The sequence below is a fragment of the Pseudomonas sp. MAG733B genome, from assembly GCF_036884845.1.
In the GTDB taxonomy this organism is placed as follows: Bacteria; Pseudomonadota; Gammaproteobacteria; order Pseudomonadales; family Pseudomonadaceae; genus Aquipseudomonas.
On sequence record NZ_CP145732.1, the window covers coordinates 6,016,936 to 6,227,500 of the forward strand.

Sequence of the window (210,565 nt, forward strand, 5' to 3'; positions counted from 1 at the left end):
ATTTGCGATTCGCTTGCACGAGGCCGGTCACGAAGGCGCGCTGCTGCTGGTGCCGCTGACCTTCGCCGTCATCATCGGCACCGTGGTACTGCAAAGTGCGACGGCGCGGCCATTGGCGCGCTTGCTGAAGGTGGCTGAGCCGGCGCCGAGCGGCTTCCTCATCATCGGCGCCAATGGGCCGGCTCGCACGCTGGGCAAGGCGCTGCAACAGCTGGGCAGCCGCGTACTGCTGACCGACTCGAGCTGGGAGAACATTCGAGCGGCACGTATGGAAGGCCTACCGACTTATTTCGGCAACCCGGCCTCTCAACATGCCGATGCGCATCTGGATCTGGTGGGGCTCGGACATTTGTTGGCGCTGTCACCGTCAGGCGAAATGAACACACTGGCGCTGATGCGTTTCCGTCACGACTTTGGCCATCAGCGGATGTTCGGCCTGGCCAGCGGCCAGGAAAGCCGTCGCACCGACAAACATCGGACAAGCCTGGAACATCGTGGCAATCAACTGGGCAGTGAGGCGCTGACCTACGGCAAATTCGCCAGTCAGCTCAGTCAGAGTGCCGAGCTGTACAGCACGACGTTGACGGATGGTTTCGGCTGGGAGGATTACCGGATGCTGCATGGCGATCGCGCGACCTTGCTGTTCCTGCGCGATGACAGTGGCTGGGTGCATGTGGTGACGCCGGATAGCTCGCTCAAGCCTGCGGCGGGGTGGACGTTGCTGGCGTTGATTCAGCCCGAGACGGAGTGATCCCAAAAGATCGCAGCCTTCGGCAGCTCCTACACGGACTCTGCATTCATCCTGTAGGAGCTGCCGAAGGCTGTGATCTTTTTCAGCATTACTAAATCGCAGGCAACAAAAAAGCAGCCCGCAGGCTGCTTTTTTCTGCATCGGAAGCTGGACTTAAGCCAGTTTTTCCTTGATGCGAGCTGCTTTACCCGACAGGTCGCGCAGGTAGTACAGCTTGGCTTTACGTACGTCACCGCGACGTTTAACAGCCATGCTGTCGATCTGCGGGGAGTAGGTCTGGAAAGTACGCTCTACGCCAACACCGTTGGAGATTTTACGAACGGTGAATGCACTGTTTACGCCGCGGTTACGCTTGGCGATAACAACACCTTCGAACGCTTGCAGACGCGAACGGTCGCCTTCCTTTACTTTTACCTGAACGACAATGGTGTCGCCCGGTGCAAAGGTAGGGATCTCTTTGGTCATCTGCTCTGCTTCGAGTGCAAGGATGATTTTGTTAGTCATGCTGTGCTCCTAAGGTAAATCGTCGGATTTACCATCGATACGTTGTTAACTATCGTCCCGCTCGCGGATGTATTCCTCGAGCAGCTTCTTCTCTTCTCCAGAAAGCGAGCGGCTTTCCAGAAGATCGGCGCGTCGTTCATAGGTCCGACCAAGGGACTGCTGTAAACGCCAACGCCGGATGTGCGCGTGATTGCCACTTAGCAATACGTCGGGAACACGCTGATCCGCATACACCTCCGGTCGGGTGTAGTGCGGGCAATCCAGCAAACCATCCGTAAAGGAATCTTCCTCGGCGGAGTCCGCATGCCCTAAAGCTCCAGGCAGCAGTCGTGTAACCGCATCGATCAGGACCATCGCCGGCAGCTCGCCGCCAGACAGTACATAGTCGCCAATCGACCACTCTTCATCGACATGAGCATCAATAAAACGCTCGTCAATGCCTTCATAGCGGCCGGCAATCAGGATCAATGCATCCAGATTCGCCAACTCGCGTACCGCCGACTGAGTCAGTTGACGGCCTTGGGGGGACAGGTAAATTACCTTCGCTCCCTCCCCGGCTGCTGCCTTGGCCTGAACCAGAGCATCTTCCAGGGGCTTGATCTTCATCACCATGCCCGGACCACCGCCAAATGGGCGATCATCCACAGTGTGATGTCGATCCGTCGTGTAGTCTCGCGGGTTCCAACAGGTGAGCTGCAAGAGCCCCTGTTTCACCGCCCGACTGGTGATGCCGTACTCGCTGATGGCGGAGAACATCTCGGGAAACAAACTGATCACTTCTACGCGCAAGTTAGCCACGCTTAGAAGTCCGCGTCCCAATCCACCTTCATCTCGCCTGCTGCCAGGTCGATGGCCAACACGCATTGCTCGGTATACGGCAACAGGCGTTCGCGATCATCCAGGCTGCCAGCGCAAGGCTTGACCACCATTACATCATTCGAGCCGGTCTCCAGCAGGTGATCGATCTTCCCGAACAGTTGTCCGAGGGTGTCGATGACCTTGAGACCTTCCAGCTGGTACCAGTAGTACTCGCCGTCGGTCAGTTCAGGGAACAGGTTGCGCGGCACGCAGATCTCATAACCGGCCAGAAGACGAGCTTCTTCACGATCATCGAGACCCTTGAGCTTTGCGACCAGGAACTTGTCGTTCCCGCGTCCGCTGACCAGCTCTACCTGCTTTACATTGCCGTCACGCTTGAGCGTCCAGGTTTTGTAATCCAGCAGGTTCTTAATCGGATCAGTAAAGGAGTACACCTTCACTTCGCCGCGAACGCCGTGAACCGAGTAAATCTTGCCGATAACGATCAAATCATCAGCAACAGCTGGCGTCGCGTTCATATTGCTCAGGCCGCAGCCTTAGCAGATTCCTTCAACAACTGAGCAACGCGCTCAGAAGGTTGTGCACCAACGCTCAGCCAGTAGGCTACGCGCTCTTGGTTCACGGACAGACGGACTTCTTGACCACGAGCAACAGGGTTGAAGAAACCAACCTGTTCCTTGTGCGAACCGTCGCGCGGGTTGCGGCTGTCGGTTACGGTCAAGTGGTAAAACGGGCGCTTTTTGGAGCCGCCAAGGGCAAGACGGATTGTTAGCATGTGAACATCGTTCCTGTAGTCGGTGCTGCAAATCTAAAGGCACAGCGGGCATAGGTGCCCGAAAGGCCGCATATTCTAAGGAATATCCGGACTTTTGCAAATGACTTTTTCCGGCGGCCTATCGGTCGCCATGCAGATTTGCTATAGAGCCGTCGTTGAAAACGGCCGGTCAGCTCCCGCCAAGTGCGGGTTTGCTGTGTATCCCACGTCCGTGCGGGGCAGCGCCGACCTGATGGCCGGCGCGGATTCTTTACATTTTCGGCATGCCGCCGCCGGGTAGCATGCCACCCATGCCGCGCATCATCTTGGCCATTCCGCCTTTCGCGGAGAACTTCTTCATCATCTTCTGCATCTGCTTGTGCTGCTTGATCAAGCGACCGATGTCCTGCACCTGCGTGCCGGAACCCATGGCGATGCGGCGTTTGCGCGAACCGCTGATCAGCTCAGGGTCGCGGCGCTCGGCCGGGGTCATGGAGTTGATGATGGCTTCCATCTGCTTGAACTGCTTCTCTGCCGCAGTCTGGGCATTGCCCATTTGCGCCAGGTTCACGCCGCCCATGTTCGGCAGCTTGTCCATGAGGCCGCCGAGGCCGCCCATGTTCTTCATCTGTTGCAGCTGATCGCGGAAGTCTTCGAGGTCGAAGCCTTTGCCCTTCTTCAGCTTCTTGGCCAGTTTGTCGGCCTTGTCCTTGTCAAGGGTCGCTTCCGCCTGCTCGATCAGGCTGAGCACGTCGCCCATGCCGAGGATGCGCGAAGCAATACGCTCAGGGTGGAACGGGTCGAGCGCTTCGCTCTTCTCGCCCATACCGATGAACTTGATCGGCTTGCCGGTGATGGCACGCACCGACAGCGCGGCACCGCCACGGGCGTCGCCGTCGACCTTGGTCAGGATCACACCGGTCAGTGGCAGCGCATCGCCAAAGGCCTTGGCCGTGTTGGCGGCGTCTTGGCCGGTCATGGCGTCGACCACGAACAGGGTTTCGACCGGATTGATCGCGGCATGCAGCGCCTTGATCTCGCCCATCATCTCTTCATCGATGTGCAGGCGGCCGGCGGTATCGACGATGACCACGTCGATGAATTTGAGTTTTGCTTCCTTAATAGCCGCTTGCGCGATCTCGACCGGCTTCTGGCTCAGGTCGGATGGGAAGAAGGTAACGCCAACTTCACCAGCCAGCATTTCCAGCTGCTTGATCGCCGCCGGACGGTAAACGTCCGCGGACACGACCATGACCGACTTCTTCTTGCGCTCTTTAAGGAAGCGCGCGAGCTTGCCGGCGGTGGTGGTTTTACCCGCACCTTGCAAACCGGCCATCAGAATGACCGCTGGCGGCACGGCGCTCAGGTTCAAATCTTCGTTGGCCGCGCCCATCAGGCTTTCGAGTTCGGCCTGGACGATCTTCACGAAGGCCTGGCCCGGTGTCAGGCTGCGCGACACTTCGGTGCCGACGGCACGTTCCTTGACCGAATTGACGAAGTCCTTGACCACCGGCAGGGCGACGTCGGCTTCGAGCAACGCCATGCGCACTTCGCGCAGGGTGTCTTTGATGTTGTCCTCGGTCAGCTTCGCCTTGCCGGTGACATGGCGCAGCGTCTGCGAGAGACGGTCGGTTAAGTTTTCAAACATTGCGCGATCCTTTCAGGCCCTGTGTAGACCGGGATAATGGCGGCCCGGACCGGACTAAACATGTGCTCGGCGAGCCTGCGGCGTGGGCAGGTCGCGGATTATAGCGAAGACTGCGTCCGGCGGACACCTCGTCGTCAGCTTGCGTGGTCTTTCGTGCTGCGTGGGTTCTATGCCAAACTCAGCGCCTTTCGGGCTTGCCTAACAGGACTTATGCTCCCCTTGTCACCCAGTTCGCTTACCACCCTCGCCGCCGCTTGTTTATATGCCGCTGCGACTTTCTATCAAGGCACTCGCCTGGCCAACTGCGCCAAGGCGAACAAACGCCTGCTGGTCACGCTCGGTGTGCTTGCCGTGCTGGCCCACAGCGCCAGCCTGTTCGCCCACCTGTTGACACCGATCGGCCTGGGCCTGGATTTCTTCAGCGCCGCCAGCCTGATTGCCGCAGCGGTCATCGCCCTGACCCTGATCGCGTGTTCACGCATTCCGGTGGAAAACCTGCTGGTCTTGCTGTTCCCGCTCGGGGCCGCGACCGTGCTGCTGGCGCAGTTCGCCCCTGCCGGCACGGTGCAGATCATCGACGAGGCGCCGGGCATCCTGGCCCACATACTATTGTCGATCCTCGCCTACGGCATGTTCACCATTGCGGTATTCCAGTCGCTGCTCCTGCTCCTTCAGGACCATCAGCTAAAGCACAAGCACCCGTCCGGGCTGATCAAGAACTTCCCGCCGCTGCAAACCATGGAAAGCCTGCTGTTCGGTTTCCTGTGGGCCGGCTGGACGCTGTTGTCGATGTCGCTGATCTCCGGATGGCTGTTCGTCGACAACCTGTTCGCGCAACATCTGGTGCACAAAACCTTGCTGGCCTGCCTGGCCTGGATCGTCTTCAGCGTGTTGCTCTGGGGCCGTAACCGCCTCGGCTGGCGCGGACACAAGGCCATTCGCTGGACCCTCGCCGGATTCTGCCTGCTGATGCTGGCGTATTTCGGCAGCAAGCTGGTTCGTGAATACATCCTGCACATCTGACGGGCGGCATTAATGGACGAATTGCCCTTAGGGCCGATGATCGCCGTAGTGGTCCTGCTGACTTTATGGTCGGGGCTGTTTTCCGCCATTGAAGCCGCGCATCAACACTTGCTGGCCAAGCGCAACGCTTCCCGTTCTAGCGACAAGCCGCTGGCCAGACTGAGCTTCCCGCTCGACAGCCTGATCTTCTGCAATACCCTCTGTCGCGCATTGGTGGTAGTTATCTGCACCCTGCTGGCGATTTTCACCTGGGCCGAAAACGGTCCATGGGCAGCCTGCCTCGGCGCGACCGCCATCCTGTTGGTGTTTGCCGATTATTTGCCGCGCGCCCTCGCCGTCCGCCATCCGGATGCAATCCTCGCCTTTGGCAACAACCTGCTGCGCATACCGCTGAAAATCGTTTACCCGGCAGCCTGGTTGCTCAACAACTTCAGCCAACTGCTGATGCGCCCGTTTGCCCGCAAGGCCAAAGTCGTCCAGCAGAGCGAAGACGAGCCGCCGAACGACCAGCATGACGATCGCGAGCCTGCAGTCCATCGCCAGCATCCATTGCCAGGCATCCATGCGCTGGACAACATCACGGTCAACGACATTCTGGTACCGCGCAGTGAAGTCGACGGGATCAACCTCGACGACCCGATCGAGGACATCATCGAGCAATTGCGCAAAAACACCCGCACTCGCCTGCCGGTGTTCCACAGCGATATCAACCAGGTCGAAGCGGTGCTCAACACCCGGCAAATCGGCCACTTGCTCCCCGATGGCAGCCTGACCCTGGAAGCGCTGATGGCGGCCAGCCGCGAACCTTACTTCGTACCGGAAAGCACCCCGTTGCAACTGCAACTGCTGAACTTCCACAAGCAGCAGCGTCGCCTGGGCATGGTGGTGGACGAGTACGGCGAAGTGCTCGGCATCGTGACCCTGGAAGATATTCTCGAAGAAATCGTCGGCGAGTTCGAAAGCCAGCAAAGCCTCAATAATCCGCACATTCATCCACAGGCCGATGGCCGCCTGGTGATCGATGGTGCTGCGTCAATCCGCGAGCTGAACAAGAGCCTCGGCTGGCATCTGCCAAGCGACGGCCCGAAAACCCTCAACGGTCTGGTGACTGAAGCGCTGGAAACCATTCCAGAGAGCGCGGTATGCCTGAAAATCGGTCGTTATCGCCTGGAAATCCTTGAGACCGAAGACAATCGTGTCACCCGGGTATTGATCTGGCACACCGGCCCAGCCCCCGTCGCGGCCGCCGTCAATTAAGCGCGTTTTCGCCTCTTGTTGAATCGTTAGCCACCTTCCTATAATCAAGGCGCTTACCCAAGCCTCGCCGGCCCAGTGCTTACCCCGCACACCGCAAGTTCCGGCCCGACCATCGGCAAACTCCGCAGCAAACCGACGACTGTTCCTACCTGGAACAGCGACCGTGCCTTCACCCACATCCCTGGGTTCTCGACCATAATAATTCGCTCCACTGGGGCACATGACTGTCAGGGATAACCGCATGACAACCAGCACGACTTACGACGACGCACCTGCGCAACCGACGAACTCCGCCACCCGCGTGGCCACCGCGAGCTTCATCGGCACTGCCATCGAGTTCTACGACTTCTACGTTTACGCCACCGCAGCAGCGCTGGTGATCGGTCCGGTGTTCTTTCCGCAGACGTCCGGCACGGCCCAGATGCTTTCGGCCTTTCTCACATTCGGCATCGCATTCCTTGCGCGCCCCTTGGGGTCGGCATTGTTCGGTCACTTCGGCGATCGCATCGGCCGCAAATCGACCCTGGTCGCCTCTCTCCTGCTGATGGGCGTGTGTACCACGCTGATCGGCGTGCTGCCGGGTTACGACAGCATTGGCGCTTGGGCGCCGATCCTGCTCTGCGTGCTGCGGTTCGGCCAAGGCCTGGGATTGGGCGGCGAATGGGGCGGCGCAGCTTTGCTCGCCACGGAGAACGCCCCCAAAGGCAAACGCGCCTGGTTCGGCATGTTTCCACAGCTCGGGCCTTCGATTGGCTTTCTTGCGGCGAACGGTTTGTTCCTGACCCTGGCCATGACGCTGAATGATGAACAGTTCCGCTCGTGGGGCTGGCGGATTCCGTTCCTGCTCAGCGCCGCGCTGGTGATGGTGGGTCTGTACGTACGCCTCAAGCTGCATGAGACCCCGGTATTCGCCAATGCCATGGCCCGCCAGGAAAGAGTGAAAATCCCGTTGGTCGAGCTGTTCAGCCAATACTGGGTTCCCGTTCTGCTGGGTGCTGGTGCCATGGTGGTGTGTTACGCGCTGTTTTACATCTCGACGGTGTTTTCGCTGAGCTACGGCGTGGCGACACTCGGCTACAGCCGTGAAACCTTCCTTGGACTGCTGTGCTTCGCCGTGCTGTTCATGGCCGCCGCTACCCCGCTGTCGGCGTGGGCCAGTGATCGCTACGGACGCAAACCGGTGCTGATCATCGGCGGCGTACTGGCGATTCTGTCCGGTTTCCTGATGGAGCCATTGCTGACACAGGGCTCGACCTGGGGCGTGGCACTGTTCCTGTGCATCGAACTGTTCCTGATGGGCGTGACGTTTGCACCCATGGGTGCCCTGCTGCCGGAACTGTTTCCAACCCACGTGCGCTATACCGGCGCGTCGGCGGCCTACAACCTGGGCGGCATTGTCGGGGCCTCGGCGGCGCCGTTCTTCGCGCAGAAGCTGGTGGCGATGGGTGGTTTGAGTTATGTCGGCGGGTATGTGTCCGGGGCGGCGGTGCTGAGTTTGATTGCCGTGCTGTGCCTGAAGGAAACACGGCATAACGATTTGAATCAGATCACCTGACAGATCGCTATCGCGGGCAAGCCCGCTCCCACAGGGTTTGGTGTCGTTCACAAAATAGCAATACGACACATAACCTGTGGGAGCTGGCTTGCCAGCGATGGGGCCCTCACTGACAAAACACAACTCAACTTTTCCCCCACCCATTGTCACCTCGCTCTACGCGCATCCGCTCATCCCCGCTATACTTCCCGGCTTTTCCTGAATAAATGCCAATAGGGTCCCGCCGCGCATGGATAAGACCTACCAGCCGCACGCCATTGAAACTTCCTGGTACAACACCTGGGAGTCAGAGAATTACTTCGCCCCGCAAGGCGCGGGCGAGTCCTACACCATCATGATCCCGCCGCCGAACGTCACCGGCAGCCTGCACATGGGTCACGGTTTCAACAACGCGATCATGGACGCCCTGATCCGTTTCCGTCGCATGCAGGGTCGCAACACCCTGTGGCAGCCGGGCACCGACCACGCCGGTATCGCCACGCAGATGCTGGTGGAGCGTCAGCTCGAAGCCAAAGGCCAGAATCGCCACGACCTGGGCCGTGAAAAATTCCTCGAGAAAGTCTGGGAATGGAAGGATGAATCCGGCGGCAACATCAGCCGTCAGATCCGTCGCCTCGGATCGTCCGTGGACTGGAGCCGCGAGCGCTTCACCATGGACGATGGCCTCTCGGAAGCCGTTAAAGAAGCCTTCGTACGCCTGCACGAAGACGGTTTGATCTATCGCGGCAAGCGCCTGGTCAACTGGGACACCAAGCTGCACACGGCGATTTCCGACCTCGAAGTGGAAAACCACGACGAGAAAGGCTTCCTGTGGAACCTGAAGTACCCGCTGGCCGATGGCGCCAAGACTGCTGAAGGCAATGACTACCTGATCGTCGCGACCACTCGCCCGGAAACCATGCTCGGCGACTCCGCCGTCGCGGTTAACCCGAACGATGAACGCTACAAAGCCCTGATCGGCAAATTTGTCGAGTTGCCGCTGGTTGGCCGCCGCATCCCGATCATCGCCGACGATTACTGCGACCCTGAATTCGGCACCGGCTGCGTGAAAATTACCCCGGCCCACGATTTCAACGACTACGAAGTCGGCAAGCGCCACAATCTGCCGCTGCTGAACATCTTCGACAAGAACGCAGCGGTGCTGCCGGCCTGCCAGGTGTTCAACCTCGACGGCACGCTGAACGAAACCATCGATGGCAAGATTCCGGCTGAATATGCCGGTCTCGACCGCTTCGAAGCGCGCAAGCAGATCGTTGCTGCGTTCGAAGCCGCAGGCCTGTTGGTCAGCGTCGACGACCACGGCCTGAAAGTGCCGAAAGGCGACCGCTCCGGCACCATCATCGAGCCTTGGCTGACCGACCAGTGGTACGTGTCCACCAAGCCTCTGGCCGAGCCTGCGATTGCCGCCGTTGAAGACGGCCGCATCCAGTTCGTACCCAAGCAATACGAAAACATGTACTTCTCGTGGATGCGCGACATCCAGGACTGGTGCATCAGCCGTCAGCTGTGGTGGGGCCACCGCATTCCGGCCTGGTACGACGAGTCGGGCAAGGTCTTTGTCGGTCGCGACGAAGCCGAAGTACGTGCCAAGCACAACCTCGGTCCGGACGTGTCACTGCAACAGGACAACGACGTTCTCGACACCTGGTTCAGCTCGGGCCTGTGGACGTTCTCCACCCTCGGCTGGCCGGAACAGACCGAATTCCTGAAGAAATTCCATTCCACCGACGTGCTGGTCACCGGCTTCGACATCATTTTCTTCTGGGTTGCCCGGATGATCATGCTCACCATGCATTTGGTGAAAAACGAAGACGGCACGCCGCAAGTTCCGTTCAAGACTGTGTATGTGCACGGCCTGGTGCGTGATGGCCAGGGCCAGAAAATGTCCAAGTCCAAGGGCAACGTCCTGGACCCGCTGGACATCATCGACGGTATCGAGCTGGAACAGCTGGTGCAGAAACGCACCTCCGGCCTGATGCAGCCGAAACTGGCGAAGAAGATCGAGAAGCAGACCCGCGACGAGTTCGCCGAAGGCATCGCCAGCTACGGCACCGACGCCCTGCGCTTCACCTTCTGCTCGCTGGCGTCCACCGGTCGTGACATCAAGTTCGACATGGGCCGCGTCGAAGGCTATCGCAACTTCTGCAACAAGATCTGGAACGCCGCGCGCTACGTGCTGGACAAGGGCGAAGACTGCGGCCAGAACGGCGAAGCCTACGAGCTCTCGCTGGCTGATCGCTGGATCATTTCTCAGCTGCAACGCACAGAAGCCGAAGTGACCCGTCAGCTCGACCAGTTCCGTTTCGACCTGGCCGCACAAGCCTTGTACGAGTTCATCTGGAACCAGTATTGCGACTGGTATTTGGAACTGTCGAAGCCTGTGCTGTGGGACGAAAACGCGCCGGTAGAGCGCCAGCGCGGCACCCGTCGCACCCTGGTTCGCGTGCTGGAAGTGGCTCTGCGTCTGGCGCACCCGTTCATGCCGTTCATCACCGAAGAAATCTGGCAGCGTATCGCGCCGCTGGCGGGCATCGAAGGCAAGACGATCATGCTGCAACCTTGGCCAGTGGCCAACGAAACGCGCATCGATCCGGCCGCCGAAGACGACATCGAATGGCTCAAGGGCTTGATGCTCGGCACTCGCAACATCCGTGGCGAGATGAATATCGGCCCGGGCAAACCGCTGCCGCTGTTCCTTAAGAACGTCAGCGCCGAAGATCAGCGTCGTCTGACCGAGAACGAAGCGCTGCTGAAGAAACTGGCACGCCTCGAATCGATCACCGTACTGGCGGCCGGCGAAGAAGCACCGCTGTCCGCTACCGCTCTGGTCGGAGAGATGGAAGTGCTGGTGCCAATGGCCGGCCTGATCGACAAAGGCGCAGAGCTCGCGCGTCTGGACAAGGAAATCCAGCGTCTGCAAGGCGAAGTGCAACGTGTCGGCGGCAAACTGTCCAACGCCGGTTTCGTTGATAAGGCGCCAGCTGAAGTCATCGAGAAAGAACGCGCCAAACTGGCCGAAGCCGAACAGGCTCTGGGCAAGTTGGCCGAGCAGCATGCGCGGATTGCCAGCCTGTAACGGCAGATCGCAATGAAAAAGGGAGGCCCATGTGGTCTCCCTTTTTTATTCAGCCCGTTTTTCTGTAGGAGCAAGGTTTGCCCGCGATGGCGCCTTCGGAATCGTCATCGCGGGCAAGCCTTGCTCCTACAGGTCCCCGCCTACCCATCGACTGTGGGACAATGCCCGCCACTTTCAGCCATACCCGAATCGACCACTGCCATGACCAGCCCCCGCACACCCAAACCTGCGCGCAAGAAGCCTGACTCCGCGACCCCGGCCAAAGCCGTGGAGCCCCGCGAAAAGGCCAGCCTGCATCCGCGCAACCGCCACCAGGGTCGTTACGACTTCCCGGCGCTGATCAAAAGCACGCCGGAATTGAAGAAGTTCGTGATCATCAATCCGTATGGCAAGGAAAGTATCGACTTCGCCAGCCCGGACGCGGTGCGCGTGTTCAACCGGGCGCTGCTCAAGGCGTTCTATGGCATTGCTCATTGGGACATTCCGGCGGACTACCTTTGTCCACCGGTTCCGGGCCGTGCCGATTATGTGCATTTCCTGGCTGACCTCCTGGCCAGCGTCAACGACGGCAAGATCCCTCGCGGTGCGTCGGTCAATGTTCTGGATATCGGTATGGGCGCCAACTGCGTTTATCCGCTGATTGGTCACAGCGACTACCGCTGGCACTTCCTTGGCTCGGAAATCGATCCAACGGCCGTTGCTTCTGCCAAAGCCATCGTCCAGTCCAACGGGTTGAACAAGGCCATCCAGTTGCGTCAACAGACCAATCCCAAGCACATCCTGCTGGGCTTGCTGGAACCTGGCGAACGCTTTGACCTGACCATGTGTAACCCGCCGTTCCATGCCTCGATGGCCGAAGCGACCAAGGGCAGCGAGCGTAAATGGCGCGCATTGGGCCGCGCCGATCCGAAACGCAAACTGCCGGTGCTGAACTTCGGTGGGCAGTCAGCTGAATTGTGGTGTGAAGGGGGCGAGGCACGTTTCGTGACGCAATTGATCGCCGAGAGCGCGAATTTCCAGCATAAAGTGCTGTGGTTCAGCACCCTGGTGTCGAAAGCCTCGAACCTGCCAGCCATCGAGACGGCACTGCACAAGGCCGGCGTACTGGAAAGTCAGGTGGTGGAGATGTCTCAAGGGCAGAAACAAAGCCGCTTCGTCGCCTGGACCTTCCAGACCAAATCCGAGCAGCAGATCTGGCGCCAAGAGCGCTGGACACGCTAAAGCAGAGTCACTGCGCGGCGTCTGTGCAGGAGCGGCGGAACGCTGCGATCTTTTGATGTTGATTTGAAACAGGATCGCAGCCTCGTTTCACTCGCCAGCGCCTAAAATCGCAGGCACAAAAAAACCGTGCCCGGATTGCTCCGGCGCACGGTTTTTTTTATCGCTGCGTCTTACTTGTTCACAGCGTCGGTCAGGCCTTTGGCCACAACCAGCTTGATCACTTTCTTTGCAGGGATTTCGATGGCAGCGCCAGTCGAAGGGTTACGGCCGGTACGGGCAGGACGCTCAGTCACTTTCAGTTTGCCGATACCTGGCAGAGTGATTTCGCCGCCGTTTTCCAGCTGATCAGCAACGATTTGGCCCAGTTGGTCCAGAGCGTTACGCGCGGTGGTTTTTGGCGCGTCGATAGCTTCAGCGATGTCGGCGATCAGTTGGTCTTTAGTAAGAGCCATGTAGTGTTCCTTCCCTATCAAATTCATATGGATTGCAGAGTGCAGTGTCAGCCATCGAGCCCGATCTTCTGGATCTGGCACCCTCGGCGATAACCGCGACGAGTCGGGTTATAGATACCGAAATCAGGGTTTGGTTCGACCTGACAATTGCTGACTGCACGCTTAACGCAGTGACTTCGCGTAAGACCGGGCAAAACTAGCACAGAGACGGGGAAATATCCGCCTCTAGCTACCCATTTGGTCAGCTTTATTGCTCTAAATCGGGAAAAAAATGCATAAGCGCCGCCGGTCGCCCGGGATTTGACCTTCGCAACGCGCCAAAACCAGTGGTTGCGGTACACTTGGCGCTTTTTCGGGGAGCTCGCCCTGCTCTCTCCAACCAGCCGCCCCCATCAGCCGAGAAGCCCATGCCGATCCGTCATTGCATCGTCCACCTGATCGACAAAAAACCCGACGGCACGCCCGCAGTTCTTCACGCTCGCGACTCTGAACTGGCCGAGTCCGCCGCCATCGAGAACATGCTCGCCGACCTCAACGAGAGCTACAACGCCAAGCAAGGCAAAGCCTGGGGGCTGTTCCATCCGGAGTCCGGTGCCTTTCCATTCAGCGGCTGGCTGAAGGAATATCTCGAGGGTGGCCAGGACTTCACAGCCTTCAGCCGTGTGGCGGTGGAACACCTGCAAAAGCTGATGGAAGAATCCAACCTTTCGGTCGGCGGCCACGTGTTGTTCGCTCATTATCAGCAAGGCATGACCGATTACCTGGCCATCGCCCTGCTGCACCACAGCGAAGGCGTGGCAGTGACCGACCAACTCGACGTAACTCCGTCCCGCCACCTGGACCTGGGCCAGTTGCACCTGGCGGCGCGCATCAACGTTTCCGAGTGGCAGAACAACAAACAGTCCAAGCAGTACATTTCGTTCATCAAAGGCAAGAACGGCAAAAAGGTTTCGGAATACTTCCGTGACTTCATTGGCTGCCAGGAAGGCGTCGACGGCCCGGGTGAAACCCGTACCTTGCTCAAGGCGTTCAGCGACTTCGTCGAAAGCGAAGACCTGCCGGAAGACGACGCCCGCGAGAAGACCAAAACCCTGGTCGACTATGCCAGCAGCCAGGCCAAACTCGGCGAGCCCATGGGCCTGGAAGAACTGTCCGGTTTGATCGACGAAGAACGCCCGAAAGCCTTCTACGATCACATCCGCAACAAGGATTACGGCCTGTCGCCAGAGATCCCGGCCGATAAGCGCACCCTGAACCAGTTCCGCCGTTTCACCGGTCGCGCCGAGGGCCTGTCGATCAGCTTCGAAGCGCACCTGCTGGGCTCGAAGATCGAGTACGACGAAGAAGCCGGCACGCTGATCATCAAAGGTCTGCCGACCTCGCTCACCGACCAGCTCAAGCGACGCAACTGATGCTCGGCAACGTGCTGAAAAAATTCCTGCTGATCCTGCTGGTGGTTGTGGTCTATCAGAACTGGGGCAAGATCGAGCGGGTGTTCAACCCTTCGCAAGTGGTGTCCGAGCAGACTCAGGCCAAAGCCAACGTCGTGCTCTATGCCACCGAATGGTGTGGCTACTGCAAACTGACCCGACGCTTTCTCGATCAGAAAGGCATTCCGTACAAGGAATTCGATATCGAGAAGGATGCGGTGGCGCGCAAGGACTATGAAGCCCTGGGTGGTGGCGGCATTCCAATTATCGATGTGAACGGAACGCTGATTCGCGGGTATGACCCGGACGCGATTCTGGCGGCACTGAAATAATCATGCGGGAGCGAGCACGCTCGCTCCCGCATGTTTTTTGTCAGCAGGCTTCGATGCGGAAACCAAACCGCGGAAAGTGCACATGCACCACGCCGCCACGTTCATCTTCACGACGCACGATCAATTCTTCGCGACCGGCAAACAACAACTCGCCCTTCACCGGATCAACGCCATAGTCCGTAGCGGCGATCAGCACCTGCTGACCCGCCTCGAACCCATTGGGATCAACGAACTGCTCATCCGGCAATGCCGCTGGCGTGGCATTGCGCGCAACGTCCAGCGCTTCCTCGGATGTCATCTCGCTGGATGCGCCATGACCAAAGCCCAGCACCCGCGCGTGCCACGCAGTGACTGCCGGGTATGCGTCGACCAATGGCGCAGTGACCGGCGTAGCCTTGAGAAACCACAAGGAATGCGCCAGGGCAAAGTCGGCAATCGACGGCTCGCCAAACAGGAAGTCGCCGTGCTCGCGCTGCAATTGCTGTTCCAGGCGCGACATGATGGTGGGCCACTGATGCTTGGCCAGCTCGGCGGACAGTTTTGTCGCACTGCCACCGCTGAACAATCCGGCGCGGTCGGCGAGAAACGCCTTGATCGCTTCCGGCGGCAAACTACCGAAGCGCGCAGCGACCGATTCCGGCTGAAACACCAGGCTGACCGCATGCTGGAACACCACCGAATCGGCCCATGTGGCGAACGAAGCGGCGATCATTTCCTGCCCTTCCGGGAAGAACGCCGGCAGGGCTTTTTCCTGTTCCAGTCGACGGGCAATCAACGCTGTATCGCAATAAATATCCGCACCGATCTGCAACACCGGGGTCTTGCGGTAACCGCCAGTCAGCGCCGTGAGATCAGGTTTTGGCATCACCGGGGAAATCTTCACCGAGCGCCAGGACAGTCCCTTGAAACCCAGCAGCAAGCGGGCTTTTTCGGCAAAAGGGGACGTCGGGTAATGATGAAGAATCAACTCGGACATGCTCGGCTCCGCCGCAAAGATCAGGAATCCGCAGCTTAGCGCGCAATCACTTGGCAGCCTACAGATCTGCCTGATGGGAACCAATCAGTCAGATTGATAAGCCGGTAGCGGCGCTCGCCACCAGGCATTCCTTGGCGCTTTTCCTGAGTTTTTTGATCAGCCGTTCCTGGCGCAACGCTTCGCTTTTGTCGCGACAGGCTTCGGTGTAAACCAGCGCCATGGCCGGGCTGGAAAGAAAGAAGCGTGCGCCCTTGCCACTTTGGTGCTTGGCGAAGCGACGCACGGGATCGTCACTGATCCCGCAATAGAGCGAACCATTGGCCGCGCGCACGAGGTAGACGAACCAGGGTTTGCTCGCGGGTGTTTCGACGTCGGCAGGGTTTTCGCTGAGGGAGGTCACGTGACGATCAGTGCTTGAAAGGAAACAAGCCGCGATCTTATCAGCGACTGGCCTGAAATGCCTTCAGCCCCTTCAGGGCCTGAGCGCGGACGGCGTTGCGCACCAACGGTGTCCAGCCCAGCAGCAAACCCTTGAAACCCAGGGCCTGACGCGCCCATGTCCACATACTGAAGCTGTCGTGATGCTCGCAGATCTTGCCGTCGCGGAAGACGAAACGTGCCTGAATGTCGTTGACCACGATATTACCGGTCTGGCTGAACAGATAGGTCGCGACCCAATGAGCGCCGCCAGTGCGCTCGTCAGCAGAAACGTTGTCGAAGGTCAGGGAAAAATCCTTGGCCCGGGTGGTGAGCATGCGCCACATATCGCCAGCCTCACGACCGCGAAGCTCGCCGAACGCCGGATCGCTGAACACCACGTCATCGGTGTAACAGGCCGCCATGGCCTCGGCATCCAGACGCTGGAAGGCTTGGTAAAAGCGGGTGATCAATGCGCTGTGGGCTTCACTCATGTGCAGGCTCCCTGGGTTGCAAAATGGCTTCGTGAGATTGCCTGCACGATAGTCTGCAACCGCACCGAACACTATCGGCATTCATGAAGAAAATAACGCAATTGCTTGCTCAGCCATTGCTAGCAGGCCATTCCGCTGTCACGGGCGTAGGAAAAAAGATCGACATCCGTGGAAACGCCGAGCCTGTGCATGGCCATGTTTTTCTGTTTGCTGATGGTCGACACACTGCGCTTGAAATGACCGGCGATCTCGCTGACGGTCATACCGCTGGCCAGCATGCGCACCACTTCATACTCCTTGGCCGACAACGGCGACTCGTGCAACTGACTGCTGGAATTGGCCAGCAGCGTACGCAGTGACTCACTGAGATAGTGACGCCCCTCCTCCACGGCGTTGATTGCAAGAGGCAAATCGGTCGCCGATGCTGTTTTGGCAACAATGGCCATGACCCCTTGGGCCAGTGCGGCCCTTGCCGTCGCCACACTGTTAAACATGGTCACCAGGATGATGGGCAGATCGGGGTAGTGGCGTCGAATGGCACTCAACATTTTCAAGCCATCGGCCTGCTGCCCACCCGGCATGGAGAAGTCAGTGATCAGCAGATCGCAAGGCGTGTTTGAAAGCATATCCATCAGGCTGTCGGCTCCATCAGCCTCACCGACAATCACGCATCGCCTACTGGCATTGATGAGTATGCGCAGTCCGACAAGAACGACGGAATGGTCGTCAGCAATAACGACTCGCATTGTGGGATACCTCCTGCAAATGACGGAAAGGCGCGGAAAATAGCGCCGTTCTTTGCTTTCCCACAACGCCCCGGAAAAACGTCCTACCTCGCGTCATCAATGTAATCAAGGGTCTGGCTTTTTACCGCGCAAACAAACAGAAAACTCCTACGCCGATCCGCGCATGCGGCTACAGAAAAGAGTGCAAAACCCTTAGTCCACGTCGAAAGAAATCGCCCGCGATCCCGCAACACCTGTTCATACACCCTGCCGCGCTTTTCGTATTTGTTGCATTCCAGCCGCTGCTCCCACCGGATTTAATTGCGCCTCCTCATTCTCGATCAGTCATCCGAGTGATGCCGACGGATCTTTGTTCGAAACAATCAACGGGACGCCTCATAACGATGTCTTTTTCCTTTTCGCGTTATCTGCTCAGTACCGGTATCGGCGCTATTGCACTGCTGCTGGCAGCCCAGGCCCAGTCCGACGGCATGGTCCCCAGCACCTCCGTAGTGATCGTCAATGAGGCCGACGGCGAGGCGTCAGTGACGGTGACCAACACCGATGCCAGCCTGGCGTTGCTGCACGTCACCCTTGAACACATTCCGGAGGACAACGAGCCCCTGGTATTCGTGACCCCGCCGCTGTCACGCGTCGAGGCGTCCAAAACCCAACTCGTGCGCTTCATTCTGCAATCGGAAAAGCCCTTGCTCACTCAACGTTTGAAGCGAGTGATTTTCGAAGGCATTCCTCAAGGTCAATCAGCCCCAGAAGCCGGACATGCCAAGGTCGGCGTGACAGTGCGGCAAAACCTGCCGTTGATTCTTCATCCCAAGGGCCTGGCGACCAATCGCACCCCGTGGACTGACTTGCAATGGTCACTGAAGGACAGCCAACTGACGGTGCACAACGACACCCCGTATGTCGTACGACTGGCTCAGGAGCTGCAGTTGCTACCGTCCGCTGGCGGCGCGATGTTGCCAAAAACATACGTGTTGCCCGGAGAACGGATCAGCGTTGCCGTGCCGGCAGGCGAGGTTAATCAGGTGCGTTTTCAGCCGGCCACTGTCTACGGCTTTGCGGTGTCGCACTACGAGGCACCGGTCAAGCCATGAAGCGAACCTGAAGCCGCCAACGCACCAGCATCCCCAAGTGAGCCCATGAACACAGTAACGATTTGCCGTGACAGCGAAGCCGTGCCCGCCATTCGGGTTAGTCGCCCGCCTCTGTTCCGCCCTTGGGCCAAGGTAGCGCTTGGGCTGGCCAATTCTTTGGTACTTCTCGAGGCCTGGGCCGGTGCCATCGCCGAAAAGCCGTTGCTGACGTCGTTCGACAAAAAAACCCTGCAGCAACGTGGCATTGATCCGGCCCTGGCCGCACTGTTGCTGGTTGCTCCGCGCTTCACCGTCGGCCAACACCCCGTCACCCTTACAGTCAACGGTCAGCGTCGTGGACGGGCGGACGTGACGATCAATGCTGACGGCGATGTGTGTTTTGATCGCGCCCTGCTTGATGCCGCAAACCTGAGCGTGCCCGCCGCCCCCCAGGTAAACGACAAGCGCTGTTTCGATGTGCTTGGCACCTGGCCGCAAACGCTGATTGAACATGATCCGGCAAACCTTGGCCTTACTCTGATCGTTCCCACCGACGCGATCCGTCCGGCTTCCCGGGACTTTTCCGGCTATCAAACCGGCGGTGTTGCCGGTTTGCTCAACTACGACGTCAACAGTCTGTACAGCCTCAATGGCGACCAGTCGAGCCGCTACATGTCGGCCAACACCGAAGTTGGTTTCAACGCCGGAGACTGGATCGTGCGCAGTCGTCAGGTGCAGACCTGGCAGGAGGATGTGACCCGCACGAGCCATCTGGCAGCGTACGCCCAACGCACGTTCGCCAGTCATGAGACGGTATTGCAGGCCGGTCAGATCAACCTTTATAACCCGGTCCTCGCCGGTGCGCAGATCACTGGCTTGCAGGTCATGACCGAGCAGGCTCTGCAAGTCGAAGGACAAACGGCGGTCATCGAAGGGATTGCGCACAGTCAGGCGCAGATCGAGGTTCGGCAGAACGGTTCGCTGATTCACTCGACAGTGGTGCCCGCCGGCCCATTCTCTCTGAACGACGTGCGCCGCCTTAACAATCGCTCCGATGTTGAGGTGACGGTAAAAGAAGACGACGGCAGTGAACGGCGTTTCACGGTGCCCGCCGCCATGCTCGGTATCGGCCTGCCTACGCCTGGCTATTCGCTGGCTGCCGGTCAGATGCGCAGCACCGGTGATGCACGGGACAAAGCTCCATGGGTTATCAGTGCCGGGTGGAGCGGCGCACTGGATCCACAGCTACTGCTCAGCGCAGGCCTGACCGGTGCTGCCGACTACCGTGCGGCAGGCGTCAGCCTGGGTTTTCTGCCATCGACCGAAACGCAGATCCAGACCTCTCTGCTGAGCGCGCAGGCCGCAGGTAACCAGCCTGCAAAGGGACTTCAGGCTGACCTGAGTGTTTCCCATCGCTTCAACGATCAGTGGTCGCTCAACGCGGGAAGTTCCTACCGGACCTTCGGCTATCGCGCGCTCGAAGACACTGTGCTCGACAACAAGTCCGACGGCAGCAAGTCTCGCTACCGCGACCAACAGAGCGCCGCATTCACCTGGTCACACCCAAACTTCGGCGCATTCAGCAGTGGCATCAGCCGCTCCAGTTCATTCGACGGCCAAAGCAGCAACCGCGCCCTGACGTCCTGGGGCACCAATATTGCCGGGGTGTCTGTTTCGGCGACCGCCGAATGGCAAGTCAGCGGCTCAGAGCGACGTGATGACAGCGTGTACCTGAGCCTGAGCATTCCCTTGGGCGAGAGCCGTCGAGCCCGAACGTGGGTACGCAATGCCGGTGGCGAATACCGCAGCGGCGCTGGCCTGAACGAGCGGGTCAATGACCAATTCAGTTACCGCGTCGGCGTCGAACACGACACCCGAGACAAGCAAGTGCAGACCTCTGCCGGGGTCTCGTTATTACCGCGCTACAGCCAGCTGGACCTGAGTTACACGCGCTCTGATACCGAACGCTCCAGCTACATGGCCGGAGCCCGCGGCGCTGCCGTGCTGCACGGCGGTGGCTTGACCCTGTCGCCCTATCCGGTGCGTGACACCTTCGCGCTGCTCACGGTGGGTGACCTGGATTCGATCAAGGTCACGACACCCAGCGGACCGGTATGGACCGACTGGCAAGGTCAAGCGGTGATCTCCCAGGTCGCGGCTTACGGTCGCAGTGCGGTGGAAGTCGATACCCGTTCGCTGGCGCGCAACGTCGATATCAACAACGGGCTGGCGGTGATTTCAGCCGGGCGCGGTGCCGTCGACAAAATCGAGTTCGGGGTCACGCTGACCCGCAGAGCCTTGCTCAAGGTCACCACAAGTGACGGCGCGCCCTTGCCACGCGGCGCCATGGTGAACACCGCGGACGGCGAGTTCGTCACGCTGGTTCAGGACGGCGGCCTGGTGTTTCTACCCAACGTCTTCGCTACCGGCACGCTGTGGATAACTACCCCCGGAATGGATCGCTGCCAACTCGAATTCGAGCTGCCGGCCAAGACCGACACCCTGGCGTACTACGAGACCGCCGCCGCTCAGTGCCGAGCCCATTGAGGATGACTTCATGAACCTGTCCCGCCATTTATTTCCGGTCCTCGTCCCCCTGACGCTGTTCGGCTTTACACCACAGGCTTGGTCGCTGCCCGACGACTGTCGGCTCGATATAAGCCAGCCGGTACTCGACTTCGGTCTGATGAACCGGGCGATACGTCTCGACACTACACCTGTGCGCAACCTGGGTGAACGTCGCTTGAGCCTGAGCCTGAGCTGTGCACAACCTGCCGACATGAGCCTGTTCTATCGAGCCATGGCCGCGACCGCCGATCGTTACCACTTCGCAGAACGCGGCACCTATGAAATTCGGGTTCGCGACGGTGTTCTCGATGGCCGGTCGGTAGACCTGGGGCTGATTTCTGCTGCCGGTCAATCCCTTGAGCTAATGGCATCGAGTGTTGTCTGGCGTCCCCGGCACGGGGTCGTGCCGACAAGCGCTGGCGTGCCAGTACAGGGCCGCCACTTTTCGGCCCAATTGGAAGTCACTGCCTGGGTCCAGGAACAAGCAATGCAGGTGCGTGATGTACTCACGTGGGAAACCACCGGTATTTTCGATGCGGTCGCTGCTGGAGTTTCCCGAGAGACCAGCCTGCGCGCCAGCTTTGCGCCTGGGGCCTGCGAACCCGCGCTGTCCAATGCCGGCCAGGTCAACTTCGGCACCTTGTCCAGGAGCGATTTGAATGCCGACAAGAGCACCCAGTTGCCCCCCAAAACCTTGATGTTAAAAGTCGGCTGCGACGCGCCAACCCATTATGCCCTGGTGATGCATGACAACCGCGCCGGCTCGGCGACGGTCAACAGCGAGATTTACTACGGCCTGAGTATTGATAACCGTCACAACAAAATCGGTCTGTATTCGCTGAATGTCGACCCGGCCGATGTCACCGGCGACACCTTCCCCCGCCTGTATCGAACCGACTCCACAACCGCCGGGGCCGCCTGGAGCCCGGCCAACTCGAACCCGATTCCCATCGGCCAGAAAAGCTACCTCGGCTTTACCGATGTCGCAGGCAGCACTGCCGGCCCGATTGCGATCCAGAACCTCACCACCACGGTGACAGTGAACGCGGTCATTGCCCCCACCACGAACCTCGACCTGAGCACAGCCGTTCAGCTGGACGGATCGGGGACGATTGAAGTTTTTTACCTGTAGCACCCAACCTACCTTGCTGGTCCTGGGGCGCACTCCCGTGCTCTGGGCCAGGCAAGGACGACAACAATAGAAAGGAAGATCCAAAATGAAAAAATACATCGCCGCACTTTCGACGACTGCCCTGATCAGCGTCGCGCCTCATGCCCTTGCTTCGTCAACTGACCTGACCGTCACCGGCACTATCACCCCGGTCGCGTGCACACCGAGCCTGTCCAACGGAGGTATCGTGGACAATGGCAAAATTTCGGCGAAGGACCTCAAGCCAACCCTGCACACTCTGGTTGGCAAGCATCCGCTGCAATTGACCGTAACCTGTGATGCACCGGCTCAGTTCGCGCTCAACCCAATTGACAACCAGGCCGGTACCGGATCGACAAGGACCTGGTTCGGTCTCGGGCTAACTGATGCTGGCGAAAAACTGGGGTGGTTCTCGGTTGAGATCAAAAACACCATTGCAGATGGAGTAGTGGCACATGCAATCGATTCCGACGATGACGGTAAAACCTGGAAGCGCACCTGGGTTTCCAGCCCTGGGTATCTCCTGTCGACCGGCTCTGCCACCGACCCAAGCACTCCGATTGCAGTGCAGGCCCTGACGATGGACTTCGAGGTCGCGACCCGTATTGCTCGCGCCGACAGTCTGACCCTGACCGACGAGGTCACGATGAACGGCTCCGCCACGTTTGAAATGAAGTACCTGTAAGGCAAACTCGCCGGGCCACTCACAGCATTTTGCGAGTGGCTCGGCATCTACCTACAGACGCATCGATCAAACTTTTTCGCTGACAACCTGAACATATAACGCACGCCCGGCGCCGAGACCGGCAATGATCGCGCCGGTGCCGATGACCGCGAAAATCCAGCCGACGGCTGACCACCCGCCGGTCCAGTCATGCACGATACCCACCGCGAACGGTCCCATGGACGCCAGGGTATAGCCGAACCCTTGGGCCATGCTCGACAGGTTTGCCGCCACATGGGAATCGCGCGAGCGCAGCACGATCAGGGTCAATGCCAGACTGAACGTGGCGCCCTGTCCCAGACCGAGCACAATCGCCCAACCCCACAAACCTTCGATCGGCGCATACAGGCAACCGAACAAGCCGCCGAGGGTCAGTGCCATTACGATCACAATCGCCAGGCGCTGGTCCTTGCCGCGAGTCGCCAGCCATGGTGCGGCGAGGGAACTGATCAGTTGAACAATCACTGAACCCGAGAGCACCAGACCCGCCTGAGTCGGAGTAAGACCACGACCGATCAGGATCGACGGCAGCCAGCCGAACACGATGTAAGCCAGTGACGATTGCAGGCCCATATACAAAGTCACTTGCCAGGCCAACGGGTCGCGCAGCAAACCTCGAACGCGATAGGCGACATTGTGTGCGCCGTGTTTCGGCCCCACTTGCGGCAACCAGAACAGCGCGGCGGCCAGAGCAGGAATCACCCAGAAACCCAGGCCCATGGCCCAGCTTTTTTCGAAGTGTTCACTCAGTGGCACGGTCGCCCCTGCCGCCATCGCCGCCCCCAGGCACAGGGCCATGGTGTAGACGCCCGTCATGGTGCCGGCCTGTTTCGGAAAGTCGCGTTTGACGATACCCGGCAGCAATACACCGATTACGCCGATGCTGGCACCGGCCAGCACGCTGCCGGCGAACAGACCGATTTCACCAAAAGAACTGCGCAGAATGATGCCGCCCGCAAGTGTCAGCAGAATGCCCAGCACCACCCGCTCGGCGCCAAAACGTCGCGCCAGCAGCGGCGCCAATGGCGCGAACAGACCGAGGCAAAGCACCGGCAGTGTTGTCAGCAAACCAGCCTGGGACGCCGACAGCCCGAGGGACTTCGACACTTCGCTGAGCATCGGCGCCATGCTCGACAATGCCGGACGCAGGTTCAGCGCCACCAGAATCAACCCCAGCAGCAACAGCCATGGCCGACGCAAGACCGGATGGGTTTGCTGGACCTGCTCATCATCGGCTTCCGCATCGATCAGCAGCTCTTCAAGCTCTGCGGTGCGCTTTGATTGAGCATTCATACCGGGATTGCTGGACATGGTGTTCTCAGGTTCAAGGTTCATTGATCAACTGCCTCGTCAGGGCTTTTGCCCGTTCCGGATCGCGTTGCTCGACGGCATCGAGCAGTTCGATGTGCAGGTCGAACACTTCCTGACGGCGGGGCGTGATGTTCAGGCAGTGGCGCAATTGCGCACCGACCACGCTGGAAAAATAGCGATACAACTCGCTGAGCGTCGGGTTGTGCGCGGCGTCCACCAAGCGGCGGTGGAACACCAGATCGCAGGCGGTGTAGGTGTCCAGATCACCGTGATAGTGGCTGCCGCTGATGCCCAGCGCTTCGCGCAAAGCCACCAGATCCTCATCGGTGCGGCGCAACGCCGCCAGGCCAATGGCCTCGACTTCGAGGATGTGCCGGGTCTCGCGCGCCTGTTCCCGTGAGCAACTGGACAGCGCCTTCAAGGTGTCCAGCGGATCGACCACCGCACGCAGATAACTACCGTCGCCCTGGCGGATTTCAATCAACCCGGAAAACGCCAATACGCGCATGGCTTCGCGAACAGTGTTGCGGCTGATGCCCAGGTCCGCCGACAACTCGGGCTCGGTAGGCAGGCGCTGGCCGACCGTCCAGACGCCTTGGGTGATGCGCAGGCGCAACTGGTCCAGAGCCTGATCGACCAGGGATCGTTTAACTAATGGAGAAATTTCAGACATAAGACTCGCCCTTTCATCCAATCATAGGATGAATTTTCTGACATGTTAGTCAGCTCCGTGTAGGACGGCAACCGCCTACGGTCATAGGGCAGGAAAGAAGCAGGATTTTCGACTGGTAAAAATTACCCTTTGAGGGTAATTTTAAGAGAAGGTTAATTAACGCTATGGAAAAGCACACACCCCATTACGACTTGGCGGTGATCAGGGAAGAAGTGCGCAGACTCGGCAGCGATGCATTTTCAATGACCGCTCGAGAGGGCGGCCGAAGAATGGGGCTGAGTCTGCCGCAGATGCTACGAACCGTTTATTTGCTTGAATTCCGGATGCTGCATAAATCGATGACGACCTATGCCGATCATCGAATCTGGCAAGACGTCTATCACACAACATTTCAGGATCGGGAGATTTACATCAAGGTGACTTATCGCCCGGGCGGTAGGCATCCAGTAATCTCCTTCAAGGAGAAAAACCAATGAAAACACAGCAATGCGTCAGCTGCGGCACTCTCGACGGAATGCGGCACTTTGATGGACGCAGTTTCACTGTTGACTACAAACAGGCAGCACGACGGCTACACGACATTGCAGGCTGGGAATGCCAGGTCTGTGGCGAGATCGAATTCGATCATGACACCGACAGCGCCGAACGTTACTCCAATGCGAGCGATCGCCTGCTTGAAGACTACTTCCAGGTCATTGCCAGCGAGATGAAACGCATCCGCCGCAAACTTCACCTCACGCAGAAGGAAGCAGTGAAGCAACTCTCTGGCGGCGGGCACAATGCCTTTTCCCGCTATGAGCGCGGCGAGCTAGCCCCACCACAACCCCTGCTCACATTGATGCGCCTGCTGGATCGTCACCCTCACCTGCTCGCCGAAGTACAAGCGATGAACGAAGGCACCGAATTGCGGGAGTTACTGGCCGAGCGCTTTCCTGAGCACGAAACGGCACAGATATCCTGAACCAGACTCCAGGCAAAAATAAACCCGGAACTCAGTCCGGGTTCATTTCACTGCCAAGTGCCAATCAATGCAAAATCTGACTCAAGAACAGCTTGGTCCGATCATTCTGCGGATTGTCGAAGAAGTCGTTCGGCGCAGCCTGTTCGACGATTTCGCCCTTGTCCATGAAGATCACGCGGTTGGCCACGGTGCGGGCGAAGCCCATTTCGTGGGTCACGCAGAGCATGGTCATGCCGTCTTCGGCCAGGCCGATCATGGTGTCGAGCACTTCCTTCACCATCTCCGGGTCAAGTGCTGAAGTCGGTTCGTCGAACAACATGATTTTCGGTTTCATGCACAGTGCACGGGCGATCGCCACACGCTGTTGCTGACCGCCGGACAGTTGCCCCGGATACTTGTGCGCCTGCTCCGGAATGCGTACGCGTTCCAGGTAGTGCATGGCGATTTCCTCGGCCTTGCGCTTGGGCATCTTGCGTACCCACATCGGCGCCAGGGTGCAGTTCTGCAAAATGGTCAGGTGTGGGAACAGGTTGAAGTGCTGGAACACCATGCCGACTTCACGACGGATCGCTTCGATCTGCTTGAGGTCGTTGGTCAGCTCTACGCCATCGACCACGATGCGGCCTTGCTGGTGTTCTTCCAGACGGTTGAGGCAGCGGATGGTGGTGGACTTGCCGGAACCCGAAGGCCCGCACAGGACAATACGCTCGCCTTGCTTGACGTTGAGGTTGATGTCCTTCAGTACGTGAAACTGGCCGTACCACTTGTTCACGCCCTGCATCTGAATAATGCCTTCAGGGCTCACAGGCTGTTTGATTGCTTCGCTCATAAAAGAACTCCTAACGCTTGTGGCCAGTGTCGAGCTTACGTTCCAAATGCATGGAGTAGCGCGACATACCAAAACAGAAAATCCAGAACACCAGGGCTGCGAACACGTAGCCTTCAGTGGCCATGCCCAGCCATTTCGGGTCGGCGGCGGCTTGCTTGACGCTGTTGAGCAGGTCGAACAGGCCGATGATGATCACCAGGCTCGTGTCCTTGAACAGCGCAATGAAGGTGTTGACGATGCCGGGGATCACCAGCTTGAGGGCTTGCGGCAGAATCACCAGGCCCATGCTGCGCCAGTAACCCAGGCCCATCGCCGCGGCCGCTTCGTACTGACCTTTCGGGATCGCTTGCAGACCGCCACGCACCACCTCGGCCACGTAGGCCGACTGGAACAGGATCACGCCGATCAGCGCCCGCAGCAGCTTGTCGAAGTTCATGCCTTCAGGCAGGAACAACGGCAGCATCACCGAAGACATGAACAGCACCGTGATCAACGGCACGCCGCGCCAGAATTCGATGAAGGTCACGCAGACCACACGAATCGCCGGCATGTTAGAACGACGGCCCAGCGCCAGGACAATCCCCAGCGGCAACGCGCCGGCGATACCGACGGTGGCGATCACCAGGGTCAGCATCAGGCCGCCCCACTGGCTGGTCGCCACGGCAGGCAAGCCCAATACGCCGCCGTGCAGCAGGCACCAGGAAATGATCGGGTACAGCACCAGGAAACTCAGGCCGTATACCGCTTTACGCGGGAAGCGCGAGATGAACAACGGTGCCACGCCAATGACCGCCAACCACACGGTCAGGTCTACGCGCCAGCGCAGTTCCGGTGGGTAGTAGCCGTACATGAACTGGCCGAAACGCTGCTGGATGAACACCCAGCAGGCGCCGTCCTTGGTGCAGTCGGCGCGGGTGGTGCCGACCCAGTTGGCATCGATGATCGCCCACTGCAGGATCGGTGGAACCACCAGGTAGATCAGGTAGAACGCGAACAGGGTCAGCAGGGTGTTGAGCCAGCTGGAGAACATGTTCGCGCGCATCCACGCCACCACACCGATGCTGCTGCTCGGTGGGGGCATGTCAGGTTTGAAAGTATGAGTACTCATGCGCTTTTCCTTACCGCTCGATCAGCGCAATGCGCTTGTTGTACCAGTTCATCAGCAGGGAAATGCTGATACTGATCGCCAGGTACACGCTCATGGTGATGGCAATCACCTCGATCGCCTGCCCGGTCTGGTTCAGCACCGTACCGGCAAACAAAGACACCATTTCCGGATAACCGATACCGGCCGCCAGCGAGGAGTTTTTCGCCAGGTTCAGGTATTGGCTGGTCAGCGGCGGGATGATCACGCGCAGGGCTTGCGGGATGATCACCTTGCGCAGGGTCGGACCGTTGCGCAGGCCGAGCGAGTGCGCCGCTTCGGTCTGGCCATGGCTGACCGACTTGATGCCCGACCGCACGATTTCGGCGATGAACGCCGCGGTGTAAACGGTCAAGGCCAGGGTCAGTGCCAGCAGCTCCGGGATCAGTACCCAGCCACCGACAAAGTTGAAGCCTTGCAGCTTCGGCATTTCCCAATGCACCGGCGCGCCGAAAATCAATGCGCACAAGGCCGGGATCACCAGGAACAACGCCAGGCCGACCCAGAACTTGTGGAACGGTACGCCAGTGGCTTCGAAGCGCTTGGTGGCCCAGCGGTTCATCAGCACGATGGCGACAATGGCGACCACGACGCTGATCACGAACGCCCAGAACCCGTCGGCCATCAGCGCGGCCGGCATGTTCAGGCCACGGCTGCTGACGAAGAAGGTGTCACCGAAGTTGTGGCTGTTGCGTGGTCCCGGCATGGTCAGGAACACGGCGAAGTACCAGAACAGGATCTGCAGCAGCGGCGGAATGTTACGGAAAACTTCCACATACACTGTCGCCACTTTGGCGATGATCCAGTTCTTCGACAGCCGTGCCACACCGACGATGAAACCGAGAATCGTCGCCAGGATCACGCCAATGAAGGTCACGAGCAGGGTGTTGAGCAGACCGATGACAAACACCCGGGCATAGCTGTCCGATTCGGTGTAGTCGATCAGGTGTTGAGCGATGCCGAAACCGGCACTGCGCTCCAGAAAGTCGAAACCGGAGGTAATGCCCCGGTGCTGAAGGTTGGTTTGCGTGTTGTCGAACAGAAACCAGCCTAACGAGACCACCCCGATAATCGTGATGATCTGGAATACCCACGCACGCACTCGTGGATCGCTGAGGCTGAGCCTCTGCTTTGGTGCGCCGATTGAATTTTGCATGAAGTGCCCCGGAAATAATGGAACAGAACATCACCCGGCGGTTGGCCCACCGGGTGATAGAACCATCAGCGCACTGGTGGTGCGTATTGGATGCCGCCAGCGTTCCACAAGGCGTTCAGCCCGCGGTCGATTTCCAGCGGAGTGTTCTTGCCGAGGTTTTTCTCGAACACTTCACCGTAGTTGCCGACTTGCTTGACGATCTGTACGACCCAGTCTTTCTTCACTTTCAGGTCTTTGCCGTATTCACCGTCGGTGCCCAGCAGACGGGCTACGTCCGGGTTCTTGGTGGCCTTGGCTTCAGCTTCGACGTTCTTCGAAGTGATGCCGGCTTCTTCAGCGTTGAGCATGGCGTAGCCAGTCCAGCGCACGATGGCCAGCCACTCGTCGTCGCCATTACGCACGACCGGGCCCAGAGGTTCTTTGGAAATGGTTTCCGGCAGAACCACGTAGTCCTTCGGCGAAGCCAGCTTGCTGCGCTGGGCGAACAGTTGGGACTTGTCGGAGGTCAGCACGTCGCAACGACCGGATTCCAGCGACTTGGCGCTTTCGTCGGAGGTGTCGAAAGTGATCGGGGTGTATTTCAGACCGTTGCCGCGGAAGTAGTCGGAAACGTTCAGCTCGGTGGTGGTACCGGCCTGGATGCAGATGGTCGCGCCATCCAGCTCTTTAGCGCTTTTCACACCCAGCTTGTTGTTTACCAGGAAGCCGATGCCGTCGTAGTAAGTGATGAAGCCCGGGAATTTCAGGCCCATGCCCGCGTCACGGGAGCTGGTCATGGTGGTGTTGCGCGACAGAATGTCGATTTCGCCGGACTGCAGCGCGGTGAAGCGCTCCTTGGCGTTCAACTGGCTGAACTTGACCTTGGTCGCGTCGCCGAAGACGGCAGCGGCGACAGCGCGGCAGTAGTCAGCATCGATACCAACGATCTTGCCGGTGGAGTCTGGAACCGAGAAGCCAGGCAGGCCATCGCTGACGCCGCACTGTACGAAACCTTTCTTCTGCACTGCATCCAGGGTCGCGCCCGCCTGAGCGAACCCACTGACGCCGAGTACTGCGGCTGCAGTCACGACTGCCAGGGTGGATTTCAACATCTTCATTCAAACCTCCAGTTTTGCTCTTGTTGTGTCGGAGCGTGAGTCCAGTCGCACCCTTTTGAGGCGTTGTTGACCCGTGTTGGCTTATTTGAGGGTCAACCGACGTAGGACCGTAGCCATGAGTCTAGTAGGAGAAAATCCACATAATGGACAACTCACTTCTCACCAATCGGCCGAACGGGCTGTAGCCCTTTCACGTTCGCGAAGCCCGTAGCGGCCGCTGGCGAACATCCATCACCGGATTTTGTAATCCCACCACCAACCATGGCCTGATAGTGTTACCGACAGACGTGGGATTATTCGTACAGACATCGCCATAGCAAAGCCCGTACCACACCGGCCGCTAAAGCGGTTAAGCGACAGGTCAATAGCAAAAGTTGTAGCCTTGCGACATCTTCGTAACTGATCAACCAGACGCGCACTGAGACTTCGCACTCAATCAGAGCGCACGCACAAAATTGGAGCAGACATGACCGAGCCCTTGATTCTTCAGCCCGTAAAGACCGCAGACGCCTGCGTGATCTGGCTGCACGGCCTGGGCGCCGACCGCTACGACTTCCTGCCGGTAGCCGAAGCCCTGCAGGAAACCTTGCTGAGTACCCGATTCGTTCTACCCCAGGCACCGACCCGCGCCGTCACCATCAACGGCTACGAGATGCCGAGCTGGTACGACATATTGGCCATGAGTCCGGCGCGCGCGATCAGCCGCGAACAACTGGAAGCGTCGGCGGACCGGATCATTGAATTGATCGAAACGCAGCGAGCCAGCGGAATAGACGCCTCGCGGATTTTCCTGGCAGGTTTTTCCCAAGGTGGCGCCGTGGTGTTTCACACCGCGTTCCTGAAATGGCAGGGACCGCTCGGTGGCGTACTTGCCCTCTCTACTTATGCGCCGACTTTCAGTGATGAGCTGCAATTGTCCGCCAGCCAGCTGCGTATTCCGGTGCTTTCACTGCACGGTCAGTACGATGACGTGGTGCAGAACTCGATGGGCCGCAGTGCCTACGAGTATTTGAAGCAGCATGGTGTCACCGTGACATGGCAGGAATACCCAATGGGCCACGAAGTGTTACCCGAGGAGATCCGCGACATCGGCGTCTGGCTCGCCGAGCGCTTGCGATAAGCCTTTTATGTTGATTTTTTTGCTTAAAAGCGCCCTTTGATCCATCCCACTACGCCGCGCCCGATTCTTGCATTACACTGGCCGGCGTACATTCCTTAACCAATTGATGAGATGACCGTGCTCAAAGCACTCAAGAAAATGTTCGGTAAAAGCGAGACTGAGCAACTCGCGCCAGTCCCCAGCGCTCCGTCTCACACCCCCAGCCACCGCACCGACGGTAATCAGCCTGGCCGGACCGCCCCCGTAGCGGCACCGAAACACGAGCCGGCCATCGAGCCAGCGGCGCAAACCGTGGCCGAACAACCGCGCAGCGAAACGCCCAAGCCAGCCAAGCCGCGCCGCGAACCGAAGCCAAAAGCTCCGGTCATCCCATGGAAACTCGAAGACTTCGTCGTCGAACCCCAGGAAGGCAAAACCCGCTTCCACGATTTCAAACTCGCTCCTGAATTGATGCACGCGATCCAGGACCTGGGCTTCCCGTATTGCACGCCGATCCAGGCGCAGGTGCTGGGTTTCACCCTCGCCGGCAAAGACGCCATCGGCCGCGCCCAGACCGGTACTGGCAAAACCGCTGCGTTCCTGATCTCGATCATCACCCAGTTGCTGCAAACCCCGCCGCCAAAAGAGCGCTACATGGGTGAGCCACGGGCGCTGATCATCGCGCCGACCCGCGAACTGGTGGTGCAGATCGCCAAGGACGCCGCTGACCTGACCAAATACACCGGCCTGAACGTCATGACGTTCGTGGGCGGCATGGACTTCGACAAGCAGCTCAAGCACCTCGAAGCCCGCCACTGCGACATCCTCGTGGCCACGCCCGGCCGCCTGCTGGACTTCAACCAGCGCGGCGACGTGCATCTGGACATGGTCGAAGTGATGGTGCTGGACGAAGCCGACCGCATGCTCGACATGGGTTTCATCCCGCAAGTGCGCCAGATCATTCGCCAGACTCCGCCAAAGAATGAACGTCAGACGCTGCTGTTCTCCGCGACCTTCACCGAAGACGTGATGAACCTGGCCAAGCAATGGACCACCGACCCGTCGATCGTCGAGATCGAATCGCAGAACGTGGCCAACGAAAACGTCGAACAGCACATCTACGCGGTGGCTGGTGCCGACAAATACAAACTGCTCTACAACCTGGTCAACGACAACGGTTGGGAGCGGGTGATCGTGTTTGCCAATCGCAAGGATGAAGTGCGACGCATCGAAGAACGCCTGGTGCGCGATGGCATCAACGCCGCGCAACTGTCCGGCGACGTGCCGCAGCACAAACGCATCAAGACTTTGGAAGGCTTCCGCGAAGGCAAGATCCGCGTGCTGGTGGCGACTGATGTTGCCGGCCGTGGCATCCACATCGACGGCATCAGCCACGTGATCAACTTCACCCTGCCGGAAGTGCCGGACGACTACGTCCACCGCATCGGTCGTACCGGTCGCGCCGGTGCCGACGGCGTGTCCATCAGCTTTGCCGGTGAAGACGACTCCTACCAGCTACCGTCCATCGAGGCGTTGCTGGGCAAGAAAATCAGCTGTGAGACACCACCGACGCATCTATTGCGGGCGGTTGAGCGCAAACGCCCGTAACGGACGACTTGCAGAAAAGGCGCAGCCGGAAACGGACTGCGCTTTTTTTTCGTCTGGTTTTTCAACAGGAGCTTGCTCGCGATAACTAAAAGTCCATAATAGACAAATTAGTTTACACCCCATCCCCGGAGCCGACCATGTCCAGTACGCCTCATGTGATCAATCAAGCCCAGGCTCGCGAATTGCTGGCGCAAGTCGACGTGCCGCAGATCCTGCGCAAAATGTTCCGTGACCTGGCGACCGGGCAAGCCGTGCAACCGGCGCAGCAACTGGTGGAATTTCCGCAAGGCGCCGGCGACTTCATCAACTACCTGGGCGTGCTGGCCGAAGACGGCGTTTACGGGATCAAGACTTCGCCGTACATCGTCCACGAGCAAGGCCCGCTGGTGACGGCGTGGACGCTGCTGATGTCGGCACAGACCGGCCAGCCGCTGCTGCTCTGCGATGCCGGCGAACTGACCACGGCCCGAACCGCCGCGACTACCGCTGTAGCGGTCGATGCACTCGCGCCGCTCACCGCGACTCACTTGGCGATCATCGGTAGCGGCAAGGTGGCCCAGGCGCATCTGCACTACGTGAAGCATCTGCGCGACTGGCAGAGCATCAGCCTGTACGCGCCGAACCTGAGCGATGATGTTGAAACTGCGACCCTGCTGAAAAGCATCGAGCCGCGCCTGAACATCGTCGACAGTCGCGAAGCCGCCGTTCAGGACGCCGACGTGATCATGCTCTGCACCTCGTCTGCCGGCCCGGTAATCGATCCTTCGAGCCTGAGCAAACCGGCGCTGATCACCTCGATCAGTACCAACGCCCCACGCGCCCACGAAGTGCCGCCGCAGAGCCTCAATGACATGCAAGTGTTCTGTGACTATCGTCTGACCACCCCGGGCTCGGCCGGCGAAATGCTGATTGCCGGTGAACAGCATGGTTGGGACAAGAGCGCGATTGCCGGCGACTTGCCTGATCTGATCAGCGAGAAGGTCCAGCGTCCCGACTACGACCGTCATGTGTTCTTCCGCTCGATTGGTTTGGGTCTGGAAGACATAGCGCTGGCGAATGCGATCTACCGCCTGAACAACTAACAGCACAGTTCCTGTAGGAGCAAGGCTTGCCCGCGATGCAGGCGCCGCGGTCAGTCAGTTAAATCGCGGTGATGCCATCGCGGGCAAGCCTTGCTCTTACAAAAGATCACCCTAATTTCAGCATCGTACTTCTCTGGAGACGTTCATGAGCCAGGCAGATTTCATCATCATCGGCGGCGGGATTGCCGGCGCTTCCACCGGGTTCTGGCTGTCGCAGCACGCACGCGTGATCGTGCTCGAACGTGAATCCCACCCGGCCTATCACTCCACCGGACGTTCGGCGGCGCTGTTCACCGCTGCCTATGGCACACCACAAGTTCGCGCACTGACCCAGGCCAGTCGCGATTTTTTCGACGCTCCACCCAGCGGCTTCTGCGAACACCCGCTGCTGACCCCGCGCGGCGAAATGACCGTGGACTTCACCGGTGACCCGGCCGAACTCAACAATCAATACCTGAGCGCCAAAGCCACGGTGCCTGAGATGCAGTTGCTCAGCGCCGAAGAGGCCTGCGTACGCCTGCCGATCCTGCGCCGGGAAAAAGTCCACGGCGCGATCTACGATCCGACCGCCAGCGACATCGACACCGACGCCTTGCATCAGGGCTACCTGCGCGGCATCCGCCGTAACAAAGGCGAAGTGCACACCGACACCGAAGTGCTCGGCCTGAGCCGTGATGCTGACGGGACATGGCAGGTGCAAACCAACACCCAGACCTTCAGCGCGCCGATCATCGTTAACGCCGCCGGGGCCTGGGCCGACAAGATCGGTGAACTGGCCGGCGCCCGACCGCTGGGCCTGCAACCTAAACGTCGCGCCGCTTTCATCTTCGCCGGTCCCGAGGGCGTGGACATCCACCATTGGCCGATGCTGGTCAGCCTCGACGAATCGTTCTACATGAAACCCGACGCCGGGATGTTCCTCGGCTCGCCAGCTAACGCGGACCCGGTGGAACCTCACGACGTGCAGCCCGAAGAGCTGGACATCGCCATGGGCATCTACCAGATCGAAGAAGCCACGACCCTGACCATTCGCCGTCCGACCCGCACCTGGGCCGGATTGCGCAGCTTCGTCAGCGATGGCGACTTGTTGTCCGGTTTCGATCCACAAGTTCCGGGACTGTTCTGGGTCGCGGCACAGGGCGGCTACGGCATCCAGACTTCACCGGCCATGGGCCAGGCCAGCGCTGCGCTGGTACGCGGCGAGGCGCTCCCTGAGCAACTCACCCGTTTTGGTCTGAGCGCCAAGATGCTCTCCCCTGCCCGCCTGGGCTGAGCCTTATCCTCAGGTGACGTGCCGACTCGATTGCGGCACACTTTCAGTGCCCCGTTTTGCGGGGCACTGAAGCTGCCCGGAGTTCCACTGTATGAAGAGCCGAACCGCATGAACGCCCCCGAAAAAGACCCGGCCCTGAACGACACATCCCTGGATAACTTCCGGGCAATCGCCGATGCCATCGCCACGTTGTTCTTTCCTCACGCCGAGGTAGTGCTGCACGACTTGCGCACGCAAAAGGTCGATTACATCGCTAACAACCTCTCGAAACGGGTCATCGGCGACGACTCGGCACTGGAAGACATGCTCAGTGACGATGTCAGCGAACGAAACATCGGACCGTACGAAAAGCTCAACTGGGATGGTCAGAAGATTCGCAGCCTCAGCACGGTGCTGCGTGATCGCGACGGCCATGCGGTGGCCGTGTTGTGCATCAACCTGAATATTTCGCTGTTCGAGAATGCCAAGGCTGCGCTGGACCTGTTCCTGTCGCCGACAAAACTGATCCCGCAACCGGACTCACTGTTTCGCGATGACTGGCAGGAGCGCATCAACACCTTCCTCCACGCCTGGTTGCGCGAGCGCCAGCTGAGCCTGAACCTGCTGACCCGCGATCACAAACGCGAACTGGTGCTGGCCCTGCACGCCGAGGGCGCCTTCAAGGGCAAGAGCGCGTCAAACTATGTGGCCAATGTGCTGAACATGGGACGGGCGACGGTGTACAAGCATTTGAAGGAATTGAAGGGCTAGGCCCTGAGATTTGTATTGCTTGATCTGGCCTCTTCGCGAGCAAGCCCGCTCCCACACTGGATCTTCGTCTTATGGAGATCAAATGTGGGAGCGGGCTTGCTCGCGAAAGCGGACTATCAGTCGCCGTAAATGTCCGACTTGAAATACTTCTCCGAAATCTTCTGGTACTCACCACTGCTACGAATGCCATCAATGGCCGTGTTCAGCTCGCTGACCAGTTCGGTATTGCCCTTGCGCACCGCAATCCCGGCACCCTCGCCCACGTATTTCGGGTCTTTCAGCTCCGGCCCGACAAAGGCGTAACCCTTGCCCCGCGGCATCGACAGGAAGTCATTCAGCGGAATGGTGTCGGCAAAAATCGCATCGAGACGACCGGCTGCCAGGTCCATGTAGATCTCTTCGTTGTTGCCGTAACGCTTGACGGTGATGCCCTTGGGCTCGAACACCTCGGTGGCGTAACGGTCGGTGGTGGTCGCGCGCTGTACGCCGATGGTCTTGCCCTTGAGGCTGGCGTACTGGTCATCCACCACCGCGCCTTCCTTCATCACCAGACGCGAGGAAGTGAAATAGTACTTGTGGGTGAAATCCACCGACTTCTTGCGGTCTTCGTTGATGGTCATGGACGACAGCGCCATGTCGATTTTCTTCACTTTCAGGGAAGGAATCAGACCGTCGAATTCACCTTCGACCCACACACACTTGACCTGCATCTGCGCGCACAAGGCATTGCCGATGTCGTAGTCGAAACCAACGATCTCGCCTTTGTCGGTTTTCGAGGCAAACGGTGGATACGCCGCTTCGATGCCGATGCGCAGGGTTTTCTCGGCGGCAAACACAGAGCTGCACGCCAACAGGCTCAGGGCCAGACCGGTGATGAGGGGGAATTTCTTCATGTTCGTTCTCTCGCGGGTTGTTGTTGGTTTGGCAAGACAGAAGAAGAGCAGAAACGGGGGGAAAACCTTTTTTGTACTTATAATTCCATACTGGACTTTTATGTATTATCCGTCAATCAGGCAAATGCAGCCCGTGCCGGCCGGTGGTCGGGTGGTGGTTCTGTAAGGTATTGGGTGAGTCAGATGGTCCCTTCGCGAGCAAGCCCGCTCCCACAATGGGTCTGTGTCGTACACAAAATTTGTGTTCAACCAGACCCATTGTGGGAGCGGGCTTGCTCGCGAAGGCTGACTAAAGGACGCCGCAGGAATTACTGCTTCCAGCGATCCGCCGCCGCATGATCACTGTCACGTCCCTCAACCCAACGCGGGCCATTGCTGGTGTTTTCTTTCTTCCAGAACGGTGCGCGGGTTTTCAGGTAATCCATGACAAAGGCGCAGGCATCGAACGCCGCCTCGCGGTGGGCGCTGGCGGCGCCGACGAAGACGATCGGCTCCCCCGGTTCCAGGGCACCGATGCGATGCAACACTTCCAGCTTGAGCAACGGCCAGCGCTGCTCCGCCTCGACGGCGATTTTGCCAAGGGCTTTTTCGGTCATGCCCGGATAATGTTCGAGGAACATCCCGGCGACGTCGAGACCGTCATTGAAGTCGCGCACGTAGCCGACAAAACTCACCACCGCGCCGACGCCGACATTGGCATCGTGCATGGCGTTGACCTCAGCGCCGGGATCGAACGCTGTGGATTGCACACGAATGGCCATGAATCAGCCCCCGGTCACGGTTGGAAAAAACGCCACTTCGTCGCCGTCGCTGACCGGCTCGTCGAGCTGGCACAGGTCTTCATTGCGCGCGCACATCAGGTTTTGTTCACTCAAGACCTCGGCGCCGTCACGCTGGGCCAACAGCGCCCGCACGTCGTCAACGGTAGCGAAGTGACCTTCGACCTTTACCGAATCCACACCCAGCGCCTCGCGATAACGGGCGAAAAACTTCACGGTAACGTTCATGGCTGATCCGCCTGGAAATGCCCGCTCTTGCCGCCAACCTTTTCCAGCAAACGAACGCTTTCGATGGTCATGCCGCGGTCCACGGCCTTGCACATGTCATAGATGGTCAATGCGGCGACGCTGGCAGCGGTCAGGGCTTCCATTTCAACGCCGGTCTGCCCGGACAGCTTGCAGCGTGCTTCGATGCGCACGGTATCGTCGCCTTCGGCACTGAGTTCGACTTTCACACCCGTCAGCATCAACGGATGGCACAGCGGAATCAGGTCACTGGTTTTCTTCGCCGCCTGAATGCCGGCAATGCGCGCCACGGCGAAAACATCCCCTTTGGGATGACCGCCGCTGACGATCATCTGCAGTGTTTCGGGGAGCATGCGCACCAGCGCTTGGGCCGTCGCTTCACGGAACGTCACGGCTTTTTCGGTGACGTCGACCATGTTGGCGCGACCTTGGGAATCGAGATGAGTCAGCACTTGGCCTCCTTGAGGCAGCTGCAAGCGGCAAGCTACAAGCGGCAAGTTAAAAGCGCAGCAGCTGCGGGTATGGAAGAAAGCATTTAAGCAGCCAAAAGCCGCAAGCTTCAAGCGCTAAGTGAGGTTCACTCGGTTCGCTTGAAACTTGCGGCTTGCAGCTTGAAGCTTGAAGCTCGCAGCTTAGAGATGCGTTTCGGCGTATTCGGCCAGGATCGAACGTGGCACCCCTTGCAGGGTGATGTGCACCCCGTTCGGGAAGTCCTTGAAGCGTTCAGTGAGGTAGGTCAGCCCGGAGCTGGTCGCGGACAGGTAAGGGGTGTCGATCTGTGCCAGGTTGCCCAGGCACACCACTTTGGAACCGGCGCCGGCACGGGTGATGATGGTTTTCATCTGGTGCGGCGTGAGGTTCTGACATTCATCGATCAGGATCAGGCTCTGCTGGAAGCTGCGGCCCCGGATGTAGTTGAGGGATTTGAACTGTAACGGCACTTTGCTGAGGATGTAGTCGACGCTGCCATGGGTGCTTTCGTCATCCATGTGCAAGGCTTCGAGGTTGTCGGTAATGGCGCCCAGCCACGGCTCCATTTTTTCCGCTTCGGTGCCGGGCAGGAAACCGATCTCCTGGTCCAGGCCCTGCACGCTGCGGGTGGCGATGATCCGGCGATAGCGCTTGCTGACCATCGTCTGCTCGATCGCAGCGGCCAGGGCCAGGATGGTTTTACCGGAACCGGCCGCACCGGACAGGTTGACCAGGTGAATGTCCGGATCGAGCAAGGCGTACAGCGCCAGGCTCTGATAGATGTCACGCGGTTTCAGGCCCCAGGCTTCCTGATGCAGCAATGGCTCCTGATGCAGGTCGAGGATCAGCAGCTTGTCTTCCTCGATTTCCTTGATCCAGCCGACAAACCCCTGCTCATCGATGATGAACTCGTTGATGTGCACCGCCGGCAGGTTGTCGATCAATTGCACCTGATGCCAGGTGCGGCCGTGGTCCTGACGGGTTTCGACCTTGCTCACACGGTCCCAGAAGGAGCCGGTCATGTTGTGGTAGCCGTTGGGCAGCAACGATACGTCGTCGACCAATTGGTCGGTGCTGTAGTCCTCAGACGCGATCCCGCAGGCGCGGGCCTTGAGGCGCATGTTGATGTCTTTGGTGACCAGCACCACGGGCTTCTTCGGATCGCGTGCGTGCAGGTCGATCAACTGGTTGATGATTTTGTTGTCGTTCAGGTGCTCGGGCAGAATCAGGTTCGATTCAGCCTGCTTGCTCATCAGAATTGACAGTAAGCCTTTCGGTCCGCTCTTGCCACGCTGGATCGGCACGCCCTGCTCGACGTCCTCGGGTGAGGCATCGCCCAAGGTCTTGTCGATCAGGCGAATGGCCTGGCGGCATTCGGCGGCAACGCTGTGGTGCCCGCTCTTGAGCTTGTCCAGCTCTTCAAGCACGGTCATCGGGATGGCGACGTGGTGTTCTTCGAAGTTGAGCAGCGCGTTTGGATCGTGAATCAATACGTTGGTATCGAGTACATAAAGGATTGGCTGGTTGGAAGAAGAGCTACGTCCGTGATCATCCATACTCGGTCACCTTTGTGGGAGCCATTCGACGCAATACCTTGGCGGTGCTGCGCCTCGAAGTGACTGCCGAATTCACCTGCGGGGACTCAAGTGACTGCATACAGAGCTGGGTCTTGGGAGACGCCACCTGTGTTGCAGGTTTCGGCGGTCTGTCTTCGTAATACTCCAAAACACATGACAGAAAAAAGTACTTTGACGTTTTTTTGAAGTTTATTTTTCAGATTGACCAATAGCACTTGGCGGACTGCCATCATCCGTTTACAGTCGGAAGTCAACCTGCTTCAAAATCCCCCAGAAAATCGCCAGAAACCCAATGTTTCCGGGCTTTTTCCGTTTATCGAAACCCGTCCTGACAATCCTCCCAACCGATCCCGCTCTGCGCCGTTTGCGTCATCAGCCACGGCAGCGTCGTTTTCACCCCGTCCTGTTTCACATTGAAGTTGATCACGCCATGACGCCACAGCAGCATCAGGGTCAATACCCGTTGCCCGCTCTGGCTGGGCTTTAGCTTGCCTGCGCCGTCCTGGGCATCGATGTCCCACAGCGCCACCTGCAAACCCTGGGACTTGTAGAAGCCCTCGGCATCGGAGCGGCGCTGGCCATCGGGCGGACGGAACAGCGGCACGTAGTTTTCCGGCAGTTTGCCTTTGACCAGTTCGACGCTGCGTCGCACTGAATCCTGCCAGTCCTGCCAGTGACTGTGCGAGCGGAACTCCCAGCCTTGCACGCCGACGCATTGGGTTGAATAGGTCGATTGCAGGCTGCTGACCGAACGGTCGGCCAGTCGCGCCTGAATGTCCTTGCCGAGAACGAAGAACGTACCGCTCATGTTCGCCTTGCGCAGGTACTCGCTGACCCAGTCCGTGTTGTCCGGCACGGCATTCGCGGCACTGTCGAATGTCAGCAGGAACAGGCGGTCGTGCATCGCTTCGCCGTCGCGCTCATAGTCGCCAAAATGATCGACTTCACTACTGGTTTGCGGGAACAGCGCCGCCTTGCGCAGTTGCTCGTCCAGGTACTGGGCATGGAACAACCGGCTCGGCTCGGCCCACTTGATGTAGTAGCTGTCTTCGCTGATCTGGAATTTGCCGGCCTGTTCACGCAGGGTCGGCATGTCCTCGACCAGAAAACAGAAGGACGCATCCTGATCGCAACTTTGCTGGGCGAAATTGAAGTTGCTCAGCAAACGCTGCCACATGCGCTCGCGCACACGGTTGACCGACTCCATGTTGACCGTGCGCAGGCCCAGGCGCTGGGCCAGACCCGCTTCATCCAGCGACTCGCTGGCCAGCAGTACACGGGCGAACATGAGGATTTCAGCGCGTGAGGCCACGTCGAACAGCGTCGGGTTGTTGAGTTTTTCCGGCCAGGTGCCGCGATCAAGCGTCGCCACGTCACCCGGCGCCGCCAGGGCGCCGAAGCTCAGAAGCCACGCTGTGAATAGAAGAACGATACGCAATGGGATGTCTCCATAACAAAACCCGCGCGGCACTATATCGCGGGAAGATCAAAAGATCGCATGACACCACCGATCACCTATTACCCCTATAGCTGGAGTCAACACGAACAACCCCCTAGAATCGCCGCCACGATTAAAGGAGACGACTTCATGCTGATGGTGATTTCCCCCGCCAAGACCCTCGACTACGAAACACCGCCGGCGACCCAGCGCTTTACCCAGCCGCAGTACCTCGATCACTCGCAAGAACTGATCATGCAGTTGCGCGACCTGACGCCAGCGCAGATCAGCGAGTTGATGCACGTCTCCGACAAGATCGGCGGGCTCAATGCCGCGCGTTTCGGCAGCTGGACTCCGGCCTTCACCCCGGAAAACGCCAAGCAGGCGCTGCTGGCATTCAAGGGTGACGTGTACACCGGCCTGAATGCGCAAACCTTCAGCGAAGCCGATTTCGATTACGCCCAGCAACACTTGCGCATGCTCTCCGGCCTGTACGGCCTGTTGCGCCCGCTGGATCTGATGCAGCCTTACCGTCTGGAAATGGGCACCAAACTGGCCAATGCCCGCGGCAAGGACCTGTATGCCTTCTGGGGCACGCGCATCAGTGAGTGGTTGAACGAAGCCTTGGCTGATCAAGGCGATGACGTTTTGCTCAACCTGGCTTCCAACGAGTACTTCTCGGCGGTCAAACGCAACGCCCTGAACGCACGGATCATCAACACCGAGTTCAAGGACCTGAAGAACGGTCAATACAAGATCATCAGCTTCTACGCGAAAAAGGCCCGGGGCATGATGAGCCGCTTCGTCATCGAAGAACGCATCAACGACCCGGCAGCCCTCAAGCAATTCGACGTCCAGGGCTATCGCTACAGCGCCGAGCAGTCTAAACCGGACAGTCTGGTGTTTCTGCGCGACCACGCACCAGAGTGATGCAAGAGGTCGGCGCACGACGTTCAGAACGCTCGCGCGCCGATCATTGATCGACCCGATATTTCCCGCCTTATTCGCCATTTTTATGGCGCCAAAAATACATCATTCGTTTTTCTAACTTTAGTTTCACTCGACTTCGATATTTTTTTTCAGTAGTGGCACTGAAAATTTATATCGGTAGTGGCAAAAAACTATCCCCTCGAATAATCCGCCTATATATAAAGGGCGAAACGGCAAGTGCTATCAATTTGAGAGCAGTGCCATCTTTCTCAATATTTCAAAAAATTTCAGATTTCACGATAGGCGGATCGGAACTATGTCCGAATGCACCGCTCATACCACCGGTAACGATTCTCACAGAGCTTGTAGGAGATAACTTACGCAGAACAGAGATCCATGTAGCGAAGTTGTCATATTAACTTTCGCGGACTAATCCCTGATTTGGACAACACAGAAGGACAGGAGATAACGCATGTTGGCTATCCCCTATAAGGCCATGGCAGCGCCCCTATAAACGTGCTCACCTGGGCACCCAACCGCTTGATCTACGGGCTTTCAGCCTGACATCGAGCGCGCACGACCGTTGCACGAACATCCTCAGATTAGAGGATCGGCTGCAAAACAGGGCAAGTCATAACAATAAGGCCTGGTTTCGCACACCTTGAGTGCACTTATTTAGACACTCGTAACTTACATGCCAACTCACGGCAGTGTTGCGCCTGTTAGCCGCACTTGCGAGTGCACTATGACCGCTGAACACCATTAACTCCGGCCATCTAATGGCTCGATAAAACACAGAGGTAATTGCGATGCGCATCAGCATATTTGGTTTGGGTTACGTTGGCGCAGTCTGTGCCGGTTGCCTGTCTGCACGGGGCCATGACGTCGTTGGCGTCGACGTTGCCAAAGACAAGATCGATATGATCAATGCCGGTAAATCACCGATTGTTGAACCGGGCCTGGGCGAACTTCTGGCCCAGGGTATCCAGACCGGTCGTCTGCGCGGTACTACCAACTTCGCCGAGGCGATTCGCGACACCGACCTGTCGATGATCTGCGTCGGCACGCCGAGCAAGAAGAACGGCGACCTGGAACTGAACTACATCGAAGCCGTGTGCCGCGAGATCGGTTTTGTCCTGCGTGACAAGACCACCCGCCACACCATCGTGGTGCGCAGCACCGTGTTGCCGGGCACCGTGGCCAACGTGGTCATCCCGATTCTCGAAGACTGTTCCGGCAAGAAGGCCGGTGTCGACTTCGGCGTTGCCGTGAACCCTGAGTTCCTGCGCGAAAGCACCGCCATCGCCGACTACGACCTTCCGCCAATGACCGTCATCGGCGAGTTCGACAAAGCCTCGGGGGACGTTCTGCAATCGCTTTACGAAGAGCTCGACGCGCCGATCATCCGTAAGGACATCGCCGTCGCCGAGATGATCAAGTACACCTGCAACGTGTGGCACGCCACCAAAGTGACCTTCGCCAACGAGATCGGCAACATCGCCAAGGCTGTTGGTGTCGACGGTCGCGAAGTGATGGACGTGGTTTGCCAGGACAAGACCCTGAACCTGTCCCAGTACTACATGCGTCCAGGCTTCGCCTTCGGCGGTTCCTGCCTGCCGAAGGACGTGCGTGCCCTGACCTACCGCGCCGGTTCGCTGGACGTGGAAGCACCGCTCCTCAACTCGCTGATGCGCAGTAACGAGTCCCAGGTGCAGAACGCCTTCGACATCGTTTCCAGCCACGACAAACGCAAAGTCGCCCTGCTGGGCCTGAGCTTCAAGGCCGGCACCGACGACCTGCGCGAAAGCCCGCTGGTTGACCTGGCGGAAATGCTGATCGGCAAGGGCTACGACCTGAGCATCTACGACAGCAACGTCGAGTACGCCCGTGTTCACGGCGCGAACAAGGACTACATCGAGTCGAAGATCCCGCACGTCTCGTCCTTGCTCAACTCCGACTTCGACGCGGTGATCAACAACTCCGACGTGATCATCCTCGGCAACCGTGACGAGAAATTCCGCGCCCTGGTCAAGGACGTCCCGCACGGCAAGCAAGTGATCGACCTGGTCGGCTTCATGTCCAAGGCCACCAGCGTGGCTGGCCGCACCGAAGGTATCTGCTGGTAAAGCAGCCGCAAGCTTCAAGCTCCAAGCCGCAAGTTCAAAGCGCCTCGCTCCAGGCTTGTCGCTTGGAGCTTGGGGCTTGCAACTGACTTTAGGATTCCGATTATGCACAGGCTAAAACACGGCCTACTCCAGGCCGCCGGTTGGCTGTTTTATCTCAGTTTACTGATGGGCATCGCCATGGCGTTGCCTGTGTCCACGTTCGACTCCGAGTCGAAGGACTTCATTTTCCTGATCGGTATCGTCGGTATCTGGCGCTACTCGATGGGTGCCACGCACTTTCTGCGCGGCATGCTGTTTCTGTACGTGGTCTACCCGCACCTGCGGCGCAAAGTGCGCAAGCTGGGCAAGGCGGCGGACCCGTCCCATGTATTTTTGATGGTCACCAGTTTTCGTATCGACGCGCTGACCACCGCGCAGGTCTATAGCTCGGTGATCCGCGAAGCGATCGACTGCGGCCTGCCGACCACCGTGGTCTGCTCCATCGTCGAAATGTCCGATGAGCTGCTGGTGAAAAGCCTGTGGAAGCGGATGAACCCGCCATCGCATGTGAAGCTCGACTTCGTGCGCATTCCCGGCACCGGCAAACGCGATGGCCTGGCCTACGGTTTCCGCGCCATCTCCCGTCACCTGCCGGATGACCGCGCCGTGGTCGCCGTGATCGATGGCGACACCGTGCTGGGCGAAGGTACGGTGCGCAAGACCGTGCCGTGGTTCCAGCTGTTCGGCAACGTTGGCGGCCTGACCACCAACGAGTTCTGCGAAGTGCGCGGCGGCTACATCATGAGCGAATGGCACAAGCTGCGTTTCGCCCAGCGTCACATCAACATGTGCTCGATGGCTTTGTCCAAGCGCGTGCTGACCATGACCGGGCGCATGTCGGTGTTCCGTGCCACCGTGGTCACCAACCCGGAATTCATCGCCGACGTGGAAAGCGACTCGCTGCAACACTGGCGCCTGGGTCGTTTCAAGTTCCTGACCGGCGACGACAAGTCGAGCTGGTTCAGCCTGATGCGCCTTGGCTACGACACCTTCTACGTGCCTGATGCCGCGATCAACACCGTTGAACACCCGCCGGAAAAGAGCTTCATCAAGGCCAGTCGCAAGCTGATGTTCCGCTGGTACGGCAACAACCTGCGGCAGAACTCCCGGGCCTTGGGCCTGGGCGTCAAACGCCTCGGTGCGTTCACTTCGGTGGTGCTGTTCGATCAGCGCGTGTCGATGTGGACCTCGCTGCTGGGCCTGACCGTAGCGATCATCGCCAGCTTCAAGTACGGCACCGCGTTCATCCTGGTGTACCTGCTGTGGATCGGCATCACCCGCCTGATCCTGACCCTGCTGCTGTCCTGCTCCGGTCACCGGATCGGCCCGGCCTATCCGGCGATTCTCTATTACAACCAGATCGTCGGCGCGCTGGTGAAGATCTACGTGTTCTTCCGCCTCGACCAACAGTCCTGGACTCGCCAACCCACTTCCCTGACCCGTGATCTCGCCAGCTTTCAACGTTGGTTCAACACCTGGTCGTCTCGGACCATGACCTTCTCCGCCGGCAGCATTTTTGTCGCCGTGCTGCTGATGATGGTCTGACCGCCCCTTATTGAATTAACAAGGAAATCGCCCCTATGAATACCGCCGTCAACGCCAACGTAGTGCATGAATCCGAAGCCCAGCGCCAACACGCCCGCGTGAAAATCCCGGCCAAACTGCGCTTCTTCGGTCCTGACCGTACGCCGGTCGAAGCCCGGGTCATCGACCTGTCCGCCGGTGGCCTGGCGTTCAACGCCGGTCAACTGCCGCTGAAGGTCGGCGAGGTGTACAAGGCCCGCCTGCAGTTCGTCATCGACAACCTCGGCCTGGCCATGGACGTCGAGTTGCAGATCCGCTCGTTCGATCGCCAGACCGGTCGCACCGGTTGCCAGTTCCAGAACCTGGAACCGCAAGACATCTCGACCCTGCGCCACCTGATCACCTCTCACCTGGCGGGCGACATCGTCAGCATTGGTGAAGTGCTGGCGACCCTGCAGCGCGACAACTTCACCAAGGCGCGCAAGATCAAGGACGGCGGCCACGGCATGAGCGCGTTCGGTCGCATGAAAGCCGTGACCTTCAGCCTCGGCGTTTTCGTCATCGGCCTGGCGGCATTCGGGTTCATCTTCAAATCGGTGTACGGCATGTACTTCGTCAGCCACGCCCAGGCCGGTCTGGTCAGCGTGCCGGGCGTGAACATCACCATGCCTCGCGACGGCACCGTGCAGAGCCTGGTGAAAGCCGACGGCGTCGCCGCCAAAGGCGCACCGCTGGCGACGTTCAGCACCAGCATGCTCGACGTACTCAAAGGTCACCTGGAAGACGATCAACTGTCCCCGGCCAAGGTTGAAGAACTGTTCGGCAAGCAAATGACCGGCACCCTGACTTCACCGTGCGATTGCACCGTGGCCCAACAAATGGTCGCCAACGGTCAGTACGCCAGCAAAGGCGACGTGATTTTCCAACTGGTGCCACGCAATACCGAAGCCAACGTTGAAGCGCGCTTCTCCTATCGCCAATTCGGCGACGTCCTGCCAGGCACCGCCGTGCGCTTCCAGATCGCCGGCGAAGACAAGACCCGCACCGGCAAGATTGTCAGCAGCACCAGCCTGAAAAGCGCCGACCTGTCTTCCGACATCCGCGTCTTGATCCAGCCTGACGAAGCGCTGGACAGCACCCTCGCCGGCCGCCCGGTAGAAGTGAACAGCGACCGTGGCCCGAACCTGAACTGGCTGATCGACAAAGCCATGGCTGCTGGTCTGTAACCGGAGGACATGCCCGTGACGACTCCAGATCTTGTGAACACACCACATCCCCTGTGGGAGCGGGCTTGCTCGCGAATGCGGTTCAACATTCAAAATCAATGCCGGCTGACACACAGCTTTCGCGAGCAAGCCCGCTCCCACATGGGGTCTCTGTGTGCAGTTGCATTGGCAGTCAGCCTCGCCGGCTGTGCCGGCCTGCCCGACCAACGCCTGGCCAACGAAGCGCTCAAGCGTGGCGACACCGCCACCGCAGCGGCGAACTATCAGCAACTGGCAGACCTGGGCTACAGCGAAGCCCAAGTCGGTCTGGCTGACATTCAAGTCGACAGCCGCGACCCGGCGCAGATGAAGCAGGCCGAGGCGACTTACCGCGCCGCCGCCAGCGTTTCACCTCGTGCCCAGGCGCGCCTCGGTCGCCTGCTGGTCGCCAAGCCCGGCTCCACCGAAGCCGAGCAGCACGAAGCCGAAACCCTGTTGAAGAAAGCCTCCGCCGCTGGCGAAGGCAACACCCTGATCCCGTTGGCGATGCTGTACCTGCAATACCCGCACAGCTTCCCCAACGTCGACGCACAGAAACAGATCAGCCAATGGCGCGCCGAAGGCAAGCCGGAAGCAGGTCTGGCGCAAGTGCTGCTTTATCGCACCCAAGGCACCTACGACCAGCACCTGGACGATGTGGAAAAGATCTGCAAAGCCGCGATCAACACCACCGATATCTGCTACGTCGAACTGGCCACGGTTTATCAGAAAAAAGCCCAGCCTGAACAACAGGCCGAGCTGATCAAACAGATGCAGGCCGGTCACGCTCGCGGCACTGTTTCCGCCCAACGCGTGGACAGCGTCGCCCGTGTGCTCGCCGATTCGACCCTCGGCACGCCCGACGAAAAAACCGCGCAATCGCTGCTCGAACCGATCGCTCCGGGCTACCCGGCGTCGTGGGTGACCCTCGCGCAACTGCTCTACGACTTCCCCGAACTGGGCGACGTCGACCAGATGATGAAGTACCTCGACAACGGCCGCGCCGCCGACCAGCCGCGCGCCGAGCTGTTGCTGGGCAAGCTCTACTACGAAGGCAAAATGGTCCCGGCCGACGCCAAGGTCGCCGAGGAACATTTCCAGAAAGCCGTCGGCCGCGAAGTCGCCGCCGATTACTACCTCGGCCAGATCTATCGCCGTGGTTACCTGGGCAAGGTCTATCCACAGAAGGCTCTGGATCATCTGCTGACCGCTGCGCGCAACGGTCAGAACAGCGCCGACTTCGCCATCGCCCAACTGTTCTCCCAAGGCAAAGGCACCAAGCCTGACCCGCTCAACGCTTACGTCTTCAGCCAACTGGCCAAGGCCCAGAACACCCCGCAAGCCACCGAGCTTGCGCAAACACTCGAAGCCCAACTGCCGCCTGCGCAGCTTGCCGAGGCCCAGCGCCTGTTGAAACAGGAACAGGCCGTTCGCGGCAACTTGAGCCAGAACGCGTTGCCATTGCACGCGCTGCAAGAAGAAGACGGTGAGGAAACCCTATGAAGTTGAATCCATTCATGAAGGCCGGCATCGGCCTGACGTTCGCGCTGATCTGGTCTTGCCCGACGCTCGCTGCGATGACTGAAGAAACCAAGAACTACGGCCTGGACGTGAAAATCACCGGCCAGTCCGAAGACGACCGCGACCTCGGCACCCAGGGCGGCGGCGACGTCAACGGCCTCGGTCTTGACCTGCGTCCTTGGGTCTACGGCGAAAGCGGCGCGTGGAGCGCCTACGCCATGGGTCAGGCGGTGACGTCCACCGACATCATCGAGACCGACACCCTGCAACAATCCGATGGTGCCGAAAACACCGATAACAATGATCGCGAAACCAAGAAAAACTACCTGGCGATGCGAGAGTTCTGGGTCGGCTACAGCGGCTTCACGCCTTACCCGGGCGAGGTCCTCAAGTTCGGTCGCCAACGCCTGCGCAACGACGACGGTCAATGGCGCGACACCAACATCGAAGCCTTGAACTGGACCTTCGACACCACCCTGCTGCGCGCCAACGTCGGTATCGCCGAACGCTTCAGCGAGTACCGCACCGACCTCAAGGAACTCGCGCCAGAGGATAAGGATCGCCTGCACGCCTACGCCGATGCGGCGTACCAGTGGACACCGGGCAACTGGGTCGGCATTCGCGGCCACCACACCCACGACGACGGCAAACTCGACTACGCAGAACCGGGCGTCGCGAGTGATTCGCTGGACAAGAAACAGAACGGCGACATCAGCTGGCTCGGCCTCACCGCCGACAGCGATGCCTACAACTGGCGCAACACCAATACCGTCAATTACTGGGGCAGCATCACCGGCATGAGCGGCGACCGCGACACGGTCAACCCGCTGAACGCCGATGGCACCGCACCCGCGCAAGCCAAACGCAGCGGCGATGTCGATGGCTGGGCCACCGACCTGGGTGTGCGCCTGCGCCTCGATCCGCAATGGCAGGTCGGTGCGGCCTACGCTCGCGCCAGCGAAGACTATGAACAGAACGGTCTGGAAAGTAACCGCTCGAACTACACCGGTACTCGCTCGCGGGTACACCGTTTCGGCGAAGCGTTCCGTGGCGAAATGAACAACATGCAATCGGCCACGCTGTTCGGTTCGTGGATGCTCAACGACGAGTACGACGCCAGCCTGATCTACCACAAGTTCTGGCGTGTCGACGGCAACAAGCCGGTCGGCAGCAACGGCATCGACGCGGTACAGAACAACACCGACGACGTCACCGGCGCGATCCTCTCCAGCACCTCCCTGCCGCTGAACGATGGCGAGAAAGACCTCGGTCAGGAAATGGACCTGGTGGTCACCAAGTACTTCAAGCAAGGCCTGTTGCCGGCATCGATGAGCCAGGCGATCGATGAGCCTTCGGCCCTGGTGCGCTTGCGTGGCGGCGTGTTCAAGCCGGGTGATGCGTACGGCAAGGAAGTCGATTCGTACATGCACCGCGCGTTCATCGACGTGATCTGGCGCTTCTGATGCACATTGCGAAGGGAGTCTCCCAGATGAATCATCAAGCCCGAAAAGGCTCGATCAGCCTGTTGGCCGGCGCGATGTTGCTGGCCAGTGCGACGGCCTTCGCCAATGTGGAGCCGGTTGCAAAACCGGCGACCGTGGCCAAGGAACTGCAACAGGCCAAGACCTACACCGTCAGCAGCGCACCGACCGCGCCGCTGGAGCTGGCCACGCCGAAATTGCCGGACATTTCCGGCTACACCGCCGAGGCCATCGCCGCGAAAATCGTGCGCAGCAAGGCCGGTAAGATCAGCGTGCGCCGGATGATGCAGGAAGACGCCCTGAAGGACTTCATCGGCGGCGACAACAAGATGGCCGAGTGGGTGGTGCGTCAGCACGGAATCCCGCAGGCGATCTTCGTCGACGACGGCTACATGAACCTCAAGGACCTGGCGAAGAAGCTGCCCAAGCAGTACTTCAGCGAAACCTCGCCGGGTGTGTTCCTGGCGAAATTGCCGATCGTGGTCGGCCGCCACGGCATCCTCGAAATCGACAAGCAGACTCAGGAGCTGCGCCTGTCCCAAGAGGCCGGTTCGTTCCTGGTCAACGACGGCCAGCTGTTTGTGCGTGACACGAAAATCACCGGCTGGCGCGAGAAGGACAACGGTCCGGCGACGTTCAAATCGCCCAAGGAGTTCCGTCCGTTCCTGCTGGCCTGGGGTGGCACCGAGACCTACATCGCCAACAGCAAGATGGCCAGTTTCGGCTACGCCAACAGTAAGTCCTACGGCGTGAGTATTTCCCAATACACGCCGAACATGGCCAAGGTGCTCAAGCGTCCTGAACCGACCGGCTGGATTGTCGGCTCCGAGTTCTCGGACATGTGGTACGGGTTCTACTGCTACGAAACCAGCAACTTCGTGGTCAAGGGCAACACCTACAAAGACAACATCGTCTACGGCATTGACCCGCATGACCGTTCCCACGGTCTGATCATCGCCGACAACACGGTGTTTGGTACCAAGAAGAAGCACGGGATCATTATTTCCCGTGAGGTCAACGACAGCTTCATCTTCAACAACCGCAGCTACGACAACAAGTTGTCGGGCCTGGTGATCGACCGTAACAGCGTGAACAACCTGATCGCTCACAACGAGATCTACCAGAACCACACCGACGGCATCACCCTCTACGAGAGTGCCGACAACCTGCTGTGGGGCAACAAAGTCGTCAGCAACCGCCGCCACGGCATTCGCATTCGTAACAGCGTGAACATTCGCCTCTACGAAAACATCGCCATGGCCAATGGCTTGACCGGTGTCTACGGCCACATCAAGGACCTGAGCGACACCGACCGCGACATCAAGCTCGATCCGTTCGACGCCCAGGTGTCGCTGATCGTGGTCGGCGGTGAACTGGCGGCCAACGGCAGCGGCCCGCTGTCCATCGACTCGCCGCTGAGCGTCGAGCTGTATCGCGTGTCCATGCTCGCCCCGACCAAATCCAGTGGCATCAGCTTCTCGGGGATTCTCGGCGAGCGCCAGGATGAAATTCTCGACCTGCTGGTGCGCCAGCAGAAAGCCGTGCTGATCGACCCTGTCGAACGCCAGACCGAAATGCGGGACTGAGGATAATTTTATGCACCCACACTTGATCAAATTACTCAGCCTGTCGGCCCTGACCGCCGGCATTCTCGCGGCCAGTACCGGCGCGCGTGCCGATGAAGTTCAAGCACCGAAGTTCAGCGCCGAACCGTGCTGCAGCCTGTGCCCCGCCGCCCACGACGCGAAGAATTACACCACGCGTTATCAGCAGAATTTCACCACGCTGGTGCAGGCTCAGGGCGACTGGTTGTTCCGTACGCAGGAAGACTTGCGCACCGAATTCGACACCACCCCGGCCGGCTACAAACGCATGAAGCAACTGCACGATGCGTTCAAGAGCAAAGGCGTGGAACTGGTTGTTGTTTACCAGCCAACGCGTGGCCTGGTGAACCGCAACAAGCTCAACCCGGCCGAGAAAGCCAGCTTCGATTTCGACAAGGCGCTGAAGAACTACAAGACCATGCTCGGCCGTTTCGCGCAGATGGGCTACGTGGTTCCGGACCTGTCGCCGCTGACCAACGAGCAACTGCCCGACACCCTGCCGGCCCACGATTTCTACTTCCGTGGCGACCAGCACTGGACGCCATATGGCGCCCAGCGCACGGCAAAAATCGTCGCCGAAAAGGTCAAGCAGATCCCGGCCTTCGCCGACATTCCCAAGCGTGAATTCGAGACCCATAAGTCGGGTCGCATGGGCAAGACCGGAACATTGCACAACATGGCCGGTCAACTCTGTGGCACCAGCTACGCGATCCAGTACATGGATCAATTCACCACAGAGCCGAAAGGCGAAGCAGGCGATGGCGATCTGTTCGGCGATTCCGGCAATCCGGAAATCACCCTGGTCGGCACCAGTCACAGTGGCAAGAACTACAACTTCGCCGGTTTCCTCGAAGAGGCCATCGGCGCCGACATTCTCAACGTGGCGTTCCCCGGCGGTGGCCTGGAAGGTTCGATGCTGCAGTACCTGGGCAGCGACGAGTTCCAGAAGAACCCGCCGAAGATTCTCATCTGGGAATTCTCGCCGCTGTATCGCCTCGACCAGGAAACCATCTACCGCCAGATGATGGCGCTGCTGGACAACGGCTGCGAAGGCAAGGATGCACAGATGTCCGGGAGCACCACCCTGAAGCCGGGCAAAAACGAATTGATGGTCAACAGCAAAAACCTGAACCTGCAAAACAGCAGTCACCAGGTCGACATCCGCTTCGCCGACACCTCGGTGAAAACCCTGCAAGCCACCCTCTGGTACATGAACGGTCGCCACGAGGACATCAAGATCGACAAACCGGAAACCTCCGACACTGACGGGCGTTTCGCCTTCGAGTTGCGCACGGACGAAGACTGGGCCTCGCAGAATCTGCTGGCCGTCGAAATCCAGGGTCCTGAAAAAACGGATGCCGCGCCACAGAAAGTCGAAGCGAAAATCTGCAAACGCAACGTATTCCCGAGCGCTGAGCAACGTACCGCTTCGGCCGGGCAATGAGGTCTGCTATGCGAAATCCGAAACTGAAAAACCTGTTGGCACCGACGCTTTTGAGCCTGGCGATGTTCGCCGGAGCGACACAAGCGGCTGCGCCACTGCGTCCACCACAAGGCTATTTCGCGCCGATCGAGAAAGTCAAAACCGGCGACAAGAACGAAGGCTGTGATGCGATGCCGACGCCGTACACCGGCTCGCTGCAATTTCGCAGCAAGTACGAAGGCTCGGACAAGGCCCGTTCGACCCTGAATGTGCAATCGGAAAAAGCCTTCCGCGACAGCACCGCCGACATCACCAAAATCGAGCGCGGTACCAGCAAGCGCGTGATGCAGTTCATGCGCGACGGTCGCCCGGAACAACTGGAATGCACGCTCAACTGGTTGACCGCGTGGGCCAAGGCCGATGCGTTGATGTCCAAGGACTTCAACCACACCGGCAAGTCGATGCGCAAATGGGCGTTGGGCAGCATGGCGTCTTCGTACATTCGCCTGAAGTTTTCCGACTCCCATCCGCTGGCCAACCATCAGCAAGAGTCGCAGCTGATCGAAGCCTGGTTCAGCAAGATGGCCGACCAAGTGGTCAGCGATTGGGACAACCTGCCGCTGGAAAAAACCAACAACCACTCGTACTGGGCTGCCTGGTCGGTGATGGCAACCTCCGTCGCCACCAACCGCCGCGACCTGTTCGACTGGGCCGTGAAGGAATACAAGGTCGGCGCCAATCAGGTGGACGCCCAGGGCTTTTTGCCCAACGAACTCAAGCGTCAACAACGGGCGCTGGCCTACCACAACTACGCCCTGCCGCCGCTGGCGATGATCGCCAGTTTCGCTCAGGTCAACGGTGTGGATCTGCGTCAGGAAAACAACGGTGCATTGAAGCGCCTGGGTGATCGCGTGCTGTCCGGGGTGAAAGACCCGGATGAGTTCGAAGAAAAGAATGGCAAGGAACAGGACATGACCGACCTGAAGGTCGACTCGAAATTCGCCTGGCTCGAACCGTTCTGCTCGCTCTACACCTGCGCGCCGGATGTGCTGGAGAAGAAGCATGAGATGCAACCGTTCAAGACCTTCCGTCTCGGCGGCGACCTGACCAAGGTCTACGACCCGGCGAATGAAAAGGGCAAGGGTTCTTAGCGCCAAACACCAAACCCTGTAGGAGCCGAGCTTGCTCGCGATGACTGAGTGTCAGTCGACATCTGTGTTGAATGTCAGACCGCAATCGCGAGCAAGCTCGGCTCCTACAGGGTCAGTGCAAGACTTGAGTTGAGTGATATGCCCCCTGGTTTTTCGTGGGGGGTTTGGGGGGGCCGTTGGCCCTTGACTGTTGGTTCAAACAAGGAGAGATCGGGATGGTTTTTTCGTCCAACGTGTTCCTGTTTTTGTTCTTGCCGATCTTTCTCGGCTTGTACTACCTGAGCGGGCAACGCTATCGCAATTTGCTGCTGCTGATTGCCAGCTACGTGTTCTACGCCTGGTGGCGTGTGGACTTCCTCGCACTGTTCGCAGCGGTCACGCTGTGGAACTACTGGATCGGCCTGAAAGTCGGCGCCGCGGGCGTGCGGACCAAACCGGCGCAGCGTTGGCTGCTGCTCGGCGTGGCCGTCGACCTGTGCATCCTCGGCTACTTCAAGTACGCCAACTTCGGTGTCGACAGCATCAACGCGATGATGACGTCGGTCGGTCTGGAACCGTTCATCCTGACCCACGTGCTGTTGCCGATCGGGATCTCGTTCTACATCTTCGAGTCGATCAGCTACATCATCGACGTCTACCGTGGTGACACCCCGGCGACCCGCAACCTGATCGACTTCGCGGCGTTCGTGGCGATCTTCCCGCACCTGATCGCCGGCCCCGTGCTGCGTTTCCGCGACCTGGCCGATCAGTTCAACAACCGCACTCACACCCTCGATAAATTCTCCGAGGGCTGCACGCGGTTCATGCAGGGTTTCATCAAGAAGGTCTTCATCGCCGACACCCTCGCGGTGGTGGCCGACCATTGCTTCGCCCTGCAAAACCCGACCACGGGTGATGCCTGGCTCGGCGCCCTCGCCTACACCGCGCAGTTGTATTTCGACTTCTCCGGTTACAGCGACATGGCCATCGGCTTGGGCTTGATGATGGGATTCCGCTTCATGGAAAACTTCAAGCAGCCGTACATCAGCCAGTCGATCACCGAGTTCTGGCGTCGCTGGCACATCAGCCTGTCGACCTGGTTGCGTGACTACCTGTACATCACGCTGGGCGGCAATCGAAAAGGCACGCTGACGACCTATCGCAACCTGTTCCTGACCATGCTGCTCGGTGGTCTGTGGCACGGCGCGAACATCACCTACATCGTCTGGGGTGCGTGGCACGGTATGTGGCTGGCGATTGAAAAAGCCCTCGGTCTGAACACCTCGCCGCGCAGCTTCAACCCGATCCGCTGGGCGCTGACCTTCCTGTTGGTCGTGATGGGCTGGGTGATCTTCCGCGCAGAAAACCTGCACGTCGCCGGTCGCATGTACGGCGCGATGTTCAGCTTCGGCGACTGGTCGCTGTCGGAACTCAACCAGGCCAGCCTCACCGGCCTGCAAGTGGCGACCCTGATCGTGGCTTACGTGACCCTGGCGTTCTTCGGTCTGCGCGACTTCTACAGCAATCAGCCGCCAGCCAAGACCAAGCCTGCGGTGAACGTCGACAGCGACGGCCCGGCTGCCAGCGAACCCGGCCTGATCAAAGCCGCGCCTGGGGATAACCCGGCGAGCATCCACCAGCCTGGCTACACCGTCGGCGTCGATGCCCAGGTGCAACCGGCCTACTGGACCGCTGACTGGTCGCGTTACGCAATGCGTGCGCTGGTGCTGCTGCTGTTCATCGCCTCGATTCTCAAACTCTCGGCGCAAAGCTTCTCGCCGTTCCTTTACTTCCAGTTCTGAGGGATCTGACCATGACCCGCTCATTACGCATCTTCTACATCGCCCTGTTCCTGGTGACGCTGCTCGCCCTGGGCGTGTGGTCGGTTCGCAGCTTCATGGGCTTCAGTACCAACGCCGACGCGACGGTGCTCAACGGCCGCTGGACCAAGGCTGTGGAGACCCACTACGACGACGAGTTTCCGATCAAACGCCTGGGCACCAACCTTTGGGCTGCGCTGGATTTCAAACTGTTCAACGAAGGTCGTCCGGGCGTGGTGCTCGGTCGCGACCAGTGGCTGTACAGCGACGAAGAATTCCACCCGATCGTCAACGAAGAGCTGAACCTGCAAGGCAACTACGCGCTGGTCGAAGGCGTGCGCCAAACCTTGAAAGCCAAAGGTGTGCAACTGGTGATGGCGGTGGTGCCGGCCAAGGTGCGCCTGTACCCGGAACACCTCGGCGAGGTGAAACCGGCGAGCATCCACGCCAACCTCTACCAGGATTTCCATCAGCGCCTGGCCGCCGACCGGATTCCAGCGCCTGACCTGCTCGGCCCGCTGCAACAGGCCAAGCAGAACGGCAAGCAAGTGTTCCTGCGCACCGACACCCACTGGACTCCGGAAGGTGCCGAGATCGCGGCGAACAAGTTGGCCAAGACCATTGCCGACAGATTCCCGCTCAGCGGCGACCCGCAAAACTTCGTAACCGAACCTGCGGAAACCGTCACGCACAAGGGCGACCTGCGTCTGTTCCTGCCGCTGGACCCGCTGTTCGAAAACCTGATGCCGGCGCAAGAACCCTTGCAGAAGCGCAACACCGTTGCAGCCGAAGACCAACCGGCCGGTGACGACGCTTTGTTCGCCAACACCGAAGTACCGGTGGCCCTGATTGGCACCAGCTACAGCGCCAACCCTAACTGGAACTTCGTCGGTGCACTGAAACAAGCCCTGCGCAGCGACGTGGTCAATTACGCCGAAGACGGCCATGGCCCGATTCTGCCGATGCTCAGCTACCTGAAAAGTGATGCCTTCAAGAACAGCCCTCCACAAGTGCTGATCTGGGAGTTTCCTGAACGATATCTGCCTGTGAACAACGAAATCGGCGACGCCGACCCGCAGTGGGTCGCAGAGCTTAAACAAGCCGGCGCGCGCCAACAAAACGTAGCAATCAACACTAAATCCGAGACGCCCGACCGGGCGCAAAACTGAAAGAGAGAGGTACTTCCATGACTTTCAAGACTACTCCTCGTCGTCTCGCCAAGACCTTTGCACTGGTTGCTGGTATGAGTGTGCTCTCGATGCAGGCTTTCGCCGCCGGCGACGCCGCGCTGTATGGCCCGACCGCGCCGAAAGGCTCGAGCTTCGTGCGTATCTACAACGCCAGTAACGCCGAAGTCAGCGCCACCGTCGGCAGCACCAACCTGAGTGATGTCGCGCCGCTGTCGAGCAGTGACTTCAGCTTCATGCCGGGCGGTGACTACAGCGCCAAGGTCGGCAGCCAGAGCCTGCCGGTGAAACTGGCCGGCGATCACTATTACACCCTGGTCAACAACGCCAGCGGCGCGCCGCAACTGATCGAGGAGCCGCCGTTCAAGAACAAGCAGAAATCCCTGGTGCGCGTGCAGAACCTCAGCGACAAGACGCTGACCCTGAAAACCGCCGACGGCAAGACCGACGTGGTACCGAACGTGGCCGCCAAGGGCCGTGGCGAACGTGAAATCAACCCGGTGAAAGTCAGCCTGGCGCTATACGATGGTGCAACGAAAGTCGGCGACGTGAAACCGGTCGCCCTGGAACGCGGTGAAGCGGCGGTGCTGTACGTCACCGGTAACGGCAGCAGCCTGTCGCCGGTCTGGGTGAAACGCCCGGTATCTACGCGCTAAAGAATTATCCGAATTGACCCGGCTCTCTGTGGGAGCCGGCCTGCCGGCGATGCAGGCCACTCGGTTTTACCGATGTACCGAGTTGATGCCATCGCTAGCAGGCTAGCTCCCACAAAGGCCTAACCAAACGATTTTCAAGGAGTAACAACATGATTCCGGTGATCTTGTCAGGTGGTAGCGGTTCACGTCTCTGGCCGCTTTCGCGTAAGCAATTCCCGAAACAGTTCCTGGCCCTGACCGGTGAACACACGCTGTTCCAGCAAACCCTGGAACGCCTGGTGTTCGAAGGCATGGACACGCCGATCGTGGTCTGCAACAAGGACCACCGCTTCATCGTCAACGAGCAGTTGGCAGCGCGTAAGCTGGAAACCCAGCGCATCCTGATGGAGCCGTTTGGTCGCAACACCGCGCCGGCCGTGGCCCTGACCGCGATGATGCTGGTCAATGAAGGTCGCGACGAGTTGATGCTGGTGCTGCCGGCCGACCACGTGCTGGAAGACCAGAAAGCCCTGCAACGCGCCTTGGCCCTGGCCACCGTCGCCGCTGAAAACGGCGAAATGGTGCTGTTCGGCGTACCGGCCACCAAACCGGAAACCGGCTACGGCTACATCAAGTCGACCAACGATTCGCTGCTGCCCGAAGGCGTCAGCCGTGTGTCGCACTTCGTCGAAAAACCGGATGTGAAACGCGCTACCGAATACGTCCAGTCCGGCGGCTACTTCTGGAACAGCGGCATGTTCCTGTTCCGCGCCAGCCGCTTCCTCGAAGAACTGAAAAAGCACGATCCGGACATCTACGACACCTGCCTGCTGACCCTGGAACGCAGCGCCCAGGACGCCGACACCGTGAGCATCGACGAAGCCACCTTCGCCTGCTGCCCGGACAATTCCATCGACTACTCGGTGATGGAAAAAACCCAGCGCGCCTGCGTGGTGCCGCTGACCGCGGGCTGGAGCGACGTCGGCTGCTGGTCGTCGCTGTGGGAAGTCAATGCAAAAGACGCCAACGGCAACGTCACCAAGGGCGACGTGGTGATCCAGGACAGCAAGAACTGCATGATCCACGGCAACGGCAAACTGGTGTCGGTGATCGGCCTGGAAAACATCGTCGTGGTGGAAACCAAGGACGCCATGATGATTGCGCACAAGGACAAGGTCCAAGGCGTGAAACAGATGGTCAACACCCTCAACGAACAGGGTCGCAGCGAAACCCAGAACCACTGCGAAGTCTATCGTCCGTGGGGCTCCTACGACTCGGTGGACATGGGCGGCCGTTTCCAGGTCAAGCACATCTCGGTCAAGCCGGGCGCGTGCCTGTCGCTGCAAATGCACCACCACCGCGCCGAACACTGGATCGTGGTCAGCGGCACCGCCGAAGTGACCTGCGATGAAAACGTGTTCCTGCTCACCGAGAACCAGTCGACCTACATCCCGATCGCTTCGGTCCACCGCTTGCGCAACCCGGGCAAGATTCCGCTGGAGATCATCGAAGTGCAATCGGGCAGCTATCTGGGTGAAGACGATATCGAGCGGTTTGAAGATATCTACGGTCGCTCGACCCCGATCGAGCGTGGCGTGTCGGTGAAAACCATCGCGCAGTAACGTTCAGTAAGACTTGAGCCCCCGCCCCACCGGCTGCGTTCCCTGTCCGCAGCGGGTGGGTCGGGGGCTTTTTTTTCATGCAAGAGCAAAAGATCGCAGCCTTCGGCAGCTCCTACAGGAAACCGAATTCCCCTGTAGGAGCTGCCGAAGGCTGCGATCCTTTGACTTTGCTCTTCCCATCGCCAACCCCACCCGCGCTTAGGTAGGATGGTCCTCTCTATTCCCGAGGTTGGCGCGACATGTTCATCGGCATCCTGCTGGTCATTACCTGGCTGATCCTGTTGCTGCGCTATCCGGCAAAGGCCTTGCCTGTGTCCGTCGCCGCCGCCGTGGGCCTGGGCATCGTCGCCACCTGGGTCATCTGGATGGACCACCGCGAGCTCAAGCAACTGCAACGCCTGGAGCTGCGCATCAGCTACGCGCCGCAGCACTGCCCCGCCGATCGCCCGTTGCAACTGACCATGAACAACGGCAACGACGTACCGTTGACCGAACTGCGCTGGCGTGTTGCTGCCTATGCGCCCGGTGACACGGTCAACCTCGCCGACAATCAATACACTGCCCCACGCTACCGTGGCCCCGGCGAATTGCAGGCTGGTGGCAACTGGGAAGACTGTTTGCCGCTGCCGCCACTGCGCCCCGGCTACCGCCCGGAAACCCTGGAGTTTCGCGCCGAGCGATTGCAGGGTAGTTTCTCCGACTGAGCTTTCCCCACAGAGCCTCTCCCCACTGTTTGCACAAGGACCGCGCCATGCCCGTTGCGTTGATTACCGGTTGTTCCAGCGGCATCGGCCGCGCCCTCGCCGATGTGTTCAAGGCTGCCGGCTATGAAGTCTGGGCCAGCGCCCGCAAGGCTGACGATGTCGCGCTGTTGAGCGCGGCAGGTTTCACGGCAGTGCAACTGGACGTCAACGACGGCGTCGCCCTTGAACAGCTCAGCGAACAGATCAATCAAACACACGGCGGCCTCGACGTGTTGATCAACAACGCCGGTTACGGCGCCATGGGGCCATTGCTCGATGGCGGCGTTCAGGCGATGCAACGCCAGTTCGAAACCAATGTCTTCGCCATCGTCGGTGTAACTCGGGCGATGTTCCCGGTACTGCGCCGGGCCAAAGGGATCGTGGTCAATATCGGCAGCGTGTCCGGTGTTCTGGTCACTCCGTTCGCTGGCGCCTACTGCGCTTCGAAAGCCGCCGTGCACGCCTTGAGCGATGCCCTGCGCATGGAACTGGCGCCGTTCGGCGTGCGGGTCATGGAAGTCCAGCCCGGCGCCATCGCCTCCAGTTTCGCCAAGAATGCCGGCCACGAAGCCGAGCAATTGATCAGCGAACAATCACCGTGGTTTCCGCTGCGCGAAGGCATTCGCGCCCGGGCCAAGGCTTCCCAGGACAACCCGACTCCGGCCAATGAGTTTGCAGCCGGATTGCTCAAGGCTGTGCAACAGAGCAAGCCACCGCGTCTGATTCGTCTGGGCAATGGCAGTCGTGCGTTGCCGCTGCTCGCCGGGCTGTTGCCCAAGGGGTTGCTGGAATCGGGATTGATGAAGCGGTTCGGGTTGCGTGGGCAGCTCTGAGATCCCATTGACCCAATCGCGGGCAAGCCTTGCTCCTACAGGATTAGCGCGATCCCAAAACTTGCGTATGACCTGTAGGAGCAAGGCTTGCCCGCGATGGCGCCCTAACAGACACCACAGAATTTCAGGTATCAACATGACCGACTACACCGAATACTTCGACGAAGTGATCCAGGCCCACGTCGCCATCGAACAATGGCTGGCCGAGGAACGCGACGCGTCTGAACTGGAACAACTGCTGACACGATTCTCGCCGCAATTTTCCATGGTTTCGCCATTGGGCCGGGTGCTGGATTTTGCTGCGCTGAACGAGTTGTTCACACTGGCGGGCGGCAAGAAACTCGGCTTTCGCATCGAACTCAGCGAGTTGCGCGGCATTGCGCTGTACGACGGTGGTGCGACCGTGAGTTATCGCGAGCAACAGACCGATGCCACCGGGTTGCACTCGGATCGCCGCTCCACCGTCGTGTTCGAAAAACAGGCGGATGGGCGGGTGATCTGGCGACATTTGCATGAGACGTTTTGCAAGGAGTGAGTGCCTGATGGACCGCGTTGTACCCTTCGCGAGCAAGCCCGCTCCCACACTGGATCTTCAGTGAACTCAACATTTGCGCACGAAAGAGATCAAATGTGGGAGCGGGCTTGCTCGCGAAGCAGGCAACTCGGTCTCACCGTTATGTCCCACTATCCTGCTTCACCACCACGGTGCAAGTAATCCCCGCCGCCAGCAACACCCCCTCCGGCACTTCATCGATGTGAATGCGCACCGGCACCCGCTGCGCCAGTCGCACCCAGTTGAATGTCGGGTTCACGTCGGCGATCAGTTCGCGGCTCTCCGGGTTGTCGCGGTCGTAGATGCCGCGCGAAATGCTTTCCACATGGCCCTTGAGCACCTCACCGCTCATCAGTTGCATGTCGGCTTTGTCGCCAACGCGCACATGGGGCAGTTTGGTTTCTTCGAAGAATCCGTAGACCCAGAACGAATTCATGTCGACCACGGCCATTTTCGCCTCGCCGATGCGCGCGTAATCACCGCGATGCACATTGAGGTTGGTCACGTAGCCGTCCACTGCTGCGCGCACTTCAGTGCGTTTGAGATTGAGCTCGGCAGCCTCCAGTTGCGCCTGAGCCTGCTGATAATCGGCCAGGGCCGAGTCGGCGAGGTTGCTGGCGTCGTCGCGGTTTTCCCTGGAGATCACCAGGTTGTCCATGTCGGCGCGGCGATGGGCGTTGACCTTGCGCATCTCCCAACTGGCCTTACGCGAGGCCACCAGCGATTGCGCCTGTTTGACCGCAAGCCGGTAGTGCTCGGGGTCGATCTGCATCAGCAAGTCGCCCTTCTTTACCAACTGGTTGTCGCGCACCGGCACGTTCACCACTTCGCCGGTGACGTCGGCGGCGACGTTGATGATGTCGGCGCGCACCCGGCCGTCGCGGGTCCACGGGGTTTCCATGTAATGCACCCACAGGGTCCGGCCGATCCATATCGCCAGCGCCAGCACCAGCAGGGTCGCGAGCAGGCTGAAAAACTTTTTCATCAGGGCCTCAACGGTAGACAGTCAGCGCCATGGCGCCGAACAGACAGGTAAACAGACTCAGGCGCAGCAGCGCCGGGTGCCAGAAAAAACGGTACAGGTCGAAGCCAGACAGGAAGCGGTCCAGCGCCCAGGCCACCACCGCGGCAATCAAAAACATCAGGGTCATGGTCGGCATGTACACGCCGTGGAAGGCGATTTCACGGGGCATGTTCAAGTCCTTCAGGCTTGGCAATGGCGTAGGCGGCAAGCGGCGATTGCGGGTCGAGCAACGAGGTGCGGATGAAGTGCAGGTAGCTCTTCACGCGACGCAACGCCGAGGTGTCGAAGTGCGGGGCGAACGGCTCGTCGGTGGACTGCACGCGGCTGATGGCGTGATCGACAGCAACCAATGCGCGCTCGAGGTTGCTCGCGTTCGGCTGCAGGAACAGCCGCACCAGCGAGCGCCCCATCACCCGGATCGACTGGCGCCACGGCTGGGATTCGGCATAGGCCGGATGCACCGGCAAAATCGCTTGTTCCTTGCGCAACTCGATGATCGCGTGACCGACCTCCAGCACCACGAACATCCAGCGCAGCAGATTGCGCTGAACTTGCGGCTGCCCCGCCGCGAAGCCATAAGCCTGGTGCACCAGATCACGAGTGCGACTTTCGAAACTCGACGCCAGGCCCTTGAGTTTGCCGCTGATGGCGTACACCACCTGACCGCGCAAATCCTGCTCAAGCCGGCGCCACAGCCAGCGACTGTTGGGCGGCAGAATGATCGCCCCGGCCGCCGCGCACACCAGCATGCCGAGCACCATGGCGATGTAGTCGTTGATGAAGGTGTAGGGGTTGTAGACGGTCAGGTTGTCCGGCACCGAACCGGTGCTGAAGAAGATCAGCAAACCGAGCCCGACCCCGGCGTATTGCGGCCGCGACGCCAGGAACGAACCCAGCACGATGACCGGCGCGAGCATCACGCACAGCAACGGAAAACCGTCGATCCACGGAAAGATGAAGAACATCTCGACGAAGCCGATCAGCGCCCCGAGCAACGTGCCGCACGCCATCTGGAACGCCATGCGCTTGGGGTTCGGCGTAGCAGCAGACAAGCCCACGGTGGCCGCCGCGATCAGGGTCATGGTCGCCCCGCTCGGCCATGCCGTGGCCACCCAGTAACTGCCCAACACAACGAGGATGAACGCCGCGCGAATCCCCGACGCCGCAGCAGCCATCCAGTTGGTTTGCGGGGTGAACGGCTCGTCCCATTGCTCGCGCGCATGGCTGTGATCGGCCAGGGACGCGTGGGTCTGTGCATAACTGTGCAGGTCATCGACAAAGCGATAGAGCAGTTCATAAGCGGTGTGGAAATCCAGTAGCTCGACGTCGCTCGGATCACTCTCCTGGAACATCGCCCGCAGGCTGCGCACCCGCGCGGGCAAACCTTCCTTGTAAGCCGTCAGCACCGTGACCAGACGCGCGGCATCGGCGCTGGTCAGGGCGCGGCCGCTGAAGCCATCGAGCAATTCGGCCAGATCCTGCAAACCCGGTTTGATCGCCGCCACCGCATGATCGGTGCCGCTGCTGCGCAGGCGCTCCAGCAACTGGTGCAAGGCGTTGAAGCGGGTGGTGATGCCCATGAACTCGCTGTTCAAACGACTGAGCCGACCGTTGCGTCGACGCATGTGCGGGTCTTCGAACACGGTGACGCTGCGCAATCCTTCCAGGCCTACGGCCTCAGCGATGAAGCGCACGTTGCTGGCTTCGAACGCCTCCGGCCGACTGCGGCCGCGCAAGCCGTCGGTGACGAACAAGGCGAACACGCCGAAGCGCTGATACAAGGCATTGCGCATGGCGGCGCTGGCGGATTGCGGCAGGATCGCGGCGCTGACCAGGGTCGAGCAGAGAATCCCCAGGGAGATTTCCAGCACTCGCCAGACCGCCATCATGAAGGCACCGTCGGGATGCGCCAGCGCTGGCAGTCCGACCATTGCGGCGGTGTAACCGGCCAGAACAAAACCATAGGCGCGAAAGTTGCGACTGCGCGCCGCGCCGGCCGTGCAGATGCCAACCCAGATAGCCAGCGAGCCAAGAAACAGTTCGGTGTTCTGCGCGAACAAAGCAATCAACGCCACCATCACCGCCGATCCGGCCAGGGTGCCGAGGAAGCGATAGAAGCTCTTGGCGAACACTTGGCCGCTTTGCGGCTGCATGACGATGAACACGGTAATCATCGCCGTGCGCGGCTGCGGCAACTCCAGGCGCATGGCCAGCCACAGCGTGAGGAACGCCGCGATCAGCACCTTGAAAATGTACACCCAGGTCACGCCGTCGCTGCGTGCCCAGTCGAAGAAACCCCGGCGCCATTCAAGGGAATACAGCCAGCGCAAAGGTGCGGGCAAGGAAGTCATCTAGTCCTGCTCACTGAGGAAAAATCTGAGACAGCGAGGACCTGTGGCGAGCGAGCTTGCTCGCGCTGGGCTGCGTAGCGGCCCCAAAACTCTGGTAAACCACGCCGGTTTTGTGAGTGCTGCGCACTCAAGCGGAAGCAAGCTCCCTCGCCACAAAGGTGGGTATGCCAGACACATCGCGTTCAATTTGAGAGGCTCTGAAGAAGAGCCGGGGTTTCCGGTGCAGCGGTCTGGCTGTCTTTCGGGACGTCGTTGCCGGAACCGAGACCACCGCCGAGGGCCGTTACCAATTCCGCGTGGGCACTCAAACGCGCCGCCTGCACCTGCTGCTGCACTTGCTGCTGTTTGAACAACAACGTCTGCGCGTTGAGCACGTTGAGGTAATCGGTGAGGCCGCGCTGGTAGGCGATCATGGCGATGTCGTAGGTCTTCTGCGCGGTGGCCACGGACTCGGCGGCGAAGGCCTGCTGTTTGTTCATCGACTCGCGGCGGATCAACTGGTCGGAAATGTTTTTCAGCGCGTTGACCAGGGTCTGGTTGTAATGCGCGACGGCGATGTCATACCCGGCCGAGGCTTCACCCAGCTCCGAGCGCAAACGCCCGCCGTCGAAGATCGGCAGGGAAATCGCCGGGCCGACGCTGTAGTTGAGTTTCTTGCCGGTCAAAAACTCCAGCGCCCCACCGCCGGTGGCCATGTAGCCGAGGCTGCCAACCAGATCGACGTTGGGATAAAAACCGGCATGGGCCACATCGATGCCCCGCGCCTGCGCCGCCACTTGCCAGCGACTGGCGACCACGTCCGGACGTTGGCCGAGCAATTGCGCGGGCAACGACGACGGCAGTTTCAACGCGGCGGCCAATGACAGCGTCGGCCGTTGCAACTGCGCGCCTTCCCCCGGTCCTTTTCCAGCGAGCGCGGCGAGTTGGTTGCGGCTCAGGGCGATTTCTTCATCCAGTGCATCGATCTGCCGATGGGTTTCCGGCAGCGGTGTCTCGGCCTGACTGACTTCGAAATGAGTGCCGATGCCGCCGTTCAAGCGTTTCTGCGCCAACTCAAGAATCTGCTGTTGCTGCTGCAAAGTCGCTTCGACGATGTCCCGCTGTGCGTAATGCAACGACAGTTCGATGTAGACGCGCACGATGTTGTTCTGCAATTCGAGCTGGGCCTGACGCGCTTCGGCGACGCTTATGTGGGCCATGTCTACGGCACGCTCGGTGGCATTGCTTTCGCGGCCCCAAAGGTCAAGCGCATAACTGAAGCCCAGCGCGGCGTTATTGTCCCAGGTCGTGGTGTTGGCCAGATCGCCCGGCCCGTAGAACTGATCGGTGGGCCAGTTATGGCGCTTGAGGGTCGATTCGCCGTTGATCTGCAACGATTCGGCCGCTTCGGCAACACCGGCCATCGACTTCGCCTGCCGAACCCGTGCGGCGGCCATGTCCATGGTCGGGCTGCCTTGCAGCGCGAGCTCGATCCAGCGGTTCAGTTGCGGATCGCCGTAAGCCTGCCACCATTGCGCGGTGGGCCAATGCGCATCCTGGGCGGCGCTCTGGATGGCGTCGTCGGTGGCCAGAGAATTGGCCTCCAGCGCCTTGCCCTGCGGGGCAATACCTCCGGTTCCGATGCAGCCGCTGATTGCCAGGGTTAAAGCCAAAACACTGAGCGGCTGAAGCGCTCTGCTGATGCGAGGCGGCACTGCTGAAGATTCCTGAGGAAAGGAGAAAAACCTGTAGGAGCAAAGCTTGCTCGCGATGGCATCGCCGCGGTGAACCTGAATGCCATCGGTGAACCCATCGCGGGCAAGCCTTGCTCCTACAAGGATCGGCGCAATTCTATGGGTGGCCGGTGTAAGCGATAAGCTGGGATTCCTGTGAATCTTTGTTACCGTTAACGAGATAATCCCTTTGTCGGGGTCTCAGACCCTGAAACTTCGTGTCACAATTTGCCATCGAACCCGAGAGCACCCCATGGACACTTTGCAAAACATGCGCGCCTTCAGTTACGTGGCCGAAGCCGGCAGCTTCACCGCCGCCGCCGTGCAACTGGACACCACCACCGCCAACGTCTCGCGCGCGGTCTCCAACCTGGAAGCCCACCTGCAAACCCGCCTGCTCAACCGAACGACCCGCCGCATCGCCCTGACCGAAGCCGGCAAGCGCTACCTGCTGCGCTGCGAGCAGATCCTGGCCTACGTCGAAGAAGCCGAAGCCGAAGCCAGCGACGCCCACGCACGCCCGGCCGGGCAACTGAAAGTGCACACCATGACCGGCATTGGTCAGCACTTCGTGATCGACGCCATCGCCCGCTACCGCAAGACCCACCCGGACGTGACCTTCGACCTGACCATGGCCAACCGCGTACCGGACTTGCTGGACGAGGGTTACGACGTGTCCATCGTCCTGGCCCGCGAACTGCCGGACTCGGGCTTCGTCTCCCAGCGCCTGGGCATCACCTACAGCATCGTTTGCGCCTCCCCGGCCTACGTCAAAGCCAACGGCTGCGCACAAAAACCCAGCGACCTGCTCAACCACGCCTGCCTGCGCCTGGTGAGCCCGGTCATCCCCCTGGAAAAATGGGCCTTCGACGGCCCCGATGGCCAGGAAATGGTCACCATCAACAGCTCACCGTTCCTGGTGAACTCCGCCGACGCGATGAAATCCGCGATCACCAGCGGCATGGGCGTTGGCGTCCTGCCGCTGTACGCAGCGATCGACGGCTTGCGCGACGGCACGCTGGTGCGCGTCATGCCCAAATACCGCTCGCAGGAACTGAACCTGTATGCGATCTACCCTTCGCGGCAATATCTGGATGCGAAGATCAAGACCTGGGTGGAGTATCTGCGGGGGTCGCTGCCGGAGCTGTTGGCCGCGCATCAGGCGGAATTGGCGGCGTATGAATTGAGCGGGAGTCTGGGTGGGGTTCGGGTGGCGAATTGAGTCGCTCCTACAATTAAATTGTGGCCATGCCTGTGAGAGATTGGTCGGATGGCAGACCGCTATCGCCAGCAGGCTGGCTCCCACAGTTGGATTGGGTACATCCGTAGAAATCAGGTTGGCTGTCAGGCCGCCATCGCTGGCAAGCTAGCTCCCACAGTGGAGCGGCGTACACCCAGGCTTTTCACCACTCAACAGGCCGAGCGTTAGCTCGCCTGCCGCTTTTGATCCACCCGCCCCATCGGAAGGCTGAGTGGAGGCGTTCATCCGGGGAGTGGCGCGCAGCGCCGTTCGACGCAGTCGAACACGCTGCATGTAGGTCGTCGCGCAGCAGACCGGAGGGCAGTGTCCCCGGATGAATACCGGAGCGAAGAAACCCCGAGCCTTAGCGAGGGGCCGTACGTTCGGGGCGAGACCTTTTGGTTCCTTTGGGCTGGGCCGGCACTCCGGCGTCTGCCAAAAGGGACTCGCCGTAAGGGCGAAACCCTAAGCCGCCGTGACCGCAGCAACGGATATGTACCCACTCAACCCACAGCCTGGTCGGCCCAGAGGCCGCCAAGGCCCAAACTGACAGCGCCGTCAGTTAGCAGTCACCTTCCCGACCCCCAAACAGGTTTATAAAGGAAAATACCTTTCGACCAAAACCAGCCCTGGCGCCCCACTCGCATGCGAATCCAGCAAAAACCCGCCCTGCTCGTCGCCCTCCTGATCATCCTGGCAGCGCTGGGCCTGTGGTACGCCACCAAACCCGCCAAGGCAAAACTCGCCGCCCCCACCGCCATCCCCGTACGCGTGGTCAGCGTCGCCGAAAAAGACGTCCCCCGCTTCGTCAGCGGCATCGGCTCGGTCCTGTCCCTGCACAGCGTCGTCGTCCGCCCGCAAATCGACGGCATCCTCACCAAAATCATGGTCAAGGAAGGCCAACTGGTGAAAAAAGGCGACCTGCTCGCCACCATCGACGACCGCTCGATCCGCGCCAGTCTCGATCAGGCCCAGGCACAACTCGGCGAAAGCCAGGCGCAACTGCAAGTCGCACTGGTCAACCTCAAGCGCTACAAACTGCTGAGCGTCGACGACGGCGTTTCCAAACAGACCTACGACCAACAACAGGCACTGGTCAACCAGCTCAAGGCCACCGCTCAAGGCAATCAGGCTTCGATTGATGCCGCCCAAGTGCAACTGTCCTACACGCAGATTCGTTCTCCGGTCACCGGTCGCGTCGGCATTCGTACCGTGGATGAGGGCAACTTCCTGCGCATGACCGACACCCAAGGCCTGTTCACCGTCACCCAGATCGACCCGATCGCCGTCGAGTTCTCCCTGCCGCAACAAATGCTGCCGACCCTGCAAGGCCTGATCAGCGATCCGCAACACGCTCAGGTAAAGGCCTACATCGGTGCCGACACCGATGGCGAAACCGGCAACCTGCTGGGCGAAGGCCATCTGACCCTGATCGATAACCAGATCAACGCCAACACCGGCACCATCCGCGCCAAGGCCGAATTCAACAACGCCGGGCAGAAGCTCTGGCCAGGCCTGCTGGTGACGGTAAAGATTCAGACAGCACTGGATAAAGATGCGCTGGTCGTACCGCCAAACGTCGTACAACGTGGCCTCGATCAGCATTTCGTCTATCGCCTCAATGGCGACAAAGTCGAAACCGTGCCGGTGCAAATGGTCTATCAGGACAGCGGCCAGAACATCATCAAAGGCGTGCAGCCTGGGGATAAGTTGGTCAGCGACGGTCAGTCGCGACTCAAGCCCGGCTCGACGGTGCAGGTGCTGACCGATCCGCCGCAAGTGGTGCAATCGGAGTCGACACCATGAAGGGCCATGGTTCGGTTTCAGCCTGGTGCATCGATCACCCGGTGGCGACCATTCTCCTGACCTTTGCCTTGGTGCTGCTGGGCGCAATCGCCTTCCCCCGCCTGCCCATCGCGCCGCTGCCGGAAGCGGAGTTCCCGACCATCCAGGTCGCCGCACAACTGCCCGGCGCCAGCCCGGAAACCATGGCATCGTCGGTCGCCACACCCCTCGAAGTGCAATTCAGCGCCATCCCCGGCGTGACCCAGATGACATCGAGCAGTGCGCTCGGTTCGACCAACCTGACCCTGCAATTCACCCTCGACAAGAGCATCGACACCGCCGCCCAGGAAGTCCAGGCCGCGATCAACACCGCCGCCGGCAAGCTGCCCAAGGACATGCCGAACCTGCCGACCTGGCGCAAGGTCAACCCGGCCGACAGCCCGGTACTGATCCTCAGCGTCAACTCGTCGCTGATGCCCGGCCCGGAGCTCAGCGACTTGACTGAAACCCTGTTGTCCCGTCAGCTCAGTCAGGTCGACGGTGTAGGACAGGTCGCCATTACCGGTCAGCAACGTCCGGCGATTCGCGTCCAGGTCTCGGCGGACAAACTGGCAGCAATCGGCCTGACCCTCGCCGACATTCGTCTGGCGATCCAGCAAACCAGCCTCAATCTGGCCAAAGGTGCGCTGTACGGCGAGTCGAGCATTTCAACGCTTTCGACCAACGATCAACTGTTCCATCCCGACGAATACAGCCAGTTGATCGTTTCCTACAAGGATGGCGCACCGGTTCACCTCAAGGACGTCGCCAAAGTCGTCAACGGTTCGGAAGATGCCTACGTGCAGGCTTGGGCCGGCTCACAGCCAGGCGTGAACCTGGTGATCTTCCGCCAGCCCGGCGCCAACATCGTCGAGACCGTGGATCGCATTCAGGCGGCACTGCCGGGGCTGGAAGCGATGCTGCCGGCCTCGGTGCAGGTCAAGGTGCTGATCGACCGCACCCAGACCATCCGCGCGTCCTTGCATGAAGTGGAAATTACCCTGCTGATTGCCGTCATGCTGGTGGTGGCGGTGATGGCGTTGTTCCTGCGCCAGCTGTCAGCCACGTTGATTGTGTCGGCGGTACTCGGTGTGTCGCTGATTGCCAGTTTTGCCCTGATGTATGTAATGGGCTTCAGCCTGAATAACCTGACGCTGGTGGCGATCGTGGTGGCCGTGGGGTTTGTGGTCGACGATGCAATCGTGGTGGTGGAAAACATTCACCGCCACCTGGAGGCCGGCGACGGCATGCGCGAGGCGGCGATCAAAGGCGCCGGGGAAATCGGTTTTACCGTGGTGTCGATCAGTTTCTCGCTGGTGGCGGCGTTCATTCCGCTGCTGTTCATGGGCGGCGTGGTCGGGCGGCTGTTCAAGGAATTCGCCCTGACCGCCACCTCGACCATCATGATTTCGGTGGTGGTCTCGCTGACCTTGGCGCCGACGCTGGCCGCGCTGTTCATGCGCGCGCCGGTGCATCATGCCCACGACAAACCGGGCTTCGGTGAACGCCTGCTGGCGTGGTACGAAAAAGGCCTGCGCCGCGCCCTCGCCCACCAGAAAACCATGATCGGCGTGTTCGCTGTGTCGCTGGCTCTGGCCGTCGCCGGTTACATCTTTATTCCCAAAGGTTTCTTCCCGATTCAGGACACCGGTTTCGTCCTCGGCACCACCGAAGCCGCCGCCGATATTTCCTACGGCGACATGGTGAAAAAACACCTGGCGATGGCCGAAATCGTCGCTGCCGACCCCGCAGTCGAAACCTTCTCGCACTCGGTTGGCGTATCCGGCAGTAACCAGACCATCGCCAACGGCCGGTTCTGGATCACCCTGAAAAAACGCGGTGACCGCGATGTCTCGGCCAGCCAGTTCATCGACCGGATTCGCCCGCAACTGATGAAAGTACCGGGCATCGTCCTGTACCTGCGTGCAGGGCAAGACATCAACCTCAGTTCCGGCCCGAGCCGCGCCCAGTATCAATACGTGCTCAAGAGCAACGATGGCCCGACCCTGAGCACCTGGACCCAGCGCCTGACGGAAAAACTGCGGGCCAATCCGGCGTTCCGCGATATTTCCAATGACCTGCAACTGGGCGGCAGCATCACCCACATCAGCATCGACCGCAGCGCCGCAGCCCGTTTTGGCCTGACCGCCAGCGATGTCGACGAAGCGCTGTACGACGCATTCGGTCAGCGCCAGATCAACGAATTCCAGACCCAGATCAACCAGTACAACGTGATTCTGGAACTGGACACCAAGCAGCGCGGCAAGGCCGAAAGTCTCAACTACTTCTACCTGCGCTCGCCCCTGAGCGGCGAGATGGTGCCGCTGTCGGCGCTGGCTAAATTCGATGCGCCGACCATCGGCCCGCTGTCCATCGCCCACGATGGCATGTTCCCGGCCGCCAACCTGTCGTTCAACCTCGCGCCCGGCGTGGCGTTGGGCGATGCGGTGATCATGCTCAATCAGGCGAAGGCCGACATCGGCATGCCGGCGGCCATCAGCGGTAACTTCCAGGGCGCGGCGCAGGCGTTCCAGAGTTCGCTGGCCAGTCAGCCGTGGCTGATTCTGGCGGCGCTGGTGGCGGTGTACATCATTCTCGGCGTGCTCTACGAGAGCTTCGTGCATCCGCTGACGATCATTTCGACGCTGCCTTCGGCCGGCCTCGGTGCAGTGATCATGTTGTGGATCTGCGGCCAGGATTTTTCGATCATGGCGCTGATCGGGCTGGTGCTGTTGATCGGTATCGTGAAGAAGAACGGCATCCTGATGATCGACTTCGCCCTCGAAGCGCAGCGCAACGGTGGCTTGTCGCCGGAAGAGGCAATCTTCAAGGCCTGTATCACGCGGTTCCGACCGATCATCATGACCACCCTCGCCGCCCTGCTCGGCGCCCTGCCGCTGATGCTCGGCTACGGCACCGGCGCCGAACTGCGCCAACCCTTGGGGATTGCGGTGGTTGGTGGCTTGCTGGTGAGCCAGGCGCTGACGCTGTTCACCACGCCGGTCATATACTTATGGCTTGAGCGATTATTTCATCGGCACACTCTCTCACCAGCGCCTCCGCCCGTGCCGGCGCTGGCGACCACAGACTGAGGCGGGGTCATGCGCGTTCTGATTATCGAAGACGAAGAAAAAACCGCGGACTATCTGCACCGCGGCCTGACGGAACAGGGTTACACCGTGGACCTCGCCCGCGATGGGGTCGAGGGTCTGCACCTGGCGCTGGAAAGCGACTACGCGGTGATCGTCCTCGACGTGATGTTGCCGGGCCTTGATGGCTTTGGCGTGCTGCGCGCGCTGCGTGCACGCAAGCAAACCCCGGTGATCATGCTCACCGCCCGCGAGCGTGTCGAAGACCGCATCAGAGGCCTGCGCGATGGCGCCGACGATTACCTGGGCAAGCCGTTTTCCTTCCTCGAACTGGTGGCGCGCCTGCAAGCGCTGACCCGCCGCAGCGGCGGCCATGAACCGGTGCAAGTGAGCATTGCCGACCTGTGGATAGATTTGATCAGCCGCAAGGCGACCCGCGCGGGCTCGCGTCTGGACCTGACCGCCAAGGAGTTTTCGCTGCTCAGCGTTTTGGCCCGGCGTCAGGGTGAAATCCTCTCGAAAACCGCCATCGCCGAAATGGTCTGGGACATCAATTTCGACAGCGACGCCAACGTCGTCGAAGTGGCGATCAAACGCCTGAGGGCCAAGCTCGACGGGCCGTTCGAAGAGAAATTGCTGCACACGATCCGGGGCATGGGTTATGTGCTGGAGAGCCGTGGTGTCCAGTAACTCGATTGCGCTGCGCCTGAGCGGGATGTTCACGCTGGTGGCACTTTTGGTGTTTTTGTTGATCGGTTGGGCACTCTACCAACAGGTCGACAAGGGGCTTGGCTTGTTGCCCGAAGCGGAACTGGACGCGCGTTACAGCGTGCTCGAATCCACCGTCGGCCGTTACGGCACGCCCGAGCATTGGGTGAAGATCAACAACAAGCTCAAGTTGCTCGGCGAAGAAGACAAGCGCATCAGTTTCTGGATCGTCAGCGGCGATCCTCGCTATGAATACGGCAACCCGACGCCGCAGATCCGCGCTTTTGCCGAAGGGCCGCTGGGCATGCGCGACATGCAGCTGCCGGATCAGCCCTACCCGCTGAAAGTGCTGGTCAGCCAGTTTCCGGCCAAGGACCAGCGCCCGCCGCTGCGCTTCATGATCGGCATCGACACCGAGACCTTTCACCAGACGCAACACCAACTGCTGATCGCGCTGATTGCACTGGCGATTGTCGGCGTGCTGATGGCTTCGGCGCTGGGGTATTGGGTGGCGCGGATCGGCCTCAAACCGTTGATCAAACTGTCCCATGAAGCCCAGCGATTGGCCCCACCGTTGCGCTCGGGGCGCTTGCGACTGTCGCCGTTGCCGCCGGAACTGAATCAGTTCGTCAACTCGTTCAACTCCACGCTGGAGCGGGTCGAACAGGCCTACTCGCGGCTGGAATCGTTCAACGCCGATGTCGCCCATGAACTGCGTTCGCCGTTGACCAACCTGATCGGCCAGACCCAGGTGGCGCTGACTCGCGGACGTTCCGCCGAACATTACTTCGAGGTGCTGCAATCGAACCTCGAAGAGCTTGAACGACTGCGTTCGATCATCAACGACATGCTATTCCTCGCCAGCGCCGATCAGGGCAGCAAGGCCACCAAGCTGACGTCCACTTCGTTGGCTGATGAGGTGGCGACGACCCTGGAATACCTGGACTTCATTCTTGAGGACGCTCGGGTCGAGGTGCAGGTCAGCGGTGATGCCCAGGTGCGAATCGAGATCGCGCATCTGCGCCGGGCGCTGATCAACCTGTTGAGCAACGCGGTGCAGCACACCGAGCCCGGGCAAGTGATTCAGGTACGCATCGAAGCCGAGGAGCATCAGGTCAGCATCGGCGTCGCCAACCCCGGATTACCGATTGCCAGCGAGCATCTTCCGCGCCTGTTCGAACGCTTCTACCGTGTCGACGCTTCGCGCAGCAATAGCGGCAACAATCACGGTCTGGGGCTGGCGATCGTCAAGGCAATTGCGCTGATGCACGGCGGCGATGTGTTTGTGCGCAGTGACCATGGAATGAATACTTTCGGTATCCATCTGCCTGTCTGACAGGTTGGGGCTGCGTTCGGACGATCTTTGCTTTTTGCGTAACAGTCCTTTCATGAATCCGCTCTTTTTCCCGGCGCCCGACATCCCTATCTTTGCCCGCACCAAACAGCACTTGCCAAGCAAGAAGGTTTTAAAGATGTCCAACAGTATGGGTATTGCCAGCGCTTTCGTTTTGTCCTCTTTGTTCCTGTCTCCTTTCGCCATGGCTGAAGAGTCGCAGGCCTTCGTCGCACACAACAGCGCACGCGCCGCCGCTTTCGAAGAGCAGCAGATCGAGATGACAGCCAAAGCCCAGGAAGCCACCCAGGCTCCGCAAGCATCCAGCACTGAGGACCAGACCCAGGCCCTGAAAGACAGCTGATTTCTGCGCCTCGCTCCAGTTTCCCTCGACACTTTTCATCGGCTCTTCCCCTTGGAAAGTTGCCCGCCAAGCCGCTGCCATCAGCGGCTTTTTTTCGTTTTGACTTAACTGTTGTTCATTGCAAATGCCGCAACGATGGCCGCCGGCTGCTAGGGTTATGGGACTACGCTTACCCAGTCATTCCAGCAGACATCAGCCCCATGACCGAACGCCGTACCCCACCCGCTTCAGGCAGCACCGGACGGCCCGAGATCCTGGTCATCCTCGGAAGCAGCCTGACGGTCATTGCGATTCTCAGCATCGTGACCTTTCTGCTGATTCGCGAACACGCCAACGCCCAGCAGGCGGCCACACGCAGCGCGACCACCGTCGCGCAATTGATCGACGCCGACGTGCTGCGCACGGTGGAACTCTACGACCTGACCCTGCAAGGCCTGATCGCCGCTGCGCAACGGGACGACCTCAAGCAGGTTTCAGCGCAGATCCGCCACCTGGTGCTCTTCGATCGTTCCACCACGGCGCGCTACAAGGGCGACATCCTGTTGCTGGACAAGCACGGCGAGGTGCTGGCCGACTCGTCGTTGATCGAGCCCAAACCGGGCAACTTCGCTGATCGCGATTATTTCCTCACCCATGCCTTCAACCGCGACAGTGGCATGTTCATCAGCCGGCCGTTCAAACCCCGCTGCGACTGCGCCTACAGCGACGAATGGCAAATCAGCTTCAGTCGGCGCATCTCTTCGCCCACCGGGGAGTTTTTAGGTGTGGCGGTGGCCTCGATGCGCCTGGCTTACTTCGATCAGCTGTTCAACAGCCTGGACATCGGCACCGGCAGCACGTTGGCCATCATCAACGACGATGGTGTTCTGTTGGCGCAGAAACCGTTTCTCGAAGGCAACTCGATCGGCAAAAGCTTCGCCACCCGGCCCAACGTCGTGCGCATGTTGCGTGAGGGCAGTGGCAGCTTCGACAGCGTATCCAGTGTCGACGAGCAGCAACGCCTGTACACCTTCAGCCGGGTCGGCAATTTGCCCCTGACGGTTATCGTCGCCCTATCCGGTGATGAGGTGTTCGCCACCTGGAACCGCACGGCCATTGTGATCAGCGGCGCCACCGGCATCCTGTGCATTGCGTTGCTGTGGCTGACCTGGCTGCTCTGTCGCGAGCTGCGTCTGCGCTATAACGCCGAGCAAGAGTTGGCGCAACTGGCGGCCACCGATGCCTTGACCGGCGTGGCCAACCGGCGAACCCTCGATCAGACCCTGCGCCACGAATGGTTTCGGGCCCAGCGGTCGGGCAAACCGATGTCGGTGCTGATGATCGATGCCGATCACTTCAAGGCGTTCAACGACCGTCATGGCCACCAGGCCGGCGACGAAGCGCTGCGTTCACTGGCTGAAGTCATTGGCGCCAACGTGCATCGCCCGACAGACCTGGTGGCCCGCTACGGCGGCGAGGAGTTTTCGGTGATCCTGGCGGAAACCGGCCATGAAGGCGCGCGGCAGATCGCCGAGCATATCCGTGCGCAGGTGGAGCAACTGCCCTTGGTGGCGCCTGATGAATCGCCGATGACCGTGAGCATTGGCATCAGTACCTGGAACACCGCGAGCGACATCAGCCTGGAGCAATTGCTGTTTTTGGCGGACAAGGCGCTGTATCAGGCCAAGGAAAGGGGGCGGAATCGGGTGGTGGCCGCCTGAAATCTGCGGCGCGGCCCATCGCGAGCAAGCTCGCTCCCACGGTAGATCGTGTTCTCACAAAATCCAGGCATAAAAAAAGGCCACCCGAAGGTAGCCTTTAAAAAACTAGAGAGGTTTTTTACTTACACGGCCGCAACAGGGCGCATGTAAGAGATCGGTGCAGTGCTGGCGTCTTCGAACGTCACGACTTCCCAGGCATCTGTCTGCTCAATCAACTTGCGCAGCAGCTGGTTGTTCAGTGCGTGGCCGGACTTGAAGCCCTTGAACTCACCAATCAGGCTATTGCCCAGCAGGTAGAGGTCACCAATTGCATCGAGAATCTTGTGCTTCACGAATTCGTCTTCATAACGAAGGCCGTCTTCGTTCAGTACACCGTCCGAGTCGACCACGATAGCGTTTTCAACGCTGCCGCCGAGTGCGAGGTTGTGCTTTCGCAGGTACTCGATGTCACTCATGAAACCAAAGGTACGGGCGCGGCTGACTTCTTTTACGAACGAAGTGCTGGAAAAATCCACGCTTGCACTTTGTGTGCGGTCACGGAAAACCGGGTGATCGAAATCGATCTCGAAGCTCACCTTGAAACCTTCGAAAGGGACGAAAGTGGCGCGCTTGTCGCCGTCTTCCACTGTCACTTCACGCAGGATGCGGATGAACTTCTTGGCGGCGTCCTGTTCTTCCAGGCCAGCCGACTGAATCAGAAATACGAAGGGTCCAGCGCTGCCATCCATGATCGGGACTTCGGACGCGGAGAGCTCGACGTAGGCGTTATCGATGCCCAGGCCAGCCATGGCCGAGAGCAAGTGCTCCACCGTATCCACTTTGGTGTCACCGTTGACCAACGTGGTCGACATCGTGGTTTCACCAACGTTTTCCGCGCGGGCAGGAATCTGCACCGCAGGGTCCAGGTCGGCACGAACAAACACGATGCCGGTGTCGACAGGCGCAGGCTTGAGGGTCAGGTATACCTTCTCCCCGGAGTGCAGACCTACACCTGTGGCACGGATAATATTTTTCAGTGTGCGTTGTTTAATCATGGCTTGGGCCGCTTCAGCGCAAATTGCGAACTGGTATCAACAAAGGCTGGCGATGATAGCAGACCACGCCTTTGCTGAACACCAATCACCTTCATAGCCCTGATACATTTCATCAATCGGCCTGACGACGCAGGAATGCCGGGATGTCCAGGTAATCCAGATCGTCTTGCGGATTCATCTTCGCGGCAGCCGCAGCACCGGCCTGAGCCTGGTTGCGCATGACGGTCGGACGGTCCAGGTCGCGGTAGTTCACCGCTGGAGCTTCCTGACGAACAGGGGCTTGTTGTTGTGGCTGCGAAGCCATCGAAGTGTGAACGGTATTGTCGATGACCTTGACAGGCTTCTCGATTTTAGCGCCCAGACCGGTCGCAACGACAGTCACGTGCAGCTCGTCGCGCATGTCCGGATCGATAACAGTACCGACCTTGACCATAGCATGCTCGGAAGCGAAGGCTTCGATGATGCTACCCACGTCGGAGTACTCACCCAGGGACAGGTCAGGACCGGCGGTGATGTTCACCAGGATGCCGCGTGCGCCTTGCAGGTTCACGTCTTCGAGCAACGGGTTGCGGATGGCCGCTTCAGTCGCTTCACGTGCACGGTTCGGACCGCTGGCGCAGCCAGTGCCCATCATCGCCATGCCCATTTCGCTCATCACGGTCCGTACGTCGGCAAAGTCGACGTTGATCATGCCCGGACGCTTGATGATGTCGGAGATACCGCGAACGGCACCGGCCAGTACATCGTCAGCCTTGGCGAAAGCCGACAGCAGGCTGGCGTCTTTACCGAGGATGGTCAGCAGCTTCTCGTTGGGAATGGTGATCAACGAGTCAACGCTTTCAGACAGCAGACGAATACCTTCGTCGGCCAGCTGCATGCGCTTGCGGCCTTCGAACGGGAACGGACGGGTCACCACCGCAACGGTGAGGATCCCCATTTCCTTGGCCACTTCGGCAATGATCGGCGCAGCACCGGTACCGGTACCACCGCCCATGCCAGTGGTGATGAACACCATGTTGGTGCCCTGCAGGACTTCGGCAATGCGCTCACGGTCTTCGAGAGCGGCCTGACGACCTACTTCAGGGTTGGCGCCGGCGCCCAGACCTTTGGTCACACCGGTACCCAGTTGCAGGATGGTCCGCGCGCTGATGCTCTTCAGCGCCTGGGCATCAGTGTTGGCGCAGATGAACTCAACGCCTTCAATGTTACTCTTGACCATGTGGTTGACAGCGTTGCCGCCGCCTCCGCCAACACCGATAACCTTAATGACCGGGCTTGCGGGGATGTTGTCTACGAGTTCGAACATTTTCCCTCTCCTTTACGTTCTCTAGTTTTTTCGCCTACTGCGTGTATCTACAACGGTGCTGCGGTAAATCTTCAGAAATTGCCCTGGACCCAGCTCTTGATGCGATCGAGCAAGGCGCCTTTCGGCTCTTCGTTGCTGTAGCTGTCGCGACTGCCGATGCCCGAGAACGAAATGCCGTCGGATTGCTTCTGCAGGCCGTACATCAACAGGCCAACACCAGTGGAATAAATCGGGTTGCGGACCACGTCATCCAAGCCCTTCACACCGTGAGGCACGCCCAGGCGTACCGGCATGTGGAAGATTTCCTCGGCCAGTTCGGTGGCGCCTTCCATCTTCGACGTACCGCCGGTCAGCACGATGCCGGCCGGGATCAGGTCTTCGTAGCCGCTGCGACGCAGTTCGGCCTGGATCAGCGTGAACAGCTCGTCGTAACGCGGCTCGACCACTTCGGCCAGGGCCTGACGGGACAGCTCGCGCGGTGGACGGTCGCCAACGCTTGGCACCTTGATGGTTTCACCGGCACCGGCCAGTTTGGCCAGGGCGCAGGCGTAGCGAATCTTGATTTCTTCGGCGTACTGGGTCGGAGTGCGCAACGCCATGGCGATGTCGTTGGTCACCTGGTCGCCGGCAATCGGGATCACCGCGGTGTGACGGATCGCGCCTTCGGTGAAGATCGCGATATCGGTGGTGCCGCCACCGATGTCCACCAGGCACACGCCCAGTTCTTTCTCGTCGTCGGTAAGCACCGAGTAAGCCGAAGCCAGTTGCTCGAGAATGATGTCGTCGATTTCCAGACCGCAGCGACGCACGCATTTTTCAATGTTCTGTGCGGCGTTGACGGCGCAGGTGACCACGTGAACCTTGGCTTCCAGACGAACGCCGGACATGCCCAGTGGTTCGCGGACGCCTTCCTGGTTATCGATCACGTAATCCTGCGGCAGGGTGTGCAGCACGCGCTGGTCAGCCGGGATCGCCACAGCCTGGGCGGCATCGAGCACGCGCTCGAGGTCGGCAGAGCTGACTTCGCGATCACGAATCGCCACGATGCCGTGGGAGTTCAGGCTGCGGATGTGATTGCCGGCCACGCCGACAAATGCCGAGTGAATGCGGCAACCAGCCATCAGCTGCGCTTCTTCGATCGCGCGCTGGATCGACTGCACGGTGGACTCGATGTTCACCACCACGCCTTTCTTCAGGCCACGGGACGGATGGGTACCGATCCCGACGATATTCAGCGTGCCGTCGTCCCCGACCTCGCCCACCAGCGCCACCACTTTGGAGGTGCCGATATCGAGACCGACGATCATTTTGCCGCTTTGCACGTTTGCCATGGGTCCTGCCTCTTCTTAATTCTTCGCGACAGCGGGTTGGGCTGTCGTGGGCGCTACAGGTTCCCGCCAGCCAACAGCGAGGCCGTTGGCGTAGCGCAGATCGATGCGCGCAATGTTCGTAATCTGTTCTTTGAGCGTCTTGTCATAGATGGCAATGAAGCGGCGCATCTTTTCCACCAGGTTGCCGCGTCCCAGCAGCAGTTCGATTCCGGGGCCCGCGCTGCCGGGGCCAGTGGTCAGGAACCAGCTGCCTCGCTCACGCAACTCCAGGCGCGCAATCGAGAAGCCCATTGGCCTGAGCATCTGGCTCAGGACCTGGTATTGCTGCATTACTTGCTGCTGAGCCCGTTGTGGGCCGAACAGCTGTGGCAGGTGTTCGTAGTTCGCCAGCTCACGCGGGGTGAACGCCTGGCCCTGGTTGTTCAACAGCGACTCGTCGCCCCAGCGGGCCACCGGCAGTTGTTCTTCCAGGCGGATGACCACTTGATCCGGCCATACCCGACGCACTTCGGCGTGGGCAATCCATGGCATCTGTTCCAGCTCCGAGCGCATGCTCGCCAGGTCGACGGTGAAAAAGCTCGACGCCACATACGGGGCAATCCGCTGCTGCACCGCTTGCTGGCTGATGTAACTCAAGTCGCCCTGCACGTTGATCTTGGTGATCGGCCGGTCGGCGTACGGCAGCAATCGCTGTGCACCTTCGTAAGTACCGAACCCCAATGCCACCAGCAGCACCGGCCAGAACAGGCTTTTCAGAAAACCGAAATTGGCTTTCGGCAGGCGCGCAGACATCGGCTCTTTGGCCACCATTCGGCTGGCACCCCGCGGCACCGGCTTGCGGCCGGGTGCGGGTGGCTGATGTCTGACTTGAGCGCCGTGCATGGTCTTAACCTCTCGACTCTTCAACACTGGCGGCCAGGATGGCCAGGACCAGTTGCTGGAAATCCAGACCGGCAGCACGGGCCGCCATCGGCACCAGGCTGTGATCGGTCATGCCCGGCGCCGTGTTGACTTCCAGGAACCAGAACTGTCCGTCGGCGTCCTGCATCACGTCCGCCCTGCCCCAACCGGCGATACCCAGCGCTTCACAGGCTTTCGCCGTGAGGTCCATGAGTTCCTTTTCCTTGGCAGTGTCCAGCCCGCACGGAATGCGGTACTGGGTATCGTTGGCGATGTACTTGGCGTCGTAGTCGTAGAAACTGTGCGTCGTGCCCAGGGCGATTGGAGGCAACACCTGGTCACGCAGGGTGGCGATGGTGAACTCCGGACCTTGAATCCATTGCTCGACCAACACTTGCGAATCGTAGGTACTGGCCGCTTTCCATGCGTCGATCAACTCCGGCGCGGAAGTCACTTTGGCCATCCCGATACTTGAACCTTCATGCGCCGGTTTGACGATCAAAGGGAAGCCCAGTTCCGTCGCTGCCGAAATACAATCGGCCTCGCTGCGCAGCACGGCGTGACGCGGCGTCGGAATCCCGAGGCTGTGCCAGACCTGCTTGGTGCGCAGCTTGTCCATGGCCAGTGCCGAAGCGAGGATGCCGCTGCCGGTGTAAGGAATACCCAGGCATTCGAGCAGGCCCTGCATGCTGCCGTCTTCACCGCCCCGACCGTGGAGGATGATGAAGGCGCGGTCGATCTTTTCACTCTGCAGACGCTGCAGCAGGTCATCACCGACGTCGAGGCCGAACGCGTCCACGCCCGCGCTTTGCAGCGCGTCGAGAACGGCGTTACCCGACTTCAGGGACACTTCGCGCTCGGCACTCTTGCCGCCGAACAGCACGGCGACGCGGCCGAAATCTTTCGGCGCGATCGTGGAGACGAGGTTGGCGTAGGCAGCAGTCATTTCAACTTCCCCTTCTCCGGCGCGGCAACCGCACCGGCGAACAACTCACTTTTCAACAGTTTTGGCGCGAGGCCGCCGATATCACCGGCCCCCTGGCACAGCAGGATGTCGCCGGCACGCAGCAGCGGCTTGACCACTGGCGCGAGGTCGACACCACGCTCGATGTAGATCGGATCAAGCTGACCGCGCTGGCGGATGCTGTTGCACAGCTTGCGGCTGTCGGCACCCGGAATCGGCTCTTCGCCCGCCGGATAGACTTCCATCAGCAGCAGCACGTTGGCGTCGGCCAGTACATTGACGAAATCGTCGTACAGATCGCGGGTGCGGCTGTAGCGGTGCGGCTGGTAGACCATCACCAGTCGGCGATCCGGCCAGCCACCGCGCACGGCTTTGATCACGGCGGCGACTTCGGTCGGGTGGTGACCGTAATCATCGACCAGCATCACGTTGCCGCCCTCTACCGGCAGTTCGCCGTAGACCTGGAAGCGACGGCCGACACCCTGGAACCCGGACAGGCCCTGGACGATGGCTTCATCGCTGACGCCCTCGTCGGTGGCGATGCAAATGGTCGCCAGTGCGTTCAATACGTTGTGGTTGCCCGGCATGTTCACCGAGACATCCAGCGGCTCGCGGTCAGGACGCAGCACGGTGAAGAAGGTCTGCATGCCTTGCTGGCGAACATTGATCGCGCGTACGTCGCAGTCGTCGCCGAAACCGTAAGTGACGGTCGGACGTTTGACCTGCGGGAGGATTTCGCGCACGACCGGATCGTCCAGGCACACCACCGCCAGACCGTAGAACGGCAGGTTGTGCAGGAACTCGACGAAGGTTTTCTTCAGTACGTTGAAGTCACCGCCGTAGGTCGCCATGTGATCGGCGTCGATGTTGGTGACCACGGCCACCAGCGGTTGCAGGTGCAGGAAGCTGGCATCGCTTTCGTCGGCTTCGGCGATCAGGTAACGGCTGGTGCCGAGCTGGGCATTGGTGCCCGCGGCATTCAGACGGCCACCAATGACGAACGTCGGGTCCAGGCCACCGGCTGCAAACACCGAAGCGATCAGGCTGGTGGTGGTGGTTTTGCCGTGGGTACCGGCGACGGCGATGCCGTGGCGGTAGCGCATCAGCTCAGCCAGCATTTCTGCGCGCGGCACTACAGGAATACGGCGTTCCAGCGCGGTGGCGACTTCCGGGTTCGAGGTGTTCACGGCGCTCGACACCACCAGCACGTCGGCGGCGGCAGCGTTCTCGGCACGGTGGCCGATAAAGATCTGCGCGCCGAAAGACTCCAGGCGCTCGGTGACCGGCGAAGCCTTCAGGTCGGAACCGGACACTTGATAGCCCAGGTTCAACAACACTTCGGCAATCCCGCACATGCCGACGCCGCCGATTCCAACGAAGTGGATGCGACGGATGCGGCGCATTTCCGGTTGCGGCATGGCTTTCTGATTCTCAACCATGGGCCACCTCCAGACAGGTATCGACCACGTTACGGGTGGCATCGGGTTTGGCCAGACGGCGGGCCGCTTGGGCCATTTCTTCGAGTCGTTGCGGTTGCATCAGGACCTCTGTCAGGCGCGCGGCAAGATCCGCTGCGCCAGTCGTTCTTTGCGGCATCAGGAAGGCTGCGCCTTCACGGGCCAAATAATCGGCGTTGCGGGTCTGGTGATCGTCAATCGCGTGGGGCAATGGCACCAGCATCGAGGGCAGACCGGCGGCAGCCAGTTCACTGATGGTCAGCGCACCTGCGCGACATACCACCAGGTCGGCCCAGCCATAGGCTTGGGCCATGTCTTTGATGAAGGGCTGCACCTGCGCCTCGACGCCAGCCGCGCGGTAGCGCTCTGCAGTCACTTCATCGTGGTTTTTGCCGGCCTGATGGAACACGTCCGGGCGCAGGTCGACGGCGACTTGCGACAGGGCTTCAGGCAGCAACTTGTTCAACGGCTCTGCGCCCAGGCTTCCGCCAAGGATCAGCAAACGCGCCTTGCGACCGGCCAGGGCTGGTCGCGGTGTTTCGAGGAACAGCTCGGTGCGCACCGGGTTACCGGTGGTTCGACGGCTGTTCGACAGGGTAAAGGTGTCGGGGAACGCTTCACAGACTCGGGCGGCCAACGGCACCAGCAACCGATTGGCGGTACCGGCCACGGCGTTCTGTTCATGAACGATCACCGGCACGCCGGCCAGTTTGGCGGCAACACCGCCAGGACCGGTCACATAGCCACCAAAGCCGACCACACAGGCTGGCCGCAGTTGACGAATGATCGCCCGCGCCTGCCAGACCGATTTGAGCAACATGAACGGCGCTTTGAGCAACGACAATTTGCCTTTGCCCCGCAGTCCGCTGGCGTTGATCCGATGCAGTTCGATGCCGGCCGCCGGGACCAGTTCGTTTTCGATGCCGCGCGGCGTACCCAACCAATGCACGGTGTAACCGCGCGCCTGGAATTCGCGGGCGCAGGCCAGCGCCGGGAATACATGCCCACCGGTGCCGCCAGCCATGATCAATACGTTAGCGCCCATGGTTCGGCTCCTCGGCGAAGTCGCTCTCATGGAACTCCATCTCTTCACTGCCCAAGTGGGTTCGACTCTCCCACTCGATGCGCAGCAACAAGCCGAGACAGGCACAGCAAATCACCAGGGAACTGCCGCCATAACTGAGGAACGGCAAGGTCAGGCCCTTGGTAGGCAGCAGGCCGACGTTCACGCCGATGTTGATCAGGAACTGACCGATCCACAGGAACGACAAACCGTAGGCCACATAAGCTGCGAAGAACTGCTTGGCCTTCTCGGCCCACAAACCGATGTACATGCCGCGAATACAGACGAAGACGAACAGCGCGACCGTGCACAAGGAACCCACGGCGCCCAGCTCTTCGGCCAGGACCGAGAACACGAAGTCGGTGTGCGCTTCCGGCAGATAGAACTGTTTCTGCACGCTGTTGCCCAGGCCAACGCCCAGCCACTCGCCGCGACCGAACGCGATCAAGGCCTGGGACAGCTGATAGCCGGCACCGAACTGGTCAGCCCACGGGTCGGCGAAGTTGGTCAGACGCGCCATTCGATACGGCTGCATCTGGATCAACAGCACCACCGCACCGACCGCGAGCACCACCATCAGAGAGAACCGGAACAAGCCGACTCCGCCGAGGAACAGCATCGCCGCCGCAGCCCCCATCATCACGACGGTGGCCCCGAAGTCAGGTTCCATCAGCAACAGGCCCGCCATTGGCAGCAGAACGATGAACGGCTTGAAGAAGCCCATCCAGCTTTCACGCACTTCTTTCTGGCGACGCACCAGATAACCGGCGAGGTAAATCACCACGAACACCTTGGCGATTTCGGACGGCTGCACGTTGAAGAAACTGAAACCGATCCAGCGCATCGAACCGTTCACTTCACGGCCGATGCCGGGGATGATCACCATCACCAGCAAGCCGAACGCGCCCAGCAGCATCAGCCAGCCCAGGCGTTGCCAGGTGGCGATCGGAATCATCATGGTGACGATGCAGGCGCCGAGCCCCAGCACCACATAGATAAGGTGGCGAATCATGTAATACAGGGCGCTGCCCGACTGCACGGCTGCCACTTCAGTGGAGGCCGAGGCAATCATGATCAGCCCGAGGCCGAGCAACGCCAGGCACCCGGCGAGCATCGGGAAGTCGAGGTCGATACCGCGCCCGGTGATCAGTGGCGATGGGTACGGCTTGATGATGTTCAGCAGGCTCATGCCAGTTCCTCCACAGCTTGGACGAACTGGTGACCACGGTCTTCGTAGTTCTTGAACATGTCGAAGCTGGCGCAGGCTGGCGACAGCAGCACCACGTCACCCGGTTGCGCAGCGGCGCGACATTGCTCAACGGCATCAATCAATGTGGTTGCGCGAATCAGCGGTACAGCATCGCCGATGGCCTCGCCGATCTTGTCGGAGTCGCGGCCCATGAGGATCACGGCGCGGCAGTTGGCCGCCACCGGATCACGCAGGTCGTTGAACTCGGCACCTTTGCCATCGCCACCGGCGATCAGCACGACCTTGCCGTCGATGTCCGCGCCCAGGCCTTCGATGGCTGCCAGTGCGGCGCCCACGTTGGTGGCCTTGGAATCGTTGTAATAGCCCACGCCATCCAGGTCACGCACCCACTGGCAGCGATGCTCAAGACCGGCGAAGGTGCGCAGGGCCGAGAGCATGGCGTCGAACGGCAGGCCCACGGCATGACCGAGCGCCAATGCCGCGAGGGCATTGGACTGGTTATGTGCACCGCGAATTTTCAGCTCGCGCACCGGCATCAGGTTCTGGAATTCGAAGGCCAGGTACTTCTCGCCGTCTTCTTCACGGATACCGAAAGCCTTGAAATCCGGTTTGGTCAGGCCGAAGGTCCAGCACGGCTGCCCCTCGCCCATCAGCGGACGGCTCAGGGCGTCCTGACGGTTGACCACAAACTGCTTGGCACCACGGAAAATCCGGTGCTTGGCCAGGTGATAAGCCGGCAGACCGCTGTAGCGGTCCATGTGGTCTTCGCTGATGTTGAGCACGGTCGCCACTTCGGCGTTGAGCTGGTCGGTGGTTTCCAGTTGGAAACTCGACAACTCCATTACGTACAGCTCGATGTCGTCGCTCAGCAGGTCCAGCGCCGGCGTGCCGAGGTTGCCGCCGACGGCGACACGCTTGCCGGCCGCAGCCGCCATCTCGCCGACCAGGGTGGTCACGGTGCTTTTTGCGTTGGAACCGCTGATGGCCACGATCGGCGCCTTCGCGTTACGCGCGAACAGCTCGATATCGCCGGACAATTTCACGCCACGGGCAGCGGCAGCCTGCAAGGCCGGGGTCGCCAGCGCCAGACCTGGACTCACGTAGAGCTCGTCGGCACGGCACAGGAATTCGACGTCCAGCTCGCCACAACGCACTTCCACGTGCGGATAGTCACGCTTGAGCGTGGCCAGTTCCGGTGGATTTTCCCGCGTATCGGCCACGGCAAACGCCACGCCCCGGTTCGCCAGGAAGCGAACCAGGGACATGCCGCTCTTGCCGAGGCCGACAACGATGCGGAAGTGGTCAGAAGCGATCAGAGACACGAGTTTCTACCTCAGCTTCAGGGTGGCAAGGCCGACCAACACGAGAATCACGGTGATGATCCAGAAACGGACGATCACGCGCGGCTCGGGCCAGCCCTTGAGTTCAAAGTGGTGGTGTATCGGTGCCATGCGGAATACGCGGCGACCGGTCAGCTTAAAGGAGGCAACCTGAATGACCACTGACAGGGTTTCCATCACGAACACGCCGCCCATGATGAACAGGACTATTTCCTGACGGACGATCACCGCGATGGTGCCCAGGGCCGCGCCCAGCGCCAGTGCGCCGACGTCACCCATGAAGACTTGTGCCGGATAGGTGTTGAACCAGAGGAAGCCCAGGCCGGCTCCGATCAACGCGCCGCAGAACACGATCAGCTCGCCCGCACCCGGCACATAAGGAATCAGCAGGTATTCGGCGAATTTCACGTTACCGGACAGGTAGCAGAAAATGCCCAGGCCACCACCGACCATCACGGTCGGCATGATCGCCAGGCCGTCGAGGCCATCGGTCAGGTTGACCGCGTTGCTCGAACCGACGATTACGAAGTAGGTCAGCACGATGAAGCCGGCGCCCAGCGGAATGCTGTAATCCTTGAGCATCGGCAGGATCAGGGTGGTTTCCACCGGAGTGGCGGCGGTCATATAAAGGAAGATCGCCGCGCCGAGGCCAAATACCGACTGCCAGAAATACTTCCAGCGGCTTGGCAAGCCACGGGAGTTCTTCTCGATCACTTTGCGGTAGTCGTCGACCCAGCCGATGGCGCCGAACAGCAAGGTCACCAGCAACACGACCCAGACGTAACGGTTGGACAGGTCAGCCCACAGCAGGGTGCTGACGCCGATGGACGACAGGATCAACGCGCCACCCATGGTCGGAGTACCCGACTTGGACAGGTGAGATTGCGGGCCATCATTACGAACGGACTGGCCGATCTGACGGTTCTGCAGGGTGCGGATCATCCACGGTCCATAGCACAGCGACAAGACCAGCGCGGTCAGTACACCGAGAATCCCGCGCAGGGTCAGGTACTGGAAGACCGCGAAGCCTTTGTAGAACTGTTGCAGATACTCCGCTAGCAGCAGCAGCATTAATGTTTCTCCAGGCTGGTCCCGCACAAAGCGGCGACGATGTTTTCCATCGCGGCGCTGCGCGAGCCCTTGATCAAAATGGTGGTGTTTGTGTCTTGCTCGGCGCCCAGGGCCTTGATCAGTTCAGCCTGCGTGCTGAAGTGAAAAGCCTGTGGACCGAAGGCGTTGGCGGCGTGAACCATCATGGGTCCGACGGCGTACAGCGCGGAAACCTTGCCACGGGCGTACTCGCCCACGTCGCGATGCCCCTGCTCCGCCCAATCGCCCAACTCGCCGATATCCCCGAGCACCAGAACGGTGCGTCCGGAAAAGCCGGCGAGTATATCAACGGCGGCGCACATCGAGGTGGGGTTTGCGTTGTAAGTGTCATCGATCACGCGCATGCCGTTGGTCGCCAGTTGCGCAACGGTACGACCCTTGACCGGTTGCACTGCGCCGAGGCCGGTGGCGATGCCGAACAGCGACACACCCAACGCATGGGCAGCCGCCGCAGCGGCCATGGCATTAGCCACGTTGTGGGTGCCGAGCAGGTTCAATTGCACGCGCTCCACACCTTCGGGGCTGTGCAGATTGAACGCCGGGCAACCGCGCGCATCGGTGGCCAGGTCGCTGCCGTAGAAGTCAGCGCTGGTGTTGCTCAAGGCGAACGTCAGCACTTTGCGATCACCGGCGCGCGTCTTCCAGATACCGAATGCCTTGTCGTCGAGATTGAGAACGGCGACGCCATCGGCCTCCAGCCCTTCAATAATCTCGCCCTTGGCTTCGACGATTTTTTCCGGCCCGCCGAACTCGCCAACGTGGGCGGTCCCGGCATTGTTGAGAATGGCCACGTGGGGTTTGGTCATGGCCACGGTGTAGGCAATTTCACCCAGGCGCGAGGCACCCAGTTCGATCACGGCGGCGGTATGCTCCGGCGCCAGTTCGAGCAGGGTCAGCGGAACGCCGAGGTCATTATTCAGATTGCCACGGGTCGCCAGCACCGGACCGCGCGTGCGCAGGATGCTCGCGAGCATTTCCTTGACTGTGGTCTTGCCGCTGGAACCGGTGACCGCTGCGACCTGATGCGTGAAGGCTTTGCGGTTCAGCGCGCCCAACTGGCCGAGTGCCTGACGGGTATCGCTGACCAGCAATTGCAGCAGTGTGCTGTCGGCCACTTCACGCTCGACCAATGCCGCCACGGCGCCCTTGGCCGCCACGTCATTGAGGTAGTCATGACCATCGAAGCGCGGACCGGCCAAGGCAATGAACAGCTGACCCGGTTTGATCGCACGGCTGTCGATGCTGACACCGTCGAAGCTGGCATCGGCAGAAATCAGGCGGGCATTCAGCGCGCCGGCCAGATCACTCAGTTTCAAGGCTTTAAGCACGGGCCACCTCCCACGCGGTCAGGGCATGATCAGCCTCGACCAGATCGGAGAAGGCGTGGCGTTCGCCATTGATTTCCTGATAGTCCTCGTGACCTTTGCCGGCCAACACGATCACGTCGTCCGCCGACGCACTCGCGATCAACTGGGCAATCGCCTGGCCACGGCCAGCGACGAAGGTGACTTTATCCACAGCCGTGAAACCGGCGCGGATGTCGTCAAAAATCACTGAAGGATCTTCGGTGCGAGGATTGTCGTCGGTGACCAGCACGCCGTCGGCCAGACGCTCGACCACTTCCGCCATCAGCGGACGCTTGCCGCGATCGCGGTCGCCGCCACAGCCGAACAGGCACAGCAACCGACCTTTTACGTGCGGACGCAATGCCGTCAGAACTTTTTCCAGAGCATCCGGGGTGTGAGCGTAATCGACCACCACCAACGGTTGAGTACCACCACCGAGGCGCTGCATGCGACCCGCCGGGCCTTCGAGTTTCGGCAGTACCTTGAGAATTTCGTCCAGCGCGTAATCCAGACCGAGCAAAGCGCCGACCGCTGCCAGTACGTTGCTCAGATTAAAACGACCGAGCAAGGTGCTGCGCAAATGGTGCTCGCCCTGCGGCGTGACCAGCGTGGCGCGCACGCCTTCGTCGTCGAACTGCGCTTCGCGGCAATAGAGATAGGCGCTGCTGTCGAGCAGGCTGTAGGAGATCAGCCGCGATTCACGTTTTTCGGCGGCCAGTTGCCGGCCGAAATCGTCGTCGAGGTTCACCACCCGGCACTTCAAATCGTTCCAGGCAAAAAGCTTGGCCTTGGCTTCGCCATAAGCCTGCATGGTGCCGTGATAGTCCAGATGATCGCGGGACAGGTTGGTCATCACCGCCACATCAAACGCCAGTGCGGTAACACGGCCCTGATCCAGACCATGGGACGACACTTCCATGGCGACCGCTTTGGCACCGGCCTTTTTCAGATCGCCCAGGGTCGCTTGCACGGCAATCGGATTCGGCGTGGTGTGCAGGCCGCTTTCCAGCGCGCCGTAGAAACCGGAGCCGAGCGTGCCGACGATGCCGCAGTGCTGACCGAGCAGGTCCAGCGCCTGGGCAACCAGTTGGGTCACGCTGGTCTTGCCGTTGGTGCCAGTCACGCCCACCAGGTTCAGGTGATGACTCGGCTCGCCATAAAAACGCCCGGCGATGTCCGACAACTGGGCCGCCAGGCCTTTGACCGGAATCAATGGCACGTCAGTGATCGGCAGCACAGTGGCGCCTTCCACTTCATAAGCCACGGCAGACGCGCCGCGCGCCAGTGCATCGGCGATGTGTGCACGGCCATCGAATTTGCCGCCCGGCACCGCCAGGAACAGGTCCCCGGCACGTACGTTGCGACTGTCCAGTGCCAATTCACGGATCAACAGATCGTGGCCGGCGTGGGGGAATATCTTGTTCAGACTTAATGACATCAGCCGCGCCCTCCATTGGCTTTCAGTGGAACGACCGGCGTAGCGTTCGCTTGTTGAGTAGGTGGCAGGTTGTCCGGGGTGACGTTCATCAGGCGCAGGGTGCCGGACATCACACGGCTGAATACCGGCGCCGATACCAGGCCACCGAAGTAACCGGCCTTGGTCGGTTCGTCGATCACCACCACGATGGCGTACCGCGGATCGCTCATCGGGCCGAAACCTGCGAACAGCGAGCGATAGGAGTTCTCGGCATAGCCTTTGGTGCCGACCGAGGTTTTACGCGCAGTACCCGACTTGCCGCCCACGTGATACGCCGGCACCTGCGCACGGAATACACCGCGCGGGGCTTCGATCACTTGTTGCAGCATGCCTTGCATGGTTTTCGCGACGGCTTCCGGCAATACCTGGGTGGTTTGCGGTGCCTTGTCGGTTTTGATCAGTGTCAGCGGTGCGAGGCGACCGTTGTTGGCCAGCGCCGAGAAGGCGTGCACCAGCTGGATTGCCGTCACCGAAATACCGTAGCCATAGGACAGCGTTGCGGTTTCAGCCTTGCGCCACTCGCGGTAGTTCGGCAGGTTGCCGACGCGCTCGCCCGGGAAGCCAAGACCGGTGTCCTGGCCGAGGCCGACTTTCTGCGCCAGACGGAAAATGGTTTCGCCGCCGATATCGAACGCGACCTTACTCATGCCGACGTTACTGGAATTGATCAGAATGCCGGTCAGGTCGAGCACCGGACCTTCGGTCTTGGAGACGTCCTTGATGGTGTACTTGCCGATCTGCAAGGAGCCCGGGTACACCTCGACGGTATCGCTCGGTTTCCAGCGCCCGGTTTCGATCGCGGCGCTCATCGAGATCGCTTTCATGGTCGAGCCTGGCTCGAACACGTCGATCATCGCGCGGTTACGCATCATCGCCGGTTGCAGGTTGCGACGGTTGTTCGGGTTGTAGGTCGGCTGGTTGACCATGGCGAGGATCTCGCCGGTCTTCACGTCCATGATCACCAGGCTGCCGGCCTTCGCGCCGTTCTCGATGATCGCGTTACGCAACTCGCGGTTCGCCAGGTATTGCAGGCGCAGGTCAATGGACAACGCCAAGGGCTTTCCGGCCTTGGCGTTTTTGGTGACCTGGACATCTTTGATCAACCGGCCGCGCCGGTCCTTGATCACCTGTCGTTTGCCGGGCACCCCGGCGAGCCATTCGTCGTAGGCCAGTTCGACACCTTCTCGACCGTGATCGTCGATATCGGTGAAGCCGACCATATGCGCGGTGACTTCACCGGCAGGATAGAAACGGCGGAACTCTTCGATGCCATAGACGCCCGGCACTTTCAGGTCGAGCACAGCCTGGCCCTGCTCAGGCGTCAGCCCGCGCACCAGGTAAATGAATTCTTTATTGGCTTGTGCTTCGAGGCGCTCGGCCAAGGCTTTCGGGTCTTGCCCGAGTGCGGCAGCCAGTGCTGGCCATTTCTCTTTGGCCAGCTGCATTTCCTTGGCGTTGGCCCACAGGGTCGTCACCGGCGTACTCACGGCCAACGGCTCGCCGTTACGGTCGGTAATCAGACCACGGTGAGCCGGAATCGGAATGTGACGAACGCTGCGCGCGTCGCCCTGACCTTTAAGGAAGTCACGGTCGACCACTTGCAGGTCGATGATGCGCCAGGCGATCGCCGCCACCATGATGCCGAGCAAACCCACCACCAGGCGGAAGCGCCACGGAAAGAGTGCGCCTTCGAGTTTCATCATGGCGCCACCATCTGCACTTCGGCGGCACCGGGAATGCGCATTTTCAGTTGTTCGGTGGCCAGCACTTCGATACGGCTATGCGCCGTCCAGGTGCTCTGCTCAAGAATCAACCGGCCCCATTCAGCCTGCGCCTTGTCGCGCACGCTCAACTCGTTGTACAGCGAGTTCAGCAACTGACGATTCCAGTGCGCGCTGTAGGACACACCAATGGCCGAAACGAGCACGCCAACAAACAGCAGCAGCATGAAAAAGCTTCCGCCGGGCAGTGGCTTGGCGAAAAGCCTGCTCACCGCAGCTTCTCCGCCACACGCATGACAGCGCTACGCGAACGTGGGTTGGCTTTGAGTTCGGCGTCGGAGGCCGTCTGCGCTTTGCCATGGACTTTGATTTTCGGTTCGAAGGCGACGTGCCGAACCGGCAGGTTGCGCGGCAGGTTGTCGGCTTCACCCTTCACCAGCTTGCGCATGAACAATTTGACGATGCGGTCTTCAAGCGAGTGGAAGCTGATCACCACCAGGCGACCGCCCACTTCCAGGCATTCCAGCGCGGCTTCGAGGCCGGTTTCCAGATCGCCCAGTTCGTTGTTGACGTGAATACGCAGGCCCTGGAACGCACGGGTCGCAGGGTTCTTGCCCTTTTCCCACGCAGGGTTGGCGACTTTCAACACTTCAGCCAGATCGGCGGTACGCTCGAACGGCTTGATGTCACGACGCTCGGCCACGGCACGGGCCATGCGACCGGAAAAACGCTCTTCGCCGTATTCCTTGAACACCCGGGCGATTTCTTCCGCGGGCGCGGTGTTGACGAACTCGGCCGCACTGATTCCGCGGGACGGGTCCATGCGCATGTCGAGCGGGCCATCGTTGAGGAAACTGAAGCCGCGTTCAGGATCGTCGAGCTGCGGCGAAGACACGCCAAGATCCAGCAAAATGCCACTGACCTTGCCGTGCAGACCGCGCTCGGCCACTTCGGATCCGAGTTCGGCAAAGCTACGCTGCACAACGACAAAGCGGCCGTCTTCGGCCGCTAGCGTCTGCCCGGTGGCAATCGCTTGAGGATCCTTGTCGAATCCCAGCAACCGGCCATCTGGACCGAGCTGGCTGAGGATCAACCGGCTATGCCCGCCGCGCCCGAACGTGCCATCCAGATAGCAGCCATCAGGACGTACGGCGAGAGCCTCGACGGCTTCGTCAAGCAGTACGGTGATGTGGTTAAAGCCGCTATCAATAGTCACAGGATCAAATCACGCAGTTCGTCAGGCATGGCGCCCGGTTGTTGAATAGCAGCCAGGTCAGCGGCAGCAACCGCATCCCAGGCATCCTCGTCCCACAATTGGAACTTGTTCAGTTGGCCTACCAACATCGCGCGCTTATCCAACTTGGCATATTCACGAAGACGCGGTGGAACCAGAAAACGACCACTGCCATCGAGCTCGAGGTCGACGGCATTACCAATCAGTAAACGTTGCAGGCGGCGGTTCTCTTCGCGAAGCGAAGGCAGTGCGCGCAGTTTGGTTTCAATAATTTCCCACTCATCGAGGGGGTAAACACACAAACACGGATCAACGGCATCAATTGTGACGATCAACTGACCGGAACTACGCGAAACGAGCTCGTCACGGTACCGGCTCGGCATGGCGAGACGGCCCTTTGCATCGAGACTGATAGCGTTGGCTCCGCGAAACACGTCAGCGTTTCTCCAAATTCTAGCGTTTTGAGTTCAAAAAACCCACTTCATGCCACTTTCCGCCACTTGCGCACACTATAGGAATGCGCCCACCACACCGTCAAGGCGCGGATTAAAGGAAAACCCTTACAGAACTGAGATTTAGGAGCATAAAAGGAGGGGTAACGAGAATTCGGCAGGTGAAACTGCCCGATAACTTGAATCAGCACAGACGGCTGCGTTCGGAAGTTAAAGTAATTTATTAAGAGTAAGATTTTTTCGGTATTACAACAGGGGTTCTGCAGATGATTGTGTAAGAAGGGAAATTGCTATCACCGCCCCCTGCTCAATGATTTAAGCAGAGGAGAGAAAAAGGTGGAGAGTCGATCTGTAAGCCGGGTTCTGTCTTGAACAGTCATTCGTCTACGATGGCCATCACTGGACATCTTTAGCAACCTACCCGGTCCCAGCGCGGGCCACGCCTTGGGACCCTATTTGGTCTTGCTCCAAGTGGGGTTTACCTAGCCACGAACTGTTGCCAGACGTGCGGTGCGCTCTTACCGCACCTTTTCACCCTTACCGGCGCCGAAGCGCTTAGGCGGTTATTTTCTGTGGCACTTTCCGTAGGCTCACGCCTCCCAGGCATTACCTGGCACTTCGCCCTATGGAGCCCGGACTTTCCTCCCCCCCCTAATTTTCATAGAGGGCAGCGACTGTCCGATCGACTCTCCGCCGCGAAGGTTAACGGCAGAGCGCCCGAAGAACAAGCGCTAAACGCCTTTGAGCATGCCTATGCGTCGGGTTTTACTCGCTTTTCTGTTTATCCAGCGCGACCTGATAAAGAACATTCTTACGCTCGCCGGTAATTTGCGCTGCCAATGCCGCGGCACGCTTGAGCGGCATTTCTTCGAGCAACAGATTCAGAATGCGCATCGCCTCACTGCTGACCGCATCTTCGGACTCAGGCGCGGTCCAGCCCGACACCAATACCACGCATTCACCGCGCTGCTGATTGCTGTCCGACTCGACGAACTGGCGCAATTCGGCCAGGGGCAAGCCCTTGAGGGTTTCGAACGTCTTGGTCAGTTCGCGAGCCAGCAATGCCGGACGCTCGGCGCCGAACACCAGCTCCATATCCTGCAGACATTCAAGGATGCGGTGCGGGGCTTCGTAAAAGATCAGCGTGCGCGGCTCTTCCTTTATCGCCTCGAGACGAGCGCGTCGTCCCACCGCCTTGGCCGGCAGAAAACCTTCGAAGATAAAACGGTCCGACGGCAACCCGGCTGCCGACAATGCCGCGATCAACGCGCAGGCACCCGGCACCGGCACCACATTGATCCCGGCAGCGCGGGCCTGGCGCACCAGGTGATAACCCGGATCGGAAATCAGCGGCGTCCCGGCATCGGAGATCAACGCCACACTGTCGCCGGCGAGGAGACGGGTAATGAAACGACTGCCTTCATCGCGCTCATTGTGCTCATGGCAAGCTGCCAGCGGCGTCTGGATACCGAAGTGCTGCATCAAACGCTGTGAATGGCGGGTGTCCTCGGCGGCGATCAACGCGACATCGCGCAGGATTTTCAGCGCACGCGCACTGATGTCGTCCAGGTTGCCGATGGGCGTCGCCACCACATAAAGCGAGCCAGCAGCGGAATTCAAAGCACCTGGAGCAGTCAAAGCGCACACCTCATGATCGATAAAGCCGCCATTGTAACGCGTCGCGACGCTCGCGATACGCGCAAGCAGCACTCGGTTTTGCAGCCGTTTTTGCCGCACCGCAACATTTTCACCAGCTAAATTGATCGATTGATGCCAGTAACATCGCGCCCCGGCCAGTGCTTGGGTACAATTCCACGCTAATTTGATCGAGTATCAGGAACACTACATGATCGCTTGCCTGCGGCTGTTCACTGCCCTCTGCCTCGCTGCCTTGCTGGCGGCTTGCGCCAGCTCGCCCTCCTCCAGCCTTGGCGAACTTCCACGGACCCCGGATGCCAGTATCGAGCAACTGCTCGAGAAGGCCGCCCAAAGCAAATCGCCAGAAGACGCCGCCCTGTTGCGCCTGAGCGCAGCAGACCTGGCCTACCGTCAGGGCAATGCCGCCCAGTCCGCGCAAATCCTGCAACAAGTGCCCGTGGAGCAACTCAAGCCCGGCCAGCAGGTATTTGCCAGCACACTGGCCGCAGAGCTGGCCATGACCCGCAATCAGCCGAAAGCTGCGCTGACCGCTTTGAGTCATCCAAGCATGCAGCGCCTGGGCGAATTGCCGGAAGAGCAACAGATCCGCACCGGCACCGTTCGCGCTCGCGCCCTTGAAGCCGATGGCCAGACACTGGCCGCCGCAAAGGAACGCATCTTTATCGCGCCGATGCTCAAAGGTGAAGCCGCCAGCAAAAACCACGAAGCGATCTGGGCACTGATCGCTTCACTGCCGACCGACCAATTGCAGCCAAACACCACTGACGACCTCGGCGGCTGGATGGGCCTGGCGCTGGCGGTGAAAACTGCTGGCACTCTGGAGCAGCAGCAGGCCGCCATCGACAACTGGCGCAAGCAGAATCCAAAACACCCGGCCGCCGTTGAACTGCCGCTGCCACTGACCAAGCTCAAGGAACTGGCCAGCCAGCCCCTGAGCAAGATCGCCCTGCTGCTGCCACAGGACGGGCCGCTGGCTTCGGTCGGCAAGGCGCTTCGCGAAGGTTTCATGGCCGCGCACTACCAGGCACAACAAGCCGGACAGAAGCCGCCAGCCATCGAGTTCTATGACAGCTCGCGCCTGACGTCCATGGACGAGTTCTATCGCAAGGCCCAGGCCGATGGCGTGCAACTGGTGGTCGGCCCACTGGAGAAGCCGCTGGTCAAACAGCTGAGCACTCGCCCGCAATTGCCGATCACCACCTTGGCGCTGAACTACAGCGAAGGCGATCAAGGTCCGGCGCAACTGTTCCAGTTTGGTCTGGCCGCAGAAGACGAAGCCCGTGAAGTGTCCCGCCGCGCTCGCGCCGACGGCCTGCATCGCGCAGCCATCATGGTGCCGAAAGGCGAATGGGGCGACCGCGTACTTCGGGCGTTCAGCCAGGATTGGCAAGCGAACGGCGGCAGCATTGTCGCCACCGAACGCGTCGACCAACCGGTTCAACTGGCCCAGCAGATTGCCGACATGTTCCAGCTGCGCCAGAGCGAAGGTCGCGCCAAGAGCCTGCAAAGCACGGTCGGCTCGCAAGTCGCCGCCCAGCCTTCGCGTCGCCAGGACATCGAATTCATCTTCCTGGCCGCCACGCCACAACAGGCGCAACAGATCAAACCGACCCTGAACTTCCAGTACGCGGGTGACGTGCCGGTCTACGCCACTTCCCACGTGTTCAGCGCCAGCGGCGACGTAAACCAGTACAACGACATGAACGGCATTCGCTTCTGCGAAACCCCATGGCTGCTGGATGCCAATGATCCCCTGCGCCAACAAGTCACGGCTCAATGGCCGCAAGCGGCCGGCAGCCTGGGTCGTTTGTACGCAATGGGCGTCGACGCCTATCGCCTGGCGCCACGCCTGGGACAACTCAAGGCCCTGCCGGACAGCCGCATCGAAGGCCAGTCGGGCAGCCTGAGCATGACCCAGAACCAGCGCGTCGTGCGGCAGTTGCCATGGGCCGAGTTCGTCAACGGTCAGGTTCAACGCCTGCCGAACACACCTCGCTGATGCCTGACAGGTCACGCCAGCAAAGCGGCAAGGATGCCGAGCGCCATGCGCTCGAGCATCTTCAACAACGAGGGCTGCGCCTGCTGGCGCAGAACTGGTTGTGTAAACGCGGCGAGCTTGATCTGGTCATGCTAGATGGCGATACAGTAGTATTCGTTGAAGTTCGCTACAGAAAAAACACTCAATGGGGTGGCGCGCTCGATAGCGTCGATGAGCGCAAACGGCAGAAACTGATTTTTGCCGCGCAGTATTTTCTTCAGCGTGAGTCACGCTGGGCCAATTCCCCTTGCCGCTTCGACGTGGTTGCCATTGATAGCAACTTCGATCAGTTGAACTGGTTGCAGAATGCCTTCGACAGCTGATCGCCTGCGCCACGAAGCGGACACCACCCAACACTTTTGCTCTTTGTTTTGCGGGCTGCACTTTCACGTGCCGGACAGCCGCGCTCATTAAGGTCACACAGATGGACATGCAATCGCGAATTCGCCAGCTTTTTCAGGCCAGTATCGACACCAAGCAACAGGCGATGGAAGTACTTGCACCGCACATCGAGCAAGCCAGCCAGGTCATGGTCAACGCCCTGCTCAACGAGGGCAAAATGCTCTCCTGCGGCAATGGCGGCTCTGCCGGTGACGCCCAGCACTTCTCGTCGGAGCTGCTCAATCGCTTCGAACGCGAGCGCCCGAGCCTGCCGGCCATCGCACTGACCACCGACAGTTCGACGATCACCTCGATCGCCAACGACTACAGCTACAACGAAATCTTCTCCAAGCAGATCCGCGCGCTGGGTCAACCCGGCGATGTACTGCTGGCGATTTCCACCAGCGGCAACTCGGCGAACATAATTCAAGCGATCCAGGCCGCACATGATCGCGAAATGATTGTCGTAGCTTTGACCGGTCGCGATGGCGGCGGCATGGCGTCGCTGCTATTGCCCGAGGACGTGGAGATTCGCGTACCGGCCAACGTCACCGCACGTATTCAGGAAGTCCACCTGCTGGCGATCCATTGCCTATGCGATCTGATCGACAGCCAACTGTTCGGGAGTGAAGAATGACCCCTAATCGCCTCGGCCTACTGGCCCTGACCCTGTGCCTCGGCATCAGCGGCTGCACCTCTGTGGTGAATGCCAGCCGTGAAGCACCGATCGAAGATGACCGTGGCACCCGCACCTTCGGCAGCAAAATCGACGATTCCCTGATCGACACCAAGGTCGGCGTGAACATCGCCAAGGCCGACCCCGCGCTGGATAACGACTCGCACATCGTCGTCACCAGCTTCAACGGCGTCGTGCTGCTCGCCGGGCAAACCCCGCGCGCCGACCTCAAGGCCAAGGCCGAACAGGCCGCCGCTGCCGTCCAGCGCGTGAAGACGGTTCACAACGAAATACAGGTTCTGCCACCCTCCGGCTTCCTTGCCCGCCAGAATGACACCTGGCTGACCTCCAAGATCAAGACCCAGATGCTGACCGACCCGAACATCCCCGGCTCGCGCATCAAGGTCGTGACCGAAAACGGTATCGTCTACCTGCTGGGCTTGTTGACCAAACAGGAAGCCGCGCAGGCAACCAATCTGGTGCAAAGCGTTTCCGGTGTGCAGAAGATTGTGAAGCTGTTTGAGTACATCGACTGATCCCACTTCTGCAGGAGCACAGCTTGCTGGCGATAGCGCCCTGAAGATCGCCATCGCCAGCAAGCTGTGCTCCTACAGGACGAATCAGCAGACACAAAAAAGGCGATCCATTCGGATCGCCTTTTTTATTACTTCACCACCTTCAAACTTGGCCGTCCGCTTGGCCGCGGCGGCTCGCTGTCCGGTGGCGGAAGATCATCATCCGGCTCGATGTCGTCGTCTTCGCCCATAGGCGATTCCAGATCAAACACCATGCCCTGACCGTTCTCCCGGGCGTAGATCCCCAGGATCGATGCGATAGGCACGTACAGCGTATGCGGCACACCACCGAAGCGGCCTTCGAAGCTCACCGCGTCGTTGTCCATGTGCAAATGACGCACGGCTTGCGGCGATACGTTCAGGACAATCTGCCCGTCACTGGCAAAACCCTGCGGCACCTGTACCGAGGGATACTCGGAGTTGACCAGCATGTGCGGGGTGCAATCGTTATCAACAATCCACTCGTAGAGCGCGCGGACCAGATAAGGTCGACTGGAGTTCATAGCGGCTCCTTAAGCCTTAGCGCATATCGCGTTCGACACCAGACAGACTCGCCTGGAAAGCCTCACGCGCAAACTGGCGCTCCATGTAATCAAGCAGCGGCTTGGCAGGCCGCGGCAGTTCTATACCTAGAATCGGCAATCGCCAGAGTATTGGCAATAGGCAGCAATCCACCAGGCTTTGTTCCTCACTGAGGAAAAACGGCTTGTCGGCGAACAACGGCGACACGCCAGTCAGGCTTTCACGCAACTCTTTACGCGCCACGACGCGAGCGGCTTCCTTGGTCCGCGAATCCAGGATCAGATCCACCAGACCACACCAGTCGCGCTGGATACGGTGTATCAACAGACGACTGTTGGCACGCGCCACCGGATAAACCGGCAGGAGTGGCGGGTGCGGGTAACGCTCATCCAGGTATTCCATCACCACCGTAGATTCCCACAACGCCAGGTCACGATCGACCAGGGTGGGCAAACTGCCGTAAGGGTTCACTTCGATCAGTTTAGGCGGCTGGCGGCCAGCTTCCACGTAAATGATCTCGGCGCTGACACCCTTCTCTGCCAGTACGATTCGCACTCGGTGGGAATAGTGGTCGGCGGGGTCGGAGTAACAGGCCAACCGATTGGTCACGCCCATGGCGGTCCTCCTCGCTTGTAGAAATTATCGTAAGCGGAAAAACGAGCGCGCCCAGAGGACGCCTCCCGTAACGCCTGGAAGACCAGGCTCGTTACACTTTCAGAGGCGCCCTTGGGCGCGCGCGATTAACAGCAATTGCTTGAAGCTTTATCAGTGCACGTCTTTCCAGTATTCACGCTTGAGCAAGTAAGCGAATACGAAGAAGAACGCGAGGTACAGCAATACATACGTACCGATGCGCTGATGTTGCAGCTTAACCGGGTTAGCCGAGTAAGCCAGGAAGGTTACCAGATTCTTGACCTTCTCATCGAACTGCTCTTCGGTCAAAGCACCGCTTTTCGGCACGATGGTCAGCTGATCGCACGCTTCATGGGTCAGCGGCGTACCGGTCAGCGGGTCATATTGCTTCTTGCCGTCTTCGACGATCTGAACCTGTTTGCAACCGACAACCTGACGACCTTGCAGGCCGACCAGCACGTTCGGCATACCGACGTTCGGGAAGACCTTGTTGTTCACGCCCCAAGGACGCGACGGATCTTCATAGAACGACTTCAGGTAACCATAGAGCCAGTCGGTACCGCGAACGCGAGCAACCAGGGTCAGGTCGGGTGGTGCCGCACCGAACCAGGTCTTGGCGTCAGCCGGCTGCATGCCGATGCTCATGTGGTCGCCGATCTTGGCGCCGGTGAACACCAGCTTCTCAAGCATCAACTCGTGAGGAATGCCCAGGTCATCGGCAACACGCTCATACCGCTGGAACTTGGCACTGTGGCAACCCATGCAATAGTTGGCGAACGTACGTGCGCCATCCTGCATGGCAGCCTTGTCGGAAACGTCGATGTCGACTTTTTCCAGCTCGGGACCACCGTGTTCAGCAGCAAAAGCGAATACCGGCAGTGCGGCAAGCATCAATACAGCAAATAGTTTTTTCATCAGCCAGTCACCCTTTCCGGTACCGGTTTGGTCTTCTCGAGCCGGGTGTAGAACGGCATCAGAATGAAGTAGGCGAAGTACAGGAAGGTACATACCTGCGACAGCAGCGTACGGCCTGGAGTCGGAGCCAGAACACCCAACACGCCCAGGATCACGAACGAGATGCAGAACACCCACAGCCAGATCCTGCTCAGCCAGCCTTTGTAGCGCATCGACTTGACCGGGCTACGGTCCAGCCACGGCAGAACAAATAGCATGGCAATCGAAGCGCCCATGGCAATTACGCCCATCAGCTTGTCCGGAATCGCCCGCAGAATTGCGTAGAACGGTGTGAAGTACCAGACCGGAGCGATGTGCTCTGGGGTCTTGAAGGCGTTCGCCACTTCAAAGTTCGGCTTCTCGAGGAAATAACCACCCATTTCCGGGAAGAAGAACACGATCGAACAGAAGATGAACAGGAACACCACCACGCCGACGATATCTTTCACGGTGTAGTACGGGTGGAAGGCAATGCCGTCCAGCGGTATGCCGTTTTCGTCTTTGTGTTTCTTGATGTCCACGCCGTCCGGGTTGTTCGAACCCACTTCGTGCAGCGCCAGGATGTGCAGCACCACCAGACCGAGAATCACGATCGGCAAGGCCACCACGTGCAAGGCGAAGAAGCGGTTCAGGGTAATACCGGAAATCAGGTAGTCACCACGGATCCACTGGGTCAGGTCGTTGCCGATGACCGGGATCGCACCGAACAGCGAGATGATCACCTGGGCGCCCCAGTAGGACATCTGGCCCCACGGCAGCAAGTAGCCCATGAAGGCTTCAGCCATCAACGCCAGGTAGATCAGCATGCCGAAGACCCACACCAGCTCACGCGGCTTCTGGTACGAACCGTAGAGCAAGCCACGGAACATGTGCAGATAGACCACGATGAAGAACGCCGAAGCGCCGGTGGAGTGCAGCAGACGCAGGATCGAGCCGTACTCGACGTCGCGCATGATGTATTCGACGGAAGCAAATGCCTCTTCCGCCGACGGGGTGTAGCTCATGGTCAGCCAGACACCAGTGACGATCTGGTTGACCAGAACGAGCAATGCCAGGGAACCAAAGAAATAGAAGAAGTTGAAGTTCTTCGGGGCGTAATACTTGCTGAGATGGTCTTCCCACATTTTGGTTGCGGGGAAGCGCGCATCAACCCAATCCATGAACTTGCTCATCACGCTTTCTCCGTATCGACGCCAATGACAATGATGTCATCGGTCTCATAGGAATGCGGGGGAACTGGCAGGTTCAAAGGCGCGGGTTGCGACTTGTAGACGCGGCCAGCCAGGTCGTAGTGGGAGCCGTGGCAAGGGCAGAAATAGCCACCTACCCAGTCCTTGCCCAGGTCAGCAGGTGCCACTTCGGGACGGAAGGTCGGCGAGCAACCCAGGTGGGTGCAGATACCGATCAGCAGCAGAATTTCAGGTTTGATCGACCGAACTTCCGGGTCGACATAGGTCGGTTGTGTCGAGTTCTTGGAGGTCGGGTCAGACAACTGGCCCTCGATCTTTTTCAGATTCCCCAGGATTTCCTGTGTACGGCGGACGATGAATACCGGCTGGCCGCGCCACTCAGCAATCATCTGCTGGCCTGGCTCGATTTTACTGACATTCACTTTCACCGGTGCACCTGCGGCTTTCGCCTTGGCACTGGGAAACCATGACCCCACGAACGGGACCGCAGCCCCCACCGCTCCTGCAGCACCCACCACGGATGTGGCTGCTACCAAGAAGCGACGCCGGCCTGCATTCACGCCGTCATTGCTCATTCAGTCCTCTCCCATCAGCTTTGTGGCCTGTTAAATCAGGCATCTACTAAGTAAATCTATGTACTTATAAAAATTTTGCCGAATGGTAATGAAAAGCCCCAATTCTGACAAGGTAATTACCCCAGGGCACCACTGCCAAGCCTTGTAGTATAGGGCGTCTACGGCTGTGGCAAGTTGTCACAGCGCAATTCTTTGATAAATCGCACGCATAAAAAAACGCCCGGTTCCGTGAGGAATCCGGGCGTTCTTTTTTGAACGTGGAAGCGAATTAACGCTTCGAGTACTGCGGACGCTTACGCGCTTTACGCAGACCAACTTTCTTACGTTCAACTTCACGTGCATCGCGGGTTACGAAGCCGGCTTTACGCAGAGCACTGCGCAGAGTCTCGTCGTAGTCCATCAGAGCGCGAGTGATGCCGTGGCGGATTGCGCCAGCTTGACCACTTACACCACCGCCGATCACGGTGACGTAGATGTCGAACTTCTCGACAGTCTCAGTCAATTCCAGCGGCTGACGAACTACCATGCGGGCAGTTTCGCGGCCGAAGAAATTATCCAGCGAACGGTTGTTGATGGAGATGTTACCAGTACCCGGACGCAGGAAAACGCGTGCGGTTGCGGTCTTGCGACGGCCAGTGCCGTAATTTTGAGTCGCCGACATAATGTACTATTCCGTTAAAACTTCAGTTCTTGGGGCTGCTGAGCAGTATGTGGGTGTGCAGCGCCCGCATAGACTTTCAGCTTACGGTACATGTCGCGACCCAGCGGGTTCTTAGGCAGCATGCCTTTGACCGCGGTCTCGATCACGCGCTCAGGGGCCTTGGCGATCAGCTTTTCAAAGTTGATCGACTTGATGCCGCCCGGGAAACCGGAGTGGGAGTAGTAGATTTTGTCAGTGGTTTTAGCGCCAGTAACACGGATCTGCTCAGCGTTGATTACGACGATGTAGTCGCCGGTGTCAACGTGAGGAGTGTACTCAGGCTTGTGCTTGCCACGCAGACGGCTCGCGATTTCGGTGGCCAGACGACCCAGGGTCTGACCAGCAGCGTCGACGACAAACCAGTCGCGCTTTACTGTTTCCGGTTTAGCAGTAAAAGTTTTCATTCTTTATAGCCTCAGGGGCCGCCCTGTAAATTAGACGGCGGATCTTACTGAATAGTGCGTACTTTGACAAGTCAAAGGCAGCCGGATACAGACGCTTTCGGGGGCTCGGGTCGGCGCGTCCGTTCAACGGCAAGATTCTTCGGCGGCGGCGCATCACTTCCACTGCAGAAAGAGGTGCGCAATTATGCAGATTGCGAAAAATATTTCAACCTGCTTTTATGATTGTTTTGCCCAAGGAGCACCCGATGGACTATCGCCAGCTAGGCCGGACCAATCTGAATGTGAGTGCCCTCTGCCTCGGAACCATGACCTGGGGCGAGCAAAACAGCGAAGCAGACGCCTTCGCCCAGATTGAACGGGCCAAGAGCGCAGGGATCAATTTCATCGACACCGCCGAGATGTACCCGGTGCCGCCCAAGGCCGAAACCTACGCCACCACCGAACACTACATCGGCAATTACTTCAAGAGCCGCGGTGACCGTGCCGACTGGATCCTGGCCAGCAAGATCGCCGGGCCGGGCAACACCATCGACTACATCCGCGACAAGAATCTTCGGCACAATCGACAGCACATCACCGAAGCCGTGGATGCCAGCCTCCAGCGCTTGCAGACCGACTACATCGATCTGTACCAACTGCACTGGCCGGAGCGCAGCACCAATTTCTTCGGTCAGTTGGGCTACAAGCACAAGATCGAAGCCAACCTGACGCCGCTCGAAGACACCCTCGAAGCACTGGACGAACAGGTCAAGGCCGGCAAGATCCGCCACATCGGCCTGTCCAACGAAACCCCGTGGGGCACCATGCGTTTCCTTGCCCTGGCCGAAGCCCGTGGCTGGCCACGCGCGGTGTCGATCCAGAACCCGTACAACCTGCTCAACCGCAGCTTCGAAGTCGGCCTGGCGGAAATCGCCATTCGCGAACAGTGCGGCCTGCTCGCCTATTCGCCGCTGGCGTTTGGCTTCCTGTCAGGCAAGTACGAAGGTGGCGCGCGCCCGCCAAAAGGTCGCCTGAGCCTCTACAGCCGCTTCAGCCGCTATTTCAACCCGCAGTCGGAAGCCGCATGCAGCCGCTATGTGGCACTGGCCCGTGAACACGGCCTGGACCCGGCGCAAATGGCCCTGGCATTCGTGACGCAGCAGCCTTTCGTGACCAGCAATATCATCGGCGCGACCACGATGGAGCAACTGGAGAGCAACATTGCCAGTTTTGATCTGAAGCTATCGGATGAAGTGCTGGAAGGGATCGAGGCGATTCACAAGGATCATCCGAATCCTGCGCCTTGATCGATAGATAAACAGCATTCGCGAGCAAGCCCGCTCCCACATTTTTGACCGTATTCCCTTGGGAGAACTCGATTGAATGTGGGAGCGGGCTTGCTCGCGAAGGCGTCCGCCCAGTCACTGCAAATTCAAAGCGACCTAGCAATAATCTCCTTCATGATCTCATTGGTCCCCGCATAAATCCGCTGCACCCGTGCATCCGCCCACGCCCGTGCAATCGGGTACTCCCACATGAAGCCGTACCCGCCATGCAACTGCACGCACTCGTCGAGCACCTTGCATTGCAGGTCAGTGCCCCAGTACTTGGCCATCGCCGCCGTCGGTACGTCGAGCTTGCCTTGCAGGTGCAGTTCCAGGCAGCGATCGACGAAAACCCGGCCGATCTGAATTTCGGTCGCCATCTCCGCCAGTTTGAAACGAGTGTTCTGGAAATCGGCAATCGCCTTGCCGAACGCCTTGCGGTCGCGGGTGTAGTCCAGCGTCCATTGCAGCGCCGCTTCGGCTGAAGCCAGGCCACCAATGGCCACGGTCAGGCGCTCCTGCGGCAATTCCTGCATCAGGTAAGCGAAGCCCATCCCGGCCTGGCCCAGCAGGTTTTCCTTCGGCACGCGCACGTCCTGGAAGAACAGTTCCGAGGTGTCCTGGGCTTTCATCCCGACTTTTTCCAGGCGCTTGCCCTTCTCGAACCCCGGCGTATTCGCTTCGACCAGAAACAGACTGGTGCCTTTTGCGCCAGCCTTCGGATCGGTCTTGGCCACGACGATGACCAGGTCGGCGAGAAACCCGTTGGTGATAAAGGTCTTCGAGCCGTTGATCACGTACTCATCACCATCGAGCACCGCAGTGGTCTTCACCCCTTGCAGATCAGAGCCCGCGCCCGGCTCCGTCATGGCGATGGCAGTCACCATCTCCCCGGAAACCAGTTTCGGCAGGTATTTGTGTTTCAGCGTTTCACTGCCGTAATGCAGGATGTACGGCGCGACGATGTCCGAATGCAGGGAGAAACCGATGCCGGTCAAACCCAGGCGCCCTACTTCCTCGATCACCACCGCACTGTAGAGAAAATCCGCCCCCAGCCCGCCGTACTCTTCCGGCAGGTGCGAGCACAACATCCCCGCCTCGCCTGCCTTGTTCCAGAGTTTGCGATCGATATAGCCCTGTTTTTCCCATTGCCCATGGAACGGCACCGCCTCTTTTTCGAGGAACGTTCGCACGCTGTCGCGGAAAAGTTCGTGCTCGGAGCTGAACAGGGTTCTGGGGATCATGCGGCACCTTTTCTTTGTTTTTAGAAGGAGTTGACCTTCAGAGACTATGCCTCGCTTCCGATACAGGACACTGGACACATCCGACAAAAAATAAGACGATCCAGCCGTCTGGTGACCACTTTCCCCTATAAGAATAAAGTTGAATTATGTCTAACCAAGCCTCCACGCCTTTGCGGCGCGTCAGCATCCTGGCCATCGACCGGGTTTTCGCATCCACCCTCATGCAAGCCAAGGATTTCTTCCACCTCGCCAGCCTGCGCTACGGCAAGCAGCTGGGCCAAGGCCTGACCCCGGCGTTCGAAACCCGCTTGGTCAGCCCCGATGGCAAACCGGTCAACACCTTCAGCGACGTGATGATTCCGGTGGATGGCGGACTGGAAAATGCTGACATTATCGTGCTTCCAGCCTTCTGGGACGATTTCGATTCGCTGTGCAAACGTTATCCACAGGTCCTGCCCTGGCTGCGCCAGCAACACGCGCGCGGCGCGGTGCTGTGTGGCGAGGCCACGGGTGTGTTCTGGCTGGCCGAAGCCGGATTGCTCAACGGCAAGGAAGCGACCACTTACTGGCGCTTCTTCAACGCCTTCGCCGAACGCTTCCCACAGGTCCAGCTCAATCAGGACAAACACCTGACCGACGCCGACAACCTGTATTGCGCAGGCGGCACCACCTCGGCCTGTGATCTGTACATTTACCTGATCGAACGTTTCTGCGGGGCCAACGTATCCCAGGCTGTGGCGCGGGACATTCTGTATGAAGTGCAACGCAGCTATTCGCCGGGACGAATCGGTTTTGGCGGACAGAAGCTGCACCAGGACGTGATCATCCTGCAGATCCAGCACTGGCTCGAAGAACATTTCGCCGACAAGTTCCGCTTCGAAGACGTCGCCCGCGAACACGGCATGAGCATCCGCAACTTCATGCGCCGCTTCCAGACCGCCACCGGCGACAAGCCGCTGCATTACCTGCAACGCCTGCGCATCGAAACCGCCAAGGGCCTGTTGTCCGGCAGCCGCAAGAGCATCAAGACCATCAGCTACGAAGTCGGCTACGACGATGCCAGCTTCTTCGCACGGTTGTTCCGCCAGCACACGGAGCTGTCGCCGAACCAGTATCGGCAGCAGTTTCAACAAGCGGCGTAACAACTAAACCCAGTGGGAGCAGGCTCGCTCCCACTGGTTCTGGCGGGTGACTTCACCGAAGGGATTACTTTTCCTACGCAAAACCCGGAATACAGAACCACGAAGCATACGATTTGGCTGATGGTCACCAGCCCCTTCGCCACGCAACTATTTCCCTGCACACACCTTCAGTGCTGACAGGGACGTTCAACAGTGACTATCGGATCAAGCTACAACTACCCCTCATTCGTGGCCAAGGAAGCCACCCGCACAAAGCGCGCGGCTGAAAACAAATGGGCGGCCCGCTTTCCAAACCCACCCGACTTGTGCTTCGACTACCGGGCCTTGGTCGAGCAAAAAGACGGCATCGCCAAAGCAACCGACCCCAATCATAGAATCTGCATCATTGGCGCCGGCGTGACAGGCCTGACTGCCGCCAGAGAGCTCTACCGGTGCGGCTTTACCCAGATAACACTCATCGAACAATCCAGACGCGTCGGCGGCAGACACCTGACCGTTCCCGGAAGCCCCAACTCGGCAGCGAGCCATACACCGTTTGAAATGGGTGCCATGCGCATGCCGTTTTTCAACCGGGCGGATGAGCCGCCGACAGAAGGCCGGTCGCTGATGGCTTACTACGCCCAAGCGTTTGACCTGGCACATTCGGATTTTGCCAACCCCGGAAGCCAGTGGGTCACCTCGACCGGGATCTACCTTCGTGAAGGCAGCCTGGGAGGCGGAGCAGCTCCGCAGATGCTGATATGGAAGAACGAAGACGGCTTGACCCCGCCTCCTGGCGAGGAACTGCACAAGGTCTATGCCAAATGGAAAGCCTTTGCCGATCAAATCACCCGCCAGGTTGCAGAAAGTTATGCCAGCCCGGAGTGGGAAGCCATATGGGCCGCCATCGTCGATAAATACCAGAGCGTTTCCTTTAGGGATCTGGTCAGCATGCCGGCCCTTCAAGCCTGGGATAAACGCGCCCCCGGGGATTTTGGCGGAATGGGCATGACCGCCGAGGAGTCGGCGATTTTCTACGCCATTGGTATCGGCGACGGCAGTTGGGGCGCCTTTTACGACGTGTGCTGCCTTTATCCCCTGCGTACGGCCATTTTTGGTTTCAGCAGCCAGTTGCAACTGATTCACGGCCGGGTAGATGCCAACGGTGATCCTCTGGCTTCACCCTACTTGCACAGTGAAGCTGTTTACGACTCGACAGGCCTGAGCTTCGACAGACCTCGCTACATCGGGCTCGCCGCACTGGACGAATGCCTGTTGTTCATGAACATCGATGAAACCGGAAAATCCGTCTACGAACACAGCCGTGAACGAAGCAATGGCCTGCTGACGGACTCATCCGTCACCCGACTCAAAAAGCTTACCAACCGGCAAACCCGCGTGTACTTCAATTGGAAACACAGCCTGCCCGAAGAAACCCAGGAGCACTTCGATGACTTTGACTCGGTCATCGTCACCCTTCCGTCCTGGCTGATCGAAACCCGAATCAGGCTCGAGGATTTCACCCAAGAGATGCTGCCATTCGAGACGATCAATGCCTGGAAAACGGCGCACTGGGAAACCAGTTGCAAGGTGTATGCGCCGTTGAAAAAGTCGTTCCTTTCGAACAACACCAAAATCCCGCAAGCAATCGTCACCGACAGCTTCATCCATGACGTCTACACCTATCGCTACAACGACAATTACAGCTATGACTGCATCCTGCTGAGTTACACATGGGAGGATGACGCCACCAAACTCGCCGCATTCACCGACAAAGAACTGGTCAGCAAGTGCGTCAGGGAACTGGATCGCATCCTCATGAATTCTGCCAACGTCCAGCAGCGCATTTCGCCCTATGTCGGTGTCGATCAAGCCGTGGTCCAACGCTGGATAACCGATAAAAACGCCTTGGGTTGCGCAAAGCTTTATCGGCCCGGCACGTATTACGACGCCGTCGGTTTGATGAAATACAACAGAGACTTTGGGCATGTTTCAGGTCTGTACTTTTCCGGCGAGTCGTTCTCGGTCGACGCCGGCTGGACGGAACCTTGTTTGCGGGGAGCCGTGGACGCTGTCATCCATATCTGCAACAAAACGGACGCCTCGTTCAATGGCGATTTTTCCATGACCGATTACCCGCATTACCAAGTCAAACCCTGATCCTGCTTCGGAGCCATGCACGCGATGTGCTGGCTCATCCTCCCCGCCCCGTTAATGCATCTTCGGACAAGGACTACACCCGTACCGGAAGCGGCTGACTTCCGCCCGCTTGCTGTTTGACCTCTTATAAACACGCACTTAAACGGCGTGAATAACAATAAAAAAGAGGTTATCGGGAATGAGCAATCCAACCAGTCCTGTTCGTGTAGCAGTCGTGCAGTTCGATCCACAAGTCGGCATCGAGAATCGTGAAGGCAATCTGCGTCGAAGCCTGGAATTGGCTTTAGAGGCGGTAAACGGCGGTGCGAATCTCATCGTCCTGCCCGAGCTTTCCAACACAGGTTATTTCTTTAGCACCCGCCAGGATGCCTTCGACCATTCGGAGTCAGTGCCCGATGGGCCAAGTGTGCAGACCTGGATGGATTTCGCGCGCCAGCACAAGGTTTACCTTGTCGCGGGTTTAGCCGAACGCGATGGCATGCGACTCTTCAACACCGGCGTTCTTTGCGGGCCTGACGGTTTTATCGGCAAGTATCGCAAAGCCCATTTGTGGAATCTGGAGAAACTCTGGTTCACACCGGGCGACCTGGGTTTTCCGGTTTTTGAAACGCCCATCGGCCGCATCGGATTGTTGATCTGCTGGGACATCTGGTTCCCGGAGGTGCCGCGCATCCTCAGCCAACAAGGCGCGGACATCATTTGCAGCCTGAACAACTGGGTCTGGACGCCACCGCCGCTGTTCGATGAGGCGGGCAAATGCATGGCGTCGTATCTGACGATGACCGCAGCTCACGTCAACAACGTGTTTATCGCCGCCGCCAGTCGTATCGGCGAAGAACGCGGCGCTCGCTACCTGGGCTGTTCCCTGATTGCCGGAACCAATGGCTGGCCAATAGGCAACGTGGCATCGGCGGACCAACAGGAAATCCTGTTTGCCGACATTGACCTGACCAGTTCCCGCAGCGCGCCAATCTGGAACAACCTGAACGACCTGCATCGCGATCGCCGAACAGATCTCTACGATCAAATGCTCGGCTGCATCCAACACGCTTGTCTCCCGCGTTGATGAAGGGGGGACCTGACTGATGGAAATCACAACCGACAAAAAACCGCTGACCCGAAGTTCTCCTTTTGATCTGGCGGTCATCATGCTGCTGATCGGAATCGCTGTGCTGGCTGTCTGGCTTTCATTTTCCTACCGTTCCTTGTGGTCTGCTCACTGGCCGAGCTACAGCGACATGGTGTCCTCGCTGCCCGAGCCGATCGCATGGCTGCGCTGGGTTGTGGGCGACATCAGCGAAGTGGCGTTCTACAAACACGAGTTCGCTTCAATTGGGCTGCTAGCAGGCGCCTACCTCGCCTACTGGGCAAATCGAACGGGGAAATCCTGGCAAGGTTTTGCCATTTCCTATGGAACGGGGCTTTGGCCGTGGCTGGTCACCAGTTCATTGCTCGGGTTGTTGCTGAGTAACCTGCTATGGGGCTGGACGGTGAACGCCAATGACTGGCAACCCACATTCGCCGCGTTTGTATCGCTACCTGCGGCGATGGTGCTGATGTTTGGCGGCGGCTGGAAAGTTGCGATCAACGGCGCAATCCTGGGCGCTGCACTCGTCACGCCCATGTGCCTGCTGATCGTCAACTACGTATGCAACCCGTTGGTCTTGCCCGCAGTGATCGGCAACGTGCTGGGCATGGCGATTGCCAGCGTCCTGGCGTTTCTGCTCTGTCGATATTGGCCAGCGCTGATGAAGTCCGAGCAACCCGAGATACCAGCCCTCACGACCGTAGCGCACGTCACCAAAAAGGCACCGGACTACGGCGTGATCTGGAGTTTGCGCCGGGTACTGGCGGACTTTTCCGAAGCGCCGTTCTTCGGCAATGAGCTGGCCAGCCTTGGCCTGCTGGCAGGCGCATTGCTGGCGTACAGCTTGAACCCCATGAGCCCCGCGTATGGATCGGGCCTGCTGCCGCACATCATTGCCGGCCAGGCTCTGACGTCGGCCATCGGGGTGCTGGTCTGGCGCCGACAGTGGATGTTGCTCGGCTGGTATCCGACTTACGTGCCATTGGTGTCAGTGGTTCCTGCGGCGATTCTGGCCTACGGCGGCAGTTGGCAGGTGATCGTTTCCAGCGCCCTGCTGGGGGCACTTGTTGCGCCGCCTCTGGCGTGTGCACTGTCCAGACGATTACCGGCCGACATGCACGCCTACATTGGCAATGTGCTGTCCATGGCTATCAGCACGCTGCTGATCGTTTCACTGATCGGCTATCTGATCGCGGATTAACGCCCCAGCCATTTGGCTGTATCACGGCCAGAAACCGGGTACAGCCACTTTTCATGACAAACAATCGAGGTATGACATGGACCTGCCCAAACTGGCCATCGCAGCGCTCGGCGGTACGGTAAGCATGCAAGCAAGAAATGCCGGTGAAGGCGTTATTCCGACCGTCAGCGGCGAAACCCTGTTGGCCTCCCTTCCGGAACTGTCGACGCAGGCCCGAGTGACCGTTGAGACGCTCGGCCTGCTACCCAGCGCCTCGCTGGATTTCGAGTTTTTGCTGAGCGTCTTGTCCTGGGCGAGTTTTCAGGTAAAACAAGGCGCCGCGGGTGTCGTGATCACCCAAGGCACCGACACCCTCGAAGAGACGGCGATGTTTTTCGAATACCTGTGGCCCCACGACACGCCACTGGTATTGACTGGCGCCATGCGTTCGGCAGCACAGCCAGGCGCCGACGGACCAGCGAATTTGCTGGATGCGTGCCGCGTTGCCCTGGCTGACGGCAGCCGGCAGCGCGGTGTTCAGGTAGTGATGAACGGGCAGATTCATCAAGCATCCAGCGTGCGCAAAACCGATTCGCTCGCGTTGCAGGCATTTTCCTCTCCGGTCACCGGACCCGTTGGCCTGTTGATGGAGGACCGCGTTTGTTACCTGCACCCTCCGGTGCAGCGTAAGGTTTTGCTCCTGCCGCAACAGACCACTCAGAAGGTCGCAATGCTCGAGGCATCGCTTTCGGCAGACACCCTGCTGCTGGAGAACATCCTCGCGCTCGGCTACGACGGGCTGGTGATCGCCGGTTTCGGTGCCGGTCACGTCTCGCAGCGCTGGGCGACGATTATTGAGCGCATCGCCGAAAAAATCCCGGTGATCATTGCGACCCGCACCGGCTCGGGTTCCACCGCGCAAGCCACTTATGGCTTTGACGGCAGCGAGATGGACCTGATCCGCAAAGGTGCCTTGATGGCTGGATTTCTTTGTCCGCGCAAAGCCAGGATTTTTCTGTGGCTGCTGATTGGCTGTCAGCGACAGCATGAGCTGTCGCACTATCTCAATGACGATAGCGGCCTTAAAAATTGATGCATAACCCTGTGGGAGCAAGACAGAAAGATTTTCGTGCATAAAAAAGGCCTGCAATTGCAGGCCTTTTTGCTTTCCGAATCGTCCTACGGCTTGTGCGCCCGGGACAGGAATTCGTGGGACTGCATTTCCAGCAGACGGCTCAGAGTACGCTGGAACTCGAAGTTCAAGCGTCCGCCGGTGTACAGATCCTTGAGCTCGACTTCAGCAGAAATGATCAGTTTCACATTGCGGTCGTAGAACTCGTCGACCATGTTGATGAAGCGACGGGCGATGTCGTCGGTGGTGACGCTCATCTGCTCGACGCCGCTGAGCAGCACGGCGTGGAAAATCTTGCCCAGTTCGATGTAGTCGTTCTGGCTGCGTGGACCGTCGCACAGCTCTCGGAATTCGAACCAGGCCACGTCATCGCAGGTGCGCAGGGCACGGATTTCGCGGTTCTCGATCATCAGCACGTCATTCTCGACCGCTGCGGTGCATTCCGGTGTCAGCGCCCGGAAGCTCTTGCGCAGGCTTTCGTGGGACGCCTCGTCGAGCGGGAAGTGAAACAGTTCCGCTTGTTCGAGGTGACGCAGACGGTAATCGACGCCGCTGTCGACGTTGACGATCTCGGTGTTCTGCTTGATCAGCGCGATGGCCGGCAGGAAGCGCGCGCGTTGCAGACCGTCCTTGTACAGGCCGTCCGGCACGATGTTCGACGTTGCGACCAGGGTCACGCCGTTCTTGAACAACTCTTCCATCAGCGTGCCGAGAATCATGGCGTCGGTGATGTCGGAAACGAAGAATTCATCGAAGCAGATCACCCGGGCTTCGGTGGAGAAACGTTTGGCGATGATGGTCAGCGGATTTTTCTCGCCACCCAGGGTCTTCATCTCTTCGTGCACGCGCTTCATGAAGCGGTGGAAGTGAGTGCGGGTCTTTTCCTTGAACGGCAGCGCTTCAAAGAAGGTGTCGACCAGGTAGGTCTTGCCGCGACCTACGCCGCCCCAGAAGTACAGGCCCTTGACCGGGGTCTGATCCTTTTTGCCAAACAGTTTGCCCAGCAGGCCCGGTTTATTTTGCTCGGCCGCGACCAGATCGTCGTACAGGCGCTGCAAATGACGCACGGCCGTTTCCTGCGCGGCGTCATGGAAGAATTCCGGGCGTTTCAGATCAGCTTGATATCGTTCTAGGGGCGTCATAATTCGTTAGCAAGGCAACAAAAACGGGCCGACACTGTAGCGACGGCCCGCAGGAATGGCAATCGGCCCTTGGTAGGGCCGAACCGTTGTTTATTCCTGAACCGGGGTCAGGGCGATCCGCAAAGCTTCGATGGCAGCGTCTCGCGCAGTGCTGTCGGCGAAGGGCGGGCTATCGGCAACGCACTCGCCTTCCAGCCACACGCTGAAGCTCAGATCTTCATTGCGCACGTCCAGTGGCTGGACGGATTGCAGCTGCTTGGTCACCTGACCGGCGGTCTTGCCATCGGCGAAGTTGCGCGACAACAGCAGTTGCTCGCCATCGGCCGCCAGCAGACGGAAGCGGAAACTGCCGTCGTCTTCGCGGAAGCTGACAAAACGTGCGGCTTTCGCGGCTTTCTTCTTGGTGGTCGCCGCCACTTGGGTCTGGGCCACGAAAGAACGCAGGCCAACGGCTTCACGCAGTTCGTTGAGGAACGGCGTCGCTACCGAACGGGCCTTTTTCGCGCCGTGCTGCAGGATGTCTTCGAGATCCGCCGGACGCTCGATCAGCTGGTTATAGCGCTCGCGAGACTCGCCCAATTCGTTGTCCAGCAACTGGAACAGACGATTTTTCGCCTCACCCCAGCCCAGGCCTTGCAGCAGTTCACTGCGGAACTCGTCGGCCTGCGCCGGAGTAGCAAAGGCCTGGAACAGGGTGAACAGGTGCGAATTGTCCGGATCTTTCGCTTCGCCCGGCGCGCGGGAGTCGGTGACGATCCGCGAGATCGCGTCCTTCATCTCTTTGGCGCTGCTGAACAACGGGATGGTGTTGTCGTAGCTCTTCGACATCTTCCGGCCGTCGAGGCCCGGTAGCGTGGCAACGCTTTCTTCAATCAGCGCTTCAGGCATGGTGAAGAATTCTTTGCCCTGGCCAAACAGATGGTTGAAACGCTGGCCGATGTCGCGGGCCATTTCCACGTGCTGGATCTGGTCGCGACCGACCGGCACCTTGTGCGCGTTGAACATAAGAATGTCAGCGGCCATCAGTACCGGGTAGCTGTACAAGCCCATGGTGATGCCCGCGTCCGGGTCTTCGCCGGTCTCGACGTTTTTGTCCACCGAAGCCTTGTAGGCGTGGGCGCGGTTGAGCAGGCCCTTGGCGGCGACGCAGGTCAGCAGCCAGGTCAGCTCGGGGATTTCCGGAATGTCGGACTGGCGATAGAACGTCACGCGGTCCACATCCAGGCCACCGGCCAGCCAGGTCGCGGCGATTTCCAGACGCGAGCGCTGGATGCGCAGCGGGTCATCGCACTTGATCAGGGCGTGGTAATCCGCCAGGAAGTAGAACGAATCGGCATTGCTGTCACGGCTGGCCAGGATCGCCGGGCGGATGGCGCCGGCGTAGTTGCCCAGGTGCGGCGTGCCGGTGGTGGTAATGCCGGTGAGGATACGGGTACGAGTCGTCATGGGTAATCGCTTGTCAGACTGCAATCAATTCGAGAGGCGCGGCAGGATCAGATCCTTGAGATCGGTCAGCTTGCCATGAAAAAAGTGTCCGCATTCTGCCACTTTCAGCAGCTCATGGGGACGTTCGAGCTTGTCGGACCATTGGTAAACCAGCTGCGGATCGATCACTTCGTCGGTTTCCGGCTGAATCACAGTGAGCTCGCCGTGTTGTGGCAGTTGATCCTGATCGCCCAGGCGCATCACCGCTGGCGCCACCATGAACAGGTGTTTGAGCTGCTCGCCCTGCGCTTCAAGACGTCCGCCGAGACTTGCTGCAACAAAACCGCCGAAGGAGAAACCGAACAGGGTCAGCGGCAGATCCGGGTGTTTTTCCCGAAACCATGCGGCAACAGCCTGGGCATCATCGACTTCACCGGTGCCCATGTCGTGGGAACCTTCGCTGGCGCCAACGCCGCGATAGTTGAAGCGCAAGGTGATCAAACCGGCATCGCGGGCGGTGCGCTGCAGGGTCGAGACCACTTTGTTGAGCATGGTGCCGCCCTGCACCGGGTTTGGATGGCAGATCAGTGCCAGGCCGCGCGGCTGTTCGCTGTCAAGGTAAAGTGCTTCCAGTTGACCAACCGGGCCATCAATCACTACAGGGGTTTCACGCATCAGCAAGGAAAGAACTCCGTGACCTCGAATCGGGTCGACTCGTCTAGCAAATTGTCTGCAACTGTCTATTGCGAGCGAATCGCGGTATACAGCGCAGGTTCGAGCCGTTAACGTAAAGCAAAGCCGTTTATAGAGGAAGGACTCGTGGAACACTCGCTCTTAGTTTGGTTGTTGCCGACTCTTGCCCTGGTTGTGGGTGTCGCCATTGGTTTCCTGATCGCTCGCCTGGCGCCGAATGCCGCGCCAAGCAGTACCCAACGTCAGCTGGACGATATTCAGGAACGTTTCGACAGTTATCAGAACGAAGTGGTGACCCACTTCAACAGCACCGCGACACTGGTCAAGAAACTGACTGCGAGCTATCAGGAAGTGCAGGATCATCTCGCCGAGGGTGCCAACCGCCTGGCCCTGGACGAGCAGACCCGCCAACGCTTGCTGGCCTCCCTGCACGCCGACGCGGCGCAGGCTCCACGGGAACGCCTGACGCCACCGCGCAATCAGGAACCGCCACGCGACTACGCGCCCAAAGCCCCGAACGCCCCGGGCATGCTCGATGAGCATTACGGCCTGAAGAAGTAATCAGGTTTCAGGCGATGTAAAAAGCCCCCGGACAAGTGATTGTCCGGGGGCTTTTTTGTTTTTGACGAGTCAATTGAGGCGGGTAGGAGCTGTCGAGTGCAACGAGGCTGCGATCTTTTGATTCCAAGAAGCAAGATCAAAAGATCGCAGCCTGCGGCAGCTCCTACAGGTGACCGTTGTGGCGGGGGTTAGCCCAGCACCTCCCCGGCCACCTGATCAATCGCATCCTTGGTGATACCAACAATCAAGTCCGCCTCAGCCTCAGTCAACACCAGCGGCGGTGCAAAACCAAGGATGTCGCCATGGGGCATCGCCCGGGCGATCATGCCGCGCTCCAGGCAGGCCGCCGACACTTTCGGACCGACCTTCAAAGCCGCATCGAATGCCGTGCGCTGTTCACGATCAGCCATGAACTCAACGGCCGCGAGCATCCCGTCACCGCGCACTTCACCCACCAGCGGATGGCCTTCGAGCGTCTCGCGCAGCCGACGGTTGAGATAAGCGCCAACCTTGTCGGCATTGGCCGTAAGGTTCTCCCGCTCCAGAATGTCGAGGTTGGCCAATGCCGCCGCCGCGCATATCGGATGCCCGGAATACGTCCAGCCATGGCCCATGGCGCCTTGGGATTCAGAGGCTTTTTCGATCACATCCCAAACCTTTTCGCCGACGATCACTGCCGACAAAGGCGCATAAGCGCTGGTCAGGCCTTTTGCGGTGGTGATCAGATCCGGGCGCATGCCATAACGCTGGCTGCCCATCTTCGAACCCAGGCGACCGAAGGCGCAGACCACTTCGTCGGCGATCAACAACACGTCGTACTTGTTCAGCACTGCCTGAATCGCCGCCCAGTAACCGGCCGGCGGAACGATGATGCCGCCAGTGCCCATCAATGGTTCACCGATGAAGGCTGCAACGGTGTCCGGCCCTTCGGCGAGGATCATTTTTTCCAGCTCGTCGGCGCAGTAGCGCACGAACGCGGCTTCATCCATGCCGGTCGGCGCCTTGCGATACCAGTGCGGACACACGGTGTGCTTGATGCCTTCGGCCGGCAGGTCGAAATGCTGATGGAAGCTCGGCAGGCCGGTCAGGCTACCGGTCATGATGCCCGAGCCGTGATAACCGCGATCGCGGGAGATGATTTTCTTTTTCTGCGGGCGACCGAGCACGTTGTTGTAGTAGCGCACCAGTTTGATCTGGGTCTCGTTGGCATCGGAACCGGAGAGGCCGTAGTAGACCTTCTTCATGCCTTCAGGCGCCCAGTCGATGATGCGGCTCGACAGTTCGATGATCGCCTCGGTCGAGTGCCCCATGTAGGTGTGGTAATAGGCCAGTTCCTTGGCTTGCTTGTAGATTGCGTCGGCGACTTCGGTACGGCCGTAACCGATGTTCACGCAATACAGGCCAGCGAAGGCATCGATCAGTTCGCGGCCTTCGTGGTCGCGGATGCGGATGCCCGACGCGCCCTTGATAATGCGTCCCTTGAGTGCGCCGCTGGCGTGGTCATGGGCGTGAGTGGACGGGTGCATGAAATGCGCACGATCTTGCTCGAACAGGGTGTCGAATTCTTGGCTCATGGTAGATCTCCTCAGAACTGGCCTTGATGGTGCAGGCAGAAGTATTTGGTTTCGACAAAGGCTTCGAAGCCCTCGGTGCCGCCCTCGCGGCCCAGCCCCGAGGCTTTCATGCCACCGAACGGGATCGGATGGCCGGTGAACTTGACGCCATTGACCGCGACCATCGCGTGGTCGAGTCGGCGGATCAGCGGGTAAATCAGGTCCAGGCGATTGGAACAAATGTAGGCGGCCAGACCGTATTCAGTGTCGTTGGCCATCTCGACGGCCTGATCGAGGGTGTCGAACGGCATCACCCCGGCGATTGGCGCGAAGTTTTCTTCGCGATAGATGCGCATTTGTGGTGTGACGTCGGCCAGCACCGTTGGCTGGTAGAACAAGCCGCCGAGGGCGTGCGCCTCCCCGCCCACCAGCCGCTGCGCGCCATGTTGCAGGGCATCGGCGACACGTTCGGCGGTGACATCGAAGGCGGCCTGATGCATCAACGGGCCAATGTCGACCTGTTGCTCGCGGTCGCCGATCATGGCCGGGCCGACCTTCAACTCACGCACGGCAACGGCAAAGCGCTTGAGAAACTCCGGATAAACCGAACGCTCGACCATGATCCGGTTGGCCGCACAGCAATCCTGGCCGGAAGTCTGGAATTTGGCCGCCACCGCGACTTTCACCGCCAGCTCAAGGTCGGCATCGGCGCAAACAATGAACGGCGCGTTGCCGCCCAACTCCAGCGCAACCTTTTTCACGTCCTGCGCTGCGGCTTGCAGCACCAACTTACCGACACGGGTCGAGCCGGTGAAACTCACCGAGCGCACGCGGTTGTCCTGCACCAGGGTTTGCATGGCCATCTGCGGTTCGCCCAGTACCACGTTGAACACGCCGCCCGGGAAACCCGCTTCCTCGGCGAGTTGCGCCAGGGCGAATGCCGAGTACGGCGTTTCATGGGCGGGCTTGATGACTACGGTACAACCGGCAGCCAGGGCGGCGGCGGCTTTGCGGGTGATCATCGCCGAGGGGAAATTCCATGGCGTCAGCAATGCACAGACCCCAACCGGTTCCTTGACTGTTCCCAAATGGGCGCCGGGAATGTGGCTGGGAATGTTTTGCCCATTGAGGCGCCGAGCCTCTTCGGCGAACCACGGAATGAAACTGGCTGCGTAGGCAATTTCGCCACGGGACTCGGCCAGGGACTTGCCCTGCTCCAGACTGAGAATCCGCGCCAGGTCTTCCTGATGATCAAGAATCAAAGCTGCCCAGCGCCGCAAAATCGCCCCGCGCGCCTCCAGGCTTTGTTCGCGCCAATCGGCGAACGCGCGGTGCGCGGCATCGATGGCAGCGACGATTTGCGGCTGATCGAGCATTGGCACATGACCGATCAGTTTTTGATCCGCGGGGTTATGCACCGCGATGCTGTGGCCGCTGTCGCTGTGTACCCAATAGCCGTCGACGTAGCAAAGGGCCTTGAACAGCAGTGGATGTTTGTAAGTCATGGCGTTCACTCCAACCGTGTGCGTGGAACCATGCTAGGGCAGCGAAGCCGTGGGGATTTGGCGTTTGGAGGGGGTGCGGCAGGTGGTTTTTTCTGATTGGGCGGGGTCAATCGTGGATTTTTGCGATTGAAGCAAAACCCCTGTGGGAGCTAGCCTGCTAGCGATGGCGCCCTTTCAGTCACATCAATGTTGGATGTGCCGACGTCATCGCTAGCAGGCTAGCTCCCACAGGGATTTTCGGTGATTTCAGGAATCTTGAGAAAGTTCGGCCGGCAAGGCGCCGCCGATCTTGATGGTTTTGGTGACGATGTAGGTGAAGTAGCGTTCGATACCCAGGTCGTCGAGCAGCAACTGATCGATGAAGCGCTGGTAATGATCGATGTCCGGCGCCTGGATCATCGCCATGTAATCGACGCCGCCGCCGGTGGCGTAACAGAACGCGACTTCGGGGGCTTCGCTCATGCGTTGCTCGAATCGCCGCATGTCTGGCGCGGTATGGCGGGCCAAGGTGATTTCCACCAGCACCTGCTGACTTTTGAACACCGCGTTCCAGTCGATTTGCGCACGGTAGCCCTTGATCAGGCCGAGGGCCTCAAGTTTGCGCACCCGTTCCCAGGCCGGGGTTACCGAAAGATTGATCGCCTCGGCCAGGCTCGACTTGGTGATACGCCCGTCGTCAGCGAGGATTCGCAGGATTTTCAGGTCATAGCGATCGAGTTTGTGCATGGGCCGGGAATCTCCTGAATGGAATGGGGAACCCTGTGGGAGCGGGCTTGCTCGCGAAGAGGGCGTGTCAGACACCATCAATGTTGACTGACACGCCCTCTTCGCGAGCAAGCCCGCTCCCACAGGATAGGGTTTAGGTCAATACATCCGCGATCACCGCAATGGTATCGCCACACCCCACCAGCCCAGGAAAGTGTCGCGCCGCCAGCAAACCGCTGCGCGCCGCGCGATATTCCACCGGGGCCACGCCGCTGCGGGTGGCGTCGTAGACGCGGGCGATTACTTCGCCCTTGTTCACGTTATCGCCCAGGTCACGGCACATTTCCAGCAGGCCGTCGTGCTCGCTGGCAATGAAGCAATCGCCGTCGGGCATGTCGAGCATGATCGACGGCGCCGTCTGCACTTCGCCCTCAATAATCCCGGCATGCACCAACAGATTGCGCACCCCGCGCTCGGCAATCGCCACGCTGCGCGCCGTGGACGAACCACCGCCGCCCAACTCGGTCGTGACGAAGACTTTGCCCTGGGACTCGGCGGCGGTGTCGTACATCGCCCCGGCATCGAGCTCCAGCATTCGCATGCTGTATGGCGCATTGAACGCACGCATGCCGGCCTCGCATTGCGCCTGTTGCTGTTTGTCCGGCAGCACATGACACGCGGCGAACGGCAGGAAATCCAGGGTGCGCCCACCGGAGTGGATGTCCAGCACGATGTCGGCCAAGGGCAACAAGGTTCGAGTGAAATAGTCGGCGATCTTCTCAGTCACCGTGCCGTCCGGCTTGCCGGGAAAGCTGCGGTTGAGGTTGCCCTTGTCGATCGGCGACGTGCGCCGCCCGGCATGGAACGCCGGGGTGTTCATGAACGGTACGATGATCACTCGCCCGCTCACGTCCTCGGCCGTCAGGCTTTGCGCCAGTTTGCTCAACGCCACCGGGCCTTCGTATTCGTCACCGTGGTTACCGCCGGTGAGCAGCGCGGTCGGTCCCTGACCGCGCTGGATCACCGTGATCGGGATCATCACCGCGCCCCAGGCGGAATCGTCCCGGGAATACGGCAGCTTGAGAAAACCGTGCTGCACGCCTTCGCGGGTGAAATCCACGGTGGCGCTGATCGGGTTGTCTGGCAGTTCACTCATGGCTCAATCCTTCACGAACAATTGGCGCGGCACATTGCACAACGTCTCGACGCCGGTTTCGGTGATCAGAATGCTCTCGGTGATTTCCAGCCCCCAGTCATCCATCCACAGACCCGGCATGAAGTGGAACGTCATGCCGGGTTGCAACACGCTGTTGTCGCCGGGACGCAGGCTCATGGTGCGTTCGCCCCAATCCGGCGGGTAGCTGATACCGATCGGGTAGCCGCAGCGGCTGTCCTTGTGGATGCCGAATTTTTCCAGCACTTTGAAAAAAGCCACGGCGATGTCGCCGGTGGTGTTGCCCGGTTTTGCGGCTTCAAGACCGGCGGCAATGCCTTCGACCACGGCTTTCTCGCCATCAAGGAAATGCTGCGGCGGTTTACCGAGGTAGATCGTGCGCGACAACGGACAGTGATAGCGCTTGTAGCAGCCGGCGATTTCAAAGAAGGTGCCCGCGCCCTTTTCGAACGGCGAATCGTCCCAGGTCAGGTGCGGGGCACTGGCGTCGGCACCGGTCGGCAACAGCGGCACGATGGCCGGATAATCGCCGCCATGACCATCGGCACCGAGAATGCCGCTGCTGTAGATCTCGGCCACCAATTCGTTTTTACGCATGCCCGGTTCGATCCGTTCGAGGATCCGCCCGTGCATCTTTTCGACGATGCGCGCGGCGATGCGCATGTAGGCGATTTCCTGCGGCGACTTGACCGCACGCTGCCAGTTCACCAGCCCGACCGCGTCGATCAGTTTGGCCTTCGGCAGGTTTTTTTGCAGCGACAGGTACGCGGCGGCGCTGAAGTAATAGTTATCCATCTCCACGCCGATGGTCAGCGCATCCCAGCCACGGGCGCTGATCACTTCCCGCGACAGGTAGTCCATGGGATGACGTTCCCGCGACTGCACATAAATGTCTGGGTAACCGACGATGTTCTCTTGCTGCATGAACACCGTGCGCTTGGCGCCGTTGGCGTCCTGGCCGCGACCGAACCACACCGGTTCGCCATCGAGGGCCAGCAGCACGCATTGATGAACGTAGAACGACCAACCGTCATAACCGGTCAGCCAGGCCATATTCGATGGATCGGTGACCAACAACAGCTCGATGCCCTGCGCCTGCATGGCCACTCGCACCTTGGCCAGACGCTGGGCATATTCCTCCCGTTGGAACGGAAGATTGACGACTATCTGAGACATGCACATGCCCTCTGATAAATGACGCACGGATGAAAAAAGCGGTTTAACTGCCGAACTGAAAGCCTTTGCCCGCCGAGCGCGCACGCTCGAAAGCCAGGTTGGCCATGGCCGTGTCCTGGGCGCCGGTGCCGGTGAGGTCGCACAAGGTAATTTGCGTTGAATCCGTGCGACCGGGCCGTTGGCCGGCCAGCACCTGACCCAGTTCTGCGAAACCCGATTCGTCGCTGACAACGCCTGCGGCGAGGGCGTGATGCAGTTCACCGAGGATGCGTGTCTGGCTCAAGCGATCCGCCACGTAGCGGTCGACCTGCGCCAGCGCACGGGGGGAAATTTCGTTCTTGTGCTCGGCGTCGGATCCCATGGCAGTGATGTGAAGACCAGGGTGCAAATGGCCCGCATCGATCAACGGTTCGCGGCTCGGGGTGCAGGTGATCGCGATGTCGACCTCGGCCATGGCCTCGTCGATGCTTGCGCACGGTTTGACTGACAGGCCGCTATCGCGAGCCAGTTCGACGCTGAAGGCCTGCGCCTTTGCAGAGTCCCGCGCCCAGACCCGCACGCTGTCGATCGGCCGCACCAGGCGCAGGGCTTGCAACTGCAACGCAGCCTGCTCGCCGGCACCGATCAACGCCACGCTGCGGCTGTCTTCCCGCGATAGCGCCCGCGCCGCCACGGCACCGGCCGCGGCTGTACGCACGGCAGTCAGGTAACCGTTATCCAGCAACAAGGCATCCAGCAGACCGGTGCGAGCGGACAGCAACATCATCATGCCGTTGAGGCTCGGCAAACCGATTTTCGGGTTGTCGAAAAAACCCGGGCTGACCTTGATCGCAAAGCGTTCCAGGCCCGGCAAATAGGCGGTCTTCACGTCGACTTCGCCGTTATGTTCAGGGATGTCCAGGCGCAGGATTGGCGGCATGGCCACGGCAGCCGTCGCCAGCAGCACGAAGGCCTGCTCGACAGCTTCGATGCTCGGCAGATCCAGCGCCACGCAGGCACGCAGATCGGCTTCGCTCAGCAAGGTGATTTCACTCATCAACGCGGCACTCCATTGAATCGTTATTGTTGGAATTCAGGCATCGGCGCCGTTCAGCACGCGCAGGTGCTGATCGATATCGACGTTGCGTCCGCTGACCACCACCACGACCGGCCCGCGCGGTTCGATCAAGCCTTCGAGCAACGCGGCAATGCCCACCGCCGCCGCGCCTTCCAGCACCAGGCATTCTTCGCGGTAGGCGTGGCGGATGGCATTGGCGATGGAGGCTTCGCTGAGCAGGTGCAGGTGATCGCAGGTGTCGCGGGTCATGGCAAAGGTGAAACGGTTGTCGAGGCCGATGCCACCGCCGAGCGAGTCGGCGAGGGTCGGCAGCTCTTCGACTGCCACCGGACGCCCGGCCGCGAGGCTGGCGTGCATGGCCGCGCCGCGTTGCATGCTGATGCCGTGGGTGACGATCTGCGGGTTGGCACTTTTCAGCGCCAGTGCCACGCCGGCGAACAGCCCTCCGCCGGACAATGGAATCAGGACTTGAGAGACGTCCGGTTGCTGCTCAAGGATTTCCAGCCCCAGCGTGCCCTGCCCGGCGATGATTGCCGGATGGTCGAACGGCGGCAGCAGTGTCGCGCTCTGCTCGTGGGCAATCCGCTCGGCCTCGCGCTGGGCGTCATCCTGGGACTCGCCGACGATGCGGACTTCGGCGCCGAGATCCCGAATGGCCTGGACCTTGTTTCCCGGCACCAGATGCGACAGGCAAATCGTCGCCTTCACACCTTGCTGCGATGCGGCGAAAGCAAGCGCCCGCCCATGATTGCCGGTCGATGCGGCGACGACGCCACGCGCCTTTTGCTCGGCACTGAGCTGCGCCACGGCATTGCTCGCGCCACGCAACTTGAAGCTGCCGGTGATTTGTCGGGATTCGAGCTTGAGGTAAACCGGCACGCCCACATGCCGCGACAGGCTGGGCGAATGCTCCATGGGCGTACACCGGACCAGCGCTGCGATGCGCTGGCGGGCGAGGTAAATATCGTTGAGCTGTAGCGCTGACATGACCGCATCCCGAAGAGGTATTGGGCGCAGTCTAAGAGGGCTGGATTGTCGCGCTGAATGTACTAGGGCAATTTAGTCGAGAAAATTTTCGGCGTCCTTTTTTCACTCAAAAGTCGTGGATTTGCGGGTACTGACCGAAGATTTCGCGCATGCCCATCAGCGCATCGCGCATTTCGTCGTCGCTGCATTCGGCGCCTACGCACACCCGCACCGCCCGTGGCCGGGGCGTGCCGCGCACGGTGAACGGGTCCGGTGATGTGACGGCAATATGCTTGTGGCGCAGCGCCCGTACCAGGCTGTCGAGTTCCCAGTGCGGCGGAATTCCGATCCAGGCATTCAAGGCATGCGGGTGCTGGCCGAGCAGGTATTCGCCGAGGTATTCACTGACCATCGCCTGACGCCCGCCCAATAATTTGCGCTGCAAACCCACTAACGTGTCGGCGCGCCCGTCGCGAATCCAGCGCGCGGCGATTTCCGAAACCATCGGCGTGGCCATCCAGCTGTTGACCCGCAAAATGCTTTCGGTGCGCAACGCCAGTCGCTTGGGCACTACCAGATAACCGATGCGCAAACCGGTGAGCACCGACTTGGTCATGCTGGTGCAATAGAACGACAGTTCCGGCAAGTAATGGCTGATCGGCGGCGCGCGACGCTCATCGAGCAGCGGTCCGTAGACGTCGTCCTCGATAATGTGCACGCCGAAGCGCCGGGCAATTTCGGCTATTTCACGCCGGCGGTTGTCCGGCATCAGGCTGGTGGTCGGGTTGTTCAGGTTCGGTGTGCAGACCAGCGCAGTGATGCGTTCATTGCTGCACATGTCCTCGAAATGCTCCGGATCAATACCGTAGCGATCCATTTCCAGGCCTTTGAGGGTAAAGCCCAATACTTGGGAATTGCCGATCACGCCATGGTCGGTGATGCCTTCGCAGAGCACCACATCATCAGGCCCGGCCAGCGACGCCAGGGCCAGGAAAATCCCGTGGGCCGCGCCGTTGGTGATCAGGATGTCGTCGCGTTCGACCCGCAAGCCCTGACGCCCGATCCAGTGCATCGCTGCTTCACGGTGCGATTCGAAACCGGCGATGGGGCGAAACGCGTGAATCCACGGCTGATCTTCTTCGGTGCTGAGTTCGCGGCAGGTCTCGCGCCAGAACTGGTCGTGCTCGCGGGTGTGCATGATCCTCGTGATGGAGAAATCCACCAATGCGCGTTCGGGACTGTCGAGAATATAAGTGGCGACCCGATCGCTCATGCGCCGCGACACGAAACTGCCGCGCCCTACTTCGCAACGCACCAGGCCCTGACGCTCCAGTTCCTTATAGGCATTGGTGACCGTTTGCACGCTGATTCCCACCGCATCGGCAACCTGTCGTTGCGGCGGCAGGCGCTGATCGTTGACCAGCACGCCCTGCTCGATGTCGTCGGCAATCGCCTGCACCAGGATCTTGTATTTCGACTCGCCGCTGCGGGCGATTTCCAATGCTGCCTTCCACTTGTCCATCGGCGCCGAACCCACGTATTAGCCAGTGCCGACAGCATCCCGCGAGAAACCATGCAAAGCAATTGTCCTAGTGCAATGCAATGTGGCGCAGGGCTTTTGTATGCTCGGTCCAAGGTCGATGCACAGGCTGCTGAACCTGCCGCCAATAACAACCAATCGATCTGTACCGGAACTGTGCCCCAAAGCTTCGGCTCAACAGGACAACGGCTCTCGTACGCTTTGCTCTTGTCACACTGCCTCCTACCACAGAGCCGTCAACGACGGGTCCACAAGAAACAGGAGATTTTATCGATGAGCAATTCCCTTCCCCGCAGTTCCCATGTGTTGCGTCACCTGTTCGTGGCTTGTGCGATGTTCGGACTGGCCGCCAGCGCCCACGCCGCCACGACGCTGGAAAACATTACGAAAAACAGCAGCATCCGCATCGGCTACGCCAACGAAACCCCGTTCGCCTTTACCGAGACCGATGGCCGGGTCACCGGTGAGTCGCCAGAGATTGCCAAAGTCATCTTCGCGAAAATGGGCATCAAGCAAGTCGATGGCGTGTTGACCGAGTGGGGCTCGCTGATTCCGGGCCTGCGCGCGGGGCGCTTCGACGTGATTGCCGCCGGCATGTACATCACGCCGGAACGCTGCAAACAGGTCATCTTCACCGATCCGCAATACCAGTTGCCCGACGCTCTCCTGACCGCCAAAGGCAACCCGAAAAATTTGCACAGCTATGAAGACATCGCCAAAAACCCGGATGTGAAACTGGCGATCATGGCCGGCACGGTCAACCTGAAATACGCACGGGATTCCGGCGTGAAGGATGCGCAAATCCTCCAGGTGCCGGACACCACCGCCCAGTTGCAAGCCGTGCGCGCCGGTCGCGCCGATGCCGCCGTGGGCACCCAACTGACCATGAAAGGCTTGGCCGCCAAGGGCGGTGAAAAGGTCGAAGCGGTCACCGAATTCAAGGATGACCCGTCGCATACCGGTTACGGCGCCCTCGCCTTCCGCCCGGAAGACAAGGACCTGCGTGACGCGGTCAACGCCGAACTGAAAAAGTGGTTGGGCTCTGAAGACCACCTCAAGACGGTCGCACCGTTCGGCTTCGATAAATCCAACGTGACCAGCAAAACGGCTGCCGAGCTCTGCGCTCAATAGTCGAGACAGGCATGGCGCATTGGCGCGATGCCTATCCCTGCTGACTCCGGATGTTGAACCACGCAGGTGTGAACAATGGGTGAATTACTTCCGCTATTGATACAAGGCGCCTGGGTCACGCTCCAGGTGACCTTCTTCGGCTCGATCCTGGCAATTGTCGCGGCCATTCTGGCGGCGCTGGGGCGCATGTCGCCGTGGCGTCCGCTGAGCTGGTTCTCGGTCGCCTACATTGAAGTGTTTCGCGGCACGTCGTTGCTGGTGCAGTTGTTCTGGCTGTTTTTCGTGTTGCCGCTGCCACCGTTCAATCTGGAACTGAGCCCCTACAGCGTGGCCATCGTCGGCCTCGGCTTGCACATCGGTGCTTACGGCGCCGAGGTGATGCGCGGTGCGATCAGCTCCGTGGCCAAGGGTCAGTACGAAGCAGCGACCGCGCTGAACTTCAGCAACTACAAACGTTTTCGCCGAATCATTCTGCCTCAGGCCTTGCTCGCGGCAATCCCGCCGGGCACCAACCTTCTGATCGAATTGCTGAAAAACACTTCGCTGGTGTCGCTGATCACCTTGTCCGACCTGAGCTTCCGCGCTCGGCAACTGGATCAGGCCACGTTCCAGACGTTGGAAATCTTCAGCCTGGCGCTGGTGATGTATTTCATCCTGGCGCAAGCGATCAACCTCGGCATGCGCAGCATTGAGCGTCGGCTGGCGCGCGGCCGGATGCGTGGAGGTCTGTCATGACCCTGTTCGACTGGACGTATGCCTGGCAGATCCTCCCCGATTTGCTGCGCGCTTCGCTCAACACCGTGGGCATTACCCTGATCGGCTTCCTGATCGCCATCGTGCTGGGGCTGTTCCTCGCCATCGGCCGACGCAGCCGCCTGTACTGGTTGTCGTGGCCGATCGCCGGGATGATCGAATTTATCCGCAGCACACCGCTGCTGATCCAGGTGTATTTCCTCTACTACGTGCTGCCCAACTACGGAGTCAGCATGACGGCCATGCAAGTGGGGATCATCGGCATCGGCGTGCACTACGCCTGCTACATCGCCGAGGTCTATCGCGGCGGGCTCGATGCCGTGCCTCGTGCGCAGTGGGAAGCGGTGACCGCGCTGAACATCGCGCCGTACAGCGCCTACCGCAACATCATTCTGCCCCAAGCTTTGCGGCCGATCCTGCCGCCGCTGGGCAACTACCTGGTGGCGATGCTCAAGGACACGCCGGTGCTGTCGGCCATTACCGTGGTTGAAATCATGCAGCAGGCCAAGAACATCGGTTCCGAAAACTTCCGTTATCTGGAGCCGATCACCATGGTCGGTCTGTTCTTCCTCGCCCTGAGCATCGCCCTGGCTTATCTGGTACGGCGCCTCGAATTGCGCCTGGAGCTACGCTAATGACTTATCCACTCTCGACTTCCAACGACCTTTCCCGGCGCGGCAACCTGACGCCGCTGCATCCGCAAGAGGCCACGGCCATGCATCAACCGAAAGCGGTCAAGCCGATTGTCAGCTTCCAGGACGTCACCAAAAGCTATGGCAATTTCACGGTGCTCGATCACTTGAACCTGGACGTTACGCCGGGCGAGAAAGTCGCGATCATCGGCCCCAGCGGCTCTGGGAAATCCACGCTGTTGCGGGTATTGATGACCCTCGAAGGCATCGATGACGGACTGATCCGCATCGAAGACGATTTGCTGACGCACATGCCCAATCGCAACGGCGTGCTGGTGCCGGCTAATGACCGGCATATCCGCCGTGTTCGCGGCAAGATCGGCATGGTGTTCCAGAGCTTCAACCTGTTCCCGCACATGACCGCGTTGCAGAACGTCATCGAGGCGCCGGTGCAGGTGTTGGGGATGAAACCCGCCGAAGCACGGGAGCGTGCGGCAGATCTGCTGGAGCTGGTAGGACTGGGCAGCAAGCTGGGGCATTACCCTTCGCAGCTGTCCGGTGGGCAGCAGCAACGGGTGGCGATTGCCCGGGCGTTGGCCATGCGGCCGAAAGTCATGCTGTTTGACGAAGTGACCTCGGCGCTGGACCCGGAACTGTGCGGCGAGGTGCTCAACGTGATCCGCAAGCTCGGCGCCGAACATAACCTGACCATGCTGATGGTCACCCACCAGATGGGTTTTGCCCGGGAGTTCGCTGATCGCGTGTGCTTCTTCTATAAGGGCCAGATCCACGAACAAGGTACGCCTGCGCAGATCTTCGAACATCCGCAGCAGGAACGGACGTGTGCGTTTCTCAGTGCGGTGAAGGAAGCCAACTAAAAAAGCAGCACATGCAAATGTGGGAGCGGGCTTGCTCGCGAAGGCGATGTATCAGGCAACTGTAATGTCGACTGATATTCCCTCTTCGCGAGCAAGCCCGCTCCCACAGTTTGTTTAGCGGTGTTATGGATATTGCTGAACGTTACCTTGCTGCTGGCCACCGTACTGCTGGCCAGGAATCGCCTTGAGGTTAACTTCTACACGGCGGTTCTGCGCACGGCCATTGACGTCGCCGTTGCTGGCAACCGGATTATCCGGGCCGGCGCCACGGGCGCTGAGGTTGGTGCCGCTGACGCCTTGCGAGGTCAGGTAAGTCGCCACGCTCTGCGCACGACGCTGGGACAGGTCCATGTTGTGCTGACGGCTGCCGGTGCTGTCGGTGTAGCCGACGATCTCGATCTGGTTCTGGTTGAACTCTTTCAGCGAACCGGCTAGGTTGCTCAGCGGCTGGTAGAAGCTCGAAGCGATGTTCGCCGAATCGGTGGCGAACGTGATGTTGCCCGGCATGATCAGCTTGATCTGATCGCCCTGACGCTGCACTTCGACACCGGTGTTAGCCATGCTGGCCCGCAGTTTTTTCTCTTGCTGGTCGGCGTAGTAGCCGTAACCGGCAGCGGAAGCGCCTACTACGGCGGCACCGATCAGTGCGCCCTTGCCACGGTTGTTGTGGTCGATGGCGGCGCCGGCCAACGCACCGGCCAGTGCCCCGAGGCCACCGTACTTCGCAGTCTTGCTCATGCCTTGGGAACCGCTGTCAGCCTGACCCTGATTGTCATAAGGGTTTGGCGAGGCACAGCCGGACAATACGGCCACTGCGGTAGCGACAATCATCAAACGACGCGTGGTGAACATGAAGAGCTCCTACTTTTTTGCATTCTGTGGTGCAACGGACGTAAGCATCGAACCTTTGCGGGCGTTGGATTGCTTCCCGGGACAAAAATTCCGCCCGTTACAATTCAGGCCCGAACAAACGGGTTTTCGCGCATTTCATCGCCCAAACGGGTATCGGGACCATGCCCGGCCACGACGATCGCCTCTTCATCGAGGGTATACAGGCGTTGCTTGATCGAACGCACGATCGTCGCCTGATCACCACCCCACAAATCCGTGCGCCCTACGCCGCGCTTGAACAGCGTATCTCCGGCGATCAGCAGCTTGGCGTCGGCAAACCAGAAGCTCATCGACCCCGGCGTATGACCCGGCGTGTGCAGCGCCACACCGCAGCCGCAAGCCAGTTCTTCATCATCGGCCAACCACCGATCCGGCGATGGCACCGGCGTGTAGGGAACCCCGAACATCTGGCACTGCATCTCCAGATTGTCCCAGAGGAATTGATCCTCCTTGTGCAAGTGGAGCGTGGCACCGGTTTTCTCCTTCAACTGACCGGAGGCCAGGAAGTGATCGAGGTGCGCGTGGGTGTGGATGATGCTAACCACTTTCAAACCGAGGGCATCGAGGCGAGCGAGGATCAGTTCATGATTGCCACCCGGATCGACGACGATGGCCTTTTTCGTGACCGGATCGCCAATGATCGTGCAGTTGCACTGCAACGGGCCGACGGGGAAGGTTTCGCGGATGAGGGTGGGTTGCTGGGACATCACTTGCCTGCTCGATAAACGGGGATGGGCGATTTTCGCACAATTGAGTATTCAGTCATCTGGCGCGGCGTGTAACGTGAAAATTCCTTAACCCAACACTCCCAACGCCTTCGCCCGCGCCACCGCCTGCGTACGCCGTTCAACCCCAAGTTTGCTGTTGATGTGGCTGGCGTGGGTCTTGACCGTGTGCAGGGAAATGAACAGCTGATCGCTGATTTCCTGATTCGAGCAACCCTGGGCGATCAGTCGCAGAACCGCCAGTTCCCGGGTGCTGAGCTGCTCCGCAGGAGCGCAATCCAGTGCCGCACGAGCAGGCACTGTCGGCAGTCTTGCTGCAAGGTCCTGGGAAACAGGTGTCGGCGCGTTAAGTTGCAGTTGTCCGCGCAACCAGTCCGGATGCTCTGTCAGCAAGCTATCAAACGGCTGCAGCACACCGCCGCCAGCGGCATCCATTGCCTGACTCAGCGCCTTGCGCGCCTCAGGCTCGCGCCCTGTGCCGAGCAATAGCGAGACTTTTTGCGTCAGTGCCATTGCGCTGAGCATTTGTCGACCGCTTTGCTGACCGTGTTCGAGCAGCGCATTCAAACGTCCTTCGGCCAGCATGGGTTGCCCCTGGATGACTTCCAGCAAGGCTTGTTGCAGTTCGATGTGCAGCGGCAGTTGCGGATGGAATTCCGGCGGTGCTGCCGGGTGTTCGCCGTTATAGGTCTGCCCGAGTCGCGCGAGCCAGGCTTCGGCCAGATCGATGCGTCCCTGGGCCAGCCAGAGTTCACATTTGACCAGGGTGATCATCGCCAGGTAGTAGATCGGCGGTACGTCCCAGATATGCATCAGCCGCTCGGCTTCGGCAAGTTCGGCGAAAGCCTTGGCGAACTCACCGCTGCTGCCTTCAAGCCGGGCAATCACGCAGTGCCCGATCAACACGCTGATGTCACGACAGGCGCGCGCTTCACTCAAGCCGGCCTGCAATCGCAGCCGAGCCGCTTGCGGCTGCAAACGCAGCGCCAGCAAGAAACCTTCGTACAACGTCAGCCGCGCGCGTACGGCATAGAGTCGCTGCGGTGACAGACCTTGCAGGCGTTGCAGGCCCTGGCGGACCTCATCCAGCGAACGCAGGATTTCGCCCCGGGCTTGCAACACTCGGGCACGGTCGTAATGCGCCAGTGCTTCGAACAGCGGATTGCCGACCCGTTGCGCCAGCTCCAGGGAGTCACGATTCAACCCGCGCGCACGCCATAAATCGCCATCGGCAATGGCCAGGTTGGAAAGGGTCGAGAGGCACATCAATCGCTGGCCGTAACGTTTGCCTGGAAGGCTCTCCAGCGCTTCGGTGCAATAGCGCAGTGTGAGTTCACGATTGCCGCGACCGCGAGCGATGATCCCGCTCAAGGCCAGCCATTGCGCCAGCATCGATTTTTGCGCAGTGGCTGAAGGGGCCGGCAGGAAGCGGCTCAAATGACTGGCCAGTTCCTCAGCGGCGTCCAGTTGACTGGCCAGCCCCAGCGCCCAGCTGTAGAGCACGATCAGCCGTGGCGTACTGATCAGCAGGCTGTCGGGCAAGTCCATTTTCCAGCGCAGCAACATGCCGACATTCTGTTCGGCCAGCAGTTGTTCTTCGGAAAGGTTCTGCACCAGGTTCGCCGCGACGTCCAGATGCCCGGCACGCAACGCCTGCTCCACTGCTTCGTCGAGCAGCCCCTGAGCATTGAACCAACGGCAGGCACGCAGGTGCAGACTGGCGGCCGGGACCATCGACTGCGCGCCAGGTCGCGTGCGCAGCAAATCGGAAAAAAGATGATGGTAGCGATACCAGTGGCCATGTTCGTCCAACGGCACCAGGAACACCTGGTGGGAAGCCAGAAAGCGCAGGATCTCGGCACTGTCATGGGCATCACGAACAGCGTCGCACAACTCGCTGCAAAAACGTTCCTGCGGCGCGGTGTCGTAGAGGAAGGCCTGCACTTCGGCGGGCAGGCAATCGATCACCTCTTCCAGCAAATAATCGCGGATCAGCCCTTCCCCGCCGTGAAGCGCCTGGGGCAATGCACCTTGCGCTCCGGCTTCGGACGCCGCCAGCAACCAGAAACGCAAACCGGCTACCCAGCCTTCACTGCGCTGGATCAGGTTCTCCAGCGCTTCACCGCGCAAGGAACTGCTGTGCCGATCGAGCAGGCTCAAGGCTTCATCGTGGGTCAGGCGCAAATCCTGTTCATGCAACTCAAGCAGTTGCCGTGACAGGCGCAGCCGCGCCAGATGCCAGTCAGGACGCTGGCGACTGGTGACCATCACCAGCAAACCATCGGGAAGGTGGTTGAGGAAAAATTGCAGACAGCGATCGAGAACCGGTCCCTGGGCCAGATGATAGTCATCGAGCACGAGCAACAGCGGCGTCGCTGTCGAGAGGTGTACGGCCAGTTCGTCGAGCAAGCCATCCAGCCACTCTTCGAAGGCGAACGGCTGATGCCGCTGACGCATTTTCAGCAAGCCGAGGGACTGCCTCCCCAGTTGCGGATAAAAATCTTGAAGGCCTTCGAGCAACCGCTCGAGGAATCGACCCGGGTCGCTGTCCCGTGGACTCAACCCCAGCCAGAGACTTTGCCAATGCGCCGGTAGCGCCTGACAGAACTCCACCGCCAATGAGCTTTTGCCAAACCCCGCCGGTGCGCTGACCAACAGCAACCGACCACCGAGCCCCGCACTTAGACGCTCGCAGAGACGCGGCCGCAGCACATGGCCGTCGGGCAATGGCGGTCGAAAAAAACGCCCGTCCAGCGCGGCGACAGCGACGCTTGCAGGACCTGGGGGTGGGGACAGATCAGTCATGGCCGGCTCTTGTTTGAATTGCGGGTGGCGGCGTTGCAGATGTCCGCAGACTAGCTGTAAACGAAGAGGGAATGAAGGTTATTGCTACAAATGGCTACAAAAAGTCTACGAACAAAAAAACGCCCCGAACCGGTCGGGGCGTTTTCAGAGGATGCAGCTCTGTTCAGTTGCCGTTAGCGAACACCATCCTGACGCAACGCCGCCGGGGTGAAGTCGCTGGTGGTTGCCTGGAAGCCGAAGTCATACGCCGACTTCTCTTCGTTCTTCATGCCCAGCGCCAGGTAACGACCCGATTGCAGGTCATACAGGGCTTCGAGGGCGTACCACGGCACTTGCTTGTCGTAGTAGTTCTCGGCATGCGCCTCGGCAACGCGCCACAGTTGACCGCGACCGTCGTAGTGGTCGATGACCGCTGCTTGCCAGGTGTCTTCGTCAATGTAGAAGTCACGCTTGGCGTAGATGTGACGCTGACCTTCCTTCAGGGTTGCAACCACATGCCACACACGACGCAGCTCGTAGCGAGCCAGGTCCTGGTTGATGTGACCGGCCTTGATGATGTCGGCGTACTTGAGCTTCGGATCGTCGAGCTTGTAGGCGTCGGAGCCGATGTACATCTCTTTCTTGCCTTCGAGCTTCCAGTCGTAACGATCCGGTGCACCGTTGAACATGTCCAGGTTGTCGGAAGTACGCAGGCCGTCGGCTGCAGTACCCGGGCCGTCATAGGACACTTGAGGTGCACGACGCACACGACGCTGACCGGCGTTGTAGACCCACGCCGAACGCGGTTCCTTCACCTGGTCGAGGGTTTCGTGCACCAGCAGCACACCACCGGCCAGACGCGCCGGGGCAGTCACTTTCTGCTTGAAGTAGAACAGGATGTTGCCCGGGTTCGCCGGATCGTAGTCCTTCATCTTGTCGCGGAACACGAACTGGTCCTGGAAGTACACCAGGCTGAACGAGCCGTTCGGTTGCGGCGTGGCCTGGGTTACCAGACGGGTCACGCTGCCACCGCGATAACGGGTGATGTGGTTCCAGATGACTTCAACGCCGCTTTTCGGAATCGGGAACGGAATGGCGGTTTCGAAGTTTTCCAGGCCGTTGCCGCCGGACACCAGTTTGGTGTTGGTGGCGTTCTTCTTGATGGCGGCGAACACGTCATCCGGCACGGTGGCACCGCGATGGGACGGATAGACCGGCATCTTGAAGGTTTCCGGGTAGCGCTTGAACATCGCGTACTGACCCGGCGCGAGTTTTTCCTTGTACTGGTCGACGTTCTGCGCGGTGATGGTGAACAGTGGTTTTTCACCCGGGTACGGATCCGACAGGAAACCTCTGCTGTCGACACTGCCGGCGTTCTTCGGCAGTGGTTTCCAAGCCGGGATCGAACCATCGGCGTTACCCGCCATTTCAGCGCCCATCGGGGTCAGGCTCTTGCCCAGCTTATCCGCTTCGGCTGCCGGGACCGCCGCCATGACACTGGTCGCCAGCAGCGAAAACCCCAGAACACCGGCGTGGAACAGACTCTTTGTTATTTTCATAATTACGTTCGTCCTGAAAATACAGTGCTTAGAAGTTCACGCCGAAGCTGAGCGCAACGAAGTCGCGATCATCCACGGTGGTGTACTTGCCGTCGAAGAAGTTGGTGTACGCCAGGCTCGCGGTGTAGGTGTTCTGGTACTCGGCATCGACGCCCAGGCTGACCGCTTTGCGACCTTCCTCGAAGTTGCCGCCAGGGCCAGGCGAGTAGCCTTCAACGTCGTGGGACCAGGCCACGTTCGGCTTGAGGTTCACGCCGGCGAACACGTCGTTGTATTCCCAGATGGCACGACCGCGGTAGCCCCAGGAGGTGGCGGTGGTGAAGCCTTCGTCGTTGCAATTGCGGTTGAGGTTGTTGGTCGGCGTACCAGGACCGGCACCGGCGATGGTGCTGGCGTTAAGTGCCTGGCAAGTATTCTGTCCGCCGGTAGCTGGCAGCTCACCAGGACCGTAGACCGGGTCACGGCCATAACGAACGTCAGAGGTGCTTTCCAGGCCTCCGACGTGGGTTACGCCCACTTCGCCCACCAGGGTCAGACGGCTGGCGCCCATGACTTGGTCGAAGAAGTGCGTCAGGGTGGTCTGGAACTGGGTCACTTCCTTGCGGCGATAACCATGCAGATCCGAACCCGGTGGGGCGGAGAGCAGCGAAGCATTGGTCAACGCGCCGCCCAACGGACGTACGCCGGCGAACAGAATGTCGGTGGAGTTGAGCTGCACCGGTGCGTTCGGACGGTAGCTGACTTCACCACTCCACGCCGTACCCGTAGGCAGGGTGGTGGAGAAGCTCAAGCCGTAGAGGCGGATGTCTTCCGGATACTCGACGAAGTAGCTCGAGTTACCCGCGACGATCAGTGGCGCCAGAGCACGCAACTGCGCCGGCAAGGCTGCAACGCCGGCAAAGGTCGACGCTGGTGCACCGGTGGCGCTGAAGATCGGCGCGCGGCTGTGGTAGTTCATGAAGTAGGCACCGAATTCGGTGTCCAGCGGGTCGAACATGTACTTGAGGGACGCGCCCCACTGGCCGCTGTCGCGCGCATCGCGATCCGGACCACGGCGTACCAGCACGCCTTCGTTGTCGACGTCGACACCCAGTCGGGTCAGCGTAGGCAGTGCCGCGGCCGGAATGGTCGAACGCTTGTTCAGCACGCGCAGGTTGTTGTCGCAACCGTCGGCAATGATGTCGGGCTGAGAGAAGAAGGTGCCGCAGTTGTCGACGACGGTCTGGTCCCATTCCAGTTGATAGAAGGCTTCAGCCGACAGGTTCTCGGTGAGGCTTTGGGACACGTAGAACATGTTGACCGGAATCAGGCCTTCCTTGATCTCGGCACCTGGACGGCGGAACGCGGACACGTCGATCGGGTTGATCGAGTTGATGCCGCTGCCGATGAAGGTACTTTCACCCCAGCTCACTACCTGTTTGCCAAGGCGAACCGAACCCGGCTGATCGGCAATGGAGTAGTTGTGGTAGACGAAGGCGTCGAGGATCTGGCCGCCGGAGGACTTGGCGCCTTCCTTGCGGTTGCTGTCGCTGATGTCCTTGAACGGACGGCTTTCGTCCTTGAGTTCAAAGTCGTACCAGTATTTGCCACGGACAAAAACACCGGTGTCGCCGTACTTCAATTCAAGGTCATGGATGCCCTTGAAGATTTTCGAGAAGGTGTCGCCGCTCTTGAAGTTCAGGTGACCGTCATCGGAAGTCTGGGACAGGCCTTTGCCACCGTTGTTGACGCCGATGAGGTTCTTGTTGGCGCTTTCAGTTGACCAACTGGCACCGATCGAAAGGGAAGAGTCGAACTGACCTTCGATTTCACCAACGTTGAAACTGACGCCGAATGCAGGCCCGGCGAGCGTAGAGGCAAGGCTGACGGCCAGAGGCAGTTTTGCCCGGCGCCAGAACTGGTTTACTGATGTCATCGACGCTACTCCATGTGCATTTTATTGTTATGGCAGTGAGCACTTTTAAAAACGCTTGGATGACAGGGAGCCATGGCGTCCCAAAGTCATTCCAAAGTTGCATCGCCCCGGTTTGTGCGTTTGCTCCGTTCTTAAAAATCCTTGAGCGGACTATAGCCAGCAGGTAGTAGTGCTTGATCCCTCTAAAGTGTGATTTGCGCCTGCCAGCCACTCTGGAACAGTCCTTTGCCGTGCCGACACCCGTCGGCACGGCAAGAATGGCTGAAAATTCGGATTTGACAAGCCAAGCGCTTGCTTGGTGGGGCTGGCGTGCCATTTCTGGCACGCAAAAGGAGGCTTAAAGCGTCGAAAGGAAGGTGCTGTTGGTAGCCTGCCATTCGATGATGTCGACGCGAATTTTCTTCTTGTCGAGCTTGCCGACACTGGTCTTGGGAATTTCAGTAACAAGGGCGATCTGGCTCGGGATGGCCCACTTGCTAAGGTGCCCCAGCTCCACGAATGGCTTGAGGTGTTCCTTGAGTTCCCGGGCCCCGATCTCATGGCCTTCACGGAGCACCAGCAAGGCAAACGGCCGCTCGCCCCACTGTGGATCGGCAATGCCCACCACTGCTACTTCGCGTACCGCAACGTGACGACTGATCAGGTCTTCGAGGTCGAGGGAGGAGATCCATTCGCCGCCAGTCTTGATCACGTCCTTGATCCGGTCGCGGATATCGATCACACCCATGCTGTCGAGGGTCGCCACGTCACCGGTGTGCAACCAGCCCCCGGCCCAGAGCTCGGCACCCTTCTGCGGTTCGTTGAAATAACCCTCGGTGAGCCACGGCGCACGCAACACCAATTCGCCCTGGGTCTCGCCATCGGCGGGCAGGAAGTTGCCCTCGGTGTCGACGATTGCCGCTTCCACCAAAGGCCCGGGCACGCCAGCCTTGATCCGGTAAGTGGTGCGTTCGTCTTCGCTGCCGGCCATAAGCTCATCGTTGAGGTGTGCGCACGATACCAGCGGCCCGGTTTCCGACATGCCGTATGCGGCAGTCAACTGAATGCCCTTGGCCTTGGCCGCTTCGTACAACGCACGATTGAGCGCACTGCCGCCGATGACGATTTTCCAGCCGCCGAAATCGGTATTTTGCGCACCCTTGGCGTTGAGGACCATTTGCAGGATGGTCGGCACGCAGTGAGAAAAGGTGACCTTTTCCTTGCGCCACAGCTCCACCAGGAATTCCGGGTCGTAGCGACCGGGATACACCTGCTTGAGCCCGAGCATGGTCGCTACATACGGCAGGCCCCAGGCGTGGACGTGGAACATCGGGGTGATCGGCATGTACACGTCGTTGGTGCCCAGCAGGCGCACGCTGTCGATCGCACCCATGATGGTCGACACGCCCATGGTGTGCAGCACCAGTTGCCGATGGGTGAAGTAAACGCCCTTGGGATTGCCGGTGGTGCCGGTGGTGTAGAACGTGGTCGCGACCGAGTTTTCGTCGAAGTCCTGGAAGTCGTATTGCGTACTTGCGGCCGCCAGCAACTGCTCGTACTCGCCGATCAGGTTCGGCAGGTCAGCGGTCTTCTCCGGCAGGTCGGTCAGCAGCAGGGTTTTCTCGACCGTGGTCAGGTGCCCGGCGATCGCGTTGTACAGGCCCACGAACTCGCTGTTGACCAGCACGTAGCGGTCCTCGGCGTGATTCATGGTGTAGAGGATCTGCTCCGGCGACAGACGCACGTTGATGGTGTGAATCACCGCACCGATCATCGGAATGGCGAACATGCATTCCAGATAACGATGACTGTCCCAATCCATCACCGCCACGGTGTCTCCAGGCTTGACTCCAGCCGCCGTCAACACGTTGGCCAGCCGGGCGACCCGTTCGATCAGGGTCGGGTAGCTGTAGCGCAACTGGTCGCGGTACACGATTTCGCGGGTTTTCTCATAACGCGCGCCGGACATGAGCAGCCGTTTGATCAGCAGCGGATACTGGTAAGCGCCTTCGGCTGGGGGAATAACGCGTGTCTGCAACATAAGAATCCCTTTTCTGACTGCACGGTCGTGGCTGTTAAGTACGCACTGTAGTGCCCTTGTTCGCCAGCCAAATCAGCCAAAGGAATGATTTGCAGAGCCGCACAAATGCTAGCGTTGCGCCAGCATTTGCGGGTAATCGAGGACGGTATCGGTCAGTGCATCTCGGTAAACGCGAGCTTCACGCCGATTGCGATCAACACCGCGCCCATGGTCCGGTCGAACCAGTGACCCATACGGGCAAACCCGGCACGCACGCGCTGCTGGCTGAACAGCATGGCCACCAGGCAGAACCAGATCGCCGTAGCCACCGCCAGGTAAACCCCGTAACCGGCCTGCACAGCGAGCGGCGTGTGCGGATTGATCACCACGGTGAACAGCGACAGGAAGAACAGCGTGGCTTTCGGGTTAAGACCGTTGGTCACAAAACCGGAAGTGAAGGCGCCACGTGCGGTGCGCTCGCCGGCTTCCTTGTGCAGATCGTCAGTCACCGCTTTGGCCGGTTGCGCCCGCAGTGCCTTGAAGCCGATGTACAGCAAATAAGCAGCGGCAGCCCACTTCAAGGCGTTGAACAGTACGATTGACTGCGACACGATCAGGCCGATCCCCAGCAGCGAATACCCCACGTGCAGGAAAATCGCCGTACCGACGCCCAGCGCCGTCCAGGTGCCGGCGCGACGACCGTGGGTTACGCTTTCACGCACCACTACGGCGAAGTCCGGGCCGGGGCTGGCGACGGCCAGCAGGTGGATCAGGGCAACGGTCAAGAACTCGGTCCAGTACATGGGGGCTCCTTTAGGCCAAGCGTAACTATTTATTTCATCTGGTAGGCTCGGCAGATTACGCCTTCAGTTCATTGCACAAAAGGTACAGTTGATGACGAACATTCGCCGCGCCGTTTTCCTCGACCACCCGTCCCTGGATCTGGGCGATCTCGACCTCAGCCCGCTACGCGATTGCTTCAGCGATTTACAGCTGTTCGCCCAGACCTTGCCGGATCAGGTCATTGATCACCTCAAGGGCGCCACCGTCGCCATCAGCAACAAAATCCTGATCGATGCCGCCGCGATGGCTGCCAGCCCCGACCTCAAGCTGATCCTGATCACCGCCACCGGCACCAACAACGTCGACCTCGCAGCCGCCCGCGCCCATGGAATCACCGTGTGCAACTGTCAGGGTTACGGCACGCCGTCCGTGGCGCAACACACGATCATGCTGCTGCTCAACCTGGCGACGCGCCTCGCCGACTATCAGAAAGCCGTCGGTGAAGGTCGCTGGCAGCAGGCCAAGCAGTTCTGCCTGCTGGATTACCCGATTGTCGAACTTGAAGGCAAAACCCTCGGCCTGCTCGGTCATGGCGAACTGGGCGGCGCGGTCGCGCGACTCGCCGAAGCTTTTGGCATGCGCGTATTGCTGGGCCAGATTCCGGGGCGCCCTGCCCGGCCCGACCGTTTGCCGCTGGATGAACTGCTGCCGCAAATCGATGCGCTGACCCTGCACTGCCCGCTCAACGAACACACCCGTCACTTCATCGGCGCTCGCGAACTGGCCTCGATGAAACCCGGCGCGTTCGTGGTCAACACGGCCCGTGGTGGCTTGATCGATGAGCAAGCGCTGGCCGATGCCTTGCGCAATGGCCACCTCGGGGGCGCTGCCACCGATGTGCTGAGCGTCGAACCGCCCATCAACGGCAACCCATTGCTGGCCAATGACATCCCGCGCCTGATCGTCACCCCGCACAATGCCTGGGGCAGTCGCGAAGCGCGCCAGCGCATCGTGGGGCAAGTGACCGAAAATGCCCTCGGATACTTCAGAGGTAAGGCACTGCGGGTCGTCAGTTGATAAACTGCGGCACTTTTTTCCACAGGAGCAGTTATGGATCCGCGCAGTGAAGTACTGCTTCGTCAGGCTGAATTATTCCAGGGTTCGGTATTGCTGGCCGGTTTGCCCGCCGACGATTTGCTCGGTCGCCTGCCCGCCGCTCACGGCTGGTGCTGGCATGCCGGTGACCAGGCCGCGCTGGACGCCCGTTTCGCCGAGCGCAGCCATTTTGGCGTGAATGTGCCCGAACAGGCTTTCGAGGCGGCCGTGGTGTTTTTGCCCAAGTCCAAGGACCTGACCGATTACATCCTCAACGCCGTGGCCTCGCGTCTGGAAGGTCGCGAGGTGTTTCTGGTCGGCGAGAAAAAGAGCGGCATCGAAGGCGCGGCCAAGCAACTGATGCCTTTCGGCAAGCCGCGCAAGCTCGACAGCGCGCGGCATTGCCAGCTCTGGCAAGTTACGGTGGCCAACGCCCCCGCTGCCAAATCGCTGGAAAGCCTGGCCCAGGAATACGAACTGCCGCTGGCTGAAGGCCCGCTCAAAGTCATCAGCCTGCCGGGCGTGTTCAGTCATGGCCGACTGGATCGCGGCAGCGCGCTGTTGCTGGAACATCTGGACAAATTGCCAAGCGGCCATTTGCTGGACTTCGGTTGCGGCGCGGGTGTGTTGGGCGCGGCGGTCAAGCGTCGCTATCCGCACAACCAGGTGACTTTGCTCGACGTCGATGCGTTTGCCGCCGCCAGCAGTCGCCTGACCCTGGCTGCCAACGGTCTGGAAGCTGACGTGATTACCGGTGACGGCATCGACGCCGCCCCGATGGGTTTAAGTGCGATTCTGAGCAACCCACCGTTCCATGTCGGCGTGCATACCGACTATTACGCCACAGAGAACTTGCTGCGAAAAGCAGCCAAACATCTGAAAAACGGCGGCGAACTGCGCTTGGTAGCGAACAGCTTCCTGAAGTATCAACCACTGATCGAAGAGCATTTGGGCGTCTGCGCGATCAAGGCCGAAGGACAGGGTTTCAGAATCTACCGGGCCAAACGCGGCTGAAAATTTGTTCTTGCCGAATGGAATTTGCCTAGGCAGAATCCGCTCCGTCCTAGGGGAGTAGTCTCCCACGAGCGCCATGCTCGTCCGGCATACGTCAACATACTTGGTCCTCAGACCATGGCGTATGCGACCCAAGCGTCCGCATCAGACGGATCGCCAGGGTTTGACAAGACCTATGACACGAACACCTTACCCGGGGCGGGAAGGCTGTACGTGTCATAGCCGTGTCGACCCGCCCCTTAGGAAAACCCCTGATGCTGGATTCATTACTCGTACCCACCGCAATCGTTGCCTTGGCCGAAATCGGCGACAAGACGCAACTGCTCGCGCTCATTCTCGCTGCCCGCTTCCGCAAACCCTGGCCGATCATCGCCGGCATCGTTGCCGCGACCCTGGCCAACCACGCGGCGGCCGGTGCGGTGGGCGCCTGGGTCGGAGGTTTCTTCTCGGATACGTTGCTGCACTGGATCCTCGCGGCGAGCTTCGCAGCGACCGCGTTATGGACCCTGGTGCCGGACAAGATGGATGACGACGAAGCCAGCACCGCCCGCAAGTTCGGGCCGTTCCTGACCACGCTGATCGCATTCTTCCTCGCGGAAATCGGCGACAAGACGCAGATCGCCACCGTGATGCTGGCCGCGCAATATCCGGAATTGTGGCTGGTGATCATCGGCACCACCGTCGGGATGTTGATCGCCAACGTGCCGGTGGTTCTGGCGGGTAACTTTGCGGCGGACAAATTGCCGTTGACGCTGATTCGTCGCCTGGCGGCGTCGGCGTTCTTCATTCTGGCGATTGTTGCGGTGTACAAGGCGATGCAGGCTAGCGGCTGGGTTTGACGCGGTAAGGTAGTCATTGTGGCGAGGGAGCTTGCTCCCGCTGGGCTGCATGGCAGCCCCAAACCAGATGATCGCGTTTTGTCAGATTCGACGCGTTATCCGGATTTACGGCTGCTGCGCAGCCGAGCGGGAGCAAGCTCCCTCGCCACAAGTGCCATCGCGTGCAGATCAGGACTTCCTGGCCTGCTCATACAACGGCATCACCTTCGGAATCGCTGCCTGCAACGCCGCGATCCGGCTGGTCGAAGCCGGGTGAGTGCTCATGAACTCCGGTGGCGAACCTTCCGAGGCCTTGGTCATCTTGTTCCACAGGGTGATCGCGGCATTCGGGTTGTAACCGGCGCGAGCGGCCAACTCCAGGCCAATCAGGTCCGCTTCGTTTTCATTGGCGCGGCTATTTGGCAAGGTCATGCCGTAGTTGGCCACGGTATCGGCCAGCGCCAGGGTGTCTTGCCCCAACCCGAACAACGCACCAGCGCCCTGCTTCGCCATTTCCATGCCGTATGCCTTGGACATCGCTTCACGACCGTGCTCACGCAAGGCATGGGCGATTTCATGGCCCATGACCGCGGCAATTTCATCGTCGGTCAGTTGCAGGCTGTCGATCAGCCCGGTGTAGAAAATGATCTTGCCGCCAGGGCCGCAGTTGGCGTTGAGCTCGTCGCTCTTGATCAGGTTGACCTCCCACTTCCACTGGGCCGCATCCGGACGGAAATTCGGCGCCTGGGCAATCAGCCGGTCGGCAATCGCCTGCACGCGCTTGGCATCGCTACTGGTCTTGTCCAGCACACCTTTGCTGGACGCTTCGCCGACGGTCTTCTGATAGGACTGGGCGTACATCTGGTCGACCTCTTGCGAGGACAACATGCTGAACATGTATTGCTTGCGTTCAACACCCACAGCACCGCCGCTGGTGGTGTTGACAGACTGGCAACCGGCGAGCAGCAGAGCTGTGCCCAGCGCACACGAAACCAATGTCTTGTTCATCAAAAAACTCCCTGAAAACTTGACCGTATCCTAGGCGCGGAAAGGTATCGGCGCCAGATACAACGGGATATATGACGCGCATTTCAGACAAAGCTCTCTTCGCCGTAGGAAAAAATTCACAAACCCGCGCAAGCCACAGCGGCCAACCCGTCGGCAATGATTCATTTGCGACATCGAGCTCTCCAAAACAGTCATTTCACCCACACCCGCTCATGCCCCTTCAACCCCCTGCCGATACACCTCCGCAGACGACCTTTTGCGTGCGGAGCACCCATGAAATTCAAATCGATCCAGTTTTCCGTGGCGGCCCTGGCCGGCGCCATCGTTCTAAGTGTCGTGGCGGCCCTGGTCGTGTACGCGCTGTTTTCCGGTGCCCGGACGCAAGACATGGTTCAGGAGCGGACCCAGGCGCAGTTCGAGCAAGTCATCGAACAGCGCCTGACCTCGCTGGCGCAAACCCAGGTCAGCCAGATCCAGCGTGAACTCGAAGCGCCGCTGCTGATTGCCGGCGGTCTGGTGCGGGTCAACGCGCTGATCGGCACACCGGGCGCTGATGGCAAAGCTGCGCTGAGCCTCAGCCGTGAGCAATTGATCGGGTTGATCAAGGAAAACGTGGCCAAGAACCCGAAGATCCTCGGCACCTACATCGGTTGGGAAAAAGACGCACTGGATCACAACGATGCGGCCTACATCGGCACACAGGTCGTGGGCATCGATGCCAGCAACGGTCGCTTCCTGCCGTGGTGGTTCCGCAATGAAGACGGCAGCCTGGGCCTGGACAAACTGGTGGACGTCGACGACCAGAAAACCCTGTCCACCGGCGTGCGCGCCAGCGAGTACTACCTGTGCTCGAAAGAAACCAAAAAATCCTGCGTGATCGATCCTGCGCCCTACAAGGTCGGCGACAAAATCGTCATGCTCGCCTCCTTTATTGAACCGATCATGCTCAACGGCGCCTTCCAGGGCATCGTCGGCGCCGACCTGTCGGTGAACTTCATCCAGGAAATGCTCCTGGGCGCCAACCAGAAACTCTACAGCGGCGCCGGGGAAATGGCCCTGATCAGTGGCAATGGCCGGATCGTTGCCTACACCAAGGACCCGAGCAAATTCGGCGAGAAGGTGAGCGACATCCTCGACAGCAAACAGATCGCCAACATGGCCAATCTCAAGCGCGGCGAAGTCACTTACACCGTCGACAAGGCCCAAGGCCGGATCGAGTTGTATCTGCCGTTCGGCATCGGCCAGACCGATGCGCGCTGGACCCTCATGCTGCAACTGCCGCTGAACGCGGTGATGGCCGACCTGCAAACACTTCAGGCTGACCTGAACGCACAGCGCAAATCCGACACCTTCGGCATGGCGATGGTCGGTCTGGTGATTGCCGGTATCGGTTTGCTGGTGATCTGGCTGGTAGGCCACGGCATTGCCCGTCCGCTGAAACAGATGGTTGCCATGCTCGATGACATTGCACAGGGCGAAGGCGACCTGACCCGTCGTCTGACCAGTGACCGCGCCGACGAACTCGGTTCAATCGCCAAGGGCTTCAACACGTTCCTCGCCAAGTTGCAGGTGATGATCACCCAAGTGGTGACCTCGGTGCAGAGCGTCAGCGATTCCTCGGAACACACCGCCGACATCGCCATCCGCACCAACACCGGCGTGCACAAGCAAATGGCCGAGATCGATCAAGTGGCCACCGCCGTGCAGGAAATGACCGCCACCGCTCAGGACGTGGCGCGCAACGCCACCCAGGCCGCGCAAGCCGCCAGCCATGCCGACCAGGCTGCCAGCCAGGGCATGGCGATCGTGCGCGACACGTCCAACTCCATCGGTGCTCTCGCGGTAGAAATCGGCCGGGCGGTCGGCGTGGTGCAAACCCTGGCCAAGGACAGCGAAAACATCAACGCGATTCTCACCGCCATTCGCGGGATCGCCGAACAGACCAACCTGCTGGCCCTGAACGCGGCCATCGAAGCGGCCCGTGCCGGTGAACAGGGTCGCGGCTTTGCCGTGGTGGCCGACGAGGTGCGCAATCTGGCGCAGAAAACCCAGAAAGCCACCGAAGAAATCCAGACCATGATTCAGCAGCTGCAACAAGGCACGCGGGATGTGGTGCGGGTGATGGAAGACAGTCAGAACCGCACGGACGAAAGCGTGCAGCACGCGGCCAAAGCGGCCGAAGCGCTGGAAACCATCACGCAAGCGGTGTCGGTGATCAACGACATGAACACCCAGATCGCCAGCGCTGCCGAGGAACAAAGTGCCGTGGCGGACGACATCAATCGCAACGTGATCAATATCGGGCAAGTGGCCAATGAAGTGGCGGGTGGCGCGGATGAATCGAGCGCGGCCAGTGCGGACTTGACCAAACTGGCGGAGCAGCAGCGGCGGTTGATCAATCAGTTCAAGGTTTAACCTTCAGGCCTCTTCGCGAGCAAGCCCGCTCCCACATAGGAATGCATTTCAAAATGTGGGAGCGGGCTTGCTCGCGAAGGCGTCAGGACTGACAACACATCAACCCGGCGTAAGACACTCCGGCCCATTGAGCTTCGGATCATTGACCATATTGGCCAGCACCCGCTCGCGCAACGCGGCAGGCTCACTGGCCAGCAACCCCTGCAAGACATGCAACGGCGTCTCGGGATCGAGCCACGCCGCCTGCCCTGCCTCATCCAGAATCAACGGCCTGCGCTGACTCGCCGCTGGCTGAGTGATCACCGCCGTACTCAACCACACCTGCTCCTGCACCGGATACGCTTCCCAGATCGCCGCAAAAAACAGTGACGAACCCTCTCCCGGCGTCAGCCAGAATGGCCGCTTGCGTGTGGTGCCGCGCCATTCATAGAAACCATTGGCCGGCAACAGGCAGCGACGCTCGCGCAAGGCTTGGCGAAACATCGGTTGCTCGGCCACGGTTTCGGCGCGGGCATGGGCCGGCGTACGGGACAGATCGGTCAGCCATGGCGGCGTCAGGCCCCAGCGGGCACGGGCAAGCTCACGCTGGCCGTCCGGGCCGGCACGTAGCATCAACACCGAATCATTGGGGGAAATGTTCCACTGCGCCTGCTGATCGGCAGGAAAACCGGGCAGGGTCGCGAAGTCGCGGTTCCAGCGAAACAGGGCATAACGTCCACACATGGGGCAGCACAACTCTTGATCAAACGAACGCCAGCCTAACAGACCAGCGTGCCGGGAAAACTCTCCGGTTCATCGCCGGACAGCGGCAGCGCGGCATTGTACGCACTGATCAGCTCACGGGCGTATTCAGCCTTGTCGTTATCCACTGCCAGGCCCAGCAGACCGAAGATCGGCAATTCACCGGCAGCCCCGACCAGATCGCGCCCCACCAGATGCGCCTCGATGCCCTCGCTGGCGAGCATGCCTTGCAGCAACTCGCCCTCCATCAGGTTTTCCGGTTCATAGATGCGCTGCATATGCGCCCCTCATTCGTTTTCACTGAACACTTCGAGGTGCCATTCGTCTTCGTGAACCTGCAACACAAACGTTATCGGCCTGCAGCACACCTGACAGTCCTCGATATAGGTCTGATCCCCACCGGACAGATCCAGCGTGGTCTCGACTTCCTCACCACAATACGGACATTCATACTGCGCAGTTTCCAGCATCGCGGTCTCCCAGGTGACTTGTGCGTATAATCGCCGGTCTATTTGCAGGGCTATTTTTGTCTGACTACTTTTCAGACCGTACCCCGCCGGTTTTCGATCAGAACCTTTACTTACCCTAGCCGTTTCTAACAAGAGAGCATGATGGGCGAATTCGATGCCATCCGACCTTACGACGACAGCGAAGTCCCAGCGGTGCTGGCCCGGCTGCTCGGCGACAAGGCGTTTCTAGATATCCTCACCCACTTCCGCTTCCCGCGTTTTGCCGGCGCTTTAGGCTGGGCGCTCAAACCCCTTATAGCTCATCGGCTGCGCCGTGAGTTCGCCGGCATCACGTCGGTGGCCACTTTGCAGGACAAGGTCGAGCATTACGTCGACCACACCATCGAACGCGCCACGGACGGTGTCACTTACACCGGCGTGGAACAGTTCAAGTCCGGCAGCGCCTATCTGTTCATCGCCAACCACCGCGACATCGTGATGGACCCGGCCTTCGTCAACTATGCCGTGTACCACGCCGGCCTGCCGACCCCGCGCATCGCCATCGGTGACAACCTGCTGCAAAAGCCTTTCGTCAGCGACCTGATGCGCCTGAACAAGAGCTTCATCGTGCACCGTTCGATCACCGGACGTCGCGAGAAAATGGCGGCCTATCAACTGCTGTCGGCGTACATCAACCATTCGATCCGCAACGATTGCGCCTCGATCTGGATCGCCCAGGCCGAAGGCCGCGCCAAGGACGGTGACGACCGTACCGAATCGGCGATCCTCAAGATGTTCCACATGAGCCGCAAGGACGAGCCGTTCGGCGAGGTCATCCGTTCGCTGAACCTCACGCCTGTGTCGATCAGCTACGAATACGATCCGTGCGACCAGGCCAAGGCCCGCGAACTCTACATCCGCGCCACCACCGGCAGCTACACCAAGGTGCCGGGGGAAGATGACGTGAGCATTGCCAAAGGCATTACCGGCTATAAAGGCCGGGTGCATGTGAACTTTGCCGCGCCAATCACCGAGCTGTTCGAAGACACCAAGCAATTGGCGGTCGAGATGGACAAACAGATTCTGGGCGGTTATCGCTTGTTCCCGGTGCATTACCTGGCTTATGCGCAGTGGAAAGATGCCGATCCACAGTTGGCAGTGCCAAAAGCTACAGAGATGTTCCCGGCTGATGAACTGGCCAAGGCCCAGGAACAATGGCAGCAACGCCTGGACGCCTGCCCCGAGGAACATCGCCCGTTCCTGGTGCTGCAATACGCGACGCCGGTGCGTAATCAGTATCGGGTGAAGGCTGGGTTGCCGCTTTAAAACAAGATCAAAAGATCGCAGCCTTCGGCAGCTCCTACACAGGATTGATGTTCACCTGTAGGAGCTGCCGAAGGCTGCGATCTTTTGTTTTGAAAGGGTTCAGATCTGCGTGCTGATCCACGACACCAGCAACGCCAGCCCCATGCAGGCAAAGCCGAAGCTATAGAAAAACCGGTTCATGCGCAGCGTCGCCCAGTCGAGCGTGGGTTCTTCGCTGGGACGACTTTGGCGCTGAGCCTGGAGGCTGGCCATCGCGCGCTGCTCACGCCGACGGGTCGCGTGCAGCAGCCAGCCGCCCGGGAAGGCGAAGAGCAAGGCCAGCAGGTTGATCAATTTGGCGGGATGGGCGGTAAACAGCGTCATCAAATGCAGCGACATCACGAACCTCAAACAAAACCGGTGTGGCAGGCGCCAGACCGACGACCGCGGCGCGGATTCTACCGAAAGCCTCTGTGCCTGCACTCCCCTTTGCGACAAATTACCCGGCAAATGACAAATGGCTGTCCCGCGTCACGGCTTCGTCATCTGCATCGGCGACCATGCGCGCCTCGAAACCGACACGGACTGCGTCATGCTCCACGCCGAAAACCAGGATCGCCTTTACCTCATCGCTCACAACGACGAACAACAAACCCTCGTCGGCAGCCTCGCCTTCAATGTTCAGGACCGCCACTGGCTGGTGTATTGCGCCCTCGGCGGCCATCAACACGCGGATTTGCCGGAGGCGGATTTGCTGACGGGCGTGAGCGTGCTGGATTTTTACTCGCAAGCTGCGTGATACCACCATCCTCCTGTGGGAGCGGGCTTGCTCGCGAAAGCGGTGTGTCATTCAATATCAATGCTGCCTGACACTACCCCTTCGCGAGCAAGCCCGCTCCCACAATGGGTCGGTGTGCATTCGTTAAAATTCAGCAGGCATGAAAAAGCCCGGGGCCATTGCTGGCACCGGGCTTTTTTACATCTTGCGAACGCTTATTCGCCCAGCACCTGACCTACAGTCGGGTCCTTGAACAGGCGAGTCAGCGCATCACTCAACACATCGCTGACCAGCTTGGTGTTGGTTTCCTGGTTCGGCGCCATGCCGAAACGCTGGTCCAGGGACGCACCGTAACGGCCGCTGTAACGGCGGTTGGCGTTCTGCACATCGGAGCGGAAGGTCGCGCCGATGGTTGCCTCGGTCACGTACATGCCCTCTTTAGGCGACTGATACTTCAGCTCGGCCAGGGTCACGGTGATTTGCGGTGCGTTTGCCGCATTGGTGGTCGGAGTGAAACCCAGCAGGCGCACAGCGGCTTCGGCCTGAGCCTGCAACTTCGGCAGGATCTGCGCGCCTTGCACGGTAATCGCGCTGGTTTCCGGGTACAAACCGCCACGGGTGCCCAGGGTTGGCGACGGACGTCCGTCCACCACACGCACCACTACAGGCTGTCCGTGACCAACCGGGGCCAGTTGCGCCGTCAGCTTGGGTTCCGGGTTCAGTTGTTGCGGGCTGTGGGCGCAGCCAACCAGCGTCAAGCTGGTCACAGTGATCAAACCGAACAACAGGCGTTGCAACATGCTCTTCTCTCCAGAATCAGGCACAAACAGGCCGGCAGTATAGCGGTGCGCCACTGCGGCTAACTAGGGTCATGCAACGATTACTGAAATCTCTGACAAACCCTCGGGAAAGCGGTTCCTGTCACACATTTTTCACTTGGCATTCACTTGCACGTCACGAGTTGCTGCGAACGTTGTCGGCAATCACCCAAAAGGTATCTCGCCATGCGTTTTCTCGTTTCGTTGTTCGAAGCACGCCCGCAGCACCGCTGCTTCGCCCTGCTCGACCGCAACGGCCATTGCCAGGCATTCAAGCAGTGCAACCTGCAGCCCATGGGCGATGGCTGGGTCGAAATCGAAGAAATTCGTCTCAACTGGCTGCACAAGCCGCTGCCCGCCAGCGCCCGCGTCATTGCGCGCCAGCGACGCTCCCGGATGCAGCAACTGCTGACCACCTGACCGAACGCCTAACAAAAGTCATAAAACACGACCAATTCCCTGCGTTTCTTAGATACAATCTCCCCCCGATTATAAGGACGTCTCCTGATCGGGCCTCGCAGCACCGTCAATGCCCTGGTATTGACACCCCGCACCGCCCACAGAGAGCCGCCCACACAGATCGAGTGAAGCTGGCGCGCTTGCTGTTCCTCAAGCAAAACCTCCACTTTTCGCGAATCTGCAGAGCTGTCATTACGCTCGGTCACTGAGCTGTTTGCCCGTTTTGCCTGCCATGAATTCCCTGGCGGCAAAGCATTCGGGCACGGTGCCAGGCAGAGGCAGCCCTTTTTTGAGGTTCACGTCTTCAAAAGAGCGTGAAAAAAACGGGTTTTCACAACTTCACAAGAGTGTGGCGAGCAAATGAATAGTTTTGCGTCTGAACATGCACCATTAGCGTCTAGAACAGCCCAACGACACAGGACCGGGTACGCCTCGAATACCGGAGCCTGAAGCCTGTCCGCTACGGATTTGGTTGCACAAACGGATGTATCGACCATAAGTCGAATTGCCAGTCGCATGTCGAAATGAGTTCATAGACCTCATTAGCCCGGCCGGTAGCGTCCGTCGAAGTTGCAAAAAATTGCGAAGATTCGGACATGGCGATCCTGCCATGGGGACCAGGGGCATCACTGACACGCCCCGGAACGCCTGGCAGCCATGCCGTCAATTTGGTGCTGCAGATTTTGGAGACGCGTTAAATGGCGCATAACGAAGCAGTCGACGTAGTACTGGTTGGGGCCGGCATCATGAGCGCCACCCTTGCAGTGCTGCTCAAAGAGCTCGACCCCGCGATCAAGCTGGAAGTCGTCGAGCTGATGGATTCCGGTGCCGCGGAGAGTTCCAACCCGTGGAACAACGCCGGTACCGGTCACGCCGGCCTGTGCGAGCTGAACTACACGCCGCAGGCTGCCGATGGCACCGTCGACATCAAGAAAGCCGTGCACATCAACACCCAGTTCGAGGTGTCGAAGCAGTTCTGGTCGTACCTGACCAAGAAAGGCACGTTCGGCTCGTGCAAATCGTTCATCAGCCCGGTGCCACACCTGAGCTTCGTGCAGAACGACAGCGGCGTGTCCTTCCTCAAGGAACGCTTCAAGGTGTTGAGCAAGCACCACGCCTTCTCGGACATGGAATACACCGAAGACAAGGCCACCATGGCCGAGTGGATGCCGCTGATGATGCCGGGCCGTCCGGCCGACGAAGTTGTCGCCGCCACCCGTGTGATCAATGGCACCGACGTCAACTTCGGCGCCCTGACCAATCAACTGCTCAAGCATCTGACCAGCGCACCCGATGCCCAGGTCAAGTACTGCAAGCGCGTGACCGGCCTGAAGCGCAACAACGGCGGCTGGACCGTCAGCATCAAGGACGTCAACAGCGGTAGCACCCGTGAAGTCGACGCCAAGTTCGTCTTCCTCGGCGCTGGCGGCGCGGCATTGCCGCTGTTGCAGGCCTCGGGCATCGAGGAAAGCAAAGGCTTCGGCGGTTTCCCGATCAGCGGCCAGTGGCTGCGTTGCGACAACCCGGAAGTGGTCAAGCATCACCAGGCCAAGGTGTACAGCCAGGCTGCCGTGGGTTCGCCACCGATGTCCGTGCCGCACCTGGACACCCGTGTCGTCGAGGGCAAGAAATCCCTGCTGTTCGGGCCATACGCCGGTTTCACCACCAAGTTCCTCAAGCACGGTTCCTTCATGGACCTGCCGCTGTCGGTTCGCGCCAGCAACATCGGCCCGATGCTGTCAGTGGCGAAAAACAACATGGACCTGACCAAGTATCTGGTCAGCGAAGTGATGCAATCGATGGAGCAGCGCCTGGAATCCCTGCGCCGCTTCTACCCGGAAGCGAAAGCCGAAGACTGGCGCCTGGAAGTGGCCGGCCAACGGGTGCAGATCATCAAGAAAGACCCGAAAAAAGGCGGCATCCTGCAGTTCGGTACCGAACTGGTCGCAGCCAAGGACGGCTCCCTTGCCGCCCTGCTCGGCGCTTCGCCAGGCGCATCGGTGACCGTTTCGATCATGCTGGAACTGATCGAAAAATGTTTCCCGAACCAGGCCAAGGGCGAGTGGGCTGCCAAACTGGCAGAAATCTTCCCGGCTCGCGAGAAAGTCCTGGAAACCGACGCTGCGCTGTATCGCAAGATCAACACGCAGAACAACGTTGCCCTGGAACTGGTTGAAGCCAGCAGCGAGACCGAAAGCTACGCTTGATTCGGCCCCATGAAAAACGCCCCGTCCTCATTGAGGGCGGGGCGTTTTTTTATGACCGGGCAAACATGATTTGTGGCGAGGGAGCTTGCTCCCGCTGGGCTGCGTAGCGGCCCAAAAATCTTGTGAGTGCTGCGCACTCAAGCGGGAGCAAGCTCCCTCGCCACAAAGAGCGGGTTAGCCGCGAGCCTTTTCGATCAGCCCGATGTATTCCGGCGCATTGCGCTGATCCTGGATCAGGGCAACGAAGTCATTGCCGTGCTCATCCTTGCCGTTGACGTCAAAACCGGCCTCGACGAAGAACGTCAGGAAACGCTCGAAATCGTCGATGCGCAGACCACGATAGGCCTTGATCAGTTTGTGCAGGGACGGAGAAGTCGCGTCGACCGGCTCGAAATCGAGGAACAACTTGATCTGCTCATCGCCGATCTCGTCACCAATCACTTGTTTCTTATCTTTACGCATTGCCGACTCCAGCTCGCAGACATTTCACGGGCGGGCAGTTTACCCCTGCGCGGGCGCCGGGCTCAACGCGGACGAACAGCGCCGGTGTGCAAGTCGGCCCAAATGTGGCCGTTGGCGTAGCTGAGAAACTGGCAATACACCTTGTCATTGCGCAACAAGTCGATCACCACCCGGTATTGCGCCAGCGGGTAATAGAGCGTGAGGGTTTTGGATTTTTCGTCGTAGACCGGTTTTTTCAGGCTTTTGCTTTCGCCATCGAAATTGACCAGCACCTGACTGATCGTCGCGCCCTTGTTCAAGGACTTACCCTTGAGGCGGACCAGCAGCGGCGAAGTGACCGGAATTGGCTGCTGGTTGGACTGGCGCTGACTGCCGACTACCACCGAATACTCGGTGACTTGCAACAGTTGTTGCAGCTCAGGTTCAGCGTCACGCAGGGTCAGGTCATCCGGCGGCAGGAACTGCCCGTGCATCGGCGCCGGGTCGGCAGCCAGGGGCAGGCTGAGGGTCAGCAACAAGGCGGCACAGCTGCGGATCAAAAGACTCATGACAGGCTCCGGAATCGGGGCCGAGCACTCTAGCATGGGTTTAAAAGCAAAAGATCTCAGCCTTCGGCAGCTCCTACATGGGATTGTCGTACACCCTGTAGGAGCTGCCGAAGGCTGCGACCTTTTGACCTTGCGGGGACTTACATGCCTTTAACGGCAAAAATCCCGTTGGCGTTGCGCCAGTAGCCCTTGTAGTCCATGCCGTAACCGAAGATGTAACGGTCGATGCATGGCAGACCAACGAAATCGGCCTTCAGGTCCGGACGGGCCTTGCGGTCGTGGTCCTTGTCGATCAGCACGGCGGTGTGCACTTTGCGGGCACCGGCGTGTTTGCAGAAGTCGATGATCGCGCCCAGGGTGTGACCTTCGTCGAGGATGTCGTCGATGATCAGCACGTCACGGTCGATGAACGACACTTCCGGCTTGGCTTTCCAGAACAGCTCGCCGCCGCTGGTTTCGCTGCGATAACGGGTGGCGTGCAGGTAGGACGCTTCCAGCGGGAACTGCAAATGGGTGAGCAGTTTGCCGGCGAAAATCAGCCCGCCGTTCATCACGCAGAACACCACCGGGTTGCTGTCCGCCAGTTCATCGTTGATGTGTGCACCGACGCGGGCGATGGCCGCCTCGACTTCAGCTTCGGTGTACAGGCAGTCAGCCTCTCGCATGATTTGACGGATATGCTCGAGATCAGCGGACATGGCGCTCTCCAAGGGGGGGACGGATTCGGAAAAGCGGGCAAAGGTACGCATCCCGAACGGCCAGATCAAGCCTTTGTGGACTAACGTACTCTAATGTCTATAGGACAACACCCTCGGATAGATTAATCTAGGCCGGTTTTTTTGCCCGCCGCCGGAGCCTTTCCCATGCCCATCCTCGAGATCCGCCACCCGCTGATCCGTCATAAACTTGGCCTGATGCGCCGCGCAGACATCAGCACCAAGAATTTCCGTGAGCTCGCTCAGGAAGTCGGTGCCCTGCTGACCTATGAAGCCACCAAAGACCTGCCGCTGGAATCCTACGATATCGAAGGCTGGTGCGGCACTGTGTCGGTCGAGAAAATCGCCGGCAAGAAGATTACCGTGGTACCAATCCTGCGTGCAGGTATCGGCATGCTTGAGGGCGTGCTCAGCCTGATCCCGGGCGCCAAGGTCAGCGCCGTGGGCGTTGCCCGCAACGAAGAAACCCTTCAGGCCCACACGTACCTGGAAAAACTGGTCCCGGAAATCAACGAACGCCTGGCGATGATCATCGACCCGATGCTCGCCACCGGCAGTTCCATGGTTGCCACCATCGACCTGCTGAAAAAAGCCGGCTGCCGCGACATCCGCGCCATGGTGCTGGTCGCCGCCCCCGAAGGCATCGCCGCTGTCGAGAAAACGCACCCGGACGTGACCATCTACACCGCTTCCATCGATCAAAAACTCAACGAACACGGTTACATCATCCCGGGCCTGGGCGATGCTGGCGACAAGATCTTCGGCACCAAGCAGAAGGACGCGTGAGCATGCAGCAAGAGTTCAACGATCCGCTCTGGCGCACGGTGCTGTCCGGCGCCCAGATGCTGTTCGTGGCCTTCGGCGCCCTGGTGTTGATGCCGCTGATTACCGGCCTCGACCCGAACGTGGCGCTGTTTACCGCAGGTCTGGGGACGATTCTGTTCCAGATCGTCACCGGGCGTCAGGTGCCGGTGTTCCTGGCATCGAGTTTTGCCTTCATCACGCCGATCATTCTCGCCAAGGGCCAGTTCGGCCTCGCCGCGACCATGGGCGGGGTGATGGCGGCCGGTTTCGTCTATACCTTCCTCGGCCTGGCCGTGAAGATTAAAGGCACCGGCTTCATCGATCGCCTGCTGCCTCCGGTAGTGATCGGCCCGGTGATCATCTCCATCGGTCTGGCCATGGCGCCGATTGCCGCCAATATGGCGATGGGCAAGGCGGGTGACGGTAGCGAGCTGATTCATTATCAGACCGCGATGCTGATCTCGATGCCCGCGCTGCTGACGACCCTGATCGTCGCGGTGTTCGGCAAAGGCATTTTCCGCCTGGTGCCGATCATCTCCGGCGTGCTTGTGGGTTTTGGCATGGCGTTCTATTTCGGCGTGGTCGACACGGCGAAGATTGCTGCGGCGCCGTGGTTCGCCATCCCGCACTTCACCGCGCCGGAATTCAACTGGCAGGCGATCCTGTTCATCGTTCCGGTAGCCCTGGCCCCGGCCATTGAGCACATCGGCGGCGTGATCGCCGTGGGTAGCGTGACCGGCCGCGATTACCTGAAGAAGCCCGGCCTGCACCGCACCCTGCTCGGTGACGGCATTGCCACCACCGCAGCCGGTCTGTTCGGCGGTCCGCCCAACACCACCTACGCCGAAGTGACTGGCGCAGTGATGCTGACCAAGAACTACAACCCGAAAATCATGACCTGGGCGGCGATCTTCGCCATCAGCCTGGCGTTCGTCGGCAAGTTCGGCGCGCTGCTGCAAAGCATTCCAGTGCCGGTGATGGGCGGGATTCTGTGCCTGTTGTTCGGTTCGATTGCAGCGGTCGGCATGAATACGCTGATCCGCCACAAGATCGATCTGGGCGAAGCGCGCAATCTGGTGATTGTCTCGGTGACTCTGGTGTTCGGGATTGGCGGTGTGCTGGTCGGCACCGGCACTGGCCCGGACGACTTCGGCCTCAAAGGCATTGCGCTGTGCGCGGTGGTGGCGATTGCACTGAACCTGATCCTGCCGGGCAATGACAGCTGGAAGCACAAGAAGGCGGATGAGCCGCTGATCTAAGCACGCGATACACCTGTGGCGAGGGAGCTTGCTCCCGCTGGGTTGCGAAGCGACCCCATTTTTTGCATTCACATACAAATTTTGTGAGTGCTACGCACTCAAGCGGGAGCAAGCTCCCTCGCCACAGTCCGCGTTCCTACAGCGCCAACGGCGCCCTTTCACACAACACACTCAACGCCTGTGCCCAACGCGGATCATCGTTGAGGCACGGCACCAGCACCAACTCCTCGCCCCCCGCTTCGCGGAACTGTTCCAGCCCGCGATCACCAATCTCCTCCAGCGTCTCGATGCAATCGGCGACGAACGCCGGGCACATCACCAAGACCTTCTTCACGCCGTTTTTGGCCAGCTCATCGAGGCGTGCCTCGGTGTAGGGTTCAATCCATTTGGCGCGCCCCAGACGCGACTGGAATGACACCGACCATTTGCCATCCGGCAGGCCCATGCGCTTGGCAAATTCCTTCGCAGTGCGCAGGCACTGTCCGCGATAACAGGTCGCGACCACCTCCGGCGGCGCACCGGCGCAGCAATCGCCACCGCCCTCGAAGCTGTGACCCGGGTTGAGTTTGGTCAGGTGCCGCTCTGGCAACCCATGGAAACTCAGCAACAGATGATCGTAATCCTGTTGCAGATACGGTTTGGCCGTGGCCACCAAGGCGTCGAGGTATTCCGGCTGATCGTAGAACGGCTGGAGTACCGACAATTGCACATCGAGTTTTTTCTCGCGCACGACGCGCCTGGCTTCTTCGATCACCGTCGTGGTGGTGCTGTCGGCAAACTGCGGATAAAGCGGCGCCAGCGTGATGCGTTTGTTACCCGCCGCCACCAGACACAGCAGCGACGACTCAATGGACGGCTCGCCGTAACGCATCGCCAGCTCTACAGGCCCGTGCTTCCATTGTGAGGTCATGGCCTGTTGCAGGCGGCGACTCAGCACCACCAGCGGCGAGCCCTCCTCCCACCAGATCGAGGCATAGGCATGGGCCGACTGCTTGGGACGGTTGACCAGGATCAACGACACCAGCAGACGCCGCACCGGCCATGGCAGGTCGATCACGTACGGGTCCATCAGAAACTGATTGAGGTAGCTGCGCACATCCGCCACCGAGGTGGAGGCAGGAGAGCCCAGGTTGACCAGAAGCAACGCGTGATCGGTCATGCAACGTCCTATTTCAAAGGCGGCTGGACAGGTCGTCCAGGGCCGCGCGCAAATCAGTGAACTGGAAAGTGAATCCTGCCTGGAGCAAGCGCGCCGGCATGGCCCGTTGGCCACCCAGCAGCAACAACGACAACTCGCCCAGACCGACCTTCAACGCAAAGGCCGGCATCGGCATGAACGCCGGGCGGTGCAAAACGCTGCCCAGGGTTTTGGCAAACTCGCGGTTGCGCACCGGCTTCGGTGCGCAGGCATTATATGGACCGACGGCTTCATTGCGATGCAGAAGAAAATCAATCAGGGCGATTTGATCGTTGATATGGATCCACGGCATCCACTGCCGACCATTGCCAATCGGCCCGCCCAGCCCCAGTTTGAACGGCAGCAGCAGGCGCGACAAAAAGCCGCCCTCGGCCGACAACACCAACCCGGTGCGGATGAGGATCACGCGAATGCCCAAAGCTTCGGCACGCTGTGCAGTCTCTTCCCAGGCGATGCACAACTGGCTGGCGAAATCGTCGATCACCGGGGGCGAATCCTCGGTCAGCTCACGTTCACCACCATCGCCGTACCAACCGACCGCCGACCCGGAAATCAGAATCTGCGGTTTTTGCTCACGGCTTTCGAGCCAGGCGAGCAAAGTTTCGGTCAGGGTGATGCGGCTGCTCCACAACAAGGCTTTGCGCTTGTGCGTCCACAGTCGGTCGGCAATAGGCGCGCCAGCCAGGTTGATAATGGCATCGACCGGCTCCTGTCCGATGTCCTCTAGCCGGGCAATGCCTCGCACCTGAGCGCCGCAGACTTTGGTGACTTTTGCCGGCGTGCGACTCCAGACTGTGAGGCGATGGGCCTGACTCAACCAGTGTCGGCAGAGCTGACGTCCTATCAAACCAGTACCGCCGGTCAGCAATATGTGCATGACTTCTTCCTCGCGTGGCGTTTTACCCTGATGACTAGTCTATTTTTATAAGCAAGGGATCTTTGATATCGGGCAGGCTCTGTGTTTAACAATAGGCCAAGCTGTCGGAACGAGAACGCTAAAAGTTATACCAAAAAACAATATTGTACAGGTTTCAACCCCGGCGTAGTCTGTACAGAAAGGTAAACGAGGCCCTTATGACTGTACCTATCGCAATCATCGGCACCGGCATCGCCGGACTCTCAGCCGCACAAGCCCTGACTGAGCTGGGGCATGTCGTGCAACTTTTTGACAAAAGCCGCGGCAGTGGCGGACGCATGTCGAGCAAGCGCAGCGATGCGGGAGCGCTGGACATGGGCGCGCAATATTTCACCGCCCGCGACCGCCGCTTCGTCACCGAAGTCCAGCGCTGGCAAGCCAACGGCTGGGTGGCCGAATGGACGCCGCAGCTGTACACCTTCCATGGTGGCCAACTCAGCCTGTCGCCGGACGAACAGACCCGTTGGGTCGGTACGCCGCGCATGAGTGCGATCACCCGCGCCCTGCTTGGCGATCTCGAAGTGCATTTCGCCTGTCGGATCACCGAGGTCTATCGCGGTGAAGAACACTGGCATCTGCAGGATGCCGAAGGCTTCACCCATGGGCCGTTCAGTCACGTCGTGATCGCCACGCCGGCTCCGCAAGCCACCGCCCTGCTGGCCTCCGCGCCGAAGCTCGCCGGGGCCGCCGCCGGGGTGAAAATGGACCCCACCTGGGCCGTGGCGCTGGCGTTCGAAACCCCACTGGATACACCCATGGAAGGTTGCTTCGTGCAAGACAGCCCGCTGGACTGGCTGGCGCGCAACCGCAGCAAACCCGGCCGCGACAACACCCTCGACACCTGGGTGCTGCACGCCACCAGCGCCTGGAGCCGCCAGCACATCGACCTGCCAAAAGAAGCGGTGATCGAACAGTTGCACGGTGCGTTCGCCGAAATGCTGCACGACTCCATGCCCGCACCGACTTTCAGTCTCGCCCATCGCTGGCTCTATGCCCGCCCTGCCAGCAGCCATGAATGGGGCACGCTGGCCGATGCCGATCTGGGCCTGTATGCGTGTGGCGACTGGTGCCTGTCGGGACGTGTCGAAGGGGCCTGGCTCAGCGGCCAGGAAGCCGCCCGCCGCCTGCATGAGCACTTGCAGTGACCGGCATCAGGTCTAGAGAATTGCTGCTGTCGAACTAGACAGCAGCCCGGCAAAAAAACTTATACATAAAATTTGACTTGTATAGCTTCGAATCTAAGATCAAGTTATGTTGTACAGCGCTGATGCTCTGTACAGATTTTTTTGATTCGAGGTGCCTTCCATGCCGCTGCTTACCGCCAAACCGAAAATCGCCATCAGCGCCTGCCTGATGGGGGCCGAGGTGCGCTACAACGGCGGGCACAAGACCTCGCAACTGTGCAGCCGCATCCTTACTGATTACTTCGATTTCGTGCCGGTCTGCCCGGAAGTCGCCATCGGCCTGGGCATTCCGCGCCAGCCGATACGGCTGGTGGGTGATCCGGATCAGCCCGACGCCGTCGGCACAGTAGATCACCAGCTCAACGTCAACCGGCCACTGGCCGCCTACGGTCGACAAATGGCGGCGGAACTGGACGATATCTGCGGCTACATCTTCATGCAGAAATCCCCGTCCTGTGGCCTGGAGCGAGTCAAGGTCTACCATGCCAACGGTGCACCGCTCGATGGCGGTGGCCAGGGCATCTATGCCCGTGCCTTCTGCGACTTGCATCCTGATTTGCCGGTGGAAGAAGACGGCCGGCTCAACGACCCGGTGCTGCGGGAAAACTTCCTCACCCGCGTTTTCGCCTATGGCGCCTGGCAGCAATTGCTGCAACAAGGCTTGAGTCGTCGCGGCCTCACGGATTTCCATTCGCGCTACAAATACCTGTTGATGGCCCACAATCCGGTGCAATACAAAACCCTGGGAGCACTGCTGGGCAATATGGGCGACACCGATCCGCAGGAACTTGGCCCGCGCTATTTCAGCGAGCTGATGGCCGCCCTGAAAAAGTGCGCCACACGGCGCACCCACACTAATGTCCTGCAACACATCAGCGGTTATCTCAAACGAGCGATCAGCGCTGAAGACAAGCAGGAAGTGCAGCGCGTCATCGGCCAGTACCGTCACGGCATCGTGCCGCTGGTGGTGCCACTGACCCTGCTCAAGCACCACTTTCGCCAACATCCGGATCCGTACATTGCGCAGCAGGTCTACCTGCAACCGCACCCGGAGAATCTCAGCCTGCGAAACGCAATCTGATGAAAGCCGCACTCGATAGCAGCGCCAGTGAAGACCTGGGCAGTGACTTCAAGAAAGCGCTCGATGAAGGCTGGCTGCCGATTCGCGAAGTGGCCCGCCAGACCGGCGTGAACGCCATCACCTTGCGCGCCTGGGAACGGCGTTATGGCCTGATCGTGCCGCAGCGCACACCCAAGGGCCATCGACTGTTCTCGGCCGAGCATGTGCAACGCATCCTGACGATCCTCACCTGGCTCAACCGCGGCGTCGCCGTCAGCCAGGTCAAGCAACTGCTCGACACCCCGCAAGCCTTTGGCGAACAGGTCGAAAATGACTGGCACCCGCAGCGCCAGGCGTTGCTCCAGGCGGTCATGCAATTGAACGAGCGAACGCTGGACGATAGCGTCAACCAGGTCATGGCGCTGTACCCGCCGCGAACCTTGTGTGAACAACTTCTGCTGCCACTCCTGGCCGAACTGGAACAACGCTGGCAGGGCCAATTCGGCGCACAGCTGGAGCGTGTGTTTTTTTACTCCTGGCTACGCAGCAAATTCGGTGCACGTATCTACCATAACAATCGTCAGCTACACACCGCGCCACTGCTGTTGATCAACCACTCGGACCTTCCACTGGAACCTCACCTGTGGCTTACCGCATGGCTGATCAGCAGCGCCGATTGCCCGGTGGAAGTATTCGACTGGCCACTGCCTGTCGGCGAACTGGCGCTGGCGGTCGATCACCTGCAACCCCGTGGCGTACTGCTGTATTCCAGCAAAGCCATAAACCTTTCGCAGCTGGCGAAACTTTTCAACGGCGTCAGTTGCCCAAAAATGATCGTCGGACCAACGGTGCGCATTCACCACATCGAGTTGTCCGTCAAAACTTCAGAAATTGCTGATCTGTTCCTGGCCGAAGACCCATTGTCGGCTCAGCAGATCCTGGTTCAGTGCGGGCTTGTTTAATGTGGGCATCAACATGCAATTGATCTGGCTGCGCAGTGATCTGCGCGTACACGACAACACCGCCCTCTCGGCCGCCGCCGCGGTTGGCCCGTGTGTGGCGGTGTATCTGTTGAGTCCGCAACAATGGCTGGAACACGACGACGCCCCGTGCAAAGTCGACTTCTGGCTGCGCAACCTCCACGAACTGAAGCACGCGTTGGGCGAGCTGAACATTCCCCTGTTGATCCGCGAGGCACCGCACTGGGATGAAGCACCGAAAGTGCTGTTGGATCTTTGTCACGCGCTGAACATCGAGGCCGTGCACTTCAATGAGGAATACGGCATCCACGAAAGCCGCAGGGATGCAGCGGTGGCCGAAACACTGAATGCTCAGGACATCGGCGTTCATAGCTATCTCGATCAGTTGCTGTTCAAGCCGGGCAGCGTGCTGACCAGAACCGGCACGTACTTTCAGGTCTTCAGTCAGTTCCGCAAGGTCTGTTACGAACGCTTGCACCGGTCACTGCCACGTCTTGTCAGCGCTCCGATGAAGCAAGCGCCGCTGAGCATCGCCAGTGATGAAGTCCCGACCCGGATCAAAGGTTTCGCCCCACCTACCGACAGCCTTCGCGCACTCTGGCCGGCCGGGGAAGCCGAAGCCCGGCGTCGCCTCGACACCTTCGTCGACGCCCAGATCGACTACTACCAAAGCGAGCGGGACTTCCCGGCGAAACCCGGCACCAGCCAACTCTCGGCCTACCTCGCCGCCGGGGTGATTTCCCCGCGCCAGTGCTTGCACGCCGCGCTGCAAAGCAATCAGGGCGAATTCGAGAGCGGCAAGGTCGGCGCCGTGACCTGGATCAATGAACTGCTGTGGCGCGAGTTCTATAAACACATTCTGGTGGGCTACCCAAAGGTGTCCCGGCACCGTGCTTTTCGCCCGGAAACCGAGGCCCTGGCTTGGCGCGACGCACCCGAGGAACTCGCTGCCTGGCAGCAGGCCCGTACCGGTTTGCCGATTATCGACGCGGCCATGCGCCAACTGCTCGAAACCGGCTGGATGCACAATCGCTTGCGCATGGTGGTGGCGATGTTCCTGACCAAAAACCTGCTGATCGACTGGCGTGAGGGCGAACGCTTCTTCATGCGTCACCTGATCGATGGCGACCTCGCGGCAAACAACGGCGGCTGGCAATGGAGTTCGTCCACCGGTACCGACTCGGCGCCCTACTTCCGGATCTTCAATCCCTTGAGTCAGTCGGAAAAGTTCGATGCCGAAGGCGTGTTCATCAAACATTGGTTGCCGGAACTGGCCGGGCTGAACAAAAAACAAGTGCACAACCCGGCGCATCTCGGCGACTTGTTCAGCGCACCGGACTATCCGCCACCTATCGTTGACCTGAACACCTCACGCGCCAGAGCCCTTGCAGCGTTCAAGGACCTGCCGTCACGACAGAGAGCCGGAGGCGACCATGAGTAGTTTCCTTTACCTGGCGCGCTCCGATTACCACCCGTTTTTTATTACCGCAGAAATGCTCTATGAACTTCTACATTTATGGGGCCAGACAATTGTCGGGCTGAAAAGGAGAACGGGATGAGTCTTACGCCTCCACGAAGGTACTGGCTGACCGGAGCGAGCAACGGCATTGGCGCCGCACTGGCAGAAGAAATACTGAAAACCGGCGCGCACCTGGCCGTCAGTTCACGTTCAGCGGCACCACTGAAAGCCTTGTCCCAACGTTATCCCGGGCAAGTGCTGGTGCTGGCGGGCGACCTGACCAACAGCCAGACCGTACGTGAAATTGGCGAACAGATCGCCGAGGACTGGGGCTCACTGGACACGGTGATTCTCAATGCCGGCACTTGTGAATACGTGGATGCCAAACAGATCGATGCCTCGATCGTCGAGCACGTGGTGCGCACCAATCTGCTTGCCAGCAGCTATTGCGTCGAAGCCGCGCTGCCGTTGCTGCGAGCCGGTATCGCACCGCATCTGGTCGGCATGGCGAGCTCGGTGACTTATCTGCCATTGCCCCGCGCAGAGGCCAATGGCCGTTCGCGAGCCGGCCTGCGCTACCTGTTCGAGTCCATGCGCATCGATGTGGCTTCGGAAGGCATCGAGGTCACCGTGGTCAGTCCCGGCGCTGTCGACACTCCACTGCCGGCAAAAGATGAAATGTCGATGCCTATGAACTGGCCGGCGGATAAAGCGGCGCGGCATATCTTCGCGAAACTGGGAAGCCGTCCGCTGGAGATCACGTTTGCTGGAATGTTCGTGACGGCCCTGTGGCCGATGTCGGATTTTCCTGATCGGGTGGAACCGACGCTCGGTTCACGCAGCAGCCCGCCGATAGAGGACTAACCGCCGGGCATTGAGCGTCCGTCAGTGCTTTCACACAGCACTGGCCGACTGCCTTACACTGCGCGCCATGAAAACCATTCCCCACACACAAATCGCTGAGCCGGCAGTCACCTGCTCGACTTGCGCAGCCTGTTGCTGCCAACTCGAAGTCATGCTGATCACCGACACGGGCGTGCCCGAGCGGTACATCGATACCGACGATTGGGGCGGGGAAGTCATGCTGCGCCTGGATGACGGTTGGTGCGCCGCGCTGGATCGCGACACGATGATGTGCACCATCTACGAAAAACGCCCGCTGATTTGCCGGGAGTTCGAGATGGGCGCACCTGAATGCATAGATGAGCGCCAAGGGATTTCGACGGCGTATCGCTGAAGTTGAAGTGACACTGAATACCAAATGTGGGAGCGGGCTTGCTCGCGAAAGCGAATCAACATTCAACATCCAAGTTGACTGGTACTCCGCTTTCGCGAGCAAGCCCGCTCCCACATTGGTTTTGCTGTGTACTTACAACGGCATCGTGTAATGCAACGCGTAACTTTCTATCCCATTGTTTGGGCTGCTGATCCCGGCATTGGAATAGTGAGTCGCACGAATCCCGACTTCATGTCCGCCCGCAAAGCGCAGGCCAACACCAAAACGGTCTTCGAACTGAAACGAACTTCCGAGATCGTTGTTTTCGATTTCGGTGTCGGAAAACAAAGCCACGCCAACCCCAAGCTCTACATAAGGTTTTACGTTCTGGCCGGCAAACTCGTAAACCAGCACGGGTGAGAACGACAGGCTGTTGTTGCCGGAGGTCTTGTCACCCTCCCAATAGGTGTAAGCACCGCTCCAATAACCGGTCAATCGACCGACGTCGGTCTGCCACCAACTTTGATCCCAATCGAATTGCAAGCCCAGGCGATAAGTCATGGTCGACTCGCCGGTCTGACCGACCGCGAATTCCACGCCTGCCGCCTGTGCAGTGAAACTGTGCCCCATCAACGCAGCCGCAATCGCGGCCAAACAGAATAGTCGCTTCATTAGAAACTTCCTTTTCCGAACGATTTCGTTTGGTATTTTTGTTGCTCGACACTCACAGCTATAGAAGTCGGCGATTTATCAGAAGTTCACCCCGATTTTTAAAAACCCCAGCAAGAGTTGACTACCCTTCGAAGCTTCGCACAACCCCAGCGTTATTCCACAATATCGGCAATATATTTGCGAAATGAACCGGATCGGCACTGCTCCAGAACTGCGCAGGGCGAGCAGGCCCATCGGCGAGCAATTCGCGCTCGGCCAAAAGGCGCTGAAGTTGACGCGCGACCGCGGCGCCGGTGTCGATCAGGCTGATGTCATCGGGGATCATCTGCTTGAGCAGCGGCTTGAGGAAAGGGTAATGGGTGCAGCCCAGGATGATGGTGTCAGCGCCTGCGCCGAGCAGCGGCCCGACGTAACTTTCGAGCAACCGGCGCAGCGCAGGACTGCGCAGATCGCCGTTTTCAATCAGCTCGACCAACCCGGGGCAAGGCTGGGTAATGACTCGCACATCCGTGGCGAACCGGTCGAGCAGCGCGGCGAACTTGGCACTCTGCAACGTGCCGGTGGTGGCCAGCACGCCGACCACGCCACTGCGAGTTGCGGCGGCGGCCGGTTTGACTGCCGGCTCCATGCCGACGATGGGCCATTCGGGGTAATCGCGGCGCAAGTCGGCAACGCCTGCAACCGTTGCCGTGTTGCAGGCCAATACCAAGGCCTTGGCGCCTTGGCGATGAAAAAAATCGGCCATCACGCTGCAACGCTGTTGGATAAATTCCGGGGTTTTCTCGCCGTAGGGAATGTTCCCGCAATCGGCGACGTACAGCAGGGATTCGTTGGGCAACAAACGCTGGATCTCGGCCAGCACCGAAAGCCCACCGACGCCGGAGTCGAACACGCCGATCGGCGCTTCACGCATGCTTTGGCCCACAAACGCTGCATTTCGGATCACGCTTGACCCGCAGCTCACGGAAACGCGAGCCCAGCGCATCGATCAGCAACAGGCGCCCCACCAGCGGCTCGCCGAAACCGGCCAGCAGCTTCAGCGCTTCGAGCGCTTGCAAACTGCCAACCAATCCCACCAACGGACCGACAACACCGGCCTCGCTGCAAGTCAATTCGGCATCGCTGCCGTGCCCGTATAAACAGTGGTAGCACGGGCTCTCCGCACGGCGCGGGTCGAACACCGACAATTGCCCTTCAAGACGAATCGCCGCACCGCTGACCAGCGGCTTGCCCGCACCCACGCACGCAGCGTTAACCGCTTCACGGGTAGAGAAATTATCGGAACAGTCGAGAACCAGATCCACCCCGGCCACGGCAGCGGCCAGGGAATCTTCATCCAGCGCCGTGCGATGGGCGACCAGTTGAATCTCGGGGTTGATTGCTGTCAGGCGTTTGATTGCCGAATCGACCTTGGTCATGCCGACGCTGTCGGTGTCGTGGATGATCTGGCGTTGCAGGTTGGTCAGATCGACCGTGTCAAAGTCCGCCAGATGCAACTCGCCAACGCCCGCTGCCGCCAGATAAAGCGCCACCGGCGCACCGAGGCCGCCAAGACCGACGATCAGCACGCGGCTTTCTTTCAATCGCAGCTGACCGTCGATATCGATGTGCTGCAACAGAATCTGCCGGCTGTAGCGCAGCAATTCCTGGTCATTCAGCATGTCAGGCGTCCCAGACTGATGCGTTGATGGCCGCCCAGATCCGTGCGGCTGTGGACTTCTTCAAAGCCGCGGGTCAGCAGCAGATCGCGCACCGCCTCGGCCTGATCGTAACCGTGTTCGAGCATCAGCCAGCCACCGGCCTCAAGATGATCCGGCGCCTGGGCGACGATCAAGCGTAGATCGTCGAGCCCGTCTACCCCAGCCACTAAAGCGCTGGCCGGTTCGAAGCGCACGTCACCTTCCACCAGGTGTGGATCGGCAGCGGCGATGTATGGCGGATTGCTGATGATCAGTTGAAAACGCTGACCCTCCAATGCGCTGAACCAGTGACTGCTCAGCACCGTGGCGTTGTTCAGATGCAGACGCCGGCGATTGCGCTCGGCCAGGGCCACCGCTTCCAGCACGCGGTCCACGGCAGTGACTTTCCACGCTGGACGCTCGCTAGCCAAGGCCAAGGCGATGGCGCCGCTGCCGGTGCCCAGATCAAGCACTTTTGCGGGCGTTGCGGGCAGCAGTTCAAGTGCGGCTTCCACCAGCAACTCGGTGTCCGGGCGCGGAATCAGTGTGTGCGGCGCCACTTCCAGATCGAGCTTCCAGAACCCTTGCTGCCCCAGAATGTAGGCCACCGGCTCACCACCGCGACGACGCTGCAAATACTCGGCGAAAGTCAGCGCCGCTTCGCTTGGCACGATGCGCTCCGGCCAAGTGTGCAAAAAGCTGCGGGACTTGCCCAACGCCGCCGCCAGCAACAATTCGGCATCCAGACGCGCCGTGGGCGAGTCGGGCAAATCGGCGGCGCGCAACAAACTGGCAATGATCGTCATTTACTCACCTATCGCCGCGAGTTGATCGGCCTGGTACTCGGCCAACAACGGCTCGATCACCGCATCGACGCCACCGGCGAGGATTTCGTCGAGGGAATACAGCGTCAGGTTGACCCGATGGTCGGTGACCCGGCCCTGGGCAAAGTTGTAGGTGCGGATCCGCTCGGAGCGGTCACCGGAACCCACCAGCAATTTACGCTCGCTGGCGATGGCGTTGGCTGCGGCGCTGGTTTGCTGGTCGTTGAGCTTGGCCGACAGCCAGGACATCGCCCGGGCGCGGTTTTTGTGCTGCGAACGCTCTTCCTGACACTCGACCACGATGCCGGACGGCAAGTGCGTGATACGAATCGCCGAGTCGGTCTTGTTGACGTGCTGACCGCCGGCACCGGAGGAACGGTAGGTGTCGACCCGCAAGTCCGCCGGGTTGATTTCGATCGCTTCCTGCTCGTCCGGCTCGGGCAGTACCGCCACGGTGCAGGCCGAGGTGTGGATACGACCTTGGGATTCTGTCGCAGGAACCCGTTGTACGCGGTGGGCACCGGACTCGAATTTCAGCTTGCCGTAGACGTTGTCGCCTTCAACCCGGGCAATCACTTCTTTATAGCCGCCGTGTTCACCCTCGTTTTCCGAGAGAATCTCCACGCGCCAGCCACGACGCTCGGCGTAACGCGAATACATGCGGAACAGGTCGCCGGAGAAAATCGCCGCTTCGTCACCACCGGTGCCGGCGCGGATTTCGAGGAACACGTTGCGTCCGTCGTTCGGGTCCTTGGGCAGCAGCATGCGTTGCAGGCTGGCTTCCAGTTCGACCAGGCGCTCCTTGGCTTCGCGGACTTCTTCCACGGCCATTTCGCGCATGTCCGGGTCGCTGTCCTTGAGCAGTGCCTGGGCGCCTTCGAGGTCGCCTTGCACTTTGAGCAGCTGTTTATAGGTTTCGACGATCGGCTCGACTTCCGCGTATTCCTTGGAATAGGTGCGGAATTTGTTCTGATCGGAAATGACCTCGCCATCGCCAAGCAGGGCGGTCAATTCCTCGAAACGGTCCTGGAGGATGTCCAGCTTATTGAGCAGTGACGCTTTCATTGCGGTTTCTTATCCGAAAAGCTTTCCGATGAGCCCTCGTTGAGGGCAAAGAGTTCCTGGGCCATCGCCAGCGCATCGAGGCGACCTTCGGCAGAGAGCTTTTTCAGTTGCACGCTTGGTGCGTGCAACAGTTTATTGGTCAGGCCACGCGCCAATTGCACCAGCACGTCTTCGGCGCTGCTGCCGTTGGCCAGCAGGCGCTGGGCTTTTTGCAATTCTTCGTCACGCAGGCGTTCGCTCTGTTGACGATAGGCCTTGAGCACGTCGACCGCCGCCAATTCGCGCAGGCGGACCATGAAGTCTTCGGCGCCGACCGAGACCATCTCTTCAGCGGCTTGCGCTGCGCCTTGACGGCTCTTGAGGTTCTCGGCGACCACTTCGTGGAGATCGTCGACGCTATACAGGTAAACGTCGTCCAACTCGCCGACTTCAGGCTCGATGTCGCGCGGAACGGCGATATCGACCATGAAGATCGGCTTGTGCTTGCGCAGCTTCAGCGCACTTTCCACCGCGCCTTTGCCCAGAATCGGCAGTTGGCTGGCAGTGGAGCTGATGACGATGTCGCTGCGTACCAGTTCGGCCGGAATGTCCGACAGCAGCACCGCATGGGCGCCAAATTGCTCGGCCAGAATGCTGGCGCGTTCCAGCGTGCGGTTGGCAACCACGATGCGCTTGACGCCGAGGTCATGCAGATGGCGGGCGACCAGGGTGATGGTCTCGCCGGCGCCGATCAACAAGGCCTGACTGCGCTGCAAATCGCTGAAAATCTGTTTCGCCAGGCTAACCGCGGCAAACGCCACGGACACCGGGTTTTCACCAATGGCGGTGTCGGTGCGCACTTGCTTGGCGGCATTGAACGTGGCCTGGAACAAGCGCCCGAGCAATGGCCCGATGGTCCCGGCTTCGCGCGCCACGGCGTAGGCGGATTTCATCTGGCCGAGAATCTGCGGCTCGCCCAACACCAGCGAGTCGAGCCCGGAGGCGACGCGCATCATGTGACGAACTGCCGCATCATCTTCGTGCACATAAGCGCTTTGGCGCAGCTCTTCGAGGCTCAAATGATGATAATCGGCCAGCCAGCGCAGCACGATATCCGCCGACAGGTGATCCTGTTCTATATAGAGTTCACTGCGATTGCAGGTGGAGAGGATCGCAGCTTCGCGGCTGTCGGTGAGTCGGCAGAGCTGCTGCAAGGCCTCAACCAGCTGCTCAGGGGTAAAGGCCACGCGCTCGCGGACGTCTACTGAAGCAGTCTTGTGGTTAATACCGAGTGCAAGGAAGGCCATTCAAAGTCGCTGGTGGTGACGTGAAGCCGGCAATTGTCCTACTTCGTCAGATCGAGAACAACTACTCGATATCTATCGCCCCTGTAGGAAGCACTACAGATTGAGATCGCTTCTCGTTTACCTGGCATGCGGGTAAATTGCCGGGCCGGTTATGTTTGGCCCAAGGCTTGTGTCATGATGATCCGACCGCAGGTTAGTCGTCCTCTTCCTATATGAATAGATCTTCCGCGTTGCTCCTCGCTTTTGTCTTCCTCAGCGGCTGCCAGGCCATGGCACCCGTGTCGCCGGACGGTACCTCTCCGGCTGAAGACAGCACTCCGGCACCTGAAAAGCCCAAGGTTTACAGCTCATTCAGTGAAGACACCGTCTTCAGCCTGCTGAGCGCGGAACTGGCTGGCCAGCGCAATCGTTTCGACATTGCCCTGGACAACTACGTGACCCAGGCCATCAACACCCAGGATCCGGGCATCTCCGAGCGGGCATTCCGTATCGCCGAATACCTGGGCGCCGATCAGGCCGCCCTGGACACCGCGCTGATCTGGGCGAAAAACGCCCCGGACGACCTTGAGGCGCAACGGGCCGCAGCCGTGCAACTGGCACGCGCCGGTCGCTACGACGACTCCATGGTCTATATGGAAAAAGTCCTGCAAGGCAAGGGCGACACGCATTTCGACTTCCTCGCACTGTCCGCCGCCGACACCGACCAGGACACACGCAACGGCTTGATGAAGAGTTTCGACCGGCTGTTGCAGCGCCACCCGAACAACGGCCAGCTGATTTTCGGCAAGGCCCTGCTGATGCAACAGGACGGCGACTCCAAAGGTGCACTGGCGCTACTGGAAGACAATCCGCCGGACGACGGCGAAATTGCCCCGATCCTCCTGCGCGCCCGCCTGCTGCAATCCCTTGATCGCGGCGATGAAGCCTTGCCGCTGCTGCAAAAAAGCATCAAGAAGTACCCGGACGACAAACGCTTGCGCCTGACTTACGCGCGCATGCTGGTTGAACAGGACCGCATGGATGACGCCAAAGCCGAGTTCTCGAGCCTGGTGCAGCAATACCCGGATGACGACGAACTGCGTTATTCGCTGGCGCTCGTTTGCCTGGAAGCCAAGGCCTGGACCGAGGCCAAGGGCTACCTGGAAGACCTGCTCGCCCGGGAAAGCCACGTTGACTCCGCGCACTTGAACCTCGGGCGCATCGCCGAAGAGCGCAACGATCCACAAGGTGCGCTGATCGAGTACGGCCAGGTCGGCCCGGGCAATGACTACCTGCCGGCACAATTGCGTCAGGCCGATATCCTGATGAACAACGGCAAGACCGCCGAAGCCCAGCGCAAACTGGCAGCCGAGCGCGACGAGCAACCGGACTACGCGATCCAGCTGTACCTGATCGAAGCCGAAACCCTGTCCGCCAACAACCAGCCCGACAAGGCCTGGACCGTACTGCAGCAAGCGCTGCAAAAGTACCCGGACGACCTGAACCTGCTTTATACCCGTGCGATGCAGGCGGAAAAACGCAATGACCTGGCGCAGATGGAAAAAGACCTGCGCCTGATCATCAAGCGCGACCCGGACAATGCCATGGCGCTGAACGCTCTCGGCTATACCTTGTCCGACCGCACCACACGCTACGTTGAAGCCAAGGCCCTGATCGAACAGGCGCACCAGATCAACCCGGAAGACCCGGCAGTTCTCGACAGCCTCGGCTGGGTGAATTTCCGCATGGGCAACCTCGACGAAGCCGAACGCCTGCTGCGTAAGGCGCTGGAGCGTTTCCCCGACCAGGAAGTCGCCGCGCATCTGGGCGAAGTCCTGTGGGCCAACGGCAAGCAACGCGAAGCCAAGCAAATCTGGAGCAAGTTCCTCAAGGAACAACCCGACAGCCCAACCCTGCGCAGCACTATCAAGCGCCTGACCGGATCAGAGACTCTTTAAGATTATGTTTTTGCGCCACATCATCGTTTTCAGCTTCATCGCCCTGCTCGCCGGTTGCGCGGGCTTCGGTGCCCGCGAATCGGTCGAGGGTCACGGCAACCCCGCCCAATGGCGCGAGCACAAGCAGCAACTGTCCAACCTCGACGGCTGGCAGATCGACGGCAAGATCGGCATTCGCGCGCCAAAAGACTCGGGCAGCGGCACGCTGTTCTGGTTGCAGCGCCAGGATTACTACGACATCCGCCTGTCCGGCCCATTGGGTCGCGGCGCGGCACGCCTGACCGGGCGTCCGGGCAAAGTTTCGCTGGAAGTCGCCAATCAGGGGCGCTACGAAGCGGCCTCTCCGGATGCTCTGCTTGAAGAGCAAATGGGTTGGAAACTGCCGGTTGCCAACCTGGCGTGGTGGGTCCGCGGGCTCCCCGCTCCCGACAGCAAAAGCCGCCTGACGCTGGATGGCGACAGCCGTTTGGCCAGTCTCGAACAGGACGGTTGGCAGGTCGAATACACCGCCTATACCGAACAAAACGGTTACTGGTTGCCCGAGCGGATCAAACTCCACGGCACCAACCTTGATGTCACGCTGGTGATCAAGGCCTGGCAACCGCGCAAGCTGGGGCAATGACATGCCGGCTACTCGCCTGACCCTGCCCTCGCCGGCCAAACTCAATTTGATGCTGCACATTCTGGGTCGCCGTGAAGACGGCTACCACGAGTTGCAGACGATGTTTCAGTTTCTCGACTACGGCGACGAAATCACTTTCGCCGTGCGCGATGACGGTGTCATTCGCCTGCACACCGAATTCGAAGGCGTTCCCCACGACAGCAATCTGATCGTCAGGGCCGCGAAAAAGCTTCAGGAGCAATCCGGTTGTTCGCTCGGTATCGATATCTGGATTGAAAAAATCCTGCCCATGGGCGGCGGGATTGGCGGCGGCAGTTCTAACGCTGCGACAACCTTGCTCGGCCTCAATCATCTCTGGCAACTGGCCTGGGACGAGGATCGGCTGGCCACACTGGGCCTGACGCTGGGCGCCGATGTCCCGGTTTTCGTGCGCGGTCATGCGGCTTTCGCCGAGGGTGTCGGGGAGAAACTGACACCCGTTGACCCCGAGGAACCGTGGTATCTCGTGCTCGTGCCGCAAGTCTCTGTAAGTACGGCAGAAATTTTTTCCGATCCGTTGTTGACACGTAACACGCCTCCCATTAAAGTGCGCCCCGTTCCCAAGGGAAACAGTCGTAATGACTGCTTGCCGGTGGTAACAAGGCGTTATCCAGAGGTACGTAACGCTTTGAATTTGCTAGGTAAATTTACCGAAGCAAAACTCACCGGAACTGGAAGTTGTGTGTTTGGGGGCTTCCCAAGCAAAGCTGAAGCTGATAAAGTCTCGGCCCTTCTTACAGAGACCCTTACAGGGTTTGTAGCAAAAGGAAGCAACATTTCGATGTTGCATCGCAAGCTGCAAAGTCTGCTCTAAAGGAACCGATTACTGGGTAATCGTTGCAACAGATACAGGGGCGTCGCCAAGCGGTAAGGCAGCAGGTTTTGATCCTGCCATGCGTTGGTTCGAATCCAGCCGCCCCTGCCATTTTCTATACTCATCCAGGTTACCCTCAGCCTCTAGGTACTGCGCGTGTCCAAGATGATGGTCTTTACGGGGAATGCTAACCCCGATCTGGCTCGGCGTGTCGTACGTCAGCTGCATATCCCTCTCGGTGACATCTCTGTCGGTAAGTTCTCCGACGGCGAAATTACAGCCGAGATCAATGAAAACGTTCGCGGTAAAGACGTTTTCATTATCCAGCCGACTTGCGCTCCGACCAACGATAACCTGATGGAACTGGTAGTGATGGCTGATGCCTTCCGCCGCTCCTCGGCTACTCGTATTACTGCTGTTATTCCTTACTTTGGTTATGCCCGTCAGGATCGCCGTCCGCGTTCCGCACGTGTGGCTATCAGCGCGAAAGTCGTTGCTGACATGCTTACCGTAGTCGGCATCGACCGTGTTCTCACGGTTGATCTGCATGCTGACCAAATCCAGGGTTTCTTCGATATTCCGGTAGATAACATCTACGGCTCCCCGGTTCTGGTGGATGACATTGAAGATCAGCGCTTCGAAAACCTGATGATCGTGTCCCCGGACATTGGTGGCGTCGTGCGTGCACGTGCCGTTGCCAAATCCCTGGGCGTGGATCTCGGGATCATCGACAAACGCCGTGAGAAAGCCAATCACTCTGAAGTGATGCATATCATCGGTGATGTCGAAGGGCGTACCTGTATTCTGGTCGATGACATGGTCGATACCGCCGGCACCCTGTGCCACGCGGCAAAGGCCTTGAAAGAGCATGGCGCTGCCAAGGTTTTCGCCTACTGCACGCACCCTGTGCTGTCGGGTCGGGCGATCGAAAACATTGAAAATTCCGTGCTGGACGAGTTGGTGGTCACTAACACCATCCCTCTGTCCGCTGCAGCACAAGCCTGTGCGCGTATCCGTCAACTGGATATCGCACCGGTAGTTGCCGAGGCGGTCCGCCGCATCAGCAATGAAGAATCGATCAGCGCGATGTTCCGCTAAGGGCCCTGCCCTTCTCGAAATGTTTCGTTGACGAAAAGCGCCCCGCCCCGGCATTCCTGTCGGGGCGGGGCTTTTTTGCCCATATCGCCTTTAGCGCTGGTCGCAAACGCTGGGGCGAGTGTGGTTATTTTGGAGATACAACATGAACGATTTTACCCTGAATGCTGAAGTGCGTTCCGACCTGGGGAAAGGTGCGAGCCGCCGCCTGCGTCGTCTCGCCGCCCTGGTTCCAGCTGTAGTTTACGGTGGCGAAAAAGCCCCTGAATCCATCAGCATGCTGGCCAAAGAAGTTGCCAAACTGCTCGAAAACGAAGCGGCTTACAGCCACATCATCGAGCTGAACGTTGGTGGCACCAAGCAGAACGTCGTGATCAAAGCCCTGCAGCGTCACCCGGCCAAAGGCCACGTGATGCACGCTGACTTCGTACGCGTAGTAGCTGGCCAGAAACTGACCGCTATCGTTCCAGTGCACTTCATCAACGAAGAAGCACCGACCAAGAAAGGCGGCGAAATCTCGCACGTTACTTCGGAAATCGAAGTTTCCTGCCTGCCGAAGGACCTGCCTGAGTTCATCGAAGTCGACCTGGCTAACGCCGAAATCGGTTCGATCATTCACCTGTCCGACCTCAAAGCCCCTAAAGGCGTTGAGTTCGTGGCTCTGGCACACGGCGATGACAAGGCTGTTGCCAACGTCCACGCTCCACGTGTTGCTCCAGAAGCTACCGAAGAAGGCGCAGCAGAGTAATTTTACTCTGTTCGCCGGAGTGACCGGAAACATCGCGGACTAGAGCGTAGCGAGAAAGCGGGCGAGAACGCGGAGTTTACATCTATGGTAAATGAGCATTTTTCTTCCACTTTCGCCGCACTCCCTGATTGCGGCGATGTTATCCACCACTCCAAGGAAGGGCCCCTATCGTGACTGCCATCAAACTGATCGTTGGCCTGGGAAATCCAGGCGCTGAATACGAACAGACCCGGCATAACGCAGGGGCCCTTTTTGTTGAGCGCATCGCGAACGCACAGGGCGTAAACCTTGTGGCCGATCGCAAATATTTCGGCCTGACCGGGCGTTACTCGCATCAGGGTCAGGATGTTCGTCTGCTGATTCCCACCACGTACATGAACCGCAGCGGCCAGGCCGTGGCGGCCCTTGCAGGTTTCTTCCGCATCAAGCCTGAAGAAATCCTCGTGGCGCATGACGAACTCGATCTGCCTCCGGGCGTTGCCAAGCTCAAGCAGGGCGGCGGCCATGGCGGTCACAACGGGTTGCGCGACATCATTGCGCAACTGGGCAATCAGAATACGTTCTACCGCCTACGGCTTGGCATTGGCCACCCGGGCGTTGCCAGTATGGTTTCAAATTTCGTCCTGGGTCGTGCGCCACGCGCCGAACAGGAAAAACTCGATGCCAGCATCGACTTTGCCCTCGGCGTGCTGCCGGATATCCTCGCCGGGGAATGGAACCGCGCGATGAAAAACCTGCACAGCCAGAAGGCCTGACTCTTATCCGAGGGGAAACACCATGGGATTCAATTGCGGCATCGTCGGCCTGCCTAACGTCGGCAAGTCCACCCTGTTCAACGCCCTGACCAAATCCGGTATCGCGGCCGAGAACTTCCCCTTCTGCACCATCGAACCCAACAGCGGTATCGTGCCGATGCCGGACCCGCGCCTGGACGCCCTGGCAGCCATCGTCAATCCAAAGCGCATCCTGCCGACCACCATGGAATTCGTCGACATCGCGGGCCTGGTTGCCGGCGCGTCGAAAGGTGAAGGCCTGGGCAACAAATTCCTGGCCAACATCCGTGAAACCGATGCCATCGCCCACGTGGTCCGCTGCTTTGAAGACGAGAACGTGATTCACGTCTCCAACAGCGTCGACCCGAAACGCGACATCGAAATCATCGACCTGGAACTGATCTTCGCCGACCTCGACAGCTGCGAGAAGCAACTGCAGAAAGTCGCGCGCAACGCCAAGGGCGGTGACAAGGACGCCGTCGTCCAGAAAGGCCTGCTGGAGCAGTTGATCGCTCACTTCACCGAAGGCAAGCCTGCGCGCAGCCTGATGAAGAACATGGGCACCGACGAAAAAGCGGTGATCAAGGGCTTCCACCTGCTGACCACCAAACCGGTCATGTACATCGCCAACGTCGCTGAAGACGGTTTCGAGAACAACCCGCACCTGGACGTGGTCCGTGCCATCGCCGAAGAAGAAGGCGCCATGGTTGTTCCGGTCTGCAACAAGATCGAAGCGGAAATCGCCGAGCTCGATGACGGCGAAGAGAAAGACATGTTCCTCGAAGCCCTGGGCCTCGAAGAGCCTGGCCTGAACCGCGTGATCCGCGCCGGCTACGAAATGCTGCACTTGCAGACCTACTTCACCGCCGGTGTCGAAGAAGTCCGCGCCTGGACCGTCCGCGTCGGTGCCACCGCACCACAAGCCGCTGGCGTGATCCACACCGACTTCGAGAAAGGCTTCATCCGCGCCGAAGTGATCGCCTACAACGACTTCATCCAGTACAAGGGCGAAGCCGGTACCAAGGAAGCCGGTAAATGGCGCCTGGAAGGCAAGGACTACATCGTTAAAGACGGCGACGTGATGCACTTCCGCTTCAACGTGTAAGCCGTAGCGCCCAAGAAAAAGCCGCGTTTGATACGCGGCTTTTTTGTGCCTGAAACAATCATCCGCCACACCACCGAACCCCTGTGGGAGCGGGCTTGCTCGCGAAGGCGGTGTGTCATTTACAGTTGTACTGACTGACACGCCCTCTTCGCGAGCAAGCCCGCTCCCACAGAGGGATTTGTATTGAGTCAGGCCTTTTTGGTTCGCGGCAGGAAGATCGCCAGCACCCCGAACAACGGCAGGAACGAACACAGGTAGTACACGTACTCGATGCCGTGAATGTCCGCCAGATGCCCGAGCAACGCAGCCCCAATTCCGCCGAAGCCGAACATCAAACCGAAGAACACCCCGGCGATCATGCCGACATTGCCCGGCACCAGTTCCTGCGCATAAACCACGATCGCCGAAAAAGCTGAAGCGAGGATAAAGCCGATGACCACGCTGAGAATGCTGGTCCAGAACAGGTCGACATGCGGCAGCAACAGCGTGAACGGCGCCACGCCGAGGATCGAGAACCAGATCACCGCCTTACGCCCGATTTTATCGCCGATCGGCCCACCGAAGAACGTCCCCGCCGCCACCGCGCCGAGAAACAGGAACAGATGCAACTGCGAACTGGCCACCGACAGGTCGAACTTCTCGATCAGGTAGAAGGTGAAGTAACTGGTGAGGCTGGACATGTAAAAGTACTTGGAAAACACCAGCAACCCGAGCACCACCAACGCACTAACCACTCGCCCCTTGGATAATCCGTGAGTCGCGGCCTGGCCTTGCTTGAGCTTGAACAGGTTCAGGTGATTGGCGTACCAGCGGCTGATCCGGTACAGCACGAACAACGCAAACACCGCGAACAAACCGAACCACGCCACATTGCCTTGGCCGTAGGGAATGATGATCGCCGCCGCCAACAACGGGCCGAATGCCGAGCCTGCGTTGCCGCCGACCTGGAAGGTCGATTGCGCCAGCCCGAAGCGACCGCCCGAGGCCAGTCGCGCCACGCGCGAAGCTTCCGGGTGGAACGTCGAAGAACCGATGCCGATCAGCCCCGCCGCCAGCAGGATCATCGGGAAGCTGCCGACTACCGACATCATCACAATCCCGACCAACGTGCAGACAGTGCCCGCCGGCAATAACCACGGCTTCGGATGACGGTCGGTGTGATAACCGACCCACGGCTGCAACAGCGAAGCCGTCAGTTGAAACGTCAGGGTGATCAACCCGACCTGCGTAAACGTCAGGCCATAATTGGCCTTGAGCATCGGGTAGATCGACGGCAGCACCGATTGAATCAGGTCGTTGATCAAATGCGCCAGCGCCACCGCGCCGATGATGCGCATGACCAATGGGCTGCTTTGAGGCGTAGCGGACGCCGGCACGGAGCCGGTCTGGGTATTGCTGATAGCCATGGGGTTTTCCATACAACAGATGGGTGCAAGCGGCAGGTGCGCCAATGTGCCATTTTTAGGTGCGCGAGCGCCATCCCCTTAGCCTGCTAACGACCTCGATTTTCATCGTCAAAACCGTGATAGCGCAAAGCCATGGTCTGAATCTTGCCTTGCTTATCCGCTTCAACGCGGCCCCCTTACAAAGGGGACCGAGAATGGGAAGTTTCGCTACAGAGTCGGCCTACAGAGCTGACGAGGGTGAACTTTCGAGGCCTTTTAAGGGGCACGAATCGGGTTCGAGAGAACCTCGATGCACGCCATTGGTGCGTGGTGTCTATAGGAGTCATGGGGCATGCAGGCTTTTTTATCACCGGGGATCGGACTGCTGGGGCGTTTTGGCTTTGCCCGCAAATTCCAGTTGTTGTTTCTGCTGTTCATCCTGCCACTGGCCGGCAGTTTGTGGATGATCGGCCAGGACTATCGCGACAAATTGAACCTGATCTCCGGCGAACGAGCCGGGGTTCGTCAATTGCTAGCCCTCGATGCGCTGGATAACCTCCTGTCGGCCCAACGCGATCGCGCCGCACGCTGGCGTGCAACCGAAACCAATCGCCAACCGACACCCGCCACCCTCGCCGCCATGGCTGCCTTCGATGCCGTCCAGCCCGCCGTTGCCCAAGCGGCTTCAGACCTCGGCACAGCGCTGCAAAAAGACGAAGCCAAGGATGAAACCCTGGCCCGCTATCAAGCCCTGCAAACCGCCCTCAACGGCCTCGATTCGAAAAGCCTGAGCAGCGTCGGTTGGTGGCCGGATGGCTACGACCGTTTCACCAACGCCCTGACTGCCCTGCAAGCGTTGCGCGAACAGATCGCCATGGACAATCGCCTGACACTGGCGCCGTGGCTGGAAACGTACTTGCTGACCCAGATCTCCACCCAGCACGCTCCGGACCTGATCGAGCGCGTCGGTCGCCTCGCAGCGGTCGGGCAGGCCTCGGTCGTGTCCGGGCAGTTCACCTTGCAAAGTCGTCTGCAATTGCGCGATCTGCGCAGCCGCATTGGCGACGCCAGGGAGCAGTTGGTGAAAACCGCAGGATTGCTCGAAGCGCGATTGCCTAGCGCCCTGCAAACCTGGGCCGGCCAATACCATGACAGCCTCAAGCAGCTCGACTCAGGCCTGAAGGTCCTGGATGACGGCGTGTTCGGCGGCAGCATCAACCTGAAGCCGGAAGACTTCGAGCGCAGCCTGGATGGCCTGCTCGCCAACCTCGCCGCGTTGCGCCAGCAATCGCTGGAGTCGTTGGATCAGCGCCTGGATTACTACCATGACTCAGCGATCCGGCAGTTCATTGTGGTGGCGACTGTGTTCGGTTGCCTGCTACTGGCCGCGCTGTACCTGTTCATCTGTTTGCAGGCATCGATTCGCCGTAGCGCCAGCGGCATTACCCTGCTGGCCGAAGCCCTGCGCGATGGCAACCTGAGCCTGCAAGCGCCGGTCCAAGGCCGGGACGAGCTGGCAGCCATCAGCACAGCCCTGAATGTGGCCGTGGTGCAACTACGCACCAGTTTGCTCGGCGTGGATCACGAGACCCTGCAACTGAGCAATGCGGTGCAAACCCTCAATCATCACTCCAGCGACGCCCTCGGCGAAGTCGAAGCCCAGCAATTGCAGATCAGCCAGATCGCCGCAGCAGCGACGCAATTGGCGGCCACCTCCCAAGGCGTGGCCCAGAGCTGCGAACGGGCCTCTGGCAGCGCTCAGCACACCCAGCGCATTGCTGCCGACAGCAGCCGTGACAGCCAACGCACGACAGCCAGCATCCAGCAGCTCAATCAGCGCTTGAACGACACCGCCGCAGCCCTCGGGCGCGTCAGCGAACAAGGGCAGCAAATCCAACTGGTGGTCGACACCATCCGCGGCGTCGCCGAGCAGACCAACCTGTTGGCGCTCAACGCCGCCATCGAGGCGGCCCGTGCCGGTGAACAGGGACGCGGTTTTGCAGTGGTGGCCGACGAAGTGCGCAGCCTGTCGCAACGTACTCAGTCCTCGACCGCCCAGATCGCTGGCACGGTCGACAGCCTGCGCAGTACGGTGAACGAAGCGGTCAGCCTGATGGAGGCGGCGTGCGGCCAGGCACAATCCGACGCGCAAGCCGTCACCGGTCTCGGTGAACGCTTGGGAGAAATTGCCAGCGCCGTGCAGGGCGTCACCGACACCCTGGCGCAGATCGCCACGGCCGTCGACGAACAGGCGAGCACCGCCGACGAAGTCAGCGGCAACATCCAGCAAGTCGATCAGGCGGCGGTTCGCTTGCTCGAAGGCGCACGGGCCGTGAACCTCGCGGCAGACACCTTGAGCCAGGGCAGCAAGGCCTTGAGTGCCAATACCGGCAGATTTCAGCTCAATTGACGCCCTCCTCCGGGCCGGTTTTTCGGCTCAGGAGGATAAGCGGTTGAAAGTGTAGAGAAATATTTTAGATTTACGCTTGACGCATCTGCATTACCGGTGAATAATGCGCGCCACTTGGCTACATAGCTCAGTTGGTTAGAGCATAGCATTCATAATGCTGGGGTCCGGGGTTCAAGTCCCTGTGTAGCCACCAAGTACTAAAAACGGCTTACCGAAAGGTAGGCCGTTTTTTTATGCCTCGAGAAAAGTGCGCTGCGGTTACAGGAATCCCTGAACCGCAGACGCTCGTCGATCAGACCCGAACTGTCGGTAATGCCGACAACGCCCTCTCCCAAATCTGCCAGGTCCGCAGCCAGACCATCGCCTGCCAATCGCTATCAGCCGGATAGAACTGCTCCAGCAGATTCAGCTTGATCTCACGCCCTTTCGCATCGCTTGGATTGCCATGCAGATGCAACCAGTGATCATCGCGCAAATGCCGATGCACGGCCGGTCCCGGATATGTTCCGCACTCAATGACAAACGGCATCAACCGCACCTGCGGCAAGGCATCGAGCAGCGCCTGCGAGGTGTAGCCGGTGGCCGTCGCCGCCACACCGGTTTCGCTCACGGTGTCGGCGCCTGTTTGCAAGCTGTAGAGCCACGGACCATAGATCGCCTGCGCATCCAGCAACGCCGGATATGCAGACTCGGTGATGGTCAGCAACATCGGATGCCCGTACTCGCCGGCACCGGTGTGCAAGTCGAAGCACATGGCGGCGTCGGCATGGACCACGTGCTTTTGCATGATCTGGTGCAGCGTGCGGTTCGACCAGCTCGGCGCCAGCCCGCCGTAAAACAGTCCATCGGCGTGAGCATGTTGCCCGCCTTCGACAATCGACATGACCGCTGGCCAACCGTGCTGTTGAATCTGCTCATCGAGCAAGGCATCGGCGCGATCACGCTCGGGGCCTCGCAACTGCGTGCAGGCATAGATTGCATGCAGCGTGTTGTAAGCCTGGTTATCCGGCAACGAACGCTGGAAGTTCAGATGATTGCGGTTCAGGTCGATATTGTCTTCGTTGACCCGCCGCAACCACGCCATGCCCCAAGGGTTGATGGCATGGATCATCACTACGGCGACATCGGCCGGCAGCGTGCGCTTGCCCAACTCCTGCAACCACTTGATCTGACACCCCGAACCATAGAAGCCCTCGACGCCATGGGTGCCGCTCAGCGCGATCAGCAGGCGTTTGGCGCCAGGATTGCCAAGCACCGCGACATCGGTACTCAAGGGCTCGCCGAACGGCCCTTTGAGCGGGTGCGGATACTCGGTCAGTGTCGCCCCGGCCGCAGTCGCCGCCGCAAGGAATTGTTCACGCTGGGAGCGGTAGCTGGGCTGGGTCGGGAACTCGGTCTGCATGTCTGCCTCTTGTTGATCTTTTGGCTTGCCTGTTGGCAATGACCCTACAGAAATTCCGCCCGTTGATGAAGGACCAAAGCGTCTTTGTCGTGGGACCCGGTTTGCGTCACTCGGTGGTGGCCGATAAAGTCCCCGATACATTTACCTCACGGATGGAGTGCCCCGCGTGTTCTCAGCCTTCCACTTGAGCCGCCATCGTGCGTCCGCCATCGCGCTGGTCGCTGCTGCGTTAACCCTCGGCGCCTGCCACAACGCTTCGGCCCCGACGCTGCCCCTCGCGCCGGAGAGCGCTTCCGGTTATCGCACCGACCTGCAGACCCGACATGCCACAAAACACATGGCCGCAGCCGCCAACCCGCTGGCAGCCGAGGCCGGGCGCGAGATGCTGCGTCGCGGCGGTTCGGCCATCGATGCGGCGATTGCGATGCAAGCCGTGTTGACGCTGGTCGAACCGCAATCGTCGGGCATCGGCGGTGGTGCGCTGATTGTGCTGTGGGACGGTAAAAAAGTGCGTACCTACGACGGTCGCGAAACAGCACCCGCCGGTGCCACCGAGAAGCTTTTCCTGCAAGCCGACGGACAACCGATGGCGTTCACCCAGGCGCAGATCGGTGGTCGCTCGGTGGGAACACCGGGCGTGTTGCGCGCCCTTGAACTTGCTCATCAACAACACGGGCGCCTGCCATGGGCGCAACTGTTCGAGCCGGCGATCAAACTCGCCGAGCAAGGTTTCGCCATCTCGCCACGCCTGCACGGGTTGATCGCCTCGGACAGGTCCATGGCTCGCTCGCCGGAGATGATGGCTTACTTCCTGAATGCCGACGGCAGCCCGAAAGCCAGCGGCACCCTGCTGAAGAATCCGGCGCTGGCCGCGTTGTTCCAACGCATTGCCAAGGAAGGGCCGGACGCGTTGTACAAAGGCCCTGTCGCGCAGGAAATCGTCGCCAAGGTTCAGGGCCACGCCAACCCCGGCAGCCTGTCGCTAACCGATCTCGCCCACTACAGCGCCAAGGAGCGCGCGCCCCTGTGTACCGATTACAAACGCTGGCAGGTGTGCGGCATGCCGCCGCCGTCATCGGGCGGGATTGCCGTGGCGCAAATCCTCGGCACCCTGCAAGCCCTGGAGATGCGCGATAAGCGCTTGGCCCTGGCACCGATGAAGCCGGTCAAAACCGACGCTCCCGCCGGCATCGAACCCACTCCCGCCGCTGTGCACCTGATATCGGAAGCCGAGCGCTTGGCCTATGCCGACCGCGCGCAATACGTGGCCGATACCGACTTTGTGCCGGTGCCCGTGAAAGGCCTGGTAGACCCGACTTACCTGGCCAGCCGCGCCGCCCTGATCGGTGAGCGCAGCATGGGCACGGCCCAACCGGGCACGCCTCCGGGCATTCAAGTGGCTTACGCACCAGACCGCTCGCCGCTGCGTATATCAACCTCGCAAGTAGTGGCCGTCGATGACCAGGGCGGCGCAGTATCCATGACCACCACCATCGAATCTGCCTTCGGCTCGCACGTGATGGTGCAGGGCTTTCTGCTCAACAACGAGATGACCGACTTCTCGTTCATCCCCGAAGAGAACGGCCAGAAAGTCGCCAACCGCGTCGAGCCGGGCAAACGCCCACGATCGTCCATGGCCCCAACGCTGATCTTCGACCGCCAAAGCGGCGAATTCGTCGCCAGCGTCGGCTCACCCGGCGGCTCGCAAATCATCGAATACGTCGCCAAATCCACCGTCGGCCTGCTCGACTGGAACCTCGATGCGCAAACGGCGATCAACCTGCCCAACTTCGGCAGCCGCAACGGCCCCACCGAACTGGAACGCGGCCAGTTCAGCCCGGCACTGATCCAGGCACTGAAGGACAAAGGCCACAGCGTGAGCGAAATCGACATGACCAGCGGCACCCAGGCGATTGTTCGGGTCAAGGATGCGCAAGGGAATGCGTCGCTGGCGGGTGGGGCCGATCCTAGGCGTGAAGGGGAAGCGCTGGGGGATTGAACAGTAGGGACATAGAAATGAAAAAGGGCTTACCGGAAGGAAGCCCTTTTTCGTGGCTAATCTGCAATCAGGCCGGCACACCCAGAATGATGTGCGACGCCTTGATCACCGCCGTCGCGCTCACGCCCGGTTTCAAGCCCAGTTCAGTCACGGCATCGCGGGTCACGATCGAGTACACCTCGGCGCCACCATCGAGCTGGATAACGACTTCGGCATTCACTGCCCCATCGGTGACGCTGGTGACTTTGCCTTCCAGGCAGTTGCGCGCCGAGAGGCGGATGTCGCTGGAGTCGGTCATCAGCATGACCCACGGGGCCTTCACCAGCGCGACCGCTTCCTTGCCGACCGCCAGGCCCAGGCTCTTCACGCTTTCCATCGTGACCACCGCCACCAACTGATTACCACCGGGCAGTTTCAGGGATATTTCGGCATTGACGGCACCGGCCTGTACTTGGCTGATGGTGCCCTTGAACACATTGCGCGCGCTGACCTTCATAAGTTGTAGCCTCTGTTATTTATTTTTGTATACAACTTACAGCAACATTCTGCGTGAACGGGCATGACGCAATGTCGCACCCCGCTTAACGACTGATTTTCAGCGCCCGCCGAACCTGATGTTTTTCCACTGCCAGTTCGAGCAGCCGCGTGACCAGTTCACTGTAGGTCATGCCAGCGGCCTGCCAGAGTTTCGGGTACATGCTGATGCGGGTGAAACCGGGCAGCGAGTTGATTTCGTTGATCAGCACTTCGCCACTGTCGGTCAGAAACACATCGACCCGCGCCAGCCCGGAACAACCCAGCAGGTGAAAGGCCTCAACCGCCATGGCACGAATGCGCTCGCTGGCCTCGACGCTGATATCGGCCGGGACCACCACTTGCGCGGCCGTGTCGTCGATGTATTTGCTGTCGTAGGAATAAAACCCGCTGCGCACCACGATCTCGCCGCAACCGCTGGCGATGGCGTCGTCGTTGCCGAGCACCGCACATTCGATCTCGCGACCGCTGACCGCCGACTCGATCAGCACTTTCTCATCAAAGCCCAAGGCGAGTTCGACCGCCGCCACATACTCGGCTTCATCGGTCACTTTGCTCACGCCCACGGACGAGCCTTGGTTCGCCGGTTTTACAAACAGCGGCAAGCCGAGCTTGTCCACTACGTCGGTGAAGCCGGTACGCGCCGCGGTATTTCGCGTCAACGTCACGAAAGGCGTGACCGCCAGCCCGGCATCTCGCAACAGGCGCTTGCTGATGTCCTTGTCCATGCACACTGCTGAACCGAGTACATCGGAACCCACGAACGGCAAATCAGCCATGCGCAAAAGGCCTTGCAGGCAACCGTCTTCGCCGAGAGTGCCGTGGACGATCGGGAAGATCACATCGACGTGGCCAAGCAATTCCTGACTGGTAGTTTCCACCAATTGTTGGCTGGACTTGCCCGGCACCACCGCCAATTCGCGGTTGGATTGATTGAGGGCGATCAGCGCTGGATATTCCTGGTTCAGCAGGAAATTCGACGGGTCGTTGAGGTGCCAGTGGCCTTGTTTATCGATACCGATCAGCACCGGTTCGAAACGAGAACGGTCCAGTGCATCGACGATGTTTTTCGCCGACTGCAACGACACTTCATGCTCAGCCGAGCGCCCACCAAAAATAATCCCTACTCGCAGCTTGCTCATTCAAATCACCTCAATGATTGGCCACCAGATGCGCACCGAACAGCAGGTAGCAACTCCCTGCAAAGCGGTCCAGCCATTTGCGCGAGCGGTTATACGCCCCCGTCACCCGGTGGCTCGAAAACAGAAGCGCGACGCTGCAATACCAGCTGAAGGACAGCGTCGCCATGGTCAGCACCGCCAGCGCCAGCGCGTTTGAAGATGGGCAACACATTGCAGCATTTGCCGCGGGTTTTCTACTCGCTCGAGCCCGGTCATCAGCGAGAAGACATTGGATCGGTCACTGGGTTAACGTGATCGGTATCGAGTTCAAGGCAGCGAAAATCATGGTCAGGCATCCGCCTCACAATGACTGGTTCCACCGCGCACCGGATGTGGGTGGCCTTCAGCGTTTCGAAGCGTTTTTTGCGGGCCATGGCTACGACATGCACCGCCACGACACTTACGCCATCGGTCACACGCTGGCAGGCGTGCAGAGCTTTCAGTATCGCGGTGGCTGGCGTCACAGCGTGCCCGGCGGGACGATGGTGCTGCATCCCGACGAAATCCACGACGGCGAGGCTGGCACCGAGGCCGGTTTCAAGTACCGGATGATGTACATCGAACCGGCGCTGATCCAGCAGATGCTTGGCGGCCAGCCTCTTCCATTCATCCAGAACGGGCTATCCAACGACCCTCGCCTGTTTGCCGCCACGGCCATGCTGCTATGCAGTCTCGATTGCCCCCTTGAACCGCTGGAAGAGCAGGACGCCCTATTCGATCTGGCGCAGGCCTTGAACAGGGCTGGCGGAAAGACTTTCAGGCGCTCCAGCTTCGACTACGTGGCAGCCGAGCGTGCGCGCGAATTCATGCATAGCGCACTGGATCGAACCGTGACCCTGGAAGAACTGGAGCAGCACAGCGGACGGGATCGCTGGAGCCTGTCACGGGACTTTCGCCTGCTGTTCGGCACCAGTCCTTATCGTTATCTGACCATGCGCCGTCTGGATATGGTCCGCTCACTGCTCATTCAGGGACAGTCGCTAGTCAGTGCAGCGCTGATCGCGGGCTTCACCGACCAGAGCCACATGACCCGACAATTCAGCAAGACCTACGGCCTGTCGCCGGCACGGTGGATGAAAATGCAGCGCCGTTGAGCGATGCACAATCGTACAAGAATTGCGCCGACGGGCTGGCTACCGTGGACTCAAAGCAACCACAGGAGCCACGCCATGAACGCTTACAAAAGCCTGAACTTCGCTGAAAAAATCACCCGGATCGATGCGCACTGGTCGCCCAGGGTCATCGCCGAAATGAACGACTACCAGTTCAAGGTCGTGAAGTTGCTGGGCGATTTCATCTGGCACGACCACCTCGATACCGATGAAACCTTCATCGTCCTCGAGGGCCAGTTGCGCATCGACTTTCGCGACGGCCACGTGCTGGTGAACGCTGGCGAAATGTATGTGGTGCCCAAAGGGGTCGAGCACAAACCGTGCGCCGAGCAGGAGGTGAAACTCCTGCTGATCGAGCCCAAGGGCGTACTCAACACCGGAAGCGAAGGTGGCGAACGTACCGCTCAGAATGACGTCTGGGTGTAACCACCGGGTGTTTACGGTGCCAGGGTCTTGCCGTCTACCGGATCACCAATCTTCAGGAAGTGCCCGCCAGCCACATGGTGCAAGGTGCGCAATGCATCTTGCCCTTCGAAGTGCCAGCGCCCGTCACTGAACACGCGCTCGTCGGCCTGAGCGGCAATCACTTCGGCGAGGAACAGGTCGTACTGCTGGTGATTGTCGGGCTCGGGCAACAGTCGGCATTCGAGCCAGGCGACGCAGCCTTCGAGCATCGGGGCGTCGATCAACTCGGCAGCGAAGGTCGGCAAGCCGTAGGTCTGGAACTTGTCACGGCCCTGTTCCCGGGTCAGTTCCAGGCCGGATGTCGAACCGACGGTCTGCACGATATCGGCCTGCGCGGCACAAGGAACATTCAGTACGAAAGTGCCCGAGGCTTCGAGCAATTGGCGGGTCCAGGTGGACTTGTCCAGGACCACGGCGATTTTCGGCGGTTCGAAATCCAGCGGCATGGCCCAGGCCGCCGCCATGATGTTGCGCTCGCCGTCATGCGCGGCGCTGACCAGCACGGTCGGCCCGTGATTGAGCAAACGATAAGCCTTGGGCAAAGGGACCGGACGGCGGTGGGAAACGCTCATGGATGTCTGCTCCTTGGGGGAAAAGGAGTCGATTGTAGCGAGATAGAAGTCACTGAAATGAAAAGATCGCCGAAGCGATCTTTTCGTTTTACGTCACAACGCGCAGTTCTTATGACGACAGCTGATTGGCGAACTGCCCCACCGCATTCACCACTTTCTGGGCACCGTCCTGGATCTCGACGATCACCGTCCCCGCTTCCGCCGCTAGCGCCAGACCCTGTTCCGCCTGAAGTTTGCCGTCGGTTATCAGGGCCACGGCGTTGCGGGCCATGTCCTGGTTCTGACGCACTACCAGAACGATTTCATCGGTGGCCTGACTGGTGCGCGAAGCCAGTTGTCGAACCTCGTCCGCCACCACCGCAAAACCACGGCCCTGCTCGCCGGCGCGAGCCGCTTCGATGGCAGCGTTGAGCGCCAGCAAGTTGGTTTGTTCGGCAATGCCGCTGATGGTCTTGACGATGGTGCCAATCACCAGCGACTGCTCGTTCAGTGCTTCGATACCGTCGCCCGCGGTTTGCATGTGCTTGGCGAGGTCGCGCATCACGTTCACTGCCTGAGTCACCACGGCATTGCCACGCTGAGCGCTTTGGTCGGTTTGCTGGGAAGTGCTGTAGGCAATGTTCGCCGCTTCAGCGACGGCTTGTTCCTGATTGACCTGATCGGTAATCACCGTGGCGAACTTCACCACTTTGTAGAGTTTGTTGTTGGCATCGACCACCGGGTTGTAGGACGCCTCCAGCCAAACCGTACGACCATGGCTGTCGATGCGCTTGAAACGCTCGGCCACGTACTCGCCTGCGTTCAGGCGGCGCCAGAAGTTCAGGTATTCGGCGCTGTTGTACTCTTCGGGCAGGCAGAAAGTCCGGTGATGCTTGCCTTTGATTTGCGCCAGGCTGTAACCCATACCGGAAAGAAAACGATCATTGGCTGCCAGCACGTTGCCATTGAGGTCGAACTCGATCACCGCCGTCGAACGCACCAGCGCGCCGATCAGGTTTTCATGTTCGCGGGAGGCTTCGATGGTGCGGGTCAGGTCGCTGGAGAAGATCGAGAAGTGCCTGATTCGTCCGTCTGCTCCACGCACGGGCTGAACGATCGAGCGCAACCACGCTTCCTGACCGGTGCCGCGCAGCAAACGCACGGTGCCGGCGAAGTGTTCCCCACGGGTCAGCGCGGTATTGAAACGTCGCTGGAATTCGTCATTTTTCACATGATCGGGGACGATATCGTTGATGTGTCGGCCGATCAGCTCATTGCTCTTGTAGTGCATCTCGCCGAGGAAGTTCTGGTTGACCGATTGAACCCGTCCATCCGCATCAAGAGTCAGCACCAGCATCTCGCTTTCCAGACTTTCCTTCACTTGCTGAAGGCTGGAGAGTTCTTCGCGAAGAGCCGACAGCTCTTGCTTCAAGCGTTTATTGAACATGGGGACGCACCGATGGACTGGGATAGAAAGCGATATGCAGCCTAGCCATCGGCCTTGTGGGTCTTTTCTGAAGAGCGTTTCAGCTTTGTCCTACAAAAATAGTTACACCGTGCCATGCGCCCCGTTCACTTACAGGGCGCCCGCGGCCGAACAACTGGCCATTCTCGGCATCCGCGCACCAAAGTAAGCTGCGCTGATCACACCCACCGCGCCCATCACCGCACAGAAAATCACGCAGATCCAAGGGCTCCACGGCATCAGACCAATCAACAAAAGCGGTGTGATACTCGCCCACGCGGCGTAGGCAATGTTGTAGGTAAAGGAAATGCCGGAAACGCGAATCCGCGCCGGAAACAGGCTGACCATCACCGACGGCACCGCGCCGACAACCCCGCAAGCAAGCCCGGCCACCGCGTAGGCCAGACCGATCCAGTTACCGCCGCTGATGAGACAGGCGTAAAGCACGCCAATGCCCAGCGGCAGCAACAGGCTGTAGAGCATAACGGTGCGCCAGGCACCAATGCGGTCAACCAGCAACCCGGCCAGCACGCAGCCAATGTTCAGGAAAACGATGCCCAACGCGCTGAGGGCGAAGGTGTGGCTGGCGGTCATGCCGAAGGCTTTCTGCATCATGGTCGGGGTGATGACCACAAACACCACCACTGCCGACGTCAACACGCAGGTGAGGATCATCGCTGGCAGCATCGCCAGTCGATGTTCACGCAGGACTGCGCGCAGCGGCAGTTCGACGGCCTCCTCGCGCTGGGCCTGCATGGCCATGAACACCGGGGTTTCGCTGAGCCAGCGACGCAGCCAGACGCCAATCACACCGAATACACCCCCCAGCAAGAAAGGATAACGCCAGGCGTAATCGAGGATTTCCGCCGGCGTAAATGCCTGGGCCAGGAACGTCGCCGTCAAGGCGCCCAGTAGATAGCCGAAGGTCAGTCCCGCCTGCAAAAAACCCAGGGCATAACCGCGATGGCCAGCCGGCGCGTGCTCGGCCACGAATACCCAGGCACTCGGCACTTCACCGCCCACCGCCGCCCCTTGCAGGACTCGCAGAAGCAACAGCAATAGCGGTGCGAAATAGCCGATCTGTGCGTAGGTCGGCATCAGTCCGATCAGCAGGCACGGCAGCGCCATCATCAGGATGCTCAGGCTGAACACCCGTTTGCGCCCCAACCGGTCGGCGAAATGCGCCATCAGGATACCGCCCAGCGGCCGCGCCAGGTAACCGGTGACGAAGATGCCGAAGCTTTGCAGCAAGCGCAGCCACTCGGGCATTTCCGGCGGGAAGAACAGTTGGCTCAAGGTCAGCGCGAAAAACACGAAGATGATGAAATCGTAGATTTCCAGCGCTCCGCCGAGGGCGGCGAGCCCCAGGGTCTTGTAGTCCGAGCGGCTGAATGGCGTCGGGCGCGAATCGGTATTGGCAGTCATGAAAAGAAACTCTGGCACAGGCAAAAACCAAGGCGCCCATGGTCTACGCAAACGCGTCGGCGGACAACCCGTTAGACCAAAGTCCCATAGCCGCAAAACAGCCCCGCAAAAAACCTGCGGTTGAATTAATGTTGGCGTCTGTCCAGACGGGCCCCTGCCGCCCCGAAGACCACAACAAACATAAAAATTCGAGGTATTCCCGTGGCCGCTGATATCGAAGATAGCCGCTCCGCCCGCTTTGCCCTGCGCTGCTCAAGCTTTGCCGAACGCTGGTTTCCCGACTCGTGGGTATTTGCCGCCCTCGCGGTGATTATCGTGGCCGTGGCGACCATGGCCATGGGCGCCAAACCCACCGACGCCGCCATGGCCTTCGGTGACGGTTTCTGGAGCCTGATCCCTTTCACCATGCAGATGGCGTTCGTGGTGATCGGTGGTTATGTGGTCGCCAGCTCGCCGCCAGCGGTGAAGTTGATCGATCGTCTGGCGAAGATCCCGAAAAACGGCCGCTCCGCTGTGGCCTGGGTAGCGCTGATTTCCATGGTTGCGTCGCTGCTGAACTGGGGCTTGTCGCTGGTTTTCGGCGGTTTGCTGGTGCGCGCTCTCGCCCGTCGGACAGACCTGAAAATGGACTACCGCGCCGCTGGTGCTGCGGCGTACCTCGGACTTGGCGCCGTTTGGGCCTTGGGCCTGTCGTCGTCCGCGGCACAGTTGCAGGCCAACCCGGCCAGCCTGCCGCCGTCGATTCTGTCGATCACCGGTGTGATTCCATTCACCCAGACCATTTTTCTCTGGCAGTCCGGCGTGATGTTGCTGGCGCTGATCATCATCTCGCTGATCATTGCCTATGCCACCGCACCCGGCCCGAACTCGGCGCGTGATGCCAAGGCTTGCGGCGTCGATCCGGCCTTCAACCTGCCACCGCTGCAACCACGCACCCGTCCCGGTGAATGGCTGGAACACAGCCCGCTGCTGACCATCCTGCTGGTGTTGCTGGCGGCTGGATGGCTGTTCCATGAGTTCTCGACCAAACCGGCGATCAGTGCGATTTCCGGCCTGAACACTTACAACTTCCTGTTCATCATGCTCGGCGCCCTGCTGCACTGGCGCCCGCGCAGCTTCCTCGATGCCGTGTCCCGAGCGGTGCCGACCACCACCGGCGTGCTGATCCAGTTTCCCCTGTACGGTTCGATCGCTGCGTTGATGACCACCGTCAAAGGCGCCGACGCGCAGACCCTGGCTCACCACATCTCGACCTTCTTCGTCAGCATTGCGTCCCACGACACCTATGCGCTGCTGATGGGCGTTTACTCGGCGATTCTCGGGTTCTTCATTCCGTCCGGCGGCGGCAAGTGGATCATCGAAGCGCCGTACGTGATGCAAGTGGCCAACGACCTGAATTACCACCTGGGCTGGGCCGTGCAGATCTACAACGCCGCCGAAGCCCTGCCCAACCTGATCAACCCGTTCTACATGCTGCCGCTGCTGGGCGTGCTGGGGTTGAAGGCGCGGGACTTGATCGGCTTCTCGTTCGTGCAACTGCTGGTGCACACTCCGCTGGTACTGGTGTTGCTGTGGGCGCTGGGCACGACGCTGGCGTATACGCCGCCGGTGATGCCGTAAAAACAAAAGGGGCCGATATTTCTTTCGGCCCCCTCTTTTTGTTCTGTCCGGTCTGTTTCAGTATGGGGTGACATACACGCTGAAAAGGATCTGAGCATGCTAAAACTCGCAGGACTCACCCTCGCGGCCCTCACCCTGAGTGCCACAGCCCATGCCGATATCAACCTGAAGCTGGGCAATACCGAACGTGTTACCCGTCTCTTTGCCTATCCCAACAACTGCAACGTGATCTGCTTTCGCAACTGGTCGCTGGAGCAAACCGTCGAGCATTACCTGACCCAAAGCGTGCTACGCGATGGCTACAGCGACGCGAAGGTGCTGGTCAAAACCGATAACAACCAACTATTTGCCGAAATCACTGGCGTTCCCAGGACCTATGAAAAGCCCTTGGCCGCATTGCTCGACGCCGGCGACCTGGCCTACAACGGCGCGAGCAAACTGAATGCCGACGGTAAGTGGGCCTACAGCTGGTATCTGTTTCTGCCGTTGGGCATGGCGCTGGAAAACCGCAGAAGCGTCGAGCTGCTGCACTTCCCGCCCGACTATTCGCTGACCCAGGCCCAGGATTACCTGAAGTCTGCCACCACCGATCGCTGGGCCACGCTGCTGACGGTCAACGGCGTTCCTGCCGAACAGACGCCGGGCTACCAGACAATCATCGATATCGCCCCGATTGCCGCGCCGTCCAACGCCGGCAAGGATCTCGAAGGCGTCTATGGCTACTTCAAGGACTACCAGACCACGATGGTCAAGCAGGTCAGCCTGAGCGCCAGCGGCGATGCCCTGCCGATGGTCGCTTTCGGCACCCCGGTGCGTAACTGGATCAAAGAACAATACGGGCCGACAGTGAACGTGTTGAGCCTGGTCTACATCAGCCCGAACGAAGGTGTGAAAGTCCCCGTACTGGGCGCCAACCACCCGAGTTACATCTGGTATGCCGCCGACCCGACGAACTATACCGGCAGTGATGCCCAGGCCAAGGCCGATGCGGCGGGCCTGAAAGTCATGGGCCAGGATTTGAGTGCATCGTGCTGGCAAGCCGCTATGGGCCGCGAAACGGACACCAATCCGGATGTCGAGCTGAAAACCTGCACGCAAACCTGGCAAGTCGCGCAGAAAGACAAAACCTGCGAGCTGTTCTACACCTCGATCCGTAACCTGACGCCCCAACAAGCCGCGGGCAAATGCTCGACAGCTGTGGTCCAGACCCAGCTCAAACAGCTCAAGGCGCCAGCACCCGCCGCTGCAAAACCCGCTCCGGCGCTGTAAAACGATGAACGGCGGTCACGCTGTCAGTTATGACAGTAGACCGCCCGTTGTATCTGCGAGAGGCTTGGACTGACCCCCATGTGCTGCAGCGCTGACAGGATCGTCGGCGGACGGAAGTCGCAGCAACGAGCAAACAAGGATCGTTATGAAAGCCAATGCGATGCACAAGTCCCTCGCGCCACCACCCGCGGGCGTTTATCCCTTTGCCGAGCTGCCCCTTCGACTCGGATTTCCTTCCCTTACCGACTTCGAGATCCTGAAGAACGCAGGCAAGCCGGTGGCCGCCGTAGCGTTGCGCGAATTCCCTCGCATCAGTCGAATCTGCCGTGTATCGGGACATTTGTTGCCCTATCGCAGCCGGCACACCCGGCAACTGGCGCCCGGCGTGCATGTCTACGACCCGCGTTTCTGCGGGTTGCTGCGACACTCCTGCGACCCGAATGTCTACCTGGACATGAGTGAGCTGTGGTTATGGGCGTTGAAGGACATTGACAAAGGCGACTGGCTGACGATGGACTACGCCGCCACCGAGGACAAACTGCTGCGCCAGTTTGCCTGTCACTGCGGTTGCTACAACTGTCGGGGCTGGATCACTGGCTACGATGAAGCGCCGAACGCCGACGGCCAGCTGTTTTTGCAACAGTGGCGTCGGCAACTTTTCAGCTGAAGGTTTTTACAGCGGCTCGAAGGGACGCAGGCGGTACTGCGGCGGCAACTGTTCGAAACCACTGATCGTGGCATTCAGGCTTTTCCAGCGACCGTCCTTGATCCCGTAGATGCAGCCATGGATCGACAGGCTCTGCCCACGATGCCAGGCGTTTTGCACAATGCTGGTGTGGCCGACGTTGGCCACTTGCTGGATCACATTGAGCTCGCAGAGGCGGTCGACCTGTTCTTCTTCGGTCGGCAACTTGGCCAGTTCTTCGCGCTTTTCGTAATAAAGATCACGAATCGAACGCAGCCAGCCGTCGATCAGGCCGAACTGGCGATCCTGCATCGAGGCGCGCACGCCGCCGCAGCCATAGTGGCCGGTGACCAGGATGTGTTTGACCTTGAGTACGTCAACGGCGTACTGAATCACCGACAGGCAGTTGAGGTCGGTATGCAGCACCACGTTGGCCACGTTACGGTGGACGAACAGATCACCCGGCAACATGCCGACGATCTCGTTGGCCGGCACCCGCGCATCGGAACAGCCGATCCACAGAAACTCGGGGGTCTGTTGGCGAGCCAGTTTGGCGAAGAAATCAGGATCTTCCTCCTTGATCGCAGCGGCCCAACGCTCGTTGTTATCAATCAGATCTTGTAATTCGTTCATGCTTTGAAGCCTCAAGAATGATGCGCAGCTTTGACAGACAACCGTCCGTCGGGGTCACGCGCGAAATGCACTTACTCTCCTGATGCCTGGTTCATGGCGCTCCATGCCGGTGGAATTCTCGGTAGTCCCATGGGTCCACCCTAGTAAGGCCTACAGTATGAGGAATTGCCATGAATGATTCACGACGTCCCTACGATGCGGTGCAACCGGAACCCGTCGATGACAACGAAGATCGCATGGGCTCGATGCATGAGCTGGATTTCGATGAAGAAGAACCCAGCGCCAAAATCGGTGACGAACTGCCGGACAAGGAGCGCGAGCAATTGATGCCCCGCCACCGCGTGCGCGAAGCCGGCATGACGGGCGCCTCGACCGATGACCACGAATCCACCGATGACGACATGAGCCCTGAAACCCTGATCCGTGAAGACGGCGCCCGGGATGCCCAGGAGCTCGGCGCCGACAACCCGGCCGATTGGGACTTGAGCATTGCCGATGAGGACGACATTGGCGGTGGCAATGGTCTGGATGAGGCGGAGTTGGCGCGGCGTGATCCGCTCGACAGGAAACGTTGATTTTTATCGCCTGAAACATCGCCATCGCGGGCAAGCCTTGCTCCTACAGGTTTTTCATCGTTCACATAAGTTGTGTTCGACATCAAACCTGTAGGAGCAAGGCTTGCCCGCGATGCTTTTAAGCCTCAATCAACCAATGTGCAGGCCATCACTACCGCATCTTCACGCCCACCGACCGCCGGGTAGTAATCCCGACGCCGGCCGATCTCGTTAAAGCCATAGCGCTCATACAACTTGAACGCCGCAGTATTGCTGTCGCGCACTTCGAGGAAACATTCCCGGGCGTCAGCCTTGTAGGCAATCGACATCAAATGCTCCAGCAGCGTCAAACCCAGGCCGCGGCCCTGGTTTTCCGGTTTGACGGTGATGTTCAGCAAATGCGCCTCATCGAGGATGATCTGCACCACACCGTGGCCGACCTGCTGCTGCCCTTCAAACATCAGCCAGATCTGATACTTGCCCAGCCCATCGAGAAAAATCCCGCGAGTCCAAGGATGGCTGTAGGCCGCGTATTCAATCTTCAGAACAGTTTCCAGGTCCGCCTCAGTCATCGGGCGGAACGATACAGCCTCACTCATTTGATTCTTTCCAGCGCGCCATCAGCCGACGCATGGCTTGCCAGACATCAGCCTTACGCTGTGGCTCTTCCATTAATAATTCCAGGCCCGGCAAGGCCCAGACCGAACCCAGGCCTTCGACCTGCAGTTCACGGTTGTAGGATTCGGCATCCGCCTCACCGGCAAAGCGCACCGCCGGCAGGCCGATCAGCCACAGGCAGACGCACGGTGCGTCTTCCAGCCTCGCCGAAAGAAAACCCTGGACGAAATCCCTGGCCGCTTCCGGCCCTTGATCCATGTTGCCCCGCACCAGCAGCGGCCAGCGCACCGGCTCGCCGATGATCTGCGGGCTGTCCGGCAGACCGGCGGCGCGCAGCATGTCCTTGAGCAACAGATAAGCGGGATCACGGGTCTGGAAGGTTTCGCCTGTGGGTAACTCCACCAGCAGCAGGCAACGCCCGGCGCGCAGCAATTGCAGGGCGAAACGCGGCGGCGGTATCGGCGCAGGTTTGGCGACGATCGGCGCCTCTTCGGCTTCCTCGACCGCTTTTGCACCGGAGCGACTGCTGGCCAGTGATGGCCGTGGCACTTCGATTTTCGCCCGTTCGGCGGGTTTGACTACCGGCGCCACAGGCGCTTCAGCCACGGCAACAGGCGCGACCGGCGCGACGACAACCGGCTCGGGCATCTCCAGCAGCTCGGGCCGCGACGGCGCGGCAAAGGGCAATTCGGTGCGCGGCAGCCAGTTGACCACCTGCATGGCGTTCAAATAAGCGCGACGACGGGACTCGATAAGCAAAGGTCGGCCACTTGTGGATAACTAAAGTGTGCTGATTCTACCGCCCTTCGCTCAAGATCGCCCGCTGTTGATCGATGCACTTTACCGAAAAGAAGCCGACAGTCCGTCCCGAGAGTGAATCGCATCGCCTTCGATGCAGTACAATCGCGGCTTTTAATCGCCAACCAGCCGGCCATTCCGATGATCGAACCCAAGCGCGTCTTGCGCGCCCTCGCTGAACACTGGGCACTTCTGGAGCCACTGTGCGAGCACTTCGACCAAGGCACCCTGAGCCTCAACGAATTGCGTTCACAGTTGGCCGCCCAGCAACTCGACAGTACGCCGCAGGACATCACCAGCCTGCTGGACGTGTGGATTCGCCTCGACATTCTGGTTCCCGTGGCGAAAAGCCCGAACCGTTTCGAGCTCAATGCGCAGATTCACGACTTCCTCGCCTATCTGCGCCGTGAACACCGTCTGGGCCTGTGCCTGGAAATCGAAGCCTACCTGCGCCATCTCGAACGTCTGGCCGGTTACATCCAGGACGCCTTCGACATCCGCGACGGCAATGATCTGGCCCGCCAGTTGCGCCTGCTCGACATGCGCGTGCGCGACGTGCTGAAAAAACTCGATAACGACGAACAGGCACTGATAGCCGTCGCCGAACGGGCGAAAACCAGCGACCGGCAGATTCCGCTGCGTCAGCGTTACGCTGAAGTGCTGGCGACCTGGGACGAATATGTCGAGCCGATGATCGATCTGGTGAACGCCGATGGCGCCTTCGAACAAGGCGTGCGCAAGGTCGAAACCGTCCTGCTGAAGATGCTCAGCGAACAGCAGCGCCTCGGCCATCTGGTCGACGACGACATGCTGCTGCGCACCCACGCGCGCATCCTCGAAATGCAGACCAGCGCCCAGCTGACCCTGCGTCACGCCCGCGAACTGCTGCTGCCGCTGCGTGAAGAAGCGCGCCGGCACAACGCCGTGACCCGTGGCGCCGCATTGGCCCTGTCGATGATCCGTCGCAAGGGCCTCGACGCCGTGCCGCAAGCGGCGATGCCGATGTTCACCCGGCCGCAAAGCACCTTCCTCGGCAGCGCCAGTCAGGTCGAGGCCTACGTTTACGCGCTGGCGCGTTTCGAACCGAAACCGGCGCGATTCCCCAAAGCGCACAAAACCCACAAGGGCGGCGATGCCCCGCGCGCGCCTCGCACGGTTAGGGAAATGCTCGAACGTTGCGAAGACGCCCTGCCCATGCCGGACCTGATGACCTGGCTGCTGGAGCAGGAACCGGACGGCGCTACCGACGAATTGCTGTACTGGTTCTCGCGCCTGTCCCGGGAAAAACGCTTCAAGCGCGAGCGTCTGGAACGTCGCGACTACTTCACACACGAGCATCAGGTCAGCCTGCGCTCCTTCGCCCTGCTCTCGGCCGGCGACGATGCCACCGAGAATTCTGCGAGCATCCCACATGCATCTTGATCTATCCGAACTGTCCCAGCTGGCGCCGATCTTTCGCGAGCTGTTCAAGGGTTACCACGTCAGCCGCCGCGATCCGGAGCTGTACGCACAGCTGTCGAACTTTCAGGACCAGTACCGCACGCTGTTCAAGGCCTTGGGCTTTGAGCTGGTCTGTGACACCCGTGGTTTCTACTACTTCGTACCGGACCTCGCAGCGGCGGCGGTGAACAAGACTGCGCAACGTCTGGCGCTGTTCACCTTCATCCTCGTCGAGCACCTGGCCGATCAGGGCCGCGATCCGATCGCCGTGCTCGACGGCGGCAGCCTTGGCCGCGATGAATTGCCGTCGCTACTCGAAAAGTACCGCGACCTGTTCATCCAGGCCGAAGTGCAGACCCAGGACGAACTTGAAGAAAAGATCATGCGCCGCATGACCCAGCTCGGTTTTGCCAGCGAAGAAAACGGCGTCTACCGTTTCCTGCCGCCGATGCACCGATTCCTCGACGTCTGCCTGTCGGTTCAGCAGGACCGTGATCTCGCCGCAAGCTTGCACAGCGTATTACCGCTGCCGGTACCGGTGCTGATCGACGAAGACAGCGACGAAAAACTGCTGGAGACCGACGACCCGCTCGACCTCAGCGAATTCGATGGTGAAAGCGAAGAAGACGCCCTGGCCCGCGCCATCGCCGAAGAACAGGAGCTCGACGCATGAGCAAGGAACGTTACGGCATCCGCCGCTTTGCCCTTCTGAACACCGCCGGCTACAGCCTCGGCCTGTTCCCGCTGGAAGAACCGCTGTCGGTCTACGGCGCGAACAACCTCGGTAAATCCGCCTCGATCAACGCCCTGCAGTTCCCGATCCTGGCGCGCATGTCGGACATGAGTTTCGGCAAGTACAGCCTGGAGCAATCGCGGCGCTTCTACTTTGCCTCCGACACCAGCTACATCCTCGTGGAAGTGAACCTGCCCCACGGTCCGCACGTGATCGGCGTGGTCGGTCGCGGCCCGGGCGGTGGTTTCGGTCACCAGTTCTTTGCCTATGCCGGCAAACTGGATCTGGCTCATTACCAGAAAAACGACACCTGTCTGCGCCAGAAAGAGCTGTTCACCAACCTTGAGCGCGAAGGCCTGAAAGCCTACGAACTCAAGCCGGACGAACTGCGCCGCTTGCTGGTTGGTGGTCACACCTCGATTCCGCTGGACCTGACGCTGATCCCGCTGCGCTCCACCAGCGAACAGAGCCTGAAGACCTTCCGCGCACTGTTCATCAACCTGCTGCACATGCGCGAAATCACTGCGGCCAAGCTCAAGCAGCTGTTCCTCGATGCGTTCGAACACAGCTTGCGCTCCGGTAGCGTCGATTACATTGCCGCGTGCGAAGAAGCCTTCCGCGATGTACGCCGCATGGAGCAGGACTACAACTCGCTGGTCGCCGCCGGCCCATTGGTCGAAGCCCTGGCCAACGGCGTCAAGCAACGCGACATCCTGCGCGGCAAGCTGCACCGGATCTCGCCGCTGCTCGATTCGCTACTGGGCACTTGGTCGGACTACGCCAGTGCGCGCAAGGAAGAGCTGACCATTCAAGCCGAGCATTACCGCAACGAACAAGACGCGCTGCAAAACGATCAGCGCGGCGGTACTCAGGAACTGATGCGTCTGGAGCGGGAAATCACCGGCATCCAACGCTGGCTCGGCGAACTGTCGGTGCTCAAGCATCGCTTTGCGCTGGTCGATGACGTCAAAGTGCTGGAACAGCAACTGCTCGCGGCCAAGGACGCGCACGACGAATTGGCCGGTGCACTGGCCCAGTCGCGGCAGTTCAGCGCGGAGGATCTGGAAGAGCGTCTGCGCGATCTGGAAAAACGCCTGAAGTCGGTCAAGCAGCAACTCGATCACGCCGACAACAACAGCTACGCCCGTCTGCGCGAAGAGTTCTCGCAGCAAGACGTCGAGCGTCTGATGCGCCTGTTCAACAGCGCGCTGTTCAGCCTGCCATTGGGCGAGCACGGCATCACCCTCGACGAGAACGGCGACTGGGTGAAATCCGTTGAACTGATTCTCGACGGTTTCAAAGGCGAGCGTTTCGAAGTGCCGGGCCTGTCGATCGACATCTCGCACATCGAGCCGCCAGCTCTGCAAGCCTTGGCGGACCGCGCTGCCTTGCGCGACCAGAAAGAGCGTCTGGAAAAAGAACTCAAGCAGCTGAAAACCCAGCAAGCCGTGGCCGCCGACCGTGCCGCGAGCAAGACCCAGACCGAAGCGCTGTACCAGCAAGTGCTGGATGCGCAGAAAGCCCTGGAAGACTTCCGTCGCGCGCAAACCTTGAGCGCCGAAGAAGGCGACAAGCTGGAACAACTGGCGCAGATGGAAGCCGCGCAGGATGAGCTTAAGCGCTCCAGCGATGCCTTCACCGAACGCGTCCAGCAACTGTCGGCCAAGCTGCAACTGGTCGGCCGCCAGATCGGTGACATGGAAGCCAAGCAACGCACCCTCGACGATGCCCTGCGCCGTCGTCAGTTGTTGCCGGCAGACCTGCCATTCGGCACGCCGTGCATGGACCCGATCGACGACTCGATGGACAACCTGCTGCCGCTGCTCAACGACTATCAGGACAGCTGGCAAGGCCTGTTGCGCGCCGATGGCCAGATCGAGGCGCTGTATGCGCAGGTCCGCCTCAAGGGCGTGGCCAAGTTCGACAGCGAAGACGATATGGAGCGTCGCCTGTCACTGCTGATCAATGCGTACGCGCACCGTACCGATGAAGCGCTGACACTGGGCAAGGCCCGTCGTGCCGCCGTGACCGATATCGCCCGGACGCTGCGCAATATCCGCAGCGACTACGACAGCCTCGAGCACCAACTGGCGCTGTTCAACCGCGAGATCAACAAGCGTCAGGTCTCCAACCTGCAAAGCTTCCGCATCGTGCTTGCGCCGAATAAGGAAGCGCTCAAGCACATCGACCAGATCATCCACAGCGCCGGTCAATACGAAGAAGGCGAAACCCTGTCGGTGTTCGACCTCAGCCAAAGTGCCGAGCAGGACAACAAGAACGAAGAGGCCAAGGAATACCTGGCGCGGCTGGTGGCGGCAAACCACAACCAGCTCGGCCTCAAGGATCTGTTTGAACTGGCGTTCGAGATCACCAAGGTCAACGGTCAGCCGGTGATCCACACCGACATCGACGGCGCGGCCTCCAACGGCACCACCATGACCATCAAGGCGCTGACCAACATGTACTTGTTGCTGCACTTGATGGACCGCGACCTGGCCGGGCGTGTGCGCTTGCCGTACTACCTCGACGAAGCCGCAGACATCGACGAGAAGAACCAGGCCGCACTGCTGGAAACCAGCCTGCAATTGGGCTTTGTGCCGATCCTGGCGAGTGTGAAGCCGCAAGTCTGCGCCAGTGTCGCCATCGACCTGGAAGGTGGCAGCGGCCCGGCCGGCATCTACATCGACGAGGCGGACTGGAAGTACATCCGTCGTCACGATCAGGTGAAGGCGACGCTCAATGTTGAGGCGGATGAGCCGGAGCTGGATGCAGTCTGAGGTTTGAATCGAAGGCAATAAAAAGGCCGCGTTCCAATGGATCGCGGCCTTTTTCATATCTGCGTGAGCTTACTTGCCGAGAGAAATCTTCGGTGCCCAGGTCAGCCATTCCTCTTCGAACTTGTCGAACAGCGCAAACGTCTGCTCAGGTCTTGCGGGGCTGCCCATGCGCTCGCCATCTGGTGTGGCAAACGCTACACCGCCCTGAATCATGGTTTCCAGCGACTCGGTGCGCATTGTCGCGCCCTTGAATAAGCCGACATCAAAGTCAAAACCGCTGGTGTTCCAGAAGCGAGTTCCACTGCGAACCAGCGGCGCATACTTCGGCTCGATCAGAATGTGGATCAACACGCGGTCTGCGGTCTGGCCCAGTTCATACCCGGTCACCTTGCCGACCGTGATTTCGCGATACGTCACCGGTACTCCGGCTTTCAGCGAGCCACGGCGGGCGGCGCTCAATACGAGACTCAACCCCACTTCGGCCTTGGCCGTTTCAGGCGGAATGGCCAGGGCCACGAAGTTTTTCTGCGGGCCGAGATTCTTCGCTGGCGGCTGCACTTCGATGTATTGCCCGGTCACCAAAGTCTCAAGGTTCGATGTCTTGATCAGCCCCAACTCTGGCTTGACCACCCAGAACTCGCTGCCAACCCGCGCAATACGCTCGGGCACTTCGGTGATGCGTGCGGTCAACAACACAGATTGCAGGTCGTCACTGAGGTCGACGTTCTCGATCTTGCCGACATCCAGTCCCTTGAAGCGAATCGGAGTACCCGTACGCAAGCCGTCGGCGCGATCAACCTTGATCGTGACCACAGCACCTTTCTGGTTGGCCTCTTCATGACTGGCGAACAGGCGGAAACGCGGAATTCGCTTCTGCAACGGCGCCTTGGCTTCCGGCGTTTCAAAGGCAATGCCGCCGGCCATCAGGCTTTGCAGCGACTCGCTTTTGACCTGAATTCCGCCGGTCAACCCGCCGGTCAGCGTGATGCCGCTGGCATTCCAGAACCGCGTGGATGCGTTGACCAGATTTTCGTATTCCTTCTCGATATGGACGCCGATCACTAGCTGCTTTCTTTTGCGCGAGAACTGGTAGCTCTGCACCGAACCGACCTTGACCTGCTTGTAAAGAACCGGGCTACCGACCTCCAGCGAACCGAGGTTTTCGGTGAACAGCACCAGATGCAGGCCCGGCGAACGCAGATCCAGCGGCGGCGCCTTGGGTCGTGCGACAAACTCACGTTGCGGCGCTGCGCCTTTGTCACCAGGGCGCACGGCGATGTAGTTACCTTTGACCAATGCTTCCAGGCCGGTAATACCTGCCAGGGAAATAGACGGTTTGACCACCCAGAACTGTGTACCGTCGACCAGGTAATCCTCGGCTAATGGGTCCAACGTCAACTCGGCGCTGGCACCCGACAGATCCGGATCAACCTTCAGCGCTTTGAGCGTGCCGACCTGGATGCCTTTGTACATCACTGGCGTTCGACCGGCCTGCAAGCCTTCGAAGTCACTGAGTTTGACCTTGACCTTGATGCCCGCCGCAGCGGCATCGAAGTCTTCATAGAGACGGAACGGCAGACTCGGATCGGTGGGCGGGCTGTCTTTGCGGTTTTCCGGTGTGGCAAAGGCAATACCGCCGGCGACGATGCTGGCCAGGGACTCACTTCGCACTTTCACGCCGGACAGATTGGCATCGATGCTGATGCCGCTGGCATTCCAGAAACGTGTGTGTTTGCGCACCAGTTTGGCGTAGGTCGGCTCGATGAAGACCTTGAGCTCGACCGTGCTCTGGTCCTCGGACAGCAGGAAGCTTTTGATCTGACCGACCTTGATCTGCTTGTAGAACACCGGGCTGCCGCGGTTCAGCGAACCCAGGCGATCGGCCTTGATCGTCAGGTGCAAACCAGGCTGTGCGTCAGATAGCGGCGGTTCTTCCGCCAGTGCCTTGAACTTGCGGGTGGGCTCGCCCTCGCCCGGGCTGATGGCGACGTAGTTGCCCGAGACCAGCGTCTCCAAACCGGTAATACCGGCCAGCGTCACGCTCGGTTTGACCAGCCAGAAGCGCGTACTGGTGCGAAGGTACTGTTCGACATCCTTGTTCATCTCGACCGTGGCGATCACGCCCTTGGAACTACCTTCATCATCGAGCTTCAGGGTTTTCACTTTACCGACCGACATGCCTTTGTAGACCACTTCGGTCTTGTTGGCCTGGATGCCTTCACCGCTTTCGAAACGCACCTGAACCTCGATGCCGGTTTCGTTGTAGGCACGCCAGCCGAGCCAGCCGCCGATGATCAACGCGATCAGGGGCAACACCCAAATGGCAGACCAGTTCGAGGCCGGTCGGGTTTTCGCTACAGGCAAATCAGTCATGGTCGTCGTCCGACTCCGTGTTATCCCAAATCAGTCGGGGATCGAAAGTTACTGCGGCTAGCATTGTCAAAATCACCACACTGGCGAACGCCACCGCGCCGAGATTAGCTTCGATACTGGCTAGCCGTCCAAAATTCACAACTGCCACCAGGATGGCGATGACAAAAATATCCAGCATCGACCAACGACCGATGAACTCGATAAAGCGATACATCCAGATACGCTGGCGCGCCGAAAGCGGCTGTCGACGTTGTACGGAAAACAGCAACAGCGCAATGCCCACCAGTTTGAACGTCGGCACCAGGATACTGGCGATAAACACCACGGCCGCAATGGGAATCATGCCGTGCTGAACCAGTTGAATCACACCGGACATGATGGTGCTGGGGTCACCCTTTCCCAGCGAGCTCACGGTCATAATAGGCAGCACATTGGCCGGTATGTAGAGAATGGCGCCGGTGATCAACAAAGCCCAGGTCCGCACCAGACTATTCGGGCGGCGGGCATGCACCAGTGCTCCGCAACGTGTGCAAGCCTGCTCATCGGTATCAGCATCCTGCCTGTTCAATTCATGACATTCCGCGCAAATCAGAATGCCTGCATCAATCGCCCGCATGGGCATCCTCTCCTGATAACGCCTGCCAGATCTGGTGAGGCGACATGACGACCTCCAGCCAGACCTGGATCAGCAACAAACCAATGAAGCACGCCAAGCCAAGGCCTACGGTGATTGCTGCCATATCTGCCAGTTTGACGATCGCTACCAACACGCCCATGAGGTAAACCTCGAGCATCCCCCAATCGCGTAGATGGTGATAAATGCGATAGAGCAACAAGCCATAACTGCGTCCGACATCAAAACGGATGCTCAGCAATACGACCAGCTGGCAGAGCAGCTTGAGCAAGGGAATACCCATGCTGCAGAGGAACACAACCACTGAGACGCTTTGCATACCGGAGTCAAAAAGCGCGACAACACCGCTCCAGACAGTGTCATGCGACGACTGCCCGAGTAGATTGAGCTGCATGATGGGTAAAAAGTTCGCAGGGACGTACAGCAAGAGTGCCGCAATGACCAAGGCAAGGCTGCGCTGTACGACGTTATAGCGATTGGCGTAGAGCTCGTAGCCGCAGCGCGGACACAGGGCTTTCTCGCCATGAGCGAGCTCGGGCTTGCGCATCAGCAAGTCGCACTCATGGCACGCAACCAGATTTTCTAGTGGTAATTCTGACAGCCCTTGAGTGTCAACCGGATCCGGCATAAGCGCTCTGACTCTAAATAGTTGGACCTATTCTAGTGTCCTGGGCCGAAAATAACTGTGCAAAATTTGTGTTGTGACTGATCGCACTTTTCTTTCGCCCAAAACAAAACCCCAACTGCTTTCGCAATTGGGGTTTCGGAATTTAATCTTGACGATGACCTACTCTCACATGGGGAAACCCCACACTACCATCGGCGATGCATCGTTTCACTGCTGAGTTCGGGATGGGATCAGGTGGTTCCAACGCTCTATGGTCGTCAAGAAATTCGGGTACCGAATCGTGGCCAGTTGGCCGCGCTTCAGCAAATTGGGTATGTGACAGCTTTCGGTGTTTTGTCAGCGTCGAACTTTCGGTTCATTGCGTCTTCACACACCGCAATCTGATGCTCTCTCGAGTAGTCAAATTGCTTGGGTGTTATATGGTCAAGCCTCACGGGCAATTAGTATTGGTTAGCTCAACGCCTCACAGCGCTTACACACCCAACCTATCAACGTCGTAGTCTTCGACGGCCCTTCAGGGGACTCAAGGTCCCAGTGAGATCTCATCTTGAGGCTAGTTTCCCGCTTAGATGCTTTCAGCGGTTATCTATTCCGAACATAGCTACCCGGCAATGCCACTGGCGTGACAACCGGAACACCAGAGGTTCGTCCACTCCGGTCCTCTCGTACTAGGAGCAGCCCCTCTCAAATCTCAAACGTCCACGGCAGATAGGGACCGAACTGTCTCACGACGTTCTAAACCCAGCTCGCGTACCACTTTAAATGGCGAACAGCCATACCCTTGGGACCGGCTTCAGCCCCAGGATGTGATGAGCCGACATCGAGGTGCCAAACACCGCCGTCGATATGAACTCTTGGGCGGTATCAGCCTGTTATCCCCGGAGTACCTTTTATCCGTTGAGCGATGGCCCTTCCATACAGAACCACCGGATCACTAAGACCTACTTTCGTACCTGCTCGACGTGTCTGTCTCGCAGTCAAGCGCGCTTTTGCCTTTATACTCTACGACCGATTTCCGACCGGTCTGAGCGCACCTTCGTACTCCTCCGTTACTCTTTAGGAGGAGACCGCCCCAGTCAAACTACCCACCATACACTGTCCTCGATCCGGATAACGGACCTGAGTTAGAACCTCAAAGTTGCCAGGGTGGTATTTCAAGGTTGGCTCCACGCGAACTGGCGTCCACGCTTCAAAGCCTCCCACCTATCCTACACAAGCAAATTCAAAGTCCAGTGCAAAGCTATAGTAAAGGTTCACGGGGTCTTTCCGTCTAGCCGCGGATACACTGCATCTTCACAGCGATTTCAATTTCACTGAGTCTCGGGTGGAGACAGCGCCGCCATCGTTACGCCATTCGTGCAGGTCGGAACTTACCCGACAAGGAATTTCGCTACCTTAGGACCGTTATAGTTACGGCCGCCGTTTACCGGGGCTTCGATCAAGAGCTTCGCGTTAGCTAACCCCATCAATTAACCTTCCGGCACCGGGCAGGCGTCACACCCTATACGTCCACTTTCGTGTTTGCAGAGTGCTGTGTTTTTAATAAACAGTCGCAGCGGCCTGGTATCTTCGACCGGCGTGGGCTTACGGAGCAAGTCCTTCACCCTCACCGGCGCACCTTCTCCCGAAGTTACGGTGCCATTTTGCCTAGTTCCTTCACCCGAGTTCTCTCAAGCGCCTTGGTATTCTCTACCCAACCACCTGTGTCGGTTTGGGGTACGGTTCCTGGTTACCTGAAGCTTAGAAGCTTTTCTTGGAAGCATGGCATCAACCACTTCGTCACCCAAAGGGTAACTCGTCATCAGCTCTCGGCCTTAGAATCCCGGATTTACCTAAGATTCCAGCCTACCACCTTAAACTTGGACAACCAACGCCAAGCTGGCCTAGCCTTCTCCGTCCCTCCATCGCAATAACCAGAAGTACAGGAATATTAACCTGTTTTCCATCGACTACGCTTTTCAGCCTCGCCTTAGGGACCGACTAACCCTGCGTCGATTAACGTTGCGCAGGAAACCTTGGTCTTTCGGCGTGGGTGTTTTTCACACCCATTGTCGTTACTCATGTCAGCATTCGCACTTCTGATACCTCCAGCAAGCTTCTCAACTCACCTTCACAGGCTTACAGAACGCTCCTCTACCGCATCACCTAAGTGATACCCGTAG

General features: G+C 59.7%; 190 protein-coding genes, 2 tRNA genes, 2 rRNA genes, 1 other RNA gene, 1 pseudogene and 1 riboswitch (2 of these 197 running past the window's edge). Of the genes and pseudogenes, 93 read left to right on the plus strand and 103 right to left on the minus strand.

Annotated elements, in window-relative coordinates; translation table 11 throughout:
- Positions 1-751 carry the final stretch of a sodium:proton antiporter gene (locus V6Z53_RS27555; protein ID WP_338582824.1) on the plus strand. The gene continues 1,052 nt to the left of window position 1, outside the view, so 751 of the gene's 1,803 nt are visible here — the last part of the coding sequence; the start codon falls outside the window, past its left edge; it ends in the stop codon at positions 749-751.
- Positions 752-904: 153 nt separating this feature from the next.
- Here V6Z53_RS27555 and rplS read toward each other — a convergent pair whose 3' ends face one another.
- The 5 genes from rplS to ffh form a co-directional block, all read right to left on the minus strand.
- Entirely contained in the window at positions 905-1,255 is a 351-nt protein-coding gene (gene rplS / locus V6Z53_RS27560; RefSeq protein WP_003175895.1) for a 50S ribosomal protein L19, read from the minus strand.
- 45 nt (positions 1,256-1,300) lie between these two features.
- Positions 1,301-2,011, minus strand: coding sequence for a tRNA (guanosine(37)-N1)-methyltransferase TrmD (gene trmD, locus V6Z53_RS27565; RefSeq protein WP_239142514.1), 711 nt, complete (start codon positions 2,009-2,011; stop codon positions 1,301-1,303).
- 44 nt (positions 2,012-2,055) lie between these two features.
- Entirely contained in the window at positions 2,056-2,592 is a 537-nt protein-coding gene (gene rimM, locus V6Z53_RS27570) for a ribosome maturation factor RimM (RefSeq protein WP_034149001.1), read from the minus strand.
- A gap of 5 nt (positions 2,593-2,597) precedes the next feature.
- Positions 2,598-2,849, minus strand: a complete 252-nt coding sequence (gene rpsP, locus V6Z53_RS27575; RefSeq protein WP_003198088.1) for a 30S ribosomal protein S16 — start codon at positions 2,847-2,849, stop codon at positions 2,598-2,600.
- A gap of 250 nt (positions 2,850-3,099) precedes the next feature.
- The gene (gene ffh / locus V6Z53_RS27580; RefSeq protein WP_338582825.1) at positions 3,100-4,476 is read right to left on the minus strand and encodes a signal recognition particle protein; all 1,377 of its coding nucleotides are present in this window, start codon (positions 4,474-4,476) and stop codon (positions 3,100-3,102) included.
- 210 nt (positions 4,477-4,686) lie between these two features.
- Between ffh and ccsA the strand changes: the two genes are divergently transcribed.
- The 5 genes from ccsA to rlmF all read left to right on the plus strand — a co-directional run bounded on the left by ccsA (position 4,687) and on the right by rlmF (position 12,608).
- Positions 4,687-5,499: a cytochrome c biogenesis protein CcsA gene (gene ccsA, locus V6Z53_RS27585; protein ID WP_338582826.1), complete on the plus strand. Its 813-nt coding sequence runs from the start codon at positions 4,687-4,689 to the stop codon at positions 5,497-5,499.
- 12 nt (positions 5,500-5,511) lie between these two features.
- Positions 5,512-6,756, plus strand: a complete 1,245-nt coding sequence (locus tag V6Z53_RS27590; protein ID WP_338582828.1) for a transporter associated domain-containing protein — start codon at positions 5,512-5,514, stop codon at positions 6,754-6,756.
- Between the two features lie 241 nt (positions 6,757-6,997).
- Positions 6,998-8,311 (plus strand): MFS transporter, encoded by a 1,314-nt coding sequence (locus V6Z53_RS27595; protein ID WP_338582829.1) that lies wholly within the window; start codon positions 6,998-7,000, stop codon positions 8,309-8,311.
- 229 nt (positions 8,312-8,540) lie between these two features.
- Positions 8,541-11,387, plus strand: a complete 2,847-nt coding sequence (locus V6Z53_RS27600; protein ID WP_338582830.1) for a valine--tRNA ligase — start codon at positions 8,541-8,543, stop codon at positions 11,385-11,387.
- A gap of 201 nt (positions 11,388-11,588) precedes the next feature.
- Positions 11,589-12,608 carry a 23S rRNA (adenine(1618)-N(6))-methyltransferase RlmF gene (gene rlmF, locus V6Z53_RS27605; RefSeq protein WP_338582832.1) on the plus strand — a complete coding sequence of 340 codons (1,020 nt, stop codon included), beginning with the start codon at positions 11,589-11,591 and terminating at the stop codon, positions 12,606-12,608.
- A 170-nt stretch (positions 12,609-12,778) separates the two neighbouring features.
- On the opposite strand, the gene V6Z53_RS27610 is transcribed toward rlmF, so the two are convergent.
- Positions 12,779-13,060, minus strand: a complete 282-nt coding sequence (locus tag V6Z53_RS27610; RefSeq protein ID WP_003221909.1) for an HU family DNA-binding protein — start codon at positions 13,058-13,060, stop codon at positions 12,779-12,781.
- Between the two features lie 407 nt (positions 13,061-13,467).
- Here V6Z53_RS27610 and yejK point away from each other — a divergent pair, with 407 nt between their 5' ends.
- Both yejK and V6Z53_RS27620 read left to right on the plus strand, forming a co-directional pair.
- Positions 13,468-14,472, plus strand: a complete 1,005-nt coding sequence (gene yejK / locus V6Z53_RS27615; RefSeq protein WP_338582834.1) for a nucleoid-associated protein YejK — start codon at positions 13,468-13,470, stop codon at positions 14,470-14,472.
- Positions 14,472-14,822: a glutaredoxin family protein gene (locus V6Z53_RS27620; protein WP_150702894.1), complete on the plus strand. Its 351-nt coding sequence runs from the start codon at positions 14,472-14,474 to the stop codon at positions 14,820-14,822. Before yejK ends, V6Z53_RS27620 begins: the two co-directional genes overlap by 1 nt.
- A gap of 40 nt (positions 14,823-14,862) precedes the next feature.
- Here V6Z53_RS27620 and V6Z53_RS27625 read toward each other — a convergent pair whose 3' ends face one another.
- The 4 genes from V6Z53_RS27625 to V6Z53_RS27640 all read right to left on the minus strand — a co-directional run bounded on the left by V6Z53_RS27625 (position 14,863) and on the right by V6Z53_RS27640 (position 17,455).
- A complete protein-coding gene (locus V6Z53_RS27625) occupies positions 14,863-15,798 on the minus strand; it encodes a glutathione S-transferase family protein (RefSeq protein ID WP_338582837.1) in 936 nt (311 codons plus the stop codon).
- Between the two features lie 88 nt (positions 15,799-15,886).
- A complete protein-coding gene (locus V6Z53_RS27630) occupies positions 15,887-16,198 on the minus strand; it encodes a GIY-YIG nuclease family protein (RefSeq protein WP_338582838.1) in 312 nt (103 codons plus the stop codon).
- Positions 16,199-16,238: 40 nt separating this feature from the next.
- Positions 16,239-16,709, minus strand: coding sequence for a nuclear transport factor 2 family protein (locus V6Z53_RS27635; protein ID WP_338582839.1), 471 nt, complete (start codon positions 16,707-16,709; stop codon positions 16,239-16,241).
- A gap of 119 nt (positions 16,710-16,828) precedes the next feature.
- Positions 16,829-17,455, minus strand: coding sequence for a response regulator (locus tag V6Z53_RS27640; protein WP_338582841.1), 627 nt, complete (start codon positions 17,453-17,455; stop codon positions 16,829-16,831).
- A gap of 383 nt (positions 17,456-17,838) precedes the next feature.
- On the opposite strand from V6Z53_RS27640, the gene V6Z53_RS27645 reads away from it, so the two are divergent.
- The 4 genes from V6Z53_RS27645 (at position 17,839) to V6Z53_RS27660 (ending at position 22,931) form a co-directional block, all read left to right on the plus strand.
- The gene (locus V6Z53_RS27645) at positions 17,839-18,549 is read left to right on the plus strand and encodes a fimbria/pilus chaperone family protein (protein WP_338582842.1); all 711 of its coding nucleotides are present in this window, start codon (positions 17,839-17,841) and stop codon (positions 18,547-18,549) included.
- A 45-nt stretch (positions 18,550-18,594) separates the two neighbouring features.
- The gene (locus tag V6Z53_RS27650; protein ID WP_338582843.1) at positions 18,595-21,075 is read left to right on the plus strand and encodes a fimbria/pilus outer membrane usher protein; all 2,481 of its coding nucleotides are present in this window, start codon (positions 18,595-18,597) and stop codon (positions 21,073-21,075) included.
- Positions 21,076-21,085: 10 nt separating this feature from the next.
- A complete protein-coding gene (locus V6Z53_RS27655) occupies positions 21,086-22,228 on the plus strand; it encodes a DUF1120 domain-containing protein (protein ID WP_338582845.1) in 1,143 nt (380 codons plus the stop codon).
- A gap of 85 nt (positions 22,229-22,313) precedes the next feature.
- The gene (locus V6Z53_RS27660; protein WP_338582847.1) at positions 22,314-22,931 is read left to right on the plus strand and encodes a DUF1120 domain-containing protein; all 618 of its coding nucleotides are present in this window, start codon (positions 22,314-22,316) and stop codon (positions 22,929-22,931) included.
- Positions 22,932-22,997: 66 nt separating this feature from the next.
- On the opposite strand, the gene V6Z53_RS27665 is transcribed toward V6Z53_RS27660, so the two are convergent.
- Both V6Z53_RS27665 and V6Z53_RS27670 read right to left on the minus strand, forming a co-directional pair.
- Entirely contained in the window at positions 22,998-24,305 is a 1,308-nt protein-coding gene (locus V6Z53_RS27665) for a CynX/NimT family MFS transporter (protein WP_338582848.1), read from the minus strand.
- Positions 24,295-24,954, minus strand: a complete 660-nt coding sequence (locus V6Z53_RS27670; protein ID WP_338582849.1) for a FadR/GntR family transcriptional regulator — start codon at positions 24,952-24,954, stop codon at positions 24,295-24,297. The genes V6Z53_RS27665 and V6Z53_RS27670 overlap by 11 nt, the downstream gene beginning before the upstream one ends.
- A gap of 164 nt (positions 24,955-25,118) precedes the next feature.
- On the opposite strand from V6Z53_RS27670, the gene V6Z53_RS27675 reads away from it, so the two are divergent.
- Both V6Z53_RS27675 and V6Z53_RS27680 read left to right on the plus strand, forming a co-directional pair.
- Complete coding sequence (locus tag V6Z53_RS27675; protein WP_338582850.1) at positions 25,119-25,430, plus strand: type II toxin-antitoxin system MqsR family toxin; 312 nt, start codon at positions 25,119-25,121, stop codon at positions 25,428-25,430.
- Positions 25,427-25,915: a type II toxin-antitoxin system MqsA family antitoxin gene (locus V6Z53_RS27680; RefSeq protein ID WP_338582852.1), complete on the plus strand. Its 489-nt coding sequence runs from the start codon at positions 25,427-25,429 to the stop codon at positions 25,913-25,915. Before V6Z53_RS27675 ends, V6Z53_RS27680 begins: the two co-directional genes overlap by 4 nt.
- Before the next feature lie 64 nt (positions 25,916-25,979).
- Here the strand turns inward: V6Z53_RS27680 and V6Z53_RS27685 are convergent, their stop codons facing one another.
- The 4 genes from V6Z53_RS27685 to V6Z53_RS27700 form a co-directional block, all read right to left on the minus strand.
- Entirely contained in the window at positions 25,980-26,744 is a 765-nt protein-coding gene (locus V6Z53_RS27685; protein ID WP_003178331.1) for an amino acid ABC transporter ATP-binding protein, read from the minus strand.
- A 10-nt stretch (positions 26,745-26,754) separates the two neighbouring features.
- On the minus strand, positions 26,755-27,852 hold the full coding sequence (locus V6Z53_RS27690; protein ID WP_338582854.1) for an amino acid ABC transporter permease: 1,098 nt from the start codon (positions 27,850-27,852) through the stop codon (positions 26,755-26,757).
- Positions 27,853-27,862: 10 nt separating this feature from the next.
- Positions 27,863-29,044, minus strand: a complete 1,182-nt coding sequence (locus V6Z53_RS27695) for an amino acid ABC transporter permease (protein ID WP_338582855.1) — start codon at positions 29,042-29,044, stop codon at positions 27,863-27,865.
- A gap of 65 nt (positions 29,045-29,109) precedes the next feature.
- The gene (locus V6Z53_RS27700) at positions 29,110-30,141 is read right to left on the minus strand and encodes an amino acid ABC transporter substrate-binding protein (RefSeq protein ID WP_150702904.1); all 1,032 of its coding nucleotides are present in this window, start codon (positions 30,139-30,141) and stop codon (positions 29,110-29,112) included.
- A 466-nt stretch (positions 30,142-30,607) separates the two neighbouring features.
- Between V6Z53_RS27700 and V6Z53_RS27705 the strand changes: the two genes are divergently transcribed.
- The 5 genes from V6Z53_RS27705 to V6Z53_RS27725 all read left to right on the plus strand — a co-directional run bounded on the left by V6Z53_RS27705 (position 30,608) and on the right by V6Z53_RS27725 (position 35,953).
- Positions 30,608-31,261, plus strand: coding sequence for an alpha/beta hydrolase (locus V6Z53_RS27705; RefSeq protein WP_338582856.1), 654 nt, complete (start codon positions 30,608-30,610; stop codon positions 31,259-31,261).
- A 111-nt stretch (positions 31,262-31,372) separates the two neighbouring features.
- Positions 31,373-32,848, plus strand: a complete 1,476-nt coding sequence (rhlB, locus tag V6Z53_RS27710) for an ATP-dependent RNA helicase RhlB (protein WP_338582858.1) — start codon at positions 31,373-31,375, stop codon at positions 32,846-32,848.
- Between the two features lie 137 nt (positions 32,849-32,985).
- Positions 32,986-33,930 carry an ornithine cyclodeaminase family protein gene (locus V6Z53_RS27715; RefSeq protein ID WP_338582859.1) on the plus strand — a complete coding sequence of 315 codons (945 nt, stop codon included), beginning with the start codon at positions 32,986-32,988 and terminating at the stop codon, positions 33,928-33,930.
- Between the two features lie 145 nt (positions 33,931-34,075).
- Positions 34,076-35,203, plus strand: coding sequence for an FAD-binding oxidoreductase (locus tag V6Z53_RS27720; protein ID WP_338582860.1), 1,128 nt, complete (start codon positions 34,076-34,078; stop codon positions 35,201-35,203).
- Between the two features lie 108 nt (positions 35,204-35,311).
- The gene (locus V6Z53_RS27725; protein ID WP_338582862.1) at positions 35,312-35,953 is read left to right on the plus strand and encodes a PAS domain-containing protein; all 642 of its coding nucleotides are present in this window, start codon (positions 35,312-35,314) and stop codon (positions 35,951-35,953) included.
- Between the two features lie 116 nt (positions 35,954-36,069).
- On the opposite strand, the gene V6Z53_RS27730 is transcribed toward V6Z53_RS27725, so the two are convergent.
- The 6 genes from V6Z53_RS27730 to V6Z53_RS27755 all read right to left on the minus strand — a co-directional run bounded on the left by V6Z53_RS27730 (position 36,070) and on the right by V6Z53_RS27755 (position 41,357).
- Entirely contained in the window at positions 36,070-36,846 is a 777-nt protein-coding gene (locus V6Z53_RS27730; RefSeq protein ID WP_338582864.1) for an ABC transporter substrate-binding protein, read from the minus strand.
- A 308-nt stretch (positions 36,847-37,154) separates the two neighbouring features.
- A complete protein-coding gene (moaE, locus tag V6Z53_RS27735) occupies positions 37,155-37,607 on the minus strand; it encodes a molybdopterin synthase catalytic subunit MoaE (protein ID WP_338582866.1) in 453 nt (150 codons plus the stop codon).
- Between the two features lie 3 nt (positions 37,608-37,610).
- Positions 37,611-37,853, minus strand: a complete 243-nt coding sequence (moaD, locus tag V6Z53_RS27740) for a molybdopterin converting factor subunit 1 (RefSeq protein ID WP_150772213.1) — start codon at positions 37,851-37,853, stop codon at positions 37,611-37,613.
- Positions 37,850-38,323 carry a cyclic pyranopterin monophosphate synthase MoaC gene (gene moaC / locus V6Z53_RS27745; protein ID WP_338582868.1) on the minus strand — a complete coding sequence of 158 codons (474 nt, stop codon included), beginning with the start codon at positions 38,321-38,323 and terminating at the stop codon, positions 37,850-37,852. Before moaC ends, moaD begins: the two co-directional genes overlap by 4 nt.
- Before the next feature lie 180 nt (positions 38,324-38,503).
- Positions 38,504-39,898: a PhoH family protein gene (locus V6Z53_RS27750; protein WP_338582869.1), complete on the minus strand. Its 1,395-nt coding sequence runs from the start codon at positions 39,896-39,898 to the stop codon at positions 38,504-38,506.
- A gap of 334 nt (positions 39,899-40,232) precedes the next feature.
- Entirely contained in the window at positions 40,233-41,357 is a 1,125-nt protein-coding gene (locus V6Z53_RS27755; protein WP_338582870.1) for a polysaccharide deacetylase family protein, read from the minus strand.
- 150 nt (positions 41,358-41,507) lie between these two features.
- Here V6Z53_RS27755 and yaaA point away from each other — a divergent pair, with 150 nt between their 5' ends.
- The 16 genes from yaaA to V6Z53_RS27835 all read left to right on the plus strand — a co-directional run bounded on the left by yaaA (position 41,508) and on the right by V6Z53_RS27835 (position 61,754).
- Complete coding sequence (gene yaaA / locus V6Z53_RS27760; protein WP_338582871.1) at positions 41,508-42,287, plus strand: peroxide stress protein YaaA; 780 nt, start codon at positions 41,508-41,510, stop codon at positions 42,285-42,287.
- An 809-nt stretch (positions 42,288-43,096) separates the two neighbouring features.
- Positions 43,097-44,413: a nucleotide sugar dehydrogenase gene (locus tag V6Z53_RS27765; protein WP_338582873.1), complete on the plus strand. Its 1,317-nt coding sequence runs from the start codon at positions 43,097-43,099 to the stop codon at positions 44,411-44,413.
- A 99-nt stretch (positions 44,414-44,512) separates the two neighbouring features.
- The gene (alg8, locus tag V6Z53_RS27770) at positions 44,513-45,997 is read left to right on the plus strand and encodes a mannuronan synthase (protein WP_338586576.1); all 1,485 of its coding nucleotides are present in this window, start codon (positions 44,513-44,515) and stop codon (positions 45,995-45,997) included.
- A 35-nt stretch (positions 45,998-46,032) separates the two neighbouring features.
- Complete coding sequence (locus tag V6Z53_RS27775) at positions 46,033-47,202, plus strand: alginate biosynthesis protein Alg44 (protein WP_338582874.1); 1,170 nt, start codon at positions 46,033-46,035, stop codon at positions 47,200-47,202.
- A 15-nt stretch (positions 47,203-47,217) separates the two neighbouring features.
- Positions 47,218-48,723: an alginate biosynthesis TPR repeat lipoprotein AlgK gene (gene algK, locus V6Z53_RS27780; protein ID WP_338582876.1), complete on the plus strand. Its 1,506-nt coding sequence runs from the start codon at positions 47,218-47,220 to the stop codon at positions 48,721-48,723.
- Positions 48,720-50,204 (plus strand): alginate export family protein, encoded by a 1,485-nt coding sequence (locus tag V6Z53_RS27785; protein WP_338582877.1) that lies wholly within the window; start codon positions 48,720-48,722, stop codon positions 50,202-50,204. The genes algK and V6Z53_RS27785 overlap by 4 nt, the downstream gene beginning before the upstream one ends.
- Before the next feature lie 26 nt (positions 50,205-50,230).
- Complete coding sequence (gene algG / locus V6Z53_RS27790) at positions 50,231-51,808, plus strand: mannuronan 5-epimerase AlgG (RefSeq protein ID WP_338582878.1); 1,578 nt, start codon at positions 50,231-50,233, stop codon at positions 51,806-51,808.
- Between the two features lie 10 nt (positions 51,809-51,818).
- Positions 51,819-53,270: an alginate O-acetyltransferase gene (locus tag V6Z53_RS27795; protein ID WP_338582880.1), complete on the plus strand. Its 1,452-nt coding sequence runs from the start codon at positions 51,819-51,821 to the stop codon at positions 53,268-53,270.
- Positions 53,271-53,278: 8 nt separating this feature from the next.
- Positions 53,279-54,400 carry a mannuronate-specific alginate lyase gene (locus V6Z53_RS27800; protein WP_338582881.1) on the plus strand — a complete coding sequence of 374 codons (1,122 nt, stop codon included), beginning with the start codon at positions 53,279-53,281 and terminating at the stop codon, positions 54,398-54,400.
- Positions 54,401-54,615: 215 nt separating this feature from the next.
- The gene (locus V6Z53_RS27805; protein ID WP_338582882.1) at positions 54,616-56,181 is read left to right on the plus strand and encodes an MBOAT family protein; all 1,566 of its coding nucleotides are present in this window, start codon (positions 54,616-54,618) and stop codon (positions 56,179-56,181) included.
- An 11-nt stretch (positions 56,182-56,192) separates the two neighbouring features.
- The gene (locus tag V6Z53_RS27810; RefSeq protein WP_338582884.1) at positions 56,193-57,368 is read left to right on the plus strand and encodes an alginate O-acetyltransferase; all 1,176 of its coding nucleotides are present in this window, start codon (positions 56,193-56,195) and stop codon (positions 57,366-57,368) included.
- Positions 57,369-57,385: 17 nt separating this feature from the next.
- Positions 57,386-58,042 (plus strand): alginate O-acetyltransferase AlgF, encoded by a 657-nt coding sequence (locus V6Z53_RS27815; protein WP_338582885.1) that lies wholly within the window; start codon positions 57,386-57,388, stop codon positions 58,040-58,042.
- Positions 58,043-58,191: 149 nt separating this feature from the next.
- Positions 58,192-59,643, plus strand: a complete 1,452-nt coding sequence (locus V6Z53_RS27820; RefSeq protein WP_046820474.1) for a mannose-1-phosphate guanylyltransferase/mannose-6-phosphate isomerase — start codon at positions 58,192-58,194, stop codon at positions 59,641-59,643.
- A 239-nt stretch (positions 59,644-59,882) separates the two neighbouring features.
- Complete coding sequence (locus tag V6Z53_RS27825; protein WP_338582889.1) at positions 59,883-60,347, plus strand: multidrug transporter; 465 nt, start codon at positions 59,883-59,885, stop codon at positions 60,345-60,347.
- A gap of 47 nt (positions 60,348-60,394) precedes the next feature.
- Positions 60,395-61,219 carry an SDR family oxidoreductase gene (locus V6Z53_RS27830; RefSeq protein WP_338582891.1) on the plus strand — a complete coding sequence of 275 codons (825 nt, stop codon included), beginning with the start codon at positions 60,395-60,397 and terminating at the stop codon, positions 61,217-61,219.
- A gap of 136 nt (positions 61,220-61,355) precedes the next feature.
- Positions 61,356-61,754: a DUF4440 domain-containing protein gene (locus V6Z53_RS27835; RefSeq protein ID WP_338582892.1), complete on the plus strand. Its 399-nt coding sequence runs from the start codon at positions 61,356-61,358 to the stop codon at positions 61,752-61,754.
- A gap of 139 nt (positions 61,755-61,893) precedes the next feature.
- On the opposite strand, the gene V6Z53_RS27840 is transcribed toward V6Z53_RS27835, so the two are convergent.
- The 4 genes from V6Z53_RS27840 to V6Z53_RS27855 form a co-directional block, all read right to left on the minus strand.
- A complete protein-coding gene (locus tag V6Z53_RS27840; RefSeq protein ID WP_338582893.1) occupies positions 61,894-62,757 on the minus strand; it encodes an HlyD family secretion protein in 864 nt (287 codons plus the stop codon).
- Positions 62,758-62,764: 7 nt separating this feature from the next.
- Positions 62,765-62,965 carry a DUF1656 domain-containing protein gene (locus tag V6Z53_RS27845; protein WP_338582894.1) on the minus strand — a complete coding sequence of 67 codons (201 nt, stop codon included), beginning with the start codon at positions 62,963-62,965 and terminating at the stop codon, positions 62,765-62,767.
- Positions 62,955-65,147 carry an FUSC family protein gene (locus V6Z53_RS27850; protein ID WP_338582895.1) on the minus strand — a complete coding sequence of 731 codons (2,193 nt, stop codon included), beginning with the start codon at positions 65,145-65,147 and terminating at the stop codon, positions 62,955-62,957. Before V6Z53_RS27850 ends, V6Z53_RS27845 begins: the two co-directional genes overlap by 11 nt.
- Positions 65,148-65,329: 182 nt before the next feature.
- Positions 65,330-66,841: an efflux transporter outer membrane subunit gene (locus tag V6Z53_RS27855; RefSeq protein WP_338582896.1), complete on the minus strand. Its 1,512-nt coding sequence runs from the start codon at positions 66,839-66,841 to the stop codon at positions 65,330-65,332.
- A gap of 271 nt (positions 66,842-67,112) precedes the next feature.
- Here V6Z53_RS27855 and V6Z53_RS27860 point away from each other — a divergent pair, with 271 nt between their 5' ends.
- The 7 genes from V6Z53_RS27860 (at position 67,113) to V6Z53_RS27890 (ending at position 77,117) form a co-directional block, all read left to right on the plus strand.
- Positions 67,113-68,081, plus strand: a complete 969-nt coding sequence (locus V6Z53_RS27860; RefSeq protein ID WP_338582897.1) for a LysR family transcriptional regulator — start codon at positions 67,113-67,115, stop codon at positions 68,079-68,081.
- Positions 68,082-68,744: 663 nt separating this feature from the next.
- Entirely contained in the window at positions 68,745-69,905 is a 1,161-nt protein-coding gene (locus V6Z53_RS27865; protein WP_338582898.1) for an efflux RND transporter periplasmic adaptor subunit, read from the plus strand.
- Complete coding sequence (locus V6Z53_RS27870) at positions 69,902-73,015, plus strand: multidrug efflux RND transporter permease subunit (protein ID WP_338582899.1); 3,114 nt, start codon at positions 69,902-69,904, stop codon at positions 73,013-73,015. Before V6Z53_RS27865 ends, V6Z53_RS27870 begins: the two co-directional genes overlap by 4 nt.
- A 9-nt stretch (positions 73,016-73,024) precedes the next feature.
- Positions 73,025-73,702: a heavy metal response regulator transcription factor gene (locus V6Z53_RS27875; protein ID WP_338582900.1), complete on the plus strand. Its 678-nt coding sequence runs from the start codon at positions 73,025-73,027 to the stop codon at positions 73,700-73,702.
- Positions 73,692-75,056 (plus strand): heavy metal sensor histidine kinase, encoded by a 1,365-nt coding sequence (locus V6Z53_RS27880; protein WP_338582902.1) that lies wholly within the window; start codon positions 73,692-73,694, stop codon positions 75,054-75,056. The genes V6Z53_RS27875 and V6Z53_RS27880 overlap by 11 nt, the downstream gene beginning before the upstream one ends.
- Before the next feature lie 136 nt (positions 75,057-75,192).
- Positions 75,193-75,417 (plus strand): hypothetical protein, encoded by a 225-nt coding sequence (locus tag V6Z53_RS27885; protein ID WP_338586577.1) that lies wholly within the window; start codon positions 75,193-75,195, stop codon positions 75,415-75,417.
- 200 nt (positions 75,418-75,617) lie between these two features.
- Entirely contained in the window at positions 75,618-77,117 is a 1,500-nt protein-coding gene (locus tag V6Z53_RS27890; RefSeq protein ID WP_338582904.1) for a sensor domain-containing diguanylate cyclase, read from the plus strand.
- A 122-nt stretch (positions 77,118-77,239) separates the two neighbouring features.
- Here V6Z53_RS27890 and lpxC read toward each other — a convergent pair whose 3' ends face one another.
- The 18 genes from lpxC to rsmI form a co-directional block, all read right to left on the minus strand.
- The gene (gene lpxC, locus V6Z53_RS27895; RefSeq protein WP_338582905.1) at positions 77,240-78,151 is read right to left on the minus strand and encodes a UDP-3-O-acyl-N-acetylglucosamine deacetylase; all 912 of its coding nucleotides are present in this window, start codon (positions 78,149-78,151) and stop codon (positions 77,240-77,242) included.
- Between the two features lie 112 nt (positions 78,152-78,263).
- Positions 78,264-79,457, minus strand: coding sequence for a cell division protein FtsZ (gene ftsZ / locus V6Z53_RS27900; RefSeq protein ID WP_053154973.1), 1,194 nt, complete (start codon positions 79,455-79,457; stop codon positions 78,264-78,266).
- A 71-nt stretch (positions 79,458-79,528) separates the two neighbouring features.
- Positions 79,529-80,788 carry a cell division protein FtsA gene (gene ftsA / locus V6Z53_RS27905; RefSeq protein WP_338582907.1) on the minus strand — a complete coding sequence of 420 codons (1,260 nt, stop codon included), beginning with the start codon at positions 80,786-80,788 and terminating at the stop codon, positions 79,529-79,531.
- A 15-nt stretch (positions 80,789-80,803) separates the two neighbouring features.
- Positions 80,804-81,670: a cell division protein FtsQ/DivIB gene (locus V6Z53_RS27910; RefSeq protein ID WP_338582909.1), complete on the minus strand. Its 867-nt coding sequence runs from the start codon at positions 81,668-81,670 to the stop codon at positions 80,804-80,806.
- 4 nt (positions 81,671-81,674) lie between these two features.
- Positions 81,675-82,634, minus strand: coding sequence for a D-alanine--D-alanine ligase (locus V6Z53_RS27915; protein ID WP_338582910.1), 960 nt, complete (start codon positions 82,632-82,634; stop codon positions 81,675-81,677).
- A complete protein-coding gene (gene murC, locus V6Z53_RS27920) occupies positions 82,631-84,091 on the minus strand; it encodes a UDP-N-acetylmuramate--L-alanine ligase (RefSeq protein ID WP_338582911.1) in 1,461 nt (486 codons plus the stop codon). The genes V6Z53_RS27915 and murC overlap by 4 nt, the downstream gene beginning before the upstream one ends.
- The gene (gene murG, locus V6Z53_RS27925) at positions 84,084-85,154 is read right to left on the minus strand and encodes an undecaprenyldiphospho-muramoylpentapeptide beta-N-acetylglucosaminyltransferase (RefSeq protein WP_338582912.1); all 1,071 of its coding nucleotides are present in this window, start codon (positions 85,152-85,154) and stop codon (positions 84,084-84,086) included. The genes murC and murG overlap by 8 nt, the downstream gene beginning before the upstream one ends.
- On the minus strand, positions 85,144-86,355 hold the full coding sequence (gene ftsW, locus V6Z53_RS27930) for a putative lipid II flippase FtsW (protein ID WP_338586578.1): 1,212 nt from the start codon (positions 86,353-86,355) through the stop codon (positions 85,144-85,146). The genes murG and ftsW overlap by 11 nt, the downstream gene beginning before the upstream one ends.
- Before the next feature lie 2 nt (positions 86,356-86,357).
- Positions 86,358-87,704: a UDP-N-acetylmuramoyl-L-alanine--D-glutamate ligase gene (gene murD / locus V6Z53_RS27935; RefSeq protein WP_338582914.1), complete on the minus strand. Its 1,347-nt coding sequence runs from the start codon at positions 87,702-87,704 to the stop codon at positions 86,358-86,360.
- A 6-nt stretch (positions 87,705-87,710) separates the two neighbouring features.
- Entirely contained in the window at positions 87,711-88,793 is a 1,083-nt protein-coding gene (gene mraY / locus V6Z53_RS27940) for a phospho-N-acetylmuramoyl-pentapeptide-transferase (RefSeq protein WP_016773275.1), read from the minus strand.
- Entirely contained in the window at positions 88,793-90,160 is a 1,368-nt protein-coding gene (murF, locus tag V6Z53_RS27945; protein WP_338582916.1) for a UDP-N-acetylmuramoyl-tripeptide--D-alanyl-D-alanine ligase, read from the minus strand. The genes mraY and murF overlap by 1 nt, the downstream gene beginning before the upstream one ends.
- Positions 90,153-91,616 (minus strand): UDP-N-acetylmuramoyl-L-alanyl-D-glutamate--2,6-diaminopimelate ligase, encoded by a 1,464-nt coding sequence (locus tag V6Z53_RS27950; RefSeq protein ID WP_338582917.1) that lies wholly within the window; start codon positions 91,614-91,616, stop codon positions 90,153-90,155. Before V6Z53_RS27950 ends, murF begins: the two co-directional genes overlap by 8 nt.
- A complete protein-coding gene (locus V6Z53_RS27955) occupies positions 91,616-93,355 on the minus strand; it encodes a penicillin-binding protein 2 (protein ID WP_338586579.1) in 1,740 nt (579 codons plus the stop codon). Before V6Z53_RS27955 ends, V6Z53_RS27950 begins: the two co-directional genes overlap by 1 nt.
- A complete protein-coding gene (gene ftsL / locus V6Z53_RS27960) occupies positions 93,355-93,648 on the minus strand; it encodes a cell division protein FtsL (RefSeq protein ID WP_338582919.1) in 294 nt (97 codons plus the stop codon). The genes V6Z53_RS27955 and ftsL overlap by 1 nt, the downstream gene beginning before the upstream one ends.
- Complete coding sequence (rsmH, locus tag V6Z53_RS27965; RefSeq protein WP_338586580.1) at positions 93,645-94,586, minus strand: 16S rRNA (cytosine(1402)-N(4))-methyltransferase RsmH; 942 nt, start codon at positions 94,584-94,586, stop codon at positions 93,645-93,647. Before rsmH ends, ftsL begins: the two co-directional genes overlap by 4 nt.
- 2 nt (positions 94,587-94,588) lie before the next feature.
- On the minus strand, positions 94,589-95,044 hold the full coding sequence (gene mraZ, locus V6Z53_RS27970) for a division/cell wall cluster transcriptional repressor MraZ (RefSeq protein WP_338582920.1): 456 nt from the start codon (positions 95,042-95,044) through the stop codon (positions 94,589-94,591).
- A gap of 354 nt (positions 95,045-95,398) precedes the next feature.
- An RNA gene (gene rnpB, locus V6Z53_RS27975) (RNase P RNA component class A) lies at positions 95,399-95,752 on the minus strand.
- A 75-nt stretch (positions 95,753-95,827) separates the two neighbouring features.
- Complete coding sequence (gene rsmI / locus V6Z53_RS27980; RefSeq protein WP_338582921.1) at positions 95,828-96,700, minus strand: 16S rRNA (cytidine(1402)-2'-O)-methyltransferase; 873 nt, start codon at positions 96,698-96,700, stop codon at positions 95,828-95,830.
- 208 nt (positions 96,701-96,908) lie between these two features.
- Here rsmI and V6Z53_RS27985 point away from each other — a divergent pair, with 208 nt between their 5' ends.
- The 4 genes from V6Z53_RS27985 (at position 96,909) to V6Z53_RS28000 (ending at position 100,352) form a co-directional block, all read left to right on the plus strand.
- Complete coding sequence (locus V6Z53_RS27985) at positions 96,909-98,720, plus strand: penicillin-binding protein activator (protein ID WP_338582922.1); 1,812 nt, start codon at positions 96,909-96,911, stop codon at positions 98,718-98,720.
- A complete protein-coding gene (locus V6Z53_RS27990; protein WP_338586582.1) occupies positions 98,720-99,082 on the plus strand; it encodes a YraN family protein in 363 nt (120 codons plus the stop codon). Before V6Z53_RS27985 ends, V6Z53_RS27990 begins: the two co-directional genes overlap by 1 nt.
- A gap of 101 nt (positions 99,083-99,183) precedes the next feature.
- The gene (locus tag V6Z53_RS27995) at positions 99,184-99,777 is read left to right on the plus strand and encodes a phosphoheptose isomerase (protein ID WP_007972584.1); all 594 of its coding nucleotides are present in this window, start codon (positions 99,184-99,186) and stop codon (positions 99,775-99,777) included.
- Positions 99,774-100,352 (plus strand): BON domain-containing protein, encoded by a 579-nt coding sequence (locus V6Z53_RS28000; protein WP_338582924.1) that lies wholly within the window; start codon positions 99,774-99,776, stop codon positions 100,350-100,352. The genes V6Z53_RS27995 and V6Z53_RS28000 overlap by 4 nt, the downstream gene beginning before the upstream one ends.
- 128 nt (positions 100,353-100,480) lie before the next feature.
- Here the strand turns inward: V6Z53_RS28000 and V6Z53_RS28005 are convergent, their stop codons facing one another.
- The 7 genes from V6Z53_RS28005 to rplM form a co-directional block, all read right to left on the minus strand.
- Complete coding sequence (locus V6Z53_RS28005; protein WP_338582925.1) at positions 100,481-100,894, minus strand: ClpXP protease specificity-enhancing factor; 414 nt, start codon at positions 100,892-100,894, stop codon at positions 100,481-100,483.
- A 16-nt stretch (positions 100,895-100,910) separates the two neighbouring features.
- Positions 100,911-101,528 (minus strand): glutathione S-transferase N-terminal domain-containing protein, encoded by a 618-nt coding sequence (locus V6Z53_RS28010; RefSeq protein WP_007939828.1) that lies wholly within the window; start codon positions 101,526-101,528, stop codon positions 100,911-100,913.
- A 150-nt stretch (positions 101,529-101,678) separates the two neighbouring features.
- The gene (locus V6Z53_RS28015) at positions 101,679-102,461 is read right to left on the minus strand and encodes a cytochrome c1 (protein WP_338582926.1); all 783 of its coding nucleotides are present in this window, start codon (positions 102,459-102,461) and stop codon (positions 101,679-101,681) included.
- Positions 102,461-103,672, minus strand: coding sequence for a cytochrome bc complex cytochrome b subunit (locus V6Z53_RS28020; RefSeq protein WP_338582927.1), 1,212 nt, complete (start codon positions 103,670-103,672; stop codon positions 102,461-102,463). The genes V6Z53_RS28015 and V6Z53_RS28020 overlap by 1 nt, the downstream gene beginning before the upstream one ends.
- Positions 103,672-104,265, minus strand: coding sequence for a ubiquinol-cytochrome c reductase iron-sulfur subunit (petA, locus tag V6Z53_RS28025; protein WP_338582928.1), 594 nt, complete (start codon positions 104,263-104,265; stop codon positions 103,672-103,674). The genes V6Z53_RS28020 and petA overlap by 1 nt, the downstream gene beginning before the upstream one ends.
- Positions 104,266-104,533: 268 nt before the next feature.
- Entirely contained in the window at positions 104,534-104,926 is a 393-nt protein-coding gene (rpsI, locus tag V6Z53_RS28030; protein ID WP_003228056.1) for a 30S ribosomal protein S9, read from the minus strand.
- Between the two features lie 14 nt (positions 104,927-104,940).
- Complete coding sequence (rplM, locus tag V6Z53_RS28035; protein WP_019693576.1) at positions 104,941-105,369, minus strand: 50S ribosomal protein L13; 429 nt, start codon at positions 105,367-105,369, stop codon at positions 104,941-104,943.
- Between the two features lie 245 nt (positions 105,370-105,614).
- Here rplM and V6Z53_RS28040 point away from each other — a divergent pair, with 245 nt between their 5' ends.
- On the plus strand, positions 105,615-106,655 hold the full coding sequence (locus tag V6Z53_RS28040) for an NADP(H)-dependent aldo-keto reductase (RefSeq protein ID WP_338582932.1): 1,041 nt from the start codon (positions 105,615-105,617) through the stop codon (positions 106,653-106,655).
- Between the two features lie 125 nt (positions 106,656-106,780).
- Here V6Z53_RS28040 and V6Z53_RS28045 read toward each other — a convergent pair whose 3' ends face one another.
- Positions 106,781-107,917: an acyl-CoA dehydrogenase family protein gene (locus V6Z53_RS28045; RefSeq protein ID WP_338582934.1), complete on the minus strand. Its 1,137-nt coding sequence runs from the start codon at positions 107,915-107,917 to the stop codon at positions 106,781-106,783.
- A 221-nt stretch (positions 107,918-108,138) separates the two neighbouring features.
- Here V6Z53_RS28045 and V6Z53_RS28050 point away from each other — a divergent pair, with 221 nt between their 5' ends.
- The 5 genes from V6Z53_RS28050 to V6Z53_RS28070 all read left to right on the plus strand — a co-directional run bounded on the left by V6Z53_RS28050 (position 108,139) and on the right by V6Z53_RS28070 (position 114,558).
- Positions 108,139-109,059 (plus strand): GlxA family transcriptional regulator, encoded by a 921-nt coding sequence (locus V6Z53_RS28050; protein WP_178120848.1) that lies wholly within the window; start codon positions 108,139-108,141, stop codon positions 109,057-109,059.
- Between the two features lie 192 nt (positions 109,060-109,251).
- Complete coding sequence (locus V6Z53_RS28055) at positions 109,252-111,198, plus strand: FAD-dependent oxidoreductase (protein WP_338582935.1); 1,947 nt, start codon at positions 109,252-109,254, stop codon at positions 111,196-111,198.
- Positions 111,199-111,376: 178 nt separating this feature from the next.
- A complete protein-coding gene (locus tag V6Z53_RS28060; RefSeq protein ID WP_338582936.1) occupies positions 111,377-112,264 on the plus strand; it encodes a nitrilase family protein in 888 nt (295 codons plus the stop codon).
- Between the two features lie 19 nt (positions 112,265-112,283).
- Positions 112,284-113,486 (plus strand): hypothetical protein, encoded by a 1,203-nt coding sequence (locus tag V6Z53_RS28065; RefSeq protein ID WP_338582938.1) that lies wholly within the window; start codon positions 112,284-112,286, stop codon positions 113,484-113,486.
- Positions 113,487-113,562: 76 nt separating this feature from the next.
- A complete protein-coding gene (locus V6Z53_RS28070) occupies positions 113,563-114,558 on the plus strand; it encodes an asparaginase (RefSeq protein ID WP_338582939.1) in 996 nt (331 codons plus the stop codon).
- An 86-nt stretch (positions 114,559-114,644) separates the two neighbouring features.
- Here the strand turns inward: V6Z53_RS28070 and zapE are convergent, their stop codons facing one another.
- The 3 genes from zapE to V6Z53_RS28085 form a co-directional block, all read right to left on the minus strand.
- Complete coding sequence (zapE, locus tag V6Z53_RS28075; RefSeq protein ID WP_150702964.1) at positions 114,645-115,739, minus strand: cell division protein ZapE; 1,095 nt, start codon at positions 115,737-115,739, stop codon at positions 114,645-114,647.
- Positions 115,740-115,829: 90 nt separating this feature from the next.
- Positions 115,830-117,185: a tryptophan--tRNA ligase gene (locus V6Z53_RS28080; protein ID WP_338582941.1), complete on the minus strand. Its 1,356-nt coding sequence runs from the start codon at positions 117,183-117,185 to the stop codon at positions 115,830-115,832.
- 24 nt (positions 117,186-117,209) lie between these two features.
- A complete protein-coding gene (locus V6Z53_RS28085; RefSeq protein WP_338586583.1) occupies positions 117,210-117,839 on the minus strand; it encodes an alpha/beta fold hydrolase in 630 nt (209 codons plus the stop codon).
- Positions 117,840-117,983: 144 nt separating this feature from the next.
- On the opposite strand from V6Z53_RS28085, the gene V6Z53_RS28090 reads away from it, so the two are divergent.
- Positions 117,984-118,418 (plus strand): DUF1043 family protein, encoded by a 435-nt coding sequence (locus tag V6Z53_RS28090; protein ID WP_008016678.1) that lies wholly within the window; start codon positions 117,984-117,986, stop codon positions 118,416-118,418.
- A 188-nt stretch (positions 118,419-118,606) separates the two neighbouring features.
- On the opposite strand, the gene V6Z53_RS28095 is transcribed toward V6Z53_RS28090, so the two are convergent.
- From V6Z53_RS28095 to V6Z53_RS28130, 8 genes are all read right to left on the minus strand, one after another.
- Positions 118,607-119,992 carry an aspartate aminotransferase family protein gene (locus V6Z53_RS28095; RefSeq protein WP_338582942.1) on the minus strand — a complete coding sequence of 462 codons (1,386 nt, stop codon included), beginning with the start codon at positions 119,990-119,992 and terminating at the stop codon, positions 118,607-118,609.
- A gap of 11 nt (positions 119,993-120,003) precedes the next feature.
- Positions 120,004-121,476 (minus strand): NAD-dependent succinate-semialdehyde dehydrogenase, encoded by a 1,473-nt coding sequence (locus V6Z53_RS28100; protein ID WP_338582944.1) that lies wholly within the window; start codon positions 121,474-121,476, stop codon positions 120,004-120,006.
- 246 nt (positions 121,477-121,722) lie between these two features.
- The gene (locus tag V6Z53_RS28105) at positions 121,723-122,202 is read right to left on the minus strand and encodes an Lrp/AsnC family transcriptional regulator (protein WP_338582945.1); all 480 of its coding nucleotides are present in this window, start codon (positions 122,200-122,202) and stop codon (positions 121,723-121,725) included.
- 133 nt (positions 122,203-122,335) lie between these two features.
- Entirely contained in the window at positions 122,336-123,337 is a 1,002-nt protein-coding gene (doeB, locus tag V6Z53_RS28110; RefSeq protein WP_338582947.1) for a N(2)-acetyl-L-2,4-diaminobutanoate deacetylase DoeB, read from the minus strand.
- Between the two features lie 3 nt (positions 123,338-123,340).
- Positions 123,341-124,531: an ectoine hydrolase DoeA gene (gene doeA, locus V6Z53_RS28115; RefSeq protein ID WP_338582949.1), complete on the minus strand. Its 1,191-nt coding sequence runs from the start codon at positions 124,529-124,531 to the stop codon at positions 123,341-123,343.
- Between the two features lie 43 nt (positions 124,532-124,574).
- Positions 124,575-125,567, minus strand: a complete 993-nt coding sequence (eutC, locus tag V6Z53_RS28120; RefSeq protein WP_338582951.1) for an ectoine utilization protein EutC — start codon at positions 125,565-125,567, stop codon at positions 124,575-124,577.
- Positions 125,568-125,603: 36 nt separating this feature from the next.
- Positions 125,604-126,575, minus strand: a complete 972-nt coding sequence (eutB, locus tag V6Z53_RS28125) for a hydroxyectoine utilization dehydratase EutB (protein ID WP_338582952.1) — start codon at positions 126,573-126,575, stop codon at positions 125,604-125,606.
- Positions 126,576-126,681: 106 nt separating this feature from the next.
- Positions 126,682-128,076: a PLP-dependent aminotransferase family protein gene (locus tag V6Z53_RS28130; RefSeq protein ID WP_338582954.1), complete on the minus strand. Its 1,395-nt coding sequence runs from the start codon at positions 128,074-128,076 to the stop codon at positions 126,682-126,684.
- A 291-nt stretch (positions 128,077-128,367) separates the two neighbouring features.
- On the opposite strand from V6Z53_RS28130, the gene ehuB reads away from it, so the two are divergent.
- From ehuB to ehuA, 4 genes are all read left to right on the plus strand, one after another.
- A complete protein-coding gene (ehuB, locus tag V6Z53_RS28135; protein ID WP_338582956.1) occupies positions 128,368-129,225 on the plus strand; it encodes an ectoine/hydroxyectoine ABC transporter substrate-binding protein EhuB in 858 nt (285 codons plus the stop codon).
- A gap of 75 nt (positions 129,226-129,300) precedes the next feature.
- Positions 129,301-129,960, plus strand: a complete 660-nt coding sequence (ehuC, locus tag V6Z53_RS28140) for an ectoine/hydroxyectoine ABC transporter permease subunit EhuC (protein WP_338582957.1) — start codon at positions 129,301-129,303, stop codon at positions 129,958-129,960.
- A complete protein-coding gene (ehuD, locus tag V6Z53_RS28145) occupies positions 129,957-130,613 on the plus strand; it encodes an ectoine/hydroxyectoine ABC transporter permease subunit EhuD (protein ID WP_110658947.1) in 657 nt (218 codons plus the stop codon). The genes ehuC and ehuD overlap by 4 nt, the downstream gene beginning before the upstream one ends.
- Positions 130,614-130,693: 80 nt before the next feature.
- Entirely contained in the window at positions 130,694-131,488 is a 795-nt protein-coding gene (gene ehuA / locus V6Z53_RS28150) for an ectoine/hydroxyectoine ABC transporter ATP-binding protein EhuA (RefSeq protein ID WP_150702995.1), read from the plus strand.
- Positions 131,489-131,611: 123 nt separating this feature from the next.
- Here the strand turns inward: ehuA and V6Z53_RS28155 are convergent, their stop codons facing one another.
- The 7 genes from V6Z53_RS28155 to V6Z53_RS28185 all read right to left on the minus strand — a co-directional run bounded on the left by V6Z53_RS28155 (position 131,612) and on the right by V6Z53_RS28185 (position 142,164).
- On the minus strand, positions 131,612-132,340 hold the full coding sequence (locus V6Z53_RS28155; protein WP_338582959.1) for an OmpA family protein: 729 nt from the start codon (positions 132,338-132,340) through the stop codon (positions 131,612-131,614).
- Positions 132,341-132,444: 104 nt separating this feature from the next.
- The gene (locus tag V6Z53_RS28160; RefSeq protein WP_223588427.1) at positions 132,445-133,086 is read right to left on the minus strand and encodes an MBL fold metallo-hydrolase; all 642 of its coding nucleotides are present in this window, start codon (positions 133,084-133,086) and stop codon (positions 132,445-132,447) included.
- Positions 133,087-133,173: 87 nt separating this feature from the next.
- On the minus strand, positions 133,174-135,909 hold the full coding sequence (locus V6Z53_RS28165) for a LuxR C-terminal-related transcriptional regulator (RefSeq protein WP_338582961.1): 2,736 nt from the start codon (positions 135,907-135,909) through the stop codon (positions 133,174-133,176).
- Positions 135,910-136,082: 173 nt separating this feature from the next.
- Positions 136,083-137,447, minus strand: coding sequence for a DUF1329 domain-containing protein (locus V6Z53_RS28170; protein WP_338582962.1), 1,365 nt, complete (start codon positions 137,445-137,447; stop codon positions 136,083-136,085).
- Positions 137,448-137,475: 28 nt separating this feature from the next.
- A complete protein-coding gene (locus V6Z53_RS28175) occupies positions 137,476-139,362 on the minus strand; it encodes a DUF1302 domain-containing protein (RefSeq protein ID WP_338582964.1) in 1,887 nt (628 codons plus the stop codon).
- 337 nt (positions 139,363-139,699) lie between these two features.
- Entirely contained in the window at positions 139,700-141,382 is a 1,683-nt protein-coding gene (locus V6Z53_RS28180; protein ID WP_338582966.1) for a fatty acid--CoA ligase, read from the minus strand.
- 152 nt (positions 141,383-141,534) lie between these two features.
- On the minus strand, positions 141,535-142,164 hold the full coding sequence (locus tag V6Z53_RS28185; RefSeq protein ID WP_008060238.1) for a LysE family transporter: 630 nt from the start codon (positions 142,162-142,164) through the stop codon (positions 141,535-141,537).
- Positions 142,165-142,255: 91 nt separating this feature from the next.
- Between V6Z53_RS28185 and V6Z53_RS28190 the strand changes: the two genes are divergently transcribed.
- From V6Z53_RS28190 to V6Z53_RS28200, 3 genes are all read left to right on the plus strand, one after another.
- Complete coding sequence (locus tag V6Z53_RS28190; protein ID WP_338582969.1) at positions 142,256-143,221, plus strand: 2-hydroxyacid dehydrogenase; 966 nt, start codon at positions 142,256-142,258, stop codon at positions 143,219-143,221.
- A 33-nt stretch (positions 143,222-143,254) separates the two neighbouring features.
- Positions 143,255-144,253, plus strand: a complete 999-nt coding sequence (locus V6Z53_RS28195) for a class I SAM-dependent methyltransferase (RefSeq protein WP_338582971.1) — start codon at positions 143,255-143,257, stop codon at positions 144,251-144,253.
- 40 nt (positions 144,254-144,293) lie between these two features.
- A riboswitch (yybP-ykoY riboswitch) is annotated at positions 144,294-144,417 on the plus strand.
- 90 nt (positions 144,418-144,507) lie between these two features.
- Positions 144,508-145,092: a TMEM165/GDT1 family protein gene (locus tag V6Z53_RS28200; RefSeq protein ID WP_338582973.1), complete on the plus strand. Its 585-nt coding sequence runs from the start codon at positions 144,508-144,510 to the stop codon at positions 145,090-145,092.
- A 168-nt stretch (positions 145,093-145,260) separates the two neighbouring features.
- Here V6Z53_RS28200 and V6Z53_RS28205 read toward each other — a convergent pair whose 3' ends face one another.
- Complete coding sequence (locus V6Z53_RS28205) at positions 145,261-146,079, minus strand: M48 family metallopeptidase (protein ID WP_338582975.1); 819 nt, start codon at positions 146,077-146,079, stop codon at positions 145,261-145,263.
- A 273-nt stretch (positions 146,080-146,352) separates the two neighbouring features.
- Between V6Z53_RS28205 and V6Z53_RS28210 the strand changes: the two genes are divergently transcribed.
- Positions 146,353-148,494 (plus strand): methyl-accepting chemotaxis protein, encoded by a 2,142-nt coding sequence (locus V6Z53_RS28210; RefSeq protein WP_338582976.1) that lies wholly within the window; start codon positions 146,353-146,355, stop codon positions 148,492-148,494.
- 99 nt (positions 148,495-148,593) lie between these two features.
- On the opposite strand, the gene V6Z53_RS28215 is transcribed toward V6Z53_RS28210, so the two are convergent.
- From V6Z53_RS28215 to V6Z53_RS28225, 3 genes are read right to left on the minus strand one after another with little or no spacing between them, the layout of a single operon-like run.
- Positions 148,594-149,217 carry an SOS response-associated peptidase gene (locus V6Z53_RS28215; protein WP_338582978.1) on the minus strand — a complete coding sequence of 208 codons (624 nt, stop codon included), beginning with the start codon at positions 149,215-149,217 and terminating at the stop codon, positions 148,594-148,596.
- Between the two features lie 35 nt (positions 149,218-149,252).
- Complete coding sequence (locus V6Z53_RS28220; RefSeq protein ID WP_338582980.1) at positions 149,253-149,513, minus strand: DUF2007 domain-containing protein; 261 nt, start codon at positions 149,511-149,513, stop codon at positions 149,253-149,255.
- A gap of 9 nt (positions 149,514-149,522) precedes the next feature.
- Complete coding sequence (locus V6Z53_RS28225) at positions 149,523-149,705, minus strand: CPXCG motif-containing cysteine-rich protein (protein WP_007979317.1); 183 nt, start codon at positions 149,703-149,705, stop codon at positions 149,523-149,525.
- Positions 149,706-149,843: 138 nt separating this feature from the next.
- Between V6Z53_RS28225 and V6Z53_RS28230 the strand changes: the two genes are divergently transcribed.
- The gene (locus tag V6Z53_RS28230) at positions 149,844-151,010 is read left to right on the plus strand and encodes a 1-acyl-sn-glycerol-3-phosphate acyltransferase (protein WP_338582982.1); all 1,167 of its coding nucleotides are present in this window, start codon (positions 149,844-149,846) and stop codon (positions 151,008-151,010) included.
- A gap of 99 nt (positions 151,011-151,109) precedes the next feature.
- Here V6Z53_RS28230 and V6Z53_RS28235 read toward each other — a convergent pair whose 3' ends face one another.
- Complete coding sequence (locus V6Z53_RS28235; protein ID WP_338582983.1) at positions 151,110-151,388, minus strand: hypothetical protein; 279 nt, start codon at positions 151,386-151,388, stop codon at positions 151,110-151,112.
- Positions 151,389-151,581: 193 nt separating this feature from the next.
- Between V6Z53_RS28235 and V6Z53_RS28240 the strand changes: the two genes are divergently transcribed.
- The gene (locus V6Z53_RS28240; RefSeq protein WP_034149566.1) at positions 151,582-151,788 is read left to right on the plus strand and encodes a hypothetical protein; all 207 of its coding nucleotides are present in this window, start codon (positions 151,582-151,584) and stop codon (positions 151,786-151,788) included.
- Positions 151,789-151,982: 194 nt separating this feature from the next.
- Here the strand turns inward: V6Z53_RS28240 and V6Z53_RS28245 are convergent, their stop codons facing one another.
- Positions 151,983-152,567: a YajG family lipoprotein gene (locus tag V6Z53_RS28245; RefSeq protein ID WP_095152868.1), complete on the minus strand. Its 585-nt coding sequence runs from the start codon at positions 152,565-152,567 to the stop codon at positions 151,983-151,985.
- Between the two features lie 204 nt (positions 152,568-152,771).
- On the opposite strand from V6Z53_RS28245, the gene V6Z53_RS28250 reads away from it, so the two are divergent.
- Both V6Z53_RS28250 and mqo read left to right on the plus strand, forming a co-directional pair.
- Positions 152,772-153,005: a hypothetical protein gene (locus tag V6Z53_RS28250; protein ID WP_338582986.1), complete on the plus strand. Its 234-nt coding sequence runs from the start codon at positions 152,772-152,774 to the stop codon at positions 153,003-153,005.
- A 737-nt stretch (positions 153,006-153,742) separates the two neighbouring features.
- On the plus strand, positions 153,743-155,251 hold the full coding sequence (gene mqo, locus V6Z53_RS28255) for a malate dehydrogenase (quinone) (protein ID WP_338582987.1): 1,509 nt from the start codon (positions 153,743-153,745) through the stop codon (positions 155,249-155,251).
- Between the two features lie 174 nt (positions 155,252-155,425).
- On the opposite strand, the gene V6Z53_RS28260 is transcribed toward mqo, so the two are convergent.
- From V6Z53_RS28260 to V6Z53_RS28270, 3 genes are all read right to left on the minus strand, one after another.
- Complete coding sequence (locus V6Z53_RS28260; RefSeq protein WP_338582988.1) at positions 155,426-155,713, minus strand: PA4642 family protein; 288 nt, start codon at positions 155,711-155,713, stop codon at positions 155,426-155,428.
- A 62-nt stretch (positions 155,714-155,775) separates the two neighbouring features.
- Positions 155,776-156,261 (minus strand): hypothetical protein, encoded by a 486-nt coding sequence (locus V6Z53_RS28265; RefSeq protein WP_338582989.1) that lies wholly within the window; start codon positions 156,259-156,261, stop codon positions 155,776-155,778.
- A 140-nt stretch (positions 156,262-156,401) separates the two neighbouring features.
- Entirely contained in the window at positions 156,402-156,959 is a 558-nt protein-coding gene (locus V6Z53_RS28270; protein ID WP_338582991.1) for a hypoxanthine-guanine phosphoribosyltransferase, read from the minus strand.
- Between the two features lie 165 nt (positions 156,960-157,124).
- On the opposite strand from V6Z53_RS28270, the gene upp reads away from it, so the two are divergent.
- Together upp and V6Z53_RS28280 are read left to right on the plus strand one after the other, a co-directional pair.
- On the plus strand, positions 157,125-157,763 hold the full coding sequence (upp, locus tag V6Z53_RS28275) for a uracil phosphoribosyltransferase (protein WP_338582993.1): 639 nt from the start codon (positions 157,125-157,127) through the stop codon (positions 157,761-157,763).
- A gap of 2 nt (positions 157,764-157,765) precedes the next feature.
- Positions 157,766-159,040 (plus strand): uracil-xanthine permease family protein, encoded by a 1,275-nt coding sequence (locus V6Z53_RS28280; protein ID WP_338582995.1) that lies wholly within the window; start codon positions 157,766-157,768, stop codon positions 159,038-159,040.
- A gap of 136 nt (positions 159,041-159,176) precedes the next feature.
- Here the strand turns inward: V6Z53_RS28280 and hemH are convergent, their stop codons facing one another.
- Positions 159,177-160,199 (minus strand): ferrochelatase, encoded by a 1,023-nt coding sequence (gene hemH / locus V6Z53_RS28285; protein WP_338582996.1) that lies wholly within the window; start codon positions 160,197-160,199, stop codon positions 159,177-159,179.
- Positions 160,200-160,212: 13 nt separating this feature from the next.
- Positions 160,213-161,115 carry a TIGR01777 family oxidoreductase gene (locus V6Z53_RS28290; RefSeq protein ID WP_338582998.1) on the minus strand — a complete coding sequence of 301 codons (903 nt, stop codon included), beginning with the start codon at positions 161,113-161,115 and terminating at the stop codon, positions 160,213-160,215.
- Between the two features lie 197 nt (positions 161,116-161,312).
- Here V6Z53_RS28290 and V6Z53_RS28295 point away from each other — a divergent pair, with 197 nt between their 5' ends.
- The 6 genes from V6Z53_RS28295 (at position 161,313) to V6Z53_RS28320 (ending at position 167,074) form a co-directional block, all read left to right on the plus strand.
- Positions 161,313-162,299 carry an NAD(P)/FAD-dependent oxidoreductase gene (locus tag V6Z53_RS28295; RefSeq protein ID WP_338583000.1) on the plus strand — a complete coding sequence of 329 codons (987 nt, stop codon included), beginning with the start codon at positions 161,313-161,315 and terminating at the stop codon, positions 162,297-162,299.
- A 160-nt stretch (positions 162,300-162,459) separates the two neighbouring features.
- On the plus strand, positions 162,460-163,419 hold the full coding sequence (locus V6Z53_RS28300) for a DUF523 and DUF1722 domain-containing protein (RefSeq protein WP_338583002.1): 960 nt from the start codon (positions 162,460-162,462) through the stop codon (positions 163,417-163,419).
- Positions 163,419-164,360 carry a MerR family transcriptional regulator gene (locus tag V6Z53_RS28305; protein WP_338583003.1) on the plus strand — a complete coding sequence of 314 codons (942 nt, stop codon included), beginning with the start codon at positions 163,419-163,421 and terminating at the stop codon, positions 164,358-164,360. Before V6Z53_RS28300 ends, V6Z53_RS28305 begins: the two co-directional genes overlap by 1 nt.
- Positions 164,361-164,373: 13 nt before the next feature.
- Positions 164,374-165,819 carry a deoxyribodipyrimidine photo-lyase gene (gene phrB / locus V6Z53_RS28310; RefSeq protein WP_338583005.1) on the plus strand — a complete coding sequence of 482 codons (1,446 nt, stop codon included), beginning with the start codon at positions 164,374-164,376 and terminating at the stop codon, positions 165,817-165,819.
- 114 nt (positions 165,820-165,933) lie between these two features.
- On the plus strand, positions 165,934-166,701 hold the full coding sequence (locus V6Z53_RS28315) for an SDR family oxidoreductase (protein WP_338583006.1): 768 nt from the start codon (positions 165,934-165,936) through the stop codon (positions 166,699-166,701).
- A gap of 67 nt (positions 166,702-166,768) precedes the next feature.
- Positions 166,769-167,074 carry a YkgJ family cysteine cluster protein gene (locus V6Z53_RS28320; RefSeq protein WP_338583007.1) on the plus strand — a complete coding sequence of 102 codons (306 nt, stop codon included), beginning with the start codon at positions 166,769-166,771 and terminating at the stop codon, positions 167,072-167,074.
- A gap of 132 nt (positions 167,075-167,206) precedes the next feature.
- On the opposite strand, the gene V6Z53_RS28325 is transcribed toward V6Z53_RS28320, so the two are convergent.
- From V6Z53_RS28325 to hemA, 6 genes are all read right to left on the minus strand, one after another.
- Entirely contained in the window at positions 167,207-167,725 is a 519-nt protein-coding gene (locus tag V6Z53_RS28325) for an acyloxyacyl hydrolase (protein WP_338583008.1), read from the minus strand.
- Between the two features lie 121 nt (positions 167,726-167,846).
- Positions 167,847-168,638, minus strand: coding sequence for a glutamate racemase (murI, locus tag V6Z53_RS28330; protein ID WP_338583009.1), 792 nt, complete (start codon positions 168,636-168,638; stop codon positions 167,847-167,849).
- Complete coding sequence (locus V6Z53_RS28335) at positions 168,631-169,386, minus strand: molybdopterin-synthase adenylyltransferase MoeB (protein WP_338583011.1); 756 nt, start codon at positions 169,384-169,386, stop codon at positions 168,631-168,633. Before V6Z53_RS28335 ends, murI begins: the two co-directional genes overlap by 8 nt.
- The gene (prmC, locus tag V6Z53_RS28340; protein WP_338583012.1) at positions 169,380-170,210 is read right to left on the minus strand and encodes a peptide chain release factor N(5)-glutamine methyltransferase; all 831 of its coding nucleotides are present in this window, start codon (positions 170,208-170,210) and stop codon (positions 169,380-169,382) included. Before prmC ends, V6Z53_RS28335 begins: the two co-directional genes overlap by 7 nt.
- Positions 170,211-171,293 (minus strand): peptide chain release factor 1, encoded by a 1,083-nt coding sequence (gene prfA / locus V6Z53_RS28345; RefSeq protein ID WP_338583014.1) that lies wholly within the window; start codon positions 171,291-171,293, stop codon positions 170,211-170,213. It abuts the gene before it with no gap.
- Positions 171,290-172,579, minus strand: coding sequence for a glutamyl-tRNA reductase (hemA, locus tag V6Z53_RS28350; protein ID WP_338583015.1), 1,290 nt, complete (start codon positions 172,577-172,579; stop codon positions 171,290-171,292). The genes prfA and hemA overlap by 4 nt, the downstream gene beginning before the upstream one ends.
- 212 nt (positions 172,580-172,791) lie before the next feature.
- On the opposite strand from hemA, the gene V6Z53_RS28355 reads away from it, so the two are divergent.
- The 8 genes from V6Z53_RS28355 (at position 172,792) to ychF (ending at position 179,712) form a co-directional block, all read left to right on the plus strand.
- On the plus strand, positions 172,792-174,516 hold the full coding sequence (locus V6Z53_RS28355) for a tetratricopeptide repeat protein (protein ID WP_338583016.1): 1,725 nt from the start codon (positions 172,792-172,794) through the stop codon (positions 174,514-174,516).
- A 4-nt stretch (positions 174,517-174,520) separates the two neighbouring features.
- Complete coding sequence (gene lolB, locus V6Z53_RS28360; protein WP_338583017.1) at positions 174,521-175,138, plus strand: lipoprotein insertase outer membrane protein LolB; 618 nt, start codon at positions 174,521-174,523, stop codon at positions 175,136-175,138.
- A gap of 1 nt (position 175,139) precedes the next feature.
- Positions 175,140-175,991, plus strand: a complete 852-nt coding sequence (ispE, locus tag V6Z53_RS28365; protein WP_338583018.1) for a 4-(cytidine 5'-diphospho)-2-C-methyl-D-erythritol kinase — start codon at positions 175,140-175,142, stop codon at positions 175,989-175,991.
- A 36-nt stretch (positions 175,992-176,027) separates the two neighbouring features.
- A tRNA-Gln gene (locus tag V6Z53_RS28370) sits at positions 176,028-176,102 on the plus strand.
- A 45-nt stretch (positions 176,103-176,147) separates the two neighbouring features.
- Positions 176,148-177,089, plus strand: a complete 942-nt coding sequence (locus V6Z53_RS28375; protein WP_003171603.1) for a ribose-phosphate pyrophosphokinase — start codon at positions 176,148-176,150, stop codon at positions 177,087-177,089.
- 142 nt (positions 177,090-177,231) lie between these two features.
- Positions 177,232-177,834 (plus strand): 50S ribosomal protein L25/general stress protein Ctc, encoded by a 603-nt coding sequence (locus tag V6Z53_RS28380; RefSeq protein ID WP_338583020.1) that lies wholly within the window; start codon positions 177,232-177,234, stop codon positions 177,832-177,834.
- A 170-nt stretch (positions 177,835-178,004) separates the two neighbouring features.
- Positions 178,005-178,589, plus strand: a complete 585-nt coding sequence (gene pth, locus V6Z53_RS28385; protein ID WP_008037207.1) for an aminoacyl-tRNA hydrolase — start codon at positions 178,005-178,007, stop codon at positions 178,587-178,589.
- A gap of 22 nt (positions 178,590-178,611) precedes the next feature.
- A complete protein-coding gene (gene ychF / locus V6Z53_RS28390; RefSeq protein WP_056726278.1) occupies positions 178,612-179,712 on the plus strand; it encodes a redox-regulated ATPase YchF in 1,101 nt (366 codons plus the stop codon).
- A 188-nt stretch (positions 179,713-179,900) separates the two neighbouring features.
- On the opposite strand, the gene V6Z53_RS28395 is transcribed toward ychF, so the two are convergent.
- Positions 179,901-181,118: an MFS transporter gene (locus V6Z53_RS28395; protein ID WP_338583021.1), complete on the minus strand. Its 1,218-nt coding sequence runs from the start codon at positions 181,116-181,118 to the stop codon at positions 179,901-179,903.
- A gap of 331 nt (positions 181,119-181,449) precedes the next feature.
- Here V6Z53_RS28395 and V6Z53_RS28400 point away from each other — a divergent pair, with 331 nt between their 5' ends.
- Positions 181,450-183,507, plus strand: a complete 2,058-nt coding sequence (locus tag V6Z53_RS28400; protein WP_338583022.1) for a methyl-accepting chemotaxis protein — start codon at positions 181,450-181,452, stop codon at positions 183,505-183,507.
- 116 nt (positions 183,508-183,623) lie between these two features.
- A tRNA-Met gene (locus V6Z53_RS28405) sits at positions 183,624-183,700 on the plus strand.
- A 99-nt stretch (positions 183,701-183,799) separates the two neighbouring features.
- On the opposite strand, the gene V6Z53_RS28410 is transcribed toward V6Z53_RS28405, so the two are convergent.
- Positions 183,800-184,909 carry a DUF2817 domain-containing protein gene (locus V6Z53_RS28410; protein ID WP_338583024.1) on the minus strand — a complete coding sequence of 370 codons (1,110 nt, stop codon included), beginning with the start codon at positions 184,907-184,909 and terminating at the stop codon, positions 183,800-183,802.
- A gap of 166 nt (positions 184,910-185,075) precedes the next feature.
- On the opposite strand from V6Z53_RS28410, the gene ggt reads away from it, so the two are divergent.
- Positions 185,076-186,908: a gamma-glutamyltransferase gene (gene ggt, locus V6Z53_RS28415; protein WP_338583025.1), complete on the plus strand. Its 1,833-nt coding sequence runs from the start codon at positions 185,076-185,078 to the stop codon at positions 186,906-186,908.
- Positions 186,909-186,975: 67 nt separating this feature from the next.
- Here ggt and V6Z53_RS28420 read toward each other — a convergent pair whose 3' ends face one another.
- The 3 genes and pseudogenes from V6Z53_RS28420 to V6Z53_RS28430 all read right to left on the minus strand — a co-directional run.
- The gene (locus V6Z53_RS28420; RefSeq protein WP_338583026.1) at positions 186,976-187,404 is read right to left on the minus strand and encodes a TOBE domain-containing protein; all 429 of its coding nucleotides are present in this window, start codon (positions 187,402-187,404) and stop codon (positions 186,976-186,978) included.
- A gap of 85 nt (positions 187,405-187,489) precedes the next feature.
- On the minus strand, positions 187,490-188,584 hold the full coding sequence (gene ddlA, locus V6Z53_RS28425) for a D-alanine--D-alanine ligase (protein WP_338583027.1): 1,095 nt from the start codon (positions 188,582-188,584) through the stop codon (positions 187,490-187,492).
- A gap of 10 nt (positions 188,585-188,594) precedes the next feature.
- Positions 188,595-188,771 (minus strand): annotated as a pseudogene (locus V6Z53_RS28430) (lysine transporter LysE); the annotation flags it as partial.
- 136 nt (positions 188,772-188,907) lie between these two features.
- On the opposite strand from V6Z53_RS28430, the gene V6Z53_RS28435 reads away from it, so the two are divergent.
- Together V6Z53_RS28435 and V6Z53_RS28440 are read left to right on the plus strand one after the other, a co-directional pair.
- Positions 188,908-189,717, plus strand: a complete 810-nt coding sequence (locus V6Z53_RS28435) for an AraC family transcriptional regulator (RefSeq protein WP_338583029.1) — start codon at positions 188,908-188,910, stop codon at positions 189,715-189,717.
- A 75-nt stretch (positions 189,718-189,792) separates the two neighbouring features.
- Entirely contained in the window at positions 189,793-190,161 is a 369-nt protein-coding gene (locus V6Z53_RS28440; protein ID WP_338583030.1) for a cupin domain-containing protein, read from the plus strand.
- An 11-nt stretch (positions 190,162-190,172) separates the two neighbouring features.
- On the opposite strand, the gene V6Z53_RS28445 is transcribed toward V6Z53_RS28440, so the two are convergent.
- The 3 genes from V6Z53_RS28445 to V6Z53_RS28455 all read right to left on the minus strand — a co-directional run bounded on the left by V6Z53_RS28445 (position 190,173) and on the right by V6Z53_RS28455 (position 193,641).
- Positions 190,173-190,772, minus strand: a complete 600-nt coding sequence (locus tag V6Z53_RS28445) for a flavin reductase family protein (protein WP_338583032.1) — start codon at positions 190,770-190,772, stop codon at positions 190,173-190,175.
- A 109-nt stretch (positions 190,773-190,881) separates the two neighbouring features.
- Positions 190,882-192,198, minus strand: a complete 1,317-nt coding sequence (locus V6Z53_RS28450) for a PAS domain-containing methyl-accepting chemotaxis protein (RefSeq protein WP_338583034.1) — start codon at positions 192,196-192,198, stop codon at positions 190,882-190,884.
- Positions 192,199-192,327: 129 nt separating this feature from the next.
- Positions 192,328-193,641, minus strand: a complete 1,314-nt coding sequence (locus tag V6Z53_RS28455; protein WP_338583036.1) for an MFS transporter — start codon at positions 193,639-193,641, stop codon at positions 192,328-192,330.
- A gap of 201 nt (positions 193,642-193,842) precedes the next feature.
- Here V6Z53_RS28455 and V6Z53_RS28460 point away from each other — a divergent pair, with 201 nt between their 5' ends.
- The 3 genes from V6Z53_RS28460 to V6Z53_RS28470 all read left to right on the plus strand — a co-directional run bounded on the left by V6Z53_RS28460 (position 193,843) and on the right by V6Z53_RS28470 (position 197,197).
- Complete coding sequence (locus tag V6Z53_RS28460) at positions 193,843-195,261, plus strand: TIGR00366 family protein (RefSeq protein WP_338583038.1); 1,419 nt, start codon at positions 193,843-193,845, stop codon at positions 195,259-195,261.
- A 96-nt stretch (positions 195,262-195,357) separates the two neighbouring features.
- Positions 195,358-196,530 (plus strand): hypothetical protein, encoded by a 1,173-nt coding sequence (locus V6Z53_RS28465; protein WP_338583040.1) that lies wholly within the window; start codon positions 195,358-195,360, stop codon positions 196,528-196,530.
- Positions 196,531-196,675: 145 nt separating this feature from the next.
- On the plus strand, positions 196,676-197,197 hold the full coding sequence (locus tag V6Z53_RS28470; protein WP_338583041.1) for an SET domain-containing protein-lysine N-methyltransferase: 522 nt from the start codon (positions 196,676-196,678) through the stop codon (positions 197,195-197,197).
- 6 nt (positions 197,198-197,203) lie between these two features.
- On the opposite strand, the gene can is transcribed toward V6Z53_RS28470, so the two are convergent.
- Positions 197,204-197,848: a carbonate dehydratase gene (gene can / locus V6Z53_RS28475; protein ID WP_085723977.1), complete on the minus strand. Its 645-nt coding sequence runs from the start codon at positions 197,846-197,848 to the stop codon at positions 197,204-197,206.
- Positions 197,849-198,018: 170 nt separating this feature from the next.
- On the opposite strand from can, the gene V6Z53_RS28480 reads away from it, so the two are divergent.
- A complete protein-coding gene (locus V6Z53_RS28480) occupies positions 198,019-198,423 on the plus strand; it encodes a serine kinase/phosphatase (protein WP_338583043.1) in 405 nt (134 codons plus the stop codon).
- 125 nt (positions 198,424-198,548) lie between these two features.
- On the opposite strand, the gene rimI is transcribed toward V6Z53_RS28480, so the two are convergent.
- Positions 198,549-199,001 (minus strand): ribosomal protein S18-alanine N-acetyltransferase, encoded by a 453-nt coding sequence (rimI, locus tag V6Z53_RS28485; RefSeq protein ID WP_338583045.1) that lies wholly within the window; start codon positions 198,999-199,001, stop codon positions 198,549-198,551.
- Complete coding sequence (locus V6Z53_RS28490; protein ID WP_338586585.1) at positions 198,994-199,740, minus strand: energy transducer TonB; 747 nt, start codon at positions 199,738-199,740, stop codon at positions 198,994-198,996. Before V6Z53_RS28490 ends, rimI begins: the two co-directional genes overlap by 8 nt.
- Before the next feature lie 219 nt (positions 199,741-199,959).
- On the opposite strand from V6Z53_RS28490, the gene mksB reads away from it, so the two are divergent.
- From mksB to mksF, 3 genes are read left to right on the plus strand one after another with little or no spacing between them, the layout of a single operon-like run.
- Positions 199,960-201,240: an Mks condensin complex protein MksB gene (gene mksB, locus V6Z53_RS28495; protein WP_338583047.1), complete on the plus strand. Its 1,281-nt coding sequence runs from the start codon at positions 199,960-199,962 to the stop codon at positions 201,238-201,240.
- Positions 201,230-201,931, plus strand: a complete 702-nt coding sequence (gene mksE, locus V6Z53_RS28500) for an Mks condensin complex protein MksE (protein WP_338583049.1) — start codon at positions 201,230-201,232, stop codon at positions 201,929-201,931. Before mksB ends, mksE begins: the two co-directional genes overlap by 11 nt.
- On the plus strand, positions 201,928-204,768 hold the full coding sequence (mksF, locus tag V6Z53_RS28505; protein WP_338583050.1) for an Mks condensin complex protein MksF: 2,841 nt from the start codon (positions 201,928-201,930) through the stop codon (positions 204,766-204,768). Before mksE ends, mksF begins: the two co-directional genes overlap by 4 nt.
- 69 nt (positions 204,769-204,837) lie before the next feature.
- Here mksF and V6Z53_RS28510 read toward each other — a convergent pair whose 3' ends face one another.
- From V6Z53_RS28510 to V6Z53_RS28530, 5 genes are all read right to left on the minus strand, one after another.
- Positions 204,838-207,141, minus strand: coding sequence for an MlaD family protein (locus V6Z53_RS28510; RefSeq protein WP_338583051.1), 2,304 nt, complete (start codon positions 207,139-207,141; stop codon positions 204,838-204,840).
- Positions 207,134-207,757, minus strand: coding sequence for a paraquat-inducible protein A (locus V6Z53_RS28515; protein WP_338583052.1), 624 nt, complete (start codon positions 207,755-207,757; stop codon positions 207,134-207,136). The genes V6Z53_RS28510 and V6Z53_RS28515 overlap by 8 nt, the downstream gene beginning before the upstream one ends.
- Positions 207,744-208,403, minus strand: a complete 660-nt coding sequence (locus V6Z53_RS28520) for a paraquat-inducible protein A (protein WP_338583053.1) — start codon at positions 208,401-208,403, stop codon at positions 207,744-207,746. The genes V6Z53_RS28515 and V6Z53_RS28520 overlap by 14 nt, the downstream gene beginning before the upstream one ends.
- Positions 208,404-208,549: 146 nt before the next feature.
- Positions 208,550-208,665 (minus strand): 5S ribosomal RNA (rrf, locus tag V6Z53_RS28525).
- A 157-nt stretch (positions 208,666-208,822) separates the two neighbouring features.
- Positions 208,823-210,565: ribosomal RNA gene (locus V6Z53_RS28530) — 23S ribosomal RNA — on the minus strand (it continues 1,149 nt past the right edge of the window).

Excerpts from the sequence above, each read along its gene's own strand:
- rplS (WP_003175895.1), bottom strand. The coding sequence starts at position 1,255 with ATGACTAACAAAATCATCCTTGCACTCGAAGCAGAGCAGATGACCAAA.
- trmD (WP_239142514.1), bottom strand. The coding sequence starts at position 2,011 with ATGTTCTCCGCCATCAGCGAGTACGGCATCACCAGTCGGGCGGTGAAA.
- rimM (WP_034149001.1), bottom strand. The coding sequence starts at position 2,592 with ATGAACGCGACGCCAGCTGTTGCTGATGATTTGATCGTTATCGGCAAG.
- rpsP (WP_003198088.1), bottom strand. The coding sequence starts at position 2,849 with ATGCTAACAATCCGTCTTGCCCTTGGCGGCTCCAAAAAGCGCCCGTTT.
- ffh (WP_338582825.1), bottom strand. The coding sequence starts at position 4,476 with ATGTTTGAAAACTTAACCGACCGTCTCTCGCAGACGCTGCGCCATGTC.
- ccsA (WP_338582826.1), top strand. The coding sequence starts at position 4,687 with ATGCTCCCCTTGTCACCCAGTTCGCTTACCACCCTCGCCGCCGCTTGT.
- V6Z53_RS27590 (WP_338582828.1), top strand. The coding sequence starts at position 5,512 with ATGGACGAATTGCCCTTAGGGCCGATGATCGCCGTAGTGGTCCTGCTG.
- V6Z53_RS27595 (WP_338582829.1), top strand. The coding sequence starts at position 6,998 with ATGACAACCAGCACGACTTACGACGACGCACCTGCGCAACCGACGAAC.
- V6Z53_RS27600 (WP_338582830.1), top strand. The coding sequence starts at position 8,541 with ATGGATAAGACCTACCAGCCGCACGCCATTGAAACTTCCTGGTACAAC.
- rlmF (WP_338582832.1), top strand. The coding sequence starts at position 11,589 with ATGACCAGCCCCCGCACACCCAAACCTGCGCGCAAGAAGCCTGACTCC.
- V6Z53_RS27610 (WP_003221909.1), bottom strand. The coding sequence starts at position 13,060 with ATGGCTCTTACTAAAGACCAACTGATCGCCGACATCGCTGAAGCTATC.
- yejK (WP_338582834.1), top strand. The coding sequence starts at position 13,468 with ATGCCGATCCGTCATTGCATCGTCCACCTGATCGACAAAAAACCCGAC.
- V6Z53_RS27620 (WP_150702894.1), top strand. The coding sequence starts at position 14,472 with ATGCTCGGCAACGTGCTGAAAAAATTCCTGCTGATCCTGCTGGTGGTT.
- V6Z53_RS27625 (WP_338582837.1), bottom strand. The coding sequence starts at position 15,798 with ATGTCCGAGTTGATTCTTCATCATTACCCGACGTCCCCTTTTGCCGAA.
- V6Z53_RS27635 (WP_338582839.1), bottom strand. The coding sequence starts at position 16,709 with ATGAGTGAAGCCCACAGCGCATTGATCACCCGCTTTTACCAAGCCTTC.
- V6Z53_RS27640 (WP_338582841.1), bottom strand. The coding sequence starts at position 17,455 with ATGCGAGTCGTTATTGCTGACGACCATTCCGTCGTTCTTGTCGGACTG.
- V6Z53_RS27645 (WP_338582842.1), top strand. The coding sequence starts at position 17,839 with ATGTCTTTTTCCTTTTCGCGTTATCTGCTCAGTACCGGTATCGGCGCT.
- V6Z53_RS27650 (WP_338582843.1), top strand. The coding sequence starts at position 18,595 with ATGAACACAGTAACGATTTGCCGTGACAGCGAAGCCGTGCCCGCCATT.
- V6Z53_RS27655 (WP_338582845.1), top strand. The coding sequence starts at position 21,086 with ATGAACCTGTCCCGCCATTTATTTCCGGTCCTCGTCCCCCTGACGCTG.
- V6Z53_RS27660 (WP_338582847.1), top strand. The coding sequence starts at position 22,314 with ATGAAAAAATACATCGCCGCACTTTCGACGACTGCCCTGATCAGCGTC.
- V6Z53_RS27665 (WP_338582848.1), bottom strand. The coding sequence starts at position 24,305 with ATGAACCTTGAACCTGAGAACACCATGTCCAGCAATCCCGGTATGAAT.
- V6Z53_RS27670 (WP_338582849.1), bottom strand. The coding sequence starts at position 24,954 with ATGTCTGAAATTTCTCCATTAGTTAAACGATCCCTGGTCGATCAGGCT.
- V6Z53_RS27675 (WP_338582850.1), top strand. The coding sequence starts at position 25,119 with ATGGAAAAGCACACACCCCATTACGACTTGGCGGTGATCAGGGAAGAA.
- V6Z53_RS27680 (WP_338582852.1), top strand. The coding sequence starts at position 25,427 with ATGAAAACACAGCAATGCGTCAGCTGCGGCACTCTCGACGGAATGCGG.
- V6Z53_RS27685 (WP_003178331.1), bottom strand. The coding sequence starts at position 26,744 with ATGAGCGAAGCAATCAAACAGCCTGTGAGCCCTGAAGGCATTATTCAG.
- V6Z53_RS27690 (WP_338582854.1), bottom strand. The coding sequence starts at position 27,852 with ATGAGTACTCATACTTTCAAACCTGACATGCCCCCACCGAGCAGCAGC.
- V6Z53_RS27695 (WP_338582855.1), bottom strand. The coding sequence starts at position 29,044 with ATGCAAAATTCAATCGGCGCACCAAAGCAGAGGCTCAGCCTCAGCGAT.
- V6Z53_RS27700 (WP_150702904.1), bottom strand. The coding sequence starts at position 30,141 with ATGAAGATGTTGAAATCCACCCTGGCAGTCGTGACTGCAGCCGCAGTA.
- V6Z53_RS27705 (WP_338582856.1), top strand. The coding sequence starts at position 30,608 with ATGACCGAGCCCTTGATTCTTCAGCCCGTAAAGACCGCAGACGCCTGC.
- rhlB (WP_338582858.1), top strand. The coding sequence starts at position 31,373 with ATGACCGTGCTCAAAGCACTCAAGAAAATGTTCGGTAAAAGCGAGACT.
- V6Z53_RS27715 (WP_338582859.1), top strand. The coding sequence starts at position 32,986 with ATGTCCAGTACGCCTCATGTGATCAATCAAGCCCAGGCTCGCGAATTG.
- V6Z53_RS27720 (WP_338582860.1), top strand. The coding sequence starts at position 34,076 with ATGAGCCAGGCAGATTTCATCATCATCGGCGGCGGGATTGCCGGCGCT.
- V6Z53_RS27725 (WP_338582862.1), top strand. The coding sequence starts at position 35,312 with ATGAACGCCCCCGAAAAAGACCCGGCCCTGAACGACACATCCCTGGAT.
- V6Z53_RS27730 (WP_338582864.1), bottom strand. The coding sequence starts at position 36,846 with ATGAAGAAATTCCCCCTCATCACCGGTCTGGCCCTGAGCCTGTTGGCG.
- moaE (WP_338582866.1), bottom strand. The coding sequence starts at position 37,607 with ATGGCCATTCGTGTGCAATCCACAGCGTTCGATCCCGGCGCTGAGGTC.
- moaD (WP_150772213.1), bottom strand. The coding sequence starts at position 37,853 with ATGAACGTTACCGTGAAGTTTTTCGCCCGTTATCGCGAGGCGCTGGGT.
- V6Z53_RS27750 (WP_338582869.1), bottom strand. The coding sequence starts at position 39,898 with ATGGATGATCACGGACGTAGCTCTTCTTCCAACCAGCCAATCCTTTAT.
- yaaA (WP_338582871.1), top strand. The coding sequence starts at position 41,508 with ATGCTGATGGTGATTTCCCCCGCCAAGACCCTCGACTACGAAACACCG.
- V6Z53_RS27765 (WP_338582873.1), top strand. The coding sequence starts at position 43,097 with ATGCGCATCAGCATATTTGGTTTGGGTTACGTTGGCGCAGTCTGTGCC.
- V6Z53_RS27775 (WP_338582874.1), top strand. The coding sequence starts at position 46,033 with ATGAATACCGCCGTCAACGCCAACGTAGTGCATGAATCCGAAGCCCAG.
- V6Z53_RS27785 (WP_338582877.1), top strand. The coding sequence starts at position 48,720 with ATGAAGTTGAATCCATTCATGAAGGCCGGCATCGGCCTGACGTTCGCG.
- algG (WP_338582878.1), top strand. The coding sequence starts at position 50,231 with ATGAATCATCAAGCCCGAAAAGGCTCGATCAGCCTGTTGGCCGGCGCG.
- V6Z53_RS27795 (WP_338582880.1), top strand. The coding sequence starts at position 51,819 with ATGCACCCACACTTGATCAAATTACTCAGCCTGTCGGCCCTGACCGCC.
- V6Z53_RS27800 (WP_338582881.1), top strand. The coding sequence starts at position 53,279 with ATGCGAAATCCGAAACTGAAAAACCTGTTGGCACCGACGCTTTTGAGC.
- V6Z53_RS27805 (WP_338582882.1), top strand. The coding sequence starts at position 54,616 with ATGGTTTTTTCGTCCAACGTGTTCCTGTTTTTGTTCTTGCCGATCTTT.
- V6Z53_RS27810 (WP_338582884.1), top strand. The coding sequence starts at position 56,193 with ATGACCCGCTCATTACGCATCTTCTACATCGCCCTGTTCCTGGTGACG.
- V6Z53_RS27815 (WP_338582885.1), top strand. The coding sequence starts at position 57,386 with ATGACTTTCAAGACTACTCCTCGTCGTCTCGCCAAGACCTTTGCACTG.
- V6Z53_RS27820 (WP_046820474.1), top strand. The coding sequence starts at position 58,192 with ATGATTCCGGTGATCTTGTCAGGTGGTAGCGGTTCACGTCTCTGGCCG.
- V6Z53_RS27825 (WP_338582889.1), top strand. The coding sequence starts at position 59,883 with ATGTTCATCGGCATCCTGCTGGTCATTACCTGGCTGATCCTGTTGCTG.
- V6Z53_RS27830 (WP_338582891.1), top strand. The coding sequence starts at position 60,395 with ATGCCCGTTGCGTTGATTACCGGTTGTTCCAGCGGCATCGGCCGCGCC.
- V6Z53_RS27835 (WP_338582892.1), top strand. The coding sequence starts at position 61,356 with ATGACCGACTACACCGAATACTTCGACGAAGTGATCCAGGCCCACGTC.
- V6Z53_RS27840 (WP_338582893.1), bottom strand. The coding sequence starts at position 62,757 with ATGAAAAAGTTTTTCAGCCTGCTCGCGACCCTGCTGGTGCTGGCGCTG.
- V6Z53_RS27845 (WP_338582894.1), bottom strand. The coding sequence starts at position 62,965 with ATGCCCCGTGAAATCGCCTTCCACGGCGTGTACATGCCGACCATGACC.
- V6Z53_RS27850 (WP_338582895.1), bottom strand. The coding sequence starts at position 65,147 with ATGACTTCCTTGCCCGCACCTTTGCGCTGGCTGTATTCCCTTGAATGG.
- V6Z53_RS27860 (WP_338582897.1), top strand. The coding sequence starts at position 67,113 with ATGGACACTTTGCAAAACATGCGCGCCTTCAGTTACGTGGCCGAAGCC.
- V6Z53_RS27865 (WP_338582898.1), top strand. The coding sequence starts at position 68,745 with ATGCGAATCCAGCAAAAACCCGCCCTGCTCGTCGCCCTCCTGATCATC.
- V6Z53_RS27870 (WP_338582899.1), top strand. The coding sequence starts at position 69,902 with ATGAAGGGCCATGGTTCGGTTTCAGCCTGGTGCATCGATCACCCGGTG.
- V6Z53_RS27875 (WP_338582900.1), top strand. The coding sequence starts at position 73,025 with ATGCGCGTTCTGATTATCGAAGACGAAGAAAAAACCGCGGACTATCTG.
- V6Z53_RS27885 (WP_338586577.1), top strand. The coding sequence starts at position 75,193 with ATGTCCAACAGTATGGGTATTGCCAGCGCTTTCGTTTTGTCCTCTTTG.
- V6Z53_RS27890 (WP_338582904.1), top strand. The coding sequence starts at position 75,618 with ATGACCGAACGCCGTACCCCACCCGCTTCAGGCAGCACCGGACGGCCC.
- lpxC (WP_338582905.1), bottom strand. The coding sequence starts at position 78,151 with ATGATTAAACAACGCACACTGAAAAATATTATCCGTGCCACAGGTGTA.
- ftsZ (WP_053154973.1), bottom strand. The coding sequence starts at position 79,457 with ATGTTCGAACTCGTAGACAACATCCCCGCAAGCCCGGTCATTAAGGTT.
- ftsA (WP_338582907.1), bottom strand. The coding sequence starts at position 80,788 with ATGGCAAACGTGCAAAGCGGCAAAATGATCGTCGGTCTCGATATCGGC.
- V6Z53_RS27910 (WP_338582909.1), bottom strand. The coding sequence starts at position 81,670 with ATGCACGGCGCTCAAGTCAGACATCAGCCACCCGCACCCGGCCGCAAG.
- V6Z53_RS27915 (WP_338582910.1), bottom strand. The coding sequence starts at position 82,634 with ATGACTGCTGCCTACGCCAACCTCGTCTCCACGATCGCGCCGAAAGAT.
- murC (WP_338582911.1), bottom strand. The coding sequence starts at position 84,091 with ATGGTTGAGAATCAGAAAGCCATGCCGCAACCGGAAATGCGCCGCATC.
- murG (WP_338582912.1), bottom strand. The coding sequence starts at position 85,154 with ATGGGCGCTAACGTATTGATCATGGCTGGCGGCACCGGTGGGCATGTA.
- mraY (WP_016773275.1), bottom strand. The coding sequence starts at position 88,793 with ATGCTGCTGCTGCTAGCGGAGTATCTGCAACAGTTCTACAAAGGCTTC.
- V6Z53_RS27950 (WP_338582917.1), bottom strand. The coding sequence starts at position 91,616 with ATGTCATTAAGTCTGAACAAGATATTCCCCCACGCCGGCCACGATCTG.
- V6Z53_RS27955 (WP_338586579.1), bottom strand. The coding sequence starts at position 93,355 with ATGAAACTCGAAGGCGCACTCTTTCCGTGGCGCTTCCGCCTGGTGGTG.
- V6Z53_RS27985 (WP_338582922.1), top strand. The coding sequence starts at position 96,909 with ATGATCGCTTGCCTGCGGCTGTTCACTGCCCTCTGCCTCGCTGCCTTG.
- V6Z53_RS27990 (WP_338586582.1), top strand. The coding sequence starts at position 98,720 with ATGCCTGACAGGTCACGCCAGCAAAGCGGCAAGGATGCCGAGCGCCAT.
- V6Z53_RS27995 (WP_007972584.1), top strand. The coding sequence starts at position 99,184 with ATGGACATGCAATCGCGAATTCGCCAGCTTTTTCAGGCCAGTATCGAC.
- V6Z53_RS28000 (WP_338582924.1), top strand. The coding sequence starts at position 99,774 with ATGACCCCTAATCGCCTCGGCCTACTGGCCCTGACCCTGTGCCTCGGC.
- V6Z53_RS28005 (WP_338582925.1), bottom strand. The coding sequence starts at position 100,894 with ATGAACTCCAGTCGACCTTATCTGGTCCGCGCGCTCTACGAGTGGATT.
- V6Z53_RS28010 (WP_007939828.1), bottom strand. The coding sequence starts at position 101,528 with ATGGGCGTGACCAATCGGTTGGCCTGTTACTCCGACCCCGCCGACCAC.
- V6Z53_RS28015 (WP_338582926.1), bottom strand. The coding sequence starts at position 102,461 with ATGAAAAAACTATTTGCTGTATTGATGCTTGCCGCACTGCCGGTATTC.
- V6Z53_RS28020 (WP_338582927.1), bottom strand. The coding sequence starts at position 103,672 with ATGAGCAAGTTCATGGATTGGGTTGATGCGCGCTTCCCCGCAACCAAA.
- petA (WP_338582928.1), bottom strand. The coding sequence starts at position 104,265 with ATGAGCAATGACGGCGTGAATGCAGGCCGGCGTCGCTTCTTGGTAGCA.
- rpsI (WP_003228056.1), bottom strand. The coding sequence starts at position 104,926 with ATGTCGGCGACTCAAAATTACGGCACTGGCCGTCGCAAGACCGCAACC.
- rplM (WP_019693576.1), bottom strand. The coding sequence starts at position 105,369 with ATGAAAACTTTTACTGCTAAACCGGAAACAGTAAAGCGCGACTGGTTT.
- V6Z53_RS28040 (WP_338582932.1), top strand. The coding sequence starts at position 105,615 with ATGGACTATCGCCAGCTAGGCCGGACCAATCTGAATGTGAGTGCCCTC.
- V6Z53_RS28045 (WP_338582934.1), bottom strand. The coding sequence starts at position 107,917 with ATGATCCCCAGAACCCTGTTCAGCTCCGAGCACGAACTTTTCCGCGAC.
- V6Z53_RS28050 (WP_178120848.1), top strand. The coding sequence starts at position 108,139 with ATGCAAGCCAAGGATTTCTTCCACCTCGCCAGCCTGCGCTACGGCAAG.
- V6Z53_RS28060 (WP_338582936.1), top strand. The coding sequence starts at position 111,377 with ATGAGCAATCCAACCAGTCCTGTTCGTGTAGCAGTCGTGCAGTTCGAT.
- V6Z53_RS28065 (WP_338582938.1), top strand. The coding sequence starts at position 112,284 with ATGGAAATCACAACCGACAAAAAACCGCTGACCCGAAGTTCTCCTTTT.
- V6Z53_RS28070 (WP_338582939.1), top strand. The coding sequence starts at position 113,563 with ATGGACCTGCCCAAACTGGCCATCGCAGCGCTCGGCGGTACGGTAAGC.
- zapE (WP_150702964.1), bottom strand. The coding sequence starts at position 115,739 with ATGACGCCCCTAGAACGATATCAAGCTGATCTGAAACGCCCGGAATTC.
- V6Z53_RS28080 (WP_338582941.1), bottom strand. The coding sequence starts at position 117,185 with ATGACGACTCGTACCCGTATCCTCACCGGCATTACCACCACCGGCACG.
- V6Z53_RS28085 (WP_338586583.1), bottom strand. The coding sequence starts at position 117,839 with ATGCGTGAAACCCCTGTAGTGATTGATGGCCCGGTTGGTCAACTGGAA.
- V6Z53_RS28095 (WP_338582942.1), bottom strand. The coding sequence starts at position 119,992 with ATGAGCCAAGAATTCGACACCCTGTTCGAGCAAGATCGTGCGCATTTC.
- V6Z53_RS28100 (WP_338582944.1), bottom strand. The coding sequence starts at position 121,476 with ATGACTTACAAACATCCACTGCTGTTCAAGGCCCTTTGCTACGTCGAC.
- V6Z53_RS28105 (WP_338582945.1), bottom strand. The coding sequence starts at position 122,202 with ATGCACAAACTCGATCGCTATGACCTGAAAATCCTGCGAATCCTCGCT.
- doeB (WP_338582947.1), bottom strand. The coding sequence starts at position 123,337 with ATGAGTGAACTGCCAGACAACCCGATCAGCGCCACCGTGGATTTCACC.
- doeA (WP_338582949.1), bottom strand. The coding sequence starts at position 124,531 with ATGTCTCAGATAGTCGTCAATCTTCCGTTCCAACGGGAGGAATATGCC.
- eutC (WP_338582951.1), bottom strand. The coding sequence starts at position 125,567 with ATGAGTGAAATCACCTTGCTGAGCGAAGCCGATCTGCGTGCCTGCGTG.
- eutB (WP_338582952.1), bottom strand. The coding sequence starts at position 126,575 with ATGTCAGCGCTACAGCTCAACGATATTTACCTCGCCCGCCAGCGCATC.
- V6Z53_RS28130 (WP_338582954.1), bottom strand. The coding sequence starts at position 128,076 with ATGGACAAGTGGAAGGCAGCATTGGAAATCGCCCGCAGCGGCGAGTCG.
- ehuB (WP_338582956.1), top strand. The coding sequence starts at position 128,368 with ATGAGCAATTCCCTTCCCCGCAGTTCCCATGTGTTGCGTCACCTGTTC.
- ehuC (WP_338582957.1), top strand. The coding sequence starts at position 129,301 with ATGGGTGAATTACTTCCGCTATTGATACAAGGCGCCTGGGTCACGCTC.
- ehuD (WP_110658947.1), top strand. The coding sequence starts at position 129,957 with ATGACCCTGTTCGACTGGACGTATGCCTGGCAGATCCTCCCCGATTTG.
- ehuA (WP_150702995.1), top strand. The coding sequence starts at position 130,694 with ATGCATCAACCGAAAGCGGTCAAGCCGATTGTCAGCTTCCAGGACGTC.
- V6Z53_RS28155 (WP_338582959.1), bottom strand. The coding sequence starts at position 132,340 with ATGTTCACCACGCGTCGTTTGATGATTGTCGCTACCGCAGTGGCCGTA.
- V6Z53_RS28160 (WP_223588427.1), bottom strand. The coding sequence starts at position 133,086 with ATGTCCCAGCAACCCACCCTCATCCGCGAAACCTTCCCCGTCGGCCCG.
- V6Z53_RS28165 (WP_338582961.1), bottom strand. The coding sequence starts at position 135,909 with ATGACTGATCTGTCCCCACCCCCAGGTCCTGCAAGCGTCGCTGTCGCC.
- V6Z53_RS28170 (WP_338582962.1), bottom strand. The coding sequence starts at position 137,447 with ATGAAAATAACAAAGAGTCTGTTCCACGCCGGTGTTCTGGGGTTTTCG.
- V6Z53_RS28175 (WP_338582964.1), bottom strand. The coding sequence starts at position 139,362 with ATGACATCAGTAAACCAGTTCTGGCGCCGGGCAAAACTGCCTCTGGCC.
- V6Z53_RS28180 (WP_338582966.1), bottom strand. The coding sequence starts at position 141,382 with ATGTTGCAGACACGCGTTATTCCCCCAGCCGAAGGCGCTTACCAGTAT.
- V6Z53_RS28185 (WP_008060238.1), bottom strand. The coding sequence starts at position 142,164 with ATGTACTGGACCGAGTTCTTGACCGTTGCCCTGATCCACCTGCTGGCC.
- V6Z53_RS28190 (WP_338582969.1), top strand. The coding sequence starts at position 142,256 with ATGACGAACATTCGCCGCGCCGTTTTCCTCGACCACCCGTCCCTGGAT.
- V6Z53_RS28195 (WP_338582971.1), top strand. The coding sequence starts at position 143,255 with ATGGATCCGCGCAGTGAAGTACTGCTTCGTCAGGCTGAATTATTCCAG.
- V6Z53_RS28200 (WP_338582973.1), top strand. The coding sequence starts at position 144,508 with ATGCTGGATTCATTACTCGTACCCACCGCAATCGTTGCCTTGGCCGAA.
- V6Z53_RS28205 (WP_338582975.1), bottom strand. The coding sequence starts at position 146,079 with ATGAACAAGACATTGGTTTCGTGTGCGCTGGGCACAGCTCTGCTGCTC.
- V6Z53_RS28210 (WP_338582976.1), top strand. The coding sequence starts at position 146,353 with ATGAAATTCAAATCGATCCAGTTTTCCGTGGCGGCCCTGGCCGGCGCC.
- V6Z53_RS28215 (WP_338582978.1), bottom strand. The coding sequence starts at position 149,217 with ATGTGTGGACGTTATGCCCTGTTTCGCTGGAACCGCGACTTCGCGACC.
- V6Z53_RS28220 (WP_338582980.1), bottom strand. The coding sequence starts at position 149,513 with ATGCAGCGCATCTATGAACCGGAAAACCTGATGGAGGGCGAGTTGCTG.
- V6Z53_RS28225 (WP_007979317.1), bottom strand. The coding sequence starts at position 149,705 with ATGCTGGAAACTGCGCAGTATGAATGTCCGTATTGTGGTGAGGAAGTC.
- V6Z53_RS28230 (WP_338582982.1), top strand. The coding sequence starts at position 149,844 with ATGATGGGCGAATTCGATGCCATCCGACCTTACGACGACAGCGAAGTC.
- V6Z53_RS28235 (WP_338582983.1), bottom strand. The coding sequence starts at position 151,388 with ATGTCGCTGCATTTGATGACGCTGTTTACCGCCCATCCCGCCAAATTG.
- V6Z53_RS28240 (WP_034149566.1), top strand. The coding sequence starts at position 151,582 with ATGCTCCACGCCGAAAACCAGGATCGCCTTTACCTCATCGCTCACAAC.
- V6Z53_RS28245 (WP_095152868.1), bottom strand. The coding sequence starts at position 152,567 with ATGTTGCAACGCCTGTTGTTCGGTTTGATCACTGTGACCAGCTTGACG.
- V6Z53_RS28250 (WP_338582986.1), top strand. The coding sequence starts at position 152,772 with ATGCGTTTTCTCGTTTCGTTGTTCGAAGCACGCCCGCAGCACCGCTGC.
- mqo (WP_338582987.1), top strand. The coding sequence starts at position 153,743 with ATGGCGCATAACGAAGCAGTCGACGTAGTACTGGTTGGGGCCGGCATC.
- V6Z53_RS28260 (WP_338582988.1), bottom strand. The coding sequence starts at position 155,713 with ATGCGTAAAGATAAGAAACAAGTGATTGGTGACGAGATCGGCGATGAG.
- V6Z53_RS28265 (WP_338582989.1), bottom strand. The coding sequence starts at position 156,261 with ATGAGTCTTTTGATCCGCAGCTGTGCCGCCTTGTTGCTGACCCTCAGC.
- V6Z53_RS28270 (WP_338582991.1), bottom strand. The coding sequence starts at position 156,959 with ATGTCCGCTGATCTCGAGCATATCCGTCAAATCATGCGAGAGGCTGAC.
- upp (WP_338582993.1), top strand. The coding sequence starts at position 157,125 with ATGCCCATCCTCGAGATCCGCCACCCGCTGATCCGTCATAAACTTGGC.
- V6Z53_RS28280 (WP_338582995.1), top strand. The coding sequence starts at position 157,766 with ATGCAGCAAGAGTTCAACGATCCGCTCTGGCGCACGGTGCTGTCCGGC.
- hemH (WP_338582996.1), bottom strand. The coding sequence starts at position 160,199 with ATGACCGATCACGCGTTGCTTCTGGTCAACCTGGGCTCTCCTGCCTCC.
- V6Z53_RS28290 (WP_338582998.1), bottom strand. The coding sequence starts at position 161,115 with ATGCACATATTGCTGACCGGCGGTACTGGTTTGATAGGACGTCAGCTC.
- V6Z53_RS28295 (WP_338583000.1), top strand. The coding sequence starts at position 161,313 with ATGACTGTACCTATCGCAATCATCGGCACCGGCATCGCCGGACTCTCA.
- V6Z53_RS28300 (WP_338583002.1), top strand. The coding sequence starts at position 162,460 with ATGCCGCTGCTTACCGCCAAACCGAAAATCGCCATCAGCGCCTGCCTG.
- V6Z53_RS28305 (WP_338583003.1), top strand. The coding sequence starts at position 163,419 with ATGAAAGCCGCACTCGATAGCAGCGCCAGTGAAGACCTGGGCAGTGAC.
- phrB (WP_338583005.1), top strand. The coding sequence starts at position 164,374 with ATGCAATTGATCTGGCTGCGCAGTGATCTGCGCGTACACGACAACACC.
- V6Z53_RS28315 (WP_338583006.1), top strand. The coding sequence starts at position 165,934 with ATGAGTCTTACGCCTCCACGAAGGTACTGGCTGACCGGAGCGAGCAAC.
- V6Z53_RS28320 (WP_338583007.1), top strand. The coding sequence starts at position 166,769 with ATGAAAACCATTCCCCACACACAAATCGCTGAGCCGGCAGTCACCTGC.
- V6Z53_RS28325 (WP_338583008.1), bottom strand. The coding sequence starts at position 167,725 with ATGAAGCGACTATTCTGTTTGGCCGCGATTGCGGCTGCGTTGATGGGG.
- murI (WP_338583009.1), bottom strand. The coding sequence starts at position 168,638 with ATGCGTGAAGCGCCGATCGGCGTGTTCGACTCCGGCGTCGGTGGGCTT.
- V6Z53_RS28335 (WP_338583011.1), bottom strand. The coding sequence starts at position 169,386 with ATGCTGAATGACCAGGAATTGCTGCGCTACAGCCGGCAGATTCTGTTG.
- prmC (WP_338583012.1), bottom strand. The coding sequence starts at position 170,210 with ATGACGATCATTGCCAGTTTGTTGCGCGCCGCCGATTTGCCCGACTCG.
- prfA (WP_338583014.1), bottom strand. The coding sequence starts at position 171,293 with ATGAAAGCGTCACTGCTCAATAAGCTGGACATCCTCCAGGACCGTTTC.
- hemA (WP_338583015.1), bottom strand. The coding sequence starts at position 172,579 with ATGGCCTTCCTTGCACTCGGTATTAACCACAAGACTGCTTCAGTAGAC.
- V6Z53_RS28355 (WP_338583016.1), top strand. The coding sequence starts at position 172,792 with ATGAATAGATCTTCCGCGTTGCTCCTCGCTTTTGTCTTCCTCAGCGGC.
- lolB (WP_338583017.1), top strand. The coding sequence starts at position 174,521 with ATGTTTTTGCGCCACATCATCGTTTTCAGCTTCATCGCCCTGCTCGCC.
- ispE (WP_338583018.1), top strand. The coding sequence starts at position 175,140 with ATGCCGGCTACTCGCCTGACCCTGCCCTCGCCGGCCAAACTCAATTTG.
- V6Z53_RS28380 (WP_338583020.1), top strand. The coding sequence starts at position 177,232 with ATGAACGATTTTACCCTGAATGCTGAAGTGCGTTCCGACCTGGGGAAA.
- ychF (WP_056726278.1), top strand. The coding sequence starts at position 178,612 with ATGGGATTCAATTGCGGCATCGTCGGCCTGCCTAACGTCGGCAAGTCC.
- V6Z53_RS28395 (WP_338583021.1), bottom strand. The coding sequence starts at position 181,118 with ATGGCTATCAGCAATACCCAGACCGGCTCCGTGCCGGCGTCCGCTACG.
- V6Z53_RS28400 (WP_338583022.1), top strand. The coding sequence starts at position 181,450 with ATGCAGGCTTTTTTATCACCGGGGATCGGACTGCTGGGGCGTTTTGGC.
- V6Z53_RS28410 (WP_338583024.1), bottom strand. The coding sequence starts at position 184,909 with ATGCAGACCGAGTTCCCGACCCAGCCCAGCTACCGCTCCCAGCGTGAA.
- V6Z53_RS28420 (WP_338583026.1), bottom strand. The coding sequence starts at position 187,404 with ATGAAGGTCAGCGCGCGCAATGTGTTCAAGGGCACCATCAGCCAAGTA.
- ddlA (WP_338583027.1), bottom strand. The coding sequence starts at position 188,584 with ATGAGCAAGCTGCGAGTAGGGATTATTTTTGGTGGGCGCTCGGCTGAG.
- V6Z53_RS28435 (WP_338583029.1), top strand. The coding sequence starts at position 188,908 with ATGGTCAGGCATCCGCCTCACAATGACTGGTTCCACCGCGCACCGGAT.
- V6Z53_RS28440 (WP_338583030.1), top strand. The coding sequence starts at position 189,793 with ATGAACGCTTACAAAAGCCTGAACTTCGCTGAAAAAATCACCCGGATC.
- V6Z53_RS28445 (WP_338583032.1), bottom strand. The coding sequence starts at position 190,772 with ATGAGCGTTTCCCACCGCCGTCCGGTCCCTTTGCCCAAGGCTTATCGT.
- V6Z53_RS28450 (WP_338583034.1), bottom strand. The coding sequence starts at position 192,198 with ATGTTCAATAAACGCTTGAAGCAAGAGCTGTCGGCTCTTCGCGAAGAA.
- V6Z53_RS28455 (WP_338583036.1), bottom strand. The coding sequence starts at position 193,641 with ATGACTGCCAATACCGATTCGCGCCCGACGCCATTCAGCCGCTCGGAC.
- V6Z53_RS28465 (WP_338583040.1), top strand. The coding sequence starts at position 195,358 with ATGCTAAAACTCGCAGGACTCACCCTCGCGGCCCTCACCCTGAGTGCC.
- V6Z53_RS28470 (WP_338583041.1), top strand. The coding sequence starts at position 196,676 with ATGAAAGCCAATGCGATGCACAAGTCCCTCGCGCCACCACCCGCGGGC.
- can (WP_085723977.1), bottom strand. The coding sequence starts at position 197,848 with ATGAACGAATTACAAGATCTGATTGATAACAACGAGCGTTGGGCCGCT.
- V6Z53_RS28480 (WP_338583043.1), top strand. The coding sequence starts at position 198,019 with ATGAATGATTCACGACGTCCCTACGATGCGGTGCAACCGGAACCCGTC.
- rimI (WP_338583045.1), bottom strand. The coding sequence starts at position 199,001 with ATGAGTGAGGCTGTATCGTTCCGCCCGATGACTGAGGCGGACCTGGAA.
- V6Z53_RS28490 (WP_338586585.1), bottom strand. The coding sequence starts at position 199,740 with ATGCAGGTGGTCAACTGGCTGCCGCGCACCGAATTGCCCTTTGCCGCG.
- mksB (WP_338583047.1), top strand. The coding sequence starts at position 199,960 with ATGATCGAACCCAAGCGCGTCTTGCGCGCCCTCGCTGAACACTGGGCA.
- mksE (WP_338583049.1), top strand. The coding sequence starts at position 201,230 with ATGCATCTTGATCTATCCGAACTGTCCCAGCTGGCGCCGATCTTTCGC.
- mksF (WP_338583050.1), top strand. The coding sequence starts at position 201,928 with ATGAGCAAGGAACGTTACGGCATCCGCCGCTTTGCCCTTCTGAACACC.
- V6Z53_RS28510 (WP_338583051.1), bottom strand. The coding sequence starts at position 207,141 with ATGACTGATTTGCCTGTAGCGAAAACCCGACCGGCCTCGAACTGGTCT.
- V6Z53_RS28515 (WP_338583052.1), bottom strand. The coding sequence starts at position 207,757 with ATGCGGGCGATTGATGCAGGCATTCTGATTTGCGCGGAATGTCATGAA.
- V6Z53_RS28520 (WP_338583053.1), bottom strand. The coding sequence starts at position 208,403 with ATGCCGGATCCGGTTGACACTCAAGGGCTGTCAGAATTACCACTAGAA.